Origin of the sequence: Sphingomonas sp. S6 (genome assembly GCF_043498045.1) — a bacterium.
GTDB lineage: Bacteria > Pseudomonadota > Alphaproteobacteria > Sphingomonadales > Sphingomonadaceae > Sphingomonas.
Map to the genome: position 1 here is coordinate 166969 of NZ_JBIEOE010000004.1, position 223298 is coordinate 390266.

At 68.1% G+C, this 223298-nt stretch carries 211 protein-coding genes, 1 tRNA gene and 2 riboswitches (2 of these 214 only partly in view); of the genes, 105 read left to right on the plus strand and 107 right to left on the minus strand.

What is annotated here, in order from left to right:
• Positions 1–556, plus strand: the 3' portion of a protein-coding gene (locus ACGVWT_RS08545) for a ribose-phosphate pyrophosphokinase (protein ID WP_024310320.1). Its footprint begins 380 nt before the window's first position; the window shows 556 of its 936 coding nt (coding positions 381–936); its start codon lies off the left edge, out of view; the stop codon is at positions 554–556.
• Between the two features lie 283 nt (positions 557–839).
• Here ACGVWT_RS08545 and ACGVWT_RS08550 read toward each other — a convergent pair whose 3' ends face one another.
• Positions 840–1190, minus strand: a complete 351-nt coding sequence (locus ACGVWT_RS08550) for a pilus assembly protein PilZ (RefSeq protein ID WP_315460911.1) — start codon at positions 1188–1190, stop codon at positions 840–842.
• Between the two features lie 24 nt (positions 1191–1214).
• A complete protein-coding gene (locus ACGVWT_RS08555) occupies positions 1215–1733 on the minus strand; it encodes a sterol desaturase family protein (RefSeq protein WP_315460910.1) in 519 nt (172 codons plus the stop codon).
• 131 nt (positions 1734–1864) lie between these two features.
• Here ACGVWT_RS08555 and sucC point away from each other — a divergent pair, with 131 nt between their 5' ends.
• The 3 genes from sucC to ACGVWT_RS08570 all read left to right on the plus strand — a co-directional run bounded on the left by sucC (position 1865) and on the right by ACGVWT_RS08570 (position 4996).
• Positions 1865–3064 (plus strand): ADP-forming succinate--CoA ligase subunit beta, encoded by a 1200-nt coding sequence (sucC, locus tag ACGVWT_RS08560; RefSeq protein ID WP_017980456.1) that lies wholly within the window; start codon positions 1865–1867, stop codon positions 3062–3064.
• 259 nt (positions 3065–3323) lie between these two features.
• Complete coding sequence (locus ACGVWT_RS08565) at positions 3324–4070, plus strand: electron transfer flavoprotein subunit beta/FixA family protein (protein WP_315460909.1); 747 nt, start codon at positions 3324–3326, stop codon at positions 4068–4070.
• Positions 4067–4996, plus strand: a complete 930-nt coding sequence (locus ACGVWT_RS08570) for an electron transfer flavoprotein subunit alpha/FixB family protein (protein ID WP_116460222.1) — start codon at positions 4067–4069, stop codon at positions 4994–4996. The genes ACGVWT_RS08565 and ACGVWT_RS08570 overlap by 4 nt, the downstream gene beginning before the upstream one ends.
• A 421-nt stretch (positions 4997–5417) precedes the next feature.
• Here ACGVWT_RS08570 and ACGVWT_RS08575 read toward each other — a convergent pair whose 3' ends face one another.
• From ACGVWT_RS08575 to ACGVWT_RS08610, 8 genes are all read right to left on the minus strand, one after another.
• The gene (locus ACGVWT_RS08575) at positions 5418–5657 is read right to left on the minus strand and encodes a hypothetical protein (protein ID WP_116460223.1); all 240 of its coding nucleotides are present in this window, start codon (positions 5655–5657) and stop codon (positions 5418–5420) included.
• A gap of 12 nt (positions 5658–5669) precedes the next feature.
• Complete coding sequence (locus tag ACGVWT_RS08580) at positions 5670–6449, minus strand: gamma-glutamyl-gamma-aminobutyrate hydrolase family protein (RefSeq protein ID WP_315460908.1); 780 nt, start codon at positions 6447–6449, stop codon at positions 5670–5672.
• Entirely contained in the window at positions 6449–7417 is a 969-nt protein-coding gene (gene epsC / locus ACGVWT_RS08585) for a serine O-acetyltransferase EpsC (protein ID WP_315460907.1), read from the minus strand. The genes ACGVWT_RS08580 and epsC overlap by 1 nt, the downstream gene beginning before the upstream one ends.
• A gap of 90 nt (positions 7418–7507) precedes the next feature.
• The gene (locus tag ACGVWT_RS08590) at positions 7508–8746 is read right to left on the minus strand and encodes an MFS transporter (protein ID WP_315460906.1); all 1239 of its coding nucleotides are present in this window, start codon (positions 8744–8746) and stop codon (positions 7508–7510) included.
• Positions 8733–9926 (minus strand): Na+/H+ antiporter NhaA, encoded by a 1194-nt coding sequence (nhaA, locus tag ACGVWT_RS08595; protein ID WP_315460905.1) that lies wholly within the window; start codon positions 9924–9926, stop codon positions 8733–8735. The genes ACGVWT_RS08590 and nhaA overlap by 14 nt, the downstream gene beginning before the upstream one ends.
• Positions 9923–11137: an MFS transporter gene (locus tag ACGVWT_RS08600; protein ID WP_315460904.1), complete on the minus strand. Its 1215-nt coding sequence runs from the start codon at positions 11135–11137 to the stop codon at positions 9923–9925. Before ACGVWT_RS08600 ends, nhaA begins: the two co-directional genes overlap by 4 nt.
• Before the next feature lie 207 nt (positions 11138–11344).
• The gene (locus ACGVWT_RS08605; protein WP_315460903.1) at positions 11345–12925 is read right to left on the minus strand and encodes a lysine--tRNA ligase; all 1581 of its coding nucleotides are present in this window, start codon (positions 12923–12925) and stop codon (positions 11345–11347) included.
• Between the two features lie 58 nt (positions 12926–12983).
• Positions 12984–13295, minus strand: coding sequence for a hypothetical protein (locus ACGVWT_RS08610; protein WP_116460229.1), 312 nt, complete (start codon positions 13293–13295; stop codon positions 12984–12986).
• Between the two features lie 136 nt (positions 13296–13431).
• Between ACGVWT_RS08610 and ACGVWT_RS08615 the strand changes: the two genes are divergently transcribed.
• The 3 genes from ACGVWT_RS08615 (at position 13432) to ACGVWT_RS08625 (ending at position 17867) form a co-directional block, all read left to right on the plus strand.
• Positions 13432–16161 (plus strand): ATP-dependent DNA helicase, encoded by a 2730-nt coding sequence (locus ACGVWT_RS08615; protein WP_315460902.1) that lies wholly within the window; start codon positions 13432–13434, stop codon positions 16159–16161.
• Positions 16158–16697 carry a histidine phosphatase family protein gene (locus ACGVWT_RS08620; protein ID WP_315460901.1) on the plus strand — a complete coding sequence of 180 codons (540 nt, stop codon included), beginning with the start codon at positions 16158–16160 and terminating at the stop codon, positions 16695–16697. Before ACGVWT_RS08615 ends, ACGVWT_RS08620 begins: the two co-directional genes overlap by 4 nt.
• A gap of 69 nt (positions 16698–16766) precedes the next feature.
• The gene (locus ACGVWT_RS08625; RefSeq protein WP_315460900.1) at positions 16767–17867 is read left to right on the plus strand and encodes an AI-2E family transporter; all 1101 of its coding nucleotides are present in this window, start codon (positions 16767–16769) and stop codon (positions 17865–17867) included.
• 147 nt (positions 17868–18014) lie between these two features.
• Here ACGVWT_RS08625 and ACGVWT_RS08630 read toward each other — a convergent pair whose 3' ends face one another.
• The 13 genes from ACGVWT_RS08630 to ACGVWT_RS08690 all read right to left on the minus strand — a co-directional run bounded on the left by ACGVWT_RS08630 (position 18015) and on the right by ACGVWT_RS08690 (position 30297).
• Positions 18015–18380, minus strand: coding sequence for a hypothetical protein (locus ACGVWT_RS08630; RefSeq protein ID WP_243402806.1), 366 nt, complete (start codon positions 18378–18380; stop codon positions 18015–18017).
• A gap of 85 nt (positions 18381–18465) precedes the next feature.
• The gene (ftsH, locus tag ACGVWT_RS08635; RefSeq protein ID WP_116461338.1) at positions 18466–20445 is read right to left on the minus strand and encodes an ATP-dependent zinc metalloprotease FtsH; all 1980 of its coding nucleotides are present in this window, start codon (positions 20443–20445) and stop codon (positions 18466–18468) included.
• Positions 20446–20519: 74 nt separating this feature from the next.
• Positions 20520–21545 carry a tRNA lysidine(34) synthetase TilS gene (gene tilS, locus ACGVWT_RS08640; protein ID WP_315460899.1) on the minus strand — a complete coding sequence of 342 codons (1026 nt, stop codon included), beginning with the start codon at positions 21543–21545 and terminating at the stop codon, positions 20520–20522.
• The gene (locus ACGVWT_RS08645; RefSeq protein ID WP_315460898.1) at positions 21508–22452 is read right to left on the minus strand and encodes a tol-pal system YbgF family protein; all 945 of its coding nucleotides are present in this window, start codon (positions 22450–22452) and stop codon (positions 21508–21510) included. Before ACGVWT_RS08645 ends, tilS begins: the two co-directional genes overlap by 38 nt.
• 76 nt (positions 22453–22528) lie before the next feature.
• Positions 22529–23512 (minus strand): RodZ domain-containing protein, encoded by a 984-nt coding sequence (locus ACGVWT_RS08650; RefSeq protein ID WP_315460897.1) that lies wholly within the window; start codon positions 23510–23512, stop codon positions 22529–22531.
• Positions 23513–23614: 102 nt separating this feature from the next.
• Complete coding sequence (ptsP, locus tag ACGVWT_RS08655; RefSeq protein WP_116460236.1) at positions 23615–25888, minus strand: phosphoenolpyruvate--protein phosphotransferase; 2274 nt, start codon at positions 25886–25888, stop codon at positions 23615–23617.
• A 225-nt stretch (positions 25889–26113) separates the two neighbouring features.
• Positions 26114–27142 carry a Holliday junction branch migration DNA helicase RuvB gene (gene ruvB / locus ACGVWT_RS08660; RefSeq protein WP_315460896.1) on the minus strand — a complete coding sequence of 343 codons (1029 nt, stop codon included), beginning with the start codon at positions 27140–27142 and terminating at the stop codon, positions 26114–26116.
• Complete coding sequence (locus ACGVWT_RS08665) at positions 27139–27444, minus strand: type II toxin-antitoxin system RelE/ParE family toxin (protein WP_315460895.1); 306 nt, start codon at positions 27442–27444, stop codon at positions 27139–27141. Before ACGVWT_RS08665 ends, ruvB begins: the two co-directional genes overlap by 4 nt.
• Positions 27437–27688 (minus strand): type II toxin-antitoxin system ParD family antitoxin, encoded by a 252-nt coding sequence (locus ACGVWT_RS08670; RefSeq protein WP_315460894.1) that lies wholly within the window; start codon positions 27686–27688, stop codon positions 27437–27439. Before ACGVWT_RS08670 ends, ACGVWT_RS08665 begins: the two co-directional genes overlap by 8 nt.
• A 42-nt stretch (positions 27689–27730) precedes the next feature.
• Entirely contained in the window at positions 27731–28327 is a 597-nt protein-coding gene (gene ruvA / locus ACGVWT_RS08675) for a Holliday junction branch migration protein RuvA (RefSeq protein WP_017980432.1), read from the minus strand.
• Positions 28324–28830 (minus strand): crossover junction endodeoxyribonuclease RuvC, encoded by a 507-nt coding sequence (ruvC, locus tag ACGVWT_RS08680; RefSeq protein WP_315460893.1) that lies wholly within the window; start codon positions 28828–28830, stop codon positions 28324–28326. The genes ruvA and ruvC overlap by 4 nt, the downstream gene beginning before the upstream one ends.
• 154 nt (positions 28831–28984) lie before the next feature.
• The gene (locus tag ACGVWT_RS08685) at positions 28985–29728 is read right to left on the minus strand and encodes a YebC/PmpR family DNA-binding transcriptional regulator (RefSeq protein ID WP_017980430.1); all 744 of its coding nucleotides are present in this window, start codon (positions 29726–29728) and stop codon (positions 28985–28987) included.
• A gap of 29 nt (positions 29729–29757) precedes the next feature.
• Positions 29758–30297: a DUF1003 domain-containing protein gene (locus tag ACGVWT_RS08690; RefSeq protein ID WP_116460241.1), complete on the minus strand. Its 540-nt coding sequence runs from the start codon at positions 30295–30297 to the stop codon at positions 29758–29760.
• Positions 30298–30419: 122 nt separating this feature from the next.
• Between ACGVWT_RS08690 and ACGVWT_RS08695 the strand changes: the two genes are divergently transcribed.
• Positions 30420–31883 carry an ATP-binding protein gene (locus ACGVWT_RS08695; protein ID WP_315460891.1) on the plus strand — a complete coding sequence of 488 codons (1464 nt, stop codon included), beginning with the start codon at positions 30420–30422 and terminating at the stop codon, positions 31881–31883.
• 6 nt (positions 31884–31889) lie between these two features.
• Here ACGVWT_RS08695 and ACGVWT_RS08700 read toward each other — a convergent pair whose 3' ends face one another.
• The 4 genes from ACGVWT_RS08700 to ACGVWT_RS08715 all read right to left on the minus strand — a co-directional run bounded on the left by ACGVWT_RS08700 (position 31890) and on the right by ACGVWT_RS08715 (position 33510).
• On the minus strand, positions 31890–32327 hold the full coding sequence (locus ACGVWT_RS08700) for a nuclear transport factor 2 family protein (protein ID WP_315460890.1): 438 nt from the start codon (positions 32325–32327) through the stop codon (positions 31890–31892).
• Positions 32328–32395: 68 nt separating this feature from the next.
• Positions 32396–32686 carry a DUF1294 domain-containing protein gene (locus ACGVWT_RS08705; protein ID WP_315460889.1) on the minus strand — a complete coding sequence of 97 codons (291 nt, stop codon included), beginning with the start codon at positions 32684–32686 and terminating at the stop codon, positions 32396–32398.
• Positions 32687–32738: 52 nt separating this feature from the next.
• On the minus strand, positions 32739–33002 hold the full coding sequence (locus tag ACGVWT_RS08710) for a DUF2312 domain-containing protein (RefSeq protein WP_063686914.1): 264 nt from the start codon (positions 33000–33002) through the stop codon (positions 32739–32741).
• A gap of 118 nt (positions 33003–33120) precedes the next feature.
• On the minus strand, positions 33121–33510 hold the full coding sequence (locus ACGVWT_RS08715; RefSeq protein WP_063689793.1) for a DUF1244 domain-containing protein: 390 nt from the start codon (positions 33508–33510) through the stop codon (positions 33121–33123).
• Positions 33511–33585: 75 nt separating this feature from the next.
• On the opposite strand from ACGVWT_RS08715, the gene pyk reads away from it, so the two are divergent.
• Entirely contained in the window at positions 33586–35040 is a 1455-nt protein-coding gene (pyk, locus tag ACGVWT_RS08720; protein WP_017980423.1) for a pyruvate kinase, read from the plus strand.
• A 168-nt stretch (positions 35041–35208) separates the two neighbouring features.
• On the plus strand, positions 35209–36228 hold the full coding sequence (locus ACGVWT_RS08725) for a glycosyltransferase family 2 protein (protein ID WP_315460888.1): 1020 nt from the start codon (positions 35209–35211) through the stop codon (positions 36226–36228).
• 133 nt (positions 36229–36361) lie between these two features.
• Here the strand turns inward: ACGVWT_RS08725 and ACGVWT_RS08730 are convergent, their stop codons facing one another.
• The gene (locus tag ACGVWT_RS08730; protein ID WP_315460887.1) at positions 36362–37090 is read right to left on the minus strand and encodes a bifunctional 2-polyprenyl-6-hydroxyphenol methylase/3-demethylubiquinol 3-O-methyltransferase UbiG; all 729 of its coding nucleotides are present in this window, start codon (positions 37088–37090) and stop codon (positions 36362–36364) included.
• 3 nt (positions 37091–37093) lie between these two features.
• Positions 37094–37525, minus strand: a complete 432-nt coding sequence (locus ACGVWT_RS08735) for a GtrA family protein (protein ID WP_116460248.1) — start codon at positions 37523–37525, stop codon at positions 37094–37096.
• Positions 37526–37584: 59 nt separating this feature from the next.
• Between ACGVWT_RS08735 and ACGVWT_RS08740 the strand changes: the two genes are divergently transcribed.
• Entirely contained in the window at positions 37585–39366 is a 1782-nt protein-coding gene (locus ACGVWT_RS08740) for an AcrB/AcrD/AcrF family protein (protein ID WP_315460886.1), read from the plus strand.
• 26 nt (positions 39367–39392) lie between these two features.
• Here ACGVWT_RS08740 and ACGVWT_RS08745 read toward each other — a convergent pair whose 3' ends face one another.
• On the minus strand, positions 39393–40664 hold the full coding sequence (locus tag ACGVWT_RS08745; RefSeq protein WP_315460885.1) for a dicarboxylate/amino acid:cation symporter: 1272 nt from the start codon (positions 40662–40664) through the stop codon (positions 39393–39395).
• 167 nt (positions 40665–40831) lie between these two features.
• Between ACGVWT_RS08745 and ACGVWT_RS08750 the strand changes: the two genes are divergently transcribed.
• The 4 genes from ACGVWT_RS08750 (at position 40832) to ACGVWT_RS08765 (ending at position 44460) form a co-directional block, all read left to right on the plus strand.
• Positions 40832–42481: a glycoside hydrolase family 43 protein gene (locus ACGVWT_RS08750; RefSeq protein ID WP_315460884.1), complete on the plus strand. Its 1650-nt coding sequence runs from the start codon at positions 40832–40834 to the stop codon at positions 42479–42481.
• 56 nt (positions 42482–42537) lie between these two features.
• Positions 42538–43371, plus strand: coding sequence for a Crp/Fnr family transcriptional regulator (locus ACGVWT_RS08755; RefSeq protein WP_315460883.1), 834 nt, complete (start codon positions 42538–42540; stop codon positions 43369–43371).
• 134 nt (positions 43372–43505) lie between these two features.
• Complete coding sequence (locus ACGVWT_RS08760; protein WP_165800825.1) at positions 43506–43673, plus strand: hypothetical protein; 168 nt, start codon at positions 43506–43508, stop codon at positions 43671–43673.
• Positions 43666–44460, plus strand: a complete 795-nt coding sequence (locus tag ACGVWT_RS08765) for a Crp/Fnr family transcriptional regulator (RefSeq protein ID WP_315460882.1) — start codon at positions 43666–43668, stop codon at positions 44458–44460. The genes ACGVWT_RS08760 and ACGVWT_RS08765 overlap by 8 nt, the downstream gene beginning before the upstream one ends.
• 41 nt (positions 44461–44501) lie before the next feature.
• Here ACGVWT_RS08765 and ACGVWT_RS08770 read toward each other — a convergent pair.
• Positions 44502–44576: transfer RNA gene (locus tag ACGVWT_RS08770), tRNA-Thr, on the minus strand.
• Positions 44577–44671: 95 nt separating this feature from the next.
• Between ACGVWT_RS08770 and ACGVWT_RS08775 the strand changes: the two genes are divergently transcribed.
• A complete protein-coding gene (locus ACGVWT_RS08775; protein ID WP_315460881.1) occupies positions 44672–44845 on the plus strand; it encodes a hypothetical protein in 174 nt (57 codons plus the stop codon).
• Between the two features lie 112 nt (positions 44846–44957).
• Here ACGVWT_RS08775 and ACGVWT_RS08780 read toward each other — a convergent pair whose 3' ends face one another.
• Both ACGVWT_RS08780 and ACGVWT_RS08785 read right to left on the minus strand, forming a co-directional pair.
• Positions 44958–46766, minus strand: a complete 1809-nt coding sequence (locus tag ACGVWT_RS08780) for an aminopeptidase P family protein (protein ID WP_315460880.1) — start codon at positions 46764–46766, stop codon at positions 44958–44960.
• 207 nt (positions 46767–46973) lie between these two features.
• Complete coding sequence (locus tag ACGVWT_RS08785) at positions 46974–47906, minus strand: DUF808 domain-containing protein (protein WP_315460879.1); 933 nt, start codon at positions 47904–47906, stop codon at positions 46974–46976.
• A 186-nt stretch (positions 47907–48092) separates the two neighbouring features.
• On the opposite strand from ACGVWT_RS08785, the gene ACGVWT_RS08790 reads away from it, so the two are divergent.
• From ACGVWT_RS08790 to ACGVWT_RS08800, 3 genes are read left to right on the plus strand one after another with little or no spacing between them, the layout of a single operon-like run.
• Complete coding sequence (locus ACGVWT_RS08790; protein ID WP_315461023.1) at positions 48093–50153, plus strand: S9 family peptidase; 2061 nt, start codon at positions 48093–48095, stop codon at positions 50151–50153.
• Entirely contained in the window at positions 50150–50716 is a 567-nt protein-coding gene (locus ACGVWT_RS08795; protein ID WP_043060919.1) for a DedA family protein, read from the plus strand. The genes ACGVWT_RS08790 and ACGVWT_RS08795 overlap by 4 nt, the downstream gene beginning before the upstream one ends.
• On the plus strand, positions 50713–51111 hold the full coding sequence (locus tag ACGVWT_RS08800) for an acyl-CoA thioesterase (protein WP_315460878.1): 399 nt from the start codon (positions 50713–50715) through the stop codon (positions 51109–51111). Before ACGVWT_RS08795 ends, ACGVWT_RS08800 begins: the two co-directional genes overlap by 4 nt.
• Before the next feature lie 117 nt (positions 51112–51228).
• Here the strand turns inward: ACGVWT_RS08800 and ACGVWT_RS08805 are convergent, their stop codons facing one another.
• The 4 genes from ACGVWT_RS08805 to ACGVWT_RS08820 all read right to left on the minus strand — a co-directional run bounded on the left by ACGVWT_RS08805 (position 51229) and on the right by ACGVWT_RS08820 (position 55562).
• Positions 51229–51513: a GIY-YIG nuclease family protein gene (locus ACGVWT_RS08805; RefSeq protein WP_315460877.1), complete on the minus strand. Its 285-nt coding sequence runs from the start codon at positions 51511–51513 to the stop codon at positions 51229–51231.
• A 76-nt stretch (positions 51514–51589) separates the two neighbouring features.
• Positions 51590–54274, minus strand: a complete 2685-nt coding sequence (ppc, locus tag ACGVWT_RS08810; protein WP_315460876.1) for a phosphoenolpyruvate carboxylase — start codon at positions 54272–54274, stop codon at positions 51590–51592.
• A 237-nt stretch (positions 54275–54511) separates the two neighbouring features.
• Positions 54512–54967 (minus strand): hypothetical protein, encoded by a 456-nt coding sequence (locus tag ACGVWT_RS08815; protein ID WP_116460259.1) that lies wholly within the window; start codon positions 54965–54967, stop codon positions 54512–54514.
• A 28-nt stretch (positions 54968–54995) separates the two neighbouring features.
• Complete coding sequence (locus tag ACGVWT_RS08820; protein ID WP_017980402.1) at positions 54996–55562, minus strand: HNH endonuclease; 567 nt, start codon at positions 55560–55562, stop codon at positions 54996–54998.
• Between the two features lie 116 nt (positions 55563–55678).
• Between ACGVWT_RS08820 and gluQRS the strand changes: the two genes are divergently transcribed.
• From gluQRS to ACGVWT_RS08845, 5 genes are all read left to right on the plus strand, one after another.
• Complete coding sequence (gene gluQRS, locus ACGVWT_RS08825) at positions 55679–56572, plus strand: tRNA glutamyl-Q(34) synthetase GluQRS (RefSeq protein ID WP_315460875.1); 894 nt, start codon at positions 55679–55681, stop codon at positions 56570–56572.
• Positions 56573–56581: 9 nt separating this feature from the next.
• Entirely contained in the window at positions 56582–56812 is a 231-nt protein-coding gene (locus ACGVWT_RS08830) for a twin transmembrane helix small protein (protein ID WP_017980400.1), read from the plus strand.
• Between the two features lie 18 nt (positions 56813–56830).
• Positions 56831–57379 carry a cob(I)yrinic acid a,c-diamide adenosyltransferase gene (locus tag ACGVWT_RS08835; protein WP_315460874.1) on the plus strand — a complete coding sequence of 183 codons (549 nt, stop codon included), beginning with the start codon at positions 56831–56833 and terminating at the stop codon, positions 57377–57379.
• 656 nt (positions 57380–58035) lie between these two features.
• On the plus strand, positions 58036–59370 hold the full coding sequence (locus ACGVWT_RS08840; protein ID WP_116460262.1) for a NupC/NupG family nucleoside CNT transporter: 1335 nt from the start codon (positions 58036–58038) through the stop codon (positions 59368–59370).
• 10 nt (positions 59371–59380) lie between these two features.
• Positions 59381–60742, plus strand: a complete 1362-nt coding sequence (locus ACGVWT_RS08845; protein ID WP_315460873.1) for an amino acid permease — start codon at positions 59381–59383, stop codon at positions 60740–60742.
• A 71-nt stretch (positions 60743–60813) separates the two neighbouring features.
• Here ACGVWT_RS08845 and ACGVWT_RS08850 read toward each other — a convergent pair whose 3' ends face one another.
• Positions 60814–60960 (minus strand): hypothetical protein, encoded by a 147-nt coding sequence (locus ACGVWT_RS08850; RefSeq protein WP_017980396.1) that lies wholly within the window; start codon positions 60958–60960, stop codon positions 60814–60816.
• An 11-nt stretch (positions 60961–60971) separates the two neighbouring features.
• Positions 60972–61841: a 3-hydroxybutyryl-CoA dehydrogenase gene (locus ACGVWT_RS08855; RefSeq protein WP_315461022.1), complete on the minus strand. Its 870-nt coding sequence runs from the start codon at positions 61839–61841 to the stop codon at positions 60972–60974.
• Positions 61842–61933: 92 nt separating this feature from the next.
• Between ACGVWT_RS08855 and ACGVWT_RS08860 the strand changes: the two genes are divergently transcribed.
• Together ACGVWT_RS08860 and ACGVWT_RS08865 are read left to right on the plus strand one after the other, a co-directional pair.
• Positions 61934–62779, plus strand: coding sequence for a CPBP family intramembrane glutamic endopeptidase (locus ACGVWT_RS08860; RefSeq protein ID WP_315460872.1), 846 nt, complete (start codon positions 61934–61936; stop codon positions 62777–62779).
• A gap of 11 nt (positions 62780–62790) precedes the next feature.
• Complete coding sequence (locus tag ACGVWT_RS08865; protein WP_315460871.1) at positions 62791–63858, plus strand: DUF1176 domain-containing protein; 1068 nt, start codon at positions 62791–62793, stop codon at positions 63856–63858.
• 22 nt (positions 63859–63880) lie between these two features.
• Here the strand turns inward: ACGVWT_RS08865 and egtD are convergent, their stop codons facing one another.
• Positions 63881–64858, minus strand: a complete 978-nt coding sequence (gene egtD / locus ACGVWT_RS08870) for an L-histidine N(alpha)-methyltransferase (protein ID WP_315460870.1) — start codon at positions 64856–64858, stop codon at positions 63881–63883.
• Positions 64858–66114, minus strand: coding sequence for an ergothioneine biosynthesis protein EgtB (gene egtB, locus ACGVWT_RS08875; RefSeq protein ID WP_315460869.1), 1257 nt, complete (start codon positions 66112–66114; stop codon positions 64858–64860). Before egtB ends, egtD begins: the two co-directional genes overlap by 1 nt.
• A 357-nt stretch (positions 66115–66471) precedes the next feature.
• Here egtB and ACGVWT_RS08880 point away from each other — a divergent pair, with 357 nt between their 5' ends.
• The 6 genes from ACGVWT_RS08880 (at position 66472) to ACGVWT_RS08905 (ending at position 70424) form a co-directional block, all read left to right on the plus strand.
• Entirely contained in the window at positions 66472–67152 is a 681-nt protein-coding gene (locus tag ACGVWT_RS08880; protein ID WP_116461342.1) for a queuosine precursor transporter, read from the plus strand.
• 180 nt (positions 67153–67332) lie between these two features.
• Positions 67333–68232, plus strand: a complete 900-nt coding sequence (argB, locus tag ACGVWT_RS08885; protein WP_315460868.1) for an acetylglutamate kinase — start codon at positions 67333–67335, stop codon at positions 68230–68232.
• Between the two features lie 87 nt (positions 68233–68319).
• A complete protein-coding gene (locus ACGVWT_RS08890) occupies positions 68320–68631 on the plus strand; it encodes a YggT family protein (RefSeq protein WP_017980388.1) in 312 nt (103 codons plus the stop codon).
• 10 nt (positions 68632–68641) lie between these two features.
• Entirely contained in the window at positions 68642–68944 is a 303-nt protein-coding gene (locus tag ACGVWT_RS08895; protein WP_315460867.1) for a DUF167 family protein, read from the plus strand.
• Positions 68941–69807 carry a bifunctional methylenetetrahydrofolate dehydrogenase/methenyltetrahydrofolate cyclohydrolase FolD gene (gene folD / locus ACGVWT_RS08900; protein ID WP_315460866.1) on the plus strand — a complete coding sequence of 289 codons (867 nt, stop codon included), beginning with the start codon at positions 68941–68943 and terminating at the stop codon, positions 69805–69807. The genes ACGVWT_RS08895 and folD overlap by 4 nt, the downstream gene beginning before the upstream one ends.
• Positions 69804–70424 (plus strand): MarC family protein, encoded by a 621-nt coding sequence (locus ACGVWT_RS08905; protein WP_043060971.1) that lies wholly within the window; start codon positions 69804–69806, stop codon positions 70422–70424. The genes folD and ACGVWT_RS08905 overlap by 4 nt, the downstream gene beginning before the upstream one ends.
• A 6-nt stretch (positions 70425–70430) precedes the next feature.
• On the opposite strand, the gene ACGVWT_RS08910 is transcribed toward ACGVWT_RS08905, so the two are convergent.
• Positions 70431–71015: an NADPH-dependent FMN reductase gene (locus tag ACGVWT_RS08910; protein ID WP_017980384.1), complete on the minus strand. Its 585-nt coding sequence runs from the start codon at positions 71013–71015 to the stop codon at positions 70431–70433.
• Between the two features lie 133 nt (positions 71016–71148).
• Between ACGVWT_RS08910 and ACGVWT_RS08915 the strand changes: the two genes are divergently transcribed.
• Positions 71149–73350, plus strand: a complete 2202-nt coding sequence (locus ACGVWT_RS08915; protein ID WP_315460865.1) for a transglycosylase domain-containing protein — start codon at positions 71149–71151, stop codon at positions 73348–73350.
• A gap of 138 nt (positions 73351–73488) precedes the next feature.
• Complete coding sequence (locus ACGVWT_RS08920; RefSeq protein WP_315460864.1) at positions 73489–73728, plus strand: hypothetical protein; 240 nt, start codon at positions 73489–73491, stop codon at positions 73726–73728.
• 4 nt (positions 73729–73732) lie between these two features.
• Here the strand turns inward: ACGVWT_RS08920 and ACGVWT_RS08925 are convergent, their stop codons facing one another.
• Positions 73733–75535 carry a DUF885 family protein gene (locus ACGVWT_RS08925; RefSeq protein WP_315460863.1) on the minus strand — a complete coding sequence of 601 codons (1803 nt, stop codon included), beginning with the start codon at positions 75533–75535 and terminating at the stop codon, positions 73733–73735.
• 96 nt (positions 75536–75631) lie between these two features.
• Between ACGVWT_RS08925 and ACGVWT_RS08930 the strand changes: the two genes are divergently transcribed.
• Both ACGVWT_RS08930 and ACGVWT_RS08935 read left to right on the plus strand, forming a co-directional pair.
• Positions 75632–76633, plus strand: a complete 1002-nt coding sequence (locus ACGVWT_RS08930; RefSeq protein ID WP_315460862.1) for a low specificity L-threonine aldolase — start codon at positions 75632–75634, stop codon at positions 76631–76633.
• The gene (locus ACGVWT_RS08935; protein ID WP_315460861.1) at positions 76630–77547 is read left to right on the plus strand and encodes an EamA family transporter; all 918 of its coding nucleotides are present in this window, start codon (positions 76630–76632) and stop codon (positions 77545–77547) included. Before ACGVWT_RS08930 ends, ACGVWT_RS08935 begins: the two co-directional genes overlap by 4 nt.
• On the opposite strand, the gene ACGVWT_RS08940 is transcribed toward ACGVWT_RS08935, so the two are convergent.
• On the minus strand, positions 77460–78275 hold the full coding sequence (locus ACGVWT_RS08940) for an NAD(P)-dependent oxidoreductase (protein WP_315460860.1): 816 nt from the start codon (positions 78273–78275) through the stop codon (positions 77460–77462). The two genes, ACGVWT_RS08935 and ACGVWT_RS08940, sit on opposite strands and share 88 nt — an antisense overlap.
• 142 nt (positions 78276–78417) lie before the next feature.
• Positions 78418–80091 (minus strand): M28 family metallopeptidase, encoded by a 1674-nt coding sequence (locus ACGVWT_RS08945; RefSeq protein WP_315460859.1) that lies wholly within the window; start codon positions 80089–80091, stop codon positions 78418–78420.
• A gap of 119 nt (positions 80092–80210) precedes the next feature.
• Between ACGVWT_RS08945 and pepN the strand changes: the two genes are divergently transcribed.
• The 4 genes from pepN (at position 80211) to ung (ending at position 85698) form a co-directional block, all read left to right on the plus strand.
• On the plus strand, positions 80211–82829 hold the full coding sequence (gene pepN, locus ACGVWT_RS08950; protein WP_315460858.1) for an aminopeptidase N: 2619 nt from the start codon (positions 80211–80213) through the stop codon (positions 82827–82829).
• Between the two features lie 283 nt (positions 82830–83112).
• Positions 83113–84609, plus strand: a complete 1497-nt coding sequence (locus tag ACGVWT_RS08955; protein ID WP_315460857.1) for a S41 family peptidase — start codon at positions 83113–83115, stop codon at positions 84607–84609.
• Positions 84610–84660: 51 nt separating this feature from the next.
• Positions 84661–84990 (plus strand): alkylphosphonate utilization protein, encoded by a 330-nt coding sequence (locus tag ACGVWT_RS08960; protein ID WP_116460278.1) that lies wholly within the window; start codon positions 84661–84663, stop codon positions 84988–84990.
• Complete coding sequence (gene ung, locus ACGVWT_RS08965) at positions 84991–85698, plus strand: uracil-DNA glycosylase (protein WP_315460856.1); 708 nt, start codon at positions 84991–84993, stop codon at positions 85696–85698.
• Positions 85699–85792: 94 nt separating this feature from the next.
• On the opposite strand, the gene ACGVWT_RS08970 is transcribed toward ung, so the two are convergent.
• Positions 85793–86506 carry a hypothetical protein gene (locus ACGVWT_RS08970; RefSeq protein ID WP_315460855.1) on the minus strand — a complete coding sequence of 238 codons (714 nt, stop codon included), beginning with the start codon at positions 86504–86506 and terminating at the stop codon, positions 85793–85795.
• 160 nt (positions 86507–86666) lie between these two features.
• Here ACGVWT_RS08970 and ACGVWT_RS08975 point away from each other — a divergent pair, with 160 nt between their 5' ends.
• Together ACGVWT_RS08975 and ACGVWT_RS08980 are read left to right on the plus strand one after the other, a co-directional pair.
• Positions 86667–86912 (plus strand): type II toxin-antitoxin system prevent-host-death family antitoxin, encoded by a 246-nt coding sequence (locus tag ACGVWT_RS08975; protein ID WP_315460854.1) that lies wholly within the window; start codon positions 86667–86669, stop codon positions 86910–86912.
• 148 nt (positions 86913–87060) lie between these two features.
• Complete coding sequence (locus tag ACGVWT_RS08980) at positions 87061–87558, plus strand: type II toxin-antitoxin system antitoxin SocA domain-containing protein (RefSeq protein ID WP_315460853.1); 498 nt, start codon at positions 87061–87063, stop codon at positions 87556–87558.
• Positions 87559–88043: 485 nt separating this feature from the next.
• Here ACGVWT_RS08980 and thiC read toward each other — a convergent pair whose 3' ends face one another.
• The 5 genes from thiC to ACGVWT_RS09005 all read right to left on the minus strand — a co-directional run bounded on the left by thiC (position 88044) and on the right by ACGVWT_RS09005 (position 95043).
• Positions 88044–89951: a phosphomethylpyrimidine synthase ThiC gene (thiC, locus tag ACGVWT_RS08985; protein WP_315460852.1), complete on the minus strand. Its 1908-nt coding sequence runs from the start codon at positions 89949–89951 to the stop codon at positions 88044–88046.
• A gap of 39 nt (positions 89952–89990) precedes the next feature.
• Positions 89991–90101: riboswitch (TPP riboswitch) on the minus strand.
• Between the two features lie 121 nt (positions 90102–90222).
• A complete protein-coding gene (locus tag ACGVWT_RS08990) occupies positions 90223–91245 on the minus strand; it encodes a ferritin-like domain-containing protein (RefSeq protein WP_315460851.1) in 1023 nt (340 codons plus the stop codon).
• Positions 91246–91286: 41 nt separating this feature from the next.
• On the minus strand, positions 91287–92390 hold the full coding sequence (locus ACGVWT_RS08995; protein ID WP_315460850.1) for a ferritin-like domain-containing protein: 1104 nt from the start codon (positions 92388–92390) through the stop codon (positions 91287–91289).
• A 575-nt stretch (positions 92391–92965) separates the two neighbouring features.
• A complete protein-coding gene (locus ACGVWT_RS09000) occupies positions 92966–94018 on the minus strand; it encodes a ferritin-like domain-containing protein (protein WP_315460849.1) in 1053 nt (350 codons plus the stop codon).
• Positions 94019–94029: 11 nt separating this feature from the next.
• Positions 94030–95043 carry a ferritin-like domain-containing protein gene (locus ACGVWT_RS09005; protein WP_315460848.1) on the minus strand — a complete coding sequence of 338 codons (1014 nt, stop codon included), beginning with the start codon at positions 95041–95043 and terminating at the stop codon, positions 94030–94032.
• A gap of 199 nt (positions 95044–95242) precedes the next feature.
• On the opposite strand from ACGVWT_RS09005, the gene ACGVWT_RS09010 reads away from it, so the two are divergent.
• Both ACGVWT_RS09010 and ACGVWT_RS09015 read left to right on the plus strand, forming a co-directional pair.
• Positions 95243–95836 (plus strand): sigma-70 family RNA polymerase sigma factor, encoded by a 594-nt coding sequence (locus tag ACGVWT_RS09010; RefSeq protein ID WP_116460287.1) that lies wholly within the window; start codon positions 95243–95245, stop codon positions 95834–95836.
• Positions 95823–96569 carry an anti-sigma factor domain-containing protein gene (locus ACGVWT_RS09015; protein WP_315460847.1) on the plus strand — a complete coding sequence of 249 codons (747 nt, stop codon included), beginning with the start codon at positions 95823–95825 and terminating at the stop codon, positions 96567–96569. The genes ACGVWT_RS09010 and ACGVWT_RS09015 overlap by 14 nt, the downstream gene beginning before the upstream one ends.
• A 178-nt stretch (positions 96570–96747) precedes the next feature.
• Here ACGVWT_RS09015 and ACGVWT_RS09020 read toward each other — a convergent pair whose 3' ends face one another.
• From ACGVWT_RS09020 to hemC, 7 genes are all read right to left on the minus strand, one after another.
• On the minus strand, positions 96748–97599 hold the full coding sequence (locus ACGVWT_RS09020) for a MipA/OmpV family protein (protein ID WP_315460846.1): 852 nt from the start codon (positions 97597–97599) through the stop codon (positions 96748–96750).
• Between the two features lie 67 nt (positions 97600–97666).
• The gene (locus tag ACGVWT_RS09025) at positions 97667–98053 is read right to left on the minus strand and encodes a DUF2141 domain-containing protein (protein ID WP_116460290.1); all 387 of its coding nucleotides are present in this window, start codon (positions 98051–98053) and stop codon (positions 97667–97669) included.
• The gene (locus tag ACGVWT_RS09030) at positions 98022–98834 is read right to left on the minus strand and encodes a sterol desaturase family protein (RefSeq protein WP_116460291.1); all 813 of its coding nucleotides are present in this window, start codon (positions 98832–98834) and stop codon (positions 98022–98024) included. The genes ACGVWT_RS09025 and ACGVWT_RS09030 overlap by 32 nt, the downstream gene beginning before the upstream one ends.
• Before the next feature lie 454 nt (positions 98835–99288).
• A complete protein-coding gene (locus ACGVWT_RS09035; protein ID WP_315460845.1) occupies positions 99289–99795 on the minus strand; it encodes a GNAT family N-acetyltransferase in 507 nt (168 codons plus the stop codon).
• An 8-nt stretch (positions 99796–99803) separates the two neighbouring features.
• Positions 99804–100754, minus strand: a complete 951-nt coding sequence (locus ACGVWT_RS09040; RefSeq protein WP_315460844.1) for a hypothetical protein — start codon at positions 100752–100754, stop codon at positions 99804–99806.
• On the minus strand, positions 100751–101449 hold the full coding sequence (locus ACGVWT_RS09045; protein ID WP_315460843.1) for a uroporphyrinogen-III synthase: 699 nt from the start codon (positions 101447–101449) through the stop codon (positions 100751–100753). The genes ACGVWT_RS09040 and ACGVWT_RS09045 overlap by 4 nt, the downstream gene beginning before the upstream one ends.
• Positions 101446–102360 carry a hydroxymethylbilane synthase gene (gene hemC / locus ACGVWT_RS09050; protein WP_394426049.1) on the minus strand — a complete coding sequence of 305 codons (915 nt, stop codon included), beginning with the start codon at positions 102358–102360 and terminating at the stop codon, positions 101446–101448. Before hemC ends, ACGVWT_RS09045 begins: the two co-directional genes overlap by 4 nt.
• Positions 102361–102538: 178 nt before the next feature.
• Here hemC and tsaD point away from each other — a divergent pair, with 178 nt between their 5' ends.
• The 3 genes from tsaD (at position 102539) to ACGVWT_RS09065 (ending at position 107817) form a co-directional block, all read left to right on the plus strand.
• Positions 102539–103567: a tRNA (adenosine(37)-N6)-threonylcarbamoyltransferase complex transferase subunit TsaD gene (tsaD, locus tag ACGVWT_RS09055; RefSeq protein WP_315460841.1), complete on the plus strand. Its 1029-nt coding sequence runs from the start codon at positions 102539–102541 to the stop codon at positions 103565–103567.
• Positions 103564–104541, plus strand: a complete 978-nt coding sequence (locus ACGVWT_RS09060) for an NAD(P)H-dependent glycerol-3-phosphate dehydrogenase (RefSeq protein ID WP_394426053.1) — start codon at positions 103564–103566, stop codon at positions 104539–104541. Before tsaD ends, ACGVWT_RS09060 begins: the two co-directional genes overlap by 4 nt.
• A gap of 282 nt (positions 104542–104823) precedes the next feature.
• Positions 104824–107817, plus strand: a complete 2994-nt coding sequence (locus tag ACGVWT_RS09065) for a TonB-dependent receptor domain-containing protein (RefSeq protein ID WP_315460839.1) — start codon at positions 104824–104826, stop codon at positions 107815–107817.
• 222 nt (positions 107818–108039) lie between these two features.
• Here ACGVWT_RS09065 and purD read toward each other — a convergent pair whose 3' ends face one another.
• Positions 108040–109299, minus strand: coding sequence for a phosphoribosylamine--glycine ligase (gene purD / locus ACGVWT_RS09070; protein WP_315460838.1), 1260 nt, complete (start codon positions 109297–109299; stop codon positions 108040–108042).
• On the opposite strand from purD, the gene xseA reads away from it, so the two are divergent.
• From xseA to ACGVWT_RS09095, 5 genes are all read left to right on the plus strand, one after another.
• Positions 109298–110743, plus strand: a complete 1446-nt coding sequence (xseA, locus tag ACGVWT_RS09075) for an exodeoxyribonuclease VII large subunit (protein WP_315460837.1) — start codon at positions 109298–109300, stop codon at positions 110741–110743. The genes purD and xseA overlap by 2 nt on opposite strands.
• Before the next feature lie 56 nt (positions 110744–110799).
• Entirely contained in the window at positions 110800–111000 is a 201-nt protein-coding gene (locus ACGVWT_RS09080) for a DUF2093 domain-containing protein (protein ID WP_315460836.1), read from the plus strand.
• Entirely contained in the window at positions 110997–111839 is an 843-nt protein-coding gene (locus ACGVWT_RS09085) for a M23 family metallopeptidase (RefSeq protein ID WP_315460835.1), read from the plus strand. The genes ACGVWT_RS09080 and ACGVWT_RS09085 overlap by 4 nt, the downstream gene beginning before the upstream one ends.
• Before the next feature lie 555 nt (positions 111840–112394).
• Positions 112395–115469, plus strand: coding sequence for a TonB-dependent receptor domain-containing protein (locus tag ACGVWT_RS09090; RefSeq protein ID WP_315460834.1), 3075 nt, complete (start codon positions 112395–112397; stop codon positions 115467–115469).
• A gap of 365 nt (positions 115470–115834) precedes the next feature.
• Positions 115835–118936: a TonB-dependent receptor domain-containing protein gene (locus ACGVWT_RS09095; protein WP_315471934.1), complete on the plus strand. Its 3102-nt coding sequence runs from the start codon at positions 115835–115837 to the stop codon at positions 118934–118936.
• Positions 118937–118992: 56 nt separating this feature from the next.
• Here ACGVWT_RS09095 and clpB read toward each other — a convergent pair whose 3' ends face one another.
• Positions 118993–121572, minus strand: a complete 2580-nt coding sequence (clpB, locus tag ACGVWT_RS09100; protein ID WP_315460832.1) for an ATP-dependent chaperone ClpB — start codon at positions 121570–121572, stop codon at positions 118993–118995.
• A 155-nt stretch (positions 121573–121727) separates the two neighbouring features.
• On the opposite strand from clpB, the gene ACGVWT_RS09105 reads away from it, so the two are divergent.
• Positions 121728–124562, plus strand: a complete 2835-nt coding sequence (locus ACGVWT_RS09105) for a pitrilysin family protein (protein ID WP_315460831.1) — start codon at positions 121728–121730, stop codon at positions 124560–124562.
• A gap of 12 nt (positions 124563–124574) precedes the next feature.
• Positions 124575–124874 (plus strand): hypothetical protein, encoded by a 300-nt coding sequence (locus ACGVWT_RS09110; RefSeq protein WP_315460830.1) that lies wholly within the window; start codon positions 124575–124577, stop codon positions 124872–124874.
• Between the two features lie 225 nt (positions 124875–125099).
• On the opposite strand, the gene ACGVWT_RS09115 is transcribed toward ACGVWT_RS09110, so the two are convergent.
• From ACGVWT_RS09115 to ACGVWT_RS09140, 6 genes are all read right to left on the minus strand, one after another.
• Positions 125100–125510: a type II toxin-antitoxin system PemK/MazF family toxin gene (locus ACGVWT_RS09115; protein ID WP_315460829.1), complete on the minus strand. Its 411-nt coding sequence runs from the start codon at positions 125508–125510 to the stop codon at positions 125100–125102.
• Positions 125511–125577: 67 nt separating this feature from the next.
• Positions 125578–126645, minus strand: a complete 1068-nt coding sequence (locus tag ACGVWT_RS09120) for a 5-(carboxyamino)imidazole ribonucleotide synthase (protein ID WP_315460828.1) — start codon at positions 126643–126645, stop codon at positions 125578–125580.
• Positions 126645–127127 carry a 5-(carboxyamino)imidazole ribonucleotide mutase gene (gene purE, locus ACGVWT_RS09125; protein ID WP_116460308.1) on the minus strand — a complete coding sequence of 161 codons (483 nt, stop codon included), beginning with the start codon at positions 127125–127127 and terminating at the stop codon, positions 126645–126647. Before purE ends, ACGVWT_RS09120 begins: the two co-directional genes overlap by 1 nt.
• 514 nt (positions 127128–127641) lie before the next feature.
• Complete coding sequence (gene gpmA / locus ACGVWT_RS09130) at positions 127642–128328, minus strand: 2,3-diphosphoglycerate-dependent phosphoglycerate mutase (protein ID WP_315460827.1); 687 nt, start codon at positions 128326–128328, stop codon at positions 127642–127644.
• A gap of 308 nt (positions 128329–128636) precedes the next feature.
• Positions 128637–129746, minus strand: coding sequence for a M14-type cytosolic carboxypeptidase (locus tag ACGVWT_RS09135; RefSeq protein ID WP_315460826.1), 1110 nt, complete (start codon positions 129744–129746; stop codon positions 128637–128639).
• A gap of 130 nt (positions 129747–129876) precedes the next feature.
• Positions 129877–130482 carry a DUF4136 domain-containing protein gene (locus ACGVWT_RS09140; protein WP_116460312.1) on the minus strand — a complete coding sequence of 202 codons (606 nt, stop codon included), beginning with the start codon at positions 130480–130482 and terminating at the stop codon, positions 129877–129879.
• Between the two features lie 138 nt (positions 130483–130620).
• Here ACGVWT_RS09140 and ykgO point away from each other — a divergent pair, with 138 nt between their 5' ends.
• Together ykgO and ACGVWT_RS09150 are read left to right on the plus strand one after the other, a co-directional pair.
• Entirely contained in the window at positions 130621–130746 is a 126-nt protein-coding gene (gene ykgO, locus ACGVWT_RS09145) for a type B 50S ribosomal protein L36 (RefSeq protein WP_003046794.1), read from the plus strand.
• Positions 130747–130764: 18 nt separating this feature from the next.
• Complete coding sequence (locus ACGVWT_RS09150) at positions 130765–131397, plus strand: HAD family phosphatase (protein ID WP_315460825.1); 633 nt, start codon at positions 130765–130767, stop codon at positions 131395–131397.
• 209 nt (positions 131398–131606) lie between these two features.
• Here the strand turns inward: ACGVWT_RS09150 and ACGVWT_RS09155 are convergent, their stop codons facing one another.
• Complete coding sequence (locus tag ACGVWT_RS09155) at positions 131607–133709, minus strand: bifunctional (p)ppGpp synthetase/guanosine-3',5'-bis(diphosphate) 3'-pyrophosphohydrolase (protein WP_147035958.1); 2103 nt, start codon at positions 133707–133709, stop codon at positions 131607–131609.
• Between the two features lie 122 nt (positions 133710–133831).
• Positions 133832–134155, minus strand: coding sequence for a CC_3452 family protein (locus ACGVWT_RS09160; RefSeq protein WP_315460824.1), 324 nt, complete (start codon positions 134153–134155; stop codon positions 133832–133834).
• A gap of 145 nt (positions 134156–134300) precedes the next feature.
• Here ACGVWT_RS09160 and ACGVWT_RS09165 point away from each other — a divergent pair, with 145 nt between their 5' ends.
• Together ACGVWT_RS09165 and ACGVWT_RS09170 are read left to right on the plus strand one after the other, a co-directional pair.
• Complete coding sequence (locus ACGVWT_RS09165) at positions 134301–134810, plus strand: helix-turn-helix domain-containing protein (protein WP_116460316.1); 510 nt, start codon at positions 134301–134303, stop codon at positions 134808–134810.
• A gap of 97 nt (positions 134811–134907) precedes the next feature.
• Positions 134908–135837, plus strand: a complete 930-nt coding sequence (locus tag ACGVWT_RS09170; protein WP_315460823.1) for a GGDEF domain-containing protein — start codon at positions 134908–134910, stop codon at positions 135835–135837.
• Between the two features lie 35 nt (positions 135838–135872).
• Here the strand turns inward: ACGVWT_RS09170 and ACGVWT_RS09175 are convergent, their stop codons facing one another.
• The 4 genes from ACGVWT_RS09175 to ACGVWT_RS09190 all read right to left on the minus strand — a co-directional run bounded on the left by ACGVWT_RS09175 (position 135873) and on the right by ACGVWT_RS09190 (position 140418).
• Entirely contained in the window at positions 135873–136649 is a 777-nt protein-coding gene (locus ACGVWT_RS09175; RefSeq protein WP_116460318.1) for a sulfite exporter TauE/SafE family protein, read from the minus strand.
• Positions 136650–136665: 16 nt separating this feature from the next.
• Positions 136666–137889, minus strand: a complete 1224-nt coding sequence (locus ACGVWT_RS09180) for an LL-diaminopimelate aminotransferase (protein WP_116460319.1) — start codon at positions 137887–137889, stop codon at positions 136666–136668.
• 106 nt (positions 137890–137995) lie between these two features.
• Positions 137996–139174 carry a GGDEF domain-containing protein gene (locus ACGVWT_RS09185; RefSeq protein ID WP_315460822.1) on the minus strand — a complete coding sequence of 393 codons (1179 nt, stop codon included), beginning with the start codon at positions 139172–139174 and terminating at the stop codon, positions 137996–137998.
• On the minus strand, positions 139174–140418 hold the full coding sequence (locus tag ACGVWT_RS09190) for an HD-GYP domain-containing protein (RefSeq protein ID WP_315460821.1): 1245 nt from the start codon (positions 140416–140418) through the stop codon (positions 139174–139176). The genes ACGVWT_RS09185 and ACGVWT_RS09190 overlap by 1 nt, the downstream gene beginning before the upstream one ends.
• A 220-nt stretch (positions 140419–140638) precedes the next feature.
• Here ACGVWT_RS09190 and ACGVWT_RS09195 point away from each other — a divergent pair, with 220 nt between their 5' ends.
• The 3 genes from ACGVWT_RS09195 (at position 140639) to clpS (ending at position 143834) form a co-directional block, all read left to right on the plus strand.
• Positions 140639–142411, plus strand: a complete 1773-nt coding sequence (locus ACGVWT_RS09195) for a class I poly(R)-hydroxyalkanoic acid synthase (protein ID WP_315460820.1) — start codon at positions 140639–140641, stop codon at positions 142409–142411.
• A gap of 94 nt (positions 142412–142505) precedes the next feature.
• A complete protein-coding gene (gene phaP, locus ACGVWT_RS09200; RefSeq protein WP_315460819.1) occupies positions 142506–143333 on the plus strand; it encodes a phasin family protein in 828 nt (275 codons plus the stop codon).
• Between the two features lie 159 nt (positions 143334–143492).
• Positions 143493–143834 (plus strand): ATP-dependent Clp protease adapter ClpS, encoded by a 342-nt coding sequence (gene clpS, locus ACGVWT_RS09205; protein WP_017980326.1) that lies wholly within the window; start codon positions 143493–143495, stop codon positions 143832–143834.
• Positions 143835–143988: 154 nt separating this feature from the next.
• Here clpS and ACGVWT_RS09210 read toward each other — a convergent pair whose 3' ends face one another.
• Positions 143989–144720, minus strand: a complete 732-nt coding sequence (locus ACGVWT_RS09210; RefSeq protein WP_315460818.1) for a Crp/Fnr family transcriptional regulator — start codon at positions 144718–144720, stop codon at positions 143989–143991.
• A gap of 133 nt (positions 144721–144853) precedes the next feature.
• Between ACGVWT_RS09210 and murA the strand changes: the two genes are divergently transcribed.
• A complete protein-coding gene (gene murA / locus ACGVWT_RS09215) occupies positions 144854–146137 on the plus strand; it encodes a UDP-N-acetylglucosamine 1-carboxyvinyltransferase (protein ID WP_043060934.1) in 1284 nt (427 codons plus the stop codon).
• A 135-nt stretch (positions 146138–146272) separates the two neighbouring features.
• Here murA and ACGVWT_RS09220 read toward each other — a convergent pair whose 3' ends face one another.
• From ACGVWT_RS09220 to ACGVWT_RS09230, 3 genes are all read right to left on the minus strand, one after another.
• Positions 146273–147205, minus strand: a complete 933-nt coding sequence (locus ACGVWT_RS09220) for an AEC family transporter (RefSeq protein WP_315460817.1) — start codon at positions 147203–147205, stop codon at positions 146273–146275.
• 28 nt (positions 147206–147233) lie between these two features.
• Entirely contained in the window at positions 147234–147752 is a 519-nt protein-coding gene (locus ACGVWT_RS09225; protein ID WP_315460816.1) for a phosphoribosyltransferase, read from the minus strand.
• Positions 147753–148026: 274 nt separating this feature from the next.
• Positions 148027–149715 (minus strand): class I adenylate-forming enzyme family protein, encoded by a 1689-nt coding sequence (locus ACGVWT_RS09230; RefSeq protein WP_315460815.1) that lies wholly within the window; start codon positions 149713–149715, stop codon positions 148027–148029.
• 66 nt (positions 149716–149781) lie between these two features.
• Between ACGVWT_RS09230 and lgt the strand changes: the two genes are divergently transcribed.
• The 8 genes from lgt to phbB all read left to right on the plus strand — a co-directional run bounded on the left by lgt (position 149782) and on the right by phbB (position 158807).
• Positions 149782–150699: a prolipoprotein diacylglyceryl transferase gene (gene lgt, locus ACGVWT_RS09235; protein ID WP_017980320.1), complete on the plus strand. Its 918-nt coding sequence runs from the start codon at positions 149782–149784 to the stop codon at positions 150697–150699.
• A 185-nt stretch (positions 150700–150884) separates the two neighbouring features.
• A complete protein-coding gene (locus ACGVWT_RS09240) occupies positions 150885–151961 on the plus strand; it encodes a class I SAM-dependent methyltransferase (protein ID WP_315460814.1) in 1077 nt (358 codons plus the stop codon).
• Complete coding sequence (locus ACGVWT_RS09245) at positions 151958–152467, plus strand: GNAT family N-acetyltransferase (RefSeq protein ID WP_315460813.1); 510 nt, start codon at positions 151958–151960, stop codon at positions 152465–152467. The genes ACGVWT_RS09240 and ACGVWT_RS09245 overlap by 4 nt, the downstream gene beginning before the upstream one ends.
• Complete coding sequence (gene pgeF, locus ACGVWT_RS09250; protein WP_315460812.1) at positions 152464–153231, plus strand: peptidoglycan editing factor PgeF; 768 nt, start codon at positions 152464–152466, stop codon at positions 153229–153231. Before ACGVWT_RS09245 ends, pgeF begins: the two co-directional genes overlap by 4 nt.
• Before the next feature lie 156 nt (positions 153232–153387).
• A complete protein-coding gene (locus ACGVWT_RS09255; protein WP_116460331.1) occupies positions 153388–154701 on the plus strand; it encodes a cystathionine gamma-synthase family protein in 1314 nt (437 codons plus the stop codon).
• Positions 154702–154787: 86 nt separating this feature from the next.
• A complete protein-coding gene (locus tag ACGVWT_RS09260) occupies positions 154788–156989 on the plus strand; it encodes a molybdopterin cofactor-binding domain-containing protein (RefSeq protein WP_315460811.1) in 2202 nt (733 codons plus the stop codon).
• The gene (hemH, locus tag ACGVWT_RS09265) at positions 156986–157987 is read left to right on the plus strand and encodes a ferrochelatase (RefSeq protein WP_315460810.1); all 1002 of its coding nucleotides are present in this window, start codon (positions 156986–156988) and stop codon (positions 157985–157987) included. Before ACGVWT_RS09260 ends, hemH begins: the two co-directional genes overlap by 4 nt.
• Before the next feature lie 97 nt (positions 157988–158084).
• Entirely contained in the window at positions 158085–158807 is a 723-nt protein-coding gene (gene phbB / locus ACGVWT_RS09270; protein ID WP_116460334.1) for an acetoacetyl-CoA reductase, read from the plus strand.
• A 484-nt stretch (positions 158808–159291) separates the two neighbouring features.
• On the opposite strand, the gene ACGVWT_RS09275 is transcribed toward phbB, so the two are convergent.
• On the minus strand, positions 159292–159660 hold the full coding sequence (locus tag ACGVWT_RS09275) for a glycine zipper 2TM domain-containing protein (protein WP_116460335.1): 369 nt from the start codon (positions 159658–159660) through the stop codon (positions 159292–159294).
• Between the two features lie 177 nt (positions 159661–159837).
• On the opposite strand from ACGVWT_RS09275, the gene ACGVWT_RS09280 reads away from it, so the two are divergent.
• Positions 159838–160851, plus strand: coding sequence for an esterase-like activity of phytase family protein (locus tag ACGVWT_RS09280; protein WP_315460809.1), 1014 nt, complete (start codon positions 159838–159840; stop codon positions 160849–160851).
• A 138-nt stretch (positions 160852–160989) separates the two neighbouring features.
• Here the strand turns inward: ACGVWT_RS09280 and rpmB are convergent, their stop codons facing one another.
• The gene (gene rpmB, locus ACGVWT_RS09285) at positions 160990–161289 is read right to left on the minus strand and encodes a 50S ribosomal protein L28 (protein WP_017980310.1); all 300 of its coding nucleotides are present in this window, start codon (positions 161287–161289) and stop codon (positions 160990–160992) included.
• Positions 161290–161457: 168 nt separating this feature from the next.
• Here rpmB and ACGVWT_RS09290 point away from each other — a divergent pair, with 168 nt between their 5' ends.
• A complete protein-coding gene (locus tag ACGVWT_RS09290; protein ID WP_017980309.1) occupies positions 161458–161667 on the plus strand; it encodes a hypothetical protein in 210 nt (69 codons plus the stop codon).
• Positions 161668–161730: 63 nt separating this feature from the next.
• Positions 161731–162159, plus strand: a complete 429-nt coding sequence (locus ACGVWT_RS09295) for a nucleoside deaminase (RefSeq protein WP_043060924.1) — start codon at positions 161731–161733, stop codon at positions 162157–162159.
• Between the two features lie 278 nt (positions 162160–162437).
• Here ACGVWT_RS09295 and ACGVWT_RS09300 read toward each other — a convergent pair whose 3' ends face one another.
• Positions 162438–163112, minus strand: coding sequence for an OmpA family protein (locus ACGVWT_RS09300; RefSeq protein ID WP_116460338.1), 675 nt, complete (start codon positions 163110–163112; stop codon positions 162438–162440).
• A 188-nt stretch (positions 163113–163300) separates the two neighbouring features.
• Between ACGVWT_RS09300 and ACGVWT_RS09305 the strand changes: the two genes are divergently transcribed.
• Together ACGVWT_RS09305 and ACGVWT_RS09310 are read left to right on the plus strand one after the other, a co-directional pair.
• A complete protein-coding gene (locus tag ACGVWT_RS09305; RefSeq protein WP_116460339.1) occupies positions 163301–164602 on the plus strand; it encodes a hemolysin family protein in 1302 nt (433 codons plus the stop codon).
• A 125-nt stretch (positions 164603–164727) separates the two neighbouring features.
• Complete coding sequence (locus ACGVWT_RS09310; RefSeq protein WP_315460808.1) at positions 164728–165168, plus strand: DUF983 domain-containing protein; 441 nt, start codon at positions 164728–164730, stop codon at positions 165166–165168.
• A 14-nt stretch (positions 165169–165182) separates the two neighbouring features.
• Here ACGVWT_RS09310 and ACGVWT_RS09315 read toward each other — a convergent pair whose 3' ends face one another.
• From ACGVWT_RS09315 to ACGVWT_RS09325, 3 genes are all read right to left on the minus strand, one after another.
• Positions 165183–165881: a hypothetical protein gene (locus tag ACGVWT_RS09315; protein WP_315460807.1), complete on the minus strand. Its 699-nt coding sequence runs from the start codon at positions 165879–165881 to the stop codon at positions 165183–165185.
• A gap of 45 nt (positions 165882–165926) precedes the next feature.
• Entirely contained in the window at positions 165927–167744 is a 1818-nt protein-coding gene (locus tag ACGVWT_RS09320) for an AsmA-like C-terminal region-containing protein (protein ID WP_315460806.1), read from the minus strand.
• A gap of 97 nt (positions 167745–167841) precedes the next feature.
• Complete coding sequence (locus ACGVWT_RS09325; RefSeq protein ID WP_116460343.1) at positions 167842–168003, minus strand: DUF1674 domain-containing protein; 162 nt, start codon at positions 168001–168003, stop codon at positions 167842–167844.
• A gap of 58 nt (positions 168004–168061) precedes the next feature.
• Between ACGVWT_RS09325 and ACGVWT_RS09330 the strand changes: the two genes are divergently transcribed.
• The 4 genes from ACGVWT_RS09330 to purH all read left to right on the plus strand — a co-directional run bounded on the left by ACGVWT_RS09330 (position 168062) and on the right by purH (position 173719).
• A complete protein-coding gene (locus ACGVWT_RS09330) occupies positions 168062–169378 on the plus strand; it encodes an RsmB/NOP family class I SAM-dependent RNA methyltransferase (protein ID WP_315460805.1) in 1317 nt (438 codons plus the stop codon).
• A gap of 121 nt (positions 169379–169499) precedes the next feature.
• The gene (gene rpe, locus ACGVWT_RS09335) at positions 169500–170156 is read left to right on the plus strand and encodes a ribulose-phosphate 3-epimerase (protein WP_315460804.1); all 657 of its coding nucleotides are present in this window, start codon (positions 169500–169502) and stop codon (positions 170154–170156) included.
• Between the two features lie 7 nt (positions 170157–170163).
• On the plus strand, positions 170164–171927 hold the full coding sequence (locus ACGVWT_RS09340) for a heparinase II/III family protein (RefSeq protein ID WP_315460803.1): 1764 nt from the start codon (positions 170164–170166) through the stop codon (positions 171925–171927).
• Between the two features lie 229 nt (positions 171928–172156).
• The gene (gene purH / locus ACGVWT_RS09345; RefSeq protein ID WP_315460802.1) at positions 172157–173719 is read left to right on the plus strand and encodes a bifunctional phosphoribosylaminoimidazolecarboxamide formyltransferase/IMP cyclohydrolase; all 1563 of its coding nucleotides are present in this window, start codon (positions 172157–172159) and stop codon (positions 173717–173719) included.
• A gap of 290 nt (positions 173720–174009) precedes the next feature.
• Here the strand turns inward: purH and ACGVWT_RS09350 are convergent, their stop codons facing one another.
• The 4 genes from ACGVWT_RS09350 to nadB all read right to left on the minus strand — a co-directional run bounded on the left by ACGVWT_RS09350 (position 174010) and on the right by nadB (position 181446).
• A complete protein-coding gene (locus ACGVWT_RS09350; RefSeq protein WP_315460801.1) occupies positions 174010–175524 on the minus strand; it encodes a lipopolysaccharide biosynthesis protein in 1515 nt (504 codons plus the stop codon).
• Positions 175525–175660: 136 nt separating this feature from the next.
• Positions 175661–178429 (minus strand): DNA polymerase I, encoded by a 2769-nt coding sequence (polA, locus tag ACGVWT_RS09355; protein WP_315460800.1) that lies wholly within the window; start codon positions 178427–178429, stop codon positions 175661–175663.
• A gap of 200 nt (positions 178430–178629) precedes the next feature.
• The gene (locus ACGVWT_RS09360; protein ID WP_315460799.1) at positions 178630–179697 is read right to left on the minus strand and encodes a serine hydrolase; all 1068 of its coding nucleotides are present in this window, start codon (positions 179695–179697) and stop codon (positions 178630–178632) included.
• Between the two features lie 156 nt (positions 179698–179853).
• Positions 179854–181446 carry an L-aspartate oxidase gene (gene nadB, locus ACGVWT_RS09365; protein ID WP_315460798.1) on the minus strand — a complete coding sequence of 531 codons (1593 nt, stop codon included), beginning with the start codon at positions 181444–181446 and terminating at the stop codon, positions 179854–179856.
• Between the two features lie 299 nt (positions 181447–181745).
• Here nadB and ACGVWT_RS09370 point away from each other — a divergent pair, with 299 nt between their 5' ends.
• The gene (locus ACGVWT_RS09370; protein ID WP_315460797.1) at positions 181746–182102 is read left to right on the plus strand and encodes a hypothetical protein; all 357 of its coding nucleotides are present in this window, start codon (positions 181746–181748) and stop codon (positions 182100–182102) included.
• Between the two features lie 112 nt (positions 182103–182214).
• Here ACGVWT_RS09370 and ACGVWT_RS09375 read toward each other — a convergent pair whose 3' ends face one another.
• The 3 genes from ACGVWT_RS09375 to ACGVWT_RS09385 all read right to left on the minus strand — a co-directional run bounded on the left by ACGVWT_RS09375 (position 182215) and on the right by ACGVWT_RS09385 (position 185389).
• Entirely contained in the window at positions 182215–183837 is a 1623-nt protein-coding gene (locus ACGVWT_RS09375; RefSeq protein WP_315460796.1) for a pilus assembly protein TadG-related protein, read from the minus strand.
• Between the two features lie 8 nt (positions 183838–183845).
• Positions 183846–184217, minus strand: coding sequence for a TadE/TadG family type IV pilus assembly protein (locus ACGVWT_RS09380; RefSeq protein ID WP_315460795.1), 372 nt, complete (start codon positions 184215–184217; stop codon positions 183846–183848).
• A 251-nt stretch (positions 184218–184468) separates the two neighbouring features.
• Positions 184469–185389, minus strand: coding sequence for an ABC transporter ATP-binding protein (locus tag ACGVWT_RS09385; protein ID WP_043060892.1), 921 nt, complete (start codon positions 185387–185389; stop codon positions 184469–184471).
• A 208-nt stretch (positions 185390–185597) separates the two neighbouring features.
• Between ACGVWT_RS09385 and ACGVWT_RS09390 the strand changes: the two genes are divergently transcribed.
• Together ACGVWT_RS09390 and tldD are read left to right on the plus strand one after the other, a co-directional pair.
• Positions 185598–185834 carry a zinc-finger domain-containing protein gene (locus ACGVWT_RS09390; protein WP_116460354.1) on the plus strand — a complete coding sequence of 79 codons (237 nt, stop codon included), beginning with the start codon at positions 185598–185600 and terminating at the stop codon, positions 185832–185834.
• A gap of 49 nt (positions 185835–185883) precedes the next feature.
• Positions 185884–187311 carry a metalloprotease TldD gene (gene tldD, locus ACGVWT_RS09395; protein WP_315460794.1) on the plus strand — a complete coding sequence of 476 codons (1428 nt, stop codon included), beginning with the start codon at positions 185884–185886 and terminating at the stop codon, positions 187309–187311.
• Positions 187312–187315: 4 nt separating this feature from the next.
• On the opposite strand, the gene ACGVWT_RS09400 is transcribed toward tldD, so the two are convergent.
• Both ACGVWT_RS09400 and ACGVWT_RS09405 read right to left on the minus strand, forming a co-directional pair.
• The gene (locus tag ACGVWT_RS09400; protein ID WP_116460356.1) at positions 187316–187612 is read right to left on the minus strand and encodes a CcdB family protein; all 297 of its coding nucleotides are present in this window, start codon (positions 187610–187612) and stop codon (positions 187316–187318) included.
• Positions 187612–187857 (minus strand): type II toxin-antitoxin system CcdA family antitoxin, encoded by a 246-nt coding sequence (locus tag ACGVWT_RS09405; RefSeq protein WP_116460357.1) that lies wholly within the window; start codon positions 187855–187857, stop codon positions 187612–187614. The genes ACGVWT_RS09400 and ACGVWT_RS09405 overlap by 1 nt, the downstream gene beginning before the upstream one ends.
• 46 nt (positions 187858–187903) lie before the next feature.
• On the opposite strand from ACGVWT_RS09405, the gene ACGVWT_RS09410 reads away from it, so the two are divergent.
• The 3 genes from ACGVWT_RS09410 to ACGVWT_RS09420 all read left to right on the plus strand — a co-directional run bounded on the left by ACGVWT_RS09410 (position 187904) and on the right by ACGVWT_RS09420 (position 189953).
• Positions 187904–188104, plus strand: coding sequence for a DUF2007 domain-containing protein (locus ACGVWT_RS09410; RefSeq protein WP_315460793.1), 201 nt, complete (start codon positions 187904–187906; stop codon positions 188102–188104).
• A 141-nt stretch (positions 188105–188245) separates the two neighbouring features.
• Complete coding sequence (locus ACGVWT_RS09415; protein ID WP_017980283.1) at positions 188246–188584, plus strand: P-II family nitrogen regulator; 339 nt, start codon at positions 188246–188248, stop codon at positions 188582–188584.
• A gap of 10 nt (positions 188585–188594) precedes the next feature.
• Positions 188595–189953 carry an ammonium transporter gene (locus ACGVWT_RS09420; RefSeq protein ID WP_315460792.1) on the plus strand — a complete coding sequence of 453 codons (1359 nt, stop codon included), beginning with the start codon at positions 188595–188597 and terminating at the stop codon, positions 189951–189953.
• Between the two features lie 541 nt (positions 189954–190494).
• Here ACGVWT_RS09420 and ribH read toward each other — a convergent pair.
• The 6 genes from ribH to ACGVWT_RS09450 are packed head-to-tail and all read right to left on the minus strand — an operon-like array spanning position 190495 to position 195193.
• Positions 190495–190914, minus strand: a complete 420-nt coding sequence (gene ribH / locus ACGVWT_RS09425; protein WP_315460791.1) for a 6,7-dimethyl-8-ribityllumazine synthase — start codon at positions 190912–190914, stop codon at positions 190495–190497.
• A 3-nt stretch (positions 190915–190917) separates the two neighbouring features.
• Entirely contained in the window at positions 190918–192057 is a 1140-nt protein-coding gene (ribB, locus tag ACGVWT_RS09430; RefSeq protein WP_315460790.1) for a 3,4-dihydroxy-2-butanone-4-phosphate synthase, read from the minus strand.
• Positions 192047–192661: a riboflavin synthase gene (locus tag ACGVWT_RS09435; protein WP_315460789.1), complete on the minus strand. Its 615-nt coding sequence runs from the start codon at positions 192659–192661 to the stop codon at positions 192047–192049. The genes ribB and ACGVWT_RS09435 overlap by 11 nt, the downstream gene beginning before the upstream one ends.
• Positions 192646–193710 carry a bifunctional diaminohydroxyphosphoribosylaminopyrimidine deaminase/5-amino-6-(5-phosphoribosylamino)uracil reductase RibD gene (gene ribD / locus ACGVWT_RS09440; protein ID WP_394426166.1) on the minus strand — a complete coding sequence of 355 codons (1065 nt, stop codon included), beginning with the start codon at positions 193708–193710 and terminating at the stop codon, positions 192646–192648. The genes ACGVWT_RS09435 and ribD overlap by 16 nt, the downstream gene beginning before the upstream one ends.
• A 20-nt stretch (positions 193711–193730) precedes the next feature.
• A complete protein-coding gene (locus tag ACGVWT_RS09445) occupies positions 193731–194078 on the minus strand; it encodes a hypothetical protein (protein ID WP_116460364.1) in 348 nt (115 codons plus the stop codon).
• A 41-nt stretch (positions 194079–194119) separates the two neighbouring features.
• Positions 194120–195193, minus strand: a complete 1074-nt coding sequence (locus tag ACGVWT_RS09450; RefSeq protein WP_315460787.1) for a DUF3667 domain-containing protein — start codon at positions 195191–195193, stop codon at positions 194120–194122.
• 79 nt (positions 195194–195272) lie between these two features.
• Here ACGVWT_RS09450 and ACGVWT_RS09455 point away from each other — a divergent pair, with 79 nt between their 5' ends.
• The 14 genes from ACGVWT_RS09455 to ACGVWT_RS09520 all read left to right on the plus strand — a co-directional run bounded on the left by ACGVWT_RS09455 (position 195273) and on the right by ACGVWT_RS09520 (position 205923).
• Positions 195273–196535 (plus strand): glutamate-5-semialdehyde dehydrogenase, encoded by a 1263-nt coding sequence (locus ACGVWT_RS09455; RefSeq protein WP_315460786.1) that lies wholly within the window; start codon positions 195273–195275, stop codon positions 196533–196535.
• Between the two features lie 31 nt (positions 196536–196566).
• On the plus strand, positions 196567–196821 hold the full coding sequence (locus ACGVWT_RS09460; protein WP_315460785.1) for a hypothetical protein: 255 nt from the start codon (positions 196567–196569) through the stop codon (positions 196819–196821).
• A complete protein-coding gene (locus ACGVWT_RS09465; protein WP_315460784.1) occupies positions 196818–197105 on the plus strand; it encodes a type II toxin-antitoxin system RelE/ParE family toxin in 288 nt (95 codons plus the stop codon). Before ACGVWT_RS09460 ends, ACGVWT_RS09465 begins: the two co-directional genes overlap by 4 nt.
• Positions 197102–197683 carry a nicotinate-nucleotide adenylyltransferase gene (locus ACGVWT_RS09470; RefSeq protein WP_315460783.1) on the plus strand — a complete coding sequence of 194 codons (582 nt, stop codon included), beginning with the start codon at positions 197102–197104 and terminating at the stop codon, positions 197681–197683. Before ACGVWT_RS09465 ends, ACGVWT_RS09470 begins: the two co-directional genes overlap by 4 nt.
• A gap of 27 nt (positions 197684–197710) precedes the next feature.
• The gene (gene rsfS, locus ACGVWT_RS09475; protein ID WP_315460782.1) at positions 197711–198169 is read left to right on the plus strand and encodes a ribosome silencing factor; all 459 of its coding nucleotides are present in this window, start codon (positions 197711–197713) and stop codon (positions 198167–198169) included.
• Position 198170: 1 nt separating this feature from the next.
• A complete protein-coding gene (locus tag ACGVWT_RS09480; RefSeq protein ID WP_315461021.1) occupies positions 198171–198593 on the plus strand; it encodes a 23S rRNA (pseudouridine(1915)-N(3))-methyltransferase RlmH in 423 nt (140 codons plus the stop codon).
• Positions 198593–199849: a peptidoglycan DD-metalloendopeptidase family protein gene (locus tag ACGVWT_RS09485; protein ID WP_315460781.1), complete on the plus strand. Its 1257-nt coding sequence runs from the start codon at positions 198593–198595 to the stop codon at positions 199847–199849. Before ACGVWT_RS09480 ends, ACGVWT_RS09485 begins: the two co-directional genes overlap by 1 nt.
• A 215-nt stretch (positions 199850–200064) precedes the next feature.
• Complete coding sequence (locus ACGVWT_RS09490; RefSeq protein WP_017980268.1) at positions 200065–201417, plus strand: S41 family peptidase; 1353 nt, start codon at positions 200065–200067, stop codon at positions 201415–201417.
• Complete coding sequence (locus ACGVWT_RS09495; RefSeq protein WP_315460780.1) at positions 201414–201908, plus strand: disulfide bond formation protein B; 495 nt, start codon at positions 201414–201416, stop codon at positions 201906–201908. The genes ACGVWT_RS09490 and ACGVWT_RS09495 overlap by 4 nt, the downstream gene beginning before the upstream one ends.
• Positions 201905–202468 (plus strand): demethoxyubiquinone hydroxylase family protein, encoded by a 564-nt coding sequence (locus ACGVWT_RS09500; RefSeq protein ID WP_315460779.1) that lies wholly within the window; start codon positions 201905–201907, stop codon positions 202466–202468. The genes ACGVWT_RS09495 and ACGVWT_RS09500 overlap by 4 nt, the downstream gene beginning before the upstream one ends.
• Positions 202469–202479: 11 nt before the next feature.
• Positions 202480–202986, plus strand: a complete 507-nt coding sequence (locus ACGVWT_RS09505; RefSeq protein ID WP_315460778.1) for a hypothetical protein — start codon at positions 202480–202482, stop codon at positions 202984–202986.
• A gap of 218 nt (positions 202987–203204) precedes the next feature.
• The gene (locus tag ACGVWT_RS09510) at positions 203205–203717 is read left to right on the plus strand and encodes a DUF2306 domain-containing protein (RefSeq protein ID WP_315460777.1); all 513 of its coding nucleotides are present in this window, start codon (positions 203205–203207) and stop codon (positions 203715–203717) included.
• 4 nt (positions 203718–203721) lie between these two features.
• A complete protein-coding gene (locus ACGVWT_RS09515) occupies positions 203722–205122 on the plus strand; it encodes a hypothetical protein (protein WP_315460776.1) in 1401 nt (466 codons plus the stop codon).
• Between the two features lie 6 nt (positions 205123–205128).
• Positions 205129–205206: riboswitch (ZMP/ZTP riboswitch) on the plus strand.
• 18 nt (positions 205207–205224) lie between these two features.
• The gene (locus ACGVWT_RS09520; protein WP_315460775.1) at positions 205225–205923 is read left to right on the plus strand and encodes a DJ-1/PfpI family protein; all 699 of its coding nucleotides are present in this window, start codon (positions 205225–205227) and stop codon (positions 205921–205923) included.
• Here the strand turns inward: ACGVWT_RS09520 and ACGVWT_RS09525 are convergent.
• Positions 205914–206552 carry a DedA family protein gene (locus ACGVWT_RS09525; RefSeq protein WP_315460774.1) on the minus strand — a complete coding sequence of 213 codons (639 nt, stop codon included), beginning with the start codon at positions 206550–206552 and terminating at the stop codon, positions 205914–205916. The genes ACGVWT_RS09520 and ACGVWT_RS09525 overlap by 10 nt on opposite strands.
• Positions 206553–206641: 89 nt before the next feature.
• Here ACGVWT_RS09525 and ACGVWT_RS09530 point away from each other — a divergent pair, with 89 nt between their 5' ends.
• Positions 206642–207436, plus strand: coding sequence for an aldo/keto reductase (locus ACGVWT_RS09530; RefSeq protein WP_116460375.1), 795 nt, complete (start codon positions 206642–206644; stop codon positions 207434–207436).
• A 440-nt stretch (positions 207437–207876) separates the two neighbouring features.
• On the opposite strand, the gene ACGVWT_RS09535 is transcribed toward ACGVWT_RS09530, so the two are convergent.
• From ACGVWT_RS09535 to ACGVWT_RS09545, 3 genes are all read right to left on the minus strand, one after another.
• Positions 207877–209274 (minus strand): UdgX family uracil-DNA binding protein, encoded by a 1398-nt coding sequence (locus ACGVWT_RS09535; RefSeq protein WP_315460773.1) that lies wholly within the window; start codon positions 209272–209274, stop codon positions 207877–207879.
• A gap of 153 nt (positions 209275–209427) precedes the next feature.
• Positions 209428–209910 (minus strand): hemerythrin domain-containing protein, encoded by a 483-nt coding sequence (locus tag ACGVWT_RS09540; RefSeq protein ID WP_315460772.1) that lies wholly within the window; start codon positions 209908–209910, stop codon positions 209428–209430.
• Between the two features lie 64 nt (positions 209911–209974).
• On the minus strand, positions 209975–211222 hold the full coding sequence (locus ACGVWT_RS09545) for a putative DNA modification/repair radical SAM protein (RefSeq protein ID WP_315460771.1): 1248 nt from the start codon (positions 211220–211222) through the stop codon (positions 209975–209977).
• A 118-nt stretch (positions 211223–211340) separates the two neighbouring features.
• Here ACGVWT_RS09545 and ACGVWT_RS09550 point away from each other — a divergent pair, with 118 nt between their 5' ends.
• Entirely contained in the window at positions 211341–211547 is a 207-nt protein-coding gene (locus tag ACGVWT_RS09550) for a hypothetical protein (protein ID WP_315460770.1), read from the plus strand.
• Here ACGVWT_RS09550 and ACGVWT_RS09555 read toward each other — a convergent pair.
• The 4 genes from ACGVWT_RS09555 to ACGVWT_RS09570 all read right to left on the minus strand — a co-directional run bounded on the left by ACGVWT_RS09555 (position 211489) and on the right by ACGVWT_RS09570 (position 217018).
• Complete coding sequence (locus ACGVWT_RS09555) at positions 211489–214878, minus strand: chromosome segregation SMC family protein (protein ID WP_315460769.1); 3390 nt, start codon at positions 214876–214878, stop codon at positions 211489–211491. The genes ACGVWT_RS09550 and ACGVWT_RS09555 overlap by 59 nt on opposite strands.
• A 201-nt stretch (positions 214879–215079) precedes the next feature.
• Positions 215080–215814: a thioredoxin domain-containing protein gene (locus tag ACGVWT_RS09560; RefSeq protein WP_116460380.1), complete on the minus strand. Its 735-nt coding sequence runs from the start codon at positions 215812–215814 to the stop codon at positions 215080–215082.
• Between the two features lie 23 nt (positions 215815–215837).
• On the minus strand, positions 215838–216506 hold the full coding sequence (locus ACGVWT_RS09565) for a thioredoxin domain-containing protein (protein WP_315460768.1): 669 nt from the start codon (positions 216504–216506) through the stop codon (positions 215838–215840).
• A complete protein-coding gene (locus ACGVWT_RS09570) occupies positions 216506–217018 on the minus strand; it encodes a DUF721 domain-containing protein (RefSeq protein WP_116461350.1) in 513 nt (170 codons plus the stop codon). The genes ACGVWT_RS09565 and ACGVWT_RS09570 overlap by 1 nt, the downstream gene beginning before the upstream one ends.
• Before the next feature lie 59 nt (positions 217019–217077).
• Here ACGVWT_RS09570 and mutY point away from each other — a divergent pair, with 59 nt between their 5' ends.
• Genes mutY through nudC form a run of 3 tightly spaced genes read left to right on the plus strand, consistent with a single transcriptional unit; the run spans position 217078 to position 220351 of the window.
• Positions 217078–218103, plus strand: coding sequence for an A/G-specific adenine glycosylase (gene mutY / locus ACGVWT_RS09575; protein WP_315460767.1), 1026 nt, complete (start codon positions 217078–217080; stop codon positions 218101–218103).
• On the plus strand, positions 218100–219461 hold the full coding sequence (locus tag ACGVWT_RS09580; RefSeq protein ID WP_315460766.1) for a serine hydrolase domain-containing protein: 1362 nt from the start codon (positions 218100–218102) through the stop codon (positions 219459–219461). Before mutY ends, ACGVWT_RS09580 begins: the two co-directional genes overlap by 4 nt.
• Complete coding sequence (gene nudC / locus ACGVWT_RS09585; protein ID WP_315460765.1) at positions 219458–220351, plus strand: NAD(+) diphosphatase; 894 nt, start codon at positions 219458–219460, stop codon at positions 220349–220351. Before ACGVWT_RS09580 ends, nudC begins: the two co-directional genes overlap by 4 nt.
• A gap of 32 nt (positions 220352–220383) precedes the next feature.
• On the opposite strand, the gene ACGVWT_RS09590 is transcribed toward nudC, so the two are convergent.
• Positions 220384–221694: a glycoside hydrolase family 130 protein gene (locus ACGVWT_RS09590; protein WP_315460764.1), complete on the minus strand. Its 1311-nt coding sequence runs from the start codon at positions 221692–221694 to the stop codon at positions 220384–220386.
• 180 nt (positions 221695–221874) lie between these two features.
• Between ACGVWT_RS09590 and ACGVWT_RS09595 the strand changes: the two genes are divergently transcribed.
• Positions 221875–222873, plus strand: a complete 999-nt coding sequence (locus tag ACGVWT_RS09595) for a sugar kinase (protein ID WP_315460763.1) — start codon at positions 221875–221877, stop codon at positions 222871–222873.
• On the opposite strand, the gene rarD is transcribed toward ACGVWT_RS09595, so the two are convergent.
• Positions 222840–223298, minus strand: the 3' portion of a protein-coding gene (gene rarD / locus ACGVWT_RS09600; RefSeq protein WP_315460762.1) for an EamA family transporter RarD. Its footprint extends 450 nt past the window's final position; only the last 459 of its 909 coding nucleotides appear in the window; its start codon lies off the right edge, out of view; its stop codon occupies positions 222840–222842. The genes ACGVWT_RS09595 and rarD overlap by 34 nt on opposite strands.

A 223298-nucleotide genomic window follows, 5' to 3' on the forward strand; every position in this document is an offset into this window, starting at 1 on the left:
CGCCGGGCAGATCCAGGGCTTCTTCGATATCCCGACCGACAACCTCTATGCCGCGCCGGTGATGAGCGCGGACATCCATGCGCGCTTCAAGGGCCGCAACCTGATGGTCGTCTCGCCCGACGTCGGCGGCGTCGTGCGCGCGCGCCAGCTCGCCAAGCGACTCGACAACGCCCCGCTCGCGATCGTCGACAAGCGCCGCGAGCGCGCCGGCGAATCGGAAGTGATGAACATCATCGGCGACGTCGAGGGCCGCTTCTGCATCCTGGTCGACGACATCGTCGATTCGGCGGGCACGCTGTGCAATGCGGCGGCGGCGCTGCGGCAGGCGGGAGCGGAGGATGTCGTCGCCTATGTCACCCACGGCGTGCTGTCGGGCGGTGCGGTCGCGCGTGTCGAGGGATCGGTACTGACCGAACTCGTCATCACCGATTCGATCGGCAATCACGAATCGATCGGCGCGACGTCGAAGATCCGCCACCTGCCGATCGCACCGCTGCTGGGCGAGGCGATCAAGCGCATCGCCGACGAGACGAGCGTGAGTAGCCTGTTCGACTGACGGGCGCAGGCGCGGCTACGCCCGCGCCAATGCGCGAAGCGGAGCGCCCGGCACGGCCAGCGGGCGCGCTCAAGCGCGACCCGACTGACGACGGCTTTGCCGGCGTCCGTCTCGAACACTCGATCGTAAAGTTATCGTCCGCCCCGAGCGTGTCGAAGCGCGCAGTCTCCCGCGTCCCTCATCAACGACGGCAAAGTCGCCGTCGGACGACATCCGGCTTAGGCCGCCCCGCCGGCCAAGCCAGCGATGGCGCTATCGCACGCCAGTTCGGGTGTCGCCGCGCCTATCGCTGGCTGAGTGCGATGATATGGTCGAACACCGCCGGGTGCAGTGGCTTGGCGAAGGCGCAGCCATATTGCGTCTTGTCCCGCCACGCGACGACGGCTTCCAGACCGGCGAGCCCCGGCAGCGTCAGCCACACGATCGTGCCTGGCCACAGCGCGAATGCCGTTTCGGCGCGGAACCCCATCAGCGACAGGTCGGTCACGTCGATCTCGAACCGGGTCTGTCCGCGGTCGCGCAGGTGCGCGCGCATCGTCACCGCCTTGCGCAGCGATCGGCGCGACTCGGCGCCCTCCTCCGTCCCGTTGAGGGCGATGGGCTGGTACGGCGGCGTGAAGGTCGGCTGTTCCATGGCTGTATCGTGCCATGGAAGGCGTTACTTTTCTGCCAACGGCTCCGTGTTGGCCGGCGCTCGAACCCCCCGCCGTCCGCGCCGCTTGAGCTCGGCCTTCAGATCTTCGGGCCGGGGGGCGACCAGAAAACCGAAGCTGACATTGCCCTCGCGCGTCTCGACGACATGGTGCAGCCGATGCGCCTGGACGATCCGCTTCATATAGGAGGACTTGGGCAGATAGCGCGTCGGGATCCGCTGATGGACGATGATGTCATGGAACCCGAAATAGATCGCGCCATAGGCTGCGATTCCCGCGCCGATCCATGCGAAGCCCGGCCACCAGCCAAGCTGTACTCCGCCCAGCAGTAACACGAACGACGGCACGGCAAAGATTGCGGCGTACAGGTCGTTCAGTTCCCAATTGCCTTTGCGCTTCGTGTGGTGGCTCTCATGCAGGAACCAGCCGGGCCCATGCATGATCCAGCGGTGCGCGGCATAGGCAAAGCCCTCCATGCCGATCACCGTCGCTAGAAACAGAAGGATGCCGATCGGCCAGGACATGCGTATTCCATCTAATGCGAAGCGTTTGCGATAACGATCGAGCCCCGTGCTATATCCGGGGTGGATTCGTCGCGCCGCCTGTGCAAAGGGCGGCGGCAATCTCCTCTTTATAGCATAATGCGAGGCAGGCCATGAACATCCACGAATATCAAGCCAAGGAACTGCTGGCGAAGTTCGGCGTGCCCGTCCCGGCGGGCTTTGCGGCGCTCAGCGTCGAGGAAGCCGTCGAGGCATCGAAGAAGCTCCCCGGACCGCTCTACGTCGTGAAGGCGCAGATCCACGCGGGTGGCCGCGGCAAGGGCAAGTTCAAGGAATTGGGCCCCGACGCCAAGGGCGGCGTCCGCCTCGCCAAGACCGCTGACGAAGTCCGCGCACACGCGACCGACATGCTCGGCAACACGCTGGTGACGATCCAGACGGGCGACGCCGGCAAGCAGGTCAACCGCCTGTACATCACCGATGGCGTCGACATCGCGAAGGAATTCTACCTCGCGCTGCTCGTCAACCGCGCGACCGGCCGCGTCTCGATGGTCGCCTCGACGGAAGGCGGCATGGACATCGAAACCGTGGCGCATGACACGCCCGAGAAGATCCACTCGATCGACATCGACACCGCGACCGGCTTCATGCCGCATCACGGCCGCGCCGTCGCCGCCGCGCTCGAGCTGACCGGCGACCTCGCCAAGCAGGCCGCCAGCGTCGCGTCGAAGCTGTATGACGCGTTCCTCGGCACCGATGCCGAGCAGATCGAGATCAACCCGCTCGCTGTCACCGACGATGGCAAGCTGGTCGTGCTCGACGCCAAGGTCGGCTTCGATGGCAACGCGATGTTCCGTCACAAGGACCTGATGGAGCTGCGCGACACCACCGAAGAGGACGCGATGGAGCTGGAGGCGTCGAAGTACGACCTCGCCTACATCAAGCTAGACGGCGACATCGGCTGCATGGTCAACGGCGCCGGCCTCGCCATGGCGACGATGGACATCATCAAGCTGAACGGCATGTTCCCGGCCAACTTCCTCGACGTCGGCGGCGGCGCCAACAAGGAGAAGGTGACGGCGGCGTTCAAGATCATTCTTGCCGATCCGGCGGTGAAGGGCATCCTCGTCAACATCTTCGGCGGCATCATGAAGTGCGACATCATCGCCGAGGGCATCGTCGCCGCGGCGAAGGAAGTGAACCTGTCGGTGCCGCTGGTCGTCCGCCTGGAAGGCACGAACGTGCAGGCCGGTAAGGACATCCTGGCGAACTCGGGCCTCGCGATCGTTCCCGCGAACGACCTGGGCGATGCCGCGAAGAAGATCGTCGCCGAAGTGCAGAAGGCCGCGTGATCCGTCAGCCCTCCCTCGCATTAGCGGGGGAGGACGACCGCCCGTGGCGGCGCCACCTCCCCCTGGCGGGGAGGACTTTGCGATAGAAAATTCCTCAGGCTCGGGCATCATGTCCGGGCCTGATTCGTTTGGGCGGTAGGCCTGCCGTTACGGCAACCGGCGCTTTCCATACCGGACTTGCGAAAGGCACGGAAAACCGCCATCTCACCCGCCGATACGACGCCAAAAAGGTGTCGGAGGCGCAATCGGAAGGAAGCCTATGAAGGTGCTGGTGCCGGTCAAGCGCGTGCTTGACTATAACGTGAAGCCCCGCGTGAAGGCGGACGGCTCGGGTGTGGATCTTGCCAACGTCAAGATGAGCATGAACCCGTTCGACGAGATCGCGGTCGAAGAGGCGATCCGCCTGAAGGACAAGGGCGTCACCGAGATCGTCGTCGTCTCGATCGGCGAGGCGAAGGCGCAGGAAACGATCCGCACCGCGCTTGCGATGGGCGCCGACCGCGGCATCCTCGTGACCAGCGACACCAAGGTCGAGCCGCTGGGCGTCGCCAAGATCCTCGCCAAGATCGTCGAGGAAGAGCAGCCGCAGCTCGTCATCCTGGGCAAGCAGGCGATCGACGACGACAACAATCAGACGGGCCAGATGCTCGCCGGCCTGCTCGGCTGGGGCCAGGGCACGTTCGCCTCGAAGGTCGAGCTGACGACGAGCGACGTCACCGTGACGCGCGAAGTCGACGGCGGTCTGGAAACCGACAAGTTCAACCTGCCCGCGATCGTCACCACCGACCTGCGCCTCAACGAGCCGCGCTACGCCTCGCTGCCCAACATCATGAAGGCCAAGTCCAAGCCGCTCGCGCAGAAGACCGCCGCCGATTACGGCGTCGACGTGACGCCCCGCATCACGACGCTGAAGGTCGTCGAGCCGGGCAAGCGCCAGGCCGGGATCAAGGTCGCCGATGTCGACGAACTCGTGACCAAGCTGCATGCCATGGGGATTGCCAAGTGAAGACGCTCGTATGGGTCGAGCATGATGGCTCGACGGTAAAGGATGCCACGCTGTCGGCGGTGACCGCCGCATCGAAGCTGGGCGAGGTGCATCTGCTCGTCGCCGGCCAGGGCGTTGATGGCGTCGCGCAGGCGGCGGCGAAGATCGCCGGCGTCGGCAAGGTCCATGTCGCCGACGATGCGGCCTATGCCCATGCGCTCGCCGAGAATATCGCGCCGCTGGTGGTGGAGCTGATGGGGCATCACGATGCCTTCGTCGCGCCATCGACCACCACCGGCAAGAACGTCGCGCCGCGCGTCGCCGCGCTGCTCGACGTCATGCAGATCAGCGACATCCTGTCGGTCGAGGGCGAGGACACGTTCACCCGGCCGATCTACGCCGGCAATGCGATCGCGACGGTGCAGACGTCGGATGCCAAGAAGGTGATCACCGTCCGCGGCACCGCCTTCGAAAAGGCGGCGGCCGAGGGTGGCTCTGCCGAGATCGAAACGGTGGCCTCGGCGGGCGACACGGGCGTTTCGTCCTATATCGGGTCTGAGATCGCGCAGAACGCGCGTCCCGAACTGACCTCTGCCAAGATCATCGTGTCGGGTGGCCGCGCGCTGCAGAACGGCGAGAACTTCCATGCGCTGATCGAGCCGCTGGCCGACAAGCTGGGTGCAGGCGTCGGCGCGAGCCGTGCTGCGGTCGATGCGGGCTTCGTGCCCAACGACTATCAGGTCGGCCAGACCGGCAAGATCGTCGCCCCGGAAGTCTATATCGCGGTCGGCATCTCGGGCGCGATCCAGCATTTGGCCGGCATGAAGGACTCCAAGGTCATCGTCGCGATTAACAAGGACGAAGACGCCCCGATCTTCCAGGTCGCGGACATCGGCCTCGTCGGCGACCTCTTCAAGGTCGTGCCGGAACTCACCGAAAAGCTGTGACCAAGGGAGGCATGCAGCGCGACTGCATGCCGGCAGGAGCCAGCACCGCGCAGGCTCCTGCCCGAAGGTCCGGCTAGCGCCGCTACAGCGGCGACTGACGACGCGGGATTTATTCCCGCGTCGTGGGCTTGGAGAGGTAGGCTGGACGAGCCTCGCCTCCGTTTCACCATCGTCATCCCAGCGAAGGCTTGGATATTCCGACGATAGCGCGCGAACAGATCCGCGAAAGGCCCCAGCCTACGCTGGGGCGACGACCCGACCAGATGCGCTATCCCTGAGGGACCGCACGCTGGGTACCCACGGCGTCGCGCGCCCCGGATCGCCGTCCCCCACACAAAGAGGCGGCCCGACACCAGCATTGTCGGACCGCCAGTCTACGCCTAGGGAGCTTACCTTGGCGTGTTCGAAAAAGAGGCAGGCGTTACAGCGCGTTGCCGGCCGCCGGGGTCGTGGTATTGTCCGCGACATTGCCGGTCAGCGCGGTATCGCCCGCGGCCGCATTACCGTCCGTTTCCAGACCCGCTGCATTGTCGAAGACGGCGCCGTCGTCGTTCAGCGTCACCGTTTCCGCGGCGGTGTTACCCGATTCGGTCTTGGGGCCACAGGCGGCGAGGCTCAGTGCGGCGAGGCCGAGGACGGGCAGCAGGATGGCAGTCTTCATGTCGTTCTCCCTTTAGAAACCGGATGGTGATGAAACGGGCGGGCGGCCGCCGTGCAGGGCGGTGCCGATCAGCGAAAAGAAGGCGCGGCTGGCGGGCGAATCGGCCGCGTCCCATTCGGGATGCCATTGCACGCCCAACACCTCGCCGCCGCAGGGGCGCGCCGACACCGCTTCGACAAGGCCATCGTCCGCTGCGATCGCCTCGACCGACAGGCCGTGGCCCAGCCGGTCGATGCCCTGCTGATGCACCGAATTGACGCGGACGCGGCGAGCGCCGGTCGCGCCAGCCAGTCGGCCGTCGGGGGTCAGCTCCACGTCATGGCCGTGGTCGAACAGCGAATCGTAATCGCCCTCCCACGCGCCGCGATGGTGGCGGCCGGGATGACTCGCCGCAGCCAGCGTGCCGCCGAACAGCACATTGATCTCCTGCAACCCGCGGCAGATGCCGAAGACGGGCTTGCCTGCCTCGATCATCCGTCCGGCCAGCGCCAGCGCGACCTCGTCGCGGCAGTCGTCCGTCACCTGGTCGTCCGGCAGCGGCGCACCACCATAGCGGCCGGGCGCCACATGACTGCGCGATCCGGTGAGCAGCAGTCCGTCGAGCACCGCGGAGAGCGTCTCGGTATCGGTGGTCCCCGGCATCGCGGGCACCAGCAGCACCGTCGCCTGCGCCAGCGTCGTCAGCGGGGCGATGAAGCGGCACGCGACGACCTGCACCGGCCGCGCCGCCACCTCATTGCAGCACAGCACCCCGATGACGGGACGCCGCGACAGGGGGCGGGCCTGCCCCATCACACCAGCGCCGCGACCAGCGTGTCGCGTAGCGCCAGGCTGGCGGAAGGGGCGAGCAATGTCGCTTCGGGCTGCACCACCACGCCGCCGGCCGGCACGTCGTCGAGCAGCCAGACGTTGCCGCCGATCGTCGCGCCGTCGCCGATCGTGACGCGGCCGAGGATGGTCGCGCCGGCATAGATGACGACATCGTCGCCGACGATCGGATGCCGGGCATAGCGTTCGCGTGGAGACCGGCGCGCCGCACCCAGCGGACTGCGGGCGCCCAGAGTTACGTGCTGGTACAGCCGCACGCCGGTGCCGACGATCGCGGTTTCGCCGATGACGACGCCGGTGCCGTGGTCGATGAAGAAGCGCGCACCGATCGTCGCACCGGGGTGGATGTCGATTCCGGTGCGTTCGTTGGCGAGTTCCGAGATCATGCGTGCGACGATCGGCGCGCCCAGATTGTGCAGCTGGTGCGCGATGCGGTGATGCAGGCTGGCGATCGCGCCGGGATAGCAGACGAGGATTTCGTCGGTGCTGCCCGCGGCGGGATCGCCTAGGAATGCGGCCTCGACGTCGCTGTCGATCAGCCGGCGGATGTCGCCGAGCGTGCCGGCGAACAATCGCACGATCGTCGCCGCCTGATCCGCGGCGAAGGCAGTGCGCGCCTCCATCTGCCAATAGCCGAGCTCACGGTCGATCTCGCGTTCCAGATCGGCGAACGCGGCGGTCAGCTTGGCGGCGACGAAATGATCCTCGTCCTTCGGCGTTACGCGCTGCTGGCCCAGACGGCGCGGATAAAGCGCTTCGGCGAGCAGCGCGACGACGCGCTCGATCGCCTCGCGCGAGGGGAAGATCGCCGCGGCGCGCTGGGGCTGTTGCCGATCGCGCCAGGCCGCCCGGGCACTGCGTAGCGCGCCGACCGCCTCGTCCAGCGTCGCGCCGGCGGCAGGGGATACGGTCGGTGAGGACAGCGTCGGCATGGCAAGTCTCCCAGACCTGCGAGCATATCCCCCCATTCCGGTGGGAATAGAAAGAAAAGCTTTGCCGCTGCCAAGATGCGCCCGGTTCGGTCAGGCCGCGGGCAGTCCGGGTCCGTTCGTTTCGGGCACCGGCAACGGCGGTATCCGGGTCAGTAGCAGCGCCACCACCAATGCCAGAGCCGCGAGGATCAGGCAGAACAGCGTCACCCCCGGCCAGGCACTGCGGCTCCACGCGATGCCGCCAGCCGAGCCCAGCACGCTCGATCCAAGGTAATAGAAGAACAGGTAGAGCGCGGCGCCCTGACCGCGATTACCCGCCGCGCGCCGCCCGACCCAGGCGCTGGCGATCGAATGCGCGCCGAAGAAGCCGATCGTCACCAGCGCGATGCCGACGACGACCAGCCACAGCGGCGTTGCCGCCGCGACGGCGATGCCCGCGATCAGCACGACGATCGGCAGCCAGAACACCCGCCGCCGCCCGACTCGGCCCGCAAAGCCGCCGAACAGCGTGGAGCTCACCGATCCCAGGATATAGAGCAGGAAGACCATGCCGACCGCCGCCTGACTGAGGCCATAAGGCGGCGCGATCAGGCGGAAGCCCGCGTAATTGTAGAGTGTGACGAACAGGCCCATCAGCAGGAAGGCTTCGGCATAGAGCAGCGGCAATGCCCGGTCGCGCAGCAAGGTCGCGACACCGGCGAGCGGGGTGCGCGCGGTGCTTGCGACGAAGCGACGCGACGGCGGTGCCAGCCGGCGAAACGCCTCCGCCATCACCACGCCGGCGAAGCCGACGCCGCCCAGCGCCCATCGCCAATCCGCAACGTCCGCGATCAGGCTGGCGATCAGCCGCCCACCCATGCCGCCCAGCGCACTGCCGGCAATGTACAGCCCCATCGCCGCACCCACCGTCGCCGCATCCACCTCTTCGGCGACATAGGCCATCGCGACCGCCGGTACGCCCGCGAGCGCGAGTCCGGTGAGCAGCCTGAGCGCGAGCAGTGCGTGCCATCCCGGCGCCACCGCCGCGGCGAGCGTCAACAGCCCCGCCGAAAACATCGCGGCGATCATCAGCGGTCGCCGCCCGATCCGATCGGACAGAATGCCCGCGAACAGGATGGCGACCGCCAGCGGTCCGGTCGCGAGCGACACGGCCAGCGATGCGCCCTCGGCACTCAGCGCATAATCGTGCGCAAACAGCGGCAGCAGCGGCTGAACGGCGTAGAGCAGCGAAAAGGTCGAAAAGCCCGCGAACAGCATTGCCAGCGTCAGCCGGCGATAGGCGGGCGTGCCCAGCGCAATGGGCGCGATCGCCGCGTCAGCGGGCGGCATGCGCCCGGCGTCCCGCGATCACCAGCACCCCGGCGCCGGCCAGTGCCGAAGCGATCGAACCGGCGAGCACGCCGATCTTCACCGCATCCATCTGCGCAGGCTCGGCAAAGGCGAGGCCACCGATGAACAGGCTCATCGTGAAGCCGATGCCGGCGAGGAGCGCCATGCCGTACAGCTGCCCCCAACTCACCGCCGTGGGGCGACGCGCGATCCCCAGCCGGTCGGCGCCCCAGATCGCGGCAAGGATGCCGGTCTGCTTGCCCAGGAACAGGCCGAGCGCGATGCCGAGCACCAGCGGCTGAGCGAACGTCTCCAGCCCGACGCCGGTCAGCGACACGCCCGCATTGGCGAAGCCGAACAGCGGCACGATGGCAAAGGCGCTCCACGGATGCAGCGCATGCTCCAGCCGGTGGAGCGGCGACTCCGCCTCGTCACGGCGCATCGGCACCAGCATGGCGGTGGCCACGCCGGCGATCGTCGCATGCACGCCCGATTGCAGTACGAACAGCCACAGCGCGGCCCCCACCAGCAGATAGGGCCACAGCGCCATCACCTGCCGCCGGTTGAGGACGTAGAGCACCAGCAGCGCAAGCCCCGCGCCGGCCAGCGCCAGGACGCGGATCGAATCGGTATAGGCGATGGCGATGATCGCCACCGCGCCCATGTCGTCGACGATGGCGACAGTGGTCAGCAGCAGCTTGAGCGACGAAGGCACGCGCGATCCGAGCAGCGCCAGCACCCCGATCGCGAAGGCGATGTCGGTCGCGGCGGGGATCGCCCAGCCGGGCTGCAATCCCGGCGCATCGCCCGCAACGAGCAGGAAGACGAGTGCCGGCACCGCCATCCCCGCGACCGCGGCGATGAACGGCAGCCGCCGCCGGTCGGCGCTGGCCAACCGGCCGCCGACGAACTCACGCTTGATCTCCAGCCCGACGAGCAGGAAGAACAGCGCCATCAGCCCGTCGTTGATCCACAGATGGACGGTCATCGGGCCCAGGGCGGGCGCGAGTGTCGGGCCGATCTGCGCGTGCAGCAGCGCCTCATAGCCGTGCGCCGTCGCCGGCCAGTTGGCGGCGATCATCGCCAGCGCGGCGGCGGCGATCAGCACGATCCCGCCCGCTGCCTCTCCATGCAGAAAGGCGCGCAGCGCGTGGCGGCGACGGGCGGGGACCTTGGTCATCCCGTCTGACGTAACGGCTCGCGCCCTGCTGGCAAGCCGAACCCGCCACGCTCGATGGCGAACGAGACCGCCCAGATCGCAAAGCCGCCCAGCGCCAGGCCGGCGCCGACCAGTCCCGTCGACGTCCAGCCGAGCCCGCCCGCAATGGCCAGGCCGCCCAGCCACGGGCCGATCGCATTGGCGGTGTTGAACGCCGAATGGTTCAGCGCCGCGGCCAGCGCCTGCGCGTCACCCGCCACGTCCATCAGCCGCGTCTGCAGCACCGTGCCCAGCGCACCGCCCAGGCCGATCGCAAAAACGTCGGGGATCAGCGTCCACAGGCTTCCCGCACATAAGGGATAGACCGCCAGCGACGCCGCCGACCACAGCAGCAGCGCGCCGGCCGTCGGCATCAGCGCCCGGTCGGCGAAGCGCGGCACGATCAGGTTGCCGATCGTCATGCCGGCGCCGAACACCGCCAGCACGATCGGCACAGTCTGCGGTGCCACGCCGGTGACGTCATGCAGCGTCGCGGCAAGATAGGTGTAGACCGCGAACATGCCACCAAAGCCGATCGCGCCGGTGCCCAGCGTCAGCCACACCTGCCGTCGTTTGAGGGCGCCCAACTCGCGCAAGGGGCTGGCGCTGCGATCGGGCTTATCGACGGGTGCCAGCAAGGCGACGAGGCTCGCGGTGGTCAGCGCGAGCAGTGCGACAAGGGCGAACACCCAGCGCCAGCTCGCCATCTGCCCCAGCCAGGTCGCGACCGGTACGCCGACGATCGTCGCGACGGTCAGGCCCAGCATGACGCGCCCCACCGCCTGCGTCCGCTGCGCGGTCGGTACCAGCGACGCGGCGACGAGCGAGGCGATCCCGAAATAGGCGCCATGCGGCAGGCCTGCGAGGAATCGGAACGCGAGCATCCAGCCATAGGATGGCGCGAGGGCGGACAGCGTGTTGCCGATCGCGAACAGCGCCATCAGCCCGATCAACAGGCTGCGCCGCGCCATACGGGCCGACAGCACCGCGATCGTCGGCGCGCCGACCACCACGCCCAAGGCATAGGCGCTGATGATATGCCCCACGGTTGGGGCATCGATGCCGAGCCCGCGGGCGAGGTCCGGCTCCAGGCTCATCGCCGCAAATTCGGTCGTCCCGATCGCAAACCCGCCGACGGCGAGCGCGAGATGGACGAGGCCGGGATGCGCCTCGGCAGTTTGTCGTAACGTCATGAATGCTGCCCTAACCGGCCTTGCTGCAGTGCAGCAAGATCAATGGTCAAGGGCGCGGCGTAGTTCCGCTTTAGTGTGCCAGAACGAGCGAAGATTCAGCCCATTTCTCCCTCGCGTCAGCGGTGGAGGAGGGGGCGTTTCCGCAAGCACGACTTCCGCCGCATAGCCACCTCCGCCGCCAAGCGGCGCCACCGCGGCCGGTTGAACTCAGGCCGCTTTCGCCAGCGCCTCGGCGATCAGCGTCCGGCTGTTCTCCACCCCGTACAGCGCGATGAAGCTGCCCATGCGCGGGCCCTGTTCGGACCCCAGCAGCGTCTCGTACAGCGCCTTGAACCAGTCGCGTAAGCTCTCGAAGCCGGCGGTCTTGCCGATCTCATAGACGACGTTCTGGATATCCTCCGCGCTTGCGTCGGCGGGCAGCGCGGCGAGATCCGCGTCCAGCCGGCGCAGCGCTTCCACCTCGACGCCCTCGGGCGCACGGCGCTTCAGCGTCGGCGCGACGAAATCGCGGGCATAGGCCAAAGCATAGCCGATCAGCCGGTCGAGCTCGGGATCACGCTCCGGCGTCGCGTCGGGCACATAGTTGCGCAGATAGCCCCACACCTGCTCCTTGCTCGCTTCGCCCATCACGCCGACGAGATTGAGCAGCAGGCCGAACGTCACCGGCAACGTCGCGCTGGGCACCGTGCCGTCGTGGATATGGTGGACGGGGTTGCCCAGCTTCTGTGGCAGTTCCTGCGTCGGGTAATTGCCGCGGAACTGCCAATAATCGTCGACCGCGCGCGGGATGACGCCGAAGTGCAGCGCCTTCGCCTTCTTGGGTTCGCGATAGGCGAAGAACGCCAGACTCTCCTCAGGACCATAGGTCAGCCACTGGTCGAGGCTGAGGCCGTTGCCCTTGGACTTGGAGATCTTCTCGCCCTTTTCGTCGAGGAACATCTCGTAATTGAAGCCCTCGGGCGGGCGCCCGCCGAGCACGCGCGCGATCTTCGACGATTGCGTCACCGAATCGATCAGGTCCTTGCCCGCCATCTCGTAATCGACGCCGAGCGCCACCCAGCGCATCGCCCAGTCGACCTTCCATTGCAGCTTCGACATGCCGCCCAGCGCGGACTGGACGATCCGTTCGCCGCTCTCGTCGGTGAAGGCGATCGTGCCGGCGTCGGCGTCGATCACCTCGACCGGCACCTGCAGCACGACACCGCTCGTCGGGCTGACCGGCAGGACGGGCGAATAGGTCTCGCGCCGTTCCGCCCGCAGGGTCGGCAGCATCACGTCGAGGATGCCCTGATAGTGCCGCAGCACGCCCTTGATGGCGTCGTCGAACTTGCCGCCTTCGTAGTATTCCGTGGACGAGGCGAATTCGTAGTCGAAGCCGAACCGGTCGAGGAAGGCGCGCAGCATCGCATTGTTGTGTGCGGCGAAGCTGTCGAACTTGCCGAACGGATCGGGGATGCGCGTCAGCGGCTTGCCGAGATGCTCGCGCAGCATGTCGCCGTTGGGGACATTGTCGGGCACCTTGCGCAGGCCGTCCATGTCGTCGCTGAACGCGATCAGCCGCGTCGGCTGGTCGCTCAATGCGTGGAAGGCGTTGCGCACCATCGTCGTGCGCAGCACTTCGTTGAACGTGCCGATATGCGGCAGGCCCGACGGGCCATAGCCGGTTTCGAACAGGATCGGTTCGCCGCCCGGCTTGCCGTCCGGATAGCGTTTCAGCAGCTTGCGCGCCTCTTCTAACGGCCAGGCCTTGGAGTCGAGAGCGGCGGAACGCAGATCGGTATCGGTCATGATGCGCGCCGGACTAGGGTTCCAACGCGCATCCCGCAACACCTTGGATCGCGGCGCGTCAGCGACACCGATGCTTGGCGGTGATCGTGCGATCGATCGCACGGCCGGCAAAGGCACCGCCGACGCCGCCCGCGATCGTGCCGAGCGCGCCATGGCCGAGCAGCGAATTGCCGACGAGCGCACCGCCGACGCCGCCCGCCACCAGGCCCGTCGTCCCGCTCGAATAGCGGCAGCCGTGCGCGTAGCGATAGCCGCGCTCATGCGCGTAGCGGTGGTGATGCCGCTTGGCCTCCGCCTTGCTGACCGGCAGCGCGACGCTGGCGGGCAGGACGAGCGCGGCGGCGGTAAGCGCGAACAGCATATGGCGCATGATATATTTCCCTTTCGTGTCGAACGATGTCTGCCGAACGAGCGATAAAGGGCGCGGTTTCATGAATGCAGGATGACGTCCGTCGCGCACGGGTTGGCGAGTTGCCATTCCGTTCCGGTGGAGTACAGCGGCACCGGTGATCCCTTATCCCGCCCTCCACGCCAGTCATGGCGGCATCTGGATCGCGACCGCGGAGGGTACGCGGCCGATCGGGCGCGGCGAAGCGATCCGCATCGCGGCGGATACGCCCGTGATCCTGCTCAACGCCGCATTAGTCGCACAGCGGCTGGGCTACCCCGAGCTGTCGGGGCTCGACCTGCTCGAACTGTTCGCCTTCCTCCACCCCGCGCGGTTCGCGGTGCCGACGCCCAAGGGCCTCGCGCGGGCGGTCGATCTGTCGCCACCGACGCGCGACGAGGATGTCGCCGCCTTCCTGCGCGAGGCTGCCGCGGCCCTGCTGGCCGTACCGGAAGGCGACTGGCCCGAGCGGGAGGGCGCGTGGACCGCGGTGCAGTCGCTCGGCCGGCTGCGCTGGCCCTGGGCACCTGCGATCGGCCCGCTGATCGCCAAGCCGCGTGTCAACGAACGCTGGCTGTTCGCCGCTCTGCCCGAATGGGAGGAGCACGCCCCGCGCCCTGCGCCACTGTCCGCGACCGTCCCGCCCGGCGATGCCGAGTCGCGACTCCACGCCCTCACCGGCGCGGGCGCCGAGGAGCGGACCGGCCAGCGCGCCTTCGCCGCCGCCGCGACCGAAGCGTTCGCCCCACGTGCGATGCGCGACGCGCCCAATATGGTCCTTGCCGAGGCGGGGACGGGGATCGGCAAGACCCTGGGCTATCTCGCCCCCGCCTCGCTCTGGGCCGAGCGCGCAGGCGGCGCGGTATGGATCAGCACCTATACCAAGGCGCTGCAACGCCAGCTCGCCAAGGAAACCGAGCGCGTGTTCCCCGACGCCACGGTGCGCCGCGAGAAGGTGGTGACGCGCAAGGGGCGCGAGAATTACCTGTGCCTGCTCAACCTGGAGGATGCGTTGCAGGGCGGCTTTGCCGGCCGTGCCGCGATCCTCGCCCATCTGGTGGCGCGCTGGGCGGCGTATAGCGCGGACGGCGACATGGTCGGCGGCGACCTGCCCGGCTGGCTGCCGACGCTGTTCCGCCGCAACGGCCCGGCGGCGCTGACCGATCGGCGCGGCGAATGCGTCTATGCCGGCTGCCCGCATTACCGGAAGTGCTTCATCGAACGCGCCGCGCGCGCCTCCGCCGACGCGGACATCGTCATCGCCAACCATGCCCTCGTCATGGTCAACGCCGCGCGCGGCCGCGAGACGACGACGCGCCCGACCCGCTACGTCTTCGACGAAGGCCATCACCTGTTCGAAGCCGCCGATTCGATGTTCGCCACCGCGCTGACCGGGCAGGAGACGATCGAGCTGCGCCGCTGGATACTCGGTCCTGAAAGCGGCGGGCGCGGCCGGCGGCGCGGGCTGCAGGCGCGGCTGTCCGATGTGGCGAGCTACGACGAACAGGGCGGCATCGCGATCCAGGATGCGGTGGAGGCGGCACGCAATCTCGCCAGCGACGGCTGGCTGGGGCGGATCGCGGAAGGCGCGCCCTTCGGCCCGATCGAGCATCTCCTCGCCGCGGTGCGCGGTCTCACCTATGCCCGCGCCGAACAGCCGGGGGACGCCGGCTATGGCCTCGAAACCGAGCTCGCCGAACCAACCCCCGAATTGATCGAAGCGGCCGCCCCCGCTGCCGCCGCGCTCGACGCCTTGGTCCGCCCGCTGGTGACGCTCGGCCGCCGGCTCGAAGCCGTGCTGGCGGAGGCGCCCGACTGGATGGACGGTCCGGCACGCGCGCGGATCGAGGGTGCGATCGCCTCGATCGGCTGGCGTGCGGAGACGGTGGCGGCGTGGCTGTCGCTGCTCGCGCGCGTCGGCGGCCCGGCCGATCCCGACCATGTCGACTGGCTTGCGGTCGATCGCGTCGAGGGGCGCGAATATGACATGGGCCTGCACCGCCACTGGCTCGACCCCACGCGCCCCTTTGCCGAGGTGGTGCTGAAGCCTGCGCACGGCGTGCTCGTCACCTCGGCGACGCTGACCGGCGGCGGTGACTGGCCCACCGCGGAGGCCCGCGTCGGCGCGCCCCATCTCGCCCGCGCACCGTCGCGGTTCGAGGCGGCGAGTCCCTTCGCCTATGAGCGCCAGGCCGAGGTGCTGATCGTCACCGACGTCAAGCGTGGCGACCTGCCCGCGCTCGCCAATGCCTATGCGCGGCTGATCGTCGCGGCGGGCGGCGGCACGCTGGGGCTGTTCACCGCCATCCGCCGCCTGCGCGGTGTCCACGGCCGCATCGCCGACCGGCTGGCGCGCGAGGGCCTGCCCCTCCACGCGCAACACGTCGACCCGATCGATACGGGCACCCTGGTCGATATCTTCCGTGACGATCCCGCCGCCTCGCTGCTCGGCACCGACGCGCTGCGCGACGGCGTCGACGTGCCGGGATCGTCGCTACGCCTCGTCGTGATGGAGGGCGTGCCCTGGCCCAAGCCGAGCGTGCTCCACGCCGCGCGACGGCTGGCGGGGGGCGGTTCGGCCTATGACGATCGTATCGTCCGCGCGCGCCTCGCCCAGGCGTTCGGCCGTCTCATCCGCCGCGCCGACGATTCGGGCGCGTTCGTCATGCTCTCCGCCGCAATGCCGTCGCGGTTGCTCGCCGCCTTCCCACCCGGCGTGGCGGTGACCCGCGTGACGCTGGACGAGGCGGTGGCTCGGGTTGGCGCGCGAAGTGGCGGGCGGCTTTCCTTGTCGGCTGCGATCGGGCATGAGGCGCGCATCGCGGTCGAGGACGGAGACGCCGGTTGAAGACGCTGACGCTGCTGCGCCACGCCAAGTCCGGCTGGGACGATCCCGTCGCCCGTGATTTCGACCGCCCCTTGAACGACAAGGGCCGCCGCGCCGCGCAGACGATGGGCCGGCATATGCGCGACGAGGGCCTCGTCTTCGACCATATCGTCGCCTCGCCGGCGGTCCGCGTGATGGAGACGCTGGACGCGATCGCCAGCGGCTATGGCCGCAAGCTGGAACCGGTGTGGGAACGGCGCATCTACCTCGCCTCTGCCGCGACGTTGCTCGACGTGGTGCATGAGCTGCCCGACGCGGCGGCCCGGGTCCTGATGGTCGGCCACAACCCCGGCCTTGAAGATCTGGCGATGCTGCTGGTGCCTTTGAGTGATGGTGGGTTGCGCGATCGGCTGGAGGAGAAATATCCGACCGCGACGCTCGCCGAGATGGCGACCGGGGTGGAACGCTGGCGTGAGGTGGCCGAGGGGCAGGCGCGGCTGGACCGCTACGTCCGCCCGCGCGACCTCGATCCTGCGCTCGGCCCCGACGAGCGGTGACGGACCCGAAACGGTCCTGACGGGTTTTGTCCCCGTCCCGCAGTCGGCGGGGGTGCAGACGGGGGCGATATGATCGACAGGCGACGGCTGGAATCGGGGGGACTGATCGTCTTCCTCGTGGCGGTGAGCGTGGGCTTGCTCGCGATCGTGTCGTCGTTCATCGGCGCGCTGCTATGGGCGGTGCTCGCCGCGATCCTGTTCCAGTCGCTGTTCCAATGGCTGCTCAAGCGCTGGCCGGGGCATCGCAACCGGGCGGCGGCGGCGACGTTGCTCATCATCTTCGTTGCGGTGATCATCCCGACGCTGGCGATCGGCGGCATGGTGATCGACCAGACCGCTGGTGTCTATGCCAAGGTGCAAAGCGGCCAGATCGACTTCGCCAGCTACTTCAAGCAGGTGCATGACGGCCTGCCGCAATGGGTGCAGCGCCCGCTCGATCGCTCGGGTCTCGGCAGCTTCGACAATGCGCAGGCCCGTATCGTCGAGGCGGTGCGCTCTAGCTTCCGCGGCATCGCGTCGCAGGCGCTGTCGATCGGCCGCAACACGGCGGCGTTCCTGCTCGCCTTCGGTGTCGGCCTCTACGTCACCTATTTCCTGCTGCGCGACGGCGACCGGCTCGCCCCCAAAATCCGGGACGCGCTGCCGCTGGAACGTGCCGTAGCCGACCGGCTGCTCGGTCGCTTCGTCGCGGTGGTGCGCGCGACGATCAAGGGCTCGGTGCTCGTCGCGCTTGCGCAGGGCGCGCTGGGTGCGATCACCTTCTGGATCGTCGGTCTGCCCGCGGCGCTGCTGTGGGGCCTGCTGATGGCCCTGGTCGCGCTGCTGCCCGCGGTGGGGCCGGCCCTCGTGTGGGGGCCGGTCGCGATCTATCTGCTGGCGACGGGTGCGATTTGGCAGGCCGTGGTCGTGATCGTCTCGGGCGTCGCGGTGATCGGTCTGGCCGACAACATCCTCCGTCCGATCCTGGTCGGCCGCGACACGGGCATTCCCGACTGGCTGGTGCTCGTGACGACGCTGGGCGGCATCGAGGTGGCGGGGCTCAGCGGCATCGTCGTCGGTCCGCTGGTTGCCGCGCTGTTCCTCACCGGCTGGCAAATCCTGACCGACGAGCGTGAGGGGCGGCGGGTGACGGCCGGCCCCAACGCCGCGGATGCACCGCGGGACGATTGAGGCCGCAAGCCGACGTCATCCCCAAGCCGACGTCATCCCAGCGAAGGCTGGGATCTTGCGGTAACAGCACGCCGCGCCAACCGCGCAAGGCCCAGCCGAGGGTAGGCGTCAGGTGCGGACGTCACCAACCAGGCGAAGGCAGCCCGTTCAGCACGGATAAGTCTTCGCCAGCACTCGCGCATAGCCGTCCTTCAGCGGCAGCTTCTTTTCCGCCGGCGACAGCGCATCCAGCCCGCCCAGCATCTGGAGGATGCCGATCGATTGGCCATCGGGGATGCAGGCGATCGGCGGCTTGCCCGCGGCGACCCGCGCCGCCCCCTCCGCACGAAGCTGGCGCGTCGCGGCATCGGCTTCCGCCTTCAGCACCGGATAGTCGGGGTTGGTCAGGGCGGTGAACGGGTTCGCGCGTAGAGGCGCAGCCTTGGCCAGGAAGGTGCCGACGCTCATCGCGGCAGCGGCAGGCGTGGCGAGGCCCAGCGAAACGGCAAGGGCGATCAAAGGCTTATACGACAACGGCGGCACTCCGAATGGGAATGCCGCCGCATAATCGGATCAAACTGACAGCGGCCTGAACCGCCCCCCGCCTCTGTCGTTCGGATCAGGCGCCGAGCGGTGCCGGATTGCCGAACGGCCCGCCCGGACGGCGCGTCTTTGGGATCGAGGTGCCGGCGCGCGGCACGCTCGCCTTTGGCCCTGACGGATCGCTGCGGCCGATCTCTTCACCGGCGATCAGCTTCTTGATCTCGTCGCCCGACAGCGTCTCATATTCGAGCAGCGCACCGGCCAGCAGATGCAGCTGGTCGACATGGTCGGTCAGCAACTGCTTGGCACGGGTCAGGCCGCCTTCGACGATGCTCTTGATCTCGTCATCGATCAGCTGCGCGGTCGCATTGGACATGCGAACCGGCTGGCTCGACGAATAGCCGAGGAAGCTTTCGCCTTCGGGCTGGGCATATTCGACTGGGCCGACCTTGTCCGACATGCCCCATTTGGTGACCATGTCGCGGGCGAGACCCGTAGCGTACTGGATGTCGCCGCTCGCGCCGCTCGACACTTTGTCGTAGCCAAAGATGATCTCTTCGGCGACACGCCCACCCATCGCCACGGCGAGGTTCGCGTACATCTTGTCGCGATGGTAGCTGTAGCTGTCGCGCTCCGGCAGGCGCATCACCATGCCCAGCGCACGACCGCGCGGGATGATCGTCGCCTTGTGGATCGGGTCGGAAGCCTGCTCGTGGATCGATACGATCGCGTGGCCCGCCTCGTGATAGGCGGTCATGCGCTTTTCGTCCTCGGTCATGACCATGGAGCGCCGCTCGGCGCCCATCATCACCTTGTCCTTGGCCTCTTCGAACTCGGCCATCGCGACCAGGCGCTTGCCCTTGCGCGCGCCCATCAGCGCGGCTTCGTTGACAAGGTTGGCGAGATCGGCACCCGAGAAGCCCGGCGTACCGCGCGCGATCGTGCGCGCATCGACGTCGGGCGCCAGCGGCACCTTCTTCATATGAACTTCGAGGATCTTCACGCGGCCCTCGATATCCGGCCGCGGTACGACGACCTGGCGGTCGAAGCGGCCCGGACGCAGCAGCGCGGGGTCGAGCACGTCGGGGCGGTTGGTCGCCGCGACGATGATGATGCCCTCGTTCGCCTCGAACCCGTCCATCTCAACGAGCAGCTGGTTGAGCGTCTGTTCGCGCTCGTCGTTGCCGTTGCCCAGGCCCGCGCCGCGATGGCGGCCGACCGCGTCGATTTCGTCGATGAAGACGATGCACGGCGCGCTCTTCTTAGCCTGTTCGAACATGTCGCGGACACGGCTCGCGCCGACGCCGACGAACATCTCGACGAAGTCCGAACCCGAAATGGTGAAGAACGGCACCCCCGCCTCACCCGCGATCGCGCGGGCGAGCAAGGTCTTGCCGGTACCGGGCGAACCGACCAGCAGTGCGCCCTTGGGAATCTTGCCGCCCAGTCGCGCGAACTTCGACGGGTCCTTCAGGAAGTCGACGATCTCGGTCAGCTCGGCACGCGCCTCGTCGATGCCGGCGACATCGTCGAACGTGACCTTGCCTTCCTTCTGCGTCAGCATGCGGGCGCGGCTCTTGCCGAACCCCATCGCGCCGCCGCCGGTATTCTTCTGCATCTGCTTGATGACGAAGAAGGCGATGCCCAAGAACAGCAAGAACGGCAGCGACTGATACAGCAGCACCATCCACACTGACGTGCCCTCATCGGGCTTGGCGGAGATCGTCACGTTCTTCTGGCGCAGATGCGGCACCAGCGTCGGATCGCTGATCGGATAGGTGCGGAACTTCTCGCCGCTCGTATAGGTGCCGGTGATCATGTCGCGGCTGATCGCCACGTCCTTCACCGTACCTTCGTCGATCTGATCAAGGAATTTCGAATAGGCGATGGTGTTGCTGTTCGCGGCGCTGGTGCGGCCATCGAACATCGTCACGAACAGACCGAGCGCCAGCAGGATGCCGACCCAGATCAGCAGGCTCTTCATCCAGGGGCTGCCGCCGCCGTTGCCGCCATCATTCCCGCCGTCGCCGCGCGGCTGCTTGTCGTTGTCGTTCATGGGGTGCCTTTCACCGCACAAGATAGGCGCATGGAGGTTAATGGCAATGGAACACCCCGGCGGAATTGCGCCGATCAGCCGGCCGGCGACGACGAACGCCGCGGCGGGGCGGGGCGGAAACGCCATTCGGGCCCGTGCGGGCTGGCGATGACCCCCGCCTGCGTCGCGCGTCGCCCGGACATGAGCGCATCGAGTAACGCCTCGATATTCGCCGATTCGCTCCATTGCGTGGTCGCGACGGCATGGGTCGCGATCACCTCTCCGATCGCGCGGCGCGCCAGCCGGCGCAGCACCTCGCGCGGCAGATCGGCGGCGTCGAGCCGGATGCTCGCATCGAGGATGCGCACGCGCGTGCCCCACAGCCAGTCGACGATGGCGCGCAGATCGCCGTCCGCCTCCGCCAGCGCGGTCGCCGATCGGGCGAGCTGGGGCGGGCCGAGCCACTCATTGCCCTCGATCAGCCGGCGGAAGCGCGTACGATCATGCGCCGGATCGTGGTTGCTGGGATCGTCGATGAACGGCACGTCGGCGCGCCGGACGATCGCGCGCAGCTCCGCGCGGCGCCATTCGAGCAGCGGTCGCACGATCGTGACCCGGTCCACGGTCGCCCGCGCGCGCACGCCGGCCAGCCCCGCGATGCCCGATCCGCGCGCGGCACGCATCAGGAAGGTTTCGGCCTGATCGTCGACGTGATGCGCCGTCGCGATCGCATCGACCCCCAGCGCGCGCGCGTGATCGGTCAGCAAGGCATAGCGCGCGCGCCGTGCCGCCGCCTGGAGGCTCGCACCGCTGATCGGTTCGGCGGGCGTCAGTATCGTATGGGGCACGCCGATCGCGCGGCAGTGATCGGCGACCATCGCCGCCTCCGCCGCCGCCTCCGCGCGCAAGCGATGGTCGACGGTCGCGACATGCACTCCCTCGACCCCGCCGGCCCGCGCCAGCGTCAGCATCGCCATGCTGTCCGGCCCGCCCGAGACGGCCAGCAGGATACCGCCGCGCGGGGCGTGCCCCAGCGCGCGGATCAGGTCGTCCCGAAACCGCTGGCCCTCCGGCCCTGCGGGATCACTGGCATTTGGCGGCGGTGCGGCCCTTTTCGACATTCGCCTTCATCTGGCTGGAGATCTTGCTGCCGTACACGTCGGTCAGCTCGCCATATACCTTGCACGCATCCGCCGGCTTGTTGAGCTTCATCAGCGCCTGCGCGAGATAATACAGGCTTTCCGGCGCGCGTTCACCGTCCGGCATCTTCTTGTAATTGTCGTAGAACGCCATGGAAGCAAGGCTGGGCTTGCCCTCGTCCAGATAGGATCGGCCGAGCAGGTTCTGCGCATAGCTGGCGCGGCGGTGCTTGGGATAGGTGGCGACCACCTTCTTCAGCTGCGCCTCGGCCTGCGGATATTGCTTCGCCGCCCACAGGCGATAGCCGTAGAGATAGTCATCCTCGGGCGCGTCGCCGGTCGAGGGCTTTTCCACCTTCGCCGCAGTGGCGGAGGGCGCGGTGTCGCCTGCGGCGGCGACCGCGGTGGAGGTCGGCGTCTTCGCCGGCGTACGCCCGGGCTTGGCCGGCGTATCGCTCGCCGCCGTGTCGCCGATCAGCGGCGCGGAGGCGGGGGTTTCGGCCAGCGCCGGCGTGCTCGCCATCGCCTTCAGCTTGGCATCGGTGCTGCGCTTGTACGCATCGAAGGCGTCCTGGAGCTGGCGGACCTTATAGCCGTTCTGCTCGATCTGGTCGGTCATCGAGGCCATCTGGCTTTCGAGCGCGGTCACGCGGCTGGTCAGGTCGGCGACGGCGCTGGTCGCGGGCACGCCGCCGATCTGCTGTGGCGTGTCGGGACGCGTAATCTCTGGCTGGAGATACTGGCCGGCACCGCCCGGGAAGACCTTGCGCTGCACGGCGCGCATTTCGCTTTCCAGCTTGCCGACGCGGCCTTCGACATTGCTTTGTGCCGATGCGGCGACCGGCGTCAGGATGGTGGCGGCAGCGAGCGCCCAGATGATCGTACGCATGGATGTGGCGCCCCCCGGCGCAGCCTTGGTTAACACGAAACGAGTCATAGCTGCATTGCCATGCCTGTCGCCAGCCTTAAGGCGCGGAAGAATTACCTGTCGTTACCGGCGGTGGCGTCGGCGCCGTCTCGGCGGACTGCAGGTTCGCCCGCTGCGTCTCGCTGGTCGCGGGACGATCGGCGCGACGCTCGTTGCGCCGGGTGGCGCGCTCTTCGCTTGAGCGCGTCGCGCTCGTCGCGGTGGCACTCGGCGTCGCCGTCGGCGCCGGGGCGCCGGACAGGCGGGCGGCGATCGCCGCGCCGCTGACGCGCACGTCCTTGATCGCGCGCGATCCGTCGCCCAGCGGCGGGATGGCGGTGCCGTTCAGCGTCACGTCCAGCTTGTCGGGTCGGCCGACGTTGATCTTGGGATCGTTGGCGGTCGCCGGCACCGCAAAGGTTTCGCCCGGCTTCATAGTGCCGAGGTACAGCGTCTTGTTGTCGGCGTCATAGACGCGCAGCCACACCTCGTCCTTCGCGGTCAGAACCACCTGCCCACCCGTGGGCGCGGCCGGTGTCGCGGCGGCGGTGGGACGGGGCGTCACCGCCTGCGCGACCACCGCATCCTGCGCGGCGGGCGGCGTGGTGCCGTGCTGCTGGAACAGGTTGGTGCCATACCACAGGCCGACCAGGATCAGGACGGCGAGCGCGATGCCGACGCCCAGCACAGCGACGCCGCGCGACGGCACGCGCGCCGGATCGGCGGTTTCATAGGGCACATATTCGGGCTGGCGCGGCCCCATCCGGTCGAGTTCGCGGCGCAGGTCGGCGGCAAGCTCCACCTCGTCCATGCCCACCGCGCGAGCATAGGCCTTGGCGAAGCCCATCGCATAGGTGGGCGAGGGCAGGGCGCCATAGTCGCCCGCCTCCAGCGCCTCCAGATGGCGCTGCGGCACGCGGGTGCGTGCGGCGATCTCCGCCAGGCTCAGGCCCCGGCTGTCCCGCGCAGCACGCAACCGATCGCCCGGCCGGGCCGGTTCGACGGGGGTGGGGGCAGGCTGGCCGGATTCGACCTCGTCCATTCGTATCTCCGGGGGAGGGGCGTTTGCGGATCGCTGACGGGCGGGACATTCCCCGATGGACTGCTGCAAGTCAACGCGCCCGAAACCCTATTCGGCGAGGTTTCAGGCCATGTCGACGCCTTGCGAGGCCGCCCAATCACTTAGCGCGGCGCGCATGTCGCGCGGCGGCCGGGCGATCAGCTCGGTCACGAACGTGCGGACCGCGTCATAGTCCAGGCTGCGCACCATCGCCTTGATCGGGCCGATCGCGGCGGGGGTGATCGACAGGCGATTGATGCCCAGGCCGATCAGCGCCATCGCCTCCACCGGCCGCCCGCCCATCTCGCCGCACACGCCCAGGTCAACGCCCGCCTCGCGGCACGGTCCGACGACCCGCGACAGGAATCGCAGGATCGACGGGCTCAGCCAGTCGTAGCGTTCGGCAAGCCGCGGGTTGGCGCGATCGGCGGCGAACAGGAATTGCGTCAGGTCGTTGGTGCCGACCGACAGGAAGTCGAGATCGGGCAGCAGCAGGTCGAGCTGCTCGGCAAGCGCAGGCACTTCCAGCATCGCGCCATAGCGGATGCCGGTCGGCAGCCGGCGGCCGCGTGCACCCAGCCATTGGCGCTGCGCCTCGAACAGCGCCTTCGCTTCGGCGAACTCCCAGGCCTCGCTGACCATCGGGAACATGACGTTGAGCGTGCGGCCTGACGCCGCCTCGATCAGCGCGCGCGCCTGCACCTTCATCAGGCCGTCGCGATCGAGCGCAAGGCGCAGGGCGCGCCAGCCCATCGCTGGGTTTTCCTCGTCGGCATCGGCCTTGTTGAGATAGGGCAGCGCCTTGTCGCCACCGATATCGACGGTGCGGAAGATTACCGGGCGATCCCCGGCGGCGTCCATCACCTCTTTGTACAGGCGCTGCTGGCGTTCGCGCTGGGGCAGCGTCGCGGACACAAGGAACTGGAATTCGGTACGGAACAGGCCGATGCCGTCCGCCCCCGTCGTGTCGAGCGCCGCGACATCGTCGCGCAGGCCGGCATTGACCATCAGCGTGATGCGATGCCCGTCCTTCGTCACCGGCGGCACGTCGCGCAGTGCGGCAAAGGCGGCCTTGCGCTTCTGGCGCAGCGCCAGCTTCGCCTCGAACGCCTCTTCCATCCCGCCCGACGGCCGGACGAACACGTTGCCCGCCACCGAATCGAGCAGCAACAGGTCGCCCTCGGCGATCTGGCGGCGCACGTCGCGTACGCGGCCCAGCACCGGCACGCCCATCGCCCGCGCGACGATCGTGACGTGGGCGGTCAGCGACCCTTCCTCCAGCACCACGCCCTTCAACCGGCGCTTGTCATATTCCAGCAGCTCTGCCGGCCCCAGATTGCGCGCGATCAGGATCGTGTCCTGCCGCAGCCCCAGCTGCGCGGCGGTGCCCATCTGGCCCGACACGATGCGCAGCAACCGGTTCGACAGGTCCTCCAGGTCGTGCATGCGATCGGCGAGCAGCGGATCGTCGATCTGGCGCATGCGCTGACGCGTACGCTGCTGCACGCGCTCGATCGCGGCCTCTGCGGTCAGGCCACTGTCGATCGCCTCGTTGATCCGCCGGGCCCAGCCTTCATCATAGGCGAACATCTTATAGGTCTGCAGGACCTCTTCATGCTCACCGCCGACGCCGAACTCCGCCTCGCGCGTCATCCGGTCGATCTGTTCGCGCATCTTGTCGAACGCGGCATAGACGCGGTGGCGCTCGGCGTCGGTGTCCTCGGCGACGGTATGTTCGACGACGATGCGCGGCTGGTGGAAGACGGCATAGCCCGACCCCATGCCCTCGACCAGTTTCTGCCCCGGCAGGCGGATCGCCGCAGTCGACTTCTCGCGCCCGCTCGCGCCCGCCGCCGTATCGATCAGCCCGGCATTGGCGATCAGTTCGGACAGCACCATCGCGACCGTCTGCAACGCCTCGATCTCGACGTCCTGATATTTGCGCTGCTCGCTGTGCTGCACCGCGAGCACGCCCACCGCGCGTTCGCGCCGAATGATCGGGACGCCGGCGAAGCTGTGATAGCGTTCCTCGCCCGTCTCGGGCTTATAGGCGAAGTCCGGGTGGCTCGCGGCTTCGTCGAGGTTGAGCACCTCGACATCGTCGGCGATCGTGCCGACCAGGCCTTCGCCCAGCGCCAGCTTGGTGACGTGGACCGCCGCCTGGTCCAGCCCGCGTGTCGCGAACAGTTCCAGCACGCCTTCGCGCAACAGATAGATCGAACAGACCTCGCTATCCATCGCCTCGGCGATGATGCCGACGACGGCGTTCAGCTTCGCCTGCGCCGGGTTGCGCCCGGCCATGACGTCGTGAAGGCGGGTGAGGATTTCGCGGGCGGAGGCGACGGCCGAGCTGGGCATGACGCTAGGGCTAACAGATGCCGCGGGCGGGTGCCACGCAACATTGTGTTTGCGCCGGCATCAAAGTCCTCCCCCGCCAGTGGCAGGGCTTGGGTCCGATCCATCGTGGCGAAACCCGCCGTCATCCCAGCGCAAGCTGGGATCTCCCCGTTATAGCGCGCGTCAGGAACCGCCAGAGACCCCAGCCTGCGCTGGGGTGACGGTCGCGGCGATGCTGATCACCCGCTACGGCGCATCGAACAACCCGTCCTGACTGCCTACCGGCGGGTTGAGCCCCAGATGCTTCCACCCGCCCGCGTTCAGCACGCGCCCGCGCGCGGTGCGGGCGACGAGGCCGAGCTGGATCAGATACGGCTCGATCACCTCTTCGATCGTGTCGCGCGGTTCGCTGAGACCCGCGGCCAGCGTCTCCACGCCCACCGGCCCGCCACGATAGATGTCGGCGATCATGTGGAGGTAGCGCCGGTCCATCGCGTCGAGTCCCAGCGCATCCACCTCCAGCCGGTTGAGCGCGCGATCGGCGGCGATCCGATCGACCGTCGGCGTGCCGGCGACATTGGCAAAATCGCGCACCCGGCGTAGTAGCCGCCCGGCGATCCGCGGCGTCCCGCGCGCGCGCCGCGCGATTTCGGTGGCGCCATCGGGCGCGATCGCCAGATCGAGCAGCCCGGCGGCGCGCGTCACCACGCGGGTCAGCTCCTCGACCGTATAGAATTGCAGGCGGACGGGAATGCCGAAGCGGTCGCGCAGCGGCGTCGTCAGCAGCCCCTGTCGCGTCGTCGCGCCGACGAGCGTGAAGCGCGGCAGGTCGATGCGCACCGAACGCGCCGACGGCCCCTCGCCGATCATCAGATCGAGCGCGCGGTCCTCCATCGCGGGGTACAGCACCTCCTCGACCGCGGGCTGCAGGCGGTGGATCTCGTCGATGAACAGCACGTCGCCGTCCTCGAGATTGGTGAGCAGCGCGGCAAGGTCGCCGGACTTGGCGATCACCGGGCCGCTGGTCGCACGGAAGCCCACGCCCATCTCGCGCGCGATGATCTGCGCCAGCGTCGTCTTGCCGAGGCCCGGTGGCCCGAAGAACAGCACATGGTCCAGCGCATCGCCGCGCCCCCGCGCCGCCTCGATAAACACGCGCAAATTCTCGCGAGCCGCCTGCTGCCCGACGAAATCGTCGAGGCTCTTGGGGCGCAGCGCAGCATCCACGTCTTCCGGACGGCGGCTGGCGGTGAGGAGGCGGTCGCTATCGGTCAATGCTTATCTCGCAGCGCACGGCGAACGTCGCGGGCTTGATGGATGATACGGTCGATGACGACATCGTCGCCGATTACGCGATAAAGGATACGATGGGGGCGATAGGACAGGCTGCGGACGTTCCCAGGCTCGAACTCCGGACGCGGCGTTCCGGCGCGAGGGCTGCCCGACAGCACCCGAAACAGACGTTCGAAGCCGTCCATATACGATGACGAAGCGGCGATACCATAATCGCGGATACCGTTCGCTCTAATTTGCCGGAGGTCTTGTACCGCAGCCGTGCTGATACGCAGCTTACCCATGCGGGTCGGTGATCTCCGCGATGATCTCGCGAAGCACATCCTCCGGCTCGCGGTCGATGATGCCCGATGCGATCCCCTCATCGATCAGGGCCTGCACGCGCTGTACGTCAGCCACGTAGGCATCCTGGTCCCGCTCGATCAGATCACGCACATAGGCAGCCTGGTTCGCAAAGCCTTCAGCCGATACGCGGCCATCGACATATCGCTCGAGATCAGCCGGCAGAGAGACGTGGAGCTGTGCCATGTTCCCGATATAGTCCCATTCGCCGGGACCGTCCAGCAAGGGTTACTTCGCCGCCTTGCGCAGCGCCAGCCGCACCAGCGCGTCGAGCGTTGCGCCCGGTCCCAGATCCTCCTCCGCCGCACCCACCGCGTTTGCGGCCTCGGCGGGGCGGAAGCCCAGGTTGAGCAGCGCCGACACCGCATCCGCGCTGGCACCGACCGGCACCACCTGCGCCGCGGCGGCGGGGCCCAAAGCCACCGTTCCCACCTTGTCCTTCAGCTCGCGCACGATTCGTTCGGCAAGCTTCGGGCCGACGCCGTTCGCGCGTGCGACCATCGCCTTGTCCTGCGCCGACACGGCACGCGCGATCTCCTGCGTATCCAGCGCCGACAGGATGGCGAGCGCGACGCGCGATCCCACCCCCTGCACGCCGGTGAGCAGGCGGAACCAGTCGCGCTCTTCGGCCCGCGCGAAGCCGACGAGGCGGATCGAATCCTCGGCGACCAGCATCTCGGTGTGCAGCATCGCGGCCTCGCCGACCGGGCCGATCGCCGCGAGCGTACGCGCCGAGGCGCCGACGAGATAGCCGACGCCGCCGACGTCGATCACGGCATGATCGATGCCCGTCGAATCGAGCCGGCCCTTCAGATGCGCTATCATGCGGTTACCTTAGCGCGGCGCGCCATACCCTGGGCAGAGGCAAGATGATGCGCATGCGTAATCGCCACCGCCAGCGCGTCGGCGGCGTCGGGTCCGGCAAGCTTCGCGCCCGGCAGCAGCACGGCCATCATCGCCTGGATCTGCCGCTTTTCCGCGCCGCCCGTACCGACCACCGCCTTCTTGACGGTCGAGGGGTGATATTCGCCGATATGCAGCCCCGCGCCTGCCGCGGCGAGCAGCACGACGCCGCGCGCCTGCCCCAGCTTCAGCGTCGACTGCGCATTGGTGTTGCCCAGTACCTCTTCCACCGCCGCGCCGTCGGGCCGCTCGGCAAGGATCACGTCGACCAGCGCTGCATGCAGGTTCGACAGCCGGCGCGGCAAGGGCATCGACGGATCGGTCTTGATCTGGCCGTTGGCAATATGCCGCAGTCGGTTGCCATCGGCATGGATGACGCCCCAGCCCGTCGTGCCGAGACCGGGATCGAGGCCGAGGATGATCACAACACTTCCTCCCTCGTGCAGCGGGGGAGGGGGACCATGCGTAGCATGGTGGAGGGGGCGGCGGCGCAGCCGCCGTTCCACGGCGGCCCCCCTCCACCACTCGCCTCCGGCGAGCGGTCCCCCTCCCCCGCTAAAGCGAGGGAGGACCGGATCATTAGCCCAGCTTCTCCATCACCTCGTCGGACACTTCGTAATTGCCCCACACGGTCTGCACGTCGTCGTCGTCGTCGAGCGCGTCGATCAGCTTGAACAGCGTCGCGGCGTCGGCTTCGGTCACGGCGACCATCGTCTGCGGGCGCCAGGCGAGCTTCGCGCCTTCCGCTTCGCCGAGCACCGGCTCCAGCGCCTTGGCGACTTCGTGCAGATCGGCCTGCGCGGTCCAGATTTCGTGGCCTTCCTCGGTCGAGGTCACGTCCTCGGCGCCGGCTTCCAGCGCCGCCTCGAACACCTTTTCGGCGTCGCCCGCACTCGCGGGATAGTTGATCAGTCCGACGCGATCGAACGCATGGCTCACCGAACCGCTCGCGCCCAGGTTGCCGCCGTTCTTCGATACCGCGGTGCGCACGTTGGTCGCGGTGCGGTTGCGGTTGTCAGACAGCGCCTCGATGATCAGGCTGACGCCGCCGGGGCCGAAGCCCTCGTATCGGATTTCCTCGTAATTTTCGGTATCGCCCTTCGACGCCTTGTCGATCGCGCGCTGGATATTGTCCTTGGGCATCGACTGCGCCTTGGCGGCGTTCACCGCGGCGCGCAGGCGCGGGTTCATGTCGGGGTCGGGCAGACCCATCTTCGCCGCCACGGTGATTTCGCGGCTGAGCTTGGAAAACATGCCCGAGCGCTTCTTATCCTGCGCGCCCTTGCGGTGCATGATGTTCTTGAACTTGGAATGGCCTGCCATGGATGCCTCTAGCGGATAATCCCGTGCCCTTACGCCGCGGACGCCGCATTCGCCAGCCTGTCGATCTTTTCCTCCAGCGCCGTCAGGCGATCGAGGATCACGCCGTCCAGCTTTTCGTGCAGGCGCAGGATGTCGAGCTCCGCACGCAAATTGGTCTCATAGTCCAGGCTGGCGGCCAGCCGGTCCTTCGCCGCCTGGCGGTTCTGGCTCATCATGATGACCGGTGCCTGGATCGCGGCGAGCGTCGAGAGCATCAGGTTGAGGAAGATATAGGGATAGGGGTCGAACGCCGCACCGAAATGCGCGAGCACGTCCGAATTGAGCAGCATCCAGCCGAGCAGCACGACGGTGAAGCTGATGATGAAGCCCCAGGACCCGCCGATCGCCGCGACCTTGTCGGCCAGCCGGTCGCCGACGCTGGCGCGGGCATCGGCCTCGTCGGCGGCGTCGCGACTGACCAGAGTGCCGCTTTCGATACTGTCGAGAACGCGCCGTTCTTCGGCATCGAGCGCGTGTGCGGGCTTGCGCAGCAGCCGCAGGGCGAGGTCGGCGAACGGGATCTGGGCCATGATGGGCGTCCTCGCGCAGGGATAGCGGAATCGGATCGGCCCGTACTGGCCCGGTCGCCATGGGGCAACCGGGCGCAAACCGCTTGCCCGATGCCCCCCGGATCGGCCAAACGGCAGCCACAATGACCGTCAGCGTAGACATGGGAGCCGACGAGCGCGGCGCGCCCGTGACCATGGACCTCGAAGAACTCCTCGCCACCCGATTGCTCGTCCAGGGCAATTCCGGGTCGGGCAAGTCGCATCTGCTGCGCCGCCTGCTCGAAGGATCGGCGGGGCAGGTCCAGCAGGTGGTGATCGACCCCGAGGGCGATTTCGTCACGCTCGCCGGCCCCTACGGCCATGTGGTGATCGAGGCGGCGGACTATTCGGTGCCGGAAATCGCGCGCATCGCCACCCGCCTGCGCGAACACCGCGCCAGCGTCGTGCTGAGCCTGGAAGGCCTCGAGGCGGAGGGGCAGATGCGCTGCGCCGCCGCCTTCCTGTCGGCGCTGTTCGATGCCCCGCGCGAACATTGGTATCCGGCGCTGGTCGTCGTCGACGAGGCGCAATTGTTCGCGCCGACGACGGGCGGCGAGGTCGCCGAAGAGGTGCGCCGCGCGTCGCTGTCGGCGATGACCAACCTGATGTGCCGCGGCCGCAAGCGCGGCCTTGCCGGCGTGATCGCGACGCAGCGCCTCGCCAAGCTCGCCAAGAACGTCGCCGCCGAAGCGTCCAACTTCCTGATGGGCCGCACCTTCCTCGACATCGACATGGCGCGCGCCGCCGATCTGCTCGGCATGGAGCGGCGGCAGGCGGACGGCATCCGCGATCTCGCGCGCGGCACCTTCCTGGCGCTCGGCCCCGCGGTGTCGCGCCGGCCGATCACGGTGAAGATCGGCGCGGTCGCCACCTCCGCGCGCAGCGGCAGCCCGAAGCTGACGCCGCTGCCCAGCGCGCCGGTCGAGAACCTGCAGGAATTGATCTTCGCGCCCCCACCCGAAGAGGCGCCGCAGCTGCCGATGAGTTTCGATCCGCGCCCGCGTCGCGTGCCCACCGACGAACTGCTCGACACGATCGAGCGCCCCGCCGCCGCCGCGACGCTCGCGCCGCTGCCGGACAAGTCGGACGTTGAGGTCGAGGCGATCTATGCCAGCGTCCTCGAAGCGATCGTCGCCGATCGCGATTCGGCGCTGCGCCCGCCTTCGGTGCTGTTCCAGGATTTCCAGGTCCGCTGCCGCATGGCCGGCCTCGCCAAGCCGCCGCTCGACCTGCCCGGCTTCACCCGGCGATTGTCCGCGGCGCGCGCCGGCATCTTCGACGTCACCGATCCCGACTGGGCGGAGGCGATGGAGCTGGCCAACACCTTGCCCGACGACATGATCGGCGCTTTCCTGTTGATCGCGCGCGCGGCACGGGCCGGCGAGCCATGTCCGTCGGACGTGGCATTGGCCGAAACCTACGGCACTAGCTCGCTGGGCCGGGTGCGCCGCCTGATCGGCTATATCGAGAGCCGCGAGCTGATCGTCGCCCGCGTCGACCTGTCCGGCAAGCGCTCGATCACCATCCCGCGTCTGGGCTGGACGACCGCGGCGAGCGAGGCGGCCTAGGCGCCGCTATTTCGCCGGCGGGATCGGCGTGTACTGCGCCGATATGAGCTTCCATCCGTTCGGCGCACGCATCGCGACATAGCGGACGCGAATCGAACGGGTGACCGTCGTGCCGTCGGGACGTGTCATGGTGATCGTCCGCCGTTCGGTCTCGATGCCCGTCGCGCCGCGTACAAGGATCTGCCGTTCGCTGCCCTGCATCGGCGGCGCCGGCCGGCGATCCTCGGGCCGGTAGAAGCCGAGCACCTTCGCCCGATCGTCGACGTCGCCGACCGGGGAAATCTCCTGATACTCGGGGGCGAGCGTATCGGCGAGCGCCGCTGCGTCGAAGTTCGTGCGGGCGGTGTTGAAGCGCTCGACCAGCCGTTCGATCGCTGCCGCATCGGGGGCGCGGGCCGCGGGCGTCGCCGCTGCCAGCATCGCCATTGCCCATCCGATCGTCATATGCCCCGCCCTTCGCCCGTGTGATGTATATGGCTAATACGGTGCGGCGGCGTGGGTCAAGCGGGGCGTCAGAACAGCAGCGTCGCCAGGCCGATCGCAAGGCCCGCATGGACCATGGCGATCAGGTCGAGCTGCGTTGCGAACGGCTGCTTGCGCGTCTTGTGGCGAAACCGTCGCCGCGCCCAGAGCGCGCCCGGCGATCCGCCGAACAGCGCTAAACCGAGCAGGGTCGATTCGCGCACCCGCCAGCCGCCCGATGCGGCGCGCGCCTTGTCATGGGCGAAGGCGAGCACCGTCATCAGGTTGATCGCCGCAAGGGACAACAGGGCGGGGACGAGGAATGCGGACAGATTCTGCATCCCTCATGATGCGTATCGACGTCTTAGGAAATCGTGACCTGCAATTCGCAGATCAGATCATGCCCAGCGCCTGCATATACACCTCGAGGATAGCTTCCTCTTCCTGATACTCTTCCTTCTTCTTCTTGCGGATGGAGAGGATCTTGCGGATCGCCTTGGGATCGTAGCCGCGGCCCTTGGCTTCGGCCATCACGTCCTTGATGTCGTCGGCGATGCCCTTCTTCTCTTCCTCGAGTCGCTCGGCGCGTTCGATCAGCAGGCGCAGTTCATCCGCCGCGACCTGGCCGCCGCCCATGCCTTCTTGCCGTTCGTCCATATGTCCCACCCGCCACGGGTCGCCCGTGGCCCTTCTGATTCGCGTGAAAAGGATGCCGGCGCCGGGCCGGCAGGGGGGTGCGTCTAGGCGTTAACCGGTTTGCGCTCAAGCCCGGCCCTCAACCCCGCCCGGGCTCGGTCATCGCGGGCGGATCGGATGCGGGAAAGCTCTCGTCCAGCGCTTCGTCGAGGGCCGCATCCTTGGTGGCGTCGGCGGGGGGATTGCGCGTCATGCTCTCGTCCATCCGCGCAAGCTGTTCGGGCGTCGCCTCGGTCTGGTAGCGCGCCTTCCATTCGGCCTGCGGCATGCCGTAGATCGTCTCGCGCGCGGTCGCCTTGTCCAGCCCGCCCGCTTCCTCGATCCAGTCCGACAGGCAGTTGCGGCAGAATCCGGCCAGCCCCATCAGGTCGATGTTCTGCGCGTCGGTGCGGTGGCGCAGGTGGCGAACGAGGCGACGGAACGCCTGCGCGGCGACCGCATCGGGCAGCGAATCGAGTTTGTCGGTCACGGGCGTCTCCGATAGGTTGATCGCGGGTAGATAGGGATTAGAGGGAAGCGCGGCCATTCCCCAGGAGCCTGTTTCATGACCACTGCCATCGCGCCCCGATCGAGGAAGGTCCGCGTCCTCGCGACTCTCGGTCCGGCGAGCAATTCCCCCGAGATGATCGCCACGCTGTTCCAGGCGGGCGCGGACGCGTTCCGCGTCAATATGAGCCACGGCGACCAGCAGTCCAAGGTTGCCGTGATCGAGGCGATCCGTGCGCTCGAAAAGGAGTTCGGCCGCCCGACGACGATCCTCGCCGATCTGCAGGGTCCCAAGCTGCGCGTCGGCAAGTTCGACGGCGGCCGGACCGTGCTGGAGCATAACAGCACCTTCGTGCTCGATCGCGATCCCACGCCGGGCGATGCGACCCGCGTGGAACTGCCGCACAAGGAAATCTTCGAAGCGATCGAGCCGGGCGCGCGTCTGCTGCTCGACGACGGCAAGCTGGTGCTGCGCGTCACCGACCATGATTCCGACCGGATCACGACGGTCGTCGAGGTCGGCGGCCCGTTGTCGAACAACAAGGGGCTGAACGTCCCCGACGTCGTGCTGCCGATGGCGGCGCTGACTGAAAAGGATCGCAGCGATCTCGCCTTCGCGGTCGATCAGGGCGTCGACTGGATCGCCTTGAGCTTCGTGCAGCGGCCCGAGGATCTGTGGGAGGCGCGCAAGCTGATCGGCGGCAAGGCCGCGCTGCTTGCCAAGATCGAAAAGCCGCAGGCGATCGACCGGCTCGAAGAGATCGTCGAGGCGTGCGACGGCGTCATGGTCGCGCGCGGCGATTTGGGCGTCGAACTGCCGCCGCAGTCGGTGCCGCCGTTGCAGAAGCGCATCGTCGAAACCGCGCGCCGCCTCGGCCGCCCGGTCGTCGTCGCGACGCAGATGCTTGAATCGATGATCCAGAGCCCGTCGCCGACCCGCGCCGAAGTGTCCGACGTCGCCACCGCGATCTATGACGGCGCCGATGCGATCATGCTGTCGGCGGAAAGCGCCGCGGGCCAGTGGCCGGTCGAATCGGTCGCGATGATGAACTCGATCGGCGTCTCGGTCGAAAGTGATCCGATGCACGGCGACCGCGTCCACTTCACCGTGATGCGCCCCGATCCGACGACCGCCGACGCGCTGGCGGAAGCGGCCAAGCAGATCGCCAAGACCGTGTCGGCGACCGCGATCATCTGCTTCACCACCTCGGGCTCGACCGCGCGCCGCATCGCGCGAGAGCGGCCGTCGGTGCCGTTGCTGGTGCTGACCCCCAACCGCGACACCGCGCGCCGGCTCGGCCTGCTGTGGGGGACGCATGCCGTCCACACCCGCGACGTCGAATCGTTCGAGGACATGGTCGGCAAGGCGAAGCGCATGGCGCTGCGCACCGGCATCGCGCATGCGGGTGACCGCGTGATCGTGATGGCGGGCGTGCCCTTCCGCACGCCGGGGTCGACCAACGTGCTCCACGTCGTCCACATCACCGGCGACGAACTGCGCGACTACGCCTGAGCGAACCTCCCTCCGTCACCCCGGCCGCAGAGCCGGGGTCCCGCTTCTACCCAGCGCTGACGAAGAAGCGGGACCCCGGGTCAAGCCCGGGGTGACGGTACGTGGCGTGCCTTCACCCACACGATACGTATGGATGACGGGGGCCGGACCCGTTACAGACGGAGCGTTATGTACCGTCCCGCGCTGTCCGTCGTCATTCCCTGCTACAATGAGGCCGCGTGCCTCGAGCTGCTGCACGCGCGCGTCTCCGCCGCGGCACGGGCGGCGGTGGGCGACGATCACGAGATCGTCCTGATCAACGACGGCAGCCGCGACGACAGCTGGCCGGTGATGCAGCGCCTGTCCGCGGCCGACCCGCGCGTCGTCGCGATCAACCTGTCGCGCAACCACGGCCATCAGCTTGCGCTCACTGCGGGGCTCGACCTGTGTTCGGGCGAGCAGATCCTCATCATCGACGCCGATCTGCAGGACCCGCCCGAACTGCTTGCCGAGATGCGCGCCACGATGGCGGCGCAAAAGGCGGACGTCGTCTATGCGGTGCGCCGCAAGCGCGATGGCGAGACGATCTTCAAGAAAGCGACCGCCGCCGCTTTCTACCGCGTGCTCGACCGCGTCACCGACACGCCGATCCCCTTGGACACCGGCGACTTCCGCCTGATGAGCCGCCGCGCGCTCGATGCGCTGCTGTCGCTGCCCGAACAGGCGCGCTTCATCCGCGGCATGGTTGCCTGGGTCGGCTTCCGCCAGGTGCCATTCCCCTATGACCGCGCCGAGCGCCATGCCGGCGAGACCAATTATCCGCTCGGCAAGATGGTGCGCCTCGCCTTCGACGCGGTGACCGGCTTCTCCACCGCGCCCCTGCGCTTCGCCAGCCACGCCTCGGTGATCCTGGCGGCGGCGTCGCTGCTGTTGCTCGTCTACATCCTGTGGGGCTTCTTCGAAGGCTCGCCGGTGCAGGGCTGGACGTCGACGATGCTCGTCGTGACCGTGCTCAGCGCGGTGCAGATGTTCGTGCTGGGGATGATCGGCGAATATCTCGGCCGGCTCTACATCGAATCGAAGCGGCGGCCGCTGTACCTCGTCGCCGACATCGCCGGCCCGGTGAAGGGCCATTCGACGCTCGGCTTCAACGCCGCCGAGCCCTCGCCGGAGTTCGAGGTCGCCGACGAGCGCAAGGCGGCGGAGTGATCCGGCGGGAGGCTGCTTTCCCTTCCCGGACAAACGTCATCCCAGCGAAGGCTGGGATCTCCCGTGATGGCGCGGCGCAAGAGCCGCCCGAGGCCCCAGCCTTCGCTGGGGCGACGGTTTGCTCCGGGTGATCCTACCGCGGCTCCGCCAACGTCACGATCGACACGCCCGGCGTCAGCGGCACGCGGCCGACCGCATGGCGTTCCAGCCGGAAGATCGCCTCGAACAGCGCGTTCAGCGGCTTGGCGGGCGGCGAATCGTCGCTGTCGTCGCGGCCGGTCAAACGCCCCGCGATCCGTGCCGCAGCCGCCAGCGGAAACAGCAGCGAATTGAAATAGGTGAGCTTCCGGCTCTTCAGTCCCGCCGCCTCGATCGCCTTGACCAGGCCGGCCTTGGAATAGCGGCGGTGGTGGTGGTTCACCACGTCGTGCGCGCTCCACATCCACTGGTGCGCCGGCACCGCGATCAGGATCTTGCCGCCGGGCTTCAACAGGCTCGCCATGCCCTTCAGCGCGGCGACATCGTCCTCGATGTGCTCGACGACATCGAGCACCGCGACCAGATCGTACGTTCCCTTCGCCACGCCGGGCAGGTCGGGCAGGGGGGCATCGCCCACCGGCTTGCCGAGTCGCTCGCTCGCGATCGATCGTGCGGCGGGATCGATCTCGATCGCGTCGACCTCGCCGAACTGGCCGAGCATGGGCAGATTGTGCCCGGTGCCGCAGCCGATCTCCAGGATCCGCGCGCCCTTGGGTACGTTGCCGTAGCGCTCCAGATAGTCGCTCAGGATGTCGCGACGCGCGCGATACCACCAATGGGTGGAATCATGCGCGGCCATGCGGTCGTAGACGATGCGGTCCATAGGTTACGCGAACACCAACCAGCGATTGAGGATGAAGGTGACGATGGTGGCCAGCGCCACCGCGGGCAGCAGCGGCGCCCAGCCGGGAAGCCCCAGCACGGCCGTGCCGATCCACGTCACCAGCGCGTTGAGGGCCATGCCGGTGCCCTGTACCGCGACGAACTGAAGCTGCTGGCGGGGGCCGCGCCGTTCGGCACCCTGCCCCTTGAAGCTCCAGCGGCTGTGCATGACGTAGCCGAATATCACCGCCACCGCAAAGGCGGGCGGCACGGCATAGACCGCATGCTCCCGCGCAAAGACCCACAGTGTCAGCGGCAGATAGACCGCCGAATAGATCAGCGTCGACAGCCCGCCGGTGATCCCGAAGCGCAGGATTTGGCCGCGCATGTCGTCGGCTTGCAGGATATCGAGCAGGGCAGGCGCTTCCCTCGTCATCGGCCAGCCCCTAAAGGCAATGCGCCGGGAACGAAACGGTCAATTCGAGGGTCGCCAGTTTGTATAATCCCCCCCGCGGTCGGCTGGCCGATACGCTCGACAGGCGCTGGATCGCGCTGACGCTGCTCGCCTGGGTCGCGGTCGCGGCCTGGTATGTGTGGAGCGACTGGAACCTCGTGCGCTGGCTGTCGCTGGGCGACACCGACGACAATATGCGGCTGATGCAGGTGCGCAGCTGGCTGGCGGGGCAGGGCTGGTACGACCTCACCAACTATCGCCTCAATCCGCCCGTCGGCTTCAACATCCATTGGAGCCGCATCGTCGATCTGCCGATCGCCGGCCTCATCCTCCTCTTCCGCCTGTTCACCAGCAATTATTGGGCGGAGCGACTGGCGTGCGGCATCGCCCCGCTGATCCCGCTGTCGATCACGATGCTGGGCGTCGGCGCCACGGTACGGCGGCTGATCCACCCCCTGGCGTGGCCGCTGGCGATCGTCTTCCTGCTCGGCACCGCCGCGACGATGCTGATGTTCCTGCCCGAACGCATCGATCACCATGGCTGGCAGCTCGCGATGCTCAGCCTGACCGTCGCCGGCCTGTGCGACCAGCGCGACCGCCGCGGGGGCCTGATGGTCGGTCTCGCCAGCGCGGTCAGCCTGTCGATCGGGCTCGAGATGCTGCCCTATTGCGCGATGGCCGGCGCGATCCTGGCGCTGCGCTGGGTGTGGGACCGGGCGGAGGCGCGGCGGCTCGCCGCCTATGCGGTCAGCCTCGGCGGCGGGGCTGCATTCGGGTTCGCGGCCTTCGCCTCCAATGCCAATTATGCGATGCGCTGCGACGCGCTGACGCCGGTGTGGCTCAGCGTCTGCGTCGCGGCGGGGGCGCTGCTGCTGCTGATGGCATGGGCGAACCCCGAATCGCGCGGGCTGCGCATCGCGATGGCGGTGGTCGCGGGCGGCGTGATCGTCGCGGGCTTCGTCCATTTCTTCCCGCAATGCCTCGGCCGACCCGAGGGCGTGTCGCCGGAGCTGGAGAAGAACTGGCTGAACAACGTCCGCGAAGCCAAGCCGATCTACAAACACCCCTTCCGTCTCGCCTTCCCGATCGCGGCGCTGCCGATCGTGGGCGTGATCGGCGTGCTGTGGGGAACGTGGCGCGCACGCCGGACGCCGGCACTGATCGGCTGGACCGCGGTCGCGCTGTTCGTCGTCTTCGCGACGCTGATGCTGCTGTGGCAGGTGCGCGCCGGACCGGCGGCGCAGCTGCTTGCGGTGCCGGGCGCGACCCTGCTCGGCTGGATCATCCTGCCGTGGCTGCTCAACCACCGTTCGCTGCCCGTGCGCGTCGGCGGCACCGTCGCGGCGTTCCTGCTGGTCAGCGGGATGTTCGCCGGGCTGATCATCAAATATCTGCCGGTCGCGCGGCCGAACGCCTATACCAAGCGGGTCAATGGCGCGACGGGCAATTGCGTCCGCTACACGGTGCTGAAGGCGCTCGATCACTATCCGGCGCAGACGATCTTCACCTTCGTCGATCTGGGGCCACGGCTCATCACCGTGACACACCACAATGCCATCGCCGGTCCCTATCACCGCAACGGCGACGCCATCCTCGACGTGCAGCACGCATTCGGCGGGACTGCGGATCAGGCGCATGCCATCATCAGCCGCCACGGCGCGACGCTGCTGCTCGTCTGCCCCAACCATTCGGAATCGACCAATTACCGCGCGCGCGATCCCGGCGGCTTCTACGACCAGCTCGCCCATGGCCAGACGCCGACGTGGCTGACGCCGCTGCCGCTGCCACGCAACTCGCCGCTACGGTTGTTCAAGGTCGACTGACCGATCGCCCTGAATGGCGATCGGCCTCAGGCGGCGAGCGGCTCGGCCGCAGGCAGGGCTTCGGTCAGCCGCTGGCGCTTGGCGACGATCGCCGGCACCAGCGCCTGGCCCGCGACGTTCACCGCGGTCCGCCCCATGTCGAGGATCGGGTCGATCGCCAGCAGCAGCCCTGCGCCCTCCAGCGGCAGGCCCAAAGTCGACAGCGTCAGCGTCAGCATCACGAGCGCGCCGGTCAGCCCCGCGGTCGCCGCCGATCCCAGCACCGATACCGCAACGATCAGCAGATAATCGGTCCCGTGCAGCGGGATGCCGTAATATTGCGCGACGAACAGCGCGGCGATGGCGGGATAGATGGCGGCGCATCCGTCCATTTTCGTCGTCGCCGCGAACGGCACGGCAAAGGCGGCATAGCTGCGCGGCACGCCCAGCCCTTGCTCCACCACCTGCTCGGTGACGGGCAGCGTCGCGATCGACGAGCGCGAGACGAAGCCCAGCTGGATCGCCGGCCAGGCGGCGGCGAAGAACCGCCGCGGGCTCATCCCGTTCGCCAGCAGCAGCAGCGGGTAGACGACGAACAGCACCAGCGCGAGGCCTGCATAGACCGCGATGGCGAAGGTGCCGAGCGCCGACAGCGACTGCCAGCCGTAGCGGACGATCGCACTCCCCAGCAGCGCGCCCGTCCCGATTGGGGTCAGCCGCACCACCCAGCGCAGGATGCGCCGGAAGATCGCGAGTGCGGACGCGTTGAACGCCAGGAACGGCGCGCCCGCGTCGCCCGTGCGCACCGCGGCGACGCCGATCGCGATCGCGACGACGATCAGCTGCAACACGTTGAACGACAGGCGCGTGCTCGCGCCGCCGTCCTTCAACGCGGTCGATGCCTCCAGCCCCAGAATGTTCGCCGGCACCAGCCCGCGCAGGAAATCAAGCCACGACCCCGCCGTATCCGGCCGTACCGCGGCGGCGGCGCTCACCCCGGCATGGGCGCCCGGTTGCAATACGGTGCCCAGCGTCAGCCCGATCGATACCGCGATCAGTGCGGTGATGCCGAACCAGATGAACGTGCTCGCCACCAGCTTCGCCGCATTGTTGAGGTCGCGCAGCGCCGCGATCGACGCAACGATGGCGGTGAACACCAGCGGCACCACCAGCGCCTTCAACAGCTGGACAAAAATCTCGCCGACGATCCGCAAGGCGTCGGCCAGGCCGGTGAGGTCATAGTTGCGGGCAACGAAGCCCAGCACGAGGCCAAGGGCCATGCCGATGAAGACCTGCACGCCGAATGAGGGGCGGGTCATGCGCCGAAATCCTGTGTCATCGCACCGATGTAGGCCCGTCGCGGCGGAAGGGGAGGCAAGAAAAGCGATGCCGGTATCAAGCCGGCCGTTGCACGCGATGCAGACGCCGGTAATGTGAGCGCTAACGGCACGGGTGCAAACGCCCGGTCTTGGTGAGAGGAGGCGGCGTGAGGATATTCCTGCAAGCCATTGCATCGGCGGTGGCGGCCTGTCTTGCGCTCGGCCAGGCCGCGGCCGATCCGGCGCGGTTCGAACGCTTCACCTATGAGGGCCGCAGCGTCGAGGTGGCGCACGCTGGCCGCGGCGAATATCGCAACCCGATCCTGTCGGGCTATTATCCCGACCCTTCGGTCGTGCGGGTCGGCACGGACTATTATCTCGTCAATTCCAGCTTCGCGCATGTTCCGGGCCTGCCCGTCTTCCACTCGACCGACCTCGTCCACTGGACGCAGATCGGCAATGCGATCGATCGCCCGGGACAGGTCGATCTGACCGGCCGCCACGTGTCGGAGGGGCTTTTCGCGCCCGACATCTCGTATCACGACGGCCTGTTCTACATCGCCAACACCTGCGTCGGCTGTCGCGGCAATTTCGTCATCACCGCCAAAGACCCCAGGGGGCCATGGTCCGATCCGATCTGGCTGCCGTTCGAAGGGATCGACCCCTCCATCTATTGGGAGGGCGATCGCGCCTTCATCGTCAACAATCGCGCGCCGGACGAGCCCCCACGGTACGACGGCCATCGCGCGATCTGGGTGCAGGAATATGACTGGCGCGCGGGACGGATGGTCGGCCCGTCGACCCAGATCGTCAACGGCGGCGTCGACATCGCCCGCAAGCCGGTGTGGATCGAAGGGCCGCATATCGTTCGCAAGGACGGCTGGTATTACCTCACCGCCGCGGAAGGCGGCACCAGCGTCAACCATTCGCAGGTCGTCTTCCGCGCCAGGACCCTGCGCGGACCGTACGTGCCGTTCGCGGGCAATCCGATCCTCACCCAGCGCGACCTGCCGATGGACCGCGCCGATCCCGTGTCCGCTGCGGGCCATGCCGAACTGGTGCAGACGCAGACCGGCGACTGGTGGGCGACTTTCCTCGGCGTGCGGCCCTATCGCGGCGATGACTATAATATCGGGCGCGAGACGTTCCTGCTGCCGGTGACGTGGCAGGACGGCTGGCCGATCATCCTGCCTAAGGCGACGCGCGTGCCGTTCGTCGCCAAGGCTCCCGCGCTTCCGCACGGGCCGGAACCGCGCCGGCCGACCAGCGGTGACTTCGGCTATACCGACGACTTCGCCAGTACCGCGCTGGGGATGGAATGGATCGGCGTGCGCACGCCCAAGGCGCCGTTCTACCGCCTCGATCGCGGTGCGCTGCTGATGGACGGCCGCGCGCCCCTCGGTGACGTCGATGGCGTCCCCGCCTTCGTCGCGCGGCGGCAGCAGCATGCGATCGCCACCGTCTCGACGCGGGTGACGTTCGATGTCGCGCAGGATGGCGACCGCGCCGGCCTCGCCGCGATGCAAAGCGACGACAATTACCTGATTTTCGGCATCACCCGCATCGCCGGCCGCCGCAGTATCGCACTCTATACGCGCGACCACGGCCCCGAACGACGTGTCTCCAGCGCATCGTTAGCCGCCACCGGCCCGGTGACGCTGACGCTGCGGATCGACCGCGGCACGCTGGCGGTCGATTATGCCGTCGCCGGCCACGTCGCCACGCTGGCGCGCGACATCGACATCCGTTTTCTCAGCACGACGGTCGCCGGCGGGTTCACCGGCACACTCATCGGACCGTATATCTGGCAGCACTGATCGCATGTCGCGCATCCGTTCGGTATGCAAGGCGTTGAACCAACAGGAAAACTGCCATGCACAACGTCTGGGCGATGAAGATGGAGCAGTTCACCCGGTTCACCCCGGAGGAACGCGGCCGTCTCGACATGCTGGTCGCCGCGCGTCAGCGGCACCATGACGCGCGCGACGATATCATCGCGCAGGGCGCGCACAGCGATCATTGCCATGTGCTGCTCAGCGGCTTCGCCTGCCGCTATGCCCTCCTGCCCGACGGCCAGCGCCAGATCATGGCGTTTCTCGTGCCCGGCGACCTGTGCGATGCCGAAATCTTCGTGCTCGACCGGATGGATCACGCGATCGGCGCGCTGGTGCCCAGCGTCACCGCGATGATCCCCGCCAGTGCGATGCGGGTGCTGCTGCGCGAAGTGTCGGCCGTGTCCGAGGCATTGTGGTGGGGGACGATGACCGACCTCGCCGTGCTGCGGGAACGCATCGTCGATCACGGTCGCCGCACCGCCGACGAACGCGTCGCGCATTTGCTCTATGAGATGCTGGTGCGGCACCGGATCGTGGCCGAGACGCGGGGCGACACGTTCGACTTTCCGATCACCCAGACCGATCTGGCCGACGCGACCGGCCTCACCCCGTCGCACGTCAACCGCGTGCTGCGCCGGCTGCGCGACGAGGGGATCATCGTCTGGCACAGCCGCGTGCTGACCGTCGTCGATCCGGCGCAGCTGAAGCAGCTGGGGCAGTTCAACGCCGATTATCTGCATCTCCAGCGCACCGAATCGGGGGATCCTGCGGTGCTGGCGCGCGCGGGCGATCTCATCGCCCCGCATCATCTCGATCACCTGTCGATGGATTTTGGTCCTACAAACCGGCCGGTCCGGCGCATCGTTTCTTAGAATCCTGTTCTATAACAAGGAATTGCACCCGAAGTCGGGCCTATTCCGGATTCGATCGCGTCCGTAACCTCCGGGGCTTTGCGTGATCGTCTGGCTGTCGCCTTTCGCCTCTGCGTGTTGCCGGGAGAGCTGCGATGACCCACGATGACCTTACCTATTTCAACAGCCGCGCGATCGCCGAGCGTCGCCGGGCGGATCATGCCGTCTGTCCGGAAGCGGCTGCCATCCACCGCCAGCTCGCCGAGGCCTATCGCGCGCGCGTCGTGAACCGTGGCGGCGACGGAGTGCGCGGTCATGGCTGAGGCTCTCCGGTTCGCGCGCCATTCTGCGCCCGCCGCCCGCTTGGCCGACCGAGGCCTCGCCTATCCCGCCGCTGCCGACGCGTCCTTCGTCGCGCTCGCGGTGGCGCATGCGGTGCCCGACTGTCCCGATGCGCAACAGGCGCTGCAACAGGCGACGCTGCCGCCGCGCACGATCCGGGCCGGCACCGACCTGGTCCGTGAAGGCGATCGCGCCGACCGGCTCTACGTCGTCGTCAAGGGCTGGGCCTATCGCTACCTCACCGCGCGGGATGGCGCCCGCCAGATTTCGGCGGTGCTGGTGCCGGGCGACGTCGCCAATATCGACACGCTGGCCGAGGGCGGGTGCGGCAGCGGCATCCGCGCGGTCACACCGCTGGAGGTCAGCGCGATGACGCGGGATCGCGCCCAGGCGCTGGCCGCCGATCATGTCGGCATCGCGCGGATGTTCCTGTTGCAGGCGCTGGCGGACCATGCCGTCCTGTCGCGCTGGACGCTGTACAACGGCCGTCTGCCCGCGCTCGAACGGCTCGCGTGCCTGATCTGCGAACTCAGCCTGCGCTGTGGCGGCGAGCAGGACAATTGCAGCCAGTTCGAGATGCCGTTGACGCAGGAACTGCTCGCCGACGTGCTCGGCCTCACCGCGGTACACGTCAATCGCATGATGCAGCGGCTACGCGCCGACGCGCTGATCGTCACCGACGGCCGGATGATCCACATCCCCGACGTCACGCAGTTGCGCCGCCGCTGCGACTTCGACCCACAATATCTTAGGCACCACACCGCCTGATTCGACGCGTTCCGCCAGGCGGCGGCAATATCAGGAGAAAATGGTGCTGCCGGTGAGGATTGAACTCACGACCTCAGCCTTACCAAGGATGCGCTCTACCACTGAGCTACGGCAGCACTCGTTTTTCCGCCGGCGTTCGCCGCGGGAAGGGCGCCTAGAGACGACCGGGGGCGGATTGTCAAGCGTTACCGGACGGGGCTAGGGTCTGGGCATGGCAAATAGCGACGAACGGGCCGCCCGGCTGGCCGCGCAGCTGCGCGCGAACCTGCATCGGCGCAAGGCGCAGGCGCGCGCCGTGGCGGCGGAGGGCAATCGTGACGTCGCGTCGCAGCCGGCACCGCCCGCCCCAGAAACGGCCGATCAGGATCCGATCCCTCCGCGTTGAACGCGCCGTCGCCCCTTCGTAGGCGGCAATCTCCAGCCTAGCGCGCGTGCCAGAAGGCCGGGGGTGATCCAGCCTGCGCGGGATGACGGGTCCCGCGCAGATGGGGCAACGATCACCCCGCGATCGGCGCACATTTGGCGTTAAGCCACGCACGCTCTGCAATGTCGAGATCGGGGCCGATCCGCGCGATCACGTCGGCGTGATAGGCGTCCAGCCAGTCGCGCTCGTCGCGGGTCAGCAGCGCCGGATCGATCAGCGTCCGCTCGATCGGCGCGAAGGTGAGCGTTTCGAAGCGCAGCATCGTGCGCTCGCGATCGCCGCCGGGGATCGCGGCGGGGACGATCAGCAGCAGATTCTCGATCCGGATGCCGTATTCGCCCGCCTTGTAATAGCCCGGCTCGTTCGACAGCATCATGCCCGCCCGCAGTGGCTCCAGGCTGGCGCCGCCGGGATAATTGGGCGCCGCGATCCGCTGCGGCCCTTCATGCACCGACAGGTAGCTGCCGATGCCATGGCCGGTGCCATGCGCGAAATCGAGCCCCGCCTCCCACAACGGCCGGCGGGCGAAGGCATCGATCTGCGCGCCGCTGGTCCCGTCGGGGAAGACCGCGGTGGCGATGGCGATATGGCCCTTCAGCACGCGGGTGAAGCGGTCGCGCATTTCCGCGGTCGGCGGCCCGACCGGCACGACGCGGGTCACGTCGGTGGTGCCGTCCGCATATTGCCCGCCCGAATCGATCAGGAACAGCTGGCCGGGCAGGATCGGGGCGTTCGACTCTTCGGTGACGTGATAGTGCGGGCTGGCGCCATGCGCGCCGGTGGCGGAGATCGTGTCGAACGACGTGTCGAGCAGGCAGCCGGTCGCTTCGCGGAAGGCGAGCAGCTGCGCCGCGGCGGACAGCTCCGTCTGGCCACCCTTGGGCGCCTCCGTCTCGATCCAGCGCAGGAAGCGGCTGAGCGCGGCGCCGTCACGGATGCTGGCGGCGCGATGACCGGCGATCTCGGCGGGGTTCTTCAGCGCCTTGGCCAGCACGACGGGGTCGCGCAGGCCGAGCACCTTGGCGCCGCCCGCGGTCAGTGCGTCGAACACGGCCGCCACCGCGCGTTCGGGATCGGCGGCGACGCGCTGGCCGGCATAGCCGCGCAAGGCGGGGGCGAAGGCGTCGCGGTCATGGATGCGCACCGCATTGCCCAGATGCTGGCGCACCGCATCGTCGACCTTTTCGGGCGCGACGAACAGGTCGGTCGTGCCGTCGCTGCCGACGATCGCATAGGAGAGCGCGACCGGTGTGTGCGCCACATCGGTGCCGCGCACGTTGAGCGCCCAGGCGATCGAATCGAGCGCGGTCAGCACCACCGCATCGGCGCGCTGCGCGCCCAGCCAGTCGGCAATTGCGGCGCGCTTCGCGGCGGAGGACTGCCCCGCGTGCGCATCGGCGTGGACGGTCAGCGTGGCGGGCGAGGGGGCGGGGCGATCGGTCCACACCGCGTCGATCGGGTTGCTGTCGACCGGCACCAAAGTAATGCCGCGGTCGGCGAGCGTGGCGGCGGTGTCCGTCGCCCAGGCGCTGGTGTGCAGCCAGGGATCGTAGCCGATGCGGCTCCCTTCGCTGGCGTTGGCGGCGAGCCAGCCCGCGATGCTCTCCTGCGGCACGGGCACATAGGCCCAGTCGTCCGCCGACACCTGCTCGCGCACCTGCAACGTATAGCGGCCGTCGGTGAAGATCGCGGCCTTGTCCGCCAGCACCACCGCGCTGCCCGCCGATCCGCCGAAGCCGGTCAGCCAGCCCAGCCGCTGCGCATAGGCGCCGACATATTCGCTCATATGCTCGTCGGTCAGCGGCACGACGAAGCCGTCGAGGCCGCGGGCGGCGAGGTCTGTGCGAAGCGCGGCGAGGTTGGCGGCGGGCGTGCTGGTCATGCGAAGGGTCCTGTGATCACGTGGCCCTGCGCATACGCCCGCCATGGGCCTTCGCCAACTCTCGCGGGGCGTGTATAGGATCCCTCCGGCTCGAACCCACCGTCATCCCAGCGCAGGCTGGGATCTCCCGGTCAGGGCGCGCAGCAGGCGTCGCGGGAGACCCCAGCTTGCGCTGGGGTGACGGTTTCGGCCAGGTGGATCGACCCTCTAGTGGCCGCGGCGCGGGATCAGGTGCAGCACGCCGGCGATGACGCCGCCGACGATCATCCCGACGATCCCCGATCCGATCGCGCCGACCAGCCAGCCGACGACGCCGGACAGCGCCCCCGCCGATGCCGCCGCGACCTCCGCGGCGTGGTGGATGACATGCGGGATGGCGGTGAAGCCGAACGCCTCCATCCCGTGGACGATGATGCCGCCGCCCACCCACACCATCGCCGCAGTGCCGATGATCGACAGCGCCGACAGCACGCGCGGCATCGCCGCGACCAGCCCGCGGCCGAGCGCCTGACTGCCCGATCCCGGCCGGCGGGCGAGGTGCAGGCCGATATCGTCCATCTTCACGATCAGCGCGACCAGGCCATAGACGCCCGCAGTGATCGCCACCGCGACCAGGGCCAGCGCGACCGCCTGATTGACCAAGCTCTGGTCGGCAAGTTCGGCGAGCGCGATCGCCATGATCTCGCCCGACAGGATCAGGTCGGTGCGGATCGCGCTCGACACCTGCCGCTGCTCCAGCTCTTCCGGTGAGGTGGCGGCGGCGGCCTCGTCGCCATGGCCGTGGCCGGTCAGCGCGCCCAAAATCTTCTCCGCCGCCTCGAAGCACAGGAAGGCGCCGCCGGCCATCAGGATCGGCGTGATCGCCCAAGGCGCCAGCGCGCTCAGGATCAGCGCCGCGGGCAGCAGGAACAGCAGCTTGTTGCGAAGGGAGCCCTTGGCGATCTTCCAGATGATCGGCAGCTCGCGTGCGGGGCTGAGGCCGACGACATAGGTCGGCGTCACCGCGGTATCGTCGATCACCACGCCCGCCGCCTTCGCCCCCGCCCGGCCTGCCGCACCCGCGACGTCGTCCAGGCTGGCGGCGGCGAGCTTCGCCATCGCCGCGATATCGTCGAGCAGTGCGACCAGTCCGCCGGCCATGTGTGTTCCCCTGTGTTATCCGCGCCGTGCATGGCGGCGCTCGCGCACGGGTTCAACTGCGGTCGTGTTGCTGGCGTGTTGCTGGAGCGGGCCGCCAGCCCTCCCGCATCGTCACCCCGGACTTGATCCGGGGTGACGAAGAGGATGGCGTTCCCATCGCCCGCCATCCTGTTCTACAGCAAGGCGATGACCGACCCCACGCCCCCCGTCGCCGAGCGCCGCCCCCACAGCTTCACCACGCACGGCGTGACGATCGAAGACCCCTATGCCTGGCTGAAGGACCCCAAATATCCCGAGGTCACCGACCCCGACGTCCTCGCCTATCTCGAGGCGGAAAACGCCTATTTCGAACGCGTCATGGCGCCGCACCAGCCGCTGGTCGACACGCTGTACGAAGAGATGAAGGCGCGCATCAAGGAAGACGAATCCTCGGTCCCGCAAAAGGACGGCGACTGGCTCTACTGGACCGCGTTCGAAACCGGTGGCCAGTATCGCAAATGGTGGCGCAAGCCTGTCGCCGGCGGGCCGGACGAACTGCTGCTCGACGAGCCCGCCCTTGCCGAGGGCAAGGAATATTTCCGCCTCGGCGCCTTCGCGATCAGCAACAACGGGCGCCTGCTCGCCTATGCGATCGACGACAGCGGCGCGGAGCGGTTCGAGGTGCGCGTGAAGGACCTCACCACCGGCGAGCATCTGCCGGAGGTCATCCCCGGCATGCTGTCCGAAATCGTCTGGACCGCCGACGATACGGGCTTCCTCTACGGCGTCGCCAACGACCAGTGGCGCACCGACAATGCGCGCTTCCACCGGCTCGGCACGCCGGTCGCGGACGATGTCGAGCTGTTCCACGAGGAGGACGAAGGCTATCGCGTCGCCGTCGCCGAGACGAGCGATCGCCAGTGGATCGTCATCGGCACCGGCGATCACGTCACCAGCGAAGTCCGGCTGCTCCCCGCCAACGATCCCTTCGCCACGCCGATCCTGGTCGCGCCCCGCAAGGAAGGCCGCGAGTATGACGTCGACGCGCACGACGGCACGCTCTTCATCCACACCAACGACACCGATCCGATGTGGCGGCTGTGCACCGCCAGCCTCGACGCGCCCGGCGACTGGCACGAGCTGATCCCGGCGGACCCGCATTTCTACATGACCGGTGTCGAATGCTATCGGGACTTCTTCGTGGTCGAAGGGCGCCGCGACGGCCTCGATCAGATCGCCATCCACCGCTACGGCGCGCCGACCGTCCCGCAGCCGATCACCTTCCCGGAGGCGAGCTATGCCGCGGGCCTCGGCGACAATCCCGAATATGACGTCGCGACGCTGCGGCTGGGCTATGAATCGATGGTCACGCCGGGCACGGTCTATGACTATGACGTCGCGACCGGCGGCCTCACCGTCCTGAAGGTGCAGGAGATTCCGGCGGGCTATGACGCGGCCGGCTATCGCACCGAACGGCTGAAGATCACGGTCCGCGACGGCACCGAAGTCCCCGTATCGATCGTCTATCCGGCGGGCTTCCAGCGCGACGGGTCGCAGCCGCTGTTCCTCTATGCCTATGGCGCCTACGGCTATGCGATCCCGCCGGGCTTTTCGACCGGGCGCCTCAGCCTGCTCGACCGCGGCTTCGCCTATGCCATCGCGCATATCCGCGGTGGCGACGACCTCGGCCAGCAATGGTATCACGACGGCAAGCTCGAAAAGCGCACCAACACGTTCAACGACTTCGTCGACGTCGCCAAGGGGCTGATCGAGCAGGGCTGGACCAGCGCCGGCCGCATCGCCACCGCGGGCCGCTCGGCGGGCGGCGAGCTGATGGGCGCGATCGTCAATTCCGACCCCGATCTGTGGGGCGCGGTGATCGCCGACGTACCGTTCGTCGATGTGCTGAACACCATGCTCGACGCCGACCTGCCGCTGACGCCGGGCGAATGGCCCGAATGGGGCAATCCCATCGAGGACAGAGCGGCGTTCGACCTGATCCGCAGCTACAGCCCCTACGACAATGTCGTCGCGCAGAATTATCCGCCGATGTTCATCTCGGGCGGATTGAACGATCCCCGCGTAACCTATTGGGAACCGGCGAAATGGGCGGCCAAGCTGCGGAGCTCCAAGACCGATGACAACGTGCTGTTGCTCAAAACCAACATGGGCGCAGGGCACGGCGGGAAATCCGGCCGCTTCGAATCGTTACGCGAAGCCGCGGAGGAACATGCCTTCGTGCTGTGGCAATTGGGAATAAGCGGCTGAGCATCGAGACACTGATCGCCGAATACGGCTTGGCTGCGGTCTTTTTGGGCGCGGGGATCGAAGGCGAGACGATGGTCCTCGCCGGCGGCCTGTTCGCGCATGAAGGCATGCTGTCGCTGCCCGGCGCGATGATCGCGGCGGCGTGCGGCTCGTTCGTCGCCGACCAATTGTTCTTCGCAGCGGGGCGGCGCTTCCGCTCGCACCGATGGGTGCAGCGCGCGCAAAAGAAACCCGCCTTCGCCAAGGCGTTGACGACGCTGGAACGCTATCCGGTCGGCTTCATCTTCGCCTTCCGCTTCCTCTACGGCCTGCGCACCGTCAGCCCGATCGCGATCGGCACCACGCATGTGCGCACGCGCCAGTTCCTCTGGATCAACGCGGTCGCGGCGGCGGTGTGGGGGGCGCTGTTCACCAGCCTCGGCTATGTGTTCGGCACGGGGATCGCCGAGCTGCTCGGCCGCTATCGCCCGCACGGGCGGCAATGGCTGTGGGTCGCGGGCGCGGCAGTGCTGCTCGGCGGCGCCTTCGCCGCCTTCCGCTGGTGGCGGAGCCGGCGGGCATGAGCGCTAGGTTCACGATGACGATCACCGCCGCGGCCGAGGACATCGACGAACTCGGCCACGTCAACAATGCCGTGTGGGTACGCTGGATCCAGGACATCGCCGTCGCGCACTGGGATGCGGTCGCCCCCGCGGAGCATCGCGCGGCGATGGTCTGGGTCGTGACCCGCCACGAAATCGACTATCGCGGCAACGTCGCCGCGGGCGAGACGGTGACCGGCGAAACCTGGGTCCCCGCCCCCCCCAAGGGCGCCCGCTTCGACCGCCACGTCCGCTTCGTGGGCACCGACGGCAAGGTCAAGGTGGAGGCCGTCACGACCTGGGCCCTGCTGGAACGCGCCACCGGCCGCCTGATGCGCGTCCGGCCAGAGGTGGCGGCGCCGTTCCTGACCAACTGATCCGCCTTCCACAAACATACGTCACCCCAGCGAAGGCTGGGGTCTTCTGCTTGGCGGACGTGACGCACACCCCGAAAAGACCCCAGCCTTCGCTGGGGTGACGTGAGGGGGGGCGGATTAGGCGATCGTATCGAACAGATCCCGCCACTCCGGGTTCGCCGTCTCGATCAGCCGTATCTTCCACTCGCGTCGCCACGCCTTCAGCGCTTTCTCCCGAGCGATGGCGTCCTCGATCCGATCATGGGGCTCCGCGTAGACCAGCGTTCGGATCCCATAACGCCGACAGAATGCGGACCCGACATCACGCCGGTGCTGATCGACCCTTGCGGCGAGATGCGCGGTCACACCAATATAGAGCATACCGTGCGGCTTGCTCGCCATGATGTAGACCCAGCCGCCCATCGGCTGCCGTCAGCCCGTCATCGCTAAAGACCCCAGCCTGCGCTGGGGTGACGGTGTAAGGAGGGTTCGCGCAGCATCACCCCGAATTCCGCAGCGCCGTCGCGATCGCGTTGATCGACAGCAGGATGCCCTCGCCGATCCGCGGATCGTCCTCGCCCGCGCGGTGGCGCTTCATCAGTTCGATCTGCAGGAAGTTCAGCGGCTCGATATACGGCAGCCGCAGCCGGATCGAGGCATCGAGCGCCGGATGCTTTTCCAGCAGCCGCGTCTGCCCGGTCACGTCGAGCAGCCCGTCATGCGTCAGATGCCAGGCGTCGCGGATGCGGGTGAAGATGCCGTCGCGCAGGGCCTTGTCCTCGACCAGCTCGGCATAATGGCCGGCGATCGCGATATCGGACTTCGCCAACACCATCTCCATATTGGCGAGCGTCGAGGCGAACAGCGGCCACCCCTGCGCCATGTCACGCAGCAGCGCCTTGTCTCCGAACGCCGCGATCGCCTGCCCGACGCCGTACCAACCAGGCAGCATCGTGCGCGCCTGCGCCCAGCTGAACACCCAGGGGATGGCGCGCAGATCCTCGATCGCGTCGCTCTTCTTGCGGCTGGCTGGGCGGCTGCCGATCTTCAGGCCCGCGATCTCGCCGATCGGCGTCATCTGGCGGAAGAAGGTGCGGAAGCCTTCCGTGCCGTAGACGAGGTCGCGATAGGCGTGGAACGCGGTGTCCGACAAGGCGTCCATCGCGCCGGTGAAGTCCGCATTCTGCGCGTTCGACAGCCGTTCGGGCTCCAGGCTGGCGAGCAATGTCGCCGAGGCGATCGCCTCCAGATTGGTCATCGCGCTGTCGCGGGTGCCGTATTTCGCCGCGATCACCTCGCCCTGTTCGGTGATGCGGATGCGGCCCTGCACCGTGCCCGGCGGCTGCGCGCGGATCGCCGCAAAGGCGCTGCCGCCCCCGCGCCCCACCGCACCGCCGCGGCCGTGGAACAGCTGCATGCCGACGCCCGCCGCCTCGAACACCGGCTTCAGCGCAGTCGACGCCTTCGACAGCTGCCAGGTAGAGGTCAGATAGCCGCCGTCCTTGTTGCTGTCCGAATAGCCGATCATCACCTCCTGATGACCGCGCTTCGCCGCGATGTGCGCGATCTCGGGCAGCGCGAACCAGTCGGTCATGATGCCGGGCGCGGCCTCGAGGTCGCCGACCGTCTCGAACAGCGGTACCGCCATGATCGCCGCGGAGGGCTCGTCGCCACCGCGGTACAGGCCGACCTCTTTCAGCAGCAGGTTGATTTCGAGCAGGTCGGACACCGACTGCGCCATCGACACGATATAGTTGGTGATGCACGCCGGGCCGTATGTGGCATGCGCCTCCGCGGCGGCGAGCACGATCTGCAATTCGGACTGCGTCTCGTCCGAATAGGTGGTGAAGCGGCTGGCGAGCGGCCGCGCATGCGCCAGCTCGCCGCGCAGCAGCGCGACGCGCGCCGGCTCGTCCAGCGCCAGATAATCGTCCTCGACGCCTGCGGTCTTCAGCAATTCGGCGACGACGCGTTCGTGGACCGCGCTGTTCTGGCGCAGGTCGAGCGTCGCGAGGTGGAAGCCGAACGTCTCGACCGCACGGATCAGCCGGCCGAGCGCGCCGCCGGTCTTGAGCGCCCCCGCGCTCGCCAGCGCATGCGCGATCGCGGCAAGGTCGGCGCGGAATGCCTGCGGGTCGGGATAGGGCTCGCCGGTCAGCCGGCCGGGGCGCGCGGCGGGCTTGCCGGTCAGTTTCTCGTGCGTCGCGGCGAGGCGCGCATAGATGCCCGACAGCGCGCGGCGATAGGGTTCGTCGCTGCGGCTGGCGGCGGTATCACCGCTCGCATCCGCCAGCGCGACGACCGCGTCGTCCACCGCGGCATGTTCGGTCGAGATCGACAGTTCGGCGCCCAGCGCATGGACCGCGTCGAGGTAGAAGCCGAGCACCGCCTCCGCCGCGCGCGACAAGGCCGTGCGCAGCGAATCGGCGGTGACGAAGGGGTTGCCGTCGCGGTCGCCGCCGATCCAGCTGCCCGGCTTCACGAAGCTCGGCACGCGTTCCCCGAACGCGCGATCCCAACGCTGGTACAGCGCGGGCAGCGCGGGCAGGAACACGTCGCGCATGTAGCTCAGCGCGGTCTCGACCTCGTCGGTCACGTACAGTCGCTCGCGCCGCAGCACGCGCGTCTGCCACAGCAACGCGATCTGGCGGGTGATCGCATCGTCCACCAGATCGCCGTCGGGCGTTTCCGCGCGGCCCGAATCCTTCGCCGCCATCAGCTCGGCGATGCGGTTCTTGTGGTCGATCATGCTCTTGCGCCGCACCTCGGTCGGGTGGGCGGTCAGCACCGGCACGATCAGCGCATGGGCGAGCAGGCGCTGCACCTCGGCCCGGTCGATCCCCTCCGCCTGCAACGTCGCGAGCGCCGCGGCGACATCCGCGCCCTGTTCGGCGGCGATGCCCTGGCGGTCCTCGGCCAGATTGGCGAGCATCGAGAAGAGCATGAATCCGCGGACGAAATCGAGCGTTTCGTCGAGGCCCAGGTCCTGCAGGTGACGATGCACCGCATCGCCGTCGCCCGTGCCGCGATGGCGCTCCACCGACGCCCGCCGGATCGCCTCTGTCGCCTCGAACAACGCCTCGCCGCCATAGGTGCGAATGACGTCGCCGAGCTTTGCGCCCAGGAAGCGCACGTCGGGATTGTTGGCGATCGGCGGAAGCGAAGCGGGGTCGATATTGGCCATGTCCGCATGCTGCGCTGCGGCAGGGACCGGGTCAACCGGGCTTGGGGTTTCGAAGCGGAAAGCTGAAGTGAAGGCGAGGGTGGAGCCATTGCCCCACCCACTCCGTCACCCCGGACTCGTTCCGGGGGCCACCCCGCGGCGAGGGGGACGGCTGGAGCTTCTTGCGATTCCCTTGCGGCCCGGTGGACCCCGGAACGAGTCCGGGGTGACGGCGTGTTTGGAAGGCCTACGTCGCCCCTATTGCGCCCGCGTCCCCTGGTTGCTCAGCGTATCGCCCAGCACCGGCGTGGTCGGCTGCGCGGCGGGTTCGCGCCCGGCGTCGCGGGCGGCGCGCCATTCGCTTTCCTCTTCCGACGTCACCGTGCCGTCGTGGTTGAGGTCCATCTGGTCGAAGCGGCGCATCGTGCCCTCGCTCCACTCGATCTGGCTGATCACGCCGTCCTTGTTGCGGTCCAGCCCCATCAGGCGGCTGTTCTGGCGCGGCAGCTCGGTCGCGTCGATGCGGTCGTCGCCGTTGCGGTCGAGGCTGCGGAAGCGCTGGTCCATCGCGGTCGAGAAATCGACGCGGCTGGTGACGGCGGGCGGCACGAAGCCGGCGGCATTGGCGACCGCGTCCGCCTGCGCCGCTTTCTCCTCGCTCTTCTTGCCGCATGCGCTCAGCAGGGCCACCGCAAGGACCAGCGATGCCGTCATTCCGTGTCGCCGCAACTATCGTCTCCGCTTATGCTTCCAGCTCAACATCCCAGTAGAGCCAGTCGTGCCACGTGTCGTGCAGATAGTTGGGCGGAAAGGCGCGGCCATGTTCCTGAAGGTGCCAGTTGGTCGGGCGGATCGGTTCGACATACAGCGGCATGCCCGCTTGCTTCGGCGTGCGCCCGCCCTTCTTGAGGTTGCAGGGTGCGCAGGCGGTGACGACATTCTCCCACGTCGTCCGGCCCCCTTGCGCGCGCGGCACGACATGGTCGAACGTCAGGTCGCGGCTGACCCCGCAATACTGGCAGGCGAAGCGATCGCGCAGGAACAGGTTGAAGCGGGTGAAGGCGGGAAAGGCGGAGGGGCGCACATATTGTTTGAGCGCGATGACCGACGGCAGCTTGATCGCCGCATTCGGGCTGCGCACTTCGCGCTCGTAATGCGCGACGATGTCGACCCGGTCGAGGAACACTGCCTTGACCGCGGTCTGCCATGGCCAGACGCTCAAGGGATAATAAGACAAAGGCGTATAGTCCGCGTTGAGCACCAACGCGGGGCAATTGTCGGGATGGCGGATCAGATCGGGATGAAACACGGCTCCTCCCACGGGTTACCCATGGGCCATGTCGCCCATGAGAGTGACGGGGGTATGACAGCACGCGCCCTTGGGTGCGGTCAAGCGGCTTGCGGTGGCCGGCGGGGCCGCGCGGCATGAGCGCCCCCGGTGCCGGCACCGTGGTCACGCGCTTCGCTCCCAGCCCCACGGGCCTGCTGCACCTGGGCCATGCCTATGCCGCGATCCAGGCGCACGACCATGCCTGCGCCAAGGGCGGCCGCTTCCTGCTGCGGATCGAGGATATCGACGGGACGCGCAGCCGCGAGACGTTCGTCGCCGGCATCCTCGACGATCTCGCCTGGCTGGGTCTGTCGTGGGATGGCCCGGTGGTACGCCAGTCGCATCGGCTGGCGCTGTACGACGCGGCGCTCGCCCGGCTGCGTGGGGCGGCGCTGCTCTATCCCTGTTTCTGCACCCGCGCCGATATCGCGCGTGAGATCGCGGAAAGCGCCAGCGCGCCGCACCATGGCCCGGACGGACCGGTCTATCCCGGCCTCTGTCGGCATTGCGACCCGGCCGTCGCGGCGGCGCGGATCGCCACGGGCGAGCCGCATGCCTGGCGGCTGCGTATGGGCGCGGCCTTGGCGCAGACGGGCCCGCTCCACTGGCACGAAATGGGCGCGGGCGATCGCACCGCCGATCCGGCGGCGTTCGGCGACGTGGTGCTCGCGCGCAAGGATGCGCCCGCCAGCTATCACCTTGCGGTGACCGTCGACGATGCCGCACAGGGCGTCACCGACGTCGTCCGCGGCGTCGATCTCTACCCGGCGACGGACGTTCACCGCCTGCTGCAAGCGCTGCTCAACCTGCCGACGCCGCTCTATCGCCACCACCCGCTGCTGACCGGGCCGGACGGCACGCGGCTCGCCAAGCGCAACGGCGCACCCGGGCTCGCCGATCTGCGACAGGCGGGAGAGGACGGCCGCGCCCTCGCCGCGCGCTTGCGCGCCGGGCGGCTTCCCATTGGCTTTGCCGCGCAGCGTGCTTAAGTACGTGTCATGAACACCTTCCTCGTCATTCTGCTGATCGCGGCGATGCTGGCGACGGTGGTCGCGCTGGTGCGGGGCGTCATCGCCTTCCTCCAGGATAGTCACGCCCAGGTCCGCAATGGCGAAGGGCCATCCGCGGCTTCGCTGAAATCGAACAAGATGATGCAGATGCGCGTCTTCTTTCAGGCGCTGGCGATCCTGATCATCGTCGTCATCCTGTTCGTCGGCGGCCGAACCTAAGCGTCGCACGCCCGCCCGATGGTCAAGCTCAACCGCATCTACACGCGCACCGGCGACGCCGGCACGACGGGCCTCGTCGACGGATCGCGCGTGTCCAAGGCTGCGGCGGTGATGCAGGCGATCGGCGACGTCGACGAGGCGAACAGCGCGATCGGCGTCGCGATCGCGGCGCTCGCCGGCGCGGCGCCCGCGGACCGGCTTCTGATCATCCAGAACGACCTGTTCGATCTCGGCGCGGATATCGCCACGCCGATGGGCATCGAGGGCGCGCTGCGCATCGTGCCCGCACAGGTCGCACGGCTCGAGGCGGAGATCGACGCGATGAACGAGGGCCTGTCCCCGCTCACCAGCTTCATCCTGCCCGGCGGCACTCCGGCGGCAGCGGCGCTCCACCTCGCCCGCGCGATCGTGCGCCGCGCGGAACGCAGCGTCGTGACGATGGGCAGCGAGGCGACGCAGGCACTCGCCTATCTCAACCGCCTGTCCGACTGGCTCTTCGTCGCCACCCGCGTCGTCAACGGGGCAGGCGAGGGCGACGTGCTGTGGAAGCCCGGCGCCAGCCGCTAGGGCGGAGTGGGCGCACCGTCCGCTATCAAACGTCGTCCGACGAAGGCTGAGGCGACACGCCAACGCACCCCCAAAACACCCCGTCACCCCGGACTTGATCCGGGGTCCACTTCGCGGCGAGGGGGATGGCTGGAGTGAGATGACATCTTATTGAACCAGGGCCGTCATTGCGAGCGAAGCGCGGCAATCCAGAGCCGGACCAGGACGCCCTGGATTGCTTCGCTGCGCTCGCAATGACGGCGTCATCGCGCTACAAAGCCTCTTGCCATGCCAGCGCGGCCCAGCGGACCCCGGACCAAGTCCGGGGTGACGGGGTGGGTGCGGCAAGGTAACGCGCCACACGGCTGACGGAGCGGGCAACCCGCCGCCACCCTGTCCTACACGCCCCCGATCTGCTACACCCTCCCCATGACCCGTCCGCCCTTCGCCCCGCCGCTGCGCGACGGGCGCCGCGGACCCCTCGCTTCCGACGATACCATAGCGTCCACTTCGTCCACTTCCGCGAGCCCTCTCCCGCCGGAACCCGGATTCGCGCCGCCGCCGCGCCACCGCGGACCGCCACGCTTCAATCCTCACTTTCCTCGACAAAAAGCCCGTGTATGCTGCCCTGTCGCTGCCGGGGGGCCGCGGCTTTTCCCTATCCTCGCGGAAACACCATGAATCGTATCCTGATCGGCGTTGCCGGCATCCTCGTCATCCTCGGCATCGCCTTCGCGCTGTCCACCGACCGCAAGGCGATCCGGCTGCGCGTCGTCGGCGCGGCGTTCGCGTTGCAGGCGACGATCGCGACGATCGTGCTCTACTGGGGCCCGGGCCGTGCGGCGCTGGCGGGGGCGTCGGCGGGCGTCTCGGCGCTGCTCGGCTATTCGCAGCGTGGCACGGAGTTTCTGTTCGGCAAGCTCGCCAGCCCCGACATCGGAGGCCAGAGCTTCGCGATCGCGGCGCTGCCCGTCATCATCTTCTTCGCCAGCCTCGTCTCGATCCTCTATTATCTCGGCGTCATGCAGGTCGTGGTACGCTGGGTCGGCGGCGCGATCGAAAAGGTGATCGGCACGTCCAAGGTCGAATCGCTCTGCGCCGCGGCGAACATCTTCGTCGGCCAGTCCGAATCGCCGCTGGTGATCCGCCCCTATCTGGCCGGCCTCACCCCGCCGCAGCTGTTCACGGTCATGACCAGCGGCATGGCGGGCGTCGCGGGCACGATCCTCGCGGCCTATGCCTCGATGGGCATCCGCATCGAATATCTGCTCGCCGCCAGCTTCATGGCGGCGCCGGGCGGCATCCTGATGGCGAAGATCATCATGCCCGATCGCACCATGCCGCCCGAAGGCGAGCTGCCGCTGGGCGACATGCCCGACGAAAACCGTGTGATCGCGCTCGCCGACCACCGGATCAGCGGTGCCGGCCCCGCCGCCTTGCTGCCCGAAGGCACGCCGGGCGAGCCCCTGCCCGAAGCGACGCATGACGAGGAAAAGCCCGCGAACCTCATCATGGCCGCCGCCCAGGGCGCGCAGACCGGCGTGCGGCTGGCGGTCGCGGTCGGCGCGATGGTGCTCGCCTTCGTCGCGCTCGTCGCGCTGGCGAACGGCCTGCTCGGCGGCCTCGGCAACATGGTCGGCCTGCCCGGTCTCAGCTTTCAGGCGCTGCTCGGTTACGTCTTCCAGCCGGTGATGGTGCTGCTCAACGTGCCGTGGAACGAGGCGGGGATCGCCGGCGGCCTGTTCGGCGAGAAGATCGTGCTCAACGAATTCGTCGCCTATATCGATCTCGGCAAGCAGGCCGCGCAGCTCAGCCCGCGCACCATCGCCGTCGTCACCTTCGCGCTGTGCGGCTTCGCCAATTTCTCGTCGATCGCGATCCAGATGGCGGTGACGGGCAGCCTCGCCCCCAACCAGCGCCCGATGATCGCCAAGCTTGGCCTGCGCGCCCTCGCCGCGGGCAGCCTCGCCAACCTGATGTCGGCCGCGCTCGCCGGCCTGCTGATCGGCTGACGCGGACGCTATGACCGGCCTTCGCAGGACGCTTGGGCCGGGCCAGCTCGCGATGATCGCGATCGGCGGCGCGGTCGGCACCGGCCTGTTCCTGGGCAGCGGCTTCGCGATCCAGCTCGCCGGGCCGGCGGTGCTGGTCAGCTATGCGATCGGCGGGCTCATCACGCTGGCGCTGATGGGGTGCCTCGCCGAAATGACCGTCGCCGACCCCGCGACCGGATCGTTCGGCCTGTTCGCCGAACGCTACCTCGGCCGCTTCGCCGGCTTCCTGGTCCGCTACGCCTATGTCACCTGCATCATCTTGGCGATCGGGACGGAGGTGACCGCGGTCGCGATCTACATGCGCTATTGGCTGCCCGATGTTGCCGGCGCGTGGTGGATCGGCGGGTTCGGCGTCGCGCTGCTTGCCGTCAATCTCGTCAGCGTGCGGGCGTTCGGCGCGGTCGAATATCTGTTCTCGGCGATCAAGGTCGTCGCCATCCTCGCCTTCATCGCGCTGGGCCTGTGGGTGATCGGCCGCGGCGCACCGGGCGTCGGGCTGGCGAACTACACCGCCCATGGCGGCTTCGCGCCGCACGGTATCGGCGGCATCTGGAGCGCGGTGATCGTTTCGATCTTCAGCTACCTCAGTATCGAGATGATCGCGGTCGCGGCCGGGGAAGCGCGCGATCCGGAACGCGCGATCGTCCGCGCCTTCCGCTCGACGATGCTGCGCCTTGCGCTATTCTACCTCGGCAGCCTTGCGGTGATGCTGGCGGTGCTGCCGTGGACGCAGGCCGGCACGGCGACCAGCCCGTTCGTCACGGTGATGGCGGCGAGCGGCCTGCCCTATGCGGCAGGCGTCATCAACGCCGTCGTGCTGGTCGCGGCGCTCTCGGCGATGAACAGCCAGCTCTACACCGCCTCGCGCATGCTGTTCAGCCTGGCGGACAGCGGCCTTGCGCCGCGGCGACTGGGCGCGGTCGATGCGCGCGGCGTCCCGGTGGCGGCGCTGCTCGTGTCGGCGGCGGGGATCGGCATCGCGGGCGGCGTCTACGCGTGGCGGCCCGATGCGGCGCTGGGCGTGATGATCGCGGTGTCGATCTTCGGTGCGTTGTTCACCTGGGGGATGATCTTCGTGACGCACCTCGCCTTCCGGCGGCGCCATGGGCCGCCGGTGGGCTTTCGGATGTGGGGCTATCCCTGGGTAAGCCTTGCCGGCGCAGGCGCGATCGTCGCGATCCTGGCGACGACGCCTTTCACCGCCGCCTTCGCGCTGACGCTGGTCTACGGCGTGCCGGTGCTGGCGATGCTGGCGGGGGTGTATGCGGCTTTCCTACGCCCGCCTTCGTCATCCCGGCGAACGCCGGGATCCATGGATACGAGGGGCTGATCGTAGCACGCGCCGATCGACGGCATCGAGTCCATGGATCCCGGCGTTCGCCGGGATGAGGGAAAACAGGGTCACTCCCCCGTCCGCGTCTTCACCTTATTGGGCAAATCTTTGCCCTTGGTCCGGCGCGAGGGCAGCTGCACCGGGTTCTTCTTCTTCCATTCCTTGAAGGTCATCGGACCTTCGGGCGTGTCGACGATCGTGTCGTCCAGGCTCATGGCGGGTCTCCTCAGCGCGTCGGCTCGGGTTGCGGACCGCTGTAATCGTAGAAGCCGCGGCCGGTCTTGCGGCCGTACCAGCCCGCCTCGACATACTTCACCAGCAGCGGCGCCGGGCGGAACTTGGGGTCGCCCGTGCCCTCGAACAACACGCGCGTGATCTCCAGGCAGGTGTCGAGGCCGATGAAGTCGGCGAGCGTCAGCGGCCCCATCGGGTGGTTGAGGCCCAATTGGCAGGCCAGGTCGATGTCGCGGATCGTCGCGACGCCCTCGCCGAGCGCAAAGATCGCTTCGTTGATCATCGGCATCAGCACGCGGTTGACGATGAAGCCCGGCGCGTCGTTGGCACGGACTACGGCCTTGCCCAGCCGCTCGGCATAATCCTCGATGACGCCGACGGTGGCGTCCGACGTCGCAAGCCCCCGGATCACCTCGATCAGGCCCATCACCGGCACCGGATTGAAGAAATGCACACCGATGAACCGCGCCGGATCGGGGGTCGCCTGCGCCAGCCGCGTGATCGGGATCGACGAGGTGTTCGACGCGAGGATCGCGTCCTTGCCCAGCACCTTGCCGACGTTGCCGAAGATCGCCCGCTTGATCTCCTCACGCTCTGTCGCCGCCTCGATGACGAGGCCGCAGTCGGCCATCGCGGCGACGTCGCCGACGGCATCGATCCGGGCGAGCGTCGCATCGCGCGTGCCTGCGTCGATCTTCTCCTTCTCGACCGCGCGGGCGAGCAGTTTGGCGATTCCTGCCTTGCCTGCCTCGGCCCGTTCGACCGACACGTCGGACAGGATCACGCGATAGCCCGCGGCCGCGCTCACCTGCGCGATGCCGGCACCCATCTGGCCCGCACCGATCACACCCACTGCCTGCATCATGTCTCTCCATCGATCGCTTTGCCGTTCGCCATAGCCGCTTTCCCGGCGCCTGCCAGCCGGATAGGCTCGCGCGCACAGAGGAGAGGGGCATGATCGTATTGGGGGATAGCGGCCTGTTGCGGCCGGGCCGATGGCGCTGGCTGGCGGCGCTCGGCTGGATGGTCGCGCTGTTCGTAGTGATGAGCGTCTTGCTCTTCCCCGGCTGGCTGCATGCGGCGCCCGCCTATCGCGATGCCGTACGGATCGGATCGGTGCTGGTCGCCTATGCGGTCTATGCGCTCGCGGTCCGTTACGGCGAACGCCGCGCGCCGGTGGAGATCGCCGCGCGGCCGTTGCTGCCCGAGCTGCTCGCCGGCATCGCGATCGGGGCGGGGATGTTCGCGCTCGTCTTCACCAGCCTGCGCCTGCTCGGCGTCTACACGCTCGCGCCCGGCCAATGGGGCGACTGGCCGTCCGACATCGTCTGGGCGCTGCGCACCGGGTTCGCCGAGGAATTGCTGCTGCGCCTCGTCGTCTTCCGCCTGCTGATGCGCGCGGCGGGACTGTGGCCGGCGCTGGCGATCTCCGCGCTGCTATTCGGGGCGATGCACCTCGCCAACCCCAATGCGACGCTGGTCGCCGCGCTGGCGATCGCGGTGGAGGCGGGGCTGATGCTCGCCGCTTTCTACCTCGTCACCGGGCGCATCTGGATGGCGGTGGGGGTGCATGCCGCGTGGAATTTCGTCCAGGGTCCGGTGTTCGGCGCGCGCGTCTCGGGAGGCACCGACACTGGCAGCCTGTTCGTCAGCGCGCCGGTGCAGGGCAGCCCCGACTGGCTGAGCGGCGGCGCGTTCGGACCCGAAGCGTCGCTGCCCGCGGTGATCGTCGGCTTCGTCATCTTCGTCGTGGTGCTGCGGGCGGCGTTGCGGCGTTGGAACCGGGAACCCGTTCGCTGAGTAGGACCATCATGACCCGCCATGTCGCCCTCGCCGCCCTGATGCTCGCCGCTTGCTCCAGCCAGCCGCAGGCCGACGCGACGCCAACCCGGACGCCGGAGGCCGGGCCCCGCACGACGGCCAGTCCGCCCGCGACGGCGAAGACGCGTGCGCCGGTCACGCCGAAACCTGGCACGCTCAAAACGTTCGGTGACTGGCAGGTCGGCTGCGACAATGGGCTGGTGTGCACCATGGCGTCGCTGCTGCCGGACGATGGCGCGGGCGCCGGGGCGACGCTCAACCTGATCCGCAACCCAGGCCCGCAGGGCCGCTATCACACGGTATCGGGGGAGGGCGCGACCGACGCGTCGGGGCACACGCCCGCGGCGCGATTCACCGTCGACGGTCGTGATCTGGGCAGCGACGCGAATGCCCTTGCCGCCGCGATGGCGAACGGTCGGGTTCTCAAGGTGTCCGGCGGCGCGATCTCGCTAAAGGGCGCCTCGGCCGCGTTGCGCTACATCGATGCGATGCAAGGGCGCGCCGGCACCGTGACGGCCACCGTCGCACAGGGCGCCAAGCCCGCTGCGAGCGTGCCGCCCGCGCCGGCGCTGCCGATCGTCACCGCACAGCGACTGACGCGCTATACCGCCAAGCTGCCGACATCCGTGGTCGCGGCGATGAAGCGGATTGGCCGGTGCGATCTGTCCGAAGGGATGGAGTCGACCCCCTCGGTCGCCAGGGCGCCGGACGGGCGCCTGCTGGTGATCCAGCCCTGCTCGGCAGGGGCGTATAACGTCATCGGCGCGCTGTTCGTCGTCCGCGGCAACGACGTCCGCCCGGCGCAGGTCGACGCGCCTGCCGGCTTCGACGCAACGGGCGCGGATTCGCAAACCCCGGTCCCCAGCGTCGTCAACGGTGATTTCGACCGGAACGTCCTGACCAGCTACGCCAAGGGGCGCGGCCTGGGAGATTGCGGTTTGGGGCAGACCTTCGCGTGGGACGGCAGCCGCTATCGCCTGGTGTCGCAGGACGAGATGAGCGAATGCCGCGGCAACACCGAATATATCGCGACTTGGCGCGCCACGATGCGGCCGTGACGCCCTGCGGCGGCTGGCGCGCTTATGGCGCCGGCCGCTCCGGCTGCGCTTCGGCGAGGTAGAGGCCGAACAGCCCCTTGGGGTCGGTCCATTCGCGGATCGGTGTCCACCCGCCCGAGCGCAGCAGGATACGTGCATCGCGCGAGGCGTATTTGTGGCTGTTCTCGGTGTGGATGCTCTCGCCTGCGCGCATCGCGAAGGGGCGCCCTTCGATGGTGAAGGCGACGTCGCGCTGCGCCACCAGATGCATCTCGATCCGCGCCCGATCGTCGTTCCAGCGCGCTTCGTGCGCGAAGGCGTCGACCGGGATCGTGCCGTCCAGCTCGCGATTGATCCGGTCCAGCAGATTGAGGTTGAACGCCGCCGTCACGCCTGCCGCATCGTCATAGGCGGCGACCAGCGTGCTTTCGTCCTTGATCCGGTCCATGCCGATCAGCAGCATCGCGCCTTCACCCAGCGACGCCCGCATCGCGCGCAACAGGTCGACCGCCATCAGCGGGATCATGTTGCCGATCGTCGAACCCGGAAAGAAGCCGAGCTTCGGCGTGTCCGCCACTTCGGCCGGCAGCGTCAGCGGCCGCATGAAGTCCGCCTCGAACGGCAGCACGGTCAGGTCGGGAAAGGCCTCGCTCAGCACGCGCGACGATTCGCGCAGGAAATCGCCCGAAATGTCGATCGGCACATAGGCGGACGGCGCGGCACAGCGCAGCAGCAGCGGCGTCTTGGTCGACGATCCCGACCCGAACTCCACGACCGCGCGGCCGCGGCCGACGACCTCGGTCACTTCGGGGCAAATCTCTTCCAGGATCGCGGTTTCGGTGCGCGTCGGATAATATTCCGGCAGCACGGTGATGTCCTCGAACAGCTCCGATCCGCGGCGATCGTAGAACCAGCGGGCGGGAATCGCGCGCGGGCGCCGCTCGAGCCCCGACAGTACGTCGGCACGGAATTGCGGATCGGCGAGGCTCGCCTGACCGTCCTCGATTTCGGGCTTCAGCATCAGATATCCTTGGCGAGCCGGACGCCGGTGAATTGCCAGCGCTGGTGGGGGTAGAAGAAATTGCGATAGCAGGGGCGCCCATGGCCGCGGGGCGTGGCGCAGCTGCCGCCACGCAGCACGAACTGCCCGCTCATGAATTTGCCGTTATACTCGCCGACCGCGCCATCGACGGTGCGAAAGCCGGGGTAAGGGCGATAGGCGCTGCCCGTCCATTCCCACACGTCGCCGAAAAAGGCGGGGTCGCCGGGGGCGGCAGGGCGCGGCTCGACCGGGCCGGCGGCATCCATCTGGTTGCCACCCGCCGCATCAGCCGCTTGCGCAGCGGCCTCCCATTCGAACTCGGTCGGCAGGCGCGCGCCGGCCCAGGCGGCATAGGCGTCCGCTTCGTACAGGCTGATGTGCGTCACCGGCGCGGCAGGATCGATCGGCCGGCGTCCGTCCAGGCCGAAGCGCGTCCACACGCCGTCCTGCCGTTCCCAATACAGCGGCGCGGCGATGCCGTTCGCCTTCACCCATGCCCAACCGTCGGCGAGCCAGTGCCGCGCATCCGCATAGCCGCCATCGGCGATGAACGCCGCCCATTCGCCATTGGTGACCGTACGGTCGGCGATCGCATGACGGGCGAGCAGCGCATCGTGCCGCGGCCCCTCGCAGTCGAAGGCAAAACCATCGCCATCGTGCCCGACGCGGACGATTCCCGCAGCGCGCTCGATCCAGCGGATCGGCCCCGGCATCGCGACCGGCACCTTGGGCGCGGCGGGCCACAGCGCGGGCTCCAGCGGATTTTCGCCGAACAGGTGCAGGATATCGGTGACGAGCAACTCCTGATGCTGCTCTTCGTGATGACAACCCAGCGCCACCAGCTCGCATGCGGCGGCAGGCAGGTCGGGCAGCGCCGACAGCAGCGCCGCATCGACATAGGCGCGATACGCTATCACCTCGTCCAGCGTCGGCCGGGTGATCATGCCGCGGCGGTCGCGCGCGTGGCGGCGGCCCTCCGCCTCGTAATAGCTGTTGAACAGGAACGGAAAGCGTTCGTCATGCAGCACATAGCCGTCCACGTGATCGCGCAGCACGAAGGTTTCGAAGAACCAAGTCGTATGCGCGAGATGCCATTTGGCCGGCGACGCATCGGGCATCGACTGGACGCTGGCGTCGGCGTCGGACAGCGGCGCGGTCAGCGCGACGGTGAGGGCACGGACCCGATCATAACGTGCGGCAAGCGCGGCGTCGGGGCCGGGTGCGATCTTCAACATGGCCGGCCCCTCCTGCGCAAAACGCGTCCTTCACGCGCGCGCGAATGGGTGAAGCGCATGACAGTCCAAAGGGTTGCAGCCGCGCCGGTTATAATGTGGATTAGTCCCAATCGACATTCGCCACGACGATAATTCCTCCCCGCCAGGGGGAGGTGGCATGACGGAGGGGGAGGTCAGGGTAGCACTTCGACTCCTATCCGCCGCCGTCGCCCCTGCCACGGCGCTATCCGGCGTGAGGGGGGATGAGCGTGCCACCGCATGTCGCTTGCCCCTAGACTCTTGGAAGCAAAGGCCGCCGACACCGCCGCACACGCCAATCCCTTTGACGCGCGCGCCAAAGCCGATAGGGTCCGCGCGATGGACGACACCCACGCCGCGCCGATCCCGCGCTCGCTCTTCGCCTTTTCGATCTTCTACGGCGGCATGGTCTGCATCGCGGGCGTGCTCGGTAACAAGCAGGTGGCGCTGGGGCCGTTGTCCGCGCTGGGCCCGGTGGTCGGGCTGGGGCCGCTGGCGGTGGAAGCGGGGATCTTCGCCTTCTTGCTGCTCGTCGTCACCTCCAGCGCGATGGCGGAACTGCACGGGCGCAGCATTGCCAACCGGCTGGTGCAGATCGGCTTCGTGCCGCTGATCGTCTCGATCCTGCTGTCGTTCATCGTCCATGCGCTGCCCGCCGCGCCCGAAATGCAGGCGGCCAATCGCGATGCGATCCAGCTGGTGCTTGGCGGCACGTGGCGCATCTGGCTGGGCGGGATCATCGCCTATGGCATTTCGCAGACGCTGAACGTCACGATCTTCGCGGCGCTGAAGGGGCGTGAGGGCGGCGGCCTCCTCTGGCTGCGCGCCGGCATCGCCAGCATGCTCAGCCAGATCGTCGATACGTTGCTGTTCGTGTCGATCGCCTTCGCCGGCGTGTTCCCGATCGGCGAACTGCTGGCCGGGCAGATGATCGTGAAGGTCGTGCTCTCGGCGCTCCTCGTGCCGCCGCTGATCTACGTGTTCGTGGGCCTCGGCAAGCGCCTCGACCGCCAAGCCTAAGTTTCGGGCCAGACGCCCCGCAGCCGACGGCGACACGCGAGCCCAAGCCCTCCCCCGTCAAGGGGGGGCAGCGAAGCGGACGGAGGGGGCGGTCAGCGACGCCGCCCGTTATGCCCGGCGCGCTTACGTCCGGCGGGGGAGGACTATCAGCGCAGCCCGCGGACCGCTAAAGGCCGCCGCATGACCGACTCCGCCGCCACCGCTGCCCTGCTCGCCAAGGCCGAAACGCTGACCGAGGCGCTGCCCTATCTGCAGCGCTATGCCGGTCAGACCTTCGTCGTGAAATACGGCGGCCATGCGATGGGCGATCCTGAACTGGCGCGCGATTTCGCCGAGGACGTCGTGTTGCTGAAGGCGGTCGGCATCAATCCCGTCGTCGTCCATGGCGGCGGGCCGCAGATCGGCGCGATGCTGAAGCGGCTGGGGGTCGAATCGCGCTTCGTCGACGGGTTGCGCGTCACCGATGCCGAAACCGCGCGCATCGCCGAAATGGTGCTGGCCGGATCGATCAACAAGGAAATCGTCGCCTGGATCGGGCAGGCGGGCGGCCGCGCGGTCGGCATTTCGGGCAAGGACGCGAACCTCGTCACCGCGATGAAGGTCGGCCGCGACACGCCCGATACGTTGCAGGGGATCGAACGCCACGTCGATCTGGGCTTCGTCGGTGAGCCGGTGGCGGTCGACCGCACGATCATCGACACGCTGTCGGCCAGCGGCATCATCCCCGTCGTCGCGCCGATCGCCCTGGGTGCGGACGGGCACACCTATAACATCAACGCCGATACGATGGCGGGCGCGATCGCCGCGGCGCTGGGTGCCTCGCGCTTCTTCCTCTTGACCGACGTTGCGGGCGTGCTGAACAAGGACAAGGTGCTGCTCACCGACCTCGATTCCACGGGCATCGCGGCGCTAAAGGCGGACGGCACGATCTCGGGCGGCATGATCCCCAAGGTCGATACCTGCGTCGCCGCGGTCGAGGCGGGGGTGGACGCCGCGGTGATCCTCGACGGGCGCGTGCCGCATGCGATGCTGCTCGAGATTTTTACCTCGGCGGGCGCCGGCACCCTCGTCCACGCCTGAGCTGCGTCATCCTGGCACGGGCGGAGGACTTGGCCCTCCGCCGTTTAATCGCTAGGTCCGGCCTCAACCCTTATCCGGAGCCCAGGCGTGGTCGCGCTTTCCCTGATTCAGATCATCATGATCCTGCTCGACGTGCTGTGGTGGATCATCATGGTCCAGTTCGTGCTTTCGCTGCTGATCGTGTTTAACGTCATCAACACGTCGAACAATTTCGTGCGCTCGCTGCACTACGGGCTCGATTCGCTGACGGAGCCGCTCTACCGGCCGCTCCGCCGCGTTCTGCCGAACATAAATGGAATCGATCTGGCCCCGCTCGCGGTGCTAATCATCATCCGCATCCTAGACTCCGTCCTCCTCCCCAATATCGCCGCTGCGATTCTGACCAACGGCGCGGCCTGAGGCGCTGCCGATGCCGGCCTGGGCGGTGCGCGACGATGGCATCGTCCTTGCCGTTCGAGTGACCCCACGTAGCGGGCGCGATGCCTTACTGGCCGGTACCGATGAGCATTTTGTCGCGCGGCTGGCCGCAGCACCGGTCGACGGCAAGGCGAATGCGGCGCTTCTTGCGCTGGTGGCGGACCGGTTCAGCGTTCCGAAGCGCGCGGTCGTGCTCATCGGCGGAGACACCGCGCGCTTGAAGCGGTTGCATGTTGCGGGGGACGCGGCCGTGCTGGCGAAAACCGCTGCCGCCCTCTATGACGTGGCGCCATGACCGCCACGATCATCGACGGCAAGGCGCACGCCCTTGCGCTCCGTACCCGCACCGCCGCGCATGTTGCCGCTTTTCGCGACGCGACCGGCCGCGCGCCTGGCCTAGCCGTCGTGCTGGTCGGCGAGGATCCGGCGTCGTCGGTCTATGTCCGCTCCAAGGGTAAGGCGACGCGCGAAACGGGGATGGAGAGCTTCGAGCATCGCCTGCCTGCCGACACGGATGCGGATGCTCTACTGGCTCTGGTACAGCGGCTCAACGCCGATCCGACCGTCGATGGTATCCTCGTCCAGCTGCCTCTGCCGAAGCATATCGATGCTGAAGCGGTGCTGCTCGCGATCGATCCGGACAAGGACGTCGACGGTTTTCACCCGGTCAATGCCGGGCGCCTCGCGATCGGGGCGGAGGGGTTCGTGCCCTGCACGCCGCTGGGCTGTCTGATGCTGCTGCGCGACATCCATCCCAATCTGGCGGGCATGGAAGCGGTGGTCGTTGGTCGGTCGAACATCGTCGGCAAGCCGATGGCACAGCTGTTGTTGCAGCAGAGCTGCACCGTCACCGTGGTTCACAGCCGCACGCGCGATGTCGCGGCGCATTGCCGGGCCGCCGATATCGTCGTCGCAGCGGTGGGCATTCCCCATTTCATCCAGGGCGACTGGATCAAACCAGGCGCGACGGTGATCGACGTGGGCATCAACCGGACCGAGACGGGGCTGGTCGGTGACGTCGATTTCGCCGCTGCCAAGGAGGTGGCTGGCGCCATCACGCCGGTCCCCGGCGGTGTCGGTCCGATGACGATCGCCTGTCTGATCCGGAACACGTACATATCCGCCTGCCGCCGCGAGGGCGTGAGCGTCGCGCCGTGATCGAGCTGTTCGTCTCGTCGCTCATCACCTTCTTCGTGGTGATCGACCCTCCGGGTTGCGCGCCTATCTATGCCGGCCTGTCGTCGGGCGCGTCGCCGTTGCAACGCCGCAGCATGGCCATCCGCGCGGTCGGCGTGGCGAGTGCCATCCTGTTCGTCTTCGCGCTGTTCGGAGAGAAACTGCTTCATGGCCTGGGCATCAGCCTAGCGAGCTTCCGCATCGCGGGCGGCATCATGCTGTTCCTGATCGCGCTTGAAATGGTGTTCGAGAAGCGCACGCAGCGCCGCGAGGACCGTGCGGCGGAGGTCGCTGCCGATCCGGAAGTCGAAGACGTGTCGATTTTCCCGATGGCGATGCCGATGATCGCCGGGCCTGGATCGATCGCGACCGTGATGCTGCTGATGGCGCGTACCAACGGGCTGGAAGCGACGCTGGTCGTGCTGGCCGCGATGGTGACGATCCTGCTGCTCACGCTGGTCGCGTTGCTTGCCGCGGGGCCGCTGATGCGGCTGCTCGGTACTCGGATCGAGGCAGTGATCACGCGCCTGCTCGGCGTGCTGCTGGCGGCGCTGGCGGTGCAGTTCGTGATGGACGGGTTGCAGGTCAGCTTGCGCTGATCGGCTTCACCGCGGCGCCACCAGCGGCGCGAAGCGTGCGACCTGGCGACCGATCAGGCACAGTTGATCGTAGACGGCGGGATCGCTCGCGCCGCCTTCATCGTCGAATTTGGTGATCTGCGTGTTGATCGCCGCGGCAAAGGGCGTCGGCCAGCCGCGCAACGCGTGGACGATTGAGCGCAGTGCCGCAATCGTCGACCCCGTCGCCTGCCACCCATAAGCGGTGGCGATCAGTCCCACGGGCAGATCGGCGAGATAGGGGCGTTCGTCGCGCGCGGTTTCTTCCAACAGATCGAGCGCGTTTTTGACCACGCCAGAGATGCTGCCGTGATAGCCGGGGCTGGCGATGATGACCGCCGATGCGCCGCGCACCGCGGCGACGAACGCCTGTTCGTCCTCCGTCCGGCTCGTCGCGCGCGGATCGTAAAGCGGCAGGCGCGCCATGTCGGCGCCGCCGAACATCCGCGTCGCGAAGCCCTCGCGTTCCGCCGCGTCGAGCGCGATGCGCAGCGCGCGCTCGGTCGAGGAAACGCCGCCGATCGTTCCGCCGATACCGACGACGAGCGGGGGTGAGGAGGGCTGCTGGGTCATGGTTTCGCGATAGCGCTCCCTGCGCGCCTGCGCCAGCCGCTGGCGTTCGGGCCTGCAAAAGGGTAAATGCGGTTGCACCTCCCCCACAGCGTCCGGCCCTTGCGCGTGCTGTTATAGGATAGTAATACACGTCATGGCTGACCGCTGGGACGAGCCGATGCGTCACGAACCGATCGATACCAACCGCCGCGGCAGCATCGGCCAGCGCTACGACCTCGACGACGGGGAGGATCGCTTCGAATCGGCGCCGCGCTGGCGCCGCGAAGAGGCGCGTGCGCCGGACGAGGATCGATACGCCGGGCGGTTCGACGCCTTCCTCGATCCCGAACATGATGCAGCGGCGGAGCCGCCGCCCCGTCGGCCTCGCCATATCGGCCGCTGGATTTTGCGTGGTATCGCCGCGGGCATCGTCCTGCTGGTCATCGCGATCGGCTGGCTCGCCGTTACCGCGCCGCTCAGCAAGTCGCTGCAGCCGCCGACGCCGCCGTCGATCACGTTGACCGCGGACGACGGCACGCCGATCGCCCGGCGGGGGGCGATCATCGACAAGCCGGTCGACGCCGCCAAGCTGCCCCCGCACGTCACCGAGGCGTTCCTGGCGATCGAGGACCGTCGCTTCCGGTCGCACTGGGGCATCGATCCGCGCGGCATTCTGCGCGCCTTCGTCCACAACGTCGGCTCCGGCGGCGTGCGAGAGGGTGGCAGCACGATCACGCAGCAGCTCGCAAAGAACGCCTTTCTCGACTCAGACCGCACCGCGGCGCGCAAAATCCGCGAGGTCATGATCGCCTTCTGGCTGGAAGCGTGGCTGTCGAAGGATGAAATCCTGTCGCGTTATCTGTCGAACGTGTATTTCGGCGACAACGTCTATGGCCTGCGCGCGGCGTCGAAACATTATTTCGGCCGCGAGCCCGAAAAGATGAACGTCGGGCAGGCGGCGATGCTGGCGGGGCTGGTCAAGGCGCCCTCGCGCCTCGCCCCGACGAACAATCTGGAAGGCGCGCGCCGCCGCGAGATGGTTGTCGTCCGCGCGATGGCGGATGCGGGTTTCCTGACCAAGGCCGAAGCCGCCGATGTCCAGCCGCAGCGCGTGCTGGCAAGCCGGCCGACGACGTTGCCGAGCGGCACATATTTCGCCGACTGGGTGCTGCCACAGGCGCGCGATCAGGCGGGCGAGATCAAGACCGAAGCGACGGTGAAGACGACGCTCGACCGCCGACTGCAGCGCACCGCCGAGCGCGTCGTGCGGCAGGCGGGGCTCAGGCAGGCGCAGGTCGCGCTGGTCGCGATGCGACGCGACGGCCGCGTCGTCGCGATGGTCGGCGGCAAGGATTACACCAAGAGCCCGTTCAACCGGGCGACACAGGCGCAGCGCCAGCCGGGGTCGACGTTCAAGCTGTTCGTCTACCTCGCAGCGATGCGGAAAGGCATGACACCCGACACGATGGCGGACGATACGCCGGTCGAGATCGCCGGGTGGAAGCCGAAGAACGACGATGGGCGCTATCTCGGGCCCATCCCGCTGCGTCGCGCCTTCGCACGCTCGTCCAACGTGGTCGCTGCACGGCTAACGCAGGAAGTCGGCGTGCGCAACGTCATCAAGGCAGCGCGCGACCTCGGCATTTCGACGCCAATCCCGAACGAGGCGACGATCGGCCTCGGCACGGCCGAAGTCTCGTTGCTCGAATTGACCGCAGCCTATGCGGCCATCGCCAACGGCCAATATCCGGTGCGTCCGCGCGGGCTGGAGGAAACGGGCGACAACAAGAGCTGGTACGAATCGCTGACCGGCGGCACCACCAAGATGCCCGACGACATCCGCGAAAAGATGCTCGACCTGTTGTCGTCCTCGCTGCGGGGTACGGGACGCGAGGCGGTGCTGAGCACGGACGCTTATGGCAAGACCGGCACGTCGCAACAGAGCCGCGATGCGTGGTTCATCGGCTTTGCCGGAGATCTGGTCGTCGGCGTCTGGGTCGGCAACGACGACAGCTCGCCCAATCCTGGCCTGCACGGCGGCGGCGTGCCGGCGCAAATCTGGCGGAACTTCATGGTCTCCGCGCTCGGCCTCGCGCCGCCACAGGCACCGGTCGTGGTCGAAGAGAATGCGACCGATCCCGAGGCGATCGTCGGGCCGGAAGATCCGGTCGGCGACGTGATCGAACAGGCGCCGCAGATGATGGATGGCACGCTGGAAGGCATGGGTCTGCAGATGAAGATGGGCCGCGACGGCAGCATCAGCATTACGCCCGGCCGCGATCGCGAACCGCAACCCCCGCCGCGCGACCCCCGCGAGCCCCGCACGCGGGACGATGAGGGCGGCGAAGGGGAATGATCCGGCCGGCTAAGGGCGTTTCCATGATTTAATCCAACCCTCAGCTTTACGGACTTATCCCGCTACGATCACGCGGAGGGTTGATGCAGGCGGGGCAGCTCCGGCTGATGTCGATCTATCTCGGCGGATCACCGACCGATGTGCCGGCCCGCCATCGCCGACGCTGATCCGAGCGGCGAAGGACGACCCGACCCTGCCGATAGCTTCCGCCCGGGAACGTGCCGCGCGCTCGGCCGCGCGAGGGAATGCGATCCGCCTAGTGATCTTTCCTCTGCGGGCCACGACTTCGACACCGCCGATGGCGGCATTCCCAATCAGGCGGTGCGACAGATCATGACGCGGTTCCTGGCCGAGCACGATCCCGGCCAGGTGCGCTAAATCGTCACTTCGTCCCCATTTCGCGGCGGACCTTGTCCTCCAGCACCGGCATCGGCAGCGCGCCGCTGTCGAGGACCGCGGCGTGGAAGGCGCGGGGGTCGAACGATGCGCCCTGCTTGGCCTGCGCTTCCGCCTTCAGCTTCAGGATGGTGAGCTGGCCGATCTTATAGGCGAGCGCTTGCCCCGGGATGGCGATGTAGCGTTCGACTTCCGCGGTCGCATCCGTCTTTGCCATCGCCGAATGCGTCAGCATGTAATCGATCGCCTGTTCGCGGCTCCAGCCCTTGGCATGGATACCCGTGTCGACGACGAGGCGCATCGCGCGCAGCATTTCGTCGTTCAGGCCGCCCATCCGCTGGTACGGATCGGTTTCCATGCCCAGCGGCTTCCACAGCGTCTCCGCATACAGCGCCCAACCTTCGACATAGGCGGTATTGCCGCCGAAGCGCATGAAGGCGGGCAGCGCGGCATTTTCCTGGGCGAGGCTGATCTGGAAGTGGTGGCCCGGCACCGCCTCGTGCAGGAACAGCGTTTCCATGCCCCAGGTGTAGCGCACCGGCAGGTCATAGGTGTTGTAGTAAAAGATGCCCGGCCGTGTCCCGTCGGGCGTGCCGCCCTGGTAGCTGCCCGCCGCATCGCTCTTGGCGCGGTAATCGGGCACAGGCCGGATCTCGAGCGGGGTTTTGGGGATCACGCCGAACTGTTCGCGCACGCGGGCGTCGATGCGCTTGCCGATCGCTTCAAAACCTTCGCGCACTGCCTCGGCGCTCGTCGGCTGAAAGCGCTTTTCGGTGCGGAGATACTCGAAGAAGGCGGGTAGCGTGCCCTTGAAGCCCGCGGCGGTCTTCTGCGCCTCCATCTCACGCGTGATGCGCGCCACTTCGCTGAGACCCAGTTGGTGGACCTGTTCGGCGGGCAGCGGCAGCGTCGTATTCTGCTCGATGCGATAGGCGTAGAGCGCTGCGCCGCCCGGCAAGGCCGACAGGCCCACGGTCGCGCGCGCCTTGGGCAGATAGTCGGTCTTCAGGAAATCGCGCATGCGCACGTGCGCCGGCGTGATGACGTCGCGAACCTGCGCGGCATAGGCTGCGGTCAACCGCTGGCGCTCTGCAGCGGAAATGCTGGCGGGGAACATCGTGACCGGCGCGTAGAACACCGATCCTTCGACGCCCTGCGCGATCAGTGCGTCGAACTGCGCGATCATATTCTCGACGACCAGCCGCGGCTGGACGACGCCTTTCGCCATGCCTTCGCGGAAGCGGGCGATCGCGCGATCGTAAAGCGCGGCATAGCCGGCGTTGCGCTTCAGGTTGTTTTCGTAATCGGTGACCGTCTTGAACGGTGCAGCACCTTTTCCGCCCGCAAAATCGGGATAGAAGGTCTGAAAGCCGCTGAAATGATCCATCGGCAGCAGCCGATCGACCGCCTGGATCGCGGGGGCATAGCCGCGCAGGTTGATCTCCGCCTGATTGCGGAACACGTCATAGGCGAGCTGGTCGACGCGGGTCAGCTTCGACCGGTCGATCGCCTTCAGCGCGGCAAGGTCGGATTCGAGATTGCGCTTGTCGCGCGCCGTCGCGGGATCGCTGATGTAATCGCCGAAGCGATCGGCATAGCGCAGATCGCCGCGGAAGATCGCGCTGATCGGGTTCAGCGCCAGATCGCGTTCGTCGCTGTCGTAAAACAGGCGCTTGAGCTTCGTATCTTCCGCGCCATCGCCGGGCAGCGGGGCGGGCGGCGGCAGCGCCTGACCGAGGGCCGGCGTGGCAACGGAAGCGAGCAGCAGAGCCGCGGCGAGAAAACGCATCGATAAATCCCCTTCTGCGGCAACGCTTAGCAAGGCCGGGCAGGGATGCGATAGCCATGGTTGACGCTGTACCCCCTCGCGCCGCAAGGCAGTGGCATGCGCTTCTTTTCCGATAATGCCGCGACCGTGCACCCTCGCGTGATGGCGGCGATGGCCGACGCCAATTACCTCGACACCGCTTATGACGGCGATGGCCTGTCGCGCAGCCTCGATGCGCGTCTGTCCGACCTGTTCGGCACGGATGTCGCGGCCTTGTGGGTGCCGACCGGGACGGCGGCCAATTGCCTCGCGCTCGCTGCGCTTTGCCCGCCGCATGGCGGGGTGATCTGTCACCGCGACGCGCACATCCAAAACGACGAAGGAGGCGCCCCCGAATTCTACACCCACGGCGCCAAGCTGTTCCTGGCCGAAGGCGAGGGCGCGAAGGTGACGCCCGAGACGATCGCGGCGGTGGCTGATGCTATCCCCAACGACGTCCACCGCGTGCAGCCGCATGCGATCTCGATCACCAACGCCACCGAATACGGCCGGGTTTATACGCCGGACGAGGTGTCGGCGATCGGCGCGCTGGCGAAGCACCGGGGCTTGGGCCTGCACATGGACGGTGCGCGCTTCGCCAATGCGGTGGCGACGCTGGGCTGCACGCCCGCCGCGGTGACGTGGGAAGCGGGCGTGGACGCGTTGAGCTTCGGGTTCGTCAAGAACGGCGCGATGAGCGCGGAACTGCTGGTCTTCTTCCGCCCCGACCTGGCCGACGTGACGCGTTATCGCCGCAAGCGGGCCGGGCTGCTGTTTTCGAAGGGGCGCTATCTCGCCGCGCAGGTGATCGCGATGCTGCAGGACGATCTGTGGCTGGCGAACGCACGCGCCGCCAATGCCTGCGCCGGCGAACTCGCCGCGGCCGCGGGCGGGCGTTTAATCCATCCGGTCGAGGCGAATGAGGTGTTCCTGCGCGCTACGCCGGAGGAAGCGGCGGCGCTGCGGGCGCAGGGCTTCGACTTCTACGATTGGGCGCCCGGTGAAATCCGGCTGGTGACGGCGTGGGACAGCGCAGGCGCTCATGTCGCGGCACTCGCGAAGGCGATCGCAGCGCTGTGACGGAGGGCGCGCCGCCACAATCGACCCGGGCCGCGATCCTGATTCCGTTCGCGATCGTCACGCTGATCTGGGGATCGACGTGGCTGGTCATCCGCGATCAATTGGGCGTCGTGCCGCCCAGCTGGTCGGTGACGTATCGCTTCATCGTCGCGGGGATCGCGATGGCGCTGGTCGCGAAGGTGAAAGGCGAACGGTGGGCGCTCGATACACGCGGCTGGGTGTTCGCCGGTGCGGTCGGGCTGCTGCAATTCTGCCTGAACTTCAACTTCGTCTATCGGGCGGAACATTACATCACGTCGGGTCTGGTCGCGGTGGTGTTCGCGATGCTGCTCGTGCCCAATGCGCTGCTGGCGCGCCTCTTTCTCGGCCAGCGGATGGGACGGCAGCTGGTCGCAGGGTCTGCCGTGGCGATGGCGGGCATCGCGCTGCTGTTCCTCCACGAAGCGCGGACCGGGCCGGCGGGCGCCGCGGCGACGCTGGCGGGGATCGGCTTCACCGGCATCGCGATCCTGTCGGCATCCGGTGCCAATGTGTTGCAGGCGACGCCGACCGCGAAACGCTATCCGATGCTATCGACGCTGGCGGTCGCGATGCTGATCGGGGCGGTGATCGACGGGGCGGTCGCCTGGGCCCTGACCGGGCCGCCGGTGGTCGAGATGCGCCCCGGCTATTGGGCGGGCATCCTGTATCTGGGGCTATTCGGCTCGGCCTTCGCCTTCCCGCTCTATTACCGCGTGCTGCGCGTGATTGGGCCGGCCAAAGCGGCCTATTCCAGCGTCATCGTCCCCGTCATCGCGATGCTGCTGTCGACGCTATTCGAGGATTATCATTGGTCGCCGCTCGCCGCGGCGGGCGCAGGACTGGCCGGCGTCGGACTGGTCATCGCCTTGAGTGCGCGCAGGCCCAACCGGTAATCCGGATAGGCCGGGCGCCAGCCGAGCAGGCGTTTGGCCTTGCCGTTCGCGACGCGGCGGTTCTCGGCGTAAAAGGCGCGCGCCATCGGCGAGAGCGTTTCCAGCGCGATGATCGGTGGCGGCGGCAGCCCGAGCAGGCCGGCGGCGAAGGCGACCACGTCGTCCTGCGGGCAGGGGTGATCGTCGGCGAGATTGTAGGCGCCTGGCGGGGCGTGGCGGGCGGCAAGCACGCCGGTGACGATATCGTCGACATGGACGCGGCTGAACACCTGGGTTGGCAAGCCGACGCGATGGGCGCGACCTTCCGCCACGCGCTCCAGCGGCGAGCGGCCGGGGCCGTAAATGCCGGGCAGGCGGAAGACATGGGCGCCGCGGGACAGCCAGGCGGCATCGGCGGCGGTCCGCGCCGAGCGGCGGCCGGTGCCGGTGGGGGTGGTTTCGTCCACCCAGGCGCCGCCCGCGTCGCCATAGACGCCGGTCGAGGACAGATAGCCGAGCCAGCGGTCGTCTAGCGCGTCGCCATAGCGGGCGAGGACGGGGTCGGCGTCCCCTTCCGGCGGGACCGAGGACAGGATGTGGGTGGCGGTGGCCAGCGCGGTGCGGACGGCGGGTTCGTCGTCGAAGCGGAGCGTGCCGTTCCGGCCGTCGCGGGTGGTGCCGATGGTCGTGTCCGGCCAGGCGGCGGCGATGCGGGCGGCGGTGTAGCCGAGGCCGAAGATCAGGAGCATGGGGTTTCCGCGAATGCTCCGTCACCTCGGACTCGTTCCGGGGTCCACTCTGCGGCTAGGGGGACGGCTGGCGCCGCTTGCCGTTCCCTTGCGGCCCGGTGGACCCCGGAACGCGTCCGGGGTGACAAGAGGGAGGGAGCGCTCACTTCGCCATCGGGCCGTTGTAGGTGGTGCCGAAATAATCGCCCTTGTTCCAGGTCGGGCGCTGCGGCGCGTCGGCGACGGCGCGGGCGATGGCGTAATTGGTCGAGACGAAGCGAACGCCCTGATCCCACAGGATCGGCTGGCTGAGGTCGTCGCAAGGACGATGGTAGCAGCGGCTGAGGAAATCCCCGAACGGCTTGGCGCCGGCGCCCTTGACCCCGGGCCACAGGAAAAGCGAGGGAATGCCCTTCTTGACGAAGTTGAAATGGTCCGAACGGGTGAAGAAACCTTGTTCGGGCATCGGATCGGGCGACAGGCCGATGCCGATCGCGTTCACCGCCTTGGTCACGATCGGGCCGAGGCTGGAGCGGTCGGCACCGAAGGCGATCATGTCTTCGAACGTGTAGAGCAGCACCGGCATGTCGAGGTTGATATCGGCGACGATTGTCTGGAGCGGCACGGTCGGATGATCGACGAAATAGCTCGATCCGATCAGACCTTTCTCCTCGCCCGTCACGGCGAGGAACATGACGGTGCGGCGGGGCTTCGTCGGCGCCGTGGCGAAGCGTTTGGCCTCTTCGATCAGGCTGGCGATGCCGATCGCATTGTCGAGCGCGCCGTTGTTGATCCGGTCGCGGCCGGGCGCATCGTCGGGGCGGGCGGGCGAGACGCCGATATGGTCGAGGTGCGCCGATAGGATGACGACCTCCTTGCCGACCGTAGGGTCGTTGCCGGGCACAATGCCGATGACGTTGCTGCTGGCGGCGGGGGTGAAGCTGGTCCGGGTCGTTGCGGCGAGCGTGCCCTTGAGCGCGACGGGCGTGTAGGTCGGATCGGCGCGCTGCGCTTCGGCGACGATCGCGGACCAGGGTGTTGCGGCGCCCTCGAACAGCGTCGCGGCGGCTGCCTGGCTTAGCGTGCCGAGCACCGGGGTGGTCGACGCAGCGCTGATGCCGGTGCCGTCGGGCTTGGCCCAGGTGGTTTTGGGCGAGGCATAGCCGCCGACCAGCGCTGCGAACGGGCGCTGGCGCGGACCTGCTCGTGGAGCATCCAGCATGACGATGCCGACCGCGCCGCGAGCCGCCGCGATCTGCGCCTTGGTGGCGGCGGAGCCGAAATAGGCGCGCTCTTCGCCGGGGAAACGCGTCGGTGATCCGGCGAAGATCGCGACGATCTTGCCGCGCACATCCATGCCCCGATAGTCGTCGACGCCGAATTGCGGCGCGACGATGCCGCGGCCGGCGAAGACGACCGGCGCCGTAACGCTGGTGTCGGCGCGCGCCGGGTTGGGGCTGGGGATATAATCGGTGCCGAAGACGAGCGGCCGGGTGCGGCCTGCCGCGTCGGTCCAGCGCATCGTGCCTTCGCTCGCCGCCTTGTAGATCGTCAGCGGCACGTGTTGCAGGTAGCTGCCGGCATCGCCCGCCGGGCGCAGGCCCGCCGCCTGGAACTGCGCCGCGACATAATGCGCCGCGACGTCGTAATCCGGCGTGCCCGCCTCGCGTCCGCGCAGGGCGTCGGAGGCAAGGAACATCACGTGCGCACGCATTGCGGCCTGATCGGCCGGCAACATTGCTGCGGTATCGGCAGCGGCGATTTTGGTAAGGGCGGTCTGGGCGGAAGCGGATGCGACGAGGGTCAGCGCGGCAAGCGCGCCGGGAATACGGATCATGCTGGAAAGTCCCGACTATCGATCGCGCCAGCGTAACGGCACCGCTGCGGGTGGCAAGATACCGGAAAAGGCCGCAAGCGATGGCTGGCAGGGGGCGTGGGGGCTCCTATAAAGGACTCATGCTCGACGTTTCCAACAGCATCGCCCAGCCCGCCGTCTCTGCGCCCGCCACGGCGATCAGTCGGCACGATTACCGGCCGCCGGCGTGGCTGGTGCCCGAAACGCGACTGGTGTTCGATCTGGATGCCGCCGCGACGCGGGTGACGGCGACGCTGTCGGTGACGCGCAATCCCGATGGCGGTGCGGGCCAGCCGCTTCGGCTGGACGGAGCGGGGCAGGAGCCGCTTGCGGTACGCGTCGACGGCGTCGCGGTGAACGACTGGCGGATCGAGGGCGAGCAACTGGTCGTGCCGCTGACCGGCGATGCGCATACGGTCGAGACCGAGGTTGAGATCGCGCCCGAGCGCAACACGCAATTGATGGGTCTGTATGCCAGCGGCGGCATCCTGTGTACGCAATGCGAGGCGGAAGGCTTTCGGCGGATCACCTATTTCCCCGACCGGCCCGACGTGCTCAGCCGCTACAGCGTGCGGCTGGTGGCGGACAAGGCACGCTATCCGGTGCTGCTCGCCAATGGCGATCCCGTCGATAGCGGCGATCTGGGGGATGGGCGGCATTGGGCCGAGTGGAACGATCCTTTTCCCAAACCCAGCTATCTGTTCGCGATCGTCGCGGGCGATCTGGCGGTCAATCGCGGCAGCTTCGTCACGCAATCGGGCCGTGAGGTCGCGCTGGGCATCTGGGTCCGTGCGGCCGATATCGACAAGACGCATCATGCGCTGCACGCGCTGAAGCTGTCGATGGCGTGGGACGAACGCGTCTATGGCCGCGAATACGACCTCGACGTGTTCAACATCGTCGCGGTCGACGATTTCAACTTCGGCGCGATGGAGAACAAGGGGCTGAATATCTTCAATAGCCGCTACATCCTCGCCGATCCCGACACGGCCACCGATTACGATTACGACGCGATCGCTGCGGTGGTGGCGCACGAATATTTCCACAATTGGTCGGGCAATCGCATCACCTGCCGCGACTGGTTCCAGCTGAGCCTGAAAGAAGGCTTCACCGTCTATCGCGACCAGGGCTTTTCGGCGGATCAGGGTTCGGCGGCGGTCAAACGGATCGAGGACGTGCGCGGCCTGCGCGCGGCGCAATTCCCGGAGGATGCCGGCCCGCTCGCGCATCCGGTGCGCCCCGAAAGCTACCTGGAGATCAGCAACTTCTACACGGCGACCATCTACAACAAGGGTGCCGAGCTGATCCGCATGATGGCGACGATCCTGGGCCCCAAGGCGTTCCGCGCCGCGACCGACCTGTATTTCAGCCGCTTCGACGGGACGGCGGCGACCTGCGAGGATTTCGTCGCCTGCATGGAAGAGGCAAGCGGCATCGACCTCGCCCAGTTCCGCTTGTGGTACAGTCAGGCCGGCACGCCGCGCGTCGCCGCCAGCCTGGGCCATGAGGCGGGCGAGGGCCGCGCGACGCTGCGCCTTGCCCAGCACGTCCCCGCAACGCCGGGTCAGGATGCCAAGCAGCCGATGGTGCTGCCGCTGAAGATCCGGCTGTTCGGCGCCGAGACGGGCCGGCCGATCGGGCCGGAGCGGCTGGTGCTGCTCGACGAGGCGGCGAGCACGATCGTGTTCGACGGCGTCACCGAACGGCCCGTCCTGTCGATCAACCGCGGCTTTTCGGCGCCGGTGATCGTCGAAAGCGATCGCAGCGCCGCCGACCTCGCCTTCCTCAGCGGCCATGACGACGATCCGTTCGCCCGCTACGAGGCCATGCAGCAGCTGATGCTCGACACGCTGGTGGCGGGCGCGGTCGAGGGGCAGGCGGACCATGGTGCGGTGATCGCCGCGGTTGCCGATACGCTGAGCAATCGCGATCTCGATCCCGCCTTCATCGCCGAAGCGGTGCTGCTGCCGTCCGAAAGCTTCATCGGCGACCAGCTGGCGCTGGTCGATCCCGATGCGATCTTCGCGGCGCGCGAAAGCCTGCGCCGGGCGCTCGGCACCGAGCTCGCCGATTTGTGGCGGCATGCCTATGAGGCGGGTCCGCGCGATGCCTATGCCTATACGCCGGTCGCCAAAGGACTGCGCCGGCTGCGCAATGTGGCGCTGGGCTATATCGCCGCAAGCGGTGCGGGGGATGCGGCGAGCCTTGCCTTCCGCCAGTTCAAGCGCGCCGACAATATGACCGATCGGCAGGGGGCGCTGATGACGCTGGCGAGCAGCTATTCCGACGAGCGGGAAGCGGCGCTCGACATCTTCTACAATCGCTATGCCGGCAACAGCCTGGTCATCGACAAATGGTTCCAGACGCAGGCGCTCGCGGCGCGTGATGATACCGGGCGGCTGGTCGAGGATCTGGCGCGGCACCCCGACTTCACGCTCGCCAACCCCAATCGCGCCCGCTCGCTGATCGGGGCGTTCGGAGCGAACCAGCGCGCGTTCAACGCGGCGGACGGTTCGGGGTATCGCTTCCTCGCCGAACAGCTGATCCAGCTCGACAAGCTGAACCCGCAGACCGCGGCGAAGCTGTTGCCGCCGCTGGGTCGCTGGCGCCGCTTCGATTCGGCCCGGTCTGCGGCGATGCGTGCCGCGCTGGAGCGGATCGTTGCGGTTCCCGGCCTGTCGCGCGACCTGTTCGAACAGGCTTCGAAGAGCCTGGGGTGACCGGGCGGCCGTCAGGCCGAGGGAGAGCGGACGCCGAGACTTGGTGACGATCCGCTGATCGGGGAGCCGCGCGCCGACCGGCGCAAAGGTTTGCCAACGCCGAATACTTGGGCCGAGCGTGGCGATATCCTTGCCGTTACCGATCGGCGAAGCTTTGCCGCCGACTTGCTGCCGAGGCGGGAAAGGACGCTGATCGAGATTAATTCGGTTGTTACTGCGATCCATGTTGCGTGCCTTTCGGCCGAAGCATAGGCTGCACAGGTCTCGGGGTGGGAGAAGACGTGTGAGCGTACGGCGTGCGGTTGGGATTCTGGCGCTGACGGCGCTGTTGTCGGGTTGCGGCGGTGATGGCGGCGGATCGGGTGGCAGCGGGGCGACGAGTAGCGCGCCGACACCGACGCCAACAGCCACGCCGACCCCCACTGCCAGCAATGGCTGCTCGCTGCGCAGCCGCCAGGATTGGGTCGCGGCGCAGATGAAGGAATGGTATCTGTTCTACGATACCCTGCCGAACAGCTTGGATCCGAGCGGTTACACGACCGTCGACAGCTATCTGGATGCGCTGACCGCGACGGCGCGGGCGCAGCGCAAGGACCGGTATTTCACCTATCTGACGTCGATCCAGCAGGAAACCGCCTATTATGAGAAGGGCACCAGCGCGGGCTTCGGCTGGCGGCTGGGGCTCGATTCGTCGGGGCGGCTGTACGTCACCGAAGCCTATGAGAGCGCACCGGCGCTGACCGCGGGGATCGATCGCGGCGCGGAAATCCTGGCGATCGGCACGTCGTCGAGCAATTTGCAGACCGTCAGCAGCCTGTACAATGCCGGCGGCAGCGCGCTGAGCGATTCGCTGGGGCCGAGCACGACCGGTACGCAGCGCTATTTCCAGATCCGTGACGCCAGCGGCACGCGGACCGTTGCGGTGACGAAGACCGAGTTCGATATCACCCCCGTATCCAGCCGTTACGGCGCCAAGATCATCACCGACAACGGCCAGCGTTATGGCTATGTGAACCTGCGCACCTTCATTAACACGGCGGACGACCAGCTGCGCAACGCCTTTGCGCAGTTCAAGGCGGCGGGGATCACCAATGTCGTCGTCGACCTGCGCTACAACGGCGGCGGTCTGGTGAAAACCGCGGTGCTGATGAGCAACCTGCTCGGCGGCAATCGCTCGACGACGGACGTGATGAGCTACATGACCTATCGTCCGGAGAAGGCATCGGAGAACCAGACCTATCTGTTCCAGCCCGAGCCGAATGCGATCGCGGCGACCAAGATCGCCTTTATCGGCACGGGTAGCACGGCATCGGCGAGCGAATTCGTCATCAATGCCTTCGTCCCCTATCTGGGCGCCAACGACGGGCTGATCGGCGGCAACACCTATGGCAAGCCGGTGGGGCAGATCGCGCTGGACCAGAAGTCGTGCGACGACCGGCTGCGCGTGATCGCCTTCGCATTGCAGAATGCGGCGCGGCAGGGGGCCTATTATAACGGCCTCGCCAGCACGATGACGTCGACCTGCCAGGCAGGCGACGACATTTCGTATCCGATGGGCGATGCACGCGAGGCATCGACGCGGGCGGCGCTCGACTTCCTGCAGGGCAAGAGCTGCACGCGCATCTCTGCCTCGGCGAGCGCGAGCGCGAATGCGGGCAGCGGAGACGGCCCGCTGGCGACGCGTGCGTCGCTGCTGACCGACGTGCCCGAGCGCGAGGCGCTGATGCCGCCGTTCGAACGCCGTACGCCGGCGCAGCGCGAGGTGCCGGGGCTGTACTGACGCCGCGCGCTTTTGCCGGTATGGCCATCCCCGACCAATATGGGGGGTGACATGCAGGACGACGACAGCTTCGTGTACGACGAGGCGAGCGGCGAGTGGATCAGTGCCAGCGACGCGGCGGCGAAGGCGGCCGCGTCCGGCAACGCGGGTGGTGGCGGCGACAGCGATGTCGAGGTGCGCGACGCGGTCGGCAACCTGCTGGCCGATGGCGACCAGGTGACGCTGATCAAGGACCTGACCGTCAAGGGCGCGGGCCAGACGCTGAAGCGCGGCACGCTGATCAAGAGCATCCGGCTGACCGGCGACGCGCAGGAGATCGACTGCAAGTTTGACGGGATCAAGGGGCTGGTGCTGCGCGCCGAGTTCGTGCGGAAGCGCTGAATGGACGTGGCGGACATCGGCCCGCGGCTGGACCCGAGCTGGCGCGCGGCGCTCGACCCGGTGCTGGCGGGCGAGGCGATGGCGGACCTGCGCCGCTTTCTGACCGCGGAAGAGGCGGCGGGGAAGGCCATCCTGCCGCCACAACACGACTGGTTCCGGGCGCTGGAGCTGACGCCGCTCGACGCGGTGAAGGTCGTGATCCTGGGGCAGGACCCGTACCACGGACCGGGGCAGGCGCATGGCCTGAGCTTTTCGGTGCAGCCGGGGGTGAAGGTGCCGCCGTCGCTGCGCAACATCTTCAAGGAATTGCACGACGATCTCGGCGTCTCCCCGCCGGGCCACGGGCATCTGGAACGTTGGGCGAGGGCGGGCGTGCTGCTGCTCAACAGCGTGCTGACCGTCGAACAGGGGCGCGCCGCGGCGCATGCGGGCCGGGGGTGGGAGGCGTTCACCGACGCGGTCATCCGAGCGGTCGCCGCCAAGCCGGAGCCGGTCGTGTTCCTGCTGTGGGGCGCGCATGCGCAGAAGAAGGCGGCGTTCGTCACGGACGTGTCGCGCGGCGGGCGGCATCTGGTGCTGCGATCGCCGCACCCGTCGCCGCTGTCGGCGTATACCGGCTGGTTCGGCAGCAAGCCGTTCAGCCAGGCGAACGCCTTCCTGACCGCGCACGGCCGCGGGCCGGTGGATTGGACCTTGCCGGCGGCGTGAGCTGGCCGTGTCCCGTCCGCGCGTCGGGCGGGCCGCGAGCGACCCGCATCGGCCGCGGAAGTGGACGAAGTGGACGATACGTCATCGTCCGGAATCACGCCGAGCCGGCGTCGCCCATCGTGGCGAGCTCACGCTTCCACGCTTCGTCGCTGGCGCGCAGCTCGGCGCGGTGCGCCGCCTCTTCACGCGCCGCCGCGGCCCGCTCCTCGATCGCATCCTGCTCCGCCTCCGACACGAAGCGCGGCGGCTGGTAGCGAACGAAGGGTTTCGGCAGCGGATCGCCGGCCTCGCGGGCATAGGCGTCCGCCTCGACCTGATCGATCATGCGGTTGAGGCAGAGCGTCGCGGCATCGGGCGAGCGCTCGGCGCGCACCGTGTCCATCCACGCGCCGTAGCGGACGGGATCGCGGTAGCGCAGCAGGAACATCGTCAGCTTTTCGTCATAGCGGCGGCGTTCGCCGATCTGTTCGCCCTTGTAGAAGATCGGCGTGGCGACGCCGTGGATCGCGCGGGAAAAGGCGGCATCGGACAGGCGCTGGATCGCCTGGTCGAGCGCTGCGTCCCAGGCGAAGCGGAAACTCCGCGCATCGGTGCGCGCGCGCAGCGCATAAGCGGCGCTGGTGCTGATCCCGACGCGCTTGCATGCGGCATCGACGCAGCCGCATTCGGCGAGCGCGCGAATGAAGTCGACCTGCCGCTCGGGCGTCCAGCCATCGTGGCGATGGCGGAGTTCGACGGTGTCGAAATCGAGCGGGTTGCGGGCCGCGGCCTTGCGGCGGCGGGGCGAGCGACGGGGTGCATGTGACATGCGCGCCTATTGGGCAGGTTTTGCGCCTGTAGGACAGGGGGTGGGCAAAACGCGCGGGTTTCTGCGGGGTGTGGCTTGGGGGCGTCCTATGGGATGGGGTGTCTTTTGTTGGTGGGTTGCCATTGCCACCGGCGAAGCGCAGGTTTGCCGTATGCGCGCGATGAGCTGTTCCGAGGTGAGTGCCGATCTGGCGGGCGCGATCGAGCGGGTCGTTGCCGACTGCGCCCCGCTGGCGATCACGCTGGAGCGCGGCGAAGGCGCGGTGCTGGTGTCAGCGGGCGAATGGGCATCGATTGAGGAGACGCTGTACCTGTTGCGCCCCCCCAAGAACGCCGAGCGGTTGCTCGATGGCGTCGCCGGATTTGAGGCGGAGCGACGCCAGGGACATCGACCGACCGGGCTCTGAGTGTGGTTTTGTAGGCAACGCAAAGCCTGGACAGTGCCCGCTGGTGTTCAAAACAAAGGCGTTGCGAATGATTGTTCTTGACAAATCGCACTAGACGATTCTGGCCGGTGCGCTATATAGCGTGTATCAACGTTAAAAGGAGATGGGCGTGGAAATCACGCGGGAAAGCGCCCACGATCCTCGGGCTATAGCTAACAAAATTTTGCAAATGCGTGAGGGTGCGGGGCAGCATCTCACAATGATGCAACTGATAAAGTTGGTGTACATTGCTGACGGGTGGTCCTTAGCCCTACTCGGCAAGCCGCTATCCAAGCACAATCCACAGGCTTGGCAGTACGGGCCGGTATATCCTGTTCTCTATACAGCGTTGAGGAAATTTGGTTCTCAGCCCGTTACCTCTCCAGTGTTTGTGAAGGGTACAGATGTGCCTTTCTCAGAAGAGTTTACTGCGGATGAAGAAAAGATTCTTCAGCAGGTCGTTGATTCTTATGGAAAGCTGTCTGCCTTCAAGCTGTCCAACCTTACCCATCAGGCTGGAACGCCATGGAGCAAGGCGATGGAAGCGGGCATCTATTCTGATATAAGTGCGGGCGAAATGGCAAAGCATTTCGAAGAGCTGAGAGGGAAGCGACCTGTCAAGCAGTGATGCTCCGGACTTGGGCGCCATATCAGCCGCCGCGGACAGCGCTGCGGCTCTCCTTGATGTGGCATCTGACGATATGCGGCTGTCCGCGCTAGAGGAGCGACTAGCAAACTTAGAGGGCATTCAGGAAGATCTCAATAAACGAGAGATCGCGTACTCGGAACTGACTGATTATATAAAAGACCTTAGGTCAGACTTGAGAGACGTTCGACGTGCTAGGACGATATATGGCGCCGCCGCTCTCTTTATAGTTGGATTTCTTTTGTTTCTTTTGGTGGGCTTGGCTTTCGATCCGCGAAGCCCAATCAGCAAGCTTCCGCAATATCCCGCTGCTGCGCTGCTGATAGGCGTTTTGACCGGCGCGATAGTGATCTTGCTCACGCTAGCGAAAAGCGCTCACCGTTTGCCCACGGAACGACAAGCGGAAGAAACTAATCTCCCGCAAGTCGAGCTGATAACTCAATTTTTAAAAGCATTCAAAAGCTAGATCACTCCGCCGCCGGTAGATACACCTCGCTGCCCTTCTCGCGGAACTTCTCGCTCATTTCCGCCATGCCGGCTTCGGCGTCCGTTTCGCTTGGGGCTGCCCCTCCACCATGCTGCGCATGGTCCCCCTCCGCGCGGAGCGGGGAGGAATTGAGGAAGGTGTCGATGCCGGCATTCTGCTTCGCCGCGAAGTCACGGACTTCCTGCGTGATCTTCATGCTGCAGAACTTGGGGCCGCACATCGAGCAAAAGTGGGCGGTCTTGGCGCCTTCGGCGGGGAGCGTCTGGTCGTGGTATTGTTCGGCCGTTTCCGGGTCGAGGCTCAGGTTAAACTGGTCGCGCCAGCGGAACTCGAACCTTGCGCGGCTGAGGGCGTCGTCGCGGACCTGGGCGGCGGGGTGGCCCTTGGCGAGGTCGGCGGCGTGGGCGGCGAGCTTGTAGGTCACCACGCCGACCTTCACGTCGTCGCGGTCGGGCAGGCCGAGATGCTCCTTGGGCGTGACGTAGCAGAGCATCGCGGTGCCGTACCAACCGATCATCGCGGCGCCGATGCCGCTGGTGATATGGTCGTAACCCGGCGCGATGTCGGTGGTGAGCGGCCCGAGCGTATAGAAAGGGGCTTCGCCGCACGCTTCGAGCTGCTTGTCCATGTTCGCCTTGATCTTGTGCATCGGCACGTGGCCGGGGCCTTCGATCATGACCTGGACGTCCTGCGCCCAGGCGCGGTGGGTCAGCTCGCCGAGCGTGTAGAGCTCGCTGAACTGCGCTTCGTCATTGGCGTCGGCGATCGATCCGGGGCGCAGGCCATCGCCTAGGCTGTAGGCGATGTCATACGCCTTCATGATCTCGGTGATCTCGTCGAAGCGCTCGTAGAGGAAGCTCTCCTTGTGGTGCGCGAGGCACCATTTCGCCATGATGCTGCCGCCGCGGCTGACGATGCCGGTGACGCGCTTGGCGGTCATCGGGATGTAGGGCAGGCGGACGCCAGCGTGGATGGTGAAATAGTCGACGCCCTGTTCGGCCTGTTCGATCAGCGTGTCGCGGAAGATCTCCCACGTCAGGTCCTCGGCGATGCCGCCGACCTTTTCGAGCGCCTGGTAGATCGGCACGGTGCCGATCGGCACGGGGCTGTTGCGGATGATCCATTCGCGCGTGTCGTGGATGTTGCGGCCCGTCGACAGGTCCATGACCGTGTCCGCGCCCCAGCGGATCGACCAGACGAGCTTGTCGACTTCGCTGGCGACGTTGCTGGCGACCGCGCTGTTGCCGATGTTGGCGTTGATCTTGACCAGGAAATTGCGGCCGATCGCCATCGGTTCGGATTCGGGGTGGTTGACGTTGTTGGGGATGATCGCGCGGCCGCGGGCGACCTCGTCACGGACGAACTCGGGCGTCACGTAATCGGGGATGGCGGCGCCGAAGCTTTCGCCGTCGCGCGTGTATTCGCGAAGGCGCTCGCGGCCGAGGTTTTCGCGGGTGGCCACATATTCCATCTCGGGCGTGATGATGCCGCGGCGGGCATAGTGCATCTGGCTGAGGTTGCCGCCGGCCTTGGCGCGGAGCGGCTTGCGGCCGGTGTGCGGGAATTGGGGCACGCCGCCGGAGCGGTCGGGGCCGAGCTGGCCGTTGTCTTCGGGGCGGATGGCGCGGCCGTCATAGGCCTCTGTATCGTCGCGGGCGTCGATCCACTGGCGGCGCAGCTGGGGCAGGCCGGCCATGATGTCGATGCGCGCCTGCGGATCGGTATAGGGGCCCGAGGTGTCGTAGACGCGGACGGGGGGCTCGCCCGACGATGGGTCGAGATGGATTTCGCGCATCGCGACGTTGAGCGGGCCGACGTGGACTTTCTTCGAGCCGCGGATCGGCCCGGTGGTGACGCCAATCTCGGTACGGGCGGGGATGTCGGCCATGGGTCTTGCTCTCCAAATACGGAGAGCGGGCGGTTCATGAGTGTGAAACCGCTCCCTCCCTCCGCCGGTGTCAACCGGATCAGGTTCAGCGGGTCGCGGCCTCGTGGCCGCCTCTCAAGCGCCGGATATAGCGCTCCCCCGGGGATGACAGGGGTTTACGCGCTTTTTGTAGGGGTGCCAAATGAAACGTGGCGCTTGGGGCTGCCCCTCCACCACCCGGCTTTGCCGGGCGGTCCCCCTCCCCTGCGGAGCAGGGGAGGATCTAGAGAGGTCAGCCGCTGGCGGCGGACGTGCGGATGTTGCCGTTGATGCCGTTGGGGAAGAAGCCGCCGGCGGTTACCGCTGCCTTGTTGAGGAAGACGATGTTGAGCACCTGGCCGGTCGAGCGGCTGTAGACGATGCCGTTGGAATCGGTCGGCACGATGTTGGCCGTGCTGGTGTCGCCGATGCCCTGGTCGGTATCGCTGGCGCCGTCGAGGCTGTCGCGCGCGTCGGAGATGAGGCGCGCGTTGTTGAGGATCGCCGGGTTATAGAGGATCGACGAGGCGTCGATGCCCTTGCGGTACAGGACCGAGCGGATCAGGCCGGCGTGATAGCTTTCGGCGGCGAGGATGCCGGCGGCGGCTTCGAGATAGACCTTGTTGCCGATCGCGGGCGCGGCGCCCTTGTAGGCGCTGACGCCGACGTCTTCGAACAGATACGCGCCGAGCAGGAAGCTGACGTCGTCGGCATAGGGGTTGAACGTGCCGCTCGAACCGACCACGCCCGCCGCACGGGCGGCGGCGGTGAAGGCGCCGTTGGCGTCGCCCGAGATGTTGATCGCCGGCATCGCCACCGCCGCACCGACGCCGCCCGACCCGGCGCCCAAGGCGGTGCGCAGGAAGGTGACGTGCGCGATTTCGTCATTGGCGATTTCGCGCGCATACTGCGCCACTACCGGGTCCTGGAAGGGCACCTGCGCGCCGCCGGTCACCGTGCCGCCGATGCCGACGCCAGTGGTGAGGCCGGGGTTCAGGCCCTGGCCGAAGGCGGCCCAACTGTAGAATTGCGCCTCGAGATATTCGAGGTTGAGCGCGAAGTTGAGCACGTCGGCGTCCGCCGCGATCGGCGTCGGGCTGCCGGTGGGGGTGGGCGTCGGCGTCGCGGTGCCGCCGGTGTCGCCACCGCAGGCGGCGAGCAGCGAGAGCGCACCCGCCGAGGCGGCGGCGCCGCCGGCATAGCGCAGGAAGGCGCGGCGTTCGGCACGGCGATCGGCGATCGCGGAAAGGATGGTATCGGTCGGAAGATCGGTCATCGGGTCTGTCCCTGGCGAAATCGGTTGGAGCGCGTCGGCGATCAGGAGGCGGTGGCCGCCTTGATCGTGCCGTTGAGGCCGGCGGGGAAGAACCCGCCCGCGCTCGTCGCCGCGGCGTTGAGATAGACGATGTTGAGCACCTGGTTGGGGCTGCGGCTGTAGACGACGGCGTTCGCGTCCGCCGGCACGATGTTCGACACCGGGAAGGTCGGTGCGGGCGTCGGCGAGGCGGTTGCGGTGGGGGTCGGCGTCGGGGTGGGCGTGGGCGTCGGGGTCGGCGTCGCGGTGACGCCGCCCGCGGGCGCGGTGGTGGTGCCCGGGGTGATGCCCTGGTCGATGTCGGTCGCGCCATCCAGGCTGTCGCGCGCGTCGGAGATGCCCTGCACCCAGCCGATCAGCGGCGAACCCGAGACGAGGCCCTTGCGGTACAATTCGCCGCGGATCGTTGCGGCGTGATACGCCTCGGTCGCCATGATGCCGGCCGCGGCCTCGACATAGGTCTTGGTGAGCAGCGGCGCGGCGCCCTTGTATGCGGTGACGCCGACGTCTTCGAAGATGAAGGCGGCGAGGAGGAAGGCATCCTCGTTCGCATAGGGATTGAACGTCTGGCCGGCGGTGATGATCTTGGCGGCGACCGCAGCGGCCGAGAAGGCGCTGTTCGCGCCGACCGACAGATCGAGCGCGGGCTGTGCGACCACGGTGCTGCTGCCGATCGCGTTGCGCAGGAAGGTGACGTGCGCGACCTCGTCCGCGGCGATTTCGCGGGCGTAGCGGGCGATGATCGGATCGGCGAAGGGCACCGCGGTGGCGCCGGTCGCGTTCACCGAACCGGCGGTGCCGGCACCGCCGAGCAGGCTGGACGAAATGCCCGCGCCGGTGGTGGCATAGGCGTAGAATTGCGCTTCGAGATATTCGAGGTTCAGCGCGAAGTTCAGGATGTCCTGATCGTTATAGGTCGGCGTCGGGGTCGCGGTGGGCGTCGGCGTCGATTGCGCGGACGCACCGCTGGCGAGACCCAGCGCCCCGGTGACGGCCATGGCGCCCAGCGCATCGCGGAAGAAGGCGCGGCGCTGTTCGCGGCGGTCGACGCGGGCGTCGAGGGCGGCGATCAGCCGGTCGCTGTCGATATCGGTACGGGCGGTCATGACTTCAGGGTCCTCCCCAAACACGCGGGCGGCGGCGGACCGCCGAGAATGGCAACAGCCGTTCCGCATCCCGCCGGACGCGTCAACCCCGCAAGTCGGCGAAACCACTCGGCTCGGCGTGTCTTCAGGGTGGCGTGGGATGATCAACGTGTCGTCTTGCGGCGGCAGTGGCTCGCGCGAGGACGTGGAGGGAGAGCGGGGTTTGCGCGAAGGTGGGGAGATTTCAGATCGATCGCTATCAGCCGCGCGGGCGCCCTCTTCATCCCGTCACCCCGGACTTGGTCCGGGGTCCACTCTGCGGCGAGGGGAAATAGGCGGAGCCTCATGCCGCCCCCGTGCGGCCCGGTGGACCCCGGAACGAGTCCGGGGTGACGGGTGGAGTTGGCAGGCGATGAGTTCGATCCGCAGGTCTCGCTTTCGCCTGGATGGGGCAGCGCGCCCCTCAAAAATGAAAATCCTCCCCCACCCGGGGGGCAGGTGGAGGAGGATCCATGACCGGCCCGTCCACGGAAGGAACGGACGATCGCCGGGCACCCAAAGGGGGGAGGGGGAGCGGGTGCCCGAGGTGTTACCCGTTAGCCGAGGCCGACGGTGAAGGCGGGATTGGGATTGTTGGTGCCGTTGGGGAAGAAACCACCACGCGTGCGGTTCGATCCATTGACGTTGAGATAGGCGATATTGTGGACCTGCTGCGTCGTCCGGCTGTACGCGATGCCGTTCGCGTCGGTCGGCACGATGTTCGAAATGCCGGTCGTGAGGTTGCCGATATTGCTGCCGGCAATGCCCTGATCGTCGTCGCCGTTGGTGCCGCCCGACGTGCCGTCGAGCAGATCGCGTGCGTCGGAGATCTTGGTCGTCGCGGTGATGATGTCGGCGTTGGTGATGCCGCGATTGTACAGGATCGTGCGGACGAGGCCGGCGTGATAGGCCTCTGCCGCGAGGATGCCTGCCGCCGCGTCGAGGTACATCGACGAGATGACCGGCGAGGCGCCCTTGTACGCGGTCACGCCGATATCTTCGAAGATATAGGCGCCGAGCAGGAAGTTGGTCGGGCTGGCGTACGGATCGAACAGACCGTCTGCCGCGACCACGCCAGCGGCGCGCGCCGCTGCGGTGAAGGCGCCGGTCGACGTGCCCGAGATGTCGATCGCCGGTTGCGCCACCACCGACGTGCCGAGTGCAGCGCGCAGGAAGTTGACGTGCGCGATCTCGTCATAGGCGATTTCGCGGGCGTACTGGCCGATCAGCGGATCGCCGCTGAAGTCGACCGCGCGCGGGAAGCCCGCCCCGCTGCCGGTGATGACCGCGCCCTGCGTGCCGCTGCCGGTCAACTGCGCGGCGGTGAGGCCGGTGCCGAAGGCGGCATAGCTGTAGAATTGCGCCTCGAGATATTCGAGGTTGAGCGCGAAGTTCAGCACCGCGACGTCGGTGCTGACCGCGGTCGGCGTCGGCGTGGGGGTGGGGGCCGGCGTCTGCGCGGAGTCGTTGTTGTCACCGCAGGCGGCGAGCAACGACAGGCCACCGACGGCGGCGGCGCCACCGACGGCGGTCTTCATGAAGGCGCGGCGCGCGTTGCGGCGGGCGGTCGTCTTCTCGATGATCTCGAGGACCGAAACTTCCTTGGTCATGTCGGGTCCCCTCAGTTCGCGCCGCTGGTGCGGATGGCGGCGTTGCCGTTGTTGATACCGGCCGGGAAGAACCCGCCCGACGAGACCGCGGACCGGTTCAGATAGACGACGTTGAGCGTCTGCGCGGGCGTGCGGCTGAAGGCGAGGCCGTTGCTGTCGAGCGGCACGATGTTCGACACGAGGTTCCCCGACTGGGTGGTCGGCGAGATGCCCTGGTCGAGATCGGTCGAGCCATCGACCGAGTCGCGCAGATCCGAGATCGAATCGGCGGCGGTGCGCAGCGACGCGACGTTGAGCCCGCGCGCATAGAGCGCGGTGCGGACCAGCGCGGCGTGATAGGCCTCTACTGCGAGGATGCCGGCGGCGGCCTCGAGATAGGTCTTGTTGTTGATCAGTGCGCCCGCTGCGCCCTTATAGGCGGTGACGCCGACGTCTTCGAAGATGTACGCGGCAAGCAGGAAGCTGTTGTCGTCGGCGTACGGATCGAAGCCGGCGAGCGACGGGCTGGTGCTCGACGCCGCGGCGGCGAAGGCGCCACCCGACGACCCGGAGATGTTGATCGTCGGCTGCGCGGCGATCAGCGCGTCGCTGCCGCTCGACCCGCGGATCGCGGTGCGCAGGAAGGTGACGTGGGCCACTTCGTCCGCCGCGATTTCGCGCGCATAGGCGGCGATGCCGGGATCGGTGAAGTTGACCTTGCGCGCCGAGCCGGCGCCGGTGCCGGTGATGACGGCGCCCTGCGTGCCGACGCCGCCGGTCAGCAGGTTGTTGGGCAGGCCGGTGCCATAAGCGGCATAGCTGTAGAATTGCGCCTCGAGATATTCGAGGTTGAGCGCGAAGTTGAGCACGTCGATTTCCGACAGCGCGGTCGACTGCGCGCTCGCGGCGGTGGCCAGCGAGAGGCTTGCGGCACCTGCGGCGGTCATCGCGGCGGCGCCCATCATGTTACGGAAGAAGTCGCGCCGGTCTTCGCGGCGCCTCGCTTCGGCGTCGAACGCCTCGATGAGCTGATCCGTTTGGGTCATCGTCAGCCTGCCTTTCCTCACCTGTCCCGGCCAGCCTCGCGTACCCGGGGCGCGTCGATGCGCACGGATCGGGATGACCAGGGGCAGGTACGTTCGGCGGCGATAAAAAGATGCGAGAAACAAAAATAATTAATCTGCAGCAACTTGTGACGCGTTGAAGACTTGCCCGGCCGGCGGCGTCCGCTTAGCCTTCGTCCCCGTGGTGCCCGCCGACGATCCTGCCGACCTGCCCTCAATTTCCGCTGCAGCGGCGCGTGCGCGCCTGGTCGAGGCGCTGATGGCGACGGGGGCGGCGGACCGCGACGCCTTCCGCCGCGTCTATGCGCTGACCTCCGCGAAGCTTTTCGGCATCTGCCTGCGTATCTGCGGAGACAGGCAGGCCGCGGAGGACGTGTTGCACGACGTCTACATCACCATCTGGCAGCGCGCGGGCGCCTATCAGCCGGGGCGGGCCAGTCCGATTTCGTGGCTGGCGACGATCGCGCGCAACCGGGCGATCGACTGGCGGCGGCGGCACGGCCGCGTCACCGCGCCGATCGAGGAGGCCGAGGCGGTGGCCGATGGCGCGCTGCGCCAGGATGACGTGCTGATGGCCGAAGAGGCGCAGGCGCGGCTGCATCTGTGCCTCGAAACGCTGGAGGAACGGCAGCGCGGGGCGATCCGCCGCGCCTTCTTCGGCGGCCTGACCTATGCCGAGCTGGCGGTGCAGGCGGCGGTGCCGCTGGGCACGATGAAGAGCTGGGTGCGGCGCGGGCTGCTGGCGCTGAAGGGATGCCTCGATGGCGAGCGCTGACCAGGACGATATCGGGCCGGACGATCTCGCCGCGGCCGAACTGGCGCTGGGGCTGCTGGACGGCGAGGCGCGCGTTGCGGCGCTGGCGCGGGTAGCGGCGGACCCGGCGTTCGCGCTGGCGGTCGCCTGGTGGGAGGCGCGCTTTGCCGCGCTGTTCGCCGATGGCGCGGACGTGGCGGTGCCGCCCGCCGTGCTGCGCCGGATCGAGGCGTCGCTGGATGGCCTTGCGCTGGATGGCGGGCGACGCGTGGTGGCCGCGAACGACAATCCGGGCGTCGGGGCGTGGCGCGGCGCGGCGATCGCGGCGGGGCTGGCGGCGTGCCTGCTGCTCGTGGTGACGGTGATGCTGGCGCTGCGACCGGCGCCCGAACCCGTGCGCGTGCCGGTGCCGGTGCCCGTCGCGGCGCAGGCGCCGTTGCTCGCCGCGCTGGCGCCGAGCGAGGGCAAGGGCGCGCCGATCGCCGCGGCCTATGATCGCGAGAGCGGCGTGGTGCGGATCGGCGGCGCGGTGGCGGTGCCGGCCGGGCGGTCGGCCGAGCTGTGGGCGATCCGCGGCACCGCGGCGCCGCGCTCGCTGGGCGTGATGGCGGCGGGCCGGGTGGTCGTGCCGACCGCGCTGCGGGCCCAGATGGCGGCGGATACGGTGCTGGCGATCTCGATCGAGCCGGCGGGCGGGTCGCCAACCGGGTTGCCGACCGGGCCGGTAGTGGCGGCGGGCAAGCTGGCGGGGTGATTGGGGGGGCGTTACGGCCGCCCCATCCACTTCGTCACCCCGGACTTGTTCCCGGGGTCCACCGGGCCGCATGGGGGAGGCTGGAGCCTCGTGCCATTCCCCTCGCCGCAGAGTGGACCCCGGAACGAGTCCGGGGTGACGGCGTGGGTGGTGAGAGAGTGGATGACCCTCGACGGCCTTAGAAGGTGTACGCCACGCCCACAGCGCCTAGCCACTGGTTGCGCGAACCGGCGACGCTGACCACCGGGCTGTCGCCGAAGTCGTTGAGCATGCGGCGATAGGTGCCGCCGGCGACGACCTTCCACCCGTGCAGCAGGTTGCCGGTCAGCGAATAGGTGGCGAGGCCGCCGAGCGAATAATTCTTCCAGCCGCCGCGGGCATTGTACGTCGGCAGACCGCTGGCGATCGCCTGCGTCGGCGAGATCGAGAAATAGCTGGTCGCATAGCCGCGGCCCGCATGTTCGGCGGTGGCGAACAGGCCGACCGCCGCCTTGGTGCTGAGCGGGGTGAGGTAGTTGATGCTCGGCTGCCAGATGCCACTGTCGTGCGCGCCGGCGACGTCGTGGCGGTAGCTGAGCGAGACCGACAATTTGTCGTACGGGCTGGTGATGACGCCGGTCTTGCCGATGCCGACATAGCCGCCGAGTTCGATCGCGGTCTTCACCTTGCCGAGCGCCCTTACGCGCGGATCGTCGATGCTGTCGAGGCTGGAGCGGTTGAAGTTGACGACGCCGATCGGCCCGGCCTGCAGGTCCCACACGGGACCCGGTTCGTTGCGGATCAGGTCGACGCTGGCGCGGTTGCCGGCGAGCAGGAAGGCATAGCCCTTCACCGAACCGACCGCGGCGGGCGCGGGCACCCAACGATAGTCGTTCGAGCCTTCATAGTCGCTGAGGTACACGCCGGCGACGCCAGCGGTGATCGTGTCGCGGTTCGTGTCGAACTCCGCGGGGGTTTCCTGCGCGCACGCAGGAGCGGCGAACGCGGCCGCCGCGACGAGCGCGAACGGCATGATGTACTTGAACGACACGAGGAAAGCTCCAACCTGTTACGTCACCGTAACGCAGCGGTTGCGGAATCTATCCCGTGCCGACCGCTCAGAAGATATAGCGCATTCTGATCTGTTGCTGATTTACATCAGTCGTCACCGCGAAGCGGGCGGCGGCGAAGCGCGGCGCGCCGAAGCGGATCGGCGGGTTGCGGGAAAAGCCGAAGCCTTCGCGCGGGATGCCGGCGAGCGTGTCGAGCTTCGCATTGTTGTTTTCGTCGTGGATCACCGCGACCGCATAATTGCCGAGCGGCAGGCCGTCGAAGCGCAGCGCATGAGTGGCCGCAGGAACCGAGCGGGTGACGGCATTGGCATCGTCGACGCAGGCGGGGAAATTATCCGGATCCGCCGTCAGGCAGACACGCAGACTGCCCTTGGCCGAGCGCATCTGGCTGACGCCGACGTCAAGCCGCGCGATCGGCGCGGCGCCCAGCATCAGCACCGCCGCCGGCAGCAGGCCCGCCAGCGCCAGCGTGCGCGCGTGCCGCCTTGGCGTGGCTGCGCGAAAAGTCCCCGACCCCCCGGTCGGTGCCGCACAGGCGATCCCAGAAGCGGAAATACAGCCCATAATTGCACCCGTATTGCTCATGATGGCGTTGATGATGGCTCGCGGTGATGAGCCAGCCCCCCAATGGTCCCCCCCACATGAACCGCGGGAAAACCTCCCATCCCATGTGGTTGGTTACGCCCATAACGGTCATGAGGCCGAGCACGAAGCCCAGCGCGCCGATGTGGATCGGAATCAGCAGCACCAGTAGCGGAATTACCACAGCGCCGGTCACCGCCTCGATCGGGTGGAACGCCATCGCCGCCCAGGCGGTGGGCGGCCGGCTGGCATGGTGGACGGCGTGCGCGGCCTTGAACACCGCGGGCCGGTGCATCCAGCGATGCGTCCAGTAGAACCAAGTGTCGTGGAGGAACAGGTATACGACGACCGACAGCGGGACGTACCAGAGCGGCCGCGCGTGGACGTCGTCGTAGATGCGTGTCCAGCCATGCGCCTTCCACCCCCAGGCGAGGATGCCCGCGGGCACGCCGTAGATCGCGGCGGAGGCGAGGCTCCAGGCGATCTCGCGCCGCATCTGCGCATCGAGGCCGCGGTAGAGGCCGGGGTGCTTCAGGCGCGTCGCCGCGGCGAAGGCACCCGAGACGATCAGATACCGGACGCCGACGATCAGCGTCATCGCCAGGGCGGACAGGGTGACGGCGAGCAGCATAAGCGTGGTGTAGCGGATTGTGGGGGTGGGGGATACGGGTGCCCGCATCCGCGCGTCTCCCGGCGTTGGTGGAGGATGAGGGTCGCCGCACTCCCTACGTCACCCCGGACTTGTTCCGGGGTCCACCGGGCCGCGAGGGGACGGCAAGAGGCACGGGCCATCCCCCTCGCCGCGGAGTGGACCCCGGAACGAGTCCGGGGTGACGGTGTGGGTGGGGCGTGTGTCAGGGGTTTAGGGCGGGGGCGGTGGTTTTTGTCGCGTCGCCGCTCGTGGCGTTGTCGGCTTGGCGGGTGGCGGAGGATGAGGGCGGCCGCACTCCCTGCGTCACCCCGGACTTGTTCCGGGGTCCGCCGGGCCGCGGAGGGACGGCAAGAGGCACTGGCCATGCCCCTCGCCGCGGAGTGGACCCCGGACCAAGTCCGGGGTGACGGTGTGATTGTGGGCGGGGCGCCGCTCAGCGTTCGAGGACGTGGACGATGTGGTCCTTGTAGGTCGCGTCGCGGACGGGGGTGTAGCCGAGCTTGGCGGCGAGGCGGAGCGAGGGGGTGTTGGCGGGGTTGATGATGCAGGTGGTGCGGGCGATGCCCTGTGCGTCGGCCCAGCCGAGCGCTGCGGTCATGGCCGCTTGCGCAAGTCCGCCGCCGTGGGCATGCGGTGCGAGGACCCAGTTCGCCTCGGGCAGCGTCAGCGGCGGGTTCATCGCGCGGCGTGCCTCCATCAGGCCACCTTCGCCGAGGACGGTGCCGTCGGGCGCACAGAACACCCAGCTGCCATAGCCGAACGCCTGCCACTGACCGATCGAGCGGAGCAGGCGCAGCCAGACCTCTTCGCGGCTGCGGGGCACGCCGCCGATCATCGTGTAGACTGCCGGGTCCGCCCACATGGCGGCGAGCGCGTCGAGGTGATCGGGGTGGTGGCCGGTGAGGATCAGCCGGTCGGTGGTGACGACGGGGGCGATCATGCGCGCGGTTACATCCCGACTGAGGTGGTTTCCTGCGTGTTCGTATCGGGATCGGTCGCCGGCGCGGTATCGGCGGGCGTCTGGGCCTGCACCGTCGTCGCCGGGATCGGCCGGGCGACCGCCTGACCCATCAGCGCGGCGTTTTCGATGAGGTCGAGCGCGCGGCGTGCCTCGATATAGCGGTCGGCGGCCTGCATCCAATTGCCGGCCTGCGCGGCGCCGGGCAGGCGCGCGACCTCGGCACGGGCCGCTTCCACCTGGCCACCGTCGAGCAGGCGACGCGCGCGGGCGAGCCGGTCGGCGGGGCGGGGCGAGGGCGTGCCGGCCTGACGCAGCACGACGAGGCCCGCGACTTCACGGCGCAGGCTGGCGAGCCAGCCGTCGGTGCTGACCGAGGCGATGTCGGGCGCGATCGCCTCCAGCCCCTGGCGCAGATCCTCGAGCGTCACCGGCTGTCGCGCGGCGTCGATGACCGCGGCGACCGCCTTGGGCTGCGCGGTGCCGAAGCGGCTGCGCAACTGCTCCTCGAGATAACCGAGGCCGACACCGCGATCGAGCGCGCGGCGCGCGGCGACGGCGATCAGCAGCCCTTCGGCGCGGCCGGCCTGCGCGGCGGCGGCGTTGGCGTCGGTGGTGACGGCGGCGGTGCGCGTCTCCAGCGCCGACAATTGCCCGGCAAGCGCCGCTTCGCGCGAGGCGAGCGCATTGGGATCGAGCTGCGGGTTGGTCCGCTCGCCATTGGCATTGAGCGGCAAGGCGGGGTTGTAATTGACCGGTTCGGGCGTCGCCTTTTGCGCTGTGGTCGTGCCGCCCAGCCACGGCACGTGGCGCATCAGATAGCCGGTCAGCACCGCGCCCGCGACGAAGGCCAGCGCGATGATCGCCAGGAAGACGCCGGTGCGCAGGCCCTGCGCTCCGCGGGCGCCCGACGGCGGGTCGATCGGCACGTAATCGCTCATGGCGCCTTATCCCCGGCCCCCGCCGCAGGGTCAATCGCTGGTGTGCATGCCGCCGCCCCGACCCGGCACAGTGCGGCGTCGGTGGGGGCATCGGCGGTGAGGGCGCAGGCCCAGCCGTCGCCGGCCGCGGCACGAACCGCAGGGCTGAGCGCGGCGATGCCGATGGCGCTGCGCTCGGGCAGCAAGGCCGCGACGCGGGTGGCGGCGCGGATCGAATGGAGCAGGACGATGCGGTGTCGCGCGGCGCTGGCAAAGGCGGCGGAGTCTACGGCGATCGCGTCGCTGGCGTAGACGATGCGCGTCGGGTGGCCGCTGTCGACGTGGTCGCGGCCGGCGAGGTGAAGCGGGCGGGTGAAGCTGGCGGCGGCGAGGGCCTCGGCAACGCCGCCGGTGCCGACGACCGCGACCGTCAGGCCGGCGGTGCGCGCTGCCTCGGCGGTTTGTGCGCCCACCGCGATCACGGGCAGATGCGCGAGCCGCGCGAGGGCGGGGCCGGCGTGGCGCACCGCATTGGCGCTGGTGATCAGCAGTGCGTCGAAGGCCGCGGGATCCGGCGCCTGCCACGGCACCGGCACGGTCGTGAACAGGGGGACGGCGGCGGCGTCCACGCCGAGTGCGCGCAGGCGGGCGAGGGTGCGCGTGGTGCCGGGTTCGGGGCGGACGACCAGCACGCCCGAGAGCGCGATGCCCGTCACGGCGCGAACAGACTGCGGACGCTGGAGGGCGCGCGGGCGAGCAGGTCGGCGGCGAGCTCGGCGGCGATGAGCGCGCCGTCGGTGCCTTCGCCGCTGCCATCGACGAACAGGCTGCCATCCTCGGCGATCAGTTCGGCGCGCAGCGTCAGCATCTCGCCCGACAAAGCGGCGAGCGCCGCCACGGGGGAGTGGCAGTCGGCGCCGAGCGCGGCGAGCAGCGCGCGTTCGGTGCGCACGCAGGCGCTGGTCGCGGGATCGTCGATCGCGGCGACGGCGACCATGGCTTCGTCGTGGCTGGCGAGCACCTCGATACCGACGGCGCCCTGCGCAGGGGCGGGCAGCATCTCGTCGGTCGGGATGGCGCGGCCGACGCCGTCGCGGCCCAGCCGGTCGAGGCCGGCGGCGGCGAGCAGGGTGGCGTCTGCCTCCCCGGCGGCGAGCTTGGCGAGGCGAGTGTCGACGTTGCCGCGGAAGAGGACGACCTTCAGGTCCGGGCGCAGGCGGAGCAGCTGCGCGCGGCGGCGCGGCGAGCTGGTGCCGACGACGGCGCCGCGGGGCAGTTCCGCGATGCTGTCCGCGCCGATCAGCCGGTCGCGCACGTCGGCGCGCGGCAGCATCGCGGCGATACGGATGTCCGCCGGGCGGATCGTCTCGACGTCCTTCATCGAATGGACCGCGGCGTCGATCTCACGCGCCAGGAGTGCGCGGTCGAGTTCCTTGGTCCACAACGCCTTGCCGCCGATCTCGGCGAGCGCGCGGTCCTGCACGCGGTCGCCGGTGGTGCGGATGACGACGAGGTCAATCTCGTCCTGCGCCCAGCCGTGCGCGGCGCACAGGGCGTCGCGGACCATATTGGCCTGGGTCAGTGCCAGCGGCGATCCGCGCGTGCCGAGTTTAAACCTGATCGCCATCGTTTCATCCATTCACACTCTCACCCTTCCGGCGCTGCGCGCCTCCCTCCCTCTCCCGTCGGGAGAGGAAAGAGCCGCCAAAGGCGGCGGAGGGGGAGGGTGTTTCCAATCCTGCCGCCAGCCATGCCCAAACCCCCACCCTTCGACAACCTCCGTGCGGCGCGATAGAAGGCCGGCCATGCCCCCCCGGATCATCCTCGGCCTCGAATCCTCGTGCGACGAAACCGCCGCCGCGCTCATCACCAGCGATCGGCAGGTGCTCAGCCACCGGCTTGCGGGCCAAGAGGCGGCGCATGCGCCGTTCGGGGGCGTGGTGCCCGAAATCGCGGCGCGTGCGCATGTCGAGGCGCTGGAGCCGCTGGTGGCGGCGGCGTTGCAGGATGCCGGGCTGCGATTGAATCAGGTCGATGCGATCGCGGCGACGGCGGGGCCGGGGCTGATCGGCGGCGTGATGGTGGGCCTCGTCACCGGCAAGGCGCTGGCCCATGCGGCGGGCAAGCCGTTCGTGGCGGTCAACCACCTGGAGGGGCATGCGCTGAGCCCGCGGCTGTCCGATCCGGACCTCGCCTTTCCCTATTTGCTGCTGCTGGTGTCGGGTGGGCATTGCCAGCTGCTGCTGGTAGAGGGCGTCGGCCGTTATCGCCGGATCGCGACGACGATCGACGATGCGGCGGGTGAGGCGTTCGACAAGACCGCGAAGCTGCTGGGCCTGGGCTTTCCCGGTGGGCCGAACGTCGAGAAGGCAGCGGCGCTGGGGCAGCCGATCGTGCCGTTGCCGCGGCCGCTGAAGGGATCGGCCGAGCCGCATTTCTCGTTCGCCGGCCTCAAGAGCGCGGTGGCGCGGGCGGTGGGGCATCATGCGCCCGAGGATATCGCCGCATCCTTCCAGGCGGCGGTGGTCGATTGCCTGATCGACCGGACGCGGCGGGGGATCGCGGGCGTTCAAGCGACGGCGCTGGTCGTCGCGGGCGGGGTTGCGGCGAATGGCGCGGTGCGCGCTGCGTTGCAGGCGCTCGCCGCCGAACACGGCCTGCGCTTCGTCGCGCCACCTTTGTGGCTGTGCACCGACAATGCGGCGATGATCGGCTGGGCAGGGGCGGAGCGCTTCGCCGCCGGGCTGACCGATCCGCTCGACACGCCGGCGCGGGCGCGCTGGCCGCTCGATCCGGGGGCAGAGGCGGTGCGCGGTGCAGGAGTGAAGGCATGAAGATCGGGGTCATCGGCGGCGGCGCCTGGGGTACGGCACTGGCGCAGGTCGCGGCGCATCGCGGCGAGCCGGTGACGCTATGGGCGCGCGAGCCGGAGGTGGTGGCGGGGATCAACGAAGCCCACGAGAACCGGCTGTTCCTCGCCGGCGTGCCGCTGTCGCCGTCGATCCGCGCGACGTCCGATTTCGGTGACTTGGGTGAAGCCGACGCGCTCTTGGTCGTCGCACCGGCGCAGCATGTCGGCGGCGTCCTCGCGCAGATCAACGTCGGTACGCGGCCGCTGGTGCTGTGCGCCAAGGGAATCGAGGCAGGGACGCGGCGGCTGGTGGGGGAGGTGGCCAAGGCCGTCCATCCGCAGGCGCCGATCGCCGTGCTCTCCGGCCCGACCTTCGCGCATGAGGTGGCGGCGGGCCTGCCGACCGCGGTGACGCTGGCGGTGGCGGACGAAGCGTCGGGCGAGGCGCTGGCCGCGCGGCTCGCGGCGCCGCACTTCCGCCCCTATGCCAGCCGCGACGTGGTCGGTGCGGAGATCGGCGGTGCGGTGAAGAACGTGCTCGCGATCGCGTGCGGCGTGGTGGAGGGCGCGGGGCTGGGGCAGAATGCGCGTGCGGCGCTGATCGCGCGGGGCTTTGCCGAGATGACGCGCTTCGGCCTGGCGCGTGGCGCGCGGGCGGAAACGCTCGCCGGCCTGTCGGGGCTGGGCGATCTGGTGCTCACCTGTTCGTCGACCAGCAGCCGCAATTTCTCGCTGGGGTTGGGCCTGGGGCAGGGGCGTGCGGCGGCCGATCTGCTGGCCGACCGGCGGACGGTGGCGGAGGGCGCGTTCACCGCACCGGTGCTGGCCGAGGCGGCGGCGGAGGCCGGCGTCGACATGCCGGTGACCGCGGCGGTGTGCCGCCTGCTGGATGGCGCTCCCGCGGCAGACGTGATCGGCGCGCTGCTCGCCCGCCCGTTGCGCGCCGAACTGGGCTGAATCGCGCCGCAATCCGAACGCTGCATGAACGCGCGCGTGGCGCGGGCGGGCGTTTGGCGTCCGCCGCGCACGGTTCGGCGTGGCGAAAGGGTGAGTGATGCTTTCCTGTCACAGCGGTGACAAAATGGTATGCAAAGGTATCACTGCGGTATTGACGCCGTCTCCCGGATAGGAAAACTTGTCTGACGTAAAGAGGCTCCATGGTAGCGAGCCTCGGTGAGAGGCAAGGCTATGATTGGGAAGAATGGGGTTTCGCTCGTTGCGCTGGCAGGCAGCCTGGCGATGATCAGCGCACCCGCGCTGGCACAGACCACCACGACCGACGATACCAATATCGGACAATCGCCGCAGGAAGCCGCCACCAAGGCCGCGACCGCCGCAGGCGAAACGCCGCCGGCCGCGCAGCCGGGTGGCGATATCGTCGTGACGGGCACGCGCATCGTCCGCCCCAACGTCACCGCCGCCGCGCCGATCACCTCGGTCACCTCCGCCGACATCCGCGCACAGGCCGCGGTGAACGTCGAGGACGTGCTGAACCGCCTGCCGCAGATCGCACCGGACGCGCAGCAGACCTATAACGATTCCGACGGGCGTCAGCGCATCAAGCTGCGCAGCCTGGGCTTCGAGCGCACGCTGGTGCTGATCGACGGCAAGCGCCTGGGCACGCAGAACGGGCAGGACACGGGCATCATCCCGGCAACGCTGCTGGAGCGCGTCGACGTGCTGACCGGCGGTGCCTCGTCGGTCTATGGCTCGGACGCGGTCGCGGGCGTGGTCAACTTCGTCCTGAAGAAGGATTTCGAAGGGCTGCAGCTCGACGCCAATTACAATTTCTACAATCACAACAACAAGGACACGGTCGTGTCGCCGCTGGCGCGTGCGGCGGGCTTCACGTCGCCGCGCGGCTGGACCAACGACGGCGGCCGGGCCGACCTGACGCTGACCGCGGGCCATGGCTTCTTCGACGACAAGGTGCACGTCAGCGGCTTCGTCAATTACAAGAACACCGACGAGATCGCGCTGACCTCGCGCTCGAACGCCGGCTGTTACCTGACGCAGCTGCAGCTCAATGGCCCGCTGTCGTGCGGCCTGACGCCGAGCAGCTCGACCAGCGGCCTCATCACGCCGCAGTCGGGCCCGAATGCGGGCGCACAGCTGGTCAACAACCCCAATGGCACGCGCACCTTCGTGCCGTTCGGCGCGGGCCAGGGCAATGCATCCAACTATTTCAGCGGCTATGCCTATCAGCGCCCCAGCGAGCGCGTGAACGCCGGCGGCTTCGTGACCGCCGAGCTGGCACCGGAGGTGGAACTCTACGCCTCGGGTCTGTGGTTCCGCGACAAGTCGTACACCAACTATCCGACCATCGCGAGCGGCACGGTCAACGTGTCCTGCGCCAACCCCTTCCTGTCGGCTGCCCAGGCGACCGCGATCGGCTGCGGCGTCGCGGGTGCGACCAGCGTGCCGGTCAGCCTCGCCTATCGCCTGGGCGAGATGAACGACCGTCCCGACACCTTCGTCAACACCGGCGTGCGCCTGACCGGCGGCGTGCGCGGCAAGGTGGGCGATGCGTGGACCTATGACGTCGGCGGCGTCTATGCGCGCAACCATCAGGATTACATCCCGAGCTTCCGCACCCCCGGCAATCTGCAGAATGCGGTGAACGTCGGCGGCACCGCGGCGAACCCGGTGTGCGCAAGCGGCGCGGCAGGTTGCGTGCCCTTCGACATCTTCAGCGCGGGCAACACCAATCCGGCGCTGATCAACTATCTGTTCACGACGGGCACGTCGCAGACCACGGGTACGTTGTACGACGTGCTCGCCAACGTCAGCGGCGACCTGGGCAAATATGGCATCACCTCGCCGTTCGCCGAACAGGGCGTGGCGATCGCGCTGGGCGCCGAATATCGCAAGGACACGCTGAAATCGACCGCCGACGCCAGCTATCGCAGCGCGCTGAGCGGCACCGACAGCTACCTGAGCCAGGACGTGTGGGAAGCCAACGCCGAAGTGCAGGTGCCGCTGATCGAGCACAAGCCGTTCGTCGAGCTGGCGCAGGTCAACGGCGGCTATCGCCTGTCGAAGTACAGCAGCAATCCGTCGACCTTCAACACCTGGAAGATCGAGGGCATCTACGCGCCGGTGAAGGACATCACCTTCCGCGCCTCGTTCAACAAGGCGCAGCGCGCGCCGACGGTGGTCGAGATCCGGCAGGCGACGAACATCGACTTCGCCGCCGGCGGTGCGGGCACGTTCAACGACTTCTGCGCGCCGACGCCGATCCCCGGCCCGAATGGCGTGACGTACGGCGCACCGCTCGCGTCGCGTGAGGTGTGCCGCGCGACCGGCCTGTCCGACGCGCTGTATGGCAGCACCAGCCTGTTGTGCAGCAACGGCACGACGCCGAACGGCACCGCGGCCTGCACCGTCCGCTCGGGCGGCTTCACCGCCGATCCGGAGACGGCCTATACCCAGACCTATGGCCTGGTGCTGAAACCGCGGTTCGTGCGGGGCCTGGTGTTCTCGGTCGACCGGTATCGGATCAAGATCGACAACTCGCTGGGCTACAACGATTACAGCTATTACACCGATGGCTGCCTGCGCTCGGGCGGCGACCAGTTCTTCTGCCAGGGCATCGTCCGCAACGCGAACGGCACGTTGTTCTCGAACGCGGCGAGTAACCCGACGACGGGCTTCATCCGCCAGGGCACCAGCAACTATTACACCTCGATCGCGCGCGGTTACGACTTCCAGGCGCAATATCCGATGGAGCTGGGCAGCGCGGGCCGGATCGACTGGAGCTTCAACGGCTCGCTGACCACCTTTGCCGGGGGCCAGGATTCGCCGGTGCAGCCCGAGCGCAACTGCGCGGGCTATTACGGCAACGGCTGCGGCCAGCTGATCCCGAAGTGGAGCCATGGCCTGCGCGCGACCTATTCGACCGAAGGGCGCGGCTTCAGTGCATCGTTCAACTGGCGCTACGTGGGCTCGCTGACCAACGCCGACAATTCGGGCGATCCCGCGATCGGCGGCACGGCAGCGCGCGCGCGGACGAGCTATTACCGGGTCGCACCGGCGAATTACTTCGACCTCGCGCTCAACTTCGCGATCGCCAAGCAGTTCTCGCTGCGCCTGATCGCGAACAACCTGCTCGACAAGGCGGCGCCGATCGTGCCGGATTCGTACAATATCAGCTTGGCCCGCGGGAACACCATCCCGCAGCGCTATGACTCGCTGGGTCGCAACATCGCGATCGGGACGACGATCAACTTCTGATCCCTGGGTTGGAAATGACAAAAGGCCCGTCGGAGCGATCCGGCGGGCCTTTTTTTGTCTGCCGTTACCCCCCGATTCTCCGTCATTCCCGCGCAGGCGGGAATCCATAACCTCTGACGTTTCGGCTTGAGGCGCGAGGGTAGCGTGTCTGGATTCCCGCCTTCGCGGGAATGACGGCGGGTGTGGGCGTCGGCGGGGGTGTGGGTGTGTCGGGCGCGCGCCTTACCGTGCCAGTTCGCGCCAGCCGATGTCGCGGCGGCAGAAGCCGTCGGCGAAGTCGATCGCGTCGACGCCGCGGTACGCCGCGTCTCGGGCGGCACGGATGTCGGGGCCGGTGGCGGTCACCGCGAGGACGCGGCCGCCGGAGGCGACCAGCGTGTCGCCGGACTGCTTCGTGCCTGCCTGGAAGACGATTGCGCCGGTCGCTTCCGCCGCATCGATACCGTGGATCGCGCCGCCGGCTTTGGGGGTGCCCGGATAGCCCGCGGCGGCGAGGACGACGGTCATCGCGGTGTCGTCCGAAAACGCGACGTCGCCGAGCAGCGCGAGCCGGCCTTCGGCGGTCGCCAGCATCACCGCGAGCAGATCGCCTTGGAAGCGCATCATCAGCACCTGGCATTCGGGGTCGCCGAAGCGGGCGTTATATTCGATCAGCTTGGGGCCGGTGCGCGTCAGCATCAGCCCGGCGTAGAGGACGCCGCTGAACGGCATGCCCTCATCGCGCATCGCCTTGACGGTGGGTGCGACGATTTCGGCGATCGCACGCTCCTGCAGGGCAGGGGTGAGGACGGGGGCGGGGCTGTAGGCGCCCATGCCGCCGGTGTTGGGGCCGGTATCGCCCTCGCCGACGCGCTTGTGGTCCTGCGCGCTGCCGAAGGGGATGAGGGCGGTGCCGTCGGTCAGGACGAAGAGGCTGGCCTCTTCGCCGTCCAGGAATTCCTCGAGCACGACGGGTGCGTCGCCGTGGGCGAACATCGCGTCGAACGCCTGTGTCGCCTCCGCCTCGCTGGTCGCGATCACCACGCCCTTGCCGGCGGCGAGGCCGTCCGCCTTGATGACGACGGGATAGCCGAAGGTCGCGGCGAGCGCGGCGTCCGCCTCGGCACGGGAGTTCACGCGGACATAGCCGGCGGTCGGGATGTCGGCGCGGCGGCACAGATCCTTGGTGAATCCCTTCGACCCTTCCAGCTGCGCGGCGGCTTTGCTCGGGCCGAAGACGGGCACGCCCGCGGCACGCAGACTGTCGGCGAGGCCGTCGACCAGCGGCGCTTCGGGGCCGATCACGACGAGGCCAATCGCTTGCGCCCGCACGAAATCGATCACCGCGGCGTGATCCGTCGCGTCGAGGGCGACGCACGTCGCATGGGCTGCAATGCCGGGGTTGCCTGGCGCGGCGTAGAGCGTATCGAGGGTCGGCGATTGCGCCAGTTTCCACGCCAAAGCGTGTTCGCGGCCGCCTGAGCCCAGCAGCAGGACGTTCATGCCAGAGTTCCTATCCGATACCGATGATGCCCGGCTGCTAGCCGAGGAGCGCCCCGGCGACAACGCGCTCGCGCTGTCGGTGGGCGAGCTGAGCTTCAAGCTGAAGCGTATGGTGGAGGGCGAGTTCGGCCACGTCCGGCTGCGCGGCGAGATTTCGGGCTATAAGCGCGCCACATCGGGCCACGTCTATCTGGCGTTGAAGGACGATGCCGCGGTGATCGACGGCGTGATGTGGAAGGGGCAGGTGAACGCGCTCGCCTTTGCGCCGCAGGACGGGATCGAGGTGATCGCGACCGGCAAGCTGACCACCTATCCCGGCCGATCAAAATATCAGATCGTCATCGAACGGATGGAGCTGGCCGGCGCGGGCGCGCTGATGGCGCTGTTCGAGAAACTGAAGGCGAAGCTGGCGGGCGAGGGCCTGTTCGATCGCGAGCGCAAGGTGCGGCTGCCGTATCTGCCGCATACGATCGGGGTGGTGACGTCGCCGACCGGCGCGGTGATCCGCGATATCCTGCACCGGCTGGAGGACCGCTGTCCGAGCCATGTCATCGTCTGGCCGGTGAAGGTGCAGGGGCAGGGCGCCGCAGAAGAAGTCGCGGCGGCGGTGCGCGGGTTCGATGCCATCACGGCGGACGGATCGGTGCCGCGGCCCGATCTCGTCATCGTCGCGCGCGGCGGCGGGTCGATCGAGGATCTGTGGGCGTTCAACGAAGAGGTGGTGGTACGCGCGGTCGCCGACTGTACGATCCCGATCATCTCCGCCGTGGGGCATGAGACGGACACGACCTTGTGCGATTTCGCCGCCGATCTGCGTGCGCCGACGCCGACGGCGGCCGCCGAGCTGGCGGTGCCGGTGCTCGCCGACCTTCGCTACACGATCCAGAGCCACGGCAGCCGGACGCAGCGGTGCGCCAACCGCTATGTCGAGCGCGGGCGCGAGCGGCTGACCGCGCTCGCCCGGCTGCTGCCGAAGCGCGAGGCGCTGCTGGGGCCGCAGCGGCAGCGCGCCGACGATGCCGGGCAGCGGCTGGACCGGGGCCTCGAGCGGCGGGTGACGCTGGCGCGTGGTAGCCTCGATCGATCGGCGGGCGCGCTGCGGCCGGCGGTGCTGGAGCGGCAGGTGGAACGCGGCCGCGAGCGGCTGGCGGCGACGTGGCGCCTGGTGCAGTCGCTCAACCCCGATGCGGTGCTCGATCGCGGCTATGCGCGGGTGACGGCGCGCGACGGCACGACGCTGTCCTCGGCGGCGGCGGTGCGCGAGGCGGGCGCGGTGACGCTGCGCTTCCGCGACGACAGCGTCGATGCGGTGGTGGGCGACGTTGCGCCGGAGCCGACGCCCGCGCCCGCCCCGGTGCCGGCCAAGGTTGAGCGCCCCAAGGTTGAGCGCAAGGCGGCGCGCGCCTATGTCGCCCCTAAACCCGACCAGCCGACGCTTTTGTAACACTTGGGCTGTGACATCCGCGCCCTGAGATTCGGGCTCTGACAGGAACACAAGACATGCTCGTTTCCAATTCCGACCGGCCCGCGCGGCTGCACTATATGGCCAATGGCTTTCGGGTGCTGTCGCCCGGCGACCATGTGACCTGCGCGGTGAGCGGGGCGCGCGTGCCGATCGACCTGCTGCGCTATTGGAGCGTCGCCAAGCAGGAAGCCTATGCGACCGCCGCGATCGCCAGCGAGGCGATGCGTCCGCAATGAGGCGCTGGCTGGCGGTGGCACTGGCGGCGTCGGGCGCGACGGGCGTTGCGCTGGCCCAGACCCCGCCCGCGACGTCTGCCGCGTTCCGCTGGAATGGCGTGCCGACGCAAGGGGGCCTGATCGCCGGTCAGGCGCCCGTCGGCACCATATCGGTTACGCTCGATGGCAAGCCGCTGACGGTGGCGCCGGATGGGCGGGTCATCGTCGGCTTTGACCGGGACGCGGGCCCTTCCGCGACGCTCGACGCGACGCTGGCTGATGGACGCCACGTCGTGCAGTTGCTCGCTGTCGCGCCGCGCGCGTGGCGGATCGAGCGGCTCAATACCCTTCCACGCTTTCCGGCGCCCGATCCGGTGATGGCGCAGCTGCGCCCGCCCGAACTCGCTCAGATCGCCGCGGCACGCGCGATCGAGACCGACGCGCAGGGGTGGCGGCAGCGGTTCGTCTGGCCGGCGATCGGCCGCATTTCAGGCTGGTTCGGGTCGCAGCGCGTCTATCGCGGCGAGCCGGGCGCCTATCATTCGGGTACCGACGTCGCGCTCCCAGTCGGCGCGCCCGTCGTCGCGCCGGCGGACGGCGTCGTGATCCTGGCCGCAGACCATCCCTTCACGCTGGAGGGCAATCTGCTGATGATCGACCATGGCATGGGGCTGAACAGCGCGTTCCTGCATCTGTCGCGTATCAATGTGGCGGTGGGCGATCACGTCCGGCAGGGACAGGTGATCGGCGCGGTCGGCAAGACCGGGCGCGCGACCGGTCCCCACCTGCACTGGAGCCTGCGCTGGCGCGATGCGCGCCTCGACCCGATGCTCGTCGCGGGGGCGATGCCGGCAAAGTAAGCCGGTTTTTTCACGATCGGACGATGGCGCGCGCGCTCGCAGGGCGCGGCAGTGGAGCCGCGTGACGCACAGGCAGGGCATAGTAGGTGTCCTATCCTTTTCGACTAGGACATGGCGGGGAGTGGCGGTCAGGCGGCGACCAAACCAGGCCATTAGGTCAGCATGCGGACAACTGGTCCCAAGGAGCAGGCGCAGGCTGAGAGGACCGGACGATGTGGGTGCTTCGCCACACGTAGCGACATAAACCTATGATAAAAAGCCGTTTCGGAACAAATTGCCCGACCGGTGAACCATGATGCCTGTCGGTGCGTTCTGCCCGTCGCCGGGCAGGATTCTCGCTTCGTCCCGCCTTGCAGGGCAGTCATTGTGTCATTTCGGCGACACCAGCGCGCAAAGATGGAGCGCGGATGAATGACGGCTTTACACCCCAAATACGTGAACGCATTCCTGTCCCATGTCCTTTGGAAGCCGAATGCGGCTTGAGGGGGCTTGGCCATGCCTGGAACCGGCACCGTCACAACGGGCCGACACATCCGGGTCAAGCGAGGGAAGACGATGACCACGATGTACCGCTTTACGCGAAAGGCGGCCCTGCTCGCCGCCGCGACGCCGTTCGTGCTGCTGTCCGCCGGCGTCGCCGCGGCGCAGACCACTCCGGCTCCGCAGCCGACCACCGATTCGTCGGATCAGACCGCTGCCGCTGCACCGCAGACCCCGGAACAGCCGCAGGAACAGTCGACCGGCAACGACATCGTCGTCACCGGCTCGATCATCCGCGGCGCCGATGCCGGCCCGTCGCCGGTCAGCACGATCACGACCGAGAACCTCGACGTGCGCGGCATCAACACCGTGCAGGCGGGCATCCAGGCGCTGTCGTCGAACAATGGCCCGGCGCTGACCAATTCGTTCACCGCCAACGGCGCGTTCGCTTCGGGCGCATCGTCGGTGTCGCTGCGCGGCCTGTCGACCAACTCGACGCTGGTGCTGTTCGACGGCCTGCGCGCCGCTTACTATCCGCTGTCGGATGACGGTTCGCGCAACTTCGTCGACCTCAACACTATCCCGGACGACATCGTCGAGCGCGTCGACGTGCTGCGCGACGGCGCCTCGTCCAGCTATGGCGCGGACGCGATCGCGGGCGTGGTCAACATCATCACCAAGCGCTCGTTCCAGGGCATCGCCGGCCGCGTCGAAGCGGGCATCGCGGAGCGTGGCTATAACGCCAACCAGCGTCTGTCGCTGACCGCCGGCACCGGCGATCTCGATGAGAAGGGCTATAACGCCTATATCAGCGGCTTCTATTACCGCAGCGAGGGCGTGAAGGCGTCGTCGCTGCCGGCGCCGTACAATTCGAGCGACGAGCGCAGCCTGTGCAGCAACCGCACCGGCACCACGGTGTGCGGCCCGAACAACATCGCCAACAGCGTCGGCCCGAACGGCACGCTGCCCGGCTTCTCGATCGGCACCGGCAACTTCTACGTCCGTCCTGCCGATGCGACCAACACGACCGCGCTGGGCCGTTACCAGTTCCTGAACCCGGCGCTGGGCTGCGTCGTCGGCACGCCGTACAACCTGACCGCGACCGACCTCGCCAACAACCCGACCGCACCGGGCACCGTCTGCCAGGTCGACACCCAGAACCTGTACGGCAACGTGACCCCGGACATCGAACGCTTCGGCGGTTCGGCGAAGTTCACCGCCAAGGTCGGCGACACGTCGGAAGCCTATTTCCAGGTCAACTTCCAGCAGTCGACGTCGAGCTACACGGGCGTTCCGGCGACGATCCGCGCCAACGCACCGGCGGGCATCCTCTTCCCGCAATATTCGACCTCGCAGGGCCCGACGCCGTCGATCGATCCGCGTTCGGCGATCCTGGCGCTGCCGGTCTACATCTGCCCGCGCGGCACCACCGCGGCCTGCACCGCGGCGAACGGCACGCTCAACCCGAACAACCCGTTCGCGGGGCTGGGCCAGGTGGCGCGCATCGTCGGCACGCTCGCCAACGAGCGTGAGTTCAACGAGACCCGCAGCCGCGTCTATCGCGCCGCGATGGGCATCAACGGCACCGTGTTCGGCGACGTCGACTATCGCGTCGATGCCACCGCGATGCACACCGACCTGCGTCGTCGCACCGACGGCTACGTCTACATCCAGCACCTGCTCGATGTGATCAACGACGGCAGCTACAACTTCATCAACCCTGGCCAGAACAGCCAGGCGGTGCGCGACTATCTGACGCCGCAGTTCATCAACAACAGCTCGTCGGATCTGTACCAGGCGCAGTTCACCTTGGGTAAGGCGCTGATGGCGCTGCCGGGTGGCGACCTGCGCGTGGCGCTCGGTGGCTCGATCTTCTACGAAGCGGTCGACGCCCCCAGCGGCAACCCGGACACCAACGGCCCGACGCAGCGCTATTTCCGTCTGAACGCCTTCGGCACCAGCGGCAACCGCACCGTCACCTCGGCGTTCGGCGAAATCAACGCGCCGATCCTCGACCAGCTGACGCTGAACGCCTCGGGCCGCTACGACCATTATTCGACCGGTCAGAGCGCCTTCTCGCCGAAGTTCGGCGCGATCTTCAACCCGATCCGTCAGGTCACCGTGCGTGGCACCTATTCGCGCGGCTTCCGCATCCCCTCGTTCGGCGAGGCGAATGCCCTGCCGACGACGGGTTACGTGACGCAGCAGCTGTCGAGCATCCCGGCCGCGTTCCTGGCGCAGTACACCAACCGCGGTTCGACCACGCCGTGTTCGGTCGCGGCACCGACCGCCTGCTCGTCGTACATCACGGCCTATTCGATCGGTCAGACCACGTTGGCATCGCCGAACCTGCAGCCTGAAAAGTCGCGCAGCTTCACCGCCGGCATCAAGTTCGAGCCGATCCGCAGCCTGTCGTTCACGGTCGATTACTACAACATCCGCAAGACCGGCGCGATCACCACGCCGGATCTGTCGCCGGCGATCGCGGCCTATTATGCGGGCAACGCGATCCCCGCCGGGTTCGACGTCATCGCCGACGCGGTCGACGTCAACAACCCGACCGCCAAGCCCAAGATCGCGTTCGTCCGCTCGCAGCTGATCAACGCGCAGACGATCAAGTCGGAAGGCATCGATTTCGGCGCCAACGGCTTCGTCAACTTCGGCGGCGTGAAGTGGACCACGGCGCTGAACGCCAGCCTCATCCTGGAGCTGAGCACCACCGTCGATGGCGTGCGCCAGACCTATGTCGACACGCTCGGCAACTTCAACCTGACGGCCGGTTCGGGCACGTTCGAGTGGAAGGGCAACTGGGCCAACACGTTCGACTTTGGCGATTTCGCGCTGACCGGCACCGTCAACTACACGTCGGGCTACGACCTGTCGGCGATGGACCAGGGCGATGCGTACAAGGACTGCGGTCAGGCACCGGCCTATTCGGGATGCCGCGTGAAGAGCTACATCACGGCGGATGCAAACGCGACGTTCCGCGTGAACGACAAGTTCTCGTTCTACGTGAACGTCCTGAACGTCTTCAATCGCCTGCCTCCGATCGATCCGGTCACCTACGGTGCGTATCTGTACAACGCCGTCCAGGGCGGCGACGGCATCTTTGGCCGCCAGTATCGCGCGGGCGTGAAGTTCGGTTTCTAAACGCGATTGTTCCGCCCCTAGCGAAGGGGCGGCGACTCAAGGACGGGGCGGCTCTGCGGAGTCGCCCCTTTTTTGTGTGCTTTGAAGTGGCAGCATTGCTGTACAAAAAAGAAGCGGGCGCCTTCCTGCCGCTGCAAAAAGCGGCACCCGTCCGGTTGAATAGGAGAAACGGGGCCGCAAACGTGGCATTTTTGCTACAGGCTCGGCTAAACGTATCTTAGTCCGGATCGGTCTGTTTACAGCTGAAATGTGTCGGATCATTTCTGTCCCATGTCGTTCCTGCGTCGCTTGGCGGCGAAGGGAGGGCGCAGCAGCCTTTGTCCAGCGATCTTCGGGGGAGCGGGCTGGGGCAAGCAAAAGGGACCATGATGACAGCTTTCACCCGTTCGACGCGCAAGGCCGCGCTGCTTGCAGCCGTGACGCCGTTCGCGCTTTTGTACGCCGGCACGGCTTCGGCTCAGGCCACGACGGATACGACGACGGCCGCGGATGCGACCGCTGCGGCAGCGCAGACGTCGCAGGATACGCCGGCGAGCGGCGCTGACATCATCGTTACCGGATCGATCGTCCGTAATCCGGCTGCGGCAACGGCCTCGCCGGTCATCTCCGTGTCGGCGCAGGACCTACAGAATCGCGGCGTCACGACGGTCGCCGACGCGTTGCAGCTGCTGACCGCCAACAATGCCGGTACCGTGCCGCCGAGCTGGTCGTCGTTCGGCTTTGCGACGGGTGCAAGCTCGCCATCGCTGCGCGGTTTGAACAATGCCTATACGCTGACCCTGTTCGACGGCCTGCGCACCGCACCATTCCCGCTCGCCGACGACGGTTATCGCAACTTCGTCGACATCAATACGATTCCCGGCTCGGTGGTCGATCGCATCGATACGCTGCTCGACGGCGCGTCGGCGACCTACGGTTCGGACGCGATCGCGGGCGTCGTCAACGTCATCATCAAGCGGCAAGTCACTGGCGTGCATCTCAACGCCTCGGCCGGTATCTCGCAGCGCGGCGATAACGGCGAGCAGCGGATCAGCGGCACGGCGGGCTATGGCGATCTCGATAGCCAGGGCTTCAACGTCTACGTCAATGGCGAGTACCAGAAGAGCGACCCGCTATTCCTGCGCAACCGCGGCTACCCGTTCAATACCGCCGACCAGAGCCGCATCTGCGGCACCACGGCGCAGGGCTGTCTGACCAACGGCATCCGTAATGGTATCCAGTACGATGGTACCTATAACGGCTTCCAATCAACTCGTGTGCCCTTCGTCCGTCCGTACGATCCGACCACGGGTGCCTCGCTTGGTGGCTATCAGCTGCTGAACCCGGCACTCGGCTGCCAAGGCTTGCAGGCGCATACGATCACCGCGGCGGAACGCGCTGCGTCGGCTGCCGCTGACAATCCTATTGCTGGTTCGACCCCGGCCACGGTCTGCCAGGAAGATCTGGTCAACGAATATCGCGCGTACAATTCGAATATCGAGCGCAAGGGTGCGACGATCCGGGCGACGGGTCGCCTCGGCGCGGACACCGAAGTCTACGCGATGTTCAACTATTACAACACAACGACCAGCGATAATAATTCCGGTCCGCAGGGCTTTACGGGTCAGACGGCTGCTGGCGGCCTTCAGGCGACCGTCAGCAGCATCCTGCTGCCGGCCTATGTCTGCGCCGGCGGCGTGGGATCGATCGGCACAGTCGGCGGCCTGACCAATGCAATCGTCGCCAATGGCTGCACCGCAGCCAACGGCACGCTGAACCCGAACAACCCGTTCGCGGCTCAGGGGCAGCTCGCGCGCCTCGTCGCATTGCCCCAGACGACGCGGAACACCTCGACCAACACCAAGACGTATCGCTTCTCGGCGGGCATCAATGGTGTGTTCGGCGATGGTTTCAATTACAACGTGGCAGCCACGGCCTCGAAGGTCACCCTTCAGACGATCAACAACGGCTACATTTATCTTCAAGGCCTGTTGAACGCTATCGCGCAAGGTACGTATAACTTCGTCGACCAGACGCAGAATACGGCGGCGCAGACGGCACAGGTGTTCCCGGAGAACCGTAACACCTCGTTCTCGAAGCTGGGTCAGGTCCAGGCATCGGTGAACAAGGACCTGTTCACGCTGCCGGGCGGTCGCTTCAACGTCGCCGTCATCGGCGGGTATCGGCATGAAGAGATCAACAATCCGAGTGCGAACCCGGCCAACAACGTCAATCCGAACGCACGCTATTTCGGCATCAATGCGGTGGGTGTATCGGGCAAACGCGACGTCTGGTCGGCTGGTTACGAAATCACCGCACCGATCCTCGATTCGCTGAAGGTCAAGGCCGAAGGATCGTACGATCATTATTCGACCGGCCAGAGCCGCTTTTCGCCGAAGTTCGAGGCGGAATTCCGGCCGATCGAACAGATCAAGCTGCGCGGCACCTATTCGCGCGGTTTCCGTATCCCGAGCTTCAGCGAGTCGTTCGCGCTGCCGACCACCGGCTATGTTAACGCGACGATCAACTGCGCGTCGGCCACCTACGCCGCGTTCTGCGCGGCGCATAAGAGCAACCCGTCCTACTATCAGGGCGGCTATTCCTATGGCCTGACGTCAAGCGGCAATGCGAACCTGAAGCCCGAAACGACCGAAGGCTTCACGGGCGGTGTCGTGCTGACGCCGGTGCGCAACGTCACCTTCACGGTCGATTATTATCAGACCAAGATCAACAACGTGATCATCGCGGCGCAGGTCAGCGCGGATCAGATCACGCAATACTACACCAACAACGGCCAAGTGACGGCGCCGGGTATCACGCTGACGCCGGGCGTTGCCGACCAGCAGAATCCGAACGCGTTGCCGCTGCTCGGCTTCGCAAGCGGGTCATACAAGAATGCCGATACCTATCTTGTTCGCGGCATTGACTTCTCGGCAAGCGTAAACTTCCCGATCACCGCGGACGTCAAGTGGGTCTCCACTGCGAATGCGTCGCACCTACTGCGCCTGCAGCAGACGCTAGAGGACGGTACGGTACAGCGTTATGATGGGACACTCGGCCCCTGTAACATCTCGTCTTGCTCGGGTGCGCCGAAATGGCGTGCGTCGTGGCAGAACACGTTGGACTTCAATGGCCGCGGCAACGTCAGTCTGACGTCCTATTACACCAGCAGCTATTCGTCTGTCGCAACCGACTCGCTCGGCATCTATGGTGATTGTGCAGGTAGCGCCGCAACGGGGCAGCTGGTCAGCTACAACAACGGCGATCCGGTGCAGTGCCGGTCGAAGTCGGTGTTCTACATGGACGGCCACGCCGAGATTAAGGTGCAGGACAAGTTCACCTTCTATCTCGACGTAAAGAACCTGCTCGACAGGAAGCCGTCGTACGATCCGAACGCGGCATACGGCCTGTATCAGTTCAACCCGGCGTGGGGCGACAGCCTGTTCATCGGGCGCTACTTCCGCTTCGGCGCTAAGGTCGATTTCTAAACCGACCGCTAGACAAAAAATGGGGCGGCTTCCGCGAGGAGGCCGCCCCTTTTTGTTTACGCTACATCCAGCACCAGCTTTCCATCTCCCTCATCCACCTTCACCGTCGATCCGTCCTTCACTTCGCCCCGCAGGATCGCCTCGGCGAGGGGGTCCTGGAGGTGGCGTTGGACAGCGCGGCGGAGGGGGCGGGCGCCGTAGACCGGGTCGTAGCCGACTCGGCCGAGCCATTCGCGTGCCGCATCCGTCAGCTCCAGCCCGATCTTGCGATCCGCCAACAGCTTCGCGACGCGGGCGACCTGGATGTCGACGATCGGGCCCATGTGGCTTTGCCCCAGGCGGTGGAAGAGGATGATCTCGTCCAGCCGGTTGAGGAATTCCGGGCGGAAGTGGGCGCGGACGATCTCCATCACCTGCGGTTCGACGCTGTCGACCGACTGGCCATCCTCGAGGTTCGCCAGATACTGGCTGCCGAGGTTGGACGTCAGGATGATGATCGTGTTGCTGAAATCGACGGTGCGTCCCTGACCGTCGGTCAGGCGGCCGTCGTCGAGCACCTGCAACAGCACGTTGAAGACGTCGCCGTGCGCCTTCTCCACCTCGTCGAACAGCACGACCTGATAGGGCCGGCGCCGCACCGCTTCGGTCAGCACGCCGCCTTCCTCATAGCCGACATAGCCGGGAGGCGCGCCGATCAGGCGGGCGACGGCGTGCTTCTCCATGAATTCGCTCATGTCGATGCGCACCATCGCGGCGGGATCGTCGAACAGGAATTCGGCGAGCGCCTTGGTGAGTTCGGTCTTGCCGACGCCCGTCGGCCCGAGGAACAGGAAGCTGCCCAGAGGCCGGTTCGGGTCCTGTAGACCCGCGCGGGCGCGGCGGACGGCGGTGGAGACGGCACGCACCGCATCGGACTGGCCGATGACGCGGGCGCCGAGTACCTCCTCCATCTTGAGCAGCTTTTCGCGCTCGCCTTCCAGCATGCGGTCGACGGGAACGCCGGTCCAGCGGCTGACGACGCCGGCGATGTCGTCGGCGGTGACTTCCTCGCGCAGCATCGCGCCCTGGGTGGCGCCCTGCGCTTCGGCGAGCTGCTTTTCGAGCGCGGGGATGCGGCCATAGGAGAGCTCGCCCGCCTTGGCGAGGTCGCCGCCGCGCTGCGCCTGCTCGAGTTCGAGCCGCGCGGCGTCGAGCTGTTCCTTGAGCTTGGCTTCGCCGGCGATCTTGTCCTTTTCCGCCTGCCAGCGCGTGGTCAGTTCGGCCGATTGCTGTTCGAGGTTGGCGAGTTCGCCCTCCAGCGTTTCGAGCCGATCGACGCTGGCCGCATCGGTTTCGCGGCGCAGGCCCTCGCGCTCGATTTTCAGGCGCAGAATGCGGCGATCGAGGCTTTCGATCTCCTCAGGCTTCGACTCCACCTCCATGCGGATGCGGCTGGCGGCCTCGTCCATCAGGTCGATCGCCTTGTCGGGCAGGAAGCGGTCGGTGATGTAGCGGTTGGACAGGGTTGCCGCGGACACGAGCGCGCCGTCGGTGATCCGCACCCCGTGGTGCATCTCATATTTGTCCTTCAGGCCGCGCAGGATGCTGATCGTATCCTCGACCGTCGGTTCGCCGACGAACACGGGCTGGAAGCGGCGCTGGAGCGCGGGGTCCTTCTCGACGTATTTCCGATATTCGTCGAGCGTGGTCGCGCCGACGCAATGCAGTTCGCCGCGGGCGAGCGCGGGCTTGAGCAGATTGCCCGCATCCATCGCGCCGTCCGATTTGCCGGCGCCGATCAGCTGGTGCATCTCGTCGATGAACAGGATGATGTCGCCCTCGGCGCCCTTCACCTCGTCGATGACGCCCTTCAGCCGTTCTTCGAACTCGCCGCGATATTTCGCGCCTGCGATGAGCGCGCCCATGTCGAGCGCCATCAGCGTCTTGTCCTTCAGGCCATCGGGCACGTCGCCATTGGCGATGCGCAGCGCGAGGCCTTCGACGATCGCGGTCTTGCCGACGCCGGGTTCGCCGATGAGGACGGGATTGTTCTTGGTACGGCGCGCGAGCACCTGGATGGTGCGGCGGATTTCCTCGTCGCGACCGATCACGGGGTCGAGCTTGCCGTCGCGCGCCGCCTGGGTCAGGTCGCGCGCGAACTTCTTGAGCGCGTCGTAGCGATCCTCTGCCGAGGCGGTGTCGGCGGTACGGCCGCCGCGCAGGTCGTTGATCGCGGCGTTCAGCCCCTCGGCAGTGACGCCGGCGGTTTTGAGTGCCTTGCCCGCGGCGGTGGTCTGCGCGAGCGCGAGGGCGAGCAGCAGCCGTTCGACGGTGACGTAGCTGTCGCCCGCTTTCTGCGCGACCTGTTCGGCCGAATCGAGGACGCGGACGGTATCGTTGTCGAGACCGGGCGTCTGTTGCGCGCCCGAGCCGCTGACCGCGGGAATCTTCGCGAGCGCGGCGTCGGTGTCCGCGGTGGCGCGGCGCGCGTCGCCGCCGGCCGCCTGGATCAGTCCGGCGGCCATGCCCTGCTCGTCCTCGAGCAGCGCCTTCAACAGATGTTCGGGCGCAATCCGCTGATGGTTCATCCGGATCGCGACGGTTTGCGCCGATTGCAGAAAGCCCTTGGCGCGGTCGGTAAACTTTTCGAGGTTCATCACTTACCCCTTCCTAACTGGGCAGGAATGTAGTGTTGCCTTTGTGCAACACAATAGTCGTCGATGGTTTCATCCGACACCGCTTGCCAGTTGTCGGGGCGCGGCTATGCTCGCCGCCGTTCACGTCCATTACGGGACGCTCTCGGGGGGATTGCATGACGACGATCAAATTTGCCGCGCTGGCCGGGGCCGCGACGCTTGCGCTTGCGATGCCCGCCGTCGCGCAGACCACGCCCGCAGCGGTGAAGGCCGCGCCGGTGTCGGCGCTGGTGAAGGAAGTAAACATTCCCTACCAGCAGTTCACGCTGAAGAACGGGCTGCGCGTGATCGTCCACACCGATCGCAAGGCGCCGGTCGTCGCGGTCAGCGTATGGTATGACGTCGGGTCGAAGCACGAGCCGCAGGGTTCGACCGGCTTCGCGCATCTGTTCGAACATCTGATGTTCAACGGATCGGAAAATGCCCCGGGCGATTTCTTCGCGCCGCTGAAGCAGATCGGCGCGACCGACCTTAACGGCACGACCTATTTCGATCGCACCAATTATTTCGAGACGGTGCCGACCGGCGCGCTGGACCGTGCGCTGTTCCTGGAAAGCGATCGCATGGGCTATCTGCTCGGCGCGATCACGCAAGGCGTGCTCGATGAGCAGCGCGGCGTCGTCCAGAACGAAAAGCGCCAGGGCGACAACCGCCCCTACGGGCTGCTCGATTATGCGGTGACCGAGGGGCTGTTCCCGACGACGCATCCGTACGGCCACGACACGATCGGTTCGATGGCGGACCTCGACGCCGCCAGCCTGGAGACGGTGAAGAACTGGTTCCGCAGCCATTACGGCCCGAACAATGCGGTGCTGGTGCTGTCGGGCGACATCGATGCCGCGACCGCCAAGCCGCTGGTCGAAAAGTATTTCGGCGCCATCAAGCCGGGCCCCAAGAGCGAATTGCCGGTTGCGCCGGTGGTCACGCTGCCCGCGGCGAAGACGGTGACGCTGAAGGACCGCGTCGCCGCGACGATGCTGTCGCGCAACTGGGCGGTGCCGGGCCTGAACGACAAGGACAGCGCGGGGCTGGACGTCGCGGCGGGCGTGCTGGGCGGCATGGCCTCGTCGCGCTTCGCCAACGAGCTGGTGCGCAAGGAAAAGCTGTTCACGCAGCTGAGCGCCGACAACAGCGACTTCGCGCAGATCGGCGTGTTCTCGATCAACGGGCTGGTGCGGCCGGGCGTCGATCCGGCGGTTGCGGCACAGCGGCTGGACGCGGTGATCGCGGACTTCCTGCGCACCGGGCCGACCGCGGACGAGGTGTCGCGCTATGTCACCGCGACGATCTCGGCGCGGCTGCGCAGCCTGGAATCGGTGAACGGCAAGGCATCGGTGCTGGCGGAGGGCGCGCTCTATTCGAACGATCCGGGCTTCTACAAGAAGGAGCTGGCCGAGCTCGCCGCGCAAACGCCGGCAAGCGTGAAGGCCGCGGCGGACAAGTGGCTGAGCCGTCCGGTGCTGGCGGTGAACGTCGTCCCCGGCGCCCGCGACGCCTACGCCGAAGCCAAGGTGCCGCCGAAGGTGGACGTCGTCGCAGCCCCGACGCAGCCCGCCAAGGGCACGCGCGGCGCGATGCCCGGCGTGGGCGCGATCACCGGCCTCACCTTCCCGAAGATCGAGCGGGCGCGGCTGAAGAACGGCATCGAAATCGTCTATGCGCAGCGCAGCGCGCTGCCGGTGACGCAGGCGGTGATGAGCTTCGATGCAGGCTATGCGTCGGACGTGCCCGACAAGCTGGGCACGCAACTCGTCGCGCTGATGATGATGGACGAGGGCACCGACCGTTACGACGCCAACGCGCTCGCCGAGGCGCGCGAGCGGCTGGGCATGCAGCTGAGCGCCGGTGCCAGCAACGATCGCAGCACGCTGTTCATGGGCGTGCCGAGCGCGAACCTGAACGGTGCGCTCGACCTGTTCGCGGAAGTCGCGCGGCACCCGACCTATGCCGATGCCGAGGTCGCGCGCTTCAAGGCGCAGCAGGTTGCCGGCATCCAGCAGGAGCTGACCAATCCCGGCGCGCTTGCGGCGCGGATGACGACGCGGCTGCTCGCGGCGGGTACGCCCTATGCCAAGGCGCAGGGCTCCGGCGATCCGGTGGCGGTGGCATCGCTGACGCCCACCGATCTGCGCCGCTTCGAACAGGCTTGGCTGCGCCCCGAAAAGGCGAAGATCTTCGTCGTCTCCGACCGGCCGCTGGGCGAGGTGAAGGCGGCGCTCGACGCGCGGTTCGGCGACTGGCAGGGCACGGGCACGCCCGGCACCAAGACGTTCGGCGGTGCGCAGCCGCCGCTGACCCCGCGCATCGTGCTGGTCGATCGCCCGGACAGCCCGCAGTCGATCGTCGTCGGTGCGCAGCGCACCGGGCTGAAGGGCACGGATGACCTGCTGGCGCTCAACACCGTGAACGACGCGCTCGGCGGCAGCTTCCTCAGTCGCTTCAACATGGATCTGCGCGAAGAGAAGCACTGGTCCTATGGCGCCGGCGGGCGGTTCCAGGTGTCCGAATATGCTGCGCCTTATGTGATGCAGGCAGGCGTGCAGGCGGACAAGACCGGCCCGTCGGTCGCGTCGGCGCGCGAGGACGTGACGCAGTTCGTCACGACCAAGCCGATGACCGAAACCGAATATGGCCTGGCGATCAACGGCGCGATCCTGCAGCTGCCCGGCCAGTTCCAGACCTCGCAGGCGGTGCTCGGCGCGATGCAGACCAACGACCTGCTGAAGCGTCCCGACGATTATTACGCGACGCTGCCGACGCGGCTGCGCGCGCTGACGCTGCCCGAATTGCGCAGCGCGGCGGCGCAGACGATCAAGCCGGGCCAGTTCAGCTGGATCGTGGTCGGCGATGCGGCCAAGGTGAAGCCGCAGCTTGACACGTTGGGCCTGCCGGTCGAGGTCATCCCGGCAAGCGCGGTGGCCAATGTAACCCCCTCCACCACCGCGAAATAAGGAGAGACGCGCATGGCCGATGTCGATGGCAGCTGGGATTGCACCGTAAAGTCGCCGCTGGGCGATCAAAATCTGACGTTGACCGTCCAGAGCGACGGCAGCAGCTTCACCGGCACCGCTTCGGGCGCGATGGGCTCGAGCGACGTGTCGGGCGAGGTATCGGGCAACACGATCCGCTGGAAGCAGCAGATGACCGTGCCGATGCCGATGACGCTCGACTGCGAAGCGACCGCCGAGGGCGACACGCTAACCGGCACCGTCGGCGCGGGCGCGTTCGGCAGCTTCCCGCTGAACGGCAAGCGCACCGGCTGATTGCGCGGTTCGTTAGGGTAACGGGCGGCCCGTCTTCCGAAGGGAAGGCGGGCCGTTTCGGTTTTTGGTAGGGCCGAAATGATAAACCCCAGTCGGCGGACCGACTGGGGTTTATCGAGCCACTAGCTTGCATCGCCAGAGACCCTGCCGGATCGCTCCGGACTTAAGCCTGATGCCCGGCACACCGGACAGCGCAGGAACCCGCCATATATAGTGCCGTGCGGTTTAAGCTTCAATGACCAGTCCGATAGCAGCGGCCACGGCACGACGCAGGCGATCGACTTGTGCCGGATCGATCTCGATCTGATGATATCGGCGTGCGCCTGTGACGGGGTGTTTGCTGTGCGGAAGATTGAGTCGCGCATATCCCACCGTCGCGACCATATCGCACTTCGCCCAACGCGGGCCGGGGCCCCACGGTTCGGGGATGTCCTCCGGCATCTCGACATGCCAGCTCTCGGTCGGCACCGGCGCGGTGGTGGACAGCGGGACCACCGTCACGAGGTCATTGCGCCGTTTGAGCTTCGGCGAGATCGTCACGGCGAGACGCCGCTTGATCATTTCCGGTGGACGAAAGCCGGTCGAATAGTCGCAGATGACGATCGTACCGGGCTTCGGGTGATACGGGAGGGGCATGGTCTGCGCTATGGTAGCCCATCGCCCGAATCCGGCAATGGCGCCGGTTGATGGCAAGCCGGCGAATCTACTGCGCGTTGTTCCGTAGGACCCGCGTCACATGGCCCATCTTGCGCCCTGGTCGGGCGGAGCCCTTGCCGTAGAGGTGGAGGTGGGCGCCGGGCTGGGTGAGGGCCGGTTCCCAAGGATCGTCGCCGATCAGGTTTTCGAGGGTCACCTCCCGCCCCGTCAGCGTCGTGGCGCCGAGGGGGAGGCCGCAGATGGCGCGGATGTGGTTTTCGAATTGCGAGGTGTCGGCGCCTTCGATCGTCCAATGGCCCGAATTGTGGACGCGGGGGGCCATTTCGTTGAACACCGGGCCGTCGCTGCCCACGAAGAATTCGCAGGCAAGGACGCCGACATAGCCGAGTTCGTCGGCGATGCGGCAGGCGAGGGCGGTGGCTTCCTCGGCCTGCGCGACAATCTCGCCCGGTGCGGGGACGGTGGAGGTGCGCAGGATCGCGTCGCGGTGGACGTTGTGCGGCGGATCGTAGCGGACGCTTGCGCCGTCCTGACCGCGGGCGATCAAGATCGAAAATTCGTGGGTGAAGGCGATGAAGCCTTCGAGCACCGCCGGGCCGCCGATGGTCGTCCAGGCTTCGGTCGCGTCGGCGGCGTCGCGGATCACCGCCTGCCCCTTGCCGTCATAGCCGAAGCGCGTGGTCTTGAGGATCGCGGGATAGCCGATGCGATCGAGCGCGGCCATCAGGTCGGCTTCGTTATTCACCGGCGCCCAGGGGGCGGGGCGGCCGCCGACCGTCTCGACGAAGCGCTTTTCGGCGATCCGGTCCTGCGCGACGCGCAGCGCGGCGGGATTGGGGTGGACGGGAACGCGCTGGCTGAGCCATTCGACGGGCGTCACGTCGATATTCTCGAACTCGTACGTCACGACGTCGCAGGCGGCAGCGAAGTCGGCGAGAACGATGCGGTTGTGGTAATCGGCGCGCGTCAGGCTGGAGGCGGTCTGCGCGGCGACGCTTTCGCGATCGGGGGCGAGGACGTGGGTGCGATAGCCCAGTTGCGCGGCGGCGACGGCGAGCATGCGGCCGAGCTGGCCGCCACCGAGGATGCCGATCGTCGAACCGGGGGGCAGCATCAGGCGGGCTCATCCGCGACGGCGTCGGTCTGGCGCTGGCGCCAGGCCTGCAATCGCTGCGACAGCGCGGGGTCGTTGATCGCGAGGATCGCGGCGGCGAGCAGGCCGGCGTTGGTCGCCCCCGCCTTGCCGATGGCGAGCGTGCCGACGGGGATGCCGGCGGGCATCTGGACGATCGAGAGCAGGCTGTCCTGACCCGACAGGGCCTTGCTCTGAACGGGGACGCCGAGGACGGGAAGATGCGTCATCGCCGCGGCCATGCCCGGCAGATGCGCCGCACCGCCGGCACCGGCGATCACGACCTTCAGGCCGCGGTCTGCGGCGGACTTGGCGTAATCGTACAGGCGATCGGGGGTGCGGTGCGCGGAGACGACCTTGGTCTCATGCGGCACGCCCAGCTCGGCGAGCACGTCGGCGGCGCCGCGCATCGTGTCCCAGTCGGACGTCGAACCCATGATGATGCCGACCAGCGGAGTGTCCATGGCCGTCGTCTATCGGGGGCGGGCGGCGAGGGCAACGCCCTGGAGCGCGCGTCCGTAGGGGAAAGATAGACAACATGAACACCTGAATGGAAACCTCCGGGGGGTATCGTTTCCGCTTTGGTGATGATCGGGCATCGGGTGGGGTTTCGCAGACGATGGCGGTGTAGGACAGGGGGTGGGGAATTTGGGTTTCGGTGCAGGGGGTTGGAGGGAGGTGGGTCCAACATGCAGCGCGCTGGGTGCGCCGTTGCTGCCTCCGCCGCCCACGGTCGTCATTCCCGCGAAGGCGGAAATCCAGAACCTCTGACGTTTCGGCCGGAGGCGCGACGGTAGCGCGTCTGGATTCCCGCCTTCGCGGGAATGACGAAGAGGGGGAGGCGGGCGTTCCTCCTCGTCATCCCGGCGGAGGCCGGGATCCATGGATGCGGTGCCGCTGATGGTGCGGACGCCATTGGCGTTGCGTGTCCATGGATCCCGGCGTGCGCCGGGATGACGGAGGGGGGCGACGGGGCGCTTAGCGCTCGTTGAGGTAGTAGCGGTCCGTCGCCTTGAGGTCGGCGTCGAGGTCGTAGACGATCGGCTGGCCGGTGGGGATTTCGAGGCTGGTGATGTCGTCGTCCGAGATGCCCGACAGGTGCTTCACCAGCGCGCGCAGGGAGTTGCCATGGGCGGAGATCAGCACGCGTTGGCCATCCTTCAGCGCGGGTGCGATCCGCTGTTCCCAATAGGGGAGGACGCGGGCGATCGTGTCCTTCAGGCTTTCGGTCTGCGGAATGGCGATGCCGGCGTAGCGGCGGTCCTGGCTGAGGTCGTAGGCGCTGCCGGTTTCGAGCGGGGGCGGGGGGATGTCGAAGCTGCGGCGCCAGATGTGAACCTGCTCGTCGCCGTGTTTCGCCGCCGTCTCCGCCTTGTCGAGCCCGGTGAGGCCGCCATAGTGGCGTTCGTTGAGGCGCCAGTCCTTTTCGACCGGCAGCCACAGCCGGCCCATCGCTTCCAGCGCGAGGTTGAGCGTCTTGATCGCCCGCGTCTGCAGCGAGGTGAAGGTCATGTCGAAATCGAGGCCCTTGGCCGCCATCAGCTCGCCTGCGGCGCGCGCTTCGGCCGCGCCCTTTTCGGTGACGTCGACATCCCACCAGCCGGTGAAGCGGTTTTCGAGGTTCCAGGCGGACTGGCCGTGGCGGATCAGGACTAGGCGAGGCATGCGGGCTCCCGTGGGTCGAGGGGTCTGTGGTTCGGGGCGGGGATAGAGCGTGGGGGCGCGCGTGTCGATTGATCGGCTTTTTCGGGGCGTTGGGGAGCGCGGGTTTTGATTCACGCGAAGACGCTAAGACGCGAAGAGAAGAAGGGTGTTCACGCGGAGACGCGGAGACGCGGAGAAGGCGCGCACGGTCGCTCCGGTCGCGTTCCATCAACCACCGGTTGATGATGAAGGGCCGCGCCTGCGGCGAGGCGCGTATCTCTTCGCGTCTTAGCGTCTTCGCGTGAATCGCCTTACTGCGATCCCAGACGTCAGATCGTGTCGATCATGTCCGTCAGCACTTCGAGACACGAGACGGCGAGCGCTTTAGAGCGTTCGCCCGACCAGCCATATTCATCGTCGGGATTGGGATCGTGATCCTTGAACGGCATTTCCAGCGTCACCGACACCGCGCCGAAGCGCTGGGCGAGCTGGTTCGTCGACATCGATAGATTGGCGTTGCCGGCGCTCGATTTCTCATAACCCTTTTCGACCTGGAAATCGGGGGTGTGCGCGGCGAGGCGGTGGCCGAAGTCGTAGAATTTGGCGCCGTGTTCCTCGGTCCAGTTGGGGATGCCTTCGAAACCGGCGATGAAGTTCGCCGGAATTGCCTCGTCGCCATGGACGTCGATCGCGAAGGCGACGCCGGTCTCGTCCATCGCGTTACGGACGCACAGCACTTCGGGGCTGCGTTCGGGCGAAGGCGCGTGCCATTCGCGGTTGAGGTTCACGCCCGCGGCATTGGTGCGCAAATGGCCGCGGCGGGTGCCGTCGGGGTTCATGTTGGGGACGACGTGGACGGTCGCTTTCTCCAGCAAGGACTTGGCGGCATCGCTGGTCAGCCAGTCGAGCGCGCCATCCATCCACCATTCGGCCATCGATTCGCCCGGGTGCTGGCGGGCGTGGAGCCAGACGGGCTTGGGGCCGTTGCCGATCTTGAAATAGTCGATCGCCTGACCGTCGAGCGTGGTGCCCAATTGGCGGTGCTCGACGCCCGGCTTCGCCGCGGTGCGCGCGACGAGATCGTGATGCATCTCCATCGTATAGGGCGCGAAATAGGCGAACCAGGCGAGCTGGCCCTCGACCGTATAGTCGAACGAGAGGACGCCGTTGTCGTATGTGGTGTCGATCATCCGCCAGTGGACGCGATCGGTGCTGGCGCGCGTCTTGTAGCCGGGCCAGCCGAACGGATAGGCCGATTCGCCGGCGTTGAGAATGCGGAAGGTGAGCCGACGGCCGTGCGCGCCCGCGACGCGGAACGAGAACCATTGGAAGAAGTCCGACTGGTGATCCTTGGCGATCTCCAGGTCGATGCGGTCGCCGTCGATCGAGACGAGGCGGATGTTGCCGCCGTCGAAGCCGGCGTCGATGGTGATGGTCATGGGGTGGCCGATCGGTTTTGGGGTTGGGAGTGGACGCCCCTCACCCTTCCGCGGCTTTGCCGCTCCTTCCCTCTCCCGCCGGGAGAGGGAAGAGCCGCCGCCGGCGGCGAAGGGTGGGGGCGTTAGCCGCTTACTTCACGCTGATCGTGCGGCCGGACTGGCCGGGGAAGCCGGTGAAGAGCGCGCGGGCGAGGCGGGCGGCCTGCTGGTCGGCGCGCTTGATGTCGCTGACGCCCTGCGCCTTGCCTTCCCAGATCGGCGACAGATCAGCGCGGCGCTTGATCGTGACGCTGAGCTCGGCGACGAGCAGCTCGGTCGGGCGGCTCTTGCCGATCGGGAAGCTCAAGCCCCCGCCGAGGCCGACGCCGCCACCGCTGCGCCCGCCGCTGAAGCCGCCCCCGCCCAGGCCGATGCTGACTGGCGACTGGCGCGGCGGCCCTTCGCGGCTGGTGCGGGTGAAGCCGACGGTCGCAACATAATCGGGCATCGCGCCCTGCGGCGGCACGGTATAGCCGGCCTTGAGCAGTTCGGTCTGCACCGCGGCGGCATAGGTCTTGAATTCCAGGCTGGCCGGTGCGCCGCCCGACAGCGGTTCGACCGCGATCGTGCCACGCGGGATCGGTTCGCCGAGATGGTAACGGATCACGTCCGTCGGCGGCAGCGGACCTGCCGAGGTGGCGCAGCCGGCGAGCAGCGCGGCCGAGATGCCGAGGGCCAGGAACGGGCGGAGTGTCATGGAGGGGCAGCCTTTGCGATACGTTGCGCTTGGGAAACGCTCTAACGCCTGCGCCGTTGCTTGACTATTGGGCCCTTGCTCTCTAGGCGCTCGCGCTTTCACCGACACCTTATAAACACGAAAAGAAGCGAATCGATCATGAAGATCCGCAACAGCCTGAAGTCGCTCAAGGACCGTCATCGCGATAACCGCGTGATCCGTCGTCGCGGCCGCACCTATGTCATCAACAAGACCAACCGTCGCTTCAAGGCGCGTCAGGGCTAAGCCACTTTGGCGCTGCCCGTGGCCGATGTCGATGTCCCTGCCGTCACGCCGACGGCGGTCATCTTCGATATCGGTCGGGTCTTGTACGACTGGGATCCCCGGATCCTCTACCGGCGCCTGATCGACGACGATCGGGCGCTCGATGCATTCCTGCGCGACGTCGTCACGCACGAATGGCATTTCCAGCATGACGCTGGGCGCGACTTCGCCGACACGTCGGCGGAGCTTTCCGCGTTGTATCCGCAGCATGCAGACCTGATCGCCGCCTGGGGGCCGCGGTTCCTGGAGAGTATCGGCGATCCGATCCCCGGGATGCCTGCGCTGGTCGACGAACTGGAGGCGGCGAACGTGCCGCTGTACGCGATCACCAACTTCAGCCACGAATTCTGGCCGCCGTTCCGGGCGCGCGAATCGGCGATGTTCGATCGCTTCCGCGACATCGTGGTGTCGGGCGCGGAGAAGCTGGTGAAGCCGGATGCGGCGATTTACCAGCTGGCGCTGGCGCGGTTCGGGCTGGAGGCTGGCCGCACGGTGTTCATCGACGACAATGCGGCGAACGTCGCGGGGGCGAAGAGCGTCGGGCTGATCGCGCTGCATTTCGAGGGTGAGCCGAAGCTGCGCGGGGAATTGCGGGCGCTGGGGTTGCTGTAAGGGACTGCCCGCTCGTTCGTCATCCCGGTGGAGGCCGGGATCCATGGTTTCGGTGTTGTTGATGGGGCGCGTGCTATAAGCGTTGCGCGTCCATGGATCCCGGCGTGCGCCGGGATGACGGAGGTTGGGTGGGCCGACCTTTCCCTCGTTCCGTCATTCCCGCCTTCGCGGGAATGACGGGGACGGTGGTGCGACGGTTGCCCGCTTCCCTACACCCGCTCCACCGCGTTGACCGCATCCGCCGCGCGCAGGGCGGCGATCAGGCGCATCAGTTGGTGGATGTCGTGGACCTCGACATCGATGACGTTGGTGTGGAAAATCGTGTCGCGCGTATCGAGGCGCAGTGCGATGATGTTCGCGCGGTGGGCGCCGATGATCGTCGAGACGATGCCGAGCGCACCGGGTTCGTTCTTCACCTGCACCGAAATGCGCGCGACCGCGCCTTCACTCTGGTCGCCCCAGTCGACATCGACCCAGTCGGTCTCGTCCGCGCCGCGTTCGGCGAGCTCGGCGAGGACGCGGCAGTCGATCGCGTGCACCTCGATCCCCGCATCCGGGCGACGCAGGCCGACGATGCGGTCGCCGGGCACCGGATGGCAGCATTCGGCGAGGTCGAAGGCGACGCCGGGGGTCAGCCCCTTGATCGAGATGGCGGTCGACTGCGGTGCGATCAGCGCGAGGTCGGCACCAGCCGAGCCCGGCATCAGCGCCTCCATCACCGTCGCGTCGGACAAGGTTCGCCGCGCGATCCCCGCCATCAGCGTGGCCTCGTCGCCCATCTTCAGCCGCGACAGCGCATGGGTGAGCGCATCGGGGCCGAGCGGCGCGGGCAGGCGGCGGACGATGTCGTCGTAGAGCTTGCGGCCGAGCGCGATCAGCTCGGCACGTTCGGTCTGGCGTAAATGGCGGCGGATCGCGGCGAGCGCCTTGCCGGTGATCGCGAAGTTGAGCCAGCCGGGCTGCGGCACCTGCCCCTTGGAGCGGAGCACCTGCACTTGGTCGCCATTCTCGATGACGGTCGACAGGGGTACGACGCGGCCGTTGATCTTGGCGCCGACCGCCTGGTCGCCAAGATCGGTGTGGACGGCATAGGCGAAGTCGATCGGCGTCGCGCCCTTGGGCAGCTGGATCAGCTCGCCCTTGGGCGTGAAGGCGAAGATGCGATCCTGGTACATCGCCATGCGCGTGTGCTCGAGGAGTTCCTCGGGGCTGCCCGCGGTTTCCAGGATTTCGACGAGGTCGGCGATCCAGCTGTGCTGGCTGTCGGCGCGAACCTTCTTTTCCTTGTAGGCCCAATGCGCGGCAAGGCCGAATTCGGCCTCCGCATGCATCTCGGGCGTCCTGATCTGGATCTCGATGCGCGCATTGTCGGCGTGGATCACGCTGGTGTGCAGCGAGCGATAGCCGTTGCGCTTGGGCGTCGAGATGTAATCCTTGAATCGCCCCGGCACCATCGGCCAGCGGCGGTGGATGATGCCCAGCGCCGCGTAGCAATCCTCGACCGTCGGCACGATCGCGCGGAACGCCATGATGTCGCTGAGCTGTTCGAAGCTGATGTGGCGCTCGCTCATCTTGCGCCAGATCGAATAGGGATGCTTCTCGCGGCCCGTCACCTCGGCATCGACGCCGGCACGGCCAAGCAGCAGCTTCAGGCCCGATCCGATCTTGGCGATGCGATCGCCGCCGCCGGTCTTGAGCTGATCGAGCCGCTTGGTGATCGATTCATAGGCTTCGGGTTCGAGTTGTGCGAAGGCGAGCGTCTGCATCTCCTTCATGAATTCGTACATGCCGATCCGCTCGGCGAGCGGGGCGTAGATATCCATCGTCTCCTTCGCGATCCGCCGCCGCTTTTCGGGCTTCGGGATGTGATGGAGCGTGCGCATGTTGTGCAGGCGGTCGGCGAGCTTGACCAGCAGGACGCGGATGTCGTCCGACATGGCGAGCAGGAATTTGCGCAGATTTTCGGCGGCGCGCTCGTTCTCGGTCTGCGCCTCGATCTTGGAGAGCTTGGTGACGCCGTCGACCAGCCGCGCGACATTGCCGCCGAACAGGCGCGTGATCTCTTCGGGCGTGGCGACCGTATCCTCGATCGTGTCGTGGAGGATCGCGGTGGCGATCGTCTCGTCGTCGAGCCTCAGGTCGGTGAGGATGCCCGCCACTTCGATCGGGTGGCTGAAATAGGGATCGCCGCTGGCGCGCTTCTGGGAGCCATGCGCTTGCATCGAGAAGACATAGGCGCGGTTGAGCAGCGCTTCGTCCGCGTCGGGGTCGTAATCGAGGACCCGATCGACCAGTTCATATTGCCGTAGCACGGCCTACACATGGGCGAGGGGCATGCCGCTTTGCAACACAATGTTGCAGAGCGGCAGGCGATTTTGCGGGATCTATCAACGATGGGCCGGGAACACGCGGATCGGCGCGTCCTCGCGACACCTTACGCCTTCTTGGCCTTGGCGTTGCACTTGGCGAGCTGTTCGACGTCGTAGGCGGTGCCGCCGACGGAGAAGCTGGACAGTGTGCCGACTTCGCGCGCGACCAGTTCGCACAGCACGGCGGGACGCTCGGGCGCCTGGCCGGCGACGAAGCCGCCTTCACGCGCGCGCCATACGGTCGAGCGGGTAATGAAGCTCGCCTTGGCGGAGGGCGCCGTGGGGACGGCGACATAGGTGTCCGCACCGGCGGCGCCGGCGGCGGTCGCGCCGAACAGGGTGGTGACGGCGAGCGCCAGCGTGGGGGCGAGCGTGGACAGCAGCTTCATGACGAGGGGTCCTCCCGAACCGATTCGCAGGTGATGACGATGCGCGCCCGCTACCTATTTCGGTTTCAGGTTGCAACGGAAAACGTATAAAGGCTGTCTTGTCGGCCGGTTTGTGCGATACGCTGTCGACGATCAGACGAGGATCATGATGCCGACACCGGCCGATGGGCCCGATTCCGCGTGCGCTGCGCCGATCCGGGAAACGCTGCGCGAAACGTTGCGGGAATGCAGCCTGCCCGCGGCGCTAGAGGCGATGGGCGAGCGCTGGGCCTTCCTGATCCTGCGCGCGGCGTTCAACGGCCTGCACCATTTCGAGGAATTCCAGGCCGAGCTGGGCATCGCCCGCAACATCCTGGCGAACCGGCTGGGACGGCTGGTCGAGCATGGCATCCTGCAGCGCGAGGCGATGCCCGCCGACCGGCGCAAGATCCGCTACACGCTGACCGAAAAGGGCCATGCCCTGCTGCCGACGATGATCGCCCTGCGGCAATGGGGCGAGCGCTGGGAATTGTGCGCGCCGGCCTTTCCGATCCTGGTCGATGCGCGCGATCGCCGCCCGATCGCACCGGTCGCGGTACAGGCCCATGACGGACGCATATTGGGCAAGGGCGATCTGATCTGGGCGCTGCCGGAGGATGTCGACGACCCGATGTGAATGGTGCCGACAAAACTACCCTATAGCATGGTACTAATATTGTTAACCCATTCATCTTGATTGATACTTTTTATAATCCGCGTCAAAACGGCACCCTATGCAGGTGATGTTTGAACGCGCGCGCGACGCTCTTGCCTTTCTTGAACATCAGCGGTTGGAGCCGACCGTCCCGCATTACGGTCTGGCGCTGACACATGTCACCGGTGGCAATGCCGCACTGTCGCGCGAGATCGCCGGGCTGATCGGCGATGGCTTTCGACTGACCGCGACCGATGCCGCGCGGATGATCGCCCGGTACGTACCGTCGCCGGTGCCGACGGGGATCGCCGAACATGCCGAACGGCTGGGATCGCTGGCGGACGAAGCGCGCGCCGTCACGCGGACGGCGGGGGCGAACGTCGGCGATCTGGTGCGGGAGGCGCAGGGGGCGCTGCCGTCGGGCGACGAGACGGTGCAGCGCCTGGCCGCCGCCGAGACCGAGTTGGCCATGCTGCGGCAGCAGTTCGAAACGCTGAAGAGGGCGATGGTCGCCGACGTGCGGCGCGCGATCGATCCCGAGCACGACCCGCTGACCAGCGCGCTCAAGCCCGCCTTTGCCGGCCACGTCCTCGACCAGATCGACAAGCACGACCGGCGCTATGTGATCGTGATGCTCGGCATCGACGGACTGGTCGAAATCAATCGCGAGTTCGGCACGAGCGTGGGCGACAATGTGCTCAACGGCTTCGCCGCCAAGATCCAGAAGCAATTCCCCGAGCAGGAGGTGATCCGCTGGGCCGGCAATGAGTTCATCGTCGTCGTGCCCGACCGGACGATCACCGCGGTGCGCAGCCAGGCCGAGGATGTGCTGGCGCTGCTCGAATCGCGGAAGTTCAAGCTCGCGGAAACCGGCGAGTGGATCGGGACGGTGACCGCATCGGGGGCGGTGGTGATGGATCAGGGCGACGATCTCACCGCGATGATCGGCCGGGCGCGCGAGACGCTGGCCGGCGCGGTCGCTGCCGGGGGAAACCGGGTCGCGGTGTGATCGTGCAGGGCCTGCGCTCCAGCAGGTCCCGCCGGTTACATCAGCAGCTTGACCCCGACGATGGCGAGGACGGTCGCCAGCACCGGGCGCAGCGCCGCCTCGCGCATCACGCCCGCGAGCAGGCTGCCGACGATGATGCCGGGGATCGACCCGATCAGCAGCGATCCGAGCAGGCCGAGATCGACCGAGCCGAGCAGCCAATGGCCCGTACCCGCCAGCAGCGTCAGCGGCACGGCATGGGCGATGTCGGCGCCGACCAGGCTCTTGAGCGGATGGCGCGGGTAGAGGACGAGCAGCGCGGTCATGCCGAGCGCGCCCGCACCGACCGAAGTCAGCGACACCAGCACGCCCAGGATCGCACCGAGCAGCACGGTGAGCGCCACCGGTTCGCGCCCGTCGGTTTCGCCCAGCCGGGGGGTGAGGGCGGCGACGATGCGATGGCGCAGCAGCGTCGCGACGGCGGAGGCGACCAGCACGACGCCGAGCAGCGTAGCGAGCAGATGCTGCGTCGCGGACGAATGTTCGCTCGCCTGGCCCAGCAGCAGCAAGGTGAGGATCGTCGTCGGCACGCTGCCCAGCGCCAGCCGGCGCACGATGCTCCAGTCGAGCGTGCCGCGCCAGCCGTGGACGGTGGTGCCCACTGTCTTGGTCGCTGCGGCATAGAGCAGGTCGGTGCCCACCGCGGTCGCGGGATGGAAACCGAAGGCGAGCACCAGGATCGGCGTCATCAGCGATCCGCCACCCACCCCGGTCAGGCCGACAAGAACGCCGACGAGCACGCCGGCGAGCGAATAGAGCGGTTCGATGGTCATGCGCGGCGGTCGCCGCTCAACCGGTTTTCTGGCCTACGGACTGGCTGGGGGTGTTGACCCCCATGGATTGTAGGTAGCGCTTCACGTTGCGCGCCGCCTGGCGCAGTCGCTGTTCGTTTTCGACCAGGGCAATGCGCACGAAGCCTTCTCCATTCTCGCCGTAGCCCACCCCTGGCGCAACCGCGACCTGAGCGTGAGTCAACAATTGTTTGGAGAACTCAAGGCTGCCTAAGTGCGCGACCGCAGGCGGCAGCGGCGCCCAGGCGAACATCGACGCGCGTGGGCTGGGGATGTCCCAGCCGGCGCGCGCGAAGCTTTCGACCAGCACGTCGCGGCGCTTGTGATAGAGCTGGCGGTTCTTGTCGACGATGTCCTGCGGGCCGTTGAGCGCGGCGCAGGCGGCGGCCTGGATCGGCGTGAAGGCGCCATAGTCGAGGTACGACTTCACGCGCGTCATCGCGGCGATCAGCTTGGCGTTGCCGACCGCGAAGCCGATGCGCCAGCCGGCCATGCTGTACGTCTTGCTGAGCGAGGTGAATTCGATCGCGACGTCCTTCGCGCCTTTCACCTGCAGGATCGAAGGGGTCGGATTGCCGTCGTAATACAGCTCCGAATAGGCGAGGTCGCTGATGATCCAGACCTTGTTCTCGCGCGCCCAGGCGACGAGACGTTCGTAGAAGGCGAGATCGACCGCTTCCGCCGTCGGGTTGGACGGATAGTTGACCACCAGCACCGACGGGCGCGGCACGGTGAAGGCCATCGCGCGCTCGAGGCTTTCGAAATAGGCCTCGTCAGGGGTCGTCGGCACCGCGCGGATCGTCGCGCCGGCGATGATGAAGCCGAAGGTGTGGATCGGATAGCTGGGGTTGGGCGCGAGGATGACGTCGCCCGGCGCGGTGATCGCGGTCGCCAGGCTGGCGAGCCCTTCCTTCGACCCCATCGTCACCACGACCTCGGTCTCGGGATCGAGATCGACGCCGAAGCGGCGGCCGTAATAGTTCGCCTGCGCGCGGCGCAGACCGGGGATGCCCTTGGACTGCGAATAGCCGTGCGCGTCGGGCTTTTTCGTCACCTCGATCAATTTGTCGAGGACATGCGGCGGCGGCGGCAGATCGGGGTTGCCCATGCCGAGATCGATGATGTCCTCGCCCGCCGCGCGCGCCGCGGCCCGCATGCCGTTGACTTCGGCGATGACATAGGGCGGCAGGCGCTTGATGCGGTAGAATTCGTCGTCGGACATGGCTCACCTGATCGTGGACGCCATGACCCTAACGCGCAGGAGCGGGTTTCACCACTTCAATCGGGCTGGTGCCGCAGAACGTGGCGCTGTGCGTCGCGACGCATGCTCAACCGCCCGGGTCGCCGGGTTGCGCGACGATGACGCGGTTCTTGCCTGCACGCTTGGCGGCGTAGAGCGCGGCGTCGGCAGCGCGCATGGCGGCCCGCGGGTCGCTTTCCAGCGGGGCAAGGCCGATCGAGACGGTGATGCAGCCGATCGACGTGCCCGTTTCCGAATTGACGAAGCTGCGCATTTCCAGCCCCTCGCGCATCCCCTCCAGCAGGGCGCGTGCGCTGTCGATCGCCGTGCCGGGGAACAGGCAGGCGAATTCCTCGCCGCCGTGCCGTGCCACCACCGCCTTGTCGCCGAGTGCGGTCTTGAGATGGCGCGCGACGACCTTCAGCACGCGGTCGCCTGCCTCATGGCCGTGGATGTCATTGATGCGCTTGAAATCGTCGATGTCGCAGAGCGCGACGCAACGCGGCTCCGGCCCGGTCTCGCGCGCGAGCCGGGTATCGAAGCTGCGGCGGTTGGGCAGGCGGGTCAGATGATCCTGCTCGGCGGTGCGGCGCGCGGCGTTGAGGCGGCTGCGCAGCCGCGTCGTCTCGCGCTCCATCGTATCGAGCTGGTGCGCGAGGTCGCGCGTCGCATCGACCGCGGCGGTGGTGAGCATCACCAGCCGCCCGAGCGATGCGCACGGATCGGCTGCCATTTCCTGCATCGTGCCGCCCAGCGCGGCTTCATAGGCGCGCGCCGAATCGCTCGACCGGCCGAGAAGGCGGCTGTTTTCGAGCATCGCGGCCTGCAGCGTGTCGCCGAGATCGGCGAGCGTCGCGGCATGGTTGCGCTCGGCGAGCGCCTGCGTCGGCAGTCGGTCGAGGAAGGCGGGCGAGACGGGCTCGCCGGTGCGGACGCGTGCGTCGATCGCCTCGGCCAGTGCAGGATCGTCGCCGATCGCATAGCTGCGCGCGATCAGCAGATGGTCGGGACTGGGATCGAGATCGTGCGTGTGGAGAAAGGCGACGATCCGTTCGATCAGTTCGTGATTGGCGGTGCGGCGCATCATCGCCACCGCGCCGTCCCGGTCGCCGGCGGCGCCGCCGCCGGGTGCATTGCTGCGCGGCGGCAGCACAGTCGAGGCGGACGGGGCGGCGGCCGCAGCGGCAGCGGGGGCGGGGGGCGTGTCCAGCCCCTTCCACCACGAAGCGAGGCGCGGCAGGCGCGCCGCATTGCTACTGTGCGGCATCAGCGAGCCCCCGCCGCGCGCAGCAGGGGCGCCTCATGCGGCTGGATGCCGGCCTGGACGTCGGCGAGCAGCGCGGGCCAGCGATCCTGAAACCAATAGTCGCCGCGTTCGCGTCGCAGCACCGGATCCTGCGTCGTGTCGACGTCCTCGATCCCCAGGAAGCGTGAATCGGGCACGTGATAGAAGGTGCGGACCAGCGGCGCATAGGGGTCGGCGCTGCCGTCGAGCACGATGCCGAGTCGGTTGGAATTGAGCCGCACCAGCGCGTGCAACGGCTGGATGCCGAGGTTGACGATGAAGGCGTCGAGCAGGTCGGTGTCGAAATGCCCCTCCCATTCCAGCATGCGGGCCAGCGCCTCGTGCGGCGACCAGGGACGCTTGTAGGGGCGGACCGAGGTGACCGCGTCATAGACGTCGCAAATCGCGGCGATGCGCGCGTGCAGGCTGATCTGGTCGCCCTTCAGCCGTTCGGGATAGCCGCTGCCGTCGAGCCGCTCGTGGTGGTGCAGGCAGACGTCGAGCGCGATGTTGGATGCGGTGGCGTCCTTGCGCAGCATCGCATGCCCCTCGGACGGGTGGCGACGCATCACCAGCCATTCATCCTGACCGAGCTGCCCCGCCTTGTCGAGGATTGTCGTGGGGGTCGCCACCTTGCCGATATCGTGCAGCAGCCCGGCGGCGCCGATCTCGCGCACCTCGGCCTCAGGCAGGCCGAGATGGAGCGCGAGGTCGACCATCAGCGCACAGACCGCGATCGAATGCAGATAGGTGTATTCGTTGTTCATCTTGAGGCGCGTGACCTTGACGAACGCCGCTCGGTCGCGCTGCAACGCCACCGAAATGTCGTCGACCACCGGGGTCACCGCTTCCAGATCGATCGCGCGGCCCAGGCGCGCTTCCTGGAACATCGCGATGACATGCTCCTTCGACCGGTCGATCGTCTGGGTCAGGTCGTCGGGCTGCGGCCCGCTGCGCCGTTTGCGCCGCTCGACCGGCAAGGGCTCGATCACGGCGGGCGCTTCGACCTGGCGACGGCGTTCGGCCTGGGGGATCACGGTGACGCCGCGCCCCTTGGTAGTATCGATCGTGACATGCTGGATCGCCGACGATCGCAGCCGCTCCAGCTCGGCGTCGGTCTTGATCAGAAAACTGCGGCGCCAGAACGGATTGTCGATCCATGCCCCTTCCATGGAATCGACATACATTCCGACCTGGACCTCGCGCGTGGCAACGCGGATCAGCATGACGGGGTCTCTCTATGCGTGCAGATGTGAATGCTGTTCATGGGGCACTAAATGCGCCCGGGTGCTTTACGATTGTTAGAAAACTGACCCATTTTGGCGGTCTTAGGCGCCAGTTTGAGTGATTTGCTTCGGAACCGAGACCGACGACATGCCAGGCGACGATCGCGGTTCCCACCATCGGCCGCCGCCGCTACGGTCGCCGCGATAAGAAGAGGATGCCATGGCCGATCCCAAGACCGATTCGTCCGACGCGCCGCGCGCGGCCCATGGCACCGGCGCAGCGCCGGATCTCGCCGATCTGCAACATTGGACCTGGGTGATGGGCCGGGCGCAGCAGATGATGATGGAACAGGGCATCGGCGTGTTCACGGCGGGCGCCGCCGCGCCGGGCGGCCCCGTATCCGGCGAGGGCCAGAGCCGGCTGGCGCAGCAGGTGCAGGATTATTGGGCGGACAATCTGGCGCTGTGGCAGCGCTTCGTCGATCCCGCCGCCGCGCCGCCGCCTCCGCCGCAATCGGAGGGCGACGCCCGCGACAAGCGGTTCAAGGCGGCGGCATGGCGCGAGGACCCGTGGTTCGACTGGATCCGCCGCAGCTACAATCTGATCGCCGACCATCTGCTGCGCGGGGTCGAGGCACTGGAAGGGGTGCCCGATAAGCAGCGCGAGCAGTTGCGCTTCGCCGCGCGCGGGCTGGTCGACGCGATGAGCCCGTCGAACTTCGCGCTGACCAACCCCGAAGTGGTTGCCAAGACGATCGAGACCAAGGGCCAGAACCTGCTCGACGGCATGAAACACATGCTCGCCGACATCGGCAAGGGGCAGCTGACCCACACCAGCGACGGCGCGTTCGAGGTGGGCCGCAACCTGGCGATGACACCGGGCAAGGTGGTGAAGCGCACAGCCTTGTACGAGCTGATCCAGTACACGCCGACGACGCCAGACGTGCTGGCGACGCCGCTGGTGATCTTTCCGCCGTGGATCAACCGCTATTACATCCTCGACCTGACGCCCGAGAAAAGCTTCATCCGCTGGGCGGTGGAGCAGGGCATCACCGTTTTTATGGTATCCTGGAAGTCGGCAGACGCTTCGATGAAGGACGTGATCTGGGACGATTACGTTACCGCGCAGACCGATGCGATCGACACGATCCGGGCGCTGCTCGACGTACCGGCGGTGCATACGATCGGCTATTGCGTCGCGGGGACGACGCTGGCGGCGACGCTGGCGCTGCTCGCCGCGCGCGGAGAGTCGGAGCGGGTGGCCTCTGCCACCTTCTTCACCGCGCAGGTCGATTTTTCCGCGGCGGGCGAATTGCAGAATTTCGTGACCGACGACCAGCTGGCGGTGATCGGCACGCTGTCGCCGCAGGGGTTCCTGGACGGGCGCTATCTGGCGGCGACGTTCAACCTGCTGCGCGGGCGCGACCTGATCTGGAATTACGTCACCAACAACTATCTGCTCGGCGCGGATTATATGCCGTTCGACCTGCTTCACTGGAACGGCGACACGACCAACCTGCCGGCGAAATGGCACCTGTCGTACCTGACCGATCTGTACCGCGACAATCTGCTGGTTCAGCCGGGGGCGATGTCGGTGGCGGGCGAGGCGCTGGACCTCACCCGCGTGACGACGCCCGCCTATGTGCAGGCGGGACGCGAGGACCATATCGCGCCGGCGGAGAGCGTATGGAAGATCACGCATCTGTTCCAGGGGCCGCTGCGTTTCGTACTGGCGGGGTCGGGCCATATCGCGGGCGTGGTCAACCCGCCGGCGGCGGGCAAATACCAATATTGGACGAACGATGCCGCCGCGGACTCGCTTGCCGACTTCGTGGCGGGCGCCACCGAGACGAAGGGCAGCTGGTGGCCGGACTGGCTCGCGTGGCTGCGAAACCTGTCGTCCGACATGGTGCCGGCAGAGGGCGCGCGGCAGCCGGGAGGCGGCGCGCTGGCGGCGCTCTGCGATGCACCCGGAGAGTATGTCAAAGCCTGAGAACGTTCTCATGTTGCAGCGCACAAAAATGCGCTTGACGTAGCGTCGCCGCTCCCTATTTGTGCGTTGCAGCATAATAGCTGGAGTAGGAGCCGTGGACGATACCGCCCCCAAACCGCCGGTAAAGCCTGCCAAGGTCGCCCGTCGTCAGGAGCGTCCCGTCGCCACGCCGCCGCAATCGACGGTCAAGCCGTCGCTGCCCAAGGCCAAGGTCGCCAAGAAGAGCGTGCCGGCCGTGCCGCTCGCGACAACGCCGACTGCCGCCGACATCGTTCCGCCGCGTGCGTCGATCGTGCCCGCTTCGGTCGTGCCCGCTTCGGTCGTGCCCGACGTGGTCGTCGAGGCGACGCCGGTGACGAGCGAGCCTGCTCCCAATCCGCCGGTCGCGCCGAACGCGGCCGCGCTACCACCCGCCGTCACCACCACCGACCCGATCGCTGCGGCAACGACCGCGCCGATCGTCCCCCACGCAGCGAAGGAAGTCATCATGGAAACGATCGAAACCGTCACCGCCAAGACCCAGACCGCGTTCGCCGACGCGACCGAGCGCGCCAAGGGTGCGGTCGAAAAGAGCCAGAAGATGTTCGAAGACGCGAACGAATTCGGCAAGGGCAACATCGAGGCGATGGTCGAATCGTCGAAGATCGCGGTGCGCGGTCTGGAAGCGCTCGGCCAGGACGCCGCCGCCTTCGCCAAGAAGTCGTTCGAAGAGGCGACCGCCGCCGCCAAGACGATGACCAGCGTCAAGTCGCCGACCGACTTCTTCAAGCTGCAGTCGGACTATGCCCGCTCGGCGTTCGACGCGATGGTGCAGCAGACCTCGCGCAACACCGAAGCGATGCTGAAGCTGGCCGGTGAAGTGGCGCAGCCGCTGTCGAACCGCGTCGCGCTTGCCGCCGAGAAGATGAAGGTCGTCGCGTAAGCTGCGATCGATCGACGATAAGGGGGCGGCCGCAGCGATGCGGTCGCCCCTTTTCGTTGGATGTCGGGCCGGGCGTCGCCAACTTTTGCGCGACCCCCTTGCCCCAGGCATGCCCGATGCCATATTTTCGCGATCCACATGATAGTTGAACCGATCACCATGGCCGAACGCCGCGACGACGGAACGGATGACGGCAACGACGGCGGCGCCGGCACGGGCCTCGCCACCAAGACGCGCACACGCACCAAGCAGCCGACGCCCTATCGCGTCCTGATGCTCAACGACGATTACACGCCGATGGAATTCGTCGTTCTGTGCCTGCAACGCTTCTTCCGCATGAACATGGAAGAGGCGACGCGGGTGATGCTGCATGTCCACCAGAAGGGCGTCGGGGTATGCGGCGTCTTCTCCTACGAGGTGGCGGAGACCAAGGTCGGCCAGGTCATCGATTTCGCGCGGCAGAACCAGCACCCGCTGCAATGCACGCTGGAGAAGGCGTGATCGCGGATTGGCGGTCGCGCTAAGCCGCTGGCGCGCGACGAGGGTTTGCGCGCAAACCGATACTCGCCATGATCGTCAACCTAGCCAAGGCTGGTTCGTCCAATGGTGGCGCGCCGCAGGAGCCTTTATAGGCCGCAAGCCGCGCCGCCGCGACTTACCGCGCCGGTGGCAGCCAGCCGAGATCGATATGCTGCGTTCGGTCGATGTAGTGCGCGGTGCGGGCGAGCGCGTGTTCGTTGAGGAAGGTGATCCGGCCGCCGTCGCGGGCCAGCAGGCCTTCGTCCTCCAGCTGGCGCAGCATGCGATTGACGTGAACCGCGGTGAGGCCGGTCGCATCGCCGATCTGTTCCTGCGTCAGGCAGGGCGAAAAGCTGTCCTGCACGCTGGCATCCAGGCGTCGGTGGCGGTTGCGCAGGCCGATCAGCAGCGCGCAGATGCGGGCCTTTGCCGATCCGCGCCCCAGGCTCGCCAGCCGGTCGGTCAGCGCGACGCGTTCGATCTGGTCGCGGACCAGCAACAGGCCGGCGATGCGCGGATGATCGACGATCAGCGCCGCGATCTGCGCGCGATCAATGGTGGCGACGGTGCTTTCGGTCAGCGCCATCAGCGTTTCGGGCGCGCTGCGATAGACGAGCGCGGGCGTGGCGATGAGATCGCCGGTGAACAGGAAGCGCACGATCTGGCGGCTGCCGTCGGGCAGGATGATATAGCTCATCAGCGATCCGCGCCGGATGACGAACAGCTCCGTCGCGCGATCATGCTCGCGCAGCAGCACCGCGCCGCGACGCACCGTCCGCTCGCGCGTTTCGAGTCCGTCGAGCGCACGCCGCTCGCTGGCGGATAGCTCTGTCAGTTCGCCGAGCCGGTCGGCGAGGCAACTGCCCACGCTGTATCATTCCCCTAAAACCCTGAGGCGCGGGGGTTAGCGAAAGGACAGAAACGCTTGCATTAAAGTCGATCAAGCGCGCGGCGTTCATTGGCAACTTGCACCCGTCGACCGGCGCGCTAGACGCTATGCCATGGACCGTATCCTTATCCGTGGCGGCAACCGCCTGTCGGGGCGCCTGCCGATTTCGGGCGCGAAGAATGCCGCGCTGACGCTGATGCCGTGCGCGCTGCTGACCGACGAGCCGCTGACGCTGCGCAACCTGCCGCGCCTCGCCGACGTCGACGGCTTCGGCCATCTGCTCAACCAGCTGGGCGCGTCGACCGCGATCCAGGGCACGCGGCCCGAGGATTTCGGGCGGGTGATGACGATCCGGGCGGGGCAGCTGACCTCGACCGAGGCGCCCTATGACATCGTGCGCAAGATGCGCGCGTCGATCCTGGTGCTGGGCCCGGTGCTGGCGCGCGCTGGCGAGGCGCGGGTGTCGCTGCCCGGTGGCTGCGCGATCGGCAACCGCCCGATCGACCTGCATCTGAAGGCGCTGGAAGCGATCGGCGCCGAGCTGGAGATGGCGGCGGGCTACGTGAAGGCAACCGCGCCGGGCGGACGCCTGTCGGGTGGGCGCTATCGCTTCCCCGTCGTGTCGGTCGGCGCGACCGAGAATGTCGTGATGGCGGCGGTGCTGGCGAAGGGCACCAGCGTGATCGAGAATGCGGCGCGCGAGCCGGAGATCGTCGACCTGTGCAACTGCCTGGTCGCGATGGGTGCGCGGATCGATGGCATCGGCACCGATACGCTGGAGATCGAGGGCGTCGACCGGCTGCACGGCGCGACCTATGCCGTCATGCCAGACCGGATCGAGGCGGGCAGCTATGCCTGCGCCGCGGCGATCACCGGTGGCAGCCTGGAGCTAGTCGGTGCGAATGCAGGCGACATGCAGGCGACGATCGACGGCCTGCGCGAGGCGGGCGTGACGGTGACCGAGACGCGCGACGGGGTGAAGGTGGAAGCATCGGGTCCGCTTGGCCCGGTGACGTTGTCGACCGCGCCCTATCCGGGCTTCGCGACCGACATGCAGGCGCAGTTCATGGCGATGCTGTGCAAGGCGGACGGCGCCAGCGTGCTGACCGAGACGATCTTCGAAAACCGCTACATGCACGTGCCCGAGCTGGCGCGGATGGGCGCGGACATCCAGGTCCACGGCCGCACCGCGGTGGTGAAGGGCGTCGACCGCCTGGTCGGCGCACCGGTGATGGCGACCGACCTGCGCGCGTCGATGAGCCTGATCCTCGCCGGGCTGGCGGCGGAGGGCGAGACCGCGGTCGCGCGCGTCTATCACCTCGACCGCGGATATGAGCGGCTGGAGGAAAAGCTGTCGGCGGTCGGCGCGGATATCGAGCGGGCGAGCGACGGGTAAACGCTTGGTCCCTCCCCCGTGCCGATAAGCCGTCATCCCAGCGAAGGCTGGGATCTCCCCGTTACAGCGCGGGACAAGAGGCGAGACAGACCCCAGCCTTCGCTGGGGTGACGGTCTGTCGAGCTGGATCGGCCTTTAGATCACCCACCATGCCACGGCCGTCACCGTGACCAGCGACATGATCGTCGACATCAGGATCGCGCGGGCGGCGAGCGTAACCTCTTGCGCATAGAGTTCGGCGACCATGAACGGGCCGGTGCCGGTCGGCAGCGCGGCGACGATCAGCGCGGCGGCGGCATAGGGCTTGGGAAGGGGCAGCAGCCATAGCGCGGAGAACGTGACGAGCGGCTGCACCACCAGCTTGGCGACGACCGCGAAGCCCAGTTCGGCGGGCTCGCCCTGTCCCTGCCGCTGCGCGAGGAACATGCCGATCGTCACCAGCGCGACCGGGGTCGCCGATCCGCCCAGCATCGTGAGGACGGTCGCGGCCGGGGTCGGCAGGCCGAGGCCGGTCAGGGCGAACAGCGCGCCCGCGACCGGTGCGGCGACGATCGGGTTGCGCAACACCGACCCGACGACGCGCGCGATCGTCGCGATCCGCAGTCCCCTGCCGTCGAGATCGACCTCGACCAGCATCAGCGAGAAGGCGAATAACGCACAGCTGGTCAGCAGCGCGGCGATGACCGCGGCGGCGAGGCCTTCCGGCCCCAGCAGGCCGTGCGCGATCGGGATGCCCATATAGGCGCAGTTGGAAAAGCTGGCGGTCAGCGCATCGAGCGAGCGGCGCGCCATGCTGCGGGGCATGCCGGCGACGCGCGGGGTGGCCCAATAGGACAGCGCGAAGGTCGCGACCATGCCGATCGCGAAGACCAGGGTGAAACGCGGCTGCGCGAGCGTGGCCCAATCCGCCTCCGCCACGAAATCGAACAGCAATGCGGGCAGCGCCAGCCAGACGACATAGGCGTTGAGGATGCTGACCGCGCCCGCGTTCAGCCCGCGCAACCGGGCGAAGGCGAAGCCCGCCAGGATCAGCACGAAGATCGGCAGGATGGTGGCGAGGATCGTCATCGCTGGCCTTGCGGGTTGCGCGTGCGGATCAGGCGATCCGGTCCGGCACTTCCGCCGCATCCGCGGCGATCGATTCGCTGGAGGCGACGGCTTCCCACGGGAAGACGAACCAGTCCTTGACGACATCGCGGTCGATGGTGCGCGCCGCAAGCTCGACGCGTTCGGCCGAGCGGCTGTTGTCGATCAGCGTGGCGAAGCGGACATTGGCGGCATTGCCGTCCGCGGCGGCGAGCGCGGCGCGGACGAAGGCGATGGTACGGCCCGAATCGTTGATATCGTCGAGGAACAGCAACCGCTCGCCGGCGCGGGACCGGGCGGCGAGGGCGGTCAGGCCCGCCTGCGTCACCGCATCGCTGTCACGCGCCGACAGGTCGATCGAACGCATCGGCACGTCGATCGCATGGCTGAGGTAGACGGCCGGCACCAGGCCGCCGCGGCCGATGCCGACGATCGCGTTGGGGCGCCAGTCGCTGGCGACGATGGCATCGCGCAGGGTCAGGACGGCGGCGACGACGGCGTCGTGCGGGATGGGAGTGAACACGGGCATCCGCCCTTTTTGCCGCATTGCGGCACAGGGGCAAGCGTGGGGTGGTGTGGCCCTCTGCCTACATCATCCCGGCGGACGCCGGGATCCATGGACGCGGAACGGTTGTGGTGTGTGAACCAGCAGCGGCGCCGTGACCATGGATTCCGGCGTGTGCCGGAATGACGGAGGAGGTGCGTCATTGCGAGCGAGGCGACTTAATCCAGCGCCGAACCAAGACGCCCTGGATTGCCGCGCTTCGCTCGCAATGACGATGTGGCAGTGGCGACGGCTTGCCTCAGCCCGCCGCCGCCAGCGCGCGATAGGTGTTGCGGAGCGAAACCTTGTCGATCTTCTCGGTCCCGAGCCGGGGGAGGGCGGCGGCGGAGACCCAGATGCGCGCGGGCACCTTGAAGGCGGCGATATGTTCGGCGAGGAACGCCTGTAACGCCGCCTGATCCAGCGCCGTGTCCCCGCGCAGATGCACCACCGCGCCCGGCACCTCGCCGAAGCGTTCGTCTGGCAGGCCGAACACCGCCGCTTCGGCGACGTCGGGATGGGCGTACAGCGCGGCTTCGACTTCCTGGCAGGCGATATTCTCGCCGCCGCGGATCACGATGTCCTTGGCGCGATCGACGATGAACAGGTAGCCGTCCGCGTCGAGATAGCCGATGTCGCCGGTGCGGAAATAGCCGTCCGCGGTCATGCACGCCGCGGTCGCGTCCGGCCGGTTCCAATAACCGAGGAAATTGGCGATCGAACGGATCGCGATCTCGCCGCGTTCGCCCTGCGGCACCGGTGCGCCGGCATCGTCGAGGATGGCGAGGTCGACCAGCGGGGCGGAGGCGCGCCCGGCGCTATCGGGCTTGGCGAGATAGTTGCTCCGCCAGTTGCCGGTGCCGATGCCGTTCGTTTCGGTCAGGCCATAGCCGATCAGCGGCGCCGATCCGCCCATCTCCGCATCGATGCGGCGGACATGCTCGATCGGGCGCGGCGCGCCGCCTGCCGCGAAATCGGTGACGGTGGAAAGATCGTACGAAGCCCGGTTCGGATGCGTCAGGATTTCGAAGCTCATCAGCGGCACGCCGACGAAATAGCTGATTCGCTCCGCCTGGATGAGACGCATCGCCTCGACCGCGTCCCATTTGCGCATCAGGACGAGCTTGCGGCCCATAGCGAAGCTTTGCAGCATCACCGGCACCTCGGCGGTGACGTGGAACAGCGGCAACGTCAGCAGCGTCGATGGCTGTTCGGTCGGCGGATTGCCGTCCTGCGTCGCGAGGCCGAGCATCATCAGCGCCTGCGCGAGATAGTTGAACGTGCCTTGCACCACGCCGCGGTGATCGGCGATCGCGCCCTTCGACCGGCCGGTCGATCCGGAGGTGAATAGGATCGTCGCGTGGTCGGTGCCTACAACATCGGGCAGCGCGGCATCGTCGCCACCCGCCGCGGTGATCGCGCCCAGGGCCTCGCCGAGCGGCAGCGTGTCGTCGATCGCCACCACCTGCGCCGACGATCCCGCCAGCCGCTGCGCGCGCGGGCCATCGGCGAAGACGAGGCGCGCCTCCACCTCGTCGATCGCCGCGGTCAGTTCCTCTGCCTGCCACCAGCCGTTGAGCAGGGTGGCGACGCCGCCCGCCATCAAGATGCCCATGTAGAGCACGATCCACGACGGCGAATTGCGCATGGCGATACCCACCCGATCGCCCTTGGCGACGCGGTGCGTGGCGACGAGGGCGCCGGCGACCGCGCGCGCGGCGGCATAGACGGCCGCGAAGGTCAGCCGCTCGTCGCCGGCGACGAGGAAGGTCTTGTCGGCATGCTCATGGCAATAATGCGCGAAATAGTGCGGCAAGGCGGGCGGTGCGGCGGCAATGATCGGATAGCTGCGCCCGCCGCGCTCCGCCTGCCCCAGCGCCAGCATGCCCCCCGGCCCGGTCAGTGCCGCCATCGTGGCGTCCATCCGCTCGTCGAGGGTCGTCCGCATGCATGCTCTCCGCTTGGTCTTGTGCCTTTGCCCCACTATGCAGGGGCGAAACCCAGGGGGAAAGCCTTGATCCTGCCGTTGCTCGCCGCCGCCGCTCCACTCGCCGATCCGCTGGTGGGTTCCGGGGGCGGACATATCCGCTTCGCCGATTTGGGGCTTGATCCCATGGTGTTCCCCCACAGCAGTATTCCGCTGCGGTGGTACAGCCTTGCCTATATCGGCGGCATTTTGCTCGGCTGGTGGTATCTGCTGAAGCTGCTGGCGCAGCCCGGGGCGCCGATGGCGCGGCGCCATGCCGACGACCTCGTCTTCTATGCGACGCTGGGCATTATCCTCGGCGGGCGGATCGGCTATGTGCTGTTCTACGCGCCCGAAATGCTGCTGCATCCGGTGCGGATCCTGCGGCTATGGGATGGCGGCATGAGCTTCCACGGCGGCGTCATCGGCACGTCGCTGGGGATCATCCTGTTCGCGCGCAAGCACAAGCTCGACTGGCTGCGCGTCCACGATTACCTCGCCTGCTGCGTGCCCTTCGGCCTGTTCTTCGGCCGGCTCGCCAATTTCGTGAACGGGGAATTGTGGGGCAAGCCCGCCGACGTGCCCTGGGCGATCGTGTTCGAACGCACCGTGCCCTTCGGCATCCCCGAGCCGGCGCGTCATCCCAGCCAGCTCTACGAAGCGGGGATGGAGGGGATCATCCTGTTCGCCGTCCTGTGGTTCGCCTTCTGGCGCACCAAGGCGCGCTACCAGCCGGGGAAGCTCGTCGGGCTGTTCGTGCTGGGATACGGCATCGCGCGGTTCATCGTGGAATTCTTCCGCGAACCCGATCCGCAGTTCCACGGCACCTTTATCGAGGCGACCGGCATTCATATGGGCCAGTGGCTGTGCGTGCCGATGATCGCGGGCGGGCTGTATCTGGTGCTGACCGCCAAGGGCCGCCGCACGCGGGTGGAGCCGATCGCGGGGACGGAGAGCGTGGCGTAAGCTGCCCGGTTCCATCCTCTTCGTCATTCCCGCGCAGGCGGGAATCCAGACGCGCGGACCATCGATAGATTCGCATCGTTAGCGTTTCTGGATTCCCGCCTGCGCGGGAATGACGGTGGGGAGCTGGGCCCCCCTTGCACCCCACCACCCTTGCGCCCACCGCCCGGCCACGGCATCTGCCGAGTGTGACCGACGTGACCGATACCCCCGACGCTCCGCTGCCCGACCGGCTCGCCCGTGCGATCACGCTGGCGGGGCCGATGCCGGTGTCGCAGTTCATGGCCGCCGCCAATGCGCATTATTATGCGACGCACGAGGCGATCGGCGCAGGTGGCGACTTTGTGACCGCGCCCGAGATCAGCCAGATGTTCGGCGAACTGATCGGCCTGTGGTGCGCCGATCTGTGGGACCGCGCCGGGCGGCCGGAGGCGGCATGGGTCGAGCTGGGGCCGGGCCGGGGCACGCTCGCCGCCGATGCGCGGCGCGCGATGGCCAAGGCGGGGTTCGCGCCGCCCGTCCATTTCGTCGAGACCAGTCCGCGACTGCGTGAGCTGCAGGCCGCCGCGGTGCCGGGTGCGACCTTCCATGATTCGGTCGACAGCCTGCCGACGACCCAAGCGTTGATCGTCGTCGCCAACGAATTCTTCGACGCGCTGCCGATCCGCCAGCTGATCCGCCGCGGCGCCAAGGAGCAGGGCGGCGGCTGGCACGAGCGGCTGGTCGCCTGCCAGGACACGTTGTTCCTCCCCATCGCGGGCAAGCCCGTGCCGCCGGAGGTACTGCCCGAACCGCTGCGCGACGCGCCCGCCGGATCGGTGCTGGAAATTTCGCCCGCCAGCGTCACGGTGATGACCGCGCTTGCCCGCCGTATCGCCGCACAGGGCGGCGCGATGCTGGCGATCGATTACGGGTATGAAGGCCCGGCGCTCGGCGACACGTTGCAGGCGGTGCGCGGCCATGGCTTCGCCAATCCGTTCGACACGCCGGGCACGGTCGATCTCAGCGCGCATGTCGACTTCACCACGCTCGCCGCCGCGGCGCAGGGGGCGGGGGCGGTCGCCTGGGGGCCGATCACGCAGCGCGACCTGTTGGGTGGGCTGGGTATCGACACGCGGGCCACGGCGCTCGCCCGCGCAACCCCGGACAAATCGGAGGCGATCCTGGCCGATCGGGCGCGGCTGATGAGCGATATGGGGACGCTGTTCCGGGCGCTGGCGGTGACGCGCGCGGACTGGCCCGTTCCAGCGGCGTTCGGCGCATGACCGCCACGCTGCGCGCGCCCACGGTGGCCGATGCCGAGGCGATCGCCGCGCTGTTCGCCCAATGCTTCACCGCGACCTTCGGTCACCTCTACGATCCCGCGGACCTGGCAACCTTCCTCGACGGCATGACGATCGCGGCGTGGCGGCGCGAGCTGGCCGGCCCCGCCTTCGCCTTCCTGCTCGCTGAACAGGAGGGCCGCGCGGTCGGCTTCGCGAAGCTGGGGCCGCATGGGCTGCCCGTGACGCCGACCGGCCCGATGATCGAGCTGCGCCAGCTCTACCTCACCGCCGATCAGCAGGGCAGCGGCCTTGCCGCGCGAATGATGGACTGGGTGATCGCCACCGCGCGCGATCGTGGTGCGCGGGAGCTGTTCCTGTCGGTGTATGTCGACAACCATCGCGCCCGCCGCTTCTACGAACGCTATGGCTTCGAAGCGGTCGGCCGCTACACCTTCATGGTCGGCAATCACGCCGACGAGGATCATCTGATGCGGCTGGGCCTGTGAGCGACGTAGAGGTCATCCGCGCGCGCGGGCTGGGCGATGTGCCGCACGGTTTTCTCGGGCGGCGCGGCGGCGTGTCGCAGGGGCTGGTGGCCGGGCTGAACGTCGGGTTGGGATCGCAGGACGATCCGGCCGCGATTGCGGAAAATCGGCGGCGGGCGGCGGCGGCGGTGCTGCCCGGTGCGCCGCTCGCATCGCTGTATCAGGTCCATTCGGCGGACGTGGTGCGTGTGAACGCCGCCTATCCCGATGCCGAGCGCCCGCAGGCCGACGCGCTCGTTACCGAACGGCCTGGGTTGCTGCTCGGCATCCTGACCGCGGACTGCGCGCCGGTGCTGTTCGCGGACGCGCATGCGGGCGTGATCGGCGCGGCGCATGCCGGGTGGAAGGGGGCCTTGGCCGGCGTCACCGATGCGACGATCGCCGCGATGGAGAAGATCGGGGCACGGCGCGATCGGATCGCCGCCGCGATCGGCCCGTGCATCGCGCGCGCATCCTACGAGGTGGACGAGGGGTTCCTCGGGCGTTTCACGGCGGTCGATCCGGAGAATGAGCGGTTTTTCGCGAGCGGGCGGGACGGGCGTTACCAGTTCGACCTCGAGGCTTATGTGACGCATCGGCTCGCTGCGGCTGGCCTTGCACGCATCGAGGCGTTGGGGCTGGATACCTATGCGCAACCCGACCGCTTCTACAGCTACCGCCGGGCGACGCATAAGGGCGAGGCGGATTATGGGCGGCAGATCAGTGTGATCGGGTTGCCGGCGTAGTCGTCATTCCCGCGGAGGCGGGAATCCCGACGCGCAGGTTTCGCTTGAGCCGCCACGGTAGCGGGTATGGATTCCCGCCTTCGCGGGAATGACGGAGGATCGGATAGTATCCAACGTTACCAGTCGGCGCTATGCTCTTCGGCAAAGGAGAGTATCATGCCCGATGAAGCACAGATCACCGGCGTCGGGGGCAATCTGCCCGCGGACACGCCGCAGACGATCGGCGACCGCAAGCTGAAGCCGTCGACGATGATGATGGGCCACGGCTTCGACCCGGCCTTGTCCGAAGGCGCGCTGAAGCCGCCGATCTTCCTGACCTCGACCTTCGTCTTCCCCAATGCCGCGGCGGGTAAGCGCCATTTCGAGGGCGTGACCGGCAAGCGGCCCGGCGGCGCCGATGGCCTCGTCTATTCGCGGTTCAACGGGCCGAACCAGGAAATCCTCGAGGATCGCCTCGCGATCTGGGACGAGGCGGAGGACGCGCTCGCTTTCTCCAGCGGCATGTCGGCGATCGCCACGCTGTTCCTCGCGATGACCAAGCCCGGCGACACGATCGTCCATTCGGGCCCGCTCTATGCCGCGACCGAGACGCTGATCGGCCGCATCCTCGGCAAGTTCGGGGTGAAGTGGCTCGACTTCCCGGCCGGCGCGACGCGCGAGGAGATCGACGCGGTGCTGACGGAAGCCGCGACCGGCAACGTCGCGCTGATCTATCTCGAAAGCCCGGCGAACCCGACCAACGCGCTTGTCGATATCGAGGCGGTGGCAGCGAGCCGCGATGCGATCTTCGCTGACGCTGCGGAAAAGCCGCCGATTGCGATCGACAACACCTTCCTGGGGCCGCTGTGGCAGCAGCCGCTGCGCCATGGTGCGGATATCGTCGTCTACTCGCTGACCAAATATGCCGGCGGCCATAGCGATCTGGTCGCGGGTGGCGTGCTGGGGTCGAAGGCGCACATCAATACGATCCGATCGATGCGCAACACGATCGGCACGATCTGCGATCCCAACACCGCGTGGATGCTGCTGCGGTCGCTGGAAACGCTGGAACTGCGCATGAGCCGGGCGGGCGAGAATGCCGCCAAGGTCTGTGCCTATCTGCGCACGCATCCGAAGGTGGAGCGCGTCGGCTATCTCGGCTTCTTCGGTGACGAGCCGGGGCAGGAGCGGCAGGCGGACATCTATCGCCGCCATTGTTCGGGTGCCGGCTCCACCTTCTCGCTGATCCTGAAGGGCGGCGAGGCGGAGGCGTTCCGCTTCCTCGACGCGCTGCGCATCGCCAAGCTGGCCGTATCGCTGGGCGGCACCGAGACGCTGGCGAGCCACCCCGCCGCGATGACGCACCTGTCGGTGCCGCAGGAACGCAAGGACGCGCTGGGGATCACCGACAGCCTGGTGCGCATCTCGATCGGCGTCGAGGATGCCGACGATCTGATCGCCGACTTCGCGCAGGCGCTGGACGCGATCTAAACGACGGGCGCCCCTCCCGAAGTCAGGAGGGGCGCCCGCCATCAACCCGCTTCCGCCCGTCGCCTGCCCCCGGTAGAGCCGGTGCCATGGCAGGGATCAGCAGGCGCAAGGTGATCGTCGCGGGGGGCGCGGGCGTCGGGCTGGTCGTCGCCTGGGGGGTGTGGCCGCGCGCCTATGCCCCGAACCTCGCGATCGCGCCCGGCGAGACCGCGTTCGGCGCATGGCTGAAGATCGGCGACGACGGCCATGTCACCGTCGCGGTGCCGCAGCTGGAGCACGGGCAGGGCATCTATACCGCGCTGGCGCAGGTGGTGGCCGACGAACTGGGCGCCGACTGGCGCACGGTCGGCGTCGAGGCGGCGCCGGTCAATGCGCTCTATGCCAACCCGCTGGCGCTCGAATCGCTGTTCGAAGGCACGCTCGCGCGGCTGCCGCAGCACCTCTACGACAGCTATGCACAACGCAGCGACGCGATGCTGACCGGCGGATCGACCAGTCTTCGCATGTTCGAGGACGATGCGCGCACCGCGGGCGCGACCGCGCGGGCGCTGCTGTGCAAGGCGGCGGCGCGACGCTGGGGCGTCAATTGGACCGCGTGCAGCGCGGAGGCGGGCTTCATCGTCCACGGCCGCGACCGGCTGCGCTTTGCGGCACTGGCGGCGGAGGCGGCGCGCGAAAGCGTGCCCAGCCCATTGCCGATCGGCGTCGCAGGCGCGGGCAAGCTGGCAGGGCAGGCGGTGCCGCGCATTGATGTGCCGGCCAAGGTCGATGGCTCGGCGGGCTTTGCGGGCGATATCCGCCTGCCCGACATGGTGCATGCCGCCATCCGGCAGGGCCCGATCGGCGATGCGCGGTTGGTTGCGGTGGATCGCGCCGCGGCGGATCGCATCCGCGGCGTGCTGGCGGTCGTCGAGAACCCCAAATGGGTGGCAGCGGTCGCAACGACCTGGTGGGCCGCGAATCGCGCGCTGGAGGCGCTCGCGCCGCGGTTCGCCAGCGACACGCCGCTCGCCGACGATTCCGCGATCGACCGCGCGCTGACCGAGGCGCTGGCTGCGCCGGGTCAGGCCATGGCCACGGCAGGCGACCCGGCGCGGTTGCTGGAGGGTGGTGGCGTCGTGTCGGCGGACTATCGCGTCGGGCTGGGCGTGCATGGTGCGTTGGAAACGGCGAGCGCGGCGGCGGCGTATCGCGACGGGCGACTGGAGCTGTGGCTGCCGACCGCGGCCCCCGCGGCGGCACGGGCGGCGGCGGCGCGTGTTGCGGGTCTGTCGCCGGGGGCGGTGGTGATCCATCGCACGCTGGCGGGCGGCGACTTCGGTGCGCGGCTGGACACGGTGATCGCCGAACAGGCGGCGTTGCTGACGATGCAGCTGAAGCGTCCGGTCAATCTCGTCTGGTCGCGAGGTGAGGAAACGCTGCACGATCGCTTCCGCCCGCCCGCCCGCGCGACGCTGCGGGCCCGGCTGTCGAGCAACGGCGCCATTGCCGCCTGGGACGCAGCGATCGCGGCCCCCGCGACGGGCCATGCGCTCGCCCGACGGTTGCTGCCCGGTGCGGGCGCGCTGCTGGGTCGCGGCGATCCCTATGCGGTGGCGGGCGCGACACCGGTCTATCGCATCCCGGCCTATGCCATCGCGCATCATTCCGCCGACATCGGCATCGAGACCGGGCATCTGCGCGGCGGCGCGCACGGCTACACCGCCTTCTTCACCGAATGTTTCATCGATGAACTGGCGCATGTCGCGGGTACCGAACCCTTGTCGTACCGGATCGGCATGCTGGGCGGCGAGCCGCGGCTGGCGCGCTGCCTGACGACGGTTGCGGCGCTGGGCGGCTGGGACGGCGGCGCGGACGGATCGGGGCAGGGCATCGCCGCACATGCCTTTCGCGGCAGTCGCATTGCGGTGCTGGCAGAGGTGTCGGCGGAGGACGGCGGCCGCATCCGCGTCGACCGGCTGGTTGCGGCGGTGGATTGCGGGCGGATCGTCAACCCCGACCTCGTCCGCCAGCAGATCGAGGGTGGGCTGATTTTCGGCATGGCGCAGGCGCTCGGTGCCTCGACCGGCATGGCGGGTGGGCGGACGCGCGCGCACGGCTTTGCGGGGCTGAACCTGCCGCGGCTTGCGGACAGTCCGGACATCGTCGTGGAGCTGATCGCTTCGGGCGAGGCACCGGGCGGGGTGGGCGAGTTGGGCGTGCCCGCCGTTGCGCCCGCGATCGCCAACGCCGTCTTCTCCGCGACCGGTAGGCGGCTGCGCACACTGCCGCTACAGCCGAAGCCATGACGATTCCCGCCGGCCATCCCGCGATTCCGCCCCGCAAGATCGGGGTATTGCTCACCAATCTCGGCACGCCCGATGCGCCCGATGCGAAATCGGTGAAACGCTATCTGGGCGAATTCCTGTCCGACCGGCGGGTGGTGGAGATCCCGCCGATCGCGTGGCAGCCGATCCTGCGCGGCATCATCCTCAACACCCGGCCGAAGAAATCCGCGCACGCCTACGGGCTGGTGTGGAGCGACGAGGGCTCGCCACTCGCCGCGATCACGCGGCGGCAGGCGCAGGCGCTGACGGACGCGTTCGGCGAGGGCGTGATCGTCGATTATGCGATGCGCTACGGCAATCCGGCGATCGCCGACCGGCTGGCGGCGCTGAAGGATGCCGGGTGCGAGCGTATCCTGATCGCGCCGCTGTATCCGCAATATTGTGCTGCGACGACCGCGACCGCCAACGACAAGGCCTTCGCCGCGCTGGCCGGCATGCGCTGGCAGCCCGCGATTCGCACGCTGCCGCCCTATCATGACGACCCCGCCTATATCGCCGCGCTGAAGGAGAGCATCGAATCGCAGCTTGCGGGCCTCGATTTCGTGCCTGAGCGGATCGTCGCCAGCTTTCACGGCATGCCCAAGCGGACGCTGGAGCTGGGCGATCCGTATCACTGCCATTGCCAGAAGACCGCGCGATTGCTGTCCGAGGCCATGAATCGCGAGCTCACCATCGCTTTTCAGTCGCGGTTCGGGCCGGCGAAATGGCTGGGGCCGGCGACCGACGAGACGCTGGAGGCCCTGCCCGCGCAAGGGGTGCGCAAGGTCGCGGTGGTGGCGCCGGGCTTTTCCGCCGATTGCCTCGAGACGCTGGAGGAACTGGCCATCCGCGGCCGCGACAGTTTCATCGCGGCGGGCGGCACGGACTTCGCCTATCTGCCCTGCCTGAACGACGGCGCGCCGGGCATGGCGATGCTGCGGACCTTGCTGCACCGCGAGCTGCAAGGCTGGATTCCGTAACGAAATATGGAAATACCGGTCCGGCCCCGGTTCCGCCATTGCCACCGTCCGGGCGCCCGCCTAGCGTCCCACCGAACGTCTAACGGGAGAGGTTGGAATGGCCAGAGTAGCGATCGTCACCGGTGGTACGCGTGGCATCGGCGAGGCGATCAGCCTTGCCCTGAAAGAGGCCGGCATCACCGTCGCCGCCAATTACGCCGGCAATGACGAACGGGCGCGCGAGTTCACCGAGCGTACGGGCATCGCCGCCTACAAATGGGACGTCGCGGATCACGACGCCTGCCAGGACGGCTGCGCGAAGGTGGCCGCGGATCTGGGGCCGGTCGACATCGTCGTCAACAATGCGGGCATCACCCGCGACGGCACGATCCTGAAGATGACCTACCAGATGTGGAAAGAGGTCATGGACACCAACCTGGGCGGATGTTTTAACATGGCCAAGGCGACCTTCCCCGGCATGCGCGAGCGCAAATGGGGGCGGATCGTCAACATCGGTTCGATCAACGGCCAGGCGGGCCAGTACGGACAGGTGAACTATGCCGCGGCGAAGAGCGGTATCCACGGCTTCACCAAGGCATTGGCGCAGGAAGGCGCACGCGCCGGCGTGACGGTGAACGCGATCGCGCCGGGCTATATCGACACCGACATGGTGGCGGCAGTGCCGAGCGACGTGCTGGAGAAGATCGTCGCCAAGATCCCGGTCGGCCGCCTGGGTCAGGCGAGCGAAATCGCGCGCGGCGTCGCCTTCCTGTGTTCGGAAGATGCGGGCTTCGTGACGGGATCGACGCTGAGCCTGAACGGCGGGCAGCATATGTACTGACGGGCGACGGCGCGGAGCGGCGCTCCGCGCCAGTACGCGAGAGCGTATCGCCCGGCACGGGCGGCGGGTCGCCAAAGGGCGAACCCGTCCGACGACGGCTTTGCCGGCGTCCTTGTGGGCACGAATTGTGCCCCTGTGCCGCTCCGTAAGCCCTGTCGCGGCGCGGGATCTACGCTCGGCGAGGGGCGGCGCAAGGCTAAGACGCCGTCCCCGCAGCGCAGCGTAAGAGCCGAGAGAGACCCCAGCCTTCGTTGGGGTGACGTTTTGCCGAAGCGAACAGGCGCCCGGCGCCTTTGTCCATGACGGCTCGAGGCTCAGAACACGCACCACGGGCGCTACTCTCGCGGCCCGGTGGACCCCGGACCAAGTCCGGAATGACGGTGTGAGTGGGGCGAGGTCACGAACTTCACGCACAACACAAGGCCCGGCCTTCCCAAGGGAAGACCGGGCCTCACACCCCGTTACGCTACGCGGGGCTTAATCGTTACCGGCAATAGCCGGGGCGATCCGACCGCTCGACTGCGCGGCCGGCGAGGGCGCCGGCGCCGGCGCCGAGGACGGTGCCGAGCGAGCGGTCACCGCGAGTGTCGATCGTGCGGCCGAGCAGGCCACCGGCAATCGCACCGAGCACCGTACCGGTGGTGCCGTCATTGCAGCGGCGGGCGTTGCCGCGGTCGCGGTAATAGCCACGGTCGCCGCGATAGACGCGATCGTCACGATAGCCGCGGTCATACGCGTAGCCGCGGTCATAACCGCCGTAATAGCCGCGCTGCGCAGAGGCGGCGCTGACCGGCACGAGGGCCGAGGCGGTCATGGCGAGCGCGGCACCGGCGAGGCTCAGGGTCTTCAGCATGGGTCTTCTCCCGTCCGTAATCTGTCCGTTTCGACGGCGACGCGGGGGGGCACCTGCCCGTCGTCGATGCATGTCTTTTGCCCGAGTCGCATTGACCGAACCCTGAATGCGCCCGTTATCGTCCGTTCAGGCAGAGCAGGGGTGCCGCTTGCCGCTCCGCACCCTATGAGGCGCGGCATGCGTGTGCTGTTCGTCATCCTGGCGGTGTTGCTGATCGTCCCCGGCTGGGCGGGGGAAGAACGCCTGCCGCTGCTGGGGCGGCATCCCGAACTGACCGTGCGGCGCGTCGATCTCGACCCTGCCGATCCATCGCGTCGCAGGCTGGGATCGCTGACGTATCTCGGCGGTGCCGAGTTGCGCAGCCGCGATCCGGCGTTCGGCGGCTATTCGTCTCTGCAAGTGGAACGCCGGCCGAACGGCGACCGGTTCACGCTGCTCAGCGATGGCGGCAATATCGTCGCCTTCACGATGGGCGCGGACTGGCGGCCGCATGGCGTGCAGTTTCAGAACCTGCCGCAGGGACCGGGCACCGGGTGGGAGAAGCGAGACCGCGACACCGAATCGATGGCGGTCGATCCGACGACGGGACAGATCTGGGTGGGATATGAGCGCTATAACGCCATCTGGCGCTACGCTCCCGGCTTCGCGCGGGCAGAGGCGCAGCGGACGCCGGCCGAGATGGCACGCTGGCCGATCAACGGCGGCCCCGAATCGCTCGCGCGCCTGCCGGACGGGCGATTCGTGACGATCAGCGAAGATGCGCATGTCCCGCCAGCCCATTGGACGGGGGCGGAAGCCGAAAGGCTGCACAGTCGCACCGCGTTACTCTTCCCCGGCGATCCGATCCGCACGCGGCCGGTCTATTTCGCCTACATGCCCTATGGGCGGTACGATCCCGCCGATGCGACCGCCTTGCCCAACGGCGACCTGCTGGTGCTCGATCGGGCGTTCCGGCTGCCCTTTCGGTTCAGCAATCGCCTTTCGCTGGTGCCGGCATCGGCGATTCGCGCGGGGGCCGTGGCGCGGGGGCGTCTGCTCGCGACGCTCGATTCGCCGCTGATCCACGACAATTTCGAAGGGGTCGCGACGACGATCGAGGATGGCGCGACGATCGTCTGGCTGGTGTCCGACGACAATCAGCTGCCGATGCAGCGGACGTTGCTGCTGAAGTTCCGGCTCGATTCGCGCTGACGAACCGCGCGCCGTCGAAGAGCGGGCGATCCACCCGCGCCCTGGTTGTCTGCGCCGCCATCATCAACGCCAAAAGCCCGCCGCTCCGGGGGAGCAGCGGGCCTTGGCAAGCCGGAAACGAACGTCGCTGTTGACCGCTTACGCGGCGGCGGCGGTCGCCGACAGCTTCTTGACGATTTCGCGCTTCAGGCGGCGGCAGCGCAGCGACAGCTTGTCGTCGCCGGTCTTCACCAGCCAGTTGTCGAGACCACCATTGTGCTCGACCGAGCGCAGGCCGTGGGTCGACACGCGCAGACGCACGCTCTTCTCGAGCGAATCGGACATCAGCGTGACGTTCTGCAGGTTCGGCAGGAACGTGCGCTTGGTCTTGTTGTTGGCGTGGGAAACGTTGTGACCCACCTGCCGGCCCTTGCCGGTCAGCTCGCAAATGCGCGACATGGCTTTAAATCCTGAATTCGGTTGCCCGGAAAGCCGGCGCCACTAGCGGCTTCGCGGCGATCCGTCAACCATGGGGCGATCCGCGCACCGTCGAATGCCGGGTGCAACGGACTTGGACACGCGGCGTTGTTACGCCATCGTAAAGGTCACGAACAGGGGACGGTTCACATGCGCACGTTGCTGGCATTGCTCGGGGTCATCGCGCTCATCGTCGTGGCGCTGATGTATTTCGGCTTCATCAATATCGATCAGACGCGCCCGGCCTTGGTGCAGGCGCCGCAGTTCAAGGCCGACGTCGCCCGCGTCAGCGTCGGCACCGAGAAGAAGACGGTCGAGGTGCCGACCGTGAACGTCGAACGGCCGGGCAACGCCCAATAAGGGGCGCTTTCGCGAATCGGGGATCGGGGGCAGGAGGGGGCGATGTTTCCCCTGCCGCCCCCCATGCGACGCGCCCTCGACGCAGCCGCTGCCGCCGCCGCGGCAGGCGAGGTGCCGGTGGGTGCGGTGCTGCTGTGGCGCGGCGAGGTGATCGCCGAGGCTGCCAATGCACCGCGCGCGCTGTGCGATCCCACCGCCCATGCCGAAATGCGCGTGATCCGCGAGGCGGCGGCGCGGCTGGGCCGTGAGCGGCTGGAAGAGGCGGATCTGTGGGTAACGCTGGAGCCCTGCGCAATGTGTGCGGGGGCGATCGCGCATGCGCGGATTGGGCGGCTCTATTATGGTGCGAGCGACCCCAAGGGCGGGGCGATCGAGCATGGGCCGCGGCTGTTCTCGCAACCCACCGTGCATCACCGGCCGGAAGTGTACGGCGGGATCGGTGAGGCTGAGGCGGCGGCGCTGCTGCGGGCTTTCTTTCGCGACCGGCGGTAATCGGGTTCGCGCTAAGACGCTAAGACGCGAAGGGGTCGCGCCGTGGAGCCGCGTTGGTCTGTTTCATGGATTGTGCGCGCAGAGGCGCTGGGGGGCGCAGAGAGGGTGCGGTCTTGGCCGGCGCAGCCTGTCCCTCACGGAATGATTGGCGCTGACGGTGCCTTGAATGCGACCGCTTGGCGTCTTCGCGTCTTCGCGCGAACCAAACCGGGGCCGCGGCGCGCGTCTCAGCGCCAAACACCCGCCGGCACCAATGGCACCGGCGGGAAAAAGGCATCTTACTGACGCAGGTCGTTCTGCGAGATCGGCACGATCTTGATCTCGACACGGCGGTTGGCGGCGCGGCCGGCTTCGGTGTCGTTCGAGGCGACCGGGTTGCTCTCGCCGAAGCCGCGCGTGCCGATACGGGCGGCCTGCACACCGTGCGCGGCCAGATAGTCGGCGACCGATACCGCGCGGCGTTCCGACAGCTGCTGGTTGTACGAATCCGAGCCGGTCGAATCGGTGAAGCCATACACGTCGACGAAGGTCTGGTTGTACTGCGACAGCGTGTCGGCGACCTGGTCGAGCGTGCGCTGGAACTGCGGCTGCACCGCAGAACTGTTATAGCCGAAGGTGATGCCCGACGGGATGTTGAGGATCAGATTGTCACCTTCGCGCGTCACCTGCACGTCGGTGCCGGCGGTGCGGGCGCGCAGGTCGCGTTCCTGTTTGTCCATATAGGCACCGATGCCGGCGCCCGCGAGGCCGCCGATGCCGGCGCCCAGGATCTTGGCGGTACGATCGTTACGGCCGCCGACCAGGTCGCCGAGCAGATAGCCGCCGAGCGCGCCGCCGATGCCGCCGATCGCGGTCGACGAGATGCGGCGCTGGCCGGTTTCCGGATCGGTGGTGCAGGCGCTGGTCGTAACGAGGGCCGTGAGTGCGGCGGCGGCGAGGAATTTGGAGCGCATGATGTCCCTTTGCTTGCAGGTGGCCTTCGTCTGAGGGGAATAACTCAGGTCCGAAGCGGCTTGTTCCGCCTGCGATCTGAACGGTGGATGAGCCGGGGGCCGATGCGAGTGCAACGCACTTTCCGCGGCTACGGTGCAATCAGGCGGTTGTCGCGGCCGGACTTGTACGGCAAAGACACGTCACGCCGATGGCACCGCTTCCGCCCTTCCCCTGGATCGACGTCCTCATCATCCTCGCGCTCGTCGCGTTGAACGGCGTATTCGCGATGAGCGAACTCGCGATCGTCTCGTCGCGCAAGGCGCGGCTGGAGGCGATGGCGCGTTCGGGGCGCAAAGGCCCCGCCGCCGCGCTGCAACTCGCCGCCGATCCCGGCAAATTCCTGTCCTCCGTGCAGATCGGCATCACGCTGATCGGCATTCTGGCGGGCGCCTATTCGGGATCGAGCCTGGGCAGCCCCACCGCTGCCCGGCTGCAGCTGCTGGGCCTGTCCGCACATACAGCGGAAACGCTGGGCTTTGCGCTGGTGATCGGCCTCACCACCTACGCCTCGCTGATTATCGGCGAGCTCGTTCCCAAGCAGTTCGCGCTGCGTAAGCCCGAAACGGTCGCCAGTCTGGTGGCGCTGCCGATGCGCTATATCGCGCTGGTCTGCGCGCCGCTCGTCTGGGTGCTCGATTCGTCGAGCGCGCTCGTCTTTCGCATCCTCGGCCTCAACCGCGAATCGGAAGACCAGGTGACGGCGGAGGAGCTGCACCTGATCGTCGCCGAGGCCAGCAAGTCGGGCGTGATCGAGGAGCATGAGCGCACGATCATCTCGGGCGTCGTCCGCCTCGCCGACCGGCCGGTGCGCGAGGTGATGACGCCGCGCACCGAAGTCGACTGGCTCGATTGCAACCTCGACGCCGACCGTATCCGCGACATCCTGCTCGCCACGCCGCACACCCGGCTGCCGGTGGCGGAAGGGTCGGTCGATGCGGTCGTCGGCGTCGTCCAGTCGCGCGACATCGCCTCTGCGCTGTTCCGCGGCGAGCCGCTCGACCTCAAGACGCTGATGCGCAAGGCGCCGGTCGTCATCGATCGGATCGACGCGATGGACGCGCTGATCGCGCTGCGCCAGGCGGAAGTGCCGATGGCGTTGATCCACGACGAATACGGCCATTTCGAAGGGATCGTGACGCCGGCCGACCTGCTTGCCGCGATCGCGGGCGAGTTCGCGAGCGATGCCGATCCCGACGAGGCGCCCTCCGTGGTGGTACGCGACGACGGGTCGCTGCTGGTCGCCGGCACGATGGCGGCCGACGCGCTCGCCGAACGGCTCGGCATCGACCTGCCCGAGGACCGCGATTACGCGACCGTCGCCGGTCTGGCGCTTGCCGCCTTCCGCCATTTGCCGGGCGAGGGCGAGCATTTCGAGGAACAGGGCTGGCGATTCGAGGTCGTCGACCTCGATGGCCGCCGCATCGACAAATTGCTCGTTAGCGAGATTTGATGTGGCCGGCCGGTATGCCGGTAGCGTCCGTTTCGATGCTATCTCGCTAACATAAGGCAATATCCGCCTGGCATAGGACAATTCGTCCCATCGACGGCGGGGGCGGGCGTGCCCACCTATCGCGGATGGAACAGCCCGACACGCCCGCCCAGCCCTCCACATTCCGCTGGATCCTGCATTGCGGCTGGAAGGGGCTGTGCCCGCGCTGCGGCGAGGGGCGGATGTTCCGATCGTGGCTGAAGATCGTCGATCGCTGCGAGCATTGCGGACTCGACTATCGCTTCGCCGCGCCGGACGATGGCCCCGCCTTCTTCTCGCTGTGCATCATCGCACTGCCGCTGATCTTCTTCGTCGTGTGGCTGCAGGTGGCGTTCGAGCCGCCCTTCTGGGTGCATCTGATCACGTCGGTGCCGGTGATGGTTGCGGGGACTTTATTGCCGCTGCGGCCGATCAAGGGCTGGCTGGTCGCATCGCAATTCGTCAACCGCGCGCAGGAGGCGGGCACGCAAGGCCTGTGGCGCCGCCTGCACGGCACCGACGACGTGACCAACGATTTCGACCAGTAAGGCGCGCCGGCGCGTTACAGCCGGCCGAAGACGCGTTCGAACCCGGCTGTGTCGCCGGCCGCGAGGAAGCGGGCCTGTTCGATCCAGCGGTCGCGATCCATCCGACCGGCGAACGGCCCCAGCTGCGCATCGAGCGCCGCAGCCTGTTCGGGGCTGAGCGCGGCGACCTGACCCACGGTGCTGATGCCGAGTTCGCCGAGCCGCGCGGCGAGCTTGGGGCCGAGGCCCTTCAGCGTCGACACCGGGGCATTGGCGGGATCGGCGGTGACGGGTGCGGGGGCCGCCGGTGCGGACGCGGCCTCCTGCGCCGGTGCGGCGTCCAGCGGTGCGCTGGCAGCGATCGGTTCGTCGGCGATCGGGTCGGTCGCCGCGGGCATGTCGGGTGCGGGATCGGCCGCCTGCGGTGCTGGCGTCGTGACGGGCGGTGGCGCGACGGGCGCGGGCGCCGCTACCGGTGGCGGTGCCGGTGTCGGGGCTACCTGTGTCGGTGCGGGCGTGTCGTCCGCGGTCCGTGCCACTTCGGCATTGTGATCGGCGATATCGCGCTCCGCCGTACGGCGCTGCCGCTTCAGTCGGATGCCCCAGATGATCGCGACGATCGTCAGCAGCGCGAAGATGGCGATGATCGCCAGATGCGCGGCGGTGAAGGCGTCGGTGGTGCTCGGGATCAGACTGGCGCCCGAGGCGCCGCCGGCAGAGGCGGTGTCGTTCATGCGGGTGATCCTAGCGATGGCGTGCAGAGGGGGCGAGGGGGTTTGTCATGAACCCAGCACATGCGCCGACAGCGTCGCGCAATCCGCGTCGCCGGCACGCGGCTCCTGCTTGCTGGTGATCGCGCGGCCCAGCGCCTTCAGCACGTTGCCGACCGATTTGACCTGCGCCGGCACGACGATCTCGGGCGCGCTGAGCGTGCCGGTGAGGAAGGCGGCGCCGGGCAGGCGGAGCAGGCCGTCGCCTTTGGGTGCGCCGGTCAGCCGCATGTCGAGCCGTTCGGCGGGGAAGCGCAACGTGCCGGTGCCGTGCAACTGGCTGGCGCTCGTATCGACGATCATCGGCGCGGCGTGGCCCAGGCCGTCCGTCACCTTCAGCCCGACGACGACGCAGCGCAGACGGGCGCGTTCGCTTTCGCCCGCCAGCAGCGCGCGTCCGGCGTCGAAGCCCAGCGCCGCGGCGTAGCGTTGCGGCAGCGTGCCGTCGCGCACCACGAAACCGATGCGGCCGTCGGACCGTCCCACCGCCGCACGGATCGTATCGCCGCGGCCGGAGAGGCGCGCGCGTGCCGCGATCCGCCCGGTAAAGTCGCCGCCGGTGCCGGGCAGCGCCGCGACCCGCGTGCCGCTCAGCCGCATATCGACCGTCAGCAGCGGGCTGGGGGCACCGTCGCGCTGGTCGACGCGCAGGCTGCCCTTGGCGGTGCCATCGGCGAGCACCAGCGTCAGCGGCGCGACGTCGAGCCGCGTGTGGTCGAGCGTCAGTACCGTCGACAGTGCGCGCACCGGCGTCGGCCCGCTGCGGCTGACGACGCGCGCGATGCGGAGCGATAGGCGGCCGTCGGTTTTGCCGATCTTGCTGAGATCGATCCGCGTATCGGGCACGACATGCGGCCCGATCGCGCGTTCGCGTGCGGCGGCTTCCGCGCGGCCTTGATCGGAGGCGAGATCACCGAAATCGAAGCGGTTGGAGGTGACCGCGCCGTCCAGCTTCGTGCGGCCGTCCTGCTTGTCGACCGTGACATGGCCGGCGATGTCGGACTGGCCGATGGTGCCCTTCAGGTCGTTGACGATCCACTTGGGCGCGTCGTGGCGCACATGCGCGGTCAGCGTGACGGGTTGCGTGCCGAACAGACCCGCTTCGATCACCGCGTCGATCAGGCGGAGGTCCGCGGCGCGTGCGGTGACGTCGAGCGTCATCGCGTCGGTATCGAGCGGCACGTCGGTGCTGCCCTTGGCGCGCATCGACAGCCGGTCGCCGTCGATCGTCGCGGTGAAGGGCCAGGGGCCGGGGGAGGGCTGTGCGACGGACGCGCCGTCGAGCGCGATGCGGACGGGCACGCCGCGAATCGTGCCGTTGCCCTTGGCGCGCAGCCCCTGCGCATCGGACGAGACCTGCACCACGGCGCTGCGGCGGCGCTTGTCGTCGCGATAGCGGATGGTCGCGTCGCGGATCGTCAGCCCTTTGAGGTCGCTCGACGCGCCGCCGCTTTCCGCCTCGCCAGGCCGCGACCAGTTGGTCCGGCCGTTCGCGTCGCGCACCAGCGCCAGTTGCAGTCCGTCCGCAACGATATCGCGCGGGCGGAAGGTGCCGGTCAGCAACGGCCAGACGGGGAAGGTGACACGCGCTTCGCGCAGGGTCAGGAAATTGCCACTGCCGGCCCAGCCCGCCTGCGGGATCGTGACGTCGCGGACGCGGATCGTCGGTGTAAAGCCGATCGCATCCACCCGATCCATGGCCCCGATCACCACCGGTCGGCCGAAGCGCTTGGCAAGCCGATCGGCGACCACGGCCTTCAGCATCCCATAGGGAAAGGCGGCGATGACGAGCAGCAACACCAGTGGCACCGCGATGAGGACAGGCACGTAACGCCTGCCGGCGCGGAGACGGGGGGTCATGCCAGCGGGACGCGCCGGAGCGCCATTGGTTCCGGCACGGTCCTTCGGCCAGTTCGCTGCGGGATCAGAAATCGATCGCGATGCCCTTCAATTCCCAGTCGCCGTAGCGCGTGGGATCAAGGCCCAACGGGTCTTCCGTCTTCGGCTCGACCGGCTCCGGGGTGGGCACGGGCGGGTTCTGGCTGAGATAGGCGGGCGGCTTCAGATGTTCGGGACGTTGGCCCATCGCGTCTCTCCGGTCTAAGGGACTCACTATATCGTTCCGTACCGAAGGTTTCTCAAGCTTGCCCGATCCCCGTCGACCGCGTTTCAACCGTCAGCCCGTGGCCCCTGCCGAACCGCTCGGCACGCCGTCGCGCCGCGCCGCCATCCGCCTGCTCGATGCGGTGCTGCGCCGGGGCGAGCCGCTGGAGCAGGCGCTGGTCGCCGCGACGCGCCACGTCTACGGCCCCGACCGTGGCTTGGCGCATGCGATTGCGGCGGAGGTGCTGCGGCGTCTGCCCGATCTCGACGCTTTGATCGATTCGGTCACCGAACGCCCGCTGCCCGAGGATGCCAAGGCGCGCATGGCGCTGCGCATCGCACTGGTACAGGCGCTGGTGCTGGGCACGCCGCACCACGCCGCGATTGCGACCGTGCTGCCGCTGGTCGACGGTGGGCCGCGCAAGCTGGTGCATGGCGTGTTCGGCGCGATCGTCCGGTCGGGCGTGCTGCTGCCCGAAATTCCCGCGCTGCCGCCGAAGGTCGAGGCGCGGTGGGACGCCGCCTGGGGCCCCGAGATGGTCGAAGGCGCGGCACAGGCGATCGCCGCGCCGCCGCCGCTGGACCTCAGCCTTGCCGACCCCGCCGAGACCGAACACTGGGCGCGCGAGCTGGGCGGCACGAGCCTGATGCCGGGGCATGTCCGTCTGACCGACGCGGCCGCGGTCACCGAGCTGCCCGGCTTTGCCGAGGGACGCTGGTGGGTGCAGGATATCGCCGCCTCCATCCCCGCGCGGTTGCTGGCCGACGGGATCGCCGAAGGCGCTCAGGCGATCGATCTGTGCGCGGCGCCCGGCGGCAAGACGCTGCAACTCGCCGCCGCGGGCTATCGCGTTGCCGCGGTCGACGTGTCCAACGCACGGATCAAGCGGCTGCGCGAAAACCTGTTCCGCACGCGGCTGAAGGCGGAGGTGATCGCCGCCGACGTGCTGAAATGGGCGCCGGATGCGCCGGCCGATGCGCTGCTGATCGACGCGCCGTGCAGTGCCACCGGCATCTTCCGCCGCCATCCGGACGTGCTCCACCGCGTCCACCCGGCGATCATCGAGGAGATGGCGGGCCTGCAGGCCCGCTTGCTGGCCCGCGCCGCCGATTGGGTGAAGCCCGGCGGCCGCCTCGTCTTCGCGACGTGCAGCCTGGAGCCGGCGGAGGGCGAGGCGCAGCTCGACCGATTCCTGGCCGATCGCCCGGACTATGCCATCGATGCGCCCGATGCCGCGCTGCTCCCACCGAGTGTCCCGGTGCAGGCCGGCGGCTACGTCCGCACGCTGCCGGGGATGCTGGCGGCAGAAGGTGGCTGCGACGGCTTCTTCATCGCACGGCTACGGCGCAAGGCCTGACGCCGTCCAAAACCCCGCCGTCACCCCGGAACGAGTCCGGGGTGACGAAGAGTGTGTGGCAAAGGATCAAACTCCACCCCAACCGCATTGCCATCGCCCGACAGGGGCTTAGAGAGGCGCCATGCAGCCGGTCCGCATCGCCCCGTCCATCCTGTCCGCCGATTTCGCCAAATTGGGCGAAGAGGTCCGCGCCATCGATGCCGCGGGCGCCGACTGGATCCATATCGACGTCATGGACGGCCATTTCGTCCCCAACATCACGATCGGCCCGGCCGTGGTGAAGGCGCTGCGCCCGCACACGACCAAGCCATTCGACGTCCATCTGATGATTTCGCCCGTCGATCAGTACCTTGACGCTTTCGCCGAGGCGGGCGCCGACACGATCACTGTCCATCCGGAGGCGGGCCCCCACGTCCACCGCACGATCCAGCACATCAAGGGGTTGGGCAAGCGCGCGGGCGTCGTGCTCAATCCGGCGACGCCGGCGAAGATGCTCGACTATCTGATCGACATGGTCGACCTCGTCCTCGTGATGAGCGTCAATCCCGGCTTCGGCGGGCAGAGCTTCATCGACAGCCAGCTGAAGAAGATCGCCGCGATCCGCAAGATGATCGATCACAGCGGCCGTGCCATCGACCTCGAAGTCGATGGCGGCGTGGACGCCACGCATGCCCGCCGCTGCGTCGAGGCGGGTGCCGATGCGCTGGTCGCCGGCACCGCGGCCTTCCGTGGCGGGCCGGCATGCTACGCCGCCAATATCGCCGCGCTGCGGGGCTGATGCGCGGATGAGCGACCTGTCGCCCCACCGTCATCCCGTGACCTCGCTCGACGGGCCGGATGCGCCCGACGGGATCGAGGAGGGCAAGCGCCTGATGCGCGTCGGCGGCGACAAGGGGCTCAGCCTCGCCGAGCGGCTTGCCGAACGCTTTCACAAGCTGACGTGGCGCACGCCGATCCACACGATGCGGTTGAAGGGCCGCTATCCGCTGAAGCTGGTTGCGGTGCCCGACGATCCCGTGATGGGCGACGTACGGCGCGGCCATGCGGTGCTGCGCGGCGAGCTGGCGTTCCAAGGCGAAACGCACCCGATCGATACGCTCGCGTTCAAGCGTGGCGACTGGGGCCGGCCGTTTGCCGATTACGTCCACAGCTTTGCCTGGCTGCGCGATCTGTCGACCGTCGCCACGCGCGCGCAGGGCGCGCCGATCGCCGAGGCGCTGATGGCGCGCTGGCTGGACGATTATGCCGAGCGGATCGATCCGCTGGCGTGGCGCCCCGATCTGTGGGGCCGGCGGCTGCTGTTCTGGACGTGCCACGCGCCGCTCATCCTGTCGTCGACCGACCTCGTCTATCGATCGAGCGTCCTCAACACGCTGGCGCGCGGCGCCCGCCATCTGGATCGCGGTGCGGACAAGGCACCGCCGGGCGCGCCGCGCATCGCCGCCTGGTGCGGTGTCATCACCGCCGGTCTGCTGATCCCGGGCGGCGACCCGCGCCGTGCGTTCGGTGAGGCGGGCCTCGCCCGCGCGCTGGCGAGCGGGCTCACCGACGACGGTGGTTCGGTGTCGCGCAGCCCGGCGATGCTCGCCGACACGATCCAGCTGCTCAGCACCTTGCGCGAAGTCTACACGGCGCGGCGCGAAGAGATGCCCGAGGTGGCGCAAACCGCGCTCTCCCGTGCGGTGCCGGCGCTGCTCGGCGTCATGCACGGCGACCGCATGCTGGCGAGCTGGCAGGGCGCCGGACCGGCGACCGCCGACGATCTGGCCGCGCTGATCGAGGCGAGCGGCATCCGGACGCGCCCGCTGCGCCAGGCGCGCGACTGGGGCTATCAGCGGCTCGCCGCGGGGGGCGCGGTGCTGATCGTCGATGCCGCTCCGCCGCCGATCGCCAAGGTGGTGGAGGGCGGCTGCGCCTCGACGCTCGCCTTCGAATTTTCGGACGGCGAGCAGCGCTTGATCGTCAATTGCGGCGGCGCGCGTGCGGCCGTCGCGCAATTGCCCGCCGCCTTTGCCGAAGGGCTGCGCACCACCGCGGCGCATTCGACGCTGACCGTCGGCGACTCCAATTCCACCGCGATCCACGCCGACGGCACGCTGGGCCGCGGTGTCGCCCAGGTCGAGCTGTCGCGGCAGGAATCGGACGTGGCGAGCCGGATCGAGGCGAGCCACGATGGCTATGTCCGCCGCTGGGGCCTTATCCACCGCCGCCAGTTGATGCTGACCGGCGATGGCAAGGAGCTGCGCGGCGAAGATGCGCTGCTGCCGCAGGGCCGCAAGCGTAAGGCAGGCATGGCGCCCTTCTGCATCCGCTTCCACCTCGGTGCCGGCGTGCAGGCGTCGCCGACCGCGGATGGCCTTGCAGCGTTGCTCCGCCTGCCCGGCGGTGCGCTGTGGCAGTTCCGCTGCCGCGGGGGGATGCTGACGATCGAGGATTCGCTGTGGATCGACGGCGAGGGGCGCCCGGTCGCGACGCAGCAGCTTGTCGTGTCGGGCGAAGCGCCCGCCGGTGGCGCGAATGTGAGCTGGGCGCTAAAGCGCGCGATCTGAGGGGGCGTTCAGCCGCCCACTCCCCCCGTCACCCCGGACTCGTTCCGGGGTCCACTCTGCGGCGAGGGGGGCGTTGGAGCCTCCTGCCGCCCCCGTGCAGCCCGGTGGACCCCGGAACAAGTCCGGGGTGACGGGGGAATGGAGGCGAGCGCTCACAACTCCCACCTGTTCCCCGGCGCCATCCGCCGCTAGGGAACGCGCGCGAGACTCCTCCCCCGCTAGGACCATCATGACCACGATCCCCATCCGCCGCGCCCTGCTGTCCGTGTCCGACAAGACGGGGGTCGTCGACCTCGCCCGCGCGCTTGCCGACAAGGGTGTCGAGCTCGTTTCGACCGGCGGCACCGCCAAGGCGTTGCGCGACGCCGGTCTGACCGTGAAGGACGTCAGCGACCTTACCGGCTTCCCCGAGATGATGGACGGCCGCGTCAAGACGCTGCACCCGATGGTCCATGGCGGCCTGCTCGCCGTGCGCGACGACGCCGAGCATGCCAAGGCGATGACCGACCATGGCATCGGTGCGATCGACCTCGTCGTCGTCAATCTCTACCCGTTCGAGGCGACGGTCGCCCGCGGCGCCGATCGCGACACGGTGATCGAGAACATCGACATCGGCGGCCCCAGCATGGTGCGCTCCGCCGCCAAGAACCACGCTTATGTCGCGATCGTGACCGATCCCGCCGATTACGCCATCGTCGCGACCGGCGAGACCAGCCTCGACCAGCGTCGCCTGTTCGCTGCCAAGGCCTTTGCCGCCACCGCTGCCTATGACGGCGCGATCGCACGCTGGTTCGGCACGGTCGATCAGGCCGAAGCCTTCCCGCCCGTTCTGCCCGTCACGATGCGCCGCGCGGCGACGCTGCGCTATGGCGAGAACCCGCACCAGTCCGCCGCCTTCTACGCCAGCACCGATGGCGTGCGCGGCATCGGCCAGGCGCGCCAGGTGCAGGGCAAGGAGCTTTCCTACAATAACCTCAACGACGCCGACGCGGCGCTGGAGCTGGTCGCCGAGTTCCGCGACGACGCGCCGACCTGCGTCATCGTCAAGCACGCCAACCCATGCGGCGTCGCGACGGGCAAGACGCTGGAAGAAGCCTATGCCGAGGCGTTCGCCTGCGACACCGTCTCGGCGTTCGGCGGCATCATCGCGGTCAACCGTCCGCTCGACGCGGCGACGGCGAAGGCGATTACCGGCATCTTCACCGAAGTCGTCGTCGCGCCCGATGCCGACGAAGAGGCGCTGGCGCTGTTCGCTGCCAAGAAGAATTTGCGCCTGCTGCTGACCGGCGAGCTGCCCGATCCGGCACGTGCCGGCCTGTTCGCCAAAACGATCGCCGGCGGCTGGCTGGTGCAGGATCGGGATGCGGGCGTGCCGGGCGATCTGCAGGTGGTGACCAAGCGCGCGCCGACCGAACAGGAGCTGGCGGATTGCCGCTTCGCCTGGACGATCGCCAAGCACGTCAAGTCGAACGCCATCGTCTATGCCAAGGACGGCGCGACCGCTGGCGTCGGCGCAGGGCAGATGAACCGCCTCGAATCCGCACGCATCGCGGCGTGGAAGGCTAAGGACGCGGCGGACAAGGCCGGTTGGGCCGAGCCGCGAACGATCGGGTCTGCGGTGGCGTCGGACGCCTTCTTCCCCTTCGCCGACGGCCTGATGGCGGCGGTGGAGGCCGGCGCGACCGCAGTGATCCAGCCGGGCGGCTCGATCCGCGACGACGAGATGATCGCGGCGGCCGATGCGGCGGGATTGGCGATGGTGTTCACCGGGATGCGTCACTTCCGGCACTAATCGGGACGGCGTACACCATTCCATCTAGCCTATTTGGTTAAATTCTGATAGAGGGAGCATCGGGCCGCATGGCGCGGTGCTCTTTCTCAATACCGGACACAACAACGCGACCTTGGCGTCCGTGTGCCATCAGCGCCGGAGAGTAATGGCGGGCCGGCCCTTCCACGGACAGGGAGAATGTCATCATGGCCCACGCCGACGCCGTCCCTGCGGGGCCCTGCTTCATCGGACGAGGGTGTCATCCGAAAAACATCCTCCTCGGCGTGACTTTTGTGACTTTTCGCGAGCGCTCAGCGCACCGGCGATCCGACGTTGGGCAGGGTCGCCTCCTCTGCGGTCGGCATCTTGGTGAACAGCGCCCGGTCCGCCGGGCCGAACGCCCATTTCCACAACACGAAAAGATAGGTCGCGGCGATCGCGGGTTCGCCGCCGGCCAACTCCAGCCATTCGAAGTCGTGCGGCAGCATCGTGAACGCCGCGCCGATGACGATCGCAGCCAGCGCCGCCCCCGCCAGCGACCAGCGCCACGGCGACACGGGTGCGGACAGGATCCGCCCGAGCAGCCGCGCCTTGATGATCGAGGTGAGGCCGACGCCGATCATCAGCGCCACCGCCGGTCCCGCCGCCTGCCATGTCTGGGGCAGGCCCAGTCGTCGCATGCCAAGGATCAGCGCAAAGCTCAGTGCGATCTGCACGCCCAGCATCGCGATGGAAATCATCAGGTTACGGTGCCGCGCGGTGTAGACCAGCGCCGATTCGCACACCGCGCCGGTCGAGGCGAGCACCTCGGCGAACAGCAGGAAGCCCAGCGCCGCGCTGCCCGATACGAATTGCGGGCCAACGACGCCCATCACCGCTTCGGCGGGGATCGAGCCCATCAGCGCGAGGCCGGTCTGCGCCGCCATGATCCAGAAGGCGACCTGCCGCACCTGATTGGCGATCGCGGCGCGGTCGTTCACCGCCAGGCTCTGCGTGATGACGGGGCCAAGGATGGGGTCGAAGCTGGTCTTCAGCTTCTGCGGCAGCGATGCGACCTGCTGCGCCATGTAATAGATGCCGACGACCTTGGGTTCGAACATCACGCCCAGAATAAAGCGGTCGACGTTGCGGGTGCCCCATTCCAGCGCATCCGCCCCCGCCAAGGGCGCGTTGGCGCGCGCCAGGCGGAACAACTGCCCCAGATGTGGCGACCAGCCATGCGGTACGCCATAGCTGCGGATGAAGGGCACGAAGCTGGCGATCAGTGCCGCGATCATCGACGCGACATAGGACAGGACGAGGCCATCCTTGATCGTGACGAACGAGAAGACCCAGGCCGCGATCGAGATCGTCCACGGCTCCACCACCGCGCGTGCGGTGACGGTGGCCTTCACATTGTGGCGATAGGCGAGCGCGGCGAGGCTGACGTCGGACCACGCCACCGCAACGATGATGCAGGGCAGGAAGCGGTCCAGCCCCGTCACATGCGTGTTGGCGTACATTACCTCCGGAAAGGCGATCAGCACCGCACTCGCCGCCATCGACAGGACGAAGGCGAGCGCCAGCGCGTCCCAGACGACGCAGACATGCGGCTGATCGGAAGAGGACAGCGCCTGCGCGAGGCCGCGCTTCAGGCCGAGCGTTGCGACGAGGGCGGCGAGTTCGACCACCACCACGGCGAGCGCGAAGCGGCCGACGAGATCCGGGCCGTACAGCCGGCCCGCGATGAACAGAAACGGGATGCGCGCGGCGAGGCGCAGGACGAAGCCCGCGATATTGGTGCGGCCGCCCTTGGCGAGCGCATCGATGTCCTTGGTTTCGGTCACGACAGAACGGGCAAGCCGCCCTCACCCTTCCGCGCCTTCGGCGCTCCCTCCCTCTCCCATTGGGAGAGGGAAGGGGCCCGCCCGGCGCAGCCGGGTGGGAAGGGTGAGGGCGAGGGCGCGCGCGAGACGGCCATGATCAATGCGCCGCCCCCCAGCTCGCACCGACGCCGATCTCGATCCCCAGCGGAACGGACAGTTCGACCGCCGGCGCGGCGGCCTCTGCCATCACGCGCTCGATCACCGGCTTGGCCGCATCGACGTCGCTTTCCGGCAATTCGAACACCAGTTCGTCGTGGACCTGCAACAGCATCTGCACGTTCGGCAGCCCCGCCGCGGCGAGCGCCGGCTCCATCCGCACCATCGCGCGCTTGATGATGTCGGCGCTGGTGCCCTGGATCGGCGCGTTGATCGCGGCGCGCTCGGCGCCCTGGCGTTCGTGCTGCACCTTGCTGCGAATACGGGGGAAATGCGTCTTCCGCCCGAACAGCGTCGTCGTATAGCCGCGCTCGCGCACGCTCTGCGTGGTCTCGGCGATATACGTGTTGATGCCGGGGAAGCGATCGAAATAGCGGTCGATCATCGCCTGCGCCTCGTCGGCGGTGACGTCGAGCCGGCCGGCGAGACCCCAGCGGCTGATACCGTAGAGGATGGCGAAGTTGATCGTCTTCGCCCGGCCGCGCGTGTCGCGATTGACCTCGCCGAACAGCTCCATCGCGGTGAGCGAGTGGATGTCGTCGCCATTGGCGAACGCCGCTCGCAAGGCGGGCACGTCGGCCATGTGGGCCGCGAGACGCAGTTCGATCTGCGAATAGTCGGCCGCCAGGATGACGTTGCCCGGCTCGGCGACGAAGGCGTCGCGGATCTGCCGCCCCACTTCGGTGCGGATCGGGATGTTCTGCAGGTTCGGCTCGGTCGACGATAGGCGGCCGGTCTGCGCGCCGGTCAAGCTATAGCTGGTATGGACGCGACCGGTGCGCGGGTTGATCTCGTTCTGCAGCGCGTCGGTATAGGTGTTCTTGAGCTTGGTCAGCTGGCGCCAGTCGAGCACGCGTGCGGCGATCTCCGCCCCCGGCGAATCCTTGTCGGCGGCGATCCGCTCCAGCTCGTTGACGTCGGTCGAATAGACGCCGGACTTGCCCTTGCGGCCGCCCTTGATGCCCATGCGTTCGAACAATACGTCGCCCAGCTGCTTGGGGCTGCCGATCGTGAAGGGCGCACCGGCGAGGCCGTGGATCACCATCTCGAGTGCCGCGATCTGCTCGCTGAACCCGGCCGACAGCGCGGACAGCTTCTCGCGATCGACCTTGATCCCGCGCGTTTCCATCCGCGCGATCACTGGCACCAGTGGGCGGTCGACCATCTCGTAGACGCGCGTCGCCTCTTCGGCGGGCAGTCGCGCCTTGAAGCGTTTCCACAGGCGATAGGTGACGTCGGCGTCCTCGGCGGCGTAGCGCGTCGCCGATTTGAGGTCGATCTCGTGGAAGCCGCGCTGCGACTTGCCCGTGCCGACCACGTCCTTGAACGCGATGCAGCTGTGCGACAGATGCGTCGCGGCGAGTTCGTCCATGCCGTGGCCGTGCAGCCCGGCGTCGAGGTCGAAGCTCATCACGATCGTATCGTCGTGCGGCGCGACGGCGATGCCGGCGAGACCGAGTACGATCATGTCGAACTTCAGATTGTGCCCGATCTTGAGGACCGACGCGTCCTCGCACAGCGTCTTCAGCCGCGCGAGCGCCTCGGCCCGGTCGATCTGCACCGGGTTTTCGGCAAGCAGGTCCGTCGTGCCATGACCCAAGGGGATGTAGCACGCTTTATTGGCGCCCAGGGCGAGCGACACGCCGACCAGATCGCAGCGCGTCGCGTCGGTGCCGGTCGTTTCGGTATCAATCGCGACCCAGCCCTGGTGCTGCGCCTCTGCGACCCAGCGATCGAGCGTCGCGGCATCGACCACCGTCTCATAGCCGTCATGGTCGCACGGCGGATCGGCCTCGAACGGCACGTCGGCAGGCGCCGCGACGGGGGCGTCCGCGACCTGACCCAGCCGGTTCATCAGCGTCTTGAAGCCGTGATGCTCCAGGAAGGCGCGCAGCGGCGCATCGGGAATGCCGCTTGCGGGCAGTTCCAGTTCCTCGAGCGGATGGACGAGCGGTACGTCGCAGGCCAATTCGACCAGCTTGCGGCTGAGGCGCGCCGCCTCGGCATGCTCGATCAGATTTTCGCGCAGCTTGCCCTTCTTGAACGTGTCGGATGCCGCCGCGGCGAGCACGCCCTCGACGTCGCCATGTTCCAGGATCAGCTTCGCGGCGGTCTTCGGGCCGACACCCGGCACGCCCGGCACATTGTCGACGCTGTCGCCCATCAGCGCGAGCACGTCGCCCAGCTTCTCCGGGCCGACGCCGAACTTCTCCAACACCGCATCCGGTCCGAGACGCCGATTGTTCATCGTGTCGAGCATGTCGACCGACGGATCGGTCATCAGCTGCATCAGGTCCTTGTCGGAACTGACGATCGTCACCTGCCAGCCCTGCGCCAGCGCGGCCTTGGTGTAGCTGGCGATCAGATCGTCCGCCTCCCAGCCTTCCTCCTCGATGCAGGGCAGCGAGAAGGCGCGGGTGGCGTCGCGGATCATCGGGAATTGCGGGACCAGATCTTCGGGCGGCGGCGGGCGGTGCGCCTTGTACTGGTCGTACATCGCGTTGCGGAAGGTCTGCGACGATTTGTCGAGGATGACCGCCATGTGCGTCGGGCCATCCGCCTTGTGCAGCTCGTCGGCGAGCTTCCACAGCATGGCGGTATAGCCATAGACGGCGCCGACCGGCTCGCCGTGCCGGTTGGTGAGCGGCGGCAGGCGGTGGTAGGCGCGGAAGATATAGCCCGAGCCGTCGACGAGATAGAGATGGGGCATCGTGGGTGCCGTTTAGCGGATCGGCGGGGGCGCACCAACCTCTGGCGAGCAGGGCCGCAAGCTTTGGCGGAGTGTGGCTTTTGGGGCACAAAATGCCCCTCCGGTCCATCCTTGCGGGGTGGGGGGGCTTCGGCCGCTATGTCCCGTATCCTCCCCCCGTCACCGCTTTGCGGTGCCACCTCCCCTGGCGGGGGAGGACTTTAAGTCGCGTCGTTCGCTACGGCTGCTGCCACCGACTGGATCAGTTGCTGGCGTTCGCGGATCGGGCGGCGACTGTCGCCGATCATCACGGCGATCGCGTAGCGGCGACCGTCGGGGGCGGTGAGCAGGCCGACGTCGTTGAAGCCGGCGTTGCGGCTGCCCAGGTCCTGACCCGTCCCCGTCTTGTGCGCGATCTTCCACCCCGCCGGCACCGCGGCGCGCAGGCGGGCGCGGCCCGTGACCGAGGCGCCCATCGTGTCGAGCAGGATGCGCGTCGAGGTTTCGGTGAACAACTCGCCGCGGGCGAGGCGTGCGAGCGCATCGGCGATGGCGAGCGGGGCGGCGCCGTCGGGCGGATCGTTGACGTAGGCGTCGAGCGCGGCGGCGCGCACCTCGGGCGACAGGCGCGAGCGGGCGAGTTCGAAGCCATTGCCCTTCGACATGGTCGCCTGGTTCCAGACGAGGCCGGCGGTCTTCGACTGGAGCAGGCGTTCGCCGGGACCGAAGCGGATGTCGCCCAGTTGCTTGCGCTCGATCATCGCGCGCACCGCCTGCGGACCGCCGACATAGGTCAACAGGCGGTCGTTGGCGGTATTGTCACTGTGCGTGAGGGCACGCGTCAGCAGTTCGCCGACAGTGGTGTGATAGCCGTCGCCCTTCACCAGCATCGCGATCGGCTGGTGGAACAGCGTCAGATCCTGGTCGCGGACGACGACGGGATCGTCCAGCCGCGCCTTGCCCTGATCGCGCAGGTCCATCAGCGTCATCGCGACCCACAGCTTGCTGACCGACTGTTGCGGCATGCGGGTGCGCGCGCCAGGCGAGGTGACGGTCCAGCCATCGTCGACCGCGCGGATCGCGATGCCGAACTTGCCGTCGAAATTGCGGGCGAGACTGTCGATCGCCGCGGTGAGGCGGGCGGGTGCGACCCGGCGGGGCGGCGGGGCGGCGGCGGGGATGGGGATCGACACCGCGGCGGTGGGCGTCGTCACCGCCGGCACGGGGCCGTTGCCGCCCGGCCGCGCGTTCGAACCGCAGGCGGCGAGCGCGGCGCAGGCGCCGGTCATCAGGATGGATCGGGCCGACCGGCCGTACGCTATCATAATCGTGAACTGGCCCCCGCTAGGCGTAGCATCCTCCATATCCGCCATTTCGGGTGCGGATACCGGCGAAACAAGCCGCTGCGGTGAAGCGCGGCGCACGCGCGGCGAATCGCGTCGGCATCAGGGCACCAGCACCGTGTCGACCGCCTCTGCCGCGGTCTCCGGATAGTCGAGCGTGTAATGCAGCCCGCGGCTTTCGTGCCGGTGCAGCGCCGATCGCACGATCAGCTCGGCGGTCTGGAGCAGGTTGCGCAGCTCGATCAGGTCGGGCGTCACGCGGAAATGGCCGTAATAATCGGCGACCTCGCCGGTCAGCATCTGAATGCGATGCTGCGCACGCTCCAGCCGCTTGGTGGTGCGGACGATGCCGACGTAATTCCACATGAAGCGGCGGATTTCGGTCCAGTTCTGCTTGATGACCACCTCTTCGTCCGAATCGGTGACGCGGCTTTCGTCCCAGGGCCGGATGACGGGGACGGGGGGCAGGGCGTCCCAATGTGCGGCGATATGGTCGGCGCAGGCTTCGCCGAACACGAAGCATTCGAGCAGCGAGTTGGACGCGAGGCGATTGGCGCCGTGCAGCCCGCTTTCGGTGCATTCGCCTGCCGCGTAGAGGCCGGGCAGATCGGTGCGGCCGTCGCGGTCGATGACGATGCCGCCGCAGGTGTAATGCTGCGCGGGCACGACCGGGATCGGCTGCGTCGTCATGTCGATGCCGAGCCCGATCAGCTTTTCGTAGATGTTGGGGAAATGGCCCTTAACGAATTCCGGCGGCTGATGGCTGATATCGAGGTGAACGTAATCGAGGCCGTAGCGCTTGATCTCGGCATCGATCGCGCGCGCCACGACGTCGCGCGGCGCCAGCTCCATCCGCTCGGCGTCGTAATAGGACATGAAGCGCTTGCCGGTGGTCGGGTTGATCAGTCGCCCGCCCTCGCCACGCACCGCTTCGGTAATGAGGAAGTTCTTGACCTCGAGATTGTAGAGGCAGGTCGGATGGAACTGCATCATCTCCATGTTGGAGACGCGGCAGCCCGCGCGCCACGCCATCGCGATGCCATCCCCCGTCGCGCCGCGCGGCGCGGTGGAGAAGAGGTAGGTGCGGCCTGCGCCACCGGTGGCGAGGATCGTCGCGCGCGCGGTGTAGAGGTTGACGCGTCCCGTACCCCGATCGACCGCGTACACGCCCCAGACATTGCCCGCGCCCGAATAGCGCTGTTCATGCCGGCTGGTCGCGAGGTCGATCGCGACCTGATCGGGGACGAGCGTGATGTTGGGATGCGCCTCGGCGGCGCGTTGCAGCGCCTCCTGCACCGCCCAGCCGGTCGCGTCCGCGACATGGACGATGCGGCGATGGCTGTGGCCGCCTTCGCGGGTGAGGTGGAGAGCGTTCCCCTCAGTCGCGAAGGGAACGCCGAGCTGCGTCAGCCGCTCGATCGCAGCGGGGGCGTTCTCGACGACGAACTCGACGATGTCGCGGTCGTTGAGGCCGGCGCCGGCGACCATCGTGTCTTCGACATGGTTGTCGAACGTGTCGCCGGGTTCGAGCACCGCGGCGATTCCGCCCTGTGCCCAGGCGGTCGACCCTTCGTTGAGCGCGCCCTTGGCGAGGACGGTGACGCGGAAACGATCGGCGAGATTGAGGGCCGCGGTGAGGCCGGCGGCGCCCGAGCCGACGATCAGCACGTCGGTGGCGGGGGGTGATTCGGTCATCGCGGGGCGCTTCCAGGCCTGCGGAAGTGGACGAAGTGGACGATACGTATCGTCCGGAAACGCCCCCCGTGCGACCGCCCGCAATGACGGCGGCCGGCGGGCAGGGCGGGGCAGGGATCAGGCATCGGACCGCTGTGGCATAAACCGGGGCGTGTAGGACAGACGCTTTCGTGTTCGGCGCGAACGATCCGACAATCGGCGCGATGCGGGAAACCGATCTTACCGTTCTGCGTCTTGTGGCTAATGTAGGATAGGTTCGACGCGGTCTTGGGAAGAGCCGCTTCAGGGAGGCGGTGCCCATGACCGTTCTGATCGGACAGACGCTGTATTCCGTTGCCGCGCGCGCAGCGCTGCAACGGCATCGATCGGTCCGCGACCATTTTGCATCCGAGCTGTTCGCCGAGCCGGCGCTGGAGGCGCTGCTGCAATTGTTCATCGCGCAGGAGGAGGGCGTGCGGCTGAGCATGCTGACGCTGAGTCGGCAGTGCAGCGTGTCCGAATCGACCGGCCTGCGCTGGATCGCGCGGCTGGAGGCGCTGGGCTATTGCGAGCGGATCGCCGATCATCAGGACCATCGGCGATCTTGGATCGTGATGAGCGACGATGGGTGCCGGCGAATGCGGGCGTGGCTGGATGCGCTGCCGCGCGAGGCGTGAGGACGGTGGCCTTCTCATATCGTCACCCCGGCCTTGAGCCGGGGTCCTGCTGCTTCGATGCGGGGTGACAGCGGGACCCCGAAACACGTCCGGGGTGACGGGGTGGGGCGGGTTAGCCGACGAGTGCCGGTGCGCCGCAGCGTGCGCCGACGACGCGCAGGTCGGCCTGGCCGATGCGAACGCCGGCAAGCTGCTGCAATTGTTCGAGGATGCCGTCCAGCGCGGGTGCGGCGCCGGACAAGGCGCTGAGCAAAGGGGCAGTCACCGGCGAGGTGCTGACCGTCAGGCCGAGCACGCTGATCCGGAGATCCAGCCGCTGGAGCAGCGAGGCGATGAGGCCGCCGAAGGCATGGGTGGTGTTGACCGTCTTCACCGCATGATCGGCGATGTCGCCGGGGGTGAAGGTCGCCCGCGTCCAGTCGCTGCCGCCGATTTGTACGTCGGCGAGTCCGGTCACCGCGGTGACCAGCACCGACAGCAAGGTGGCCGGCTGGGGCTGGAGCGGCGTATTGAGGTTGCGCAGCGCGGTGTCGGACACCTGGCCGATGATCGCGCGCATCGGCGTGACCCGCCCGTCGACGCCGACGGTGGCACCGCCGCTGCCGCAGGCGACCGAGGCGAGCCGTGCTTCGCCGCCGGCGCCCTCCAGGATCACCGGCAGGTTGGCGGTGGCGAGGCCGAGGCCGGCGACGTCGATCCGCGCGTTGAGCGCGATGCGGATCTGCGAGGTGCTGACCGTCACCGACGAATCGCGGCCGACGCGCACCCAGGGCGAGGTGGCGACGCGGCTGCCGATGATGACGGTCGCGTTGGTCGATCCGACGCCCATCACCTGCCCGCCGAGGTCGAGCGTCAGCTGGCGGTCGCCGCCGGTGCCGATCAGCGCTTCGCGCAACAGCTCGTCCGCGCCGACGTTGAGCGATTTCAGGATGGTGCCGTCGCCCAGCTTGACGATGCGGGTAAGGTCGACCTTGGTCGGGGGCAGTTTGACCGCGATGCTGCGCAGCACGGAGGCGCCGGTGCCCGGCGTCGCCGCATCGGCCATCGCGGTGACGAGCGTCGGCAGGTCGACGACCGCCGAGGCGGTGCTGTCGAACGTGCCGAGGCCGACCCCGGCGCGCGTCTTGAGCAGGCCGGACAGCGCGTAGAGATCGACGTTGGCGCCGACCAGCGCGTTATAGTCGGCGACGCTGAGGTTCAGATCGACGCCCGCCAATTGCGACAGCAGCATCCCCGGAAGGCCGCCGTGCACGTTGACCAGGCGGCTGCCGACGCTGATTGCCGCTTCCCCCGTCCGCGCGGCGATCGCCGCGGCGCGCAGGTCGACGTAGCGCCGGCCGGTGAGGATACCGGAAAAGAAGAGTGGAATGCGCTGGCTCGCCAGCACCTGCACCGCGGCGACGCCGTTCGCGGCCGGCTGGAAGCGCGCCGCGACCGCAACCGCCGGATCCGGATTGTAGGCGCCCGACAGCGCGGTGACGATCGTGACGTTGGGGGCGCTGTCGACGGCGACCGCGCCTTGCGCGGCGGTGCGTGGATCGCCGCCCTGCAGGACGGCGGCCATGGCGGCGCGATCAGTGACGCCCTGTAGCTGGCGCTTGCGCACGACCATCCAGCCGTAATCGACGGCGAGCGAGGCGGCGCTGAGGAAGATGATGATCAGGAAGACCGACATGACCGCGACGCTGCCGCGCCGATCGCGCGCCAGTCGTCGGCCGATCGGGGGGACGGTCAAGCGACCCCTCACAGGCCCCCCAGCAGGATGGTGGCGCGCTGGACGATGCGGCTGGGCGGGGCCGGCACGAAAGGCAGGCGCAGATTGCCGTCGCGGCTGGCGTCGTAGCTGACGGTGATGGTCAGCTGGCTGGAGGCTTCGCTGACCGCGATCGTGGCGCGCTGCATGTCGTAGCGGCCGAGGTTCCTGAGGTGATCGGTAGCCTTGGTGGTGGCGAGCGTGCGCCGTTCGGTCGCGTCGAGGCCGGCGATGGCGGCGCGGGCGCCGTCGTTCGCCGCCTGCTGGACGCCGTTGGCGATCAGGAACCACCAGGCATAGGAAGTGATGCCGAAGGTCAGCATCAGCATCACGGGCAACAGGACGGCGAATTCGATCAGCATGGATCCGCCCGTATGGGACAGAATTGCCGCAATCCCCCTCCGGCCGCGGCCCGCGGTGCGGGCGCTGACGGCGTCGTTGCGAACATCAACTCCGGTCATTCTCTTTCCTCCATGACGAGGCATGGAGGATGTCGCCTCAAGTCGATCTAAACATTTCTGTCAGAACGACTTTGAGGTGATTTTCGGACCGGATTTGTTTGTTTGACGTGCTATTGCCGGCGCGCAGCTTTGTTTCGCTGTCGTAAGGTTGTTCAGGCGTCGGTGCGGGTGAGGCTGAGGAACACATCCTCGAGGTCCGGTTCCTTGGTCGTCACGTCGACGATGCCGAAACCATCGTTCTGGACCGCGGCGAGGACTTCGCCGGCATTCACCCGATCCTTGGCATAGGTGATTTCGAGCGTCCGGCTGCCCTTCAGCACGATCTTGGCGAAGCAGGCGTTTTGCGGCGGCGTCGCGACATCGCGGTCGACGGTGACCGCCACCACCTTTTCCTGGGCCTTGCCGACGAGGTCGCGCGTCGGTTCGTTGGCGATCAGGCGGCCGTGGTTGATGATCGCGATGCGATCGCACAGCTCCTCGGCCTCTTCGAGGTAATGCGTGGTCAGCACCACGGTGACGCCGGCGGCGTTCAATTCGCGGACATAGGCCCACAATTGCTGGCGCAGCTGGATGTCGACGCCGGCGGTGGGTTCGTCGAGGACGAGGACGGGGGGCGAATGGACCATCGCCTTGGCGACCATCAGCCGCCGCTTCATGCCGCCCGACAGCGTGCGGGCGTACGCATTGGCCTTGTCCTCGAGGTGCACGGCGCGCAGCAGGTCGAGGCTGCGGCGCTGCGATTTGGGGACGCCGTAGAGGCCCGCCTGGATTTCCAGCGTCTCGATCGGCGTGAAGAAGGGGTCGAACAGGATTTCCTGGTTGACGATGCCGATCGACGCCTTGGCGTTGCGCGGATGGGCGTCGATGTCGAAGCCCCAGATCTCGGCCGCGCCGTCGGTCTTGTTCACAAGGCCGGCGAGGATGTTGATGAGCGTCGATTTTCCCGCGCCATTGGGGCCGAGCAGGCCGAAGATCTGGCCGCGAGGCACGTCGAAGCTGACGCCATCGAGCGCGCGCTTGCCGCCCTGATAGGTCTTGCAGAGGTTCTGGATGCGGATCGCGGCCTCGGTCATGGCGGCGGCATACGCGCCGATCGTGGAGGGGGGCAACTAAATCCTCCCCGGCACGGGGAGGGGGACCGCTCGCGACAGCGAGTGGTGGAGGGGGATCGCCGCGAGCGACACCCCTTGCGGAAGCCCCCCTCCGTCACCGCTGCGCGGCGCCACCTCCCCGTGCCGGGGAGGATTGAAGACGGGCGTCGCCCTTGCTATCCGCTGGCGCATGATCGCGCCGCCCGAAATCGTCCGTGTCTCCCAACGCCGCGTCGCCTGCGATGGCGCCACCGACATTCCGGGTGGAGCGGCGCTCGGCCATCCGCGCGTGTTCCTGCAGATCGACGAGAATGGCTATATCGACTGCGGCTATTGCGATCGGCGCTTCGTGCTGATCGGCGGGCCGGCGGATGGCGTCGACCAGTCCACCCTGCGCGACATTTCGGAAGGCGCCAGCCCGCGCTAACGCGCCGGACGGAGCTAGCAGGTAGCGATACCGCGCCTATATTGGCGGTATGACCGTATCCGCCGATCCCCGCTCGTTCCTGTATCGCGACGCTCTGTCGCCCGACGCCGCGCTGCGGCTGACCGCCGAAACGCTGGGGGCGGCCGACGATGGTGAACTCTACCTGCAATATCGCAAGGCCGAGGCGTTCGGCTTCGATGACGGGCGGCTGAAGACCGCGAGCTACGACACCAATGCCGGCTTCGGCCTGCGCGCGGTTTCGGGCGAGATGACCGCCTTCGCGCATGCGAACGAGTTGTCCGAAGCCGCCATCCGCCGAGCGGGCGAGACGATGGCGCTGATCGACCCGTCGAAGGCCGCAAAGGCGCCGCCGCCGCAAGGTAACAACCGCCACCTCTATACCGATGCCGATCCGCTCGATCTGGTGCCGTTCGCCGACAAGGTGAACCTGTGCCAGACGATCGACGCCGCGGCGCGCGCGCGTGACCCGCGCGTGGCGCAGGTGTCGGTGGGCCTCAGCGGGACGTGGAGCGTGGTCGAGATCGTGCGGCCCGACGGCTTCGTCGCGACCGACGTGCGGCCGCTGGTGCGGCTCAACATCCAGATCGTCGTCGAACAGAATGGCCGGCGCGAGACAGGCAGCTTCGGCATCGGCGGGCGCTATCTGTACGAGCGGCTGATGGAGCCGGCGGTGTGGAACCGCGGGATCGACGAGGCGCTGGCGCAGGCGCTGGTCAATCTCGAGTCGGTCGCAGCGCCGGCGGGCGAGATGACCGTGCTGCTCGGACCGGGCTGGCCCGGCGTGCTGCTGCACGAAGCGATCGGCCACGGGCTGGAGGGCGACTTCAACCGCAAGGGTACGAGCGCCTTTTCCGGCCGGATCGGCGAGCGTGTCGCGGCGCCGGGTGTAACGGTGGTCGACGATGGCAGCCTCGCCGACCGGCGCGGGTCGTTGTCGATCGACGACGAAGGCACCCCGACGCGCGAGACGGTGCTGATCGAGGACGGCATCCTGAAGGGCTATATGCAGGACCGGCTCAACGCGCGGCTGATGGGGGTGCCGGCGACGGGCAACGGCCGGCGCGAAAGCTTCGCGCATGCGCCGATGCCGCGGATGACCAACACCTTCATGAAGGACGGCAAGGACGATCCCGCCGAGCTGCTATCCCGCGTGAAGACGGGCATCTTCGCCAAGAGCTTCGGCGGAGGGCAGGTCGATATCGTGTCGGGTAAGTTCGTCTTCTCGTGCACCGAGGCGTACCGGATCGAGAACGGCAAGCTGGGCGCGCCGATCAAGGGCGCGACGCTGATCGGCGACGGGCCGACGGTGCTGACCAAATTGCTGGGCATCGGCAACGACTTCGCGCTCGACGAAGGGATCGGCGTGTGCGGTAAGGGCGGGCAGAGCGTGCCGGCGGGCGTGGGTCAGCCGACGCTGCTGGTCGATGGGCTGACGGTGGGGGGTACGGCGGCGTGAGCGGTCAGGCCGTGCCGATCAGCACGTCAATCGCATGCGTGATCGTGTAGTGCTCGTGATCGAGCGAGCCTTCGCGCCGGCGTAGCTCGCTCGTTCGTAGCGCACCGGCAAGTTGTGGAACGAGGACAAGCGTTTCGTCGCGGAATACGAGAACGGGGTTGATCCGTGCATGTGGCGCGGGTCCTTCGCCGCGCGGCAGGAGTGGCACGACGAAGCGCGTGCCGATCTCGTCGAGGAAATCGGCCTGGCAATCGACGACCAGCGACCCGTCCGCGAGGCTGTAGACGTCGAACCGTGCCATTAGAACAGTCGGTATTTTTCGAGGGGAAGCTCATTCTCCTCGACCCAGCGGCGATGCGCTGCGATCCACTCGCGGTTTTCTTCCTTCCAATTCGCATCACGTAGCTTGCGGCCCGCATCGCGGATCGCCGCTTCGCTCACCTGCGACAGATTGACCCCAGCTTCCTTGGCCATGGCCACGATGCCGGTATCCAGCGACAAATTGACGGGCTTGCGCTTGCCCGAAGCGATCGGATCATGCTTCATGCGGCGAAAGTATGCGCATCATCCATGCGCGTCAACGGAGCGCATCATGTCCCTCGTCGAACTCGGTCGGTACGATCGCAACTTGGCCAATATCCTCGTCGGGCGGCTGGCGGCGGAAGGGATTGCGGCGATCGCCTTCGACGGCGGCGCGAGCATCGCCGATGGCCGCTACCTGCTGATCCCGGTCCGCGTGATGGTGGACGAGGACGATCTGACGGCGGCGCAGGATATCGTCGGCGCTGCCTGATTTTTGAGCAGAGAAAGCTGGCTGCACAATAATCTGACGTCCCCGGCGCGCGTCGCGCACGAAATGCCCTGAAATCCTGCCAAATCGTAAATGGCACGGTCGTTGCGATGCAGCATGGCGTGCAACGCTAAGGGGGCAGGGATGAAGCTGGTCATTGCGATCATCAAGCCGTTCAAGCTCGACGAGGTGAGGGAAGCGCTCACCACGTTGGGCGTGGCGGGGATGACGGTTACCGAGGTCAAGGGGTTCGGCCGCCAGAAGGGCCAGACCGAAATCTACCGCGGCGCCGAATACAGCACCAACATGGTGCCCAAGATCAAGATCGAGGTGGTGTGCGCCGCCGACCTGGCCGACCGGGTCGTCGAAGCGATCCAGGCATCGGCGAACACCGGCGCGATCGGCGACGGCAAGATCTTCGTGCTCGACGTCGGGCAGGCGGTGCGCATCCGCACCGGCGAAACCGACGATTCGGCGCTCTGAGGGGGGTAAGATGAAGCTGACACAGAAAATCGCCGGTGTCGGGGCGGCCTGCGCTGCCGCGGCCTTCACCGCACTGCCGGCCTTCGCCCAGGCGGCGCCCGCGGCGGCACCCGTCGTCGCGACGGTCAACAAGGGCGACACCGCCTGGATGATGACCAGCACCGTGCTGGTGATGATGATGATCCTGCCGGGCCTGGCGCTGTTCTACGGCGGCCTCACCCGCGCCAAGAACATGCTGTCGACGATGACGCAGATCGGCGCGGTCGCGTGTCTCGCGATGCTGATCTGGGTGATGTACGGCTATTCGCTCGCCTTCGGTCCCGACCTTGCCGGCGGCGGGTTCCTGACCAACTTCATCGCCAGCTTCGACAAGGCGTTCCTGAAGGGCGTGACCGCGGCGTCGCAGTCGGCGACCTTCACCGCGGGCGTCGAAATCCCCGAATATGTCTTCATCTGCTTCCAGATGACCTTTGCCGCGATCACCGTCGCGCTGGTGCTGGGATCGGTGGTGGAGCGGATGAAGTTCAGCGCGGTGATGGCGTTCGGCGCCGTCTGGCTGACGATCGTCTACTTCCCGATCGCGCACATGGTGTGGGCATCGTCGGGCCTGTTCTTCAAGGCGGGCGCGCTCGATTTCGCGGGCGGCACGGTGGTGCACATCAACGCGGGTGTCTCGGCGCTGGTCGCATCGCTGATGCTGGGCAAGCGCATGGGCTATCCCAACACGCCGATGCCGCCGCATTCGCTCACGCTGACGGGCGTCGGCACCGGCCTGCTGTGGGTCGGCTGGTTCGGGTTCAACGCCGGGTCTGCGCTGGAGGCCAATGGTTCGGCGGGCCTTGCGATGATCAACACCTTCGTCGCGACGGCATCGGGCGGCCTGTTCTGGATGCTGATCGAGCGGGTGCGCGGTCACAAGGGGTCGGCGCTGGGCTTCTGCTCGGGCATCGTCGCCGGCCTGGTCGCGGTGACGCCGGCTGCCGGTAACTCCGGCCCGTTCGGCGCGATCGTGCTGGGTGCGGTCGCCTCGGTGGTCTGCTTCTTCGCGGTGTCGGTCCTGAAGCCCAAGCTCGGCTATGACGACGCGCTCGACGCCTTCGGCGTGCATGGCATCGGCGGCATGATCGGCGCGGTCGGCACGGGCATCGTCTATGCGCCCTCGCTCGGCGGACCGGGTGCGGCGGATTACGCCATGGGTGCCAAGCTGCTCGTGCAGATCGAGGCGGTCGCGACGACGATCGTCTGGGCGGCGATCGGCACGGTGATCGCGATCACCATCGCCAAGCTGGTCACCGGCCTGCGTGTCGCTCGCGAAGTCGAGCAGGAAGGCCTCGACCTCGGCGAACACGGCGAGCGCGCCTACAACTGATCGGGAGCGGGACGGCAGGTCCCGCACCCCACCGACGTTCCTCCTGCGGACGACCCTGGCCCGGTACGGTGACGTACCGGGTCTTTTTTGCGCGCGAAGACGCGAAGACGCGAAGGGGGAGTGCTGGTGGCAGGCGTCGGCCTGTTTTGCCTGATGTGAGGGAGCTGGACGGGCGGGGTGGACGCGACCTCTTTGCGTCTTTGCGGCTTCGCGTGCATCATTTTGCGCGCGGAGGCGCGGAGGCGCGGAGGCGCAGAGGACGCAGAAGTGTTCCGCCTTTGTGTGGCGTCGGCCTGCTGCAATCGGCCGGGATGGGCCACGCGGGGAGCGGCTGGCGCTGCCGCTCCGCGTTCTTTGCGCTTCTGCGCTGCGCGCGGGCTGATGCCTCCCCGTCATCCCGACGAAGGCCGGGATCCACGGAAATGCGACGCATCGGTCCCGCGCCTAGGTCAGTCACGCCTCCGTCCATGGATCCCGGCGTGCGCCGGGATGACGAACAAAGGCGAGGGGGCGTGGGCGGTACGTTGCTTTGGCGCGGGCCTCAGCCCAGACGCGTGCGCAGGTCCATCATGGTGATCGCCGCCTGGGCTGCGCCGCCGCCCTTGTCGAGCTGGCCGGGGTCGGCGCGGGTGATGGCTTGCGCTTCGTTTTCGGTGGTGAGGATGCCGTTGCCGATGGCGAGGCCGTCCATGGTCAGCGCCATGATGCCGCGGGCGCTTTCGTTCGCGACGATCTCGAAATGATAGGTCTCGCCGCGGATGACGACGCCGAGCGCGACGAAGGCGTCGTAGCGGCTGGTGTCCGACGCCAGCGCGATCGCGCCGGGGACTTCGAGCGCACCCGGCACCGTCACGGTTTCATGCGTGTGACCGGCCGCCTCGATCGCGGCGCGGGCGCCGGCGAGCAGCATGTCGTTCAGATGGTCGTAGAAGCGGGCTTCGACGATGAGGATATTGGCCATGGGTCAGCCTTCGCCTTCGATGCGGCGCTCGGCGACGATCGACAGGCCGTAGCCGTCGAGCCCCACGAGCGTATGGTGGGTGTTGGTGAGCAGGATCATGTCGTGGACGCCGAGTTCGGCGAGGATCATCGCGCCGACGCCATAGTCGCGCAGCTCCTCCATCGGCACCTCGACCTGCTCGCCGGCATGGCGGCGGACGGCGGTGGTGAAGGCGTCGGCGCGCTGGCGGTTGATGAGGACGATGACGCCCGAGCCTTCGTTGGCGATCATCTCCATCGAGCGCTGGAGCATGCGGCCGCGGTCGCCATCCTCGCCGAACACGTCGGCGAAGGGGGAAAGGGCGTGCATGCGCACCAGCACCGGCTGCGTCACGTCGAGCCGGCCCTTGACCAGCGCGACCTGTTCGGTGCCCGTCGCGGTGTTGCGATAGGCACGCACCGCCCATTCACCGCCCCAGCGGCTGGTGAAGCGGGTTTCCGACACCAAGGAGACGAGGTGGTCGTAGCGGCGGCGGTAGGCGATCAGGTCGCGGATCGTGCCGATCTTGAGGTTGTGGAACTGCGCGAAGGTGACGAGATCGTCCATCCGCGCCATCGTGCCATCCTCGTTCATGATCTCGCAGATCACGCCCGAGGGGTTGAGGCCGGCGAGGCGCGACACGTCGACCGCTGCCTCGGTGTGCCCGGCGCGCACCAGCACGCCGCCGTCGCGTGCGACGAGGGGGAAGACGTGGCCCGGGGTCACGATGTCGGCGCGCCCCTTGCCGCTGTCGGTCGCCACGGCGATCGTGCGGGCGCGGTCGGCGGCGGAGATGCCGGTCGTCACGCCCTCGCGCGCCTCGATCGAGACGGTGAAGGCGGTTTCGTGGCGGGTGCCGTTGTTGCGGCTCATCAGGTCGAGCCCGAGTTCCTCGACGCGGGTGCGCGTCATCGCGAGGCAGATCAGGCCACGGCCGTGGCGGGCCATGAAGTTGATCTTTTCGGGCGTCGCCATTTGCGCGGGGATGACGAGGTCGCCCTCGTTCTCGCGATCCTCGTCGTCGACGAGGATGAACATGCGGCCGTTGCGCGCCTCGTCGATGATCTCTTCGGGCGACGACAGGAAGGCGTGGCGGAGCTGGGCGATCTCAGGGTTAGCGGCCACGGTAATGCTCCATGCGTTGCAGATAACGGGCGAGGACGTCGATCTCGATATTGACCATCTGCCCCTGGGCGAGGGCGCCGAGCGTCGTCACCGCCTGCGTATGCGGGATGAGGTTGACGGAGAAATGGGTGGTGTCGCCCTGATCCTCGACCGTGTTAACGGTGAGCGAGACGCCGTCGATCGTGATCGACCCCTTGGGCGCGATGAAGGGCGCGAGGGCGGCGGGGACGGCGAAGCCGATGCGATGCGACTCGCCCTCCGGACAGATGCCGATCACCTCGGCGATGCCGTCGACATGGCCGGTGACGATATGGCCGCCGAGTTCATCGCCGAGCTTCATCGCGCGTTCGAGGTTGAGGCGGCGCCCTTCGACCCATTGGTCGCGCGCGGTGCAGCCGATCGTCTCGCCAGACACCTGGACATCGAACCAATGATAGTTGGCCGTGCCCTTGTCGATGACGGTCAGACAGACGCCCGAACAGGCGATCGAGGCGCCGAGGTCGATCGTGTCGGGGTCGTAGGTGGTGGCGATGCGCACGCGCGTGTCGCCCTCGCTCTGAACCCGTTCGATCGTGCCGATATCGCTGACTATGCCGGTGAACATGGGGTGCGCTCGTAGACCTCGAGCCGGTCGCTGCCAAGCTGGCGCGCATCGTGGCGCTGCCAGCGGCCGTGTGCCGATCCGAGATCGGCGAGGCCGATCGCGCCGATCGCGGGCAGTCCGCCGCCGATGACGATGGGCGCACGGTAGAGGAGCAGGCGGTCGACCAGATCGTCTCGCAAGAAGGCCGCGGCGGTGCCCGCGCCGCCCTCGACGAGCAGGTGGTCGCCGGGGAGGGTGGCGATGGCGGCGGGGGAGGGGATGATGGTCCACCCCCTGTCCCCTGTGATTTCGTCATCCCGGCGCAGGCCGGGATCTATGGATGGGGGGACGCTCGATCCGCCAGCCGCGCCGTGTCCGTGGATCCCGGCGCTCGCCGGGATGACGAAGGACGGGGCGGATGAAAGCACGACCCGCTGCGGGCTGCGTCCCTCCAGCCCCGGCAGGCGCACGTCGAGGGTCGGGCGGTCCGCCTCCCATGTCCCCCGGCCGACGAGGATCGCTTCGTGGCGGGCGCGTTCGAGGTGGGCGTGGGCGCGCGCCTCTGCGCCGGTGATCCAGCGGCTGGTGCCGTCGGCAAGCGCGATGCAGCCGTCGAGCGAGGTGGCGAGCTTCAGCGTCACGAACGGGCGGCCGAGCCGGCGGCGGGTGAGGAAGCCGGCCATGCTGCGCGCCGCATCGGCGGCAAGGAGGCCGACCGCCACCGCCACACCGGCAGCGCGGAGCCGGGCGATGCCCTGCCCGTTGGTGCGCGGATCCGGATCGCCGAGTGCGATCACCACGCGCGCGATGCCGGCCGCGATCAGCAGATCGGTGCAGGCCGGGCCACGGGCCGAGAGATGGGCGCAGGGTTCGAGCGTGACATAGGCGGTGGCGCCATGCGCCGCGTCGCCTGCCAGCGCGAGCGCCATCGCCTCGGCATGCGGGCGACCGCCGGGCTGGGTCCAGCCGCGACCGACGACACGATCGTCGCGGACGATGACGCAACCGACATTGGGATTGGGGGCGGTGCGTCCGCGCGTGCGCCCGGCGAGCGCGAGCGCGGCGGCCATCCAGCGCGAATCGGCCGTGCTCACAGCCCCATTTTATTCATCGCGTCATCGACCTTCTTGAACTGGCTGCGCAATTTCTCCTCGCGCGCCTTTTGTGCGGCGATACGCTTGTCCTGTTCGACCTTGTCGATCGCCTGCTGCGCCTTGATCTCCGCGTCGGTGCGGTCGGCGGCGTAATTCTTGAAATAGATGATGTTGGGTTGATAGGGTTCGGGCGGAATGTCGTTGCGCATGAAGGCGTAGACGAAGAACCCCGTGATCGCGATCGCCAGCGCGAGGAAGCCCAGGTCGCGCGGCTCGCGCTGCGACAGGAAGAAGCGCAGGTCGCGAATGGCCCGCACCGGCGAGAAGCGGCTGAAGAACTGCATGACCGCGAAGATAGGACATGGGCCCGCGGGCGACCAGTCCCTTAGTCCGTCAGCCCGTGGACCAGCAGCAGCGAGACGAAGGTAAGCAGCGCCGCCCAAGCGAAGACGAGCAGGACCGCGGTACGCCACAACGCGGAAAAGGTGCGCAGCGAATAGGCGCCGCGCAGCTGGCGGAACATGTGGATCGGCGGCAGCGCGAAGACGGCGAGCACGATCCAGCCGCTACCGACGCCGATCACGCCGGCGATCATCAGCGTGATCACCATGAGCATCATGAAGGCGAGGCTGTAGGTGACGAAGATGGCATGATCGTACAGGCCGAACCGGCGCCGCCACAGGAAGAGCAAGGCGACGAAGGGCGTCGAGATGGGGATCAGCAGCCAGCTATATTTGTACGCGCTCGATTGCAGCTTGTAGAGCGCGAGGCCGGGGTTCTTGTTGGCCTTTTCGAGGCCGTGGTCGAGGCTGGCCCAGCCGGTCTTGGCGTTGGTGAGCGACGTCTGCACGCTATCGTCGCCGCCCCCGCGACCCTGCGTCCTCTTGAGGGCGGCGATCGCGGTCTGCAAGCCGGCGATGTCCTCGTCGATGCTCTTGGTTGGCTTGCCCGCCGCGACCAGCTTGGCGCGTGTTTTCTGCGCGACGTCGAGTTGCTTTTCCACCTTCTCGACTCCGCCGGCGATGCCGACGATGTGGCGGCTGACGCCTTCGGGCGTCGCCAGTTCGGCGATGTCGCCGCCAAGCGCGCTGATCGTCGCGAACATCAGGAAGACGGTGAACAGGAAGACTGCGAGCGGTGAGACGAACCGCGCGCGCTCGCCGGCGACGTAGCGGCGGGTGAGATCGCCCGGGCGCCACACCAGCATCGGCAGCGTGCGCCAGATCTTGCCTTCGAAATGGAAGACGCCGTGCGCGATCTCATGCCCGATCGCGCCGATCGTGCGATGGACGTGGCCGCTCTGCCCGCAGGCATGGCAATGCGCGCCGATCAGCCGTGTGCCGCAATTGAGGCACAGGCCGTGCCCGTGCTCGCGTGTTTCCCCGGCGTGCGGCTCCACCGTACGGGCGGCGAGCGCACCCGTGATGAAGTCCCCTGCTGCTGCGATATCCCCCGACATGGCAGCAGCTTAGCAAGCTGTATCGGCCGGGCAAGATCGTCTTCGTGGCATAAGGCCGGGTTCCATGGTAACGAACGGCATGGCCGACGCAGACAATACGCACGAAATGATCGCAGAGATGGGCGCGCGCGCGCGCCGCGCCGCCGGGGTGCTGGCGGGTCTGCCGACGGCGGCGAAGGCGGCCGGGCTGCGCGCCGCGGCGGCGGCGGTGCGCGAACAGGCGCCGGCGATCCTCGACGCGAATGCGCGCGACATGGCGGCGGGCGAAGCGCGGGGCCTCAGCGGTGCGCTGCTCGACCGGCTGCGCCTGGACGCCGGGCGGATCGAGGGGATCGCGGCGGGGATCGAGGCGGTGGCGGGGTTGGCCGATCCGGTCGGGCAGGTGATCGATCGCCGCGAGCGGCCCAATGGCTTGCAGCTGACCCGCGTGCGCGTGCCGATCGGCGTGATCGGCATCATCTACGAATCGCGGCCCAACGTAACCGCGGATGCAGCGGCATTGTGTGTGATGGCGGGCAATGCGGTGATCCTGCGGGGCGGCAGCGAGGCGATCCATAGTAACCGCGCCTTGCACAAGGTGCTGGTCGCGGGCCTGGAATCGGCGGGATTGCCGGTCGATGCGGTGCAGTTGGTGCCGACCACCGATCGCACCGCGGTGGGCGCGATGTTGACGGCCGATGGCCTGATCGACCTGATCGTGCCGCGGGGCGGCAAGAGCCTGGTGGCGCGGGTGCAGGCGGAGGCGCGCGTACCGGTGCTGGCGCATCTCGACGGGATCAATCACGTCTATGTCGATCGTTCGGCCGATCCGGCGATGGCGGAGCGGGTGGTGCTGGACGCCAAGATGCGGCGGACCGGCATTTGCGGGGCGATGGAAACACTGCTGATCGATCGCGGCTATGGGCAGGGCGCGGCGCTGATCACGGCGTTGCGCGCGCGGGGATGCGAGGTGCGCGGCGATGCGGCGGCGCGCACGCTGGTGCCGGATCTGCCCGCGGCGTCGGCGGAGGATTGGGACACCGAATATCTCGATGCGATCGCCTCCGTCGCGCTGGTCGACGGGGTCGAGGGGGCGATGGCGCATATCGCGCGCCACGGCTCGCACCATACCGACGCGATCGTCGCCGAGAATGCGGGCGTGGCGGAGCGATTCCTGATCGGCGTCGACAGTGCGATCGTGCTGTGGAACGCCTCCACCCAATTCGCCGATGGCGGCGAGTTTGGGCTGGGCGCGGAGATCGGCATCGCGACCGGCCGCCTGCATGCGCGCGGGCCGGTCGCGCTGGAGGGGCTGACGACGTACAAATGGGTCGGCCGTGGCACGGGGCAGGTGCGCGGTTGAAGACCTCCGTCGCAGGGGATAGAATCCGCCAATGAACGCACCGGTATCGATCAATGCACCCCTCGATCCCGCCACGCTGGCGATCGTCGAGGAACTGGCCCGTTCACGTGGCATCACCGGCGAAGAATTTGCGGCGGACGCTATTCGCAAAGTCGCCGAACACGACATCGAACTACGAGCCTTTATTCAGGAAGGTATTGATTCGATCGAGCGTGATGGCGGCATAAGCCAAGAGGATATGGAAGCATGGTTCGAGGAGCGCGTGGCCGCCCGTAAACGGAGATGAGGCCCGTCACCTGGGCTCCCCGTGCAAAGGCTGACCTTGCGCGGATCGACGTGTTTTATGCCGAACGCGATCCCGATTTTGCCGACGAGATAGGGCAAGCGGCCATGGCTGCCAGCCGCTTCCTTGGTGAATTTCCCGCTGCCGGTCCGATCGTTGACCGGGACGCGCGGAAGTGGCGGATCGCGGAAACGGACTTTCTTTTGTTGTATCGGATCACCTTCACCGGCGTTGAGATCCTTCGTGTCCGTCATGGCCGTGAAGACTGGCAGCGAGCCGAGCCATGAAAACCGGCCTGCTGGGGGGATCCTTCAACCCGGCGCATCGCGGGCATCGGGCGATCACGCTCGCCGCGATCCGAGCGCTGGAACTCGACGAGGCGTGGTGGCTGGTGTCGCCGGGCAATCCGTTGAAGAGCGGCGCGCGCGACATGGCGCCGCTGGCCGCGCGGCTCGCGTCCGCGCGGGCGATGGCGCGGCGGGCGCCGATCCGGGCGAGCGATATCGAGGCGCGGCTCCACACCCGCTACACGCTCGACACGCTGCGAAAGTTGCAGCGGCGTTACCCCCGGCGGCAGTTCATCTGGTTGATGGGAGCGGACAATCTGGCGCAATTTCACCGCTGGCGCGGATGGCGCGATATCGCGCGCACGATGCCGATTGCGGTGATCGCGCGTCCGGGGTATGACGACAAGGCCCTCGCGGGTGTCGCGATGGGTTGGCTGCGGCGTTTCCAACGGCCCGCACGCCAGGCGAAGCATTGGACCTCGTGGAGTTTGCCGGCACTCGTGCTGTTGCGCTTCCGCCCCGACCCGACCTCCGCCACCGCGGTCCGTGCGGCCGATCCCGACTGGCACCGGCACTGATGCCGGCCCAGCAACCCAGGAGTCCCCTTGGCGAGTACCCCCCAGGCCGTGCGTCCGGCCGACCCGGCCGAAGTCGAAGCGCTGCTGCGACTGATCCTGACGTCGCTCGACGACGATCAGGCCGAAGAGGTCATTTCGATTCCGCTCGCGGGCAAATCGACGATCGCCGACCATATGGTGATCGCCAGCGGCCGCTCGACGCGGCAGGTCGCATCGATGGCCAACAAGATTGCCGAAAAGGTGAAGGCGGATTTCGGCCGTCCGGTGCGGATCGAAGGGCTACAGACCGCCGACTGGGTGTTGATCGACGCCAATGACGTCATCGTTCACCTGTTCCGGCCGGAGGTGCGCACCTTCTACAATCTGGAGCGCATGTGGCAGTTCGGCGATACCGTGTCGTCGTCGCTGAAGCCGCTGCCGCCGGAAGCGATGATGCCGAAGTCGCCCGACGCGACCCAGACCCCGACGACGTCGGACGAGGCCTGACATCCTTCTCCACATCGTGGCGCGCGGCAAGATCGGGCGATCGCCCGAGGCGGAGCTGGTCGACCGCTATCTGAAGCGGATCGCTTGGCCGACGCGCGTCACCGAACTGCCCGATACCGGCGGCAAGGTGCCCCCGGTGGAGCCGCAGACGGTGCGGGTGATGCTGGACGAGAAGGGCGAGCTGCTCGGCTCGCTGGAATTCGCGCGGCGGATCGAACGGTGGCGCGATAGCGGCACGCGCGAACTGCGCTTCATGATCGGCGCCGCCGACGGCTTCGACGATGCCGAGCGGGCGGGGGCGGACCTGCTGCTGTCGTTCGGGCGCGCGACCTGGCCGCATATGCTAGCGCGCGCGATGCTCGCCGAGCAGCTGTTCCGCGCGACTGCGATCCTGGCCGGGCACCCCTATCATCGGGAGGGGTGATGGCTGCCATCCCGCACCCACCCTCACCCTTCCGCGGCTACGCTGCTCCCTCCGTCTCCCGCTGGGAGAGGGAAAAGCCGCTGAAGGCGAAGGGTGAGGGTAGGCGCGTCGCATTCTGCTGTGTCGCTTTCCTCGCTCTCGCATTGCCCGCGCACAGCCAGCCCGTCGTCGACCAGCGTCAGCGGCTCGTCGCGGCGAAGCGCGATGCGGTGATCGCCACGCGCCGTGCGGAGGCGCTGGCGCGCGACGCGGCGGCCGAACGCAACGCTGCGGACAAGGCGCGGGCCGAGGAGGCGGCGCTGGCGGCGCGGGTGCGTGCTGCGGAGGCCAATCTGGCGGCGGCGCGGGCGCGGCAGGCGATCGTCACGCGATTGCTGGCGGATCAGCAGACGACGCTCGCCACGCAGCAGGCGCCGGTTGCGCGCTTGCTTGCGGCGCTGACCGCCTTGGCGCGTCGGCCGGCGGTGGTCGCGATCGCCCAGCCGGGATCGATCGACGACCTCGTCCACGTCCGCGCGGTGCTGGGCGGGGCGCTGCCGCTGGTGCAGCAGCGAACCGACGGCGTGCGGCGGCAGATCGCGCGGACGCGGGGCCTGGAGCAGGATGCGGCGGTCGCCGCGGCGGCGCTGCGCCGCGGGCGGGCGCAGCTGGAGACGGACCGGGTTGCGCTCGCGACGCTGGAGGCGGCGCACCGGCGTCGCGCCAGCGCGCTCGGTCGCAACGCGATGAGCGAGGAGGATCGGGCGCTGGCGCTGGGCGAACGCGCGCGGGACCTGGTCGAATCGCTCGGCGACGATGCAATGGCACAGGCGACGGCAGCGGATCTGGCGGCACTGCCCGGCCCCTTGCCGCGCCCGCTGGCGCCCGGAACGCGCGTGCCGGTGCCGACGGCGGGCGCGTATCGCCTGCCGGTGCGCGGGCGGCTCGTGACCGGGACGGGCGAGATTTCCGACGCGGGCGTGCGATCGCGCGGACTGACCTTTGCGGTCGCGGCGGGCGCGCCGGTGGTGGCGCCGGCTGGGGGCGTGGTGCGCTACGCCAGGGCGTATCGCGGCTATGGCACGATCGTGATCCTCGACCATGGCGACGGCTGGACGAGCCTCGTCACCGGGCTCGCCGCTGCGGGCGTTCGCCCGGGCGAGCGTATCGCGGCGGGAGCGCCGCTGGGCAGGGCGGCGGGAGGAGAAGAGCCGCAGATCACCGTCGAACTGCGTCGCCGCGGGCGGCCGGTGGATATCGCCGCGCTGTTGGGCTGAGGGGGCGCGACGGTTCGCCTAGACTAAGCGTATCCCGTCTTCCGCTTCGTCGGTGCTTCGCTCCGTTCGCAAGGGCGGGAGGGAGCGTGCGGGTGCCATAGATGGATCGGCAGCAGGCGCCCTTTGCTGTCAGCGACGGTTCAGCCTCGCCGTGCTTTGCTCCGGCTCGCAAAAGGGATAGACGTGCGGGGTTTTCCCGCCTTGCAGGACTTTCGATGCCCCGTCCGCTGCTGACCGCGACTGCTATCATCGGTTCCCTGTCCCTGATCCCGCTCGCCACGCAGGCGATGGCGGCGGTGGACACGGATACCTATCGCGAATTCGACCAGTTCCTCGACGTCTTCAATCGGATCAAGGCCGACTATGTCGACAAGGTTGACGACAAGAAGCTGATCAAGGGCGCGATCGAGGGCATGCTCGCGAGCCTCGACCCGCATTCGAGCTATGTCGACGCGCTCGACTACGACAACCTCAAGATCCAGACCGAGGGCAATTACGGCGGCCTGGGCCTCACCGTCCAGATGGAGGACGGCGCGGTGAAGGTCGTCGCGCCGCAGGAGGATACGCCCGCGTACCGCGCCGGCGTGAAGTCGGGCGATTATATCACGCATATCGACGGCAAGCTGATCTACGGCGAGACGCTGGACGAGGCGGTGGCGCTGATGCGCGGCAAGCCGGGCAGCAAGATCAGCATGACGATCGTCCGCCCCGGACAGGACAAGCCGCTCGACATCACCATGACGCGCGAGGTGATCGTGCAGCGCCCGGTGAAGTGGGAAGTGCGCGGCGACGTCGGCTACATCAACATCAACACCTTCTCCGAAAGCACGGGCGCGGATACGCGCGCGGCGATCATGGCGATCGACAAGAGCCTGGGGCATCGGCCGCTGGGCTATGTGGTCGACCTGCGCGACAATGGCGGCGGCCTGCTGACACAGGCGATCGCGGTCAGCGACGCGTTCCTGGATCATGGCGAAATCGTTTCGCAGCGCGGGCGCGAAAAGAGCGATATCGAGCGCTATTTCGCCAAGCCGGGCGACGACGCGCATGGGCTGCCGGTGGTGGTGCTGACCAACCCCGGTACGGCCTCGGCCTCCGAGATCGTCGCGGGCGCGTTGCAGGATCATCACCGCGCGCTGATCATGGGCGAGCGCAGCTTCGGCAAGGGATCGGTGCAGACGCTGCTGCCGCTGGGTCCGCAGACCGCGCTGCGCCTGACCACGGCGCGTTATTACACCCCGTCGGGCCGCAGCGTGCAGGAAGGCGGCATCGAGCCCGATATCCGCGTGCCGCAGATCAGCGATCCCGACATCAAGACGCGCCCCGTGTTCCGCGAGGCCGATCTGCGCCGCCACCTGATCAACGAGGTGAAGGCGGACAACAAGATCCTCGAGGAAGACACGAAGGACGATCCGCGCTTCGCGATGACCGCGGAACAATTGAAGAAGCAGGGGATCGACGACTTCCAGCTCTATTATGCGCTGAAGACGGTCGCGCGGCTGGGTGGCGCGGCGCAGGTCGCCGCGGCGACGAAGCCGGTGCCCTCCAGCCGGCCGGGCGGCAAGTGAGCCGCGCGTTCACCCCGGCCGAGCGGCGCGCGCGGGCGCTCGCGCTGCTGCTGCCTGCGGCGCTGCTGGCGGGGGCATGGGGATCGCAGCTCGTCGGGCACCTCTACCCGTGCGAGATGTGCCACTGGCAGCGCTGGCCGCATTATGCGGCGCTGCCGTTCGCGCTGCTGGCGTTCGTCGTGTCGCAGCGGAGCATCGCCAAAGCGCTGGTGGTAATCGCCGCGCTGCTGATCGCAGTATCGGGTGCGATCGGCGTGGCGCATGCCGGCGTCGAATACCACTGGTGGGAGGGCTTCACCGCCTGCACCCAGACGGTCGACCTGCGCGGTTTGGGCCCGGATGCGCGGCTGGAAGCGCTGATGCACGCGCCCATGGTGCGCTGCGATACGCCGCAGTGGACGTTGTTCGGCATCTCGCTCGCCGGGTTCAACGCGATCTTTTCGCTGGGTGGCGCGTTCCTGATCCTATGGTGGATGAGGAAGGCACGATGACGGCGACGATCGCGAACGCGCGCAGGCCGCACTGGCGGCCGGGTGACCGGCGCGAGGCGACGAAGGCGATGATCCGCGTCGATCAGGCGGGCGAATATGGCGCGACGCGTATCTATGCGGGCCAGTTGGCGGTGCTGGGCGACCGGCATCCGGCGGCGCGCGCGATCCACCATATGGCGAGCCAGGAGGAGCGGCACCGCGCCTTTTTCGACGCGATGATGGCGCGACGCGGCGTGCGGCCGACGCTGTTCCAGCCGTTCTGGGACAAGGCGGGCTTTGCGCTGGGCGCGATCACCGCGGCGATCGGGCCGAATGCGGCGATGGCCTGCACCGCGGCGGTCGAGACCGAGATCGACAAACATTATCAGCAGCAACGCGACGAACTGGGCGACAGCGATCCCGAATTGTCGGACGCGATCGCCGATTTCCAGGCGGAGGAGCTGGAGCACCGCGACCATGCGCTGGCCGCGGGGGCGGAACAGGCGGTCGGCTATCCGATCCTGTCGGGCCTGATCCGGCTGGGCTGCAAGGTCGCGATCGCGACCGCCAAGAGGATTTGAAAGGACGACGCATGCGAGCCTTCATCGCCACCGCCTTGATGCTGACCGCCGGACCCGCGTTGGCGCAGGAGTTTACGCAAGGCGCGCAGCCCACGGCCCAGCCCCCGGCGCAAACGGTCAGCACGAAGCCGGCGTTGCCCGGCGCGCCCAAGCCGGTCGTAATCCAGGCGCCGGGCGAAGTCGCGAAGCGCGCGCCAATCAACGGTGTGCTCGTCCTCTATGGCAACGAACGGTGCCCGACGAACAGCGACGGGCAGGAAATCGTGGTGTGCGAACGCCGCAGCGCGCGCGAGCAGTATCGCGTGCCCAAGGAATTGCGCGAATTCCAGGTGACGCCGCAGAACGAAAGCTGGGCGGCACGCGCACAGGGCACGCTGGACGCCGGTGTCGGCGCAAACAGCACGGGGAGCTGCTCGACGGTGGGTGCCGGCGGGCAGACCGGCTGCTTCCTGCAGAGCGCGCGGGCGGCGCGTAAGGAGAATCAGGCGCGCAAGGCGGAAGAGGCGCGCGTTCCTTAAGAAAGCGGTGGCGCCATCCTCGGCCGTTACCCCGGACTTGGTCTGGGTCCATTTTGCGGCGAGGGGGATGGTCAGAGGCACAGGCGCTACCCCCGCGGCCCAGTAGACCCCGGAACAAGTCCGGGGTGACGGGGTGAGTTGGCAGAGGGCGTGGCCGATACCAGCCGCTTGGCGTGCCGCATTGCCTCGGCTACCCTCATCGTCAGGGGGATGCGCACATGGCGACGGCGATCGGACGGGGCGGAACGCGGGTCAATCCTTGGGCCGTGGACGCGTATGAAAAGGCGCTGTCGGTCGGCGCGCTGCTGCTGCTCGCCGCGGTGCTGACCGCGCTCGCGCGCGGTCATGCGCAATGGGCGATGGTGCCGGGGATCGTCTGGGCGCATATCCTCACCATCCTCGTGTCGCTGGTGCTGACGCCGGTCATCCTGCTCTCGCCGCGCGGTGACAGGCGGCATCGCGTGTTGGGGCAGATCTGGGCGGTGGCGATGCTGCTGACCGCGTTGCTGTCGTTCGGCATTCGCGAAACCAACGGTGGCAGGTTCAGCTTTATCCATATCCTGTCGGCCTGGGTCGTCATTCAGGTGCCGCTGCTATGGTATGCGGCGCGCACCCATAAGGTTGCCCTGCACCGGGGCAGCGTGCGCGGCATGGTGACGGGGGCGCTGCTGATCGCGGGCTTCTTCACCTTCCCGTTCGGCCGGCTGCTCGGGCACTGGCTGTTCGGCTGAGGGCATGCGCGGCGTCCGTATCGTCCTGTTCACGATCGTCTGGCTGAGCTGTGTCTGGTTCGGATCGTGGGAGCGCAACGATAATCAGGCGACGCGGATGTACGCGGCGATCGGGCTGGTCGAGCGCGGCGATGCCTCGATCGACCCCTATGCCACGCTGACAATCGACAAGGCGATGTTCGGCGGCCGCACCTATCTCGACAAGCCGCCGGGCATGACGCTGATGGCGCTGCCCGCGGTGTGGATCGCCGATCGCGTCACCGGCGACCGGGCGAGCCATTACGATGGTGCGATCGGGGGCTATGACTTCGACCGCTATCTGCGGCTGCGCGTGCGGCTGGCGGCGGCGCTGGGGCCGGCGCTGCTAACCGCGCTCGCCGCGGTGCTGCTGTTCGATCTGGGTGTGGGATGGACGGGCAGCGCGGGCGCGGGGCTGTTCGCCGCGCTGGGCTATGCGCTCGGCACGCCGGTATGGGGCTGGTCGACGACGTTGTTCGGCCATGCGGTGGTCGCGGACCTGTACGTCGTGGCGATCTGGGCGATCTGGCGCGGCCTGTCCCTGCCGCGCGGGGCGAGCGGCCAGGCGCTGCTCGTGGGCGTAGCGCTTGGCTGGGCGGTGGTGGTCGAGCATCAGGCGGTGCTGGCGGGCGCTGTGCTCGCGCTGTGGGCGGCATGGGCGGCGCGCGACCGGGCGGATCGCGGCTGGCTGATCGGGGCGGCGCTGATCGGCGGGGCGATCGCGCTGGTGCCGTTCGCGACCTATAATCTGGTCGCCTTCGGGACGCCGTTCCGGATCGGCTATGCCGGTGTCGTCGGCTGGGAGGGGATGCACCAAGGGCTGTTCGGGCTGGGCGTGCCGCGCGTGTCGGCGCTTCGCGAGGTGACGATCGGCGCGCGCTATGGGCTGATCTGGGTCGCGCCGGTGCTGGTGCTGGCGCCATATGGGCTGTGGATGTGGGGGCAGCGACCGCGGACGCGCAGCCTGGCAGTTGCCATGGCGCTGGCGGTGGCCGTCGTGCTGCTGGTCAATGCGGCCTATGTCTATTGGCAGGGCGGCAACACCACCGGTCCGCGCTTCGCCATCCCCGCGGTGGCCCCGCTGGCGCTGGGGCTCGCCGCCGCCTGGGCGCATGCCGGCGACCGCAGCATCCGGATCGGCATGGGGGTGCTGCTGGCCCTGTCGATCGCGATCAACGCGGCGATCGCTGCGGCAGAGATTTTCGCCCCGCCGGGCAGCGCCTTTCCCGTCTGGCAGGCGGTGATCGCCGGGCCCTTCGCCAGCGGCACGCTGCGCACGCTGCCGAGCGAATGGTTCGGCTGGAGCCCCTGGGCAGGCTTCCGCTGGTGGTGCGCGCTCGCGCTACCGATGCTGGGATGGCTTGTCTGGCGGGTGCGGCGGGTCTAGCCTCATCCCCGTTCGCGTGACTGGCGCCAGTGGAGACCCACAAGGGAGCGCGAACCGCCGCCGCCGCGCGCCTGGGCATCCATGTGACGCAGGAGCCTTGTCATGACGACGTCCAGCCCCATCCGTATCGCCTTCCTGTTATTCCCCAATGTGACGCAGCTCGATTTCACGGGACCGGTGCAGGTGCTGTCGCGGTTGGGCAATGCGCGGCTTGATCTCGTGTGGAAGACGCCGGAGCCCGTGCAGACCGACGCGGGGTTCGCGATCCTGCCGACGGCGACGCTGGCGGAAGTCGATCGCGCCGACATCCTGTGCGTGCCCGGAGGGTTCGGGGTCAATGGTGTGATTGCCGACGATACGGCGATGGACTGGGTGACGCGGATCGGGCGCGAGGCGCAGTGGGTGACGAGCGTGTGCACCGGGTCGCTGATCCTGGGGGCGGCGGGGCTGCTCGATGGCTATCGCGCGGGGTGCCATTGGGGCCAGCGGCATATGCTGCCGCTGTTCGGCGCAACGCCGGTGGCGGAGCGCGTGGTGATCGATCGCAACCGGGTGACGGGCGGCGGCGTCACCGCGGGGATCGACTTTGCGCTGACGCTGACCGCGCTGCTACGCGGCGAGGCTCATGCAAAAGCGGTGCAGCTGAGCCTCGAATACGATCCGCGCCCGCCGTTCGACAGTGGCACGCCCGAACGGGCGGGGCCAGAGATCGTCGCGGCGGTCGAGCGGCGCATCCAGACGCTGGCCCCCTCACGCGACGACGACCTGCGCGCGCTCGCCAAGCGCCGCGCTTATGGCTGAGGATTGCGCTTCAGGCCGCGGACGCGGTGCCAGATGTAGAAGGTGACGAGCGCGATCAGGACGATGCCGATCGCCAGGTCGGCGCGGTGGAAGGCGGCCTTGACGCGGGGATCGCTGTCCCACTTGTCGCCGAGTTTCATGCCGACCCAGGCGAGGCCGAAGCACCACGGCCAGCTGCCGATGAAGGTGTAGACGTGGAAGGGCACCAGCCGCATCCGCGCGATGCCCGCGGGGAAGGCGATGAAGCTGCGGATAACGGGGAGCAGCCGGCCGATCAGCACCGCGATCGAGCCCCAGCGTGCGAAGAAGCGATCGGCGGCGTCGAGCTCACCCGGGCCGATCAGCAGGTAGCGGCCCCAGCGTTCCGCCACCGGCCGGCCGCCGCGCTTGCCGATCTCATACGCGACGATCGAGCCGAGATTGCAGCCGATCGCGCCTGCGGTCGCCGCCAGATAGAGGTCGAAGCGGCCGGTCGAGACGAGATAGCCGGCGAACGGCATGATGATCTCTGACGGCAGGGGGATGCAGGCGCTTTCGATCGCCATCAGGATCGCGATGCCGACATAGCCGCCGCTGGAGATCACCCAGATGGTGAAGGTGGCGAGCACGCCCAGAATTTTCTCGAACATGGGCGTGGGGCTTGGCGGATCGCGAGGGCTAAGGGAAGGGGGAACGGGGGACGGGGGAACCGGAGATGCCCGTGGGACGCTGTACGACGATGACTGATCTTACCCTGAACGACGGCCGGACCATGCCCCAATTAGGCTTCGGCACCTGGAAATTGCCCGATGCGCAGGCGCCGCTGGTGGTGCGCGGTGCACTCGATGCCGGATATCGGCTGATCGACACCGCGGCGATCTATCGCAACGAGCGCGGCGTCGGCGAAGGGCTGGCGGGCAGCGATGCCTTCGTCACGACCAAGTTGTGGAACGATCGGCAGGGCGATCCCGAGGCGGCGCTGGACGAGAGCCTGGCGCTGTTGGGGATGGATGCGGTCGACCTGTATCTGATCCACTGGCCCGCACCCGGCCAGGGGCAATATGTCGAGGCGTGGAAGACGCTGGTCGCCCTGCGCGAGGCGGGCAAGACGCGATCGATCGGCGTGTCGAACTTTCTGCCCGAGCATCTCGATGCGATCATCGAGGCGACGGGCGTGACGCCGGTGCTCAACCAGATCGAGCTGCACCCGCGCCATCAGCGGCGCGAGGAGCGCGCGTATCACGAAGCGCATGGCATCGTGACGCAGAGCTGGAGCCCGCTGGGGCAGGGCGGCGACCTGTTGCAGGACGCGGCGATCGTGCGGATTGCGGAGAAGCATGCGCGGTCGGCGGCGCAGGTGGTGCTGGCCTGGCATCTGGCGCACGGATTCTCCGTGATACCCAAGGCGGCGGATCCCGAGCATATGACGGATAATTTCGCCGCAGCCGACCTGACGCTGGACGACGAGGATATGGCGGCGATCGATGCACTCGACCGGCAGGAGCGGATGGGCGAGGATGCGCGCGCGATGTGAGCCGCTGGGAACATAGACAACATGAACACCTTGGTGGAAACGATTGGCTCCTATCGTTTCCGAATGTGATCCGGTGCTGAGAAAGAAGGGGTGGGCATAGCCCCTACGCTAACTTGTCACCCCAGCGTAGGCTGGGGTCTTTCGTGGCTCGTGCCGCGCGTTGCAACGGGGAGATCCCAGCCTTCGCTGGGATGACGGGTGTTGCATGCGGGCGGATAACCCCGTTGCTGCCCGCTTTATGCGAAACGATGGGTGTAGGACAGGGGGCGGGGATTTACGCTTCTGTGCCAACGTGTTGCTGCGGGGGGCGTCCAACAGGGTCGTTGCAGCGAGACGACACGGCTTAGGCTGACCGGGTTTAGGGCATCGCATACATAGCGGGCCGTTTCCGCATACGGTCCGTTGGTCGTATCTTCCGCCTTCCGGGGGCGGACGCAGCGTCAGCCTAGCGCCGCCTTGGCCTGTTTCAGGTCCTCGACGAAGCGGGCATATTCCTCGGCCTTTTGCGTTTCGTCGGGCAGGCGCAGCAGATAGCTGGGGTGGACGGTGATCCAGGCCTCGCCGCCCTCGGGGAGGGTGATCGCTTTGCCGCGTTCGCGGCCGATCGTGACCGTCCGGCCCAGTATGGAACGTGCTGCGGTGGCGCCGAGCGCGACCGTGACGCGGGGGCGGATGAGCATCTGTTCCTGTTCGATCCACCAGCGGCAGGCCTGGATTTCGCCCGTGTCGGGCTTGGCGTGGATGCGCCGCTTGCCCCGCTGTTCGAACTTGAAGTGCTTCACCGCATTGGTGACGTAGACGCGGGCGCGGTCGATCTCGGCTTCGGCGATCGCGCGGTTGAAGACCTGCCCGGCGGGGCCGACGAAGGGGGTGCCAGCGAGGTCCTCCTGATCGCCCGGCTGTTCGCCGACGAACATCAGCGGCGCATCGACCGGGCCTTCGCCGAAGACGGTCTGCGTCGCATGTTTGTAGAGGTGGCAGCGGGTGCAGGTCGCGGCCTCTTCGCGCAGCGCCGCCCAGGCAGCGGTGACATTGTCGCCGATCGCTGGCGCCTCGCGTGACTGGGTGATCATGCCGCTTTCCCGCGCCTGTGCGCCGGCGATCAGCTGCCCGACCAGCGCGGTTTCGGGCATGTTCTTCCAATATTTGCGCGGCATCTCCTTCAGCATTGCGCCGATCTTGACGCGCGCGGGGTTAAAGATGCTGGCGTAATAGGTCTTCCACACCTCTTCGGTGGGATCGCCATCGGGGGCATCAGCCTTTTGCGCGCCGGGTCCTTCGGCCAGCGCCTTGCCGTCCCAGTGGAGCGACACCTCCGGCGTCAGGATCGACCAACGCATGCTGGCGAAGCGATTGACGAAGAAGGCGGCGTTGGCGCGGACGATATGGTGTTCGGGTTCGAACCAGGCGACGTAGCGCGTGCCCTCATCGTCCTGTTCCTCGCGGAAGCGGAGGAAGGCGCGCATCTTGTGGATGTCGCGGCGAACCGATTTGGCGAGGCCTTCGAGACGGCGGACGAGCGGGTCGGCCTGATCCTCGATCAGTTTCGGTTCGCGGCGCAGGCGGGCGAGCGCGGTGTAGAGGAGCGCGAACCGTTCGGGATCGCTGGAGAGCACGACGCTGCGCGCGAGATCGATGAAGGCGCGGGGGACGGACACGGTGCCGCCGGCGGGCGGCGGGGCGGGGGCGGCGTCTGCGGTAGTGGCGAACAGGTCGGCGGGGGTGTCGCCGACCTGCCAGACGATATCGTCGGGGGGGACGTCGGCGGCGGCGAGCGGGCGGGCGGCGTCGCGCCACGCGTCGAAGTCGTCAGGGGTGGGGAGGGTGACTATGCGCATGGTACCCCTTCGTCACTCCGGACTTGGTCCGGAGTCCACCTTGCCGCGAGGGAACCGCAAGAGGCTCCAGCCACCCCCCCTCGCCGCGGAGTGGACCCCGGAACGAGTCCGGGGTGACGAGGTGTTTGGGGTAGGCGTACCGAACCGCACCGGTCAGTCGCGGTCGTCGCCGCCGGCGGGCTTTTCCTTGGCGAGCTTCAGTTCCTCGGGCTTGCGCTCTTCGTAGATCTCGGCGAGCTTCTTTTCGGTCTTGGTGTCGAGTTCGTCGGCCGCGGCGGGGAACATCTCTTCCTCTTCCTCGGTGATGTGGTGTTCGTAGCGACGGCGCATGTGGAAGAATTTCTCGTTCCATTCGTCCGATGACACCTCCAGCTCGGTCATCTCGGCGAGCAGGTCGTCGACCTCCTTGTGTTCGGAAACCGAATGGCGGGCATCGTCGCGTAAGTCGGGATCGCGCAGCATCGTGGCGTAGAGCGATTCCTCCTCGGCGGCGGCGTGGCTCTGCACCTCGAGGCGGAAGTCCTCGAACAATTTGCCGCGCTTGGCCGTGTCGGTCAGCTCGGCAAGCTCCTTCAGCATCTTGCGTTGCTTGTCGTGATCCCGCTTCAGGTCCGCGTAAATTGCTGCCAGCGCCATGGGTGTGTCTCCTTCGCATCGCCCAACCGGCGAGCGCGCGCGGCGTTTCACCCGCGAGTCATTCTCAGGCGGCGAAGAGTTCGAGCTGCTGCTTTTTCGGCGCGACGAGGGGAGTCAGGTCGGCGCGGTCGCTGAGCAGCACCGGGCGCCAGTCCTCTGCGACGATGAACGGGCGGACCTTGGCGACGCTGACCGTCAGGCGCGCGACGTCGTCGAGGCGCAGGCGGCGCCAGCGGCGCGTCGCAACGATGCGGTCGACCGCCTTCACGCCGAGGCCGGGGACGCGCAGCAGCATCTCGCGGGGCGCGCCGTTGACGTCGACGGGGAAGCGGTCACGGAATTTGAGCGCCCAGGCGAGCTTCGGGTCGATGTCGAGCGGCAGCATGCCGGTCGCATCGTCCGCCGCGGCGACGACCTCTGCCGGACTGTAATCGTAGAAGCGCATCAGCCAGTCGGACTGGTAGAGGCGATGTTCGCGCATCAGCGGTGGGCGCTGCAACGGCAGCACCGTGCTGGCGTCGGGAATGGGGCTGAACGCGCTGTAATAGACGCGGCGCAGTCCGAAGCGATCGTAGAGCGTCGAGGCGCGCGCGACGATCTCGCCATCGGTGGCAGCGTCGGCGCCGACGATCATCTGCGTCGACTGGCCGGCGGGGGCGAAGCGGGGGGCGGATTTGTACTTCTTGCGCGCGTCGCCATTGTCGGCGATCGCACCCTTCACGTCGCGCATCGCGCCTTCGATGCGGGTGCCGTCCTTTTCGGGGGCGAGGCGCTTCAGGCCGCTGACCGTTGGCAGCTCGACGTTGATCGAGACACGGTCGGCGTAGAGGCCGGCCTGGTGGACGAGTTCGGGATCGGCGTCGGGGATCGTCTTCAGATGGATGTAGCCGCGAAAATGGTGATCTTCGCGCAAGCTGCGCGCGACCTCGACCATCTGCTCCATCGTATAGTTCGACGATTTGATGATGCCGGACGAGAGGAACAGGCCCTCGATATAATTGCGCTTGTAGAAGGCGATCGTCAGGTCGACGACCTCCTTGGCGGTGAAGCGCGCGCGGCGGACGTTGCTGCTCTTGCGATTGATGCAATAATGGCAATCGAAGATGCAGCTGTTGGTCAGCAGGATCTTGAGCAGGCTGATGCAGCGACCGTCGGGCGCGTAGGCGTGGCAGATGCCCATGCCTTCGGTCGAGCCCAGCCCCTTGCCGTCGCGGCTGTTGCGCTTGGCGGTGCCCGACGAGGCGCAGGACGCATCGTATTTCGCGGCGTCGGCGAGAATTTCCAGCTTCTGGCGGGTGTCGAGCTGGGCCATGCGTTCGATATACGTTCCGCGGTTGCTGCCGACAAGGGGCGGAGGCAACACGATTTTTGGTCTCAGTCATCGGCCCGCAATGATGGTGCGCGATAAGGTTCGCCAAGGAGAGTCGGAGATGACGACAGAGGACATGCCCTATCTGTCCGCGCGCTCGTTCGCCGAAGCGGTGCGATCGATCCAGGCGGACCATCCCGCTGCGGCGGCGGCGCATCAGGCGATGTGCCTGGCCTATACCGGCCGCGTACTCGCCGGCCTGCGCGAGGCTATTCCGCCGCGAGCAGGCTGGTCGCGCCGCCCAGATCGACCGATACCAGCCGGCTGACGCCACGTTCGACCATGGTGACGCCGAACAGGCGGTGCATGCGGCTCATCGTCACCGCATTGTGCGTGACGATCAGATAGCGGGTCTGCGTTTCGCGCGTCATCCGGTCGAGCAGATCGCAGAAGCGTTCGATATTGGCGTCGTCCAGCGGCGCGTCGACCTCGTCGAGGACGCAGATCGGCGCGGGGTTGGTGAGGAATAAAGCGAAGATGAGCGCGACCGCCGTCAGCGCCTGTTCGCCGCCGGATAGAAGCGTGAGCGATTGCAGGCGCTTGCCGGGTGGCTGCGCCATGATCTCCAGCCCGGCCTCGAGTGGGTCGTCCGAATCGACCAGAGCGAGATGGGCGGCGCCACCGTCGAACAGCGTGGTGAACAGGCGGCGGAAGTGGCCGTCGACCGCTTCGAAGGCGGCGGTGAGGCGCTGGCGGCCTTCGCGGTTGAGCAGGCCGATCGAGCCGCGCAGGCGATTCACCGCCTCGATCAGTTCGTCGCGCTCGGCGGCGTTGCTCTTGCCGGTGGCTTCCAGCTCGGCGAGTTCGCGTTCCGCGACGAGGTTGACCGGGCCGATGCGCTCGCGATCGGCGGTGAGGCGCTCGTGCGTGGTGCTTTCGGCGGCGGGGGTGCCGACGTCGGCGCCGGCGAAGCCGAGCCGCTCGGGCAGCACGGGCGCGGGGCATTCGAAGCGTTCGCCCGACAGGCGGCCCATCTCGACCCGGCGCAGCTCCTGCGATTCGAGGCGGGCGGCGGCGCCGGCGCGGGCTTCGCGGGCCTGCGACAGCGCCTCGATCGCGCGGCGCTGCGCGTCGTCGGCGCGGCGGGCGGCGGCATCGGCGTCGCGTTCGGCGGTGGCTTGCGTGTCCGCCTCGCGGCGGGCGGCGTCATGTTCGGCATGGGCGGTGGCGATGGCGGCATCGAGCGCGGCGGGGCGGTCGGCGGCGTCGGCAGCCTCCTTGGCGAGGGCGACCTCGCGCGCGTCCATGTCGGCGATGCGCTTGGCGGCCTCGCCTGCGCGGGCGCGCCAGCTGCGCGTGTCGGCCTGGGCGGCGGCGAGACGTTCGCGGTTGGATTGCACGGCGCGATCGAGTGCGGTGCGGTCTCCACGGGCCTGCGCGACGGCGATGCGGCAGCGGTCCGCGACCTGCGACAAAGCGGCGACTGCGGCGGCGCTGTCACGGCCATCGGGCAGGGCGGCGCGGGTGGCCTCGGCGGCGGTGCGGTCGGCTTCGGCTTCGTCGTGCTCGCTGGCGATGCGCAGCGCGCGGGCGTCGAGATCGGCGCGCTGGCCGGCGAGGCGGTCGAGCGCGGTGGTGGCGCGGTCTTCGGCGCGTTCGGCGTCGCGGGTGGCAGCGTCGGCCTGGGTTAACGCGGAGCGGCCGGACTGGGCGGCGGTGCGAGCGGCGGCGATGCGGCGGTCGATGTCGGCATGGGCGGCAGCGGCGGCCTCTGCCGTGGCGGCGGCGGCGGGGCGGGTGTCGCGGAGGGCTTTCAGGCGGTTGAGGCGTTCGAGCCGCTCTGCCGCGGCGGCGCCATTGCCGGTGGCGACATGGCCGTCCCAGCGGCGCGTGTGCCCGGCGGGGGTGACGAGGCGCTGGCCGACCGCGAGCGGCTGGCCATCGTCTACATCGGCGACGAAGGATTGGGCGAGGCGGCGGGCAAGCGTGGCGGGGGCGGTCACGTGGTCGGCGAGCGGCGTCGTGCCCTCTGGCGGGGCGGGATCGCCGGGCTGCGGCGTGGCGCCTTCCCACGCGGCGGGGTCGCCGTCGAGCTCGTCGCCGAGCGCCGCGGCAAGCGCGCGTTCGTAGCCGGCGGCGGAGGCGAGGTGGTCGAGCAGCCTTTCCTTGCCCGTCCGCTGGGTGGCGCGGGTAAGCGCGGCGATCTCGGCATCGATTTGCGCAAGGTCGGCACGCGCGGCGGCGCGGGCGGTTTCGGCGGCGTCGCGGCCGGCGATGGCGGCGCGTTCCTCCGCCTCCGCCTGCGCGAGGAGGGCGCGGGCCTCTTCCGCGTGGGCAAGCGCCTGTTGCCGGTGCGTGGCGGCCTCGTCGCGCGCGGCGGTGAGGGGGGCGGCGTCGCCCAGAGCGGCGAGCGCCTGTGCGAGCTGTGCGACCTCGCGGCGGGCACGGTCGGCGCGGGTGCGGGCGGCGGCGAGCGCGGCATCGGCGACGCGGGTCTCGGCGGCTTCGCTCGCCTGGCGGGCGAGGCCCTGGGCGAGCGCGACCTCGGCATCGCGGGCGTGGCGTTCGGCCTCGGCGAGTGTCGCGTCGAGGCGGGGGGCCTCGTCGGCGGCGGAAAGGATCGCGCGGTCGAGCGCCTTCACCTCGTCGGCGAGGCGGGCGAGCGCCTGCGCGGCATCGGCGGCGAGCGTGCCTTCGCGCGCGCGATCGTCGGCGATGCGGCGGCGGGCCTCGTCCAATTCGCTTACCCGGCGCGCGGCGGCGGCGCGTTGCGCGCGGAGCGTGGTGAGGCGGTGGCCGAGGTCGTTGGCGGCATCGCGCGCAGCGAGCGCGGCGGCGCGGGCGGTGGCGACCGCGGTCATGGCTTCGGCCTGCGTCGCGGCGGCGATGCGTTCGGCGTCGGTCGTCTCGGCGACGCGGGTGTCGGCGGCGGTCGCTTCGGCCCGCGCGGCATCGGCGGCGGCGGCAGCATCGCGCCAGCGTGCGAAGATCATCCGCGCTTCGGCGATGCGGATCTTCGCCGACAGCTCGCGATAGCGTTCGGCGGCGCGGGCCTGGCGGCGCAGCGCGGCGGCGCGGGCGTCCTGATCGGCGATCAGTTCGCCGAGGCGCTCGAGGTTCGCCTCGGTCGCGCGGAGTTTCTGTTCGGCGTCCTTGCGGCGGACGTGGAGACCGGCGATCCCCGCGGCTTCCTCCAGCATCGCACGGCGTTCGGCGGGCTTCGCCGCGATGACCGCGCTGATCCGGTTCTGGCTGACGAGGGCGGGGCTGTGCGCGCCGGTGGCGGCGTCGGCGAACAGCAGCGCGACGTCCTTGGCGCGCACGTCGCGGCCGTCGATGCGATAGGCGCTGCCGGCGCCGCGTTCGATGCGGCGGACGACCTCGCGCTCGTCACCGTCAGCGGCGTCGAGCAGGATCGACACTTCGGCAAAGGCGCGCGGCGGGCGCGTCGCTGTGCCGGCGAAGATGACGTCCTCCATCCCCGCGCCGCGCAGCGACTTGGCGCTCGATTCGCCCATCGTCCAGCGGAGCGCTTCGAGCAGGTTGGATTTGCCGCAGCCGTTGGGGCCGACGACTCCGGTCAACCCCGGCTCGATATGGAGGTCGGCGGGGTCGACGAAGCTTTTGAACCCGGCGATGCGGAGCCGCTTGATCTGCACGTGGGAGGGGTGGCTGTTCTATTGTGCGGTGGCAAGCGGGGCGGGGGATTTTGATTCACGCGAAGACGCGAAGAGACGCAAGGCACCCGAAGCGCCAAGCCCATGATCGTCGCCCCAGCGCAGGCTGGGGCCTCCCGGTGCTCTTGTCGCGCAATCACCCGGAGATCCCAGCCTGCGCTGGGATGACGCCTGGATCAAGACTTACGCGCCGGCGGCCTTGAGCAGCGGTTCGAACTGGCTCCAGCTCGTCACGTCGCTCTTCTTGCCGTTGATGATGAGCGTCGGCGTGCCCGTGACGGTGCCGTCGGCGCCCTTGTCCTGCGTCTGCTTGGTCCAGCGGTCGATCTGGCTCATGTCGCCCAAGCACTGCATCGCCTTGGCTTCGGGGATGCCGCGCTGCTTGGCGAAGTCGATCAGGCCCATCTGCTGCGCCATCATCTTGATCGCATCGACCGGCTTGGCGGTCTGCAACTGCTGCTGCTGCGCCGGCGTCATCGCCTGGAGCTTGTTGAGGAAGCCTTCCTGCGACTGATACATCTGTTCGAGGATCGGGAAGAAGGCGGCCTTGTCGGCGCAATTGCCGAGCAGCGCCGGCGGCACGTCGGGGGCGCCGTGGACCAGGAATTCGCGATATTCGAAGCTGACCTTGCCGCTCTTCACGTAGTTCATCAGCGATTCGAAGCCGTCGCGCGCGAAGGCGCCGCAGACCGGGCACAGGCGCGAGCCATATTCGACGACCTTGATCGGCGCGTTCGGGTTGCCGACGATCGTGCCTTCCGCGGTGCGCGAGACGACGTCGGTCCAGTTCTGGCCCGATGGCGCGGCGACGGCTGCGACGGGGCTGGCGGGCGCGGCGGGGGTGCCGGTGCCCTCCTTCGAACAGGCGTTGAGCGCCAGCGGCAGGACGAGCAAAGCGGCGGTGAGGCGGGTCTTCATGGCGTTACGCTCCATCACGAAAATCACTTGAGGCCCTTGGCACGCAGCACGGGGGCGAGGGTGCTCCAGTCGCCCGGCGGTTGCAGCGCGCCGTCGACATAGAAGCTGGGGGTGCTGTTCACCTCGATCGGCGCGTCACCGGTCATCGCGGTGATCCGCGCGACTTCTGCCTTGTCCGCGAAACAGGCGGTGATACGCGCCGGCGTCAGGCCGCGTGCGCGCATCGCGGCGGTGAGGCCGCCGGCATCGGCATAGGTGCGCGCCTGGACGATCGGCGGCTTGGTGTCGATATCGGGATGCGCCTGCTGGTACTCGCCGACTTTCTTCAGCCACACCGGCTGCGTCGCGAAGATCATCGCATGCGCCGCCGCGAAGCCGCGGGGCCCGGCACAGCGGGCGAGGATCGCCGCGCCGAGATCGGCGGGATCGCGGATCAGGTGGCGGTATTCGAGGCTGAGCCCGCCCGAGCGGATCATCTTGCCCTTCAGCTCCGGCTCGCTCTCCTTGGCGAAGACCGCGCAATGCGGGCAGGTGTAGCTGCCATATTCGATCAGCTTCACGCGCGCGGCGGGATTGCCGAAGACATAGGCGCCCTTCGCGGTCTGGCGCGCGGGTGCGGCCGACCAGTCGGTGACGGGCGCGGTGGCGGCGACCGTAAGAAGCGCGATCGGAAGCAAACGGGAAAGCGTCATCAGCTGATCCTGGGCAGGGTGCGCGGCGCGTGGACACCGGCGGCGAGGGCTTCGAGCACGGCGCGCAATTCGGGGTCGGCGATCGTCTTCAGCCCTTCGCCGATCTCGGCCGGGGCCTCGCGCGGGGCGGCGGGCGCGCTGCGCGGCATGCGCTTGGCGACTTCGCCCTGGCGGATCGTCAGTTTCGCGACCGCGGCATAGCCGAAGAAGCGGTTCACGCGCTCGACGATCTCGGGCGCGATATGCTGCATCATCGGGGCATGCGCGCCGCGCACGACGATGGTGAGCACGCCGTCCGCCTTCTGGCCCGGCGGGAAGCGCAGCGATTCGGGTGCCGATGCTGCCGCCCAGCGCTCGCCGACGATCTCGGGCCAGCGGGTGACGAGCGCGCTCTGCACGAAGCCGAATCGCTTGAACGCGGCACCGTGGATCGCGGGCAGCAGTTCGCTGACCGCGCGGGCGCGATTCTGGCGGGGGGCTTCGGTGTCGGTGGCGCGGGCGCGCTTGCTCATCTGCGGCTCCATGCCATAGCGGATGCGTGGACGCTACACGCTCTTATCCCGATCCCGCCATGATCGCCCCCGCCCTGCTCGCCTGGTACGACGTCCACCGCCGCGCGCTGCCGTGGCGGGTGCTGCCCGGCGAGACGGCGGACCCGTATCGCGTGTGGCTGTCGGAGGTGATGCTGCAGCAGACGACCGTGGCGGCGGTGCGACCGCGGTTCGAGGCGTGGGTCGCGCGCTGGCCCGATTTCGATGCCCTCGCCGCGGCGGACGAGGCGGAGGTGATGGCCGCCTGGGCGGGGCTGGGGTATTACGCCCGTGCGCGCAATCTGGTCGCCGCCGCCAAGGTCGTGGTGGCGGAACATGGCGGCGCTTTCCCGTCGGACGAGGCGAGCTTGCGGACGCTGCCGGGGCTGGGCGCCTATACCGCGGCGGCGGTGGCGGCGATCGCCTTCGGGCAGCGCGCCGTAGTGGTCGATGCCAATGTCGAGCGCGTCGTCGCGCGGCTGTTCGCGATTCGCGAGGCGTTGCCGGGCGCGCGGGTGGCGATCCGCGCGGCGGCCGATCGGGTGACGCCGGACGCGCGGGCGGGCGACTTTGCGCAGGCGATGATGGATCTGGGGTCGGGCATCTGCACGCCGAAGAAACCATCGTGCCTGCTCTGTCCGTTGCAGGGCGAATGCCGGGCGTTCCGCGAGGGCGATCCGGAGCGGCTGCCGGTGAAGGCGGCGAAGAAGGCCAAGCCGCAGCGGCACGGCACGATCTTCTGGCTGGAGCGTGACGGCGCGGTGTGGCTGGTGCGGCGGCCGGGCAAGGGGCTGCTCGGCGGCATGCGTGCGCTGCCGACCGGGCCGTGGGCGGATGCGCCGCCGGGCCTTGCCGATGCGCCAGTGGCGGCAGCGTGGGAGTTGCGCAACGCAACTGTCGCGCACGGTTTTACCCATTTCGATCTGCAACTGGCGCTTGCCGTCGCGGAAGGCGAGGGCCATCACCCGCTTAACGGCGAATGGTGGCCGATCGACGATCTGGATCGCGCCGGCCTGCCGACGCTGTTCGCAAAAGCCGCCGCGGCGGTGCTGAGGAGGGATGGATGAGGCGCGTTCACGGGATCGTCGGTGCTGGTCTGGTCGCGCTGGTCGCGAGCGCGGGGTTTGCGGGGCAGGCACGCCAAGCCGCACCCGCGCCCGCGCCTGCAATCGCGCAGCGCGGGTCGGTCGACACGCTGGGCCGCGCGGTGCTGCCGGGCACGCAGGCGCTGTTCGATGGCTATGTCCGCGATGACAAGATGCCGGGCATCGTCGGCGCCTTCGGTGTGGGCGATCGGCCGACCTGGTTCGTCTCTGCCGGGCGGATCGCCACCGACGCCAACGCACCCGCTGCCACCCCCGACAGCCTGTGGCGCGTCTATTCGATGACCAAGCCGGTGACGGCGATGGCGGCGATGATCCTGATCGAAGAGGGCAAGATCGGCCTCGACGACCCGCTGTCGAAATATATCCCTGCGTTCAAACAGATGCGCGTCTTCACCAACCCGGACGTGACACTCGATTCGGTGCCCGCGGAGCGTGAGATCACGATCCGCGAGTTGCTGACCCATACGTCGGGCCTGGGCTATAACATCAACGCCAAGGGCCCCCTGCTCAAGCTGCTGGAGGCGAAGGGTATCGTGCCGGCGGCGGTGAATACGCGGATCGAGGCGGCGGCGCGCCGTACCCGGCCCGCGACGCTCGCCGACTTCGCCGATCGCGTCGCGAGCATCCCGCTCATCTACCAGCCGGGTACGCGCTGGCATTATTCGATCGGCCTCGACGTGATGGGCCGCGTGATCGAGGTGGCATCCGGCATGCCGTTCGATCGCTTCGTCCAGCAGCGCCTGTTCGACCCGCTGAAGATGACGTCGAGCTTCTGGACCGTGCCGGCCGGCGATGCGTCGCGCCTGGCGACCAATTATGCGATCGTCGGCGATCAATTGTCGCCGCTCGATCCCGGCGCGACCTCGGTATGGCTGAAGCCGCCGAGCTTTCCCTATGGTGGCGCCGGCCTGGTCATGTCGGCGCGTGACTATGACCGGTTCCTGCATATGCTGGCCGATGAGGGTACGCTGGACGGCGTGCGGGTCATGAAGCCCGAGACGGTGCGGCTCGCCATGTCGAACCTGCTGCCGGCGGGCGTCACCTTCGGCGGGGTGGAGGGCAATACCGGCGGGACGCAGGCCGCGACGCCGATGGGCTTCGGCGCGGGCGGTTCGGTGTATCTCGCCGACGGGCCGGGGGGCATGCCCTCCAAGGGAACCTATGGCTGGGGTGGTGCGGCCGGCACGGTCGCGTTTGTCGATCCGGTGAAGAAGGTGCGGGGCACGATCATGGTCAATTACTTCCCCGCCGATCGCTGGCCGGTGCGGCAGGAGACGGTGCGCGCGCTGGCCGCCGATCTGTCGCGGTTCAAGCGGTGAGCGTCGCGCCTGGGTTTACGGCCATCGGGTTCACCGGCGGCACGCTCGATCGCGCCGATGCGCTGCGCCACGATCCGGCGGCGCTGGCGGCGAAGCTCGACTGGCGGGCGCGGTTGTTGCGGCTCGACGGGTTGATGCCGGCGGCGGGGGACGACGGGCGACTGGTGTGGGACAGCCTTGCCGCTCTGCCGGAGGACGCCGAGGTCATCCTGCTGGGGCTGGACGAGGCCGGCCGCGCGCATGTCGCCGCGCTGCTGCCGCAGAGTGGCGAAGGCACGGTGCCCGCGATGCGCAGCCCGGCGCTGATGGGGCTGCTCGCCAGCCTTCAGCCGGGCGAGGCGGCGACCTATGCCGCGGCGCGCAGCCTGATCGACTGGCACAGCCGCCATCGTTTCTGCGCGCGCTGCGGCGGTACGACGCACCTGTTCCGCGGCGGCTGGGGGCGGCAGTGCGACGTCTGCGCGACCGAGCATTTCCCGCGCGTCGACCCCGTCGTCATCATGATCGCGGAGCACGACGGCCGCGCGTTGCTGGGCCGCGGCAAGGGCTGGCCGGAGGGACGCTATTCGGCGCTGGCGGGCTTCGTCGAGCCGGCGGAGTCGGTGGAGGAAGCGGTGGCGCGCGAGATCGTCGAGGAGGCGGGCGTGCGCGTCACCGACGTGCGCTATGTCGCGAGCCAACCCTGGCCGTTCCCGTCTTCACTGATGATCGCCTGCATCGGCCAAGCGAAGGACGATACGATCACGCTCGATACCAACGAGCTGGAGGATGCGATCTGGGTCGACCGCGCGACTGTGCGCGCGGTGCTCGCGGGCGAACCGGGGCCGTTTCTGCCGCCACCGCCCTATGCGATCGCGCATACGCTGCTGACGGTGTGGGCTGACCAATAAGGTCCTCCCCCTGGCGGGGGAGGACTTTTGGGTCAGCGCATGGCGGCGACGAGGTCGTCCAGCGGCGCGATGGCGAAGCTCGTCATGTCGTCGGCGAGGGCATAGGGGAGCAGCAGCGTGCGGCCGCGGACCATGGCGCCGCAGGAATAGACGACGTTCGGAACATAGCCGTCCCAGGTTTCGCCATCGGGTGCGATCAGCGGTTCGGGCAGGCGGCCGAGCACCTTCGTCGGATCGTCGCGGTCGAGCAAGGCGGCGCCGATACAATAGCTTCTGACCATGCCGACGCCATGGGTGAGGACCAGCCACCCTTCGTCAATTTCGATGGGCGAGCCGCAATTGCCGATCTGCACGAATTCCCAGGGGTATTCGGGCTCCATGATCCGGACCGGGCGGTCCCAGGCGAGCGGGGTGTCGCTGGTGGCGTACCACAGGTTTTCGTTGTCATGGCGGAACAGCGCGGCGAACTTGCCGCCGATCTTGCGGGGGAAGAGCGCCATGCCCTTGCCGCTCGCCACGGGTCCTTCGACCGGGTGCATGTGGAACAGGCGGAAATCGTCGGTCTGGAGCAGTTCCTGCCGCGCGCTTTCGGCGCAGACGGCGGTGTAGCTGCCCATATAGGTGGTGCGGCCGTCATCCTCGCGGAACTGGACGAGGCGCAGGTCCTCGATCCCGCGGCTCTGGCTGGGGACGACGGGGAACAGCACGGTTTCGGATGGCTCGCGCGCATCGCGGCAATTGAGCTGGACCAGGGCCTTGGCGCCGATCTGGCGGACGAGCTCGGGATCGGGCTCTTCCACCACCGGCGGCACGCCCTGCGGTCCGGGCGGATGGAGGACGAGGTCGTCGTCGTCCGGCCCCCAGGTGCCCGTGCGGAAGGTGACGGACGACAAATGCCCCTCGCCGATCCCGCGCAGCGACAGGACGAAGCGGATCGCGCCGTCCGCGCAGTCGCTCTGGTCGGGATGGGGGACGATGCTGGGGTTGAACAGCGCGGCGGCTTCGAACGAATATTCGGCGCTGCAATAGCCGCCGATCAGCATGCGGCGCGATTCCGACAAATCGGGCGGCAGGTCCAGTTGCGCCGCGACCTCGTCGAACCGGCGCAGCAGCAGCGCCGGCACCTCGCGATGGCGGGCGCCGAGGCCCTCGACAATCACCTCGACCAGTTCGGCGGTGCGCGCATCGTCGAGCGCAAGCAGGCGGTCGACGATACGGTCGCCGCGCGGCGCGCCCTCGACCGCAAACGGGCCGGGGTCTTCGGGCAAAAAGGGGCGGATTACGGTACGCTTGGGATCGGGAAGCAGCGTCGGCTTCAGATGGCGGACGAACGTTGCGGCCAAGGCACCCTCCAGAGGTTGTCGCGATAGACGCGCGAACCGGTGCGGCGGGTCCGTCGCCTATCGTTCCATCGTGTCAGGAAGTATTGCCGGTCTTGCCATTCCCATATCGTGGATATTCTTTTCATCTATTCGAATGGGTGGCGACGTGGCAGGCGGGAAGCGGAGACAGGGAGGGGAAGCATGGGGACGTTGCTGGCATTCGGCGAGATCATGCTGCGCCTGTCGCCGCCGGGGCGCGAGCTGCTGTTGCAGACGCCGAAGCTGGACGTCTGGGTCGCGGGGGCCGAGGCGAATGTCGCGACGGCGCTTGCGCGGCTGGGCCATGACGTGCGCTTTGCCAGCCGGGTGCCGGACAACGACCTCGGCCGATCGGCGATCGCGACGTTGCGCGGGCATGGCGTCGATACGCGCGGCATCGCGCTGGGCGGCGCGCGCATGGGTCTGTATTTCGTCACCTCCGGCGCGGGCATGCGCGCGACCGAGGTGATCTACGACCGGGCGCATTCCGCCTTTGCCGAGGCGCCCGTCGCGGGCTGGGATTGGGACGCGCTGCTCGACGGGGTCGACGGGCTGCATCTGTCGGGCATCACCCCGGCGCTGGGCGCGGTGGCGGCACAGAGCGCGATCGCGGCGGTCGAGGCGGCGGCGGCGCGCAACATCCCGATCTCGTTCGACGGCAACTACCGCGCGAAATTGTGGGAGCGGTGGGATGGCGATCCGCGTGCCCTGCTGACGCAATTGGTCGCGCGCGCCAGCCTGTTGTTCGGCAACCATCGCGACATCGCGCTCCTGCTCGGCACGCCGTTCGAGGCGGGCGATGCGCGCGCCGCGGCGGAGGCTGCGTTCGCGGCGTTTCCGATGCTGCAGACGATCGCCTCGACCGCGCGGACGGTCGAGAATGTCGATCTCCACTATCTGTCGGCGCGGATCGATACGCGCGAAACCTGGGTGGAAACGCCGCAGGTGACGCTTGCGGGGATCGTCGACCGGATCGGCGGCGGCGATGCCTTTGCCGCGGGCGTGCTGCATGCGCTACGGCGGGGGCAGGGGATCGCGGCGGCGGCGGAGGCGGGCGTGGCGCTGACCGCGCTCAAACATTCGCTGCCCGGTGATGCCGCGCTGTTCCGGCAGGCGGACCTGGACGCCTATCTGGCGGGCGGGCTCGACGTGCGCCGCTGAGCCGCCGCGGCGGCGACGCTGCTCCAGGCATACAGGCCGCACCCCGCCCAGATCAGCGCGAAGGTGGCGAGCTGCGCCGGGCGTACGGGCTCGTGATAGAGCAGCACCGCTTCGAGGAACTGGAGCGTCGGCGCGATGAACTGGAGCAGCCCGATCGTCGTGTAGCGCAGCGTGCGCGCGGCCGCGGCGAACAGCAGCAGCGGCGCGGCGGTGACGGGGCCGGCGAGGACGAGCAGCAGGTCCATCGATGTACCGCTACCGAAAGCGGCGGTGCCGTTGCGCCCGGCGACGATCAGGATCGCGAGCGCGACCGGTGCGATCAGCGCGGTCTCCACCGTCAGCCCGCCGAGCGAATCGATCGCGCAGATCTTCCGAAGGAAGCCGTAGAAGGCGAAGCTGAACGCGAGGGCGAGCGAGATCCAGAT

What these genes read in the sequence shown, in the direction of transcription:
- ACGVWT_RS08550 (WP_315460911.1), bottom strand. Translation starts at nt 1,190, where the DNA reads ATGGAACAGCCGACCTTCACGCCGCCGTACCAGCCCATCGCCCTCAAC.
- ACGVWT_RS08555 (WP_315460910.1), bottom strand. Translation starts at nt 1,733, where the DNA reads ATGTCCTGGCCGATCGGCATCCTTCTGTTTCTAGCGACGGTGATCGGC.
- sucC (WP_017980456.1), top strand. Translation starts at nt 1,865, where the DNA reads ATGAACATCCACGAATATCAAGCCAAGGAACTGCTGGCGAAGTTCGGC.
- ACGVWT_RS08565 (WP_315460909.1), top strand. Translation starts at nt 3,324, where the DNA reads ATGAAGGTGCTGGTGCCGGTCAAGCGCGTGCTTGACTATAACGTGAAG.
- ACGVWT_RS08575 (WP_116460223.1), bottom strand. Translation starts at nt 5,657, where the DNA reads ATGAAGACTGCCATCCTGCTGCCCGTCCTCGGCCTCGCCGCACTGAGC.
- ACGVWT_RS08580 (WP_315460908.1), bottom strand. Translation starts at nt 6,449, where the DNA reads ATGGGGCAGGCCCGCCCCCTGTCGCGGCGTCCCGTCATCGGGGTGCTG.
- epsC (WP_315460907.1), bottom strand. Translation starts at nt 7,417, where the DNA reads ATGCCGACGCTGTCCTCACCGACCGTATCCCCTGCCGCCGGCGCGACG.
- ACGVWT_RS08590 (WP_315460906.1), bottom strand. Translation starts at nt 8,746, where the DNA reads ATGCCGCCCGCTGACGCGGCGATCGCGCCCATTGCGCTGGGCACGCCC.
- nhaA (WP_315460905.1), bottom strand. Translation starts at nt 9,926, where the DNA reads ATGACCAAGGTCCCCGCCCGTCGCCGCCACGCGCTGCGCGCCTTTCTG.
- ACGVWT_RS08600 (WP_315460904.1), bottom strand. Translation starts at nt 11,137, where the DNA reads ATGACGTTACGACAAACTGCCGAGGCGCATCCCGGCCTCGTCCATCTC.
- ACGVWT_RS08605 (WP_315460903.1), bottom strand. Translation starts at nt 12,925, where the DNA reads ATGACCGATACCGATCTGCGTTCCGCCGCTCTCGACTCCAAGGCCTGG.
- ACGVWT_RS08610 (WP_116460229.1), bottom strand. Translation starts at nt 13,295, where the DNA reads ATGCGCCATATGCTGTTCGCGCTTACCGCCGCCGCGCTCGTCCTGCCC.
- ACGVWT_RS08625 (WP_315460900.1), top strand. Translation starts at nt 16,767, where the DNA reads ATGATCGACAGGCGACGGCTGGAATCGGGGGGACTGATCGTCTTCCTC.
- ftsH (WP_116461338.1), bottom strand. Translation starts at nt 20,445, where the DNA reads ATGAACGACAACGACAAGCAGCCGCGCGGCGACGGCGGGAATGATGGC.
- tilS (WP_315460899.1), bottom strand. Translation starts at nt 21,545, where the DNA reads ATGTCGAAAAGGGCCGCACCGCCGCCAAATGCCAGTGATCCCGCAGGG.
- ACGVWT_RS08645 (WP_315460898.1), bottom strand. Translation starts at nt 22,452, where the DNA reads ATGCGTACGATCATCTGGGCGCTCGCTGCCGCCACCATCCTGACGCCG.
- ACGVWT_RS08650 (WP_315460897.1), bottom strand. Translation starts at nt 23,512, where the DNA reads ATGGACGAGGTCGAATCCGGCCAGCCTGCCCCCACCCCCGTCGAACCG.
- ptsP (WP_116460236.1), bottom strand. Translation starts at nt 25,888, where the DNA reads ATGCCCAGCTCGGCCGTCGCCTCCGCCCGCGAAATCCTCACCCGCCTT.
- ACGVWT_RS08665 (WP_315460895.1), bottom strand. Translation starts at nt 27,444, where the DNA reads ATGGGTAAGCTGCGTATCAGCACGGCTGCGGTACAAGACCTCCGGCAA.
- ACGVWT_RS08670 (WP_315460894.1), bottom strand. Translation starts at nt 27,688, where the DNA reads ATGGCACAGCTCCACGTCTCTCTGCCGGCTGATCTCGAGCGATATGTC.
- ruvA (WP_017980432.1), bottom strand. Translation starts at nt 28,327, where the DNA reads ATGATAGCGCATCTGAAGGGCCGGCTCGATTCGACGGGCATCGATCAT.
- ACGVWT_RS08685 (WP_017980430.1), bottom strand. Translation starts at nt 29,728, where the DNA reads ATGGCAGGCCATTCCAAGTTCAAGAACATCATGCACCGCAAGGGCGCG.
- ACGVWT_RS08690 (WP_116460241.1), bottom strand. Translation starts at nt 30,297, where the DNA reads ATGGCCCAGATCCCGTTCGCCGACCTCGCCCTGCGGCTGCTGCGCAAG.
- ACGVWT_RS08695 (WP_315460891.1), top strand. Translation starts at nt 30,420, where the DNA reads ATGACCGTCAGCGTAGACATGGGAGCCGACGAGCGCGGCGCGCCCGTG.
- ACGVWT_RS08700 (WP_315460890.1), bottom strand. Translation starts at nt 32,327, where the DNA reads ATGACGATCGGATGGGCAATGGCGATGCTGGCAGCGGCGACGCCCGCG.
- ACGVWT_RS08705 (WP_315460889.1), bottom strand. Translation starts at nt 32,686, where the DNA reads ATGCAGAATCTGTCCGCATTCCTCGTCCCCGCCCTGTTGTCCCTTGCG.
- ACGVWT_RS08710 (WP_063686914.1), bottom strand. Translation starts at nt 33,002, where the DNA reads ATGGACGAACGGCAAGAAGGCATGGGCGGCGGCCAGGTCGCGGCGGAT.
- pyk (WP_017980423.1), top strand. Translation starts at nt 33,586, where the DNA reads ATGACCACTGCCATCGCGCCCCGATCGAGGAAGGTCCGCGTCCTCGCG.
- ACGVWT_RS08725 (WP_315460888.1), top strand. Translation starts at nt 35,209, where the DNA reads ATGTACCGTCCCGCGCTGTCCGTCGTCATTCCCTGCTACAATGAGGCC.
- ACGVWT_RS08730 (WP_315460887.1), bottom strand. Translation starts at nt 37,090, where the DNA reads ATGGACCGCATCGTCTACGACCGCATGGCCGCGCATGATTCCACCCAT.
- ACGVWT_RS08735 (WP_116460248.1), bottom strand. Translation starts at nt 37,525, where the DNA reads ATGACGAGGGAAGCGCCTGCCCTGCTCGATATCCTGCAAGCCGACGAC.
- ACGVWT_RS08745 (WP_315460885.1), bottom strand. Translation starts at nt 40,664, where the DNA reads ATGACCCGCCCCTCATTCGGCGTGCAGGTCTTCATCGGCATGGCCCTT.
- ACGVWT_RS08755 (WP_315460883.1), top strand. Translation starts at nt 42,538, where the DNA reads ATGCACAACGTCTGGGCGATGAAGATGGAGCAGTTCACCCGGTTCACC.
- ACGVWT_RS08760 (WP_165800825.1), top strand. Translation starts at nt 43,506, where the DNA reads ATGACCCACGATGACCTTACCTATTTCAACAGCCGCGCGATCGCCGAG.
- ACGVWT_RS08765 (WP_315460882.1), top strand. Translation starts at nt 43,666, where the DNA reads ATGGCTGAGGCTCTCCGGTTCGCGCGCCATTCTGCGCCCGCCGCCCGC.
- ACGVWT_RS08775 (WP_315460881.1), top strand. Translation starts at nt 44,672, where the DNA reads ATGGCAAATAGCGACGAACGGGCCGCCCGGCTGGCCGCGCAGCTGCGC.
- ACGVWT_RS08780 (WP_315460880.1), bottom strand. Translation starts at nt 46,766, where the DNA reads ATGACCAGCACGCCCGCCGCCAACCTCGCCGCGCTTCGCACAGACCTC.
- ACGVWT_RS08785 (WP_315460879.1), bottom strand. Translation starts at nt 47,906, where the DNA reads ATGGCCGGCGGACTGGTCGCACTGCTCGACGATATCGCGGCGATGGCG.
- ACGVWT_RS08790 (WP_315461023.1), top strand. Translation starts at nt 48,093, where the DNA reads ATGACCGACCCCACGCCCCCCGTCGCCGAGCGCCGCCCCCACAGCTTC.
- ACGVWT_RS08800 (WP_315460878.1), top strand. Translation starts at nt 50,713, where the DNA reads ATGAGCGCTAGGTTCACGATGACGATCACCGCCGCGGCCGAGGACATC.
- ACGVWT_RS08805 (WP_315460877.1), bottom strand. Translation starts at nt 51,513, where the DNA reads ATGGGCGGCTGGGTCTACATCATGGCGAGCAAGCCGCACGGTATGCTC.
- ppc (WP_315460876.1), bottom strand. Translation starts at nt 54,274, where the DNA reads ATGGCCAATATCGACCCCGCTTCGCTTCCGCCGATCGCCAACAATCCC.
- ACGVWT_RS08815 (WP_116460259.1), bottom strand. Translation starts at nt 54,967, where the DNA reads ATGACGGCATCGCTGGTCCTTGCGGTGGCCCTGCTGAGCGCATGCGGC.
- gluQRS (WP_315460875.1), top strand. Translation starts at nt 55,679, where the DNA reads ATGAGCGCCCCCGGTGCCGGCACCGTGGTCACGCGCTTCGCTCCCAGC.
- ACGVWT_RS08830 (WP_017980400.1), top strand. Translation starts at nt 56,582, where the DNA reads ATGAACACCTTCCTCGTCATTCTGCTGATCGCGGCGATGCTGGCGACG.
- ACGVWT_RS08835 (WP_315460874.1), top strand. Translation starts at nt 56,831, where the DNA reads ATGGTCAAGCTCAACCGCATCTACACGCGCACCGGCGACGCCGGCACG.
- ACGVWT_RS08840 (WP_116460262.1), top strand. Translation starts at nt 58,036, where the DNA reads ATGAATCGTATCCTGATCGGCGTTGCCGGCATCCTCGTCATCCTCGGC.
- ACGVWT_RS08845 (WP_315460873.1), top strand. Translation starts at nt 59,381, where the DNA reads ATGACCGGCCTTCGCAGGACGCTTGGGCCGGGCCAGCTCGCGATGATC.
- ACGVWT_RS08850 (WP_017980396.1), bottom strand. Translation starts at nt 60,960, where the DNA reads ATGAGCCTGGACGACACGATCGTCGACACGCCCGAAGGTCCGATGACC.
- ACGVWT_RS08855 (WP_315461022.1), bottom strand. Translation starts at nt 61,841, where the DNA reads ATGCAGGCAGTGGGTGTGATCGGTGCGGGCCAGATGGGTGCCGGCATC.
- ACGVWT_RS08860 (WP_315460872.1), top strand. Translation starts at nt 61,934, where the DNA reads ATGATCGTATTGGGGGATAGCGGCCTGTTGCGGCCGGGCCGATGGCGC.
- ACGVWT_RS08865 (WP_315460871.1), top strand. Translation starts at nt 62,791, where the DNA reads ATGACCCGCCATGTCGCCCTCGCCGCCCTGATGCTCGCCGCTTGCTCC.
- egtD (WP_315460870.1), bottom strand. Translation starts at nt 64,858, where the DNA reads ATGCTGAAGCCCGAAATCGAGGACGGTCAGGCGAGCCTCGCCGATCCG.
- egtB (WP_315460869.1), bottom strand. Translation starts at nt 66,114, where the DNA reads ATGTTGAAGATCGCACCCGGCCCCGACGCCGCGCTTGCCGCACGTTAT.
- ACGVWT_RS08880 (WP_116461342.1), top strand. Translation starts at nt 66,472, where the DNA reads ATGGACGACACCCACGCCGCGCCGATCCCGCGCTCGCTCTTCGCCTTT.
- argB (WP_315460868.1), top strand. Translation starts at nt 67,333, where the DNA reads ATGACCGACTCCGCCGCCACCGCTGCCCTGCTCGCCAAGGCCGAAACG.
- ACGVWT_RS08895 (WP_315460867.1), top strand. Translation starts at nt 68,642, where the DNA reads ATGCCGGCCTGGGCGGTGCGCGACGATGGCATCGTCCTTGCCGTTCGA.
- folD (WP_315460866.1), top strand. Translation starts at nt 68,941, where the DNA reads ATGACCGCCACGATCATCGACGGCAAGGCGCACGCCCTTGCGCTCCGT.
- ACGVWT_RS08910 (WP_017980384.1), bottom strand. Translation starts at nt 71,015, where the DNA reads ATGACCCAGCAGCCCTCCTCACCCCCGCTCGTCGTCGGTATCGGCGGA.
- ACGVWT_RS08915 (WP_315460865.1), top strand. Translation starts at nt 71,149, where the DNA reads ATGGCTGACCGCTGGGACGAGCCGATGCGTCACGAACCGATCGATACC.
- ACGVWT_RS08920 (WP_315460864.1), top strand. Translation starts at nt 73,489, where the DNA reads ATGTGCCGGCCCGCCATCGCCGACGCTGATCCGAGCGGCGAAGGACGA.
- ACGVWT_RS08925 (WP_315460863.1), bottom strand. Translation starts at nt 75,535, where the DNA reads ATGCGTTTTCTCGCCGCGGCTCTGCTGCTCGCTTCCGTTGCCACGCCG.
- ACGVWT_RS08930 (WP_315460862.1), top strand. Translation starts at nt 75,632, where the DNA reads ATGCGCTTCTTTTCCGATAATGCCGCGACCGTGCACCCTCGCGTGATG.
- ACGVWT_RS08940 (WP_315460860.1), bottom strand. Translation starts at nt 78,275, where the DNA reads ATGCTCCTGATCTTCGGCCTCGGCTACACCGCCGCCCGCATCGCCGCC.
- ACGVWT_RS08945 (WP_315460859.1), bottom strand. Translation starts at nt 80,091, where the DNA reads ATGATCCGTATTCCCGGCGCGCTTGCCGCGCTGACCCTCGTCGCATCC.
- pepN (WP_315460858.1), top strand. Translation starts at nt 80,211, where the DNA reads ATGCTCGACGTTTCCAACAGCATCGCCCAGCCCGCCGTCTCTGCGCCC.
- ACGVWT_RS08960 (WP_116460278.1), top strand. Translation starts at nt 84,661, where the DNA reads ATGCAGGACGACGACAGCTTCGTGTACGACGAGGCGAGCGGCGAGTGG.
- ung (WP_315460856.1), top strand. Translation starts at nt 84,991, where the DNA reads ATGGACGTGGCGGACATCGGCCCGCGGCTGGACCCGAGCTGGCGCGCG.
- ACGVWT_RS08970 (WP_315460855.1), bottom strand. Translation starts at nt 86,506, where the DNA reads ATGTCACATGCACCCCGTCGCTCGCCCCGCCGCCGCAAGGCCGCGGCC.
- ACGVWT_RS08975 (WP_315460854.1), top strand. Translation starts at nt 86,667, where the DNA reads ATGAGCTGTTCCGAGGTGAGTGCCGATCTGGCGGGCGCGATCGAGCGG.
- thiC (WP_315460852.1), bottom strand. Translation starts at nt 89,951, where the DNA reads ATGGCCGACATCCCCGCCCGTACCGAGATTGGCGTCACCACCGGGCCG.
- ACGVWT_RS08990 (WP_315460851.1), bottom strand. Translation starts at nt 91,245, where the DNA reads ATGACCGATCTTCCGACCGATACCATCCTTTCCGCGATCGCCGATCGC.
- ACGVWT_RS08995 (WP_315460850.1), bottom strand. Translation starts at nt 92,390, where the DNA reads ATGACCGCCCGTACCGATATCGACAGCGACCGGCTGATCGCCGCCCTC.
- ACGVWT_RS09000 (WP_315460849.1), bottom strand. Translation starts at nt 94,018, where the DNA reads ATGACCAAGGAAGTTTCGGTCCTCGAGATCATCGAGAAGACGACCGCC.
- ACGVWT_RS09005 (WP_315460848.1), bottom strand. Translation starts at nt 95,043, where the DNA reads ATGACCCAAACGGATCAGCTCATCGAGGCGTTCGACGCCGAAGCGAGG.
- ACGVWT_RS09015 (WP_315460847.1), top strand. Translation starts at nt 95,823, where the DNA reads ATGGCGAGCGCTGACCAGGACGATATCGGGCCGGACGATCTCGCCGCG.
- ACGVWT_RS09025 (WP_116460290.1), bottom strand. Translation starts at nt 98,053, where the DNA reads ATGCTGGGCGCCGCGCCGATCGCGCGGCTTGACGTCGGCGTCAGCCAG.
- ACGVWT_RS09030 (WP_116460291.1), bottom strand. Translation starts at nt 98,834, where the DNA reads ATGCTGCTCGCCGTCACCCTGTCCGCCCTGGCGATGACGCTGATCGTC.
- ACGVWT_RS09035 (WP_315460845.1), bottom strand. Translation starts at nt 99,795, where the DNA reads ATGATCGCCCCCGTCGTCACCACCGACCGGCTGATCCTCACCGGCCAC.
- ACGVWT_RS09040 (WP_315460844.1), bottom strand. Translation starts at nt 100,754, where the DNA reads ATGAGCGATTACGTGCCGATCGACCCGCCGTCGGGCGCCCGCGGAGCG.
- hemC (WP_394426049.1), bottom strand. Translation starts at nt 102,360, where the DNA reads ATGGCGATCAGGTTTAAACTCGGCACGCGCGGATCGCCGCTGGCACTG.
- tsaD (WP_315460841.1), top strand. Translation starts at nt 102,539, where the DNA reads ATGCCCCCCCGGATCATCCTCGGCCTCGAATCCTCGTGCGACGAAACC.
- ACGVWT_RS09060 (WP_394426053.1), top strand. Translation starts at nt 103,564, where the DNA reads ATGAAGATCGGGGTCATCGGCGGCGGCGCCTGGGGTACGGCACTGGCG.
- ACGVWT_RS09065 (WP_315460839.1), top strand. Translation starts at nt 104,824, where the DNA reads ATGATCAGCGCACCCGCGCTGGCACAGACCACCACGACCGACGATACC.
- xseA (WP_315460837.1), top strand. Translation starts at nt 109,298, where the DNA reads ATGCCAGAGTTCCTATCCGATACCGATGATGCCCGGCTGCTAGCCGAG.
- purD (WP_315460838.1), bottom strand. Translation starts at nt 109,299, where the DNA reads ATGAACGTCCTGCTGCTGGGCTCAGGCGGCCGCGAACACGCTTTGGCG.
- ACGVWT_RS09080 (WP_315460836.1), top strand. Translation starts at nt 110,800, where the DNA reads ATGCTCGTTTCCAATTCCGACCGGCCCGCGCGGCTGCACTATATGGCC.
- ACGVWT_RS09085 (WP_315460835.1), top strand. Translation starts at nt 110,997, where the DNA reads ATGAGGCGCTGGCTGGCGGTGGCACTGGCGGCGTCGGGCGCGACGGGC.
- ACGVWT_RS09090 (WP_315460834.1), top strand. Translation starts at nt 112,395, where the DNA reads ATGACCACGATGTACCGCTTTACGCGAAAGGCGGCCCTGCTCGCCGCC.
- ACGVWT_RS09095 (WP_315471934.1), top strand. Translation starts at nt 115,835, where the DNA reads ATGATGACAGCTTTCACCCGTTCGACGCGCAAGGCCGCGCTGCTTGCA.
- clpB (WP_315460832.1), bottom strand. Translation starts at nt 121,572, where the DNA reads ATGAACCTCGAAAAGTTTACCGACCGCGCCAAGGGCTTTCTGCAATCG.
- ACGVWT_RS09105 (WP_315460831.1), top strand. Translation starts at nt 121,728, where the DNA reads ATGACGACGATCAAATTTGCCGCGCTGGCCGGGGCCGCGACGCTTGCG.
- ACGVWT_RS09110 (WP_315460830.1), top strand. Translation starts at nt 124,575, where the DNA reads ATGGCCGATGTCGATGGCAGCTGGGATTGCACCGTAAAGTCGCCGCTG.
- ACGVWT_RS09115 (WP_315460829.1), bottom strand. Translation starts at nt 125,510, where the DNA reads ATGCCCCTCCCGTATCACCCGAAGCCCGGTACGATCGTCATCTGCGAC.
- ACGVWT_RS09120 (WP_315460828.1), bottom strand. Translation starts at nt 126,645, where the DNA reads ATGCTGCCCCCCGGTTCGACGATCGGCATCCTCGGTGGCGGCCAGCTC.
- purE (WP_116460308.1), bottom strand. Translation starts at nt 127,127, where the DNA reads ATGGACACTCCGCTGGTCGGCATCATCATGGGTTCGACGTCCGACTGG.
- gpmA (WP_315460827.1), bottom strand. Translation starts at nt 128,328, where the DNA reads ATGCCTCGCCTAGTCCTGATCCGCCACGGCCAGTCCGCCTGGAACCTC.
- ACGVWT_RS09135 (WP_315460826.1), bottom strand. Translation starts at nt 129,746, where the DNA reads ATGACCATCACCATCGACGCCGGCTTCGACGGCGGCAACATCCGCCTC.
- ACGVWT_RS09140 (WP_116460312.1), bottom strand. Translation starts at nt 130,482, where the DNA reads ATGACACTCCGCCCGTTCCTGGCCCTCGGCATCTCGGCCGCGCTGCTC.
- ykgO (WP_003046794.1), top strand. Translation starts at nt 130,621, where the DNA reads ATGAAGATCCGCAACAGCCTGAAGTCGCTCAAGGACCGTCATCGCGAT.
- ACGVWT_RS09160 (WP_315460824.1), bottom strand. Translation starts at nt 134,155, where the DNA reads ATGAAGCTGCTGTCCACGCTCGCCCCCACGCTGGCGCTCGCCGTCACC.
- ACGVWT_RS09165 (WP_116460316.1), top strand. Translation starts at nt 134,301, where the DNA reads ATGATGCCGACACCGGCCGATGGGCCCGATTCCGCGTGCGCTGCGCCG.
- ACGVWT_RS09170 (WP_315460823.1), top strand. Translation starts at nt 134,908, where the DNA reads ATGCAGGTGATGTTTGAACGCGCGCGCGACGCTCTTGCCTTTCTTGAA.
- ACGVWT_RS09175 (WP_116460318.1), bottom strand. Translation starts at nt 136,649, where the DNA reads ATGACCATCGAACCGCTCTATTCGCTCGCCGGCGTGCTCGTCGGCGTT.
- ACGVWT_RS09180 (WP_116460319.1), bottom strand. Translation starts at nt 137,889, where the DNA reads ATGTCCGACGACGAATTCTACCGCATCAAGCGCCTGCCGCCCTATGTC.
- ACGVWT_RS09185 (WP_315460822.1), bottom strand. Translation starts at nt 139,174, where the DNA reads ATGCCGCACAGTAGCAATGCGGCGCGCCTGCCGCGCCTCGCTTCGTGG.
- ACGVWT_RS09190 (WP_315460821.1), bottom strand. Translation starts at nt 140,418, where the DNA reads ATGCTGATCCGCGTTGCCACGCGCGAGGTCCAGGTCGGAATGTATGTC.
- ACGVWT_RS09195 (WP_315460820.1), top strand. Translation starts at nt 140,639, where the DNA reads ATGGCCGATCCCAAGACCGATTCGTCCGACGCGCCGCGCGCGGCCCAT.
- clpS (WP_017980326.1), top strand. Translation starts at nt 143,493, where the DNA reads ATGGCCGAACGCCGCGACGACGGAACGGATGACGGCAACGACGGCGGC.
- murA (WP_043060934.1), top strand. Translation starts at nt 144,854, where the DNA reads ATGGACCGTATCCTTATCCGTGGCGGCAACCGCCTGTCGGGGCGCCTG.
- ACGVWT_RS09220 (WP_315460817.1), bottom strand. Translation starts at nt 147,205, where the DNA reads ATGACGATCCTCGCCACCATCCTGCCGATCTTCGTGCTGATCCTGGCG.
- ACGVWT_RS09225 (WP_315460816.1), bottom strand. Translation starts at nt 147,752, where the DNA reads ATGCCCGTGTTCACTCCCATCCCGCACGACGCCGTCGTCGCCGCCGTC.
- ACGVWT_RS09230 (WP_315460815.1), bottom strand. Translation starts at nt 149,715, where the DNA reads ATGCGGACGACCCTCGACGAGCGGATGGACGCCACGATGGCGGCACTG.
- ACGVWT_RS09245 (WP_315460813.1), top strand. Translation starts at nt 151,958, where the DNA reads ATGACCGCCACGCTGCGCGCGCCCACGGTGGCCGATGCCGAGGCGATC.
- ACGVWT_RS09255 (WP_116460331.1), top strand. Translation starts at nt 153,388, where the DNA reads ATGCCCGATGAAGCACAGATCACCGGCGTCGGGGGCAATCTGCCCGCG.
- ACGVWT_RS09260 (WP_315460811.1), top strand. Translation starts at nt 154,788, where the DNA reads ATGGCAGGGATCAGCAGGCGCAAGGTGATCGTCGCGGGGGGCGCGGGC.
- hemH (WP_315460810.1), top strand. Translation starts at nt 156,986, where the DNA reads ATGACGATTCCCGCCGGCCATCCCGCGATTCCGCCCCGCAAGATCGGG.
- phbB (WP_116460334.1), top strand. Translation starts at nt 158,085, where the DNA reads ATGGCCAGAGTAGCGATCGTCACCGGTGGTACGCGTGGCATCGGCGAG.
- ACGVWT_RS09275 (WP_116460335.1), bottom strand. Translation starts at nt 159,660, where the DNA reads ATGCTGAAGACCCTGAGCCTCGCCGGTGCCGCGCTCGCCATGACCGCC.
- ACGVWT_RS09280 (WP_315460809.1), top strand. Translation starts at nt 159,838, where the DNA reads ATGCGTGTGCTGTTCGTCATCCTGGCGGTGTTGCTGATCGTCCCCGGC.
- rpmB (WP_017980310.1), bottom strand. Translation starts at nt 161,289, where the DNA reads ATGTCGCGCATTTGCGAGCTGACCGGCAAGGGCCGGCAGGTGGGTCAC.
- ACGVWT_RS09290 (WP_017980309.1), top strand. Translation starts at nt 161,458, where the DNA reads ATGCGCACGTTGCTGGCATTGCTCGGGGTCATCGCGCTCATCGTCGTG.
- ACGVWT_RS09295 (WP_043060924.1), top strand. Translation starts at nt 161,731, where the DNA reads ATGCGACGCGCCCTCGACGCAGCCGCTGCCGCCGCCGCGGCAGGCGAG.
- ACGVWT_RS09300 (WP_116460338.1), bottom strand. Translation starts at nt 163,112, where the DNA reads ATGCGCTCCAAATTCCTCGCCGCCGCCGCACTCACGGCCCTCGTTACG.
- ACGVWT_RS09305 (WP_116460339.1), top strand. Translation starts at nt 163,301, where the DNA reads ATGGCACCGCTTCCGCCCTTCCCCTGGATCGACGTCCTCATCATCCTC.
- ACGVWT_RS09310 (WP_315460808.1), top strand. Translation starts at nt 164,728, where the DNA reads ATGGAACAGCCCGACACGCCCGCCCAGCCCTCCACATTCCGCTGGATC.
- ACGVWT_RS09315 (WP_315460807.1), bottom strand. Translation starts at nt 165,881, where the DNA reads ATGAACGACACCGCCTCTGCCGGCGGCGCCTCGGGCGCCAGTCTGATC.
- ACGVWT_RS09325 (WP_116460343.1), bottom strand. Translation starts at nt 168,003, where the DNA reads ATGGGCCAACGTCCCGAACATCTGAAGCCGCCCGCCTATCTCAGCCAG.
- rpe (WP_315460804.1), top strand. Translation starts at nt 169,500, where the DNA reads ATGCAGCCGGTCCGCATCGCCCCGTCCATCCTGTCCGCCGATTTCGCC.
- ACGVWT_RS09340 (WP_315460803.1), top strand. Translation starts at nt 170,164, where the DNA reads ATGAGCGACCTGTCGCCCCACCGTCATCCCGTGACCTCGCTCGACGGG.
- purH (WP_315460802.1), top strand. Translation starts at nt 172,157, where the DNA reads ATGACCACGATCCCCATCCGCCGCGCCCTGCTGTCCGTGTCCGACAAG.
- polA (WP_315460800.1), bottom strand. Translation starts at nt 178,429, where the DNA reads ATGCCCCATCTCTATCTCGTCGACGGCTCGGGCTATATCTTCCGCGCC.
- ACGVWT_RS09360 (WP_315460799.1), bottom strand. Translation starts at nt 179,697, where the DNA reads ATGACCGGCGCCTGCGCCGCGCTCGCCGCCTGCGGTTCGAACGCGCGG.
- nadB (WP_315460798.1), bottom strand. Translation starts at nt 181,446, where the DNA reads ATGACCGAATCACCCCCCGCCACCGACGTGCTGATCGTCGGCTCGGGC.
- ACGVWT_RS09370 (WP_315460797.1), top strand. Translation starts at nt 181,746, where the DNA reads ATGACCGTTCTGATCGGACAGACGCTGTATTCCGTTGCCGCGCGCGCA.
- ACGVWT_RS09380 (WP_315460795.1), bottom strand. Translation starts at nt 184,217, where the DNA reads ATGCTGATCGAATTCGCCGTCCTGTTGCCCGTGATGCTGATGCTGACC.
- ACGVWT_RS09385 (WP_043060892.1), bottom strand. Translation starts at nt 185,389, where the DNA reads ATGACCGAGGCCGCGATCCGCATCCAGAACCTCTGCAAGACCTATCAG.
- ACGVWT_RS09390 (WP_116460354.1), top strand. Translation starts at nt 185,598, where the DNA reads ATGATCGCGCCGCCCGAAATCGTCCGTGTCTCCCAACGCCGCGTCGCC.
- tldD (WP_315460794.1), top strand. Translation starts at nt 185,884, where the DNA reads ATGACCGTATCCGCCGATCCCCGCTCGTTCCTGTATCGCGACGCTCTG.
- ACGVWT_RS09400 (WP_116460356.1), bottom strand. Translation starts at nt 187,612, where the DNA reads ATGGCACGGTTCGACGTCTACAGCCTCGCGGACGGGTCGCTGGTCGTC.
- ACGVWT_RS09405 (WP_116460357.1), bottom strand. Translation starts at nt 187,857, where the DNA reads ATGAAGCATGATCCGATCGCTTCGGGCAAGCGCAAGCCCGTCAATTTG.
- ACGVWT_RS09410 (WP_315460793.1), top strand. Translation starts at nt 187,904, where the DNA reads ATGTCCCTCGTCGAACTCGGTCGGTACGATCGCAACTTGGCCAATATC.
- ACGVWT_RS09415 (WP_017980283.1), top strand. Translation starts at nt 188,246, where the DNA reads ATGAAGCTGGTCATTGCGATCATCAAGCCGTTCAAGCTCGACGAGGTG.
- ACGVWT_RS09420 (WP_315460792.1), top strand. Translation starts at nt 188,595, where the DNA reads ATGAAGCTGACACAGAAAATCGCCGGTGTCGGGGCGGCCTGCGCTGCC.
- ribH (WP_315460791.1), bottom strand. Translation starts at nt 190,914, where the DNA reads ATGGCCAATATCCTCATCGTCGAAGCCCGCTTCTACGACCATCTGAAC.
- ACGVWT_RS09435 (WP_315460789.1), bottom strand. Translation starts at nt 192,661, where the DNA reads ATGTTCACCGGCATAGTCAGCGATATCGGCACGATCGAACGGGTTCAG.
- ribD (WP_394426166.1), bottom strand. Translation starts at nt 193,710, where the DNA reads ATGGCCGCCGCGCTCGCGCTCGCCGGGCGCACGCGCGGACGCACCGCC.
- ACGVWT_RS09445 (WP_116460364.1), bottom strand. Translation starts at nt 194,078, where the DNA reads ATGCAGTTCTTCAGCCGCTTCTCGCCGGTGCGGGCCATTCGCGACCTG.
- ACGVWT_RS09450 (WP_315460787.1), bottom strand. Translation starts at nt 195,193, where the DNA reads ATGTCGGGGGATATCGCAGCAGCAGGGGACTTCATCACGGGTGCGCTC.
- ACGVWT_RS09455 (WP_315460786.1), top strand. Translation starts at nt 195,273, where the DNA reads ATGGCCGACGCAGACAATACGCACGAAATGATCGCAGAGATGGGCGCG.
- ACGVWT_RS09460 (WP_315460785.1), top strand. Translation starts at nt 196,567, where the DNA reads ATGAACGCACCGGTATCGATCAATGCACCCCTCGATCCCGCCACGCTG.
- ACGVWT_RS09465 (WP_315460784.1), top strand. Translation starts at nt 196,818, where the DNA reads ATGAGGCCCGTCACCTGGGCTCCCCGTGCAAAGGCTGACCTTGCGCGG.
- ACGVWT_RS09470 (WP_315460783.1), top strand. Translation starts at nt 197,102, where the DNA reads ATGAAAACCGGCCTGCTGGGGGGATCCTTCAACCCGGCGCATCGCGGG.
- ACGVWT_RS09485 (WP_315460781.1), top strand. Translation starts at nt 198,593, where the DNA reads ATGGCTGCCATCCCGCACCCACCCTCACCCTTCCGCGGCTACGCTGCT.
- ACGVWT_RS09490 (WP_017980268.1), top strand. Translation starts at nt 200,065, where the DNA reads ATGCCCCGTCCGCTGCTGACCGCGACTGCTATCATCGGTTCCCTGTCC.
- ACGVWT_RS09500 (WP_315460779.1), top strand. Translation starts at nt 201,905, where the DNA reads ATGACGGCGACGATCGCGAACGCGCGCAGGCCGCACTGGCGGCCGGGT.
- ACGVWT_RS09505 (WP_315460778.1), top strand. Translation starts at nt 202,480, where the DNA reads ATGCGAGCCTTCATCGCCACCGCCTTGATGCTGACCGCCGGACCCGCG.
- ACGVWT_RS09510 (WP_315460777.1), top strand. Translation starts at nt 203,205, where the DNA reads ATGGCGACGGCGATCGGACGGGGCGGAACGCGGGTCAATCCTTGGGCC.
- ACGVWT_RS09515 (WP_315460776.1), top strand. Translation starts at nt 203,722, where the DNA reads ATGCGCGGCGTCCGTATCGTCCTGTTCACGATCGTCTGGCTGAGCTGT.
- ACGVWT_RS09520 (WP_315460775.1), top strand. Translation starts at nt 205,225, where the DNA reads ATGACGACGTCCAGCCCCATCCGTATCGCCTTCCTGTTATTCCCCAAT.
- ACGVWT_RS09525 (WP_315460774.1), bottom strand. Translation starts at nt 206,552, where the DNA reads ATGTTCGAGAAAATTCTGGGCGTGCTCGCCACCTTCACCATCTGGGTG.
- ACGVWT_RS09530 (WP_116460375.1), top strand. Translation starts at nt 206,642, where the DNA reads ATGACTGATCTTACCCTGAACGACGGCCGGACCATGCCCCAATTAGGC.
- ACGVWT_RS09535 (WP_315460773.1), bottom strand. Translation starts at nt 209,274, where the DNA reads ATGCGCATAGTCACCCTCCCCACCCCTGACGACTTCGACGCGTGGCGC.
- ACGVWT_RS09540 (WP_315460772.1), bottom strand. Translation starts at nt 209,910, where the DNA reads ATGGCGCTGGCAGCAATTTACGCGGACCTGAAGCGGGATCACGACAAG.
- ACGVWT_RS09545 (WP_315460771.1), bottom strand. Translation starts at nt 211,222, where the DNA reads ATGGCCCAGCTCGACACCCGCCAGAAGCTGGAAATTCTCGCCGACGCC.
- ACGVWT_RS09550 (WP_315460770.1), top strand. Translation starts at nt 211,341, where the DNA reads ATGACGACAGAGGACATGCCCTATCTGTCCGCGCGCTCGTTCGCCGAA.
- ACGVWT_RS09560 (WP_116460380.1), bottom strand. Translation starts at nt 215,814, where the DNA reads ATGAAGACCCGCCTCACCGCCGCTTTGCTCGTCCTGCCGCTGGCGCTC.
- ACGVWT_RS09565 (WP_315460768.1), bottom strand. Translation starts at nt 216,506, where the DNA reads ATGACGCTTTCCCGTTTGCTTCCGATCGCGCTTCTTACGGTCGCCGCC.
- ACGVWT_RS09570 (WP_116461350.1), bottom strand. Translation starts at nt 217,018, where the DNA reads ATGAGCAAGCGCGCCCGCGCCACCGACACCGAAGCCCCCCGCCAGAAT.
- mutY (WP_315460767.1), top strand. Translation starts at nt 217,078, where the DNA reads ATGATCGCCCCCGCCCTGCTCGCCTGGTACGACGTCCACCGCCGCGCG.
- ACGVWT_RS09580 (WP_315460766.1), top strand. Translation starts at nt 218,100, where the DNA reads ATGAGGCGCGTTCACGGGATCGTCGGTGCTGGTCTGGTCGCGCTGGTC.
- ACGVWT_RS09595 (WP_315460763.1), top strand. Translation starts at nt 221,875, where the DNA reads ATGGGGACGTTGCTGGCATTCGGCGAGATCATGCTGCGCCTGTCGCCG.